Here is a 230,686-nt window from a genome sequence, read left to right on the forward strand (position 1 = left end):
TTCGTTTAATCCGTTTCTTGATTTAGGTGCCCTTGACTTCCGGCTGGGTCGAATTTGTATAGCTACATTGTCGGTAAATCTAAATTGCTTTAATGATTTTGATTGAAAAATAGTTTTTCTATTATATAAATGCTACTTTAGGGTAATCAAAATGGAAGACGATAAATATAGCCTAGGTTTAAGAGTTATCCATTGGTTGATGGCTGTTTTTATTATCGGTATGCTTTGTTCTGGACTTTATATGAAAAGCCTGCCACTTAGCAATGAAATTAAGTTCAACATATACGCTATTCATAAGGCTTGCGGTATCACTATTCTTGGATTAATCATAGTACGCATATTTTTTCGCGTCTTTACTTATGTTCCACCACTTCCAGCAAATTTTTCTCGGTTTGTAATCAATGCAAGTAAAACAGTACACTTTGGTTTATATTCTTTGATGGTGCTAATGCCACTATCTGGCTATGTCATGTCTTCTGCTTCTGGCAAACAGATCAAATATTTTTTTCATATCCCTTTGTTGATTAATCAAAACAAAGACCTAGCTAACACGGCTAACGAGCTACATTCGATGCTTGCATATTTTATGGTACTCTTTATAATCTTACATATACTTGGCGCCTTAAAACACACATTTATAGATAAACAAAACATTTTTAAACGTATGATATAGGTTATATGTTAAGTAGCCTCTGGAAAAAAGGAACAGATTTTCTTGGCAGTGAGTTTGCTATAATGGGTGGTGCTATGAGCTGGGTTTCAGAGAGAAACTTGGTCTCAGCAATCTCAAACGCTGGTGGTTTTGGTGTGATTGCATGTGGTGCAATGTTTCCAGACTTGCTAAAAAAAGAAATCATAGAGACGCAGCAATTAACTAACAAGCCATTTGGTGTAAATCTAATTACTATGCACCCAAAGTTGAGTGAGTTGATAGATGTGTGTATTGAAACGAAAGTGAGCCATATAGTGCTTGCCGGTGGACTGCCAACAAAGCCTAATATAGAAAAAATCAAGGGTGCAGGCATTAAAGTTATGTGCTTTGCACCAGCATTAAGCCTTGCGAAAAGGTTAGTAAAAATGGGAGTAGATGCATTAATAATAGAAGGAATGGAAGCAGGTGGGCATATAGGTCCAGTTAGCACTTCTGTTCTTGCACAAGAGATATTGCCTCATTTTAAAAATGAACAAATACCAGTGTTTGTTGCAGGTGGAATAGGAAGAGGTGAAATGATAGTTAATTACCTGGAAATGGGAGCAAGTGGCTGTCAAATAGGTACATTATTTGTCTGCACTAATGAGTCAATTGCCCACAAAAATTTTAAGGAAGTGTTTATTAAATCGGCCGCACGTAATGCAATACCTTCTGTACAGATAAGTGCTGATTTTCCTGTAATTCCAGTAAGAGCTATAGCCAACAAAGCAAGCGATGACTTTATGAAGCGTCAAAAAGAAGTTATTGATGAATACCAAAAGGGACAGATCTCAAAAGAAGATGGGCAGCTTGAAATAGAAAAATTCTGGGCTGGAGCTTTAAGAAGAGCAGTAATTGATGGAGATGTTGAAACGGGATCTTTAATGGCTGGCCAAAGTGTTGGCATGGTTGATAAGGAAAAGCCTGTAAAAGAAGTAGTGAATATGTTAGTTCAACAGGCAAACAATTATATTGAGAGCAAATCTGTAGAAGTAGAAAGCCCAGAAAGCAAATAGTTAAGCGACCTCACAATAAGCAAATTATCCATATATGGCATAATTGCCCAGTTTTAATGTAAAATTAACGCTAAAAAGGTATCTATACATTTTATTATGTATGGAGGAATGTTATGCACAGTCCCTTTAAAAAACCTAAGAGTAAGGAAGGAGATATTAACCAACAATTGAGCAACACTATATACAAAAAGGTAACAGCAGAAAATTATCAAGAAAATCAAGATGAGACTTCCAAAGAATGCAAAAGGTTGTTCAAGCAGGGAGCTAGTCCTAAAACATTGGCTGAATTGGAAAAAATACTGAGAGAACGACAAAATGAGCAGGCTATTGCAAAACACTTAGAGTCATCCAAGCAAGGAACTAGTCCTGAAGCATTAGCTGAGTTAGAAAAATCAGTGGGAAAAAAAAGAGAACATTATAATAATTATATCCAACACTTTCTTCCAGCGTTGAAAGCAGAAATAACAGAGTCAAAAAAACTAGACTCAAAAAAAAAGGCAGCAATAGTAAAAACAATTTTGGATATTACTAACAGGAGCAGCAGTGTAAGCTCAATACCAAATGCTGTTGAAGAAAATATTGAAGATCAAATGCAGCTAAAACATATTGAAGAGCAAAACAACACACAAGAAACACCCTTGAATGTAGCTGAGAAAAAAAGTGGTGATAATAAAATACTTAGTAATTCAGAGGTTGCAGAGGAAGTGTTTGAAAAATATAGCAAGGTTGTGAAAGAAATAGAGGAGAAGCAAACTTCTAAACTCAGTAGTGGCAATGACTCAGATAGTGGAATAGACTCACCTGGACTGAGTGAAAAAAACTCGATATCACCAATAAATAGTAGAAAAAACAGTTTAACATCAATAGCAAGCACTTCATCTGAGGAAAGTTTAAACTCAACATTGAGCTCTGTTGAAGGAGATAATGGCTTACAACCAGAGGGTGGAGAAAAAACTGAGTTATTAGAATCAAATTTGGAATCCCCAAAAGAAAACGAGACTCAAGTGCAGCCAGAGCAGACTGTAAAAAAAGAGCCAAAAATGCAAGAAAATGAAAACTCAGATGGTCAAGCAAATCCAGATCAAGTTAAGAAAGATATCCTACTTAAAAACCAACCCAATAACAGAAATCTTCACGTTGCACTTGTAGCAGGTTGTGCTCTCTCCACAATAGGGTGCATTGTTGCAGGAGCAATGACATCAGGATTGATAGGAGCAGGACTACTTGCTATGGTTGCAGTGCTTGCTATAGCAGCAGTAGCTGAATTGCATTCAAACTTCCTATCAAGTAAATTAACATCCATTAATGTGAGTCCTCTTGTTGATGATAAAGAGCTTACAGCATGTTCACGTCTGTAAAAATTAAATATGTGTTACTTGTAGTGGATAAGTGAATTCAGTTCTTGCCTATTGATATAAAAGTTGTTATATTTAAGAAATGTTTAAAAGGTATTTAGTTGATGCGCATTCAATTGAATAAAGTTTTGGTTTTTATAGCCTTATTAAGTTTCATTTTTGCATCATATTCTAGCGAAGCAAGTTCGGCGAGTGATGAATTAAAGGGTATACAAGAAACGGTAAAAAATTTTATTTCTTCATTTTCAGTTAAAGATACTGTAGAAAATATGAGTCCTTCAACAATCATAGGGTTGTGTATAGCTGCAGTGATACTTGCAGTAGTGTTCAGAGGTCTAATCTTTTTTATGATAATGTTTGGTGTACTGGTCCTGATGTTCGGTAGTACAGAAAAGGCAACAGACTACTTAAAAGAAAAATTTAACTTTGCAAAAGATATAAAATTACAATCCGATAGCGAAAAAAAAGATAAAAATTAAGATAGTATTTTTATCTTTTTTAATTATCTTTATTGAATACGCATATGCAGTTAAAAGTACCAACAGTTAACTCTAAGCTTAAAAAAAAGAACAACTTAGCATTACTAGAAAGCATTGATTTAGATTTTGTTCCTTATGCTTGTCATTACGATGAAGAAACCATACTAACAAAACAGGGAGAATTGTTAAAAATAATCAAGTTAGAAGATTATTCTTCTGTTGATAACTACAGCGACCTCAGAACTGAAATTAGAAAAAGCATATCAAAAAATATTAATAGCCTGTGTTTTACCGTTTGGATTCATACCGTTAGAAAGCGCAATAAACTGAGCTTGAAATGGAATAAAACTGAAGACTTCTCTGACAACCTACATTCAACGTGGTTTAATAAACTAACTGATAGTAAATTACAGTATATAAATGAACTATACATTGTAATATTGTTTAGCGATTTTGGCAAGCATACTAATAATTCGTTTTTTTTCAATAGAATAAAGAATAAGCATAAGTTGTCTTTACAAGAAAGCCATCAGGAGTTGCAAAAGATAACTGACGTAATTCAAAATGATTTAGGACCTTTTGGAGCTAAAAAACTGAGTCTAAGGTTTAGTGAAGGTAAAATATATTCTGAAATGATAGAATTTCTCCACTATATTGTTACATTAACGCACAAAGATTATCCAATACATGAAAGGGACCTGTCGCAATATATTAGAAATTTTAAAATAGCTTTTGGTTTCAATACGTTTCAAACAATATTTGAAAATCAACAGAAATTTGGCTCTATTTTCAGCATAAAAGAATACCGGGAAATCTCTTTAGGTAATATAGATAGATGCTTGCAGCTTGAATCTGAATTTATCATTACAGAAATAATGATATTTACTAGTAATAACAAAGCAATAAAAGAATTTAAAAAACAAATCAACATGCTGCAAATTAGTGAGGATAATACCTTACTTAAAAGCTCAGGAATTGAAGAAATAATAGAGCTTGAAAAGACCTCTAGTATAGACTTCTGCCAACAGAAAATTATTTTTACAATATTTGCAGATGATAGGAATAAGTTAGCTGAAAGTATTAGTGATTTATCTTCTATAATGTCATTAGTTGGCTTCATGATGTTTAGAACTGATTTACATATGGAAAGTCATTTTTGGGCACAACTTCCAGGCAATTTTGCTTTTATTACGCAACCGAAAAATATCTTAACAAAATACGCTTGCAGCTTTGCTATGCTGCACGATTTTACGTCAGGTACATTAAAAGGAAGAAGGTGGAAAGAAGCGGTAATGATTTTTTTTTCAAAAAAAGGAAATCCTTACTTCTTTAATTTTCATGGAAAAAGAAATAATGGCCATACTACGATACTCGGAGCTCCAAATTCAGGCAGAACTTCACTCATTAATTTTCTATTATCAGAATCAAGAAAGTTTAACCCAAGAATTGTCATATTGGATAACACTGGAAAATCAATAATTTTTACTAAAGCAGTGAGTGGTAAATATTACATAATCGATCCAAAATATAAGGACAAAAGCCTAAAATTTAATCCACTAAACATTGAAGATAGTGCTTCCAATCGCAATATGTTGGTTGAACTGATCAGAAGAATGGTAGCCGATACGAGCTTGGTGGACGTAGAAGAAAAGATAAGAAAAATTGTGGATTCTATATTTGCTATACCCAAGGAATCACGTTCTATTTCACAAATTTCTGAGGTGCTCTTGCTCCTTGGGGGTAAGATAAGTAGATGGTGTGACGATGGTGACTTTGCTTACTTATTTCAAGATGGTGATGAATCAGATATTGACTGGGAAACAAAAATTATATCTCTCAACACCGCAAACCTTACAAAACAAAAGGAATGTATGTCCGTGATACTTTACTATTTTTTATATTCTTTTGAGGCAAAATGTGATGGCTCGCCTGCAATACTTGTTTTGGATGAAGCATGGGAGATAAGTAATATTTTTCCTACAGAGAAAGAGTTTGATAACTGGATGCAAAGAATGACGGAACTAAATGTTGTAGTAATCCTAAGTACTGAGAATTTAAATCTCGCATTTGCTAGCAAATTTACTCAATATTTAGATAAACATGTTGATACAAGAATCTTGATGCCGAACGTCAATGCAAATAGATTATACATGAAGGCATTTTCTCTATCGAAAGAGGAGCTGAATATAATTCTGCAGACGCCAACACAGGAAGGTTTATTTTTGATAAAACAGTACAAAGGATTAGTAACCTTAAATCTGGATTTGAAGGATATGCAAGAAATACATGTACTTTCAGCTAACAAAGAGACTATAAAGTATATGTATGAGGCAATAAAAGAAAAAGGAGAAGAAGTTAATGAGTGGTTACCGGTATTTTATGAGAAGTGTAAGGCTTAATTTCTTATTGATATTTTTTTTGATACTTGGTCTTTCGTATCAAGGATATGCTGATTGTCCAACATTTGTAGAAAGTAATACTTGGTGGGAAGCAATAGTTGGTGGAGATTGGGTAAAGGAAATTAAGGTGCAAGCAATAAAAGATCAAGGAGTTGATGGTTACTTTAATCCCAAAATTAGAGTATGTGCTTATGATGGACAAAGTTATTGTTATGACTTACAAAGTGGGGAATCCTGCCGCCAGATATATGGAACGCAAGGTACAGGAGCTGGAGTTTCTGCTGCAGCTTTTATCGACTGGGAAGGAGATAAAACAAAAGCTGGAGGAGAAATTGCTCGGGGTCTTAAATGGGAATGGGCAGACGGTGTTACTGATGAGGAAAAAAGAAGATTCGCTAACTCTCCTAAAATATGTGCTTGCAGTCAAAAAGGGGCTTGTATGTCAGGAATTTCTTCATGGGGTTCTAGAGTATTTTCGGGTGAGAATATTTTCCGTCCTGGGGAGATGGAAAAAGTCTGTGATACCTGCTACCAAACGGCAGTAAAATGTGCTCCTGTTCCACTTGCACCTGGCCCCCCTCCATTTTGTGAACAACTTGCAATGTCGCTTCCACAAGTTAGAATTGTTCCTATAACAGATAAAGACAATGATTACTTTAATCCTAAGGTTAAGGTAATCATTGGTGATCTGAAAGGAAGAGACGGAGAGATTGGAGAAAAATTAGATTTCCCTAAAGGGTATGGAGAAAATAAAGCTGAGTGGCGCTCTATTTTAGACAAAGATGGCATCACGTACTACTTCAAAACTTATAGAGAAAAAGATAAGCTCTGCGCTGAATACCTTGGAACTCAAAGTATAGATGAAAACAATCCACAGTTCATCCGCTGTTTTCCTGCACCACCTGCTCCAGAACCTGAGATAGTGGAGATAGTAAATGCAAATACATTGAAAGTAGAAATGAAGATGAGTGAGAGCACTTGTGCTAAAGCACATGGAACCTATAGTAATGGTTCCTGTACTTTTAATGTTAATACTGACCTCAACCATCCTATAAACATTGGCCCCCTATCTTTAAAAGTAGTAAAACCAGCAATAGTAGCAAAAACAACTGATAGTAATATTGATAATATTATAGAAGGTATATTAGAAAGTAATCCGCAACAATTTAAAGTTCTGAAAGAATATGGCTATGTTCCTGATGTGCAAATTAAATGTTCTAAAGGCGGAAGTTTTTATAGTTTTAATGATTTTGAGAAAAAGTTAAAAGACAAATCTATTCAATGTGAATTTAATAACTCTGGGCAGCCGGAAATAGAAGTAAAGTATAAAGGAAATTCTAACAGTAAAATGCTTTGTCTTTCTGGATGGCAGCCAGAACCAGAGGAGTTTGTTCTTAAAAGAGAAAATAAAATAATACCACTAAAATTAATGGGAACAAGATATACTAAATACAATGCTGTTTACTCCAAGGAATCAAATCAGTTCTATTATCTTCCAAGCAAGGAAATAGTTTACCCTTTGAAAGAAACTCAAGAGAGGTTGGATAAAATAATATTTAATAAGCAAGAGTATGTTTTCTTCCCTGATGAAAATGAGCAGAAGAAGGAAGAATGCAGTTATTGTGTGAAGAAAGATAGCAAAATAGACGAAAAATTAAAATCTGGTGAAGGACTGAAAGTAGTATACAAATTGACGGATGTAGAGCATAAAGAAGGATGTGAGCAAGGTGATGATGGTTGCATCTGCTTTGATGGAAAGTGTAGCCGTTCAAAACAATATTTGAATAAAAATGAAGATGATAAGCCATTCTACTTAAGGTATGAGGAAGTGGATTGTAAAGATAAGGATGGTAAAGTATTAAGAGATGAAAAAAATGAAGTACGAAAGTGTACACAATTAAAAGATCAACTGATTAAAGCAAACAGAACAGAGGTTTTTTACGCTGATAAATTGTGTAGGTTCGATTTAGAAGGTCTCAAAAAGAAATTAAAAGAAAAATTAAAAGAGATAATCAAGGAACATCTGAAAAATAAGAAACCAGATCTTGAAAAAAATAATGAAAAATCCTATGATCATAAAAATAAAGATGTTTATACAGATGACTTATCAATAAAATTTGATCGTATTAAAATAGAAGCGTGGGGAAGTGGTGAAGCAGGTCATATACAAGGTAGTGGCTGTGACAATCAAAAATGCCATTCTACTGAAAGCAGAGTAGGGATGCCAGGAGATTATATTAAAGCTAAACTGAAAATCGATCCTAATTATCCTATAATTAAGGTGCAAGTCACAGAGGGAGGGGGTAACCAGGAAAGTAACTTCTCAGATAAGGACGGGGGACCTGTTTTCATAGAAATGTGCAATTCGCAGAAGCAACATTGCCAGCAACTGATTACTGTTGCAGGTGGAGGTGAGTATAGAACATACGGTGGTAAGGGTTATGAGGAAACAGTAATTCATAAGCAAGATTTAAAGCTAGAGGAGAAAATTGTAAAGGCAGATAAACTGAAGTCTACACAAGACAATCAAATAGCATATATAGAAAATGGTGAAATCAAGTATGAAACAGTAGAGTGTGGAAGTGGTTTGAGAAGCAGTAGATCTGGTGCAGGTGGCTGCATTAATAAAAGCAAAGGAATTTATGGTAAAGGCTCTCCAGGGTATGTGAAGATTAGACCTATTATAAAGGAATTTGACGAAGAAGAAATAAATGCTGCTATTAAAAAAGTAATAGAGGATCTATACGATCTTGAAACTATGACTGATTTTTGGGTAGGGGATCTTAACGTGAATATAAGTGGGATAATTAAAGAGGAAGTCAAAAAAGAATTATCAAGGTAAAAAGATATAGCTCTGGAAATGATGCTCTTGTTTTAATAATTAATTAAAGTAAAGCATGTAGTAAATGGTGTAATTGCTGTATCTTAACAAAAAGGTATAACGAATGTAGGAGGGTGCTTTATGTCTCTAAAGAATAAAATTTCTGAGTTAATAGAACAACAATTTAGCATTAAATACCATGACAATTATTTGGCTTACACTATACATAATTGGGCTGCAAGCGAAATATCTGATTCTATTACTTTTTGCATAATTGGTTGTGGAAATTGCAAGATTGGATATCAAGATGTTGCAAAGTCATTCAACATAACAAAAGAAGAAATTGACCAAGGTAATATTGCAAGCATAGAAAGTAAAATAAAAAGTGAAGCTGAAAAATCAGGTAGCGAGTTTTCTGAGTTGATTTCTAGAGTGGATCAATCGCTAAGAGAACAAAGTGAAAAGTCTATTGTACAAATTTTAGATTCATCCGCTGAGGAGATGTTAAGGAGTTTCTGTGATAGCCCTGTACAGTCTCCAGAGCATGAAGAAGTCAGTGCATCCTCTGCTTCACATGAAGAGCATGCTACAGAAGGCCTAGAAACTAGTGTTAATTCAGATCTTTTGTCAACCTAATCAACCCCATATATATGTTTTTTTTGTACCCATGCTTTGCGTTTTGGGGTGGAAAGAAAGCACCATTCTTCGTTGCATTTTTCTATCTTCATCACAACAAACTTGTCTATTTTCATAGTAATCTTGCTGTCTACACTCTGTTTTTGATATCCATAAGTATCTTCTTTTACAATCGCGTAGCGCTTATCACTAAGAAGATTGCCTTTTATCCATCCGCAGTCTTCATCTATATCGCAGACCTTTTTCCAACTCTCAAACTCTTCTATCACTTTCAGGGGCAGATTTTTGCAAGTGTATATCCATTTTACAGGATAGTGAAACCCTGGCCCCGTTCTCATGTTGATCTTATTTGATTTGGTTGAAACAAAGTTGTTAGCAAACAAGCTATGGCTAAATAATAAAAACAATAGGATAATAGTACTGAACCAAGATCCCAGTGTCACGCACTGGGATAACGTGAGGGATAGTGTAACAGACTTATTCATCATAATTCACGATTAGGTTGACATAAGATAAAGAGTAAATTAAAAATTGAATAGATCTTTAAATGCAAAATCAATGCCTATAGAAATATTAATGCCTGCTCTTTCACCAACAATGAGCAAAGCTGGAGGAAAAATTGTAAAGTGGCATAAAAAAGAACAAGACAAAGTTGAAGTAGGCGACGTAATTGCTGAGATAGAGACTGATAAAGCCATAATGGAGTTTGAATCTATAGATGAAGGAGTTTTAGCAAAAATTTTAGTAACAGAAGGAACAAGTGGCGTGCCTGTAAATCAACCAATAGCTTTAATGCTGGAAGAAGGAGAAGATGAAAGTGCACTTAACAACTATACTTCAACTTCCATCAATAGTGCAGTTAAAAAGGAAGTGACAAAAAGTGCTGTTGATAATCAAAAATCAGAACACCAAGATTTAAACGGAAAGCCAATAAGTCATTCTTCGGTGTCATTCCAGCGCGTGACGCTGGAATCCAACCCCTCAATGTCATCCCAGTGCTTGACACTGGGATCTAGAAAAGAAGAATGGATCCCAGTGTCAGCTACTCAGATGACAGAGGGTTATGCAGAAGGTAGAACAAAAATAAGCCCATTAGCTAAGAAAATAGCTCAAAATGAAGGGGTTAATGTGCAGCAATTAAAAGGTACAGGACCATATGGTCGCATAATTAAGGCTGATGTGTTGGAGTTTTTAGGCAGTGGTATACATACTGAAAGTCCTGAGAAAGATACCATAGTTGAAGTAAGCAACATGCGCCAAGTGATAGCACAGCGCCTGACTGAATCAAAACAGAATGTTCCACATTTTTATTTAACTGTAGACTGCCAGGTTGATAAGTTAATATCGTTAAAAAACGAGATTAACTCAGCAGATGAAAACAATAAAGTAACAATTAATGATCTAATCATAAAAGCTGCAGCTTTCAGCATGAAAAAATTTCCTGATATAAATTCTTCGTGGATAGATAATAAAATACTGAGATATTCAAATATAGATATTTCAATCGCTGTGGCACTTGAAGATGGGCTAATTACTCCTATAGTAAAAAATGCTGATAAAAAGGGTATTTTATCTATATCAAAAGAAGTGAAAGATTTAGTAAGCAGAGCAAGATCTGGAAAATTGAAACCTGAAGAGTTTCAAGGAGGAGGGTTTACTATCTCCAACTTAGGGATGTTTGGTATAAAAGCCTTCAGTGCTATAATCAATCCGCCGCAATCTTGCATTATGGCAGTTGGTGCATCTAAAAAACAACCAATTGTTATGAATGAGAAAATAGAAATAGCAGAAATAATGACAGTAACGCTCTCTGTTGACCATAGAGCAGTTGATGGGGCACTCGGAGCAAAGTTTTTAAATGCCTTTAAGCATTATATAGAGAATCCTCTGGTGATGCTTATTGAAACTGCGGTAATCTATTAGCATTGTTATTACAAAATTAATACCTCTAAGTTTATACTTTTATTAGTTAATAGGTTTAGAGGTAAAAAAATGAATACTACAGTAGAAAAAAATAATCCAAAAATTTTTCCTCAAAATGAAGGAAAGATTAACTCAAAAGGCATGGTTGCCCCACCTGTTCCTCCGAAATCTTCCCAAGCTAAATTTGCTGGAATAAAAGCAATTTTTGAGCGAAATGTACCTCATTCTCAAGCAAATGATAGTAATAAAACAGTGAGTAGCAATCTTGGAAGAACATTTGGCCCAACAATGCAAAAACTCATGGAAGACAACATTCATAGCACTCCTAACAAACAACGCCGCAATTCAGGGGATAGTGGTATCAGTGATATTAGTAGCAGCACTTCTGATGATGAGGATAGAACAATAAAAGATAAAATGATGAAAAATGTTAAGCAGGATAACCATCAAAAAAGCTTTGATTTACATAAAGTACAAGCAACTGATGAATTAGAAACCGTAAAATTTCTCAAAACGCTAAGCAAGAAAGAAAGAGAAAAACTTGGTTTTTCTCCTAAACAGCAAAATAACCAAAAGGTTGAGACTAGCAAAAAAACTTATAATCCACTTGATTGGAATCCAATCTATCAAGGTAAAAAGCTCTTTAGCTTAGGCAATATGTCGAGTAATTCGTCTTCATGTAGTGAAAAAAGCAATATTTCAGATGTAAGCGATAAGTCTAATAATTCAAACATTGTTAGATGTAATATTACTAGGAGTAACAGTAAGGAAGACCTTCGTAAACCTGATGCTTCACATAATGACAAATCTGCAGGTAAAAAATTATCTAATGTCAATGTAAGCGAATTAATCAGAAAGTTTGAACAAGGTAATGACATAGTAAAAGGGCGTTAATCAAATGTTACCCTATCTTTGTATATGTAAAGGTAGGGTATCTTTTCAAAATAGTATATCCTTTATAGCTTTGTTAATTTTTGACTCCCTCTCTGCAAAAGCAGTTTCTAGAGAGGTTTTAAGTTTTTCCCATTCTTCTTGACCATTTAGAACTAAAGATTTATATTCATTTTCAATTTTTTCCAATGCTCTTTGATATGAAAAACCTAATTCCTCATATATATCAATATTTATCGATTGCAGTATTACCAAAAATGAAAACAAATTCGGATCAGGTAATTCTTCTCTTGTGTGATTCAGAAGACACAGCTTTATTTTTTTTACGCAGTATTCTATTGTTTTTAACGATAGTGACAGGCTTTCTGCATAAAATATAAAACTATCTACAATCAAATTTTTTGACTTTTTCGGTAATTTAATATTTTCAAATAGTTCTTTTGTAAATTTTTCTATCGGTTGTTTTGGCAAATGTAAAGAGAGATCAGTAAAAGATTTTAGGTCAAAATTTGGTCCAAGTATTGTGCTGATTGCTCTTTGTACATTACTCTTATCTTTACTTACAGAAATAATGAAAACCAGCCCCTCCACATCAAGCATATACTTTATAGATTCCAAAAAATCGACAACGAATTTAGGACGGCACACATCAAGATTATCCACCATTATATAAATGTTTTTGTCTTTTCTGATTTTATGAACCACATCCGCTAACTGTGTTTTAAAATCTCTAGTACTCTCTTTTCTTCTTTGGAGAAGACTTAATTCACTCAAGACAAAACCTATGTCTTTTTTATCAGCCTCTTTTGCAGCATCAAGAAATACTGAAAGCATAGCAAGTGGAGATTTACTGATCAGCTTTCCTAGTGTGTTTAGAGAAAATAGCTCTTGGTTTATGTTCTTGAACTGTTGTATAACACTTCTTTTTACTTTATACGATACAAATAAATCTTCAAATAGGAAATTTAAAAAAGAAGGCAGTGGTTGGTCCAATGCATTGATATCCCATGCACTATAATAAGCTGCAATTTCATTTTGCTGTTTTAACTCTTTTACCCATTCTTTCAAAAAAAACGTCTTGCCCCATCCATCATATCCTTCCAAAGATATTATTGTAAAAGACTGATCAATTGTTTTAATTATATTGTTAAATTTACCTGAAAATTGCTTATAGTTTAGACGGTCATTTTCCCAAGCCACCACTTTAAGTGGTGGCGCTATTTCTTTCTTTTTGAATGTTATTAGCGATATAAGTTTTTTTAAGCACATGTCTTATTTTATATTTAACTCATATTCTTGTCTTGAAGTAAGTGCTATCCTCAGCGTTCCTTCATCAAGATAGTCAATTTCTCCGCCCATTGGTATGCCGCAAGCAAGACGTGATATTTTCACATCCAAATTTTTTAGCAATTCAATTATATATTGTGCAGTAACTTGACCCTCTAATGTCGGATTAATTGCGATAATTATCTCTTCAATTTTAGACTCTGTCACTCTTTTCAGAATAGTGTCAAGGTTGAGTTCTTTTGGACCTATGCCATTTATTGCAGACAATCTGCCACCCAAAACATGGTATAAACCTGAATATATATTTCCTTTTTCAAACGCCCATAGATCACCTAATTCTTCTACTACACACAGTAACTTAGTGTCACGTTTTGGGTTAGTACAAATAGAACAAGGTGACTTAGTATCTAGATTTCCGCAAACTTCACACTCTATTATAAGATCTGCTAGCTCTTTAATCAAAGATGCAAGTGGTAGCATAACTTTTTCTTTGTTTTGGAGTAAATGTATAACTAACCTGCGTGATGATGATGGCCCTAAACTTGGCAATTTAGAGAAAGCATGAACTAGATTTTTTATGTTAACGTTCATTCAATAAATTCAGAATAGGCAGTCAAATGGTAACATCAAACCCTTTGTAAAGAAAGTGGTAAGTTTCTCTTGATCCCACTTTGATCAGCTATAGAAAAAATTTTTTACTTTAACGAAAAAAATTACTTCCGCACACTTAAAGCCTGATTATAATAGACTTCTTGCATAACCCAAACTAAGTAGAAAAAAGGTATCATCCGAGTAGCTCTCCTTTGTCATCCTAGTGCCTCCTTTTTTGTCATCCCAGTGCCCAGACACTGGGATCCAGGAATTTTATTAAGTTTGTAAGCATAAAAGTATAGCTAACGTGAGCTCTACGTCATACTGCCGCGAACCGTCATACCGCGATTCATTCGCGGTATCTCTTAGCCGCTAACAAGTAGCGGGATGACGGTTGTCAGGCTAGCTGTCATCCCAGTGCCCAGACACTGGGATCCAGAAATTTTAATTGTAAGTAAGCATACTGGGTTGATAAGTATAAAAGTAGCTAGAAAATAAACATTTTTGATGAGATTATATGGAAAACTGGATGCCAGTGTCAAGCACTGGCATGACACCCTTCACGGACTTTTAAATTACTTTAGCTATAAATATTAAGAAATTTACCAAATGAAAAAAAAGGCAAAAGAAGCCCTGGGGTTATTATCCGCTTTAAAATATTGGCGTTTTTTATGTTTTAAACGCTTGACAAGCGAGATTCAGCCGCTTTTAATTGCAACTAACTTACGCTGCAAATGTTTAAGAAATTTACTAAGCAGAAAAAAAGACAAAGAATCCCCGAGTTAGCTAGTCTTTTACTATCTCTGTCGAGTATTGGCATTTTTTGATGTCTTGTAACGCTTTATAAGCGCGTTCAGCTTATTTAGATAAAAACCTAGATGTAGATGAAGTTTTGTAAAGACATACAGTATCTATATACTGCAAAAAATTGAACATAAGACGCCGATACATTAAGTAATCCTTACCTTTTAATCTGCAGATTGGCGAAAGCAAATACAATAGCTTCACTATCATGATAAGGGCGCTGGTGGAGTTTGTCAAGCAAGTTTTTTCGTTTCTATGTTGTCAGCTACTTGGATGACGCCAATCTGAGTTAACTACACCAACTCACATTCAGCAAAAAAGAAAGCTATCTCCTTACGAGCATTTTCTAGACTATCCGAGCCGTGGACTCTATTTTCACTAATATCATCAGCAAAATCACCCCTGATTGTGCCTTTATCTGCCTGCTTTGGATTGGTAGCTCCCATGATTTGTCTGTATTTACTTACTGCATTTTCACCAACTAAAACTTGAACTACCACAGAACCAGAGGTCATAAACTCTACTAATTCCCCAAAAAAAGGCCTATCTTTATGAATTTCATAAAACAGCTCTGCTTGTTTTTTTGTTAGTAACATCATTTTTTGTGCTGTGATTTTCAGCCCAGATTGTTCGATGTAGGAATTTATATTGCCTGTAATATTATTTTTTACTGCATCAGGTTTTAAGATTGAAAGTGTCTTCTCAATTGCCATATTATTTCCTTATATAAGATTGTATATTTATGGATTCATTTTATTGCAAATTTTGATTTGATAAAAGTAGTTTTTTATTTATAGTTAAGAATAAACCATCAAGGAGGTATTGTATGGGTGAATGTTGTAAAAATAACACTACTAAACAAGCTGAGCCTACCACTAAAAAACAAGCTAAATCTACTACTAAAAAATTAGTAAGTAACTTTAAGTCATCACTTTTTTGTGGAACAAAAGGATTTTTAACTTTTAATTTGGCCTTTTTAAGTTATTTGGAATATAGTTCACATCATAATACAGAATTAAAAAAAGGTGCTGCCTTTGCAATGAAAAGGAATACTATTCCATTGCTTGAAATGATAATCATAGCACCGCTTGTTTGTTTTGCACTGCCGGCTATAGTAGGTGGTTTAAGTCTTTTACAATGTGCACTTGCTTGTGCTGTCTTAATGATTGCCACATGTTTTATTGTCAGAACTTTTAATCTACGTGAAAAATTATTAGAAAAACAAACAGGTTGCCCAAAAGAAACAGTGAATAAGGAATTTGAGAAAGATACTATAATCTACCCTATTTTCGATAAAAGTAGAAAACACATCGAGTATAATTCGCCTAACTCAGAGCAACCACCGGATGAAACGAGTAGCACCTCTCTTTTCGTTAAAGTTTTACTTTTCCCTCTAAAGGTTCTTTTGAAGGTCCTGCAAAGTTATATAATGCTATCTTTAGCTGCTGTTGAACTTCTTGAAACGGTACCAAGTCTTTTTGTCGATACATTTTTCGATTGGAACTTCACATCCACCAAGAGTAACCTGAAGAGATCAGGCCACTTATTGTATGCCAGTGTAAGAAATTTAGTGCCTATAACTAAATTTGATGAGTGTGTAGCTAATTTTATAGGCACCCCAGAAGTAACTTGTTGTAGTAGTGCGTAGGTGAAAAAGGCAGTTATCTTATTTAATCTTGGCGGGCCTGATTCACTAAATGCGGTCCGTCCTTTTTTATTCAACCTTTTTTATGACAGGAGAATAATCAATCTACCGAATCCCTTTCGGTTTCTTTTAGCAAAGTTTATATCTGCGAAACGAGAAAATACTGCACGAAAAATATACGAGGAAATTGGAGGTAAATCGCCAATTCTAGAGAATACAAAAATGCAAGCTAATGCTTCAGAACTAAAATTAAACGAAAATAGAAACCATGTACACAAGGTATTCATCTGCATGCGCTATTGGCGTCCATTTGCTGACGAAGTTATTGAAAGTGTAAAACAGTTTGATCCTGACGAAGTAATTCTGCTGCCACTGTATCCACAATATTCAACTACCACAACTCTGTCATCCATCGAGAATTGGCAAAAAAATGCTAAACGGTATGGCCTAAAATGCAATACAAAAATGATTCACCGTTATTATGATAACCAAGATTTTATTGAAGCTCACACTAATCTGATAGCTAAGTACTATAAATTGGCTAGAAAAATCGGTAAACCAAGAGTCCTATTTTCAGCCCATAGCTTACCTCTTAGTATCATTAAAAAGGGCGACCCTTACGCTTCACAGGTAGAAAGAAGCGTAGAGTTAATAGTAGAAAAGTTAGCTATCAATAACTTAGATTGGTCAATATGTTATCAGAGTAAGATTGGTCCTGTAAAATGGCTAGAGCCAAGCACTGAGAGTGAGCTATTACGCGCAAAAGCTGATGGTGTACCTGTAGTTCTATCACCTATATCTTTTGTTTCTGAGCATTCAGAAACTCTAGTTGAACTTGATATAGAATATAAAGCAATTATCAAGGATGGATATTACTTTCGTGTGCCAACTCTCAGTACCGATCCCTTGTTTATAAAATGCTTAGCCGATTTGTGCATAAATCTCCCTTAAAGTCCTGATTCATAGGGCTTTTCTTTTAGGATTTTATGTGATAGAATAACAGGAAGTTATTAACTATTTCATGCCAAACAAGCTAAAAAAGAAATCTAACATACTCGCACAAAGGGTGCATGATATTTATGATCATGATTTCAGGAAGGTAATCTGCATCACAACAGGTTTAACAGCCCTATTGTGTAAGATTTCACTGCAATTTTGCTGCGAGTTCATTGACAATAACAGATCCAATATCTTTCTTATACGGAATGTTGCTCGACTAGTAAAGTTTCCGACATCTATTCTATACATTGCCCATTCTGCATTTACTCTACAGGATCTAATTAAGGATTACAGAAACCCTGAGAGTAAAAAAGAGCTGGCAAAAATTGTGGGTAAATCGGCTAATCTTGCAAGCAGCACCATAGAAGCGCTAATGATGTTGAAAATCATCCATTTTTGCACTGGAAGCAATACAGACATAATAAGTTATATTAACTTAACCTCAACGATCCTATTTTTGTTCATTTCAGAACCTATAAGCTATTATTATACATGCAAGGAATATCTGGATAATAAGGATCCTGAAAAGTCTGCTGAGTGTAAGAAGGACCTTATTATTAGCACATTAACTTTGTCGTTAGGTTTATTAAACTTCATATTAAGAAGGATAGAGACTCCAACTATACCAATAAACTTAGGTAATGGTATAATCTATAATTTCAACTTAAGCGTAACAGTCAGCATAATATATAGTGCAGTATTTCTTGCAGTTCAGCTTGACAAATTGTTTCAACAACCTGTCAATGATGATCCTTCCACTGAACTTGATGATGTTCATAATATAAACGGTCATTCTAATGACAGCACTGTAGAGGTATAAGAATTAGGGATGAAAAGATTTTATTTCTACTGCCAACGCTAGTACTGCTAATTTGCTAACAATACTCCAAAGTGATAGAATTTTACCTTCTACAACCTGGCTAACATCATGAAACTCACAGTCAGTGGCATTCAAGCTAGAATATACATCTTTTCTGCTATTACATCGGTATAAGTAACATGTTGGAGTATCTCCTATATAGTATATTAGCGGTTCTGCAGAACTGCTTTTAAACATGTCAATGGTTGGTACACCTTCTTGTATAATAACGCTATTGATTGCTATTCCTTCTTTTATCTTTTTCATTTTATGACGCTTTTTTTTATTGAGGTTTAATATTTCCTCTCCACTTGTTGCTGTTATAATGCCCATCCCATATGTGCCATTGCTTGCTTTGATAAAAACGTAAGGTTGTGTTTTTATTTCATATTCCTCATATTTTTTTTGCACTAGAGATAATATTTGGTCAACTTTAGTTGCTACTGCTCCTAGTGACAAATCATCATCAAAATCAACTCCATCACAGCTCTCTGTAAGCACAGAAATAAGCCATGGGTCCATTTTAAATTCGCTACAAAACTCGAACGCTAATTCTTGATAGATTTCAAAATACTTAAATTTCTGCCTGCTATGCCAACCGTATAGTGGGCTTGGTACTATATCTTGCTTTACGTCTTTTAGCGTGTCTGGAATGTGGCTCGTCATATCACGGTTCAGTATAATAACATCAGGCACAAATCCTGAAGTTGTCTTTAGCAGAGAGTTTTCTTTCACAACAGTTTCATACTGTTCTATTAAATTGTATACTTCATTATGTAAAAGGCCAATTCTAGTTTCAAAACCTGCGAGTTGCAGTACTTTCTCTATAACAAATACGTTTTCTATATACATTTTATTGCGTGTATAATTTTCCGGTATTATAAGAACCTTTTTGTATTGATGTCTTTTAAAGTAGCTTTTTATCAATCTTGCTGCCATTGTTCTTGATTCTTCACTTAAGTTATTGAACCCCGCAGGAAATAAATTAGCGTCTACTGGAACGATTTTATAGCCAGAGTTTCTAAGATCTATAGAGCTATAAAATGGCGATGTAAGGCCATTAAATTTTGCTTCGAACCAATTATTTATACTTTTTTCCAAATCTGGGTGAATTATGTTTTGCATCTGCACTTTAAATGTTATAAGGAAGGTATTATATTATAAGCTATAGTTGAACATATTTAGTAAATTTGACTAAAGATTAAAGTATAATGAGATTCTTATTTAAAGTGATAGAAAAATGATTCAACACGATAACAATAAAATGTATGGCACTACTATATTATCAATTAGAAAAGATAAAAGTGTAGTAGTAATAGGTGACGGACAAGTTTCACTGGGCCACACTGTTATAAAATCTGGAGCAAAAAAAGTTAGGCGTCTTTCTGGTGATTCCGTAATTGCTGGATTTGCCGGGGCAACAGCCGACGCATTTACTCTTTTTGAAAGATTAGAATCTAAACTTGACAAGCACCCAGGGCAATTAATGAGAGCATGTGTTGAACTTGCAAAAGACTGGAGAATGGATAAATATCTGAGGAAATTAGAAGCTATGATGATCGTTGCAGATAAATCTATTTCATTAGTAATTACGGGAACAGGTGATGTTCTTGAACCTGAAGATGGAGTCGCAGCTATTGGCTCTGGGGGAAATTTTGCTCTATCTGCAGCAAGAGCTTTAATTGACATTAAAGGAATATCAATAGAGGAAATTGCGAAAAAGGCTATGAAGATAGCTGGCGATATATGTGTTTATACAAATCATAATGTAGTTATTGAAAAGATAGAGGAGTGATATGTCTTCCAAGCAAAAAACTTTATGCACCAATTTTTCCAATCAGCCCATAACCCTTTCAGAAGGGCGGTCTTGTAGTAGTGACACCTACGATGAAAAAGATAACCTCTATAAAGATACTAAGAGTGGTTTTGATTCAAATGACAGCGATGTTCAAGTTAATGACAGCACTCAAGTTTTGTTAGATGACCTGCCACCACAGAAGATAGTTAAAGAATTGGACAGATTCATAATCGGACAGGATGATGCAAAGCGTGCTGTTGCTATTGCGCTCAGAAATCGTTGGCGTCGCAATCAGGTTCCATTTCCATTGCGTGATGAAATCATACCTAAGAATATATTGATGATCGGTCATACAGGGGTTGGTAAAACTGAAATAGCTCGTCGCTTAGCAAAACTTGCCGGTGCACCGTTCATAAAAATTGAGGCAACGAAGTTTACTGAAATAGGGTACGTTGGACGTGACGTTGATTCGATAATACGCGATTTAGTTGATGCAGCAATAGTTTTAGTTAAAGAGAAAGCCCGTAAAGCCTTAGCTAAAAAGGCTTTAATTTTAGCTGAGAAAACAATAGTAAACTCTATGGTAGGCGAAAATGCAACCGAAGAGAGTAAAAAAATTTTTAGAGAAAGGTTGAGGAATAAAGAGTTTGAGGACGGAGAAGTTTCTATTAACGTCAGAGAGAGCAAGAGTATGTTACCTACTTTCGATATACCAGGCATGCCAGGTGGGCAAGTTGGTGTGATGAATGTAACAGAAATAATGGGCAAGATGTTTAACGGGAGCAAAAAAACAAAAACTATTACGGTGAAGGTAAAAGAAGCGCGTGAAATATTAATTAATGAAGAAAGTGAAAGGCTAATGGATGAAGATAAGATAATCAAAGAAGCCATTGATCTTGTTAGTAATGACGGTATAGTATTTTTGGATGAAATAGACAAAATTGCAGCGCGTACAGAAGTAAAAGGTGAAGTAAACAGAGAAGGAGTGCAACGCGATCTGTTACCATTACTTGAAGGAACAACTGTTACAACTAAGTATGGCCATGTAAAAACAGACTATATATTATTTATTGCATCTGGTGCTTTTCATCAGTCTAAACCATCTGACCTCTTACCGGAATTGCAGGGCAGATTACCGATCAGGGTAGAACTTAAGGCACTTACTCAAGAGGATTTAATAAGAATATTAAAGGAACCAGAATCTAGTTTGTTAAAGCAGTACATAGCTTTAATGAAAACAGAAAATGTGACACTTGAGTTCACTGATGATGGTATAAAAACCATAGCTGAAATAGCGTTTACAGTTAATAGGCAAGTGGAAAATATAGGCGCAAGAAGGCTTCACACTGTCATGGAGAAGCTTTTAGATGAAATAAGTTTCATTGCTTCTGAGAAAAATAGCGAAAAATTCATTATAGACAGCAAGTATGTAAAAGATAAACTTGAGTCAATTTCGGAGCAGCTTGATTTATCTAAGTTTATACTTTAGGAAAAACGAAAAGCCTACTTTAAGTAGTATAGAGAGTGTTCAGAAGATTAGCCAGTAGACCTAAAATTTCAGCTATATTCTTTAGGCTGTTTTTCAACAGTAGAATGGTGTGCTGCGACCTCTTGCTTAACATCTAAGCTTAAGTCAATTATTGAGATATTTTCTTCATCATAATCTATGTCTTTTATTAACATATCGTCAGTAATAGTCAAAAGGTCAGGCGGAGAAAGAATAGTTCTTTTATTACCAGCTCTCATTCCCACAACTCCAAGCTCTATAGCAAGTGGTATTTTTTTATCGCCAACCCTAAATTGCACTGTTTGATCTTTGACTATATATTCCCCATTATGCTCCTTTACGCTATATTTAACCGATATCTCATCACCGCACCTTACTTGTTTTCCAGTCTTGTTAATTAAGTCATTAAAAACCATCAGATTATTTACTGAGTCGGGATATTTATCCTTTACTTCGATCAGTTTGACGTAATAAGAATTAAAATTCATTTTGTTCTCATTGGCAATAGTAACTACACGCTCTCCGCCTTCTTTCATACCTATTACCCCTAAACTCACTTCTTTTAGGTCATCTTGACCTATTTTCAAAGTAACATCAGAAACTTTGCTAGGGAGTGTTGCTGAGTTATTATTAGAAATTTTATATATTTGCAATAGGACTTCCAGGCCACAAAAAGCCTTGCTGCCACTGCCTTCAGTAATTTCATAAAAATTTATTGAATCTTCTTCCTTTTGCTGCGTTATTTCTTCTAAATATTCTGTCAGCCCATGCTTTTCAATATAGCGGTCAAGTGCTGATTCAAGTATTGGCTTCACTAGGTAATGTGCTATCGTCTGTATCAAACCACCATGCGTGGCATTTATCTCATAAAGCTTGTCCTTTTTTTCCGGTTTACCTTTGTTTATATAGACAATAGTAAACACAAAAGCAGAAGTTAAAGTGAGAATCATTACTACGGAAATAAGCATTTGTAATATAATTTTTCTAACCATCTTTCTTTACTTGATTCAATAAATCATATAAATAATTAGTATCCCCTGAAAGCGCACTCAAATTATCCAAGCCTTGTTTAAAGAGGCCGTCTATATAGTCCTCTACTTCACTTTTACCAAGCACAGACATAAGATTATTTGTTTTATCTTGTTCGTAGTCTTCAATATCATCCTTAGCTTGAAAGATAAGCCCTAGATTTATTCCATAGTTATATAACGCTTTACGTTGCTTGTCTGTAGCACCCCCTATTATAGCACCTATTTCACATGAAGCTGCAAATAGTTTTGCGGTTTTCATCAAATGAATTTCTTTTATTTTATCAGCTTGGCCCGACGTCATTCCAGCGTCATACATACAGCCGTACGAATGTTGTAGTTTTAAGGTAGAAAGGGTGTCATGCAAGTAGCTGACACTGGAATCCATTTCATGTTCAGCTCCACTATCGCATGGCTTTTTGCACGAAATGCTTGTAGGCAAAGCCTTCTGGATTCCAGTGTCCGCTACTTGAATGACAGAGGGTTGGGGGCTAAAATCTATATGCTCACTGTTAATATCTAAAGCCTGTCCTCCCACCATTCCCCTAATTCCTATTGCCTGAGAAAGAACTTTTATGATCTCACAGCGTTTCTCATTTAACGAAGATAATACCTCAAAAGCCAGAGTAAGTAGTGCATCTCCGGCAAGCACTGCTGTTGCTTCATCAAATTTTTTATGGCAGCTTAGCTGGCTTCTGCGAGTATCACTGTTGTCCATGCACGGTAAATCATCGTGAATTAGAGAGTAAGCATGAACAAATTCAATTGCTGCAGCAACTGATATTACTTTTTTAGCTTCCGCGTTAAACACTCGCGATGAAGCTACGACTAAAAAGGAGCGTATATGTTTTGCAGGAGCAAGGAGTATATAACGCATAGCTGATATAAGCTTATTCTCGCTATTTTCGGGTAAGAGTTTATTTACTTCTACAATAAGCAAATTTTTTGTTGTTTCGTCTAGCATTTTTGAATTGTTAATTGTTTAGCACGTAACGCTAGCCAGCTAGGGCAGTAGAAAACTTTACTGTAGTTTACCAGTTATAAAAGATATTGCAAACATAAAAATTTTTTATAACATCAAAGAATAGGTTATTTTTTTGGTAAGAAATGTGAATAGCGAACTAGCAAAGAGCACTAGAGAAGACATAGAAGAAAAAGTGAAAAAGATTATACTAGAGCATATTAGTAAGGATGTAGAGAAATTCAACAGCTCTTCAAAGCTTTCGGAGCATGGTACAGACAGCTTAGATGCAGTTGAAATCATCATGGCAGCAGAAGAAGAGTTTGGAATAGAAATTCCAGATGAAGACGCACAAAAAATGGAAACTATGGAGCAAATAGTTGAGTACATTAATAATAAAAAAGGCTAATAGTTAGTGTTAAATGAGCAGAAGAGTAGTAGTCACTGGTGTTGGTTTAATCACTCCACTAGCGGCAGATGTTGACAACACTTGGTCAAGGCTAATAAAAAGTGAGTCTGGCATAAAAGCAATCAATACGGATAGATTTGACTCTTCTGATCTTGCTTGCAAAATTGCAGGGCAGGTGCCGTTGCAATCAGACAACATTGAGCACCATTTCAATCCACTAGATTATATTTCTGAGAAAGACTCAAAAAGGACAGATCGTTTTATCCATTACGGTATTGCAGCAGCTATTCAGGCAGTAGATGATTCATTAATTTTGGAAAGCCAAAATATCAATCGGGAACGTGTTGGTGTGACTATTGGCTCTGGTATAGGTGGTCTTCCGTCAATTCAGGAAAATGTTATTACCATGCAGGAAAAAGGGCCCAGACGTGTCAGTCCATTTTTTGTCCCTGCAAGTCTAATAAATTTGATATCTGGCCATATTTCTATTAAATACGAATTTACAGGTCCAAACGATTCAGCAGTAACCGCATGTGCAACAGGTGCGCATGCAATCATAAACTCAGCAAGAACTATAAAACTTGGTGAAGCGGATGTTATGATTGCAGGTGGAGCAGAAAGTGCACTGTGTAGAGTTGGAATTGCAGGTTTTGCATCTATGAAGGCGTTATCAACTAAATTTAACGATAAACCGGAAGAAGCTTCAAGGCCATGGGATGAAGAACGCGATGGTTTTGTTATGGGTGAAGGAGCAGGTATATTGGTGCTGGAGGAATACGAACATGCGAAAAAAAGGGGGGCAAAAATACATGCTGAACTGGTTGGGTACGGACTCACAGGAGATGCGCACCACATTACAGCACCACATCCAGAAGGAAGAGGCGCATTTAAGGCAATGCAGCTTGCTTTAAAGAGCGCACAAATTAATCCCAATCAAGTAGGGTATATCAATGCACATGGAACTTCAACGCCACTTGGAGATAAAATTGAAGTAATAGCAATGAAACAGTTATTCGGTGACTACGTTTATAAAATACCTGTTTCTTCAACTAAATCTTCTATAGGACATTTACTTGGTGCTGCAGGGAGCGTTGAAGCAATATTCAGTATTCTTGCGTTAAATAATGGAATTATTCCGCCAACCTTAAATTTACACAAGCCTTCAGAAGGATGTGATTTAAATTTTGTACCGTTTAAAGCTCAGGAGCATAAAATTCAATATGCACTTTCTAATTCGTTTGGTTTTGGTGGCACTAATGCATCGCTCATATTTGGACAAGTTTAGTTGATGTCACCCCAGTGTCTTCCTCTTGTCATTCCAGTACCCTCCTCTTGTCATGCAAGCAGCTCTCCTACTGTCATCCCAGCACGTGACACTGGGATGACAAACGGTTGTGAAAGGGAATACATATAAAAATTAAACTATCAATAGCAATTCAAAAAGAAAAAATATTCTATTCATCCCTGAAGAAGTATTTTATTGACAATTTATGAATAAAGATCAATAATGCAGAAAAGGAATTGATGGGCGTATGCATGAATTTAACCACTATTAATTGTACATTATTTGTTGTAATTACATATTTTTTGACGTGCATTATAGCTTGGTGCTTACCTTTCAAAGACATAACATTATTAACAACATTTGTTCCGGCTTCAGTTGCAATTTTGCTAACCATTTATAATAAACAGAAGGTAAGGGATCTTTTTAAACTTAGTTCGCCAAAAAACTGTCTATTAGGGTTTATACTTATTCTGGTAAGTATGCTAATTTCCAATGGTCTTTTGTCAATTTATTGCGGTTTTTCATTTTTCCGAGAGTCTTTTACGTTAGACCGTGTAAAGGATTTGAGTGCAGTTTTGAGTCCATTAGTGATGTTATTTGTTTTATTATCAACCTTTGTGATGTGGATCATTATGTCTCTTGGTGAAGAGATCGGTTGGCGTGGCTATCTTTTGAAAAATCTTAAAAGCAAAATATCAAATTTTTATATCAGAGCAATTATTGTCGGTATTATTTGGTCAGTATGGCACATACCAACTTATGTGGTTGCTGGCTCAGCTTTGTGGAAGGATGGCTTTACATTCCCGACTATTTGTGCTTATACCCTTTATATTTGTGCAATGTCTATAATGTTTACCTGGTTGTTTGAAAAAGACAACTCGATTTGGCCAGTAACTATTGCTCATGCAACAAATAATCTTGTGTATAGTGTTTTGAGCATTCTAATGCCGTCTCCTCCTCTGTCAACTTTCGATGCAGTAATTCGCCTTACATTAGGAGCAGCTGGTTATTTCATTGTTGCAATTGGTGTTATTTGGTTTGATAAAGCTCGAGAGCGTCATTTGAGTAATTCATAGTATAAAATTTCGGGGGCAATTCGCATCAGGTGTCATGCAGGTAGCATGACACTGGGATGATGAGGAAGAAAAAGCAAATTTTGCCTTTTACGGTCAATCTATTATACTTAGTAAGACTTCAATAAACTAATGAATTATACTTTATATCTAATTAAATGCACAAGATATTAATAAGAAATAACTACAAACCTTTGGTCGGAAAAATCAAGATTAATGGCTCAAAAAATGCTGTTTTACCAATAATGGCAGCAAGTCTATTAAGTAGCTCCCCGGTAATTTTGCATAATGTACCTGATTTAATTGATGTGCATCTAATGTCTAAGTTGCTTGAAAGTCTTGGAGCAGAAGTGAACTTTATGCACAATAAAAATTATAAAGCGAACCATACTTTGAAAATTGACTGCAGCAATATCAACAATCACGTGATGCCATATAAAACCGCAAGTAAGCTAAGAACTTCTTTTCTAATATTGGGTCCAATGCTTAGCAGATTTGGCAAAGCGAGAACAGCATTTCCTGGTGGATGCAACATTGGAAAGCGTCCCGTTGATATGCATATTAAAGCATTAGAAGAAATGGGAGCTAAAATTGAAATTGACGGCTATAATATAATTGGAACAGTGAAAGGAAAGCTACAAGGAAAAGAAATCACATTTGAGAAAATAAGTGTTGGCGCAACAGAAAATGTAATAATGGCAGCAACATTTGCAGAAGGAGTGACAACAATAAACAATGCTGCAACTGAGCCGGAAGTTCTTGATTTAATAGATTTTCTGAAGAAAATGGGTGCTGATATTGAAATTGATAATACAAAGGTCATAATAACAGGAGTTGAAGCACTAAATGGATGTGTTCATAAAATAATACCAGATCGCATAGAAGCAGGCACCTATGCACTAGCTGCTATAATAACCGGTGGTAAGTTGGAGTTGGAAGGAATAAATCTATCTGATATAAGGTGTATTACAAATGAGTTGGAGACTATAGGAGCTATGGTTGAACTGTATGATGGAGGCATTGTTATTTCCAGAAAAAATGGCTCTATTAAGTCTGCTAACGTTGCGACAGATCCATATCCCAATTTTCCCAGTGATATGCAACCACAACTGATGTCTGCAATGTGCATCGCTGATGGGATATCAGTAATTGAAGAGAACATTTTTGAAAACAGATTTACACATGCAGATGAATTGAGAAAGTTAGGTGCTAATATCAGCATCGAGAAAAGCAAAGCTACTATAAGTGGAATAAAAAGCTTATCTGGAGCTAATCTATATGCTACTGACTTAAGATCAACAGCAGCTTTGGTGCTTGCTTCTTTGGTAGCCGGTGGAGAAACTATAATAAACAATTCACATCATTTATGGAGAGGATATGAAGCAATGCATGAAAAACTCAATTCATGTGGAGCTGATATCTCCATTTCGTCTTGAGGATATTTTATGAATGAAGCAACCAAACGAACTATAGTAAAAGAAATAGATGCAATCTTATATGAAGAACATAAGGTATTAGACCATGGATTTATTCGAGTAGTGGATTATATGGGCTCTGATAGCGCTATAGTTCAAGCTGCTCGTGTTTCTTATGGCAAGGGAACAAAACAGATAAGTCAGGATGAAGCACTTATAAAGTATTTAATGAGACATCATCATACAACTCCATTTGAAATGTGTGAAATTAAGTTTCACGTGAAACTTCCAATTTTTGTTGCAAGGCAATGGATAAGGCATAGAACTGCAAATGTGAATGAATATTCAGCAAGGTATTCAATACTTGATAATGAATTTTATACACCTAAACCAGAACAAGTTGCAAAACAATCTGACAATAATAAACAAGGTAGCGGGGAAGCTTTTGATCCAGATACCTCAAAGGAAATAATAGATTCTCTAATAAATGACTCTAATTTAGTATATTCTCATTATGAAAAATTTATTGAGCAGGGGCTTGCAAGAGAAATTGCCAGAACTAACCTAATGCTTAATTACTACACGCAATTTTATTGGAAAATAGATCTGCATAATCTCCTTCATTTTTTGAAGCTTAGAGCTGATAAGCATGCCCAATATGAAATCAGAGTTTATGCAGAAGTTATGCTGGATATAATAAAAAAATGGGTTCCACTGGCCTACAATGCCTTTGTTGAATATTGCCTAGAATCAGCCTGTATTTCAAGAACTGGTCTAGAAATAATTCGCAAATTAATTAAAGGGGAAAACGTTACTAGAGAAGAAAGTAATATTGGTAAAAGAGAATGGGGCGAGCTGATGTCTATACTTGATAAACAATCTTAAAGATAAAGGCATACGTGTCAATCTCCTCTGTCAGTTAACTCTCGTTCACCAGATTGAATCTTGCTTTTTACATCACATTAACTCATCACTTTTATAGAACATCTCATTAAAATCATTTAGAGTTCCAAAATCCTGACCCTTGATAAACAGGTGATCATTAGCAACATGTGCTTCATCAAGAGTAAACAGCTCGTAATGATGATTGTGAGCGGGCCTAACAATTTCATTATATAAAACCATTACTTGTTCGTAGTTATATCCATCGCCAGCATGATATTTACCACGTACGGTATCATAAAAATTCTTTACATCATCATATGTCACTTGCAGCTCCACCTTATACTTTCCCACTTCAAGAGGACTTCCTGTCTTTATTTTTAAGGGATGTTGTGAATTTGCAACACTGTTAGAAGTTTCTGCTTCAATATCAGAATTTTTATCCATATTTTCTATCACACTTGCCATAACAGTTTCTTGTTCATCTTCTGTTGGTTTTGTTTGTTTTTCAGTCTTATTACTGCTACTGTCAGTTTCCACAGTTACTTTTTTTACTTCTATATCTTTTTGAGCTTTCTCATTACTTTGCTTGTGTATTTCATCTCCATGCAATTTTTCCTGCAGAGCTTTTTTCGTATCAGCATAATCATCACGATTGCTTTGCAAAGCTGGTTTATAACTGCTGCTATCATCCGCTTGCATTTGATCTATATAGTTAGATTCTTCTTCCTGTATAGTATTTTTTGCGTTATCCTCACCAACCGTTCCTTTCTCCCCAGACTTGGCTTCACTCTCTACCACAACTTCTTCGTCTACTTGCTCATCATCAATTGTAAATTCAGTACCTATCTGATTGCTATCTTCCTCCAATTCATTAGATAATTTTTCAGATAGCTGGTCACCACTCAAATATGGTTCCTTTGAATATTTAGCATAATTATGGGGATCGGTTCTGTTTTCTGAATAAAACCCACTTTCAAAGTCTGAGTAGGAGCTTTGATTGAGCACAAAAAATAAGTTTTCATAATTAACCAGCATATCACTATCAGGGCTAACAAAATTTAAATATTCATCGCCTTCCCATTCTGGGTGGTGTCTATACTCTGCTATGTAGTATTTACTAGAGTCGAGAGGTATCTTGTCACCTTCTTCCCCATCAAGTTGTAAAACTACTGCTGAATGCCCATTACCTAAATCATTACCTTTTACCACTTTGAATATTTTAATCTCATCCTTTTCTACAAGTTCTTTTAACTCCTCGTTCTTTTCATTTAACTCTTCCTCCCTTTGTCTTTCTGCTTCTCTCTCTCTTGCCAATCTTTCTGCTTCTTCATCAGCTTTCTTCTGCAGTTGTGAGAATACATTTTGTAATATATCTTGTGTGGTTAAGCTATTTGTGTTGCTTAAAAAATTATCTAACACATTTGATGCAATTGGTGACAATTCACCGTGATCATCAAATACTTTTTCCTTTGCTTTATCATAGTGATTTGGGTTATAGATTGCATACAGAGGATAAAAACCATAATCTGCAATTGACGCTCCGTCAGGTGATAGTTCCATTGAGAATCCATAGTAATTAAGTGGAAGATTGGAGGTTAAATATTTACCGTTATCATCCCTAACGTGTAGCTCACTTCTACCATTGTGCTCACTATATTTGTTGTAGTAGATATAAAAATTCTCATGGTTAAGATTGAAGTGATCATCTAGATTATCGAATTGAATTGTACTGCCAAGCTTCTCGCGCAAAAGATTTTTGCTTTCATCTGTAAGCTTTATATGTGCAGAAAAGTAGTATCGATCTATAGGTTCGCCTTTTTCTATTTCAAAGTTCAAAGTAATCTTGTCGTTGACCATTGGTAGCCTCCACAAATTCTATAAATCATTTTATTTATCAATCATACGGTCTGTACTATGAAAAATGTGTTAAACGTTAAGATTTTCTCTGTACCGATTCATCTATATTGCCAAGCTTAATAAAGTTACAAGCTCTTTAAAACAATGTTAAACTCAATCACTATGGCAAAAACAGTTGACGTATTACTACCACTTCCAATTGATCAGTTATTTTCATATGCAATTGAGGAAAATACTGAGATTTTACTTGGAGATTACGTAGTGGTGCCATTTGGCAAAAAACGCTTAATCGGAATAGTTTGGAAATACAGTGATAAAAGTAACCGAGAATTAAAATTTATTGAGCAAAAAATCGATTTACCAAATATTAGACCAAAATTGATTGCATTTGCAGAGTGGGTTGCACAATACAATTTAATACCTATTGGTATGCTTGCCAAAGTGATAATGGGAGGAGTGTTAAAAGTAAATCACATAGATAAATTGGTTTGTGTTGAACAAAAGCAGGAAACAAGTGAAATAAGTTGCCAATTAAGCCCTGAACAGCAGATAGCTAGTGATAAAATAATCAGCAATTTGAACGAGTATTCAGTGACTTTGCTTGACGGTGAGACAGGATCTGGAAAAACGGAAGTTTATCTCTCTGTGATTGCACAATTGATTAAGAATGACACTGCCGTTCCAAATGCTGCTCAGACTTTACCATCCCAGTGCCCAGAGACACAACTGTACGAACATTGTGATTTGGGTCTACCAAGAGGGTGTCATCCGAGTAGCCTGACACTGGGATCCAGTTTTTCATATAACCTCATTACAAATGTTTATTTTAACTTAAAACCAATACCTAATTTACAATCAAAATTCCTGGATTCCAGTGTCAAGCACTGGAATGACACCTTTATACTCAAGGCAAAACCCACTGTAACATTTAGCATACCGTCTTTGCCACGTACTAGTATGACACCAGAATATGTTGAAATGACATCAGGAGAAGGTAATACACAAATTTTAATCCTCCTACCTGAAATTGTTTTAACTTCACAATTGGTAAATCGTGTTCGCGGTCAGATATCAAAAAACTTAGTTGAATGGCACTCAGGGCTCACTCCAAAAACTCGCCGGAATAATTGGCTCAATATAGCAAATGGAAATGCGCAGATAATTATTGGTGCACGGTCAGCGCTTTTTTTGCCTTATAAAAACCTAAAATTGATTATCGTTGATGAAGAGCACGACTCATCTTTTAAACAAGAACAGGGAATTATATATAATGCTCGAGATATGGCGATAATCTTAGCCAAATTTGAAAATATTCCGATTATTTTATCATCAGCTACTCCACTGCTTGAAACGATTCATCATGTTAAAAACGGGAATTACAATCATGTAAAGCTAACTAAGCGATTTGGTGGTGCAGAATTGCCACTCATTAAAGTAGTAGATATGAGGAACAACAAGCAATGGATCTCCTCTGAGCTTTTTGAAAGCATCAAACAAACCATAGAGAAAAAACAGCAGGTTATGCTTTTTCTAAACCGCAGAGGGTATGCACAACTGGCAATTTGTAAAAAGTGTGGATATAAAATTTCCTGCTTAAATTGTGCTGTTTGGCTTACATATCACAAGAAAAAAAATGCTCTTTTGTGCCACCACTGCTCTTATCAATTGAAACTTCCAGAAAAATGCTCTAATTGCCAAAGTGAACAGCCATTGTCCCTCTACGGCATAGGAATTGAAAGGTTACTTGAAGAAATGGTGAAATTAATACCAAACGCAAAAACTGCGATGATAAGCAGCGATCAGAAGTCGGTTAGTAACATCATTGATTTAGTGTTAAAGGAAGAGGTGAACATTATAATCGGCACACAGATAATTGCTAAGGGGCACAATTTTCCCAAATTAACTTTGGTTGGAGTAATAAATGCAGATTTGAGCCTCGAAAATTCTGATTTAAGAGCAGCGGAAAAGACGTATCAATTATTGCACCAAGTTGCAGGCAGATCAGGAAGGTTTAATGAAAAAGGAATGGTAATAGTGCAAACTAATAATCCTGAAAGTTCAATAATAAAAGCATTGCTGCATCAAAAAAGAGACTCATTTTATGAAATCGAACTTAAGTCAAGACGCGAAGCCAAAATGCCACCATTTAGCAGATTAATAGCGCTTATAATTTGTGGTAAGAATCAGATTGCAACACAAAAAGCAGCGAATGAAATAGTAAAATCTCTTCTTTGTTATCCAAGTAGCTTAACTACTTGTATCCAGGAAAAAAATGTAGGTGTAGACAGAAAGGAATTTGAAATTCTTGGCCCATCACCAGCAGCAATAAATTTTTTAAATAATAAGTATCGGCATAGGGTATTATTAAAAATACACAATAAACACAGTTTATCTATACAAAAAAAGCTGAAATATTGGATTAAAAATTGTAACTTGAATTCGAGTATTGCAGTGATAATAGATGTTGATCCTGTGAGTTTTTTTTAACGAGTTCCGTTAAGCCTTCTTGCCAATTACCACAACATTCTCACTGGGAAAAAAATAATCAGGTACAGCCATATTTTTCGGTGCAGGACCCCCAATCACTCGGCCTGATGTATCATAATATGAACCGTGGCAAGGACAGAACCAACCATTACCATCTCTTGTAGCGTGGTCAACCGGTACACACCCAAGATGTGTACATATTCCAAGCATAATTAACCATTCGTCTTTTCCTTCGTATACTCTCTGCTCATCTAATTGAGGATCCCTCAAGCTCTTCACATTCACAGCTCTTGCAGCCTCAATTTCTTGCTTTGTGCGTCTACGAATGAATACTGGTTTACCTTGCCACTTTACTTTTACTCCGTGTCCTTCCTGAATTCCAGACAAATTCACCTCCACTGTGGAAGTTGCTAGAACTTCAGCAGAAGGATTCATAGATTTAACCAGTGGCCAAAGTCCGCTTGCAGCTCCTATACCTGCCATAGCGCATGTAGTTAATGTTATAAAATCTCTCCTACTCTTATTTTTAGTAAGATCTTTAACAGGAGGTGTTTTTTTATCCTCTTTGTCTGCCAGTGGTTTTTTATTTTTAGTTAATTTTTTGTCCATTGATCTTTACTTAGCCATAAGTATATATTTTAATTTAAATACTGCGTATTAATCAACAAAAACTTGCGCTTTTTGTTTAACCTATACTACGGTTAAGAAGCGATAGAGTTTTCAACTTCAAAAATACTATCTTCAGTGGAATCAGGATCTTCAATTTTCGCTACTGACACCACTTTTTCTCTACTTTCTGTTTTAAACAGAGTGACTCCTTGAGTGCTGCGTCCTGCAATTCTAATCTCATTGACCGAAATGCGAATTAACTTTCCTTTATCTGTAATAAGCATTATATTATCACCCTGCTCAACTGGAAAACTAGCAACAACATTACCGTTTCTGCTAGTAGTAAGAATATTGGTGATACCAACACCACCCCTGTTAGTTACTCTATACTCATACGCAGAAGTTCTTTTACCAAAGCCATTTTCAGTAATAGTTAATATAAACTCCTCATTCACTGCAAGTTTTAAGAATAATTCGTTATCTATTCCTAAATCATTCAAAGTCTTTTCCAATTTAGAATCAATGGAGTTATTAATTGCAGTTCCCAGTCTTTTTGCAAGTGGAACTTTTAAGTAAAGTTCTTTTGTTTCTGTTGCTACACCTATCCCATTTAATATGGTCATGGATATCACGCTGTCATTCTTTGCAAGTTTGATACCTCTTACGCCATCTGAATTGCGACTTTTAAATTGACGCACATCACTTACAACAAATCTGATACTTTTGCCGAATCTTGTTGAAAGAAAAACATGATCAATTGCATTGCATACTTTAACCGATATTAATTTGTCTCCTTCATCGAGCTTTATTGCTATTTTTCCATTGCTTGGAATATAGTGAAAGTCCGCTAAAGAGTTACGCCTTATGTTTCCATGAGCAGTAGCAAAAACTATGTTTTGATTTTCGTCATTTTCACTTGGTAATGGCATGATATTAGTTATAGTTTCACCATCGCTAAGCGGAAATATGTTAACAAGTGCTCTTCCACGTGCAGTTGGTTCTGCAAGAGGCAACTTATAAACTTTTAATCTATAAACTCGACCAATATTAGAAAAGAATAAGAGGCTAGTGTGGGTATTCCCAACAAATAATTTTGTGATTACATCCTCTTCTTTTAATCCTTGTCCTAGCTTTCCTTTTCCACCACGACGCTGAGTTCTGTAGTGAGAAAGCTTCACACGCTTGATATAACCATTCATAGTTACGGTTATCACCATATCCTCTTGTGGAATTAGATCTTCAGCTTCAATGTCCGTATCTGATTCCTCTATTGAAGTTTTTCGCGGCACAGCAAATCTGTTCTTTATTTCTTGTAGATTGTTTTTTATTTCCTTCATCAACTTCTCTTCTGAGCCAAGAAAAGCGATATATTCTTTTATCAGGTTGATCATTGAACTTAGCTCAGCTTCTAATTTGTCTTTTTCAAGGCCTGTTAAACGCTGCAGTTTCATATCAAGGATAGCTTTAATTTGTAGCTCAGTTAATCTATACACTCCATCTTTCAAAAAGCTTGCGCTATCTGAAATCAACTCGATGATAGTGTTGATTTCATTCGAAGTTTTCCATTCTTTATTTAAAAGTTCTCTACTTGCTTCCGCAGGATCTTTTGCACCGCGGATGATTTTTATCACTTCATCTATGCTGAGGACCGCAATGTAGAGCCCTATATATATATGAGCTTTTTCTCTCGTTTTTCTTAGACGAAATTCTGTTCTCCTGATTAACACTTCTTTTCTAAAGTCAACAAAAGCAGCTATGATTTCTTTTAACGACATCAAAGCAGGTCTGTTGTTATTGAGTACTAAAGTGTTAACACTAAAACTACTTCTTAGTGGAGTTAGTCCCAATATTTGATTAAGTATAAAACTTGCTTCAGCATTTCTTCTGAGGTCAATTACTACTCTAATACCAGACTTATCGGACTCATCCCTAATTTCTGTTATGCCATCAATTCTTTTTTCTTTTACAAGCTCACCTATCTTCTCAATTAATTTTACTTTATTTACCTGGTAAGGTATTTCATCAATCACTATTGCTTGCCTATCTTGTGGCAGGTCTTCTATGTGAGTCTTGCCTTGCACAACAATTGATCCACGACCCGTTGCAAATGCTGATCTTATTCCAGACCTTCCAAGAATCGTTCCCCCAGTTGGGAAATCCGGCCCTGGCATCACTTCAAGTAACTCATCCAAAGTAACTTCAGGATTATCTACATATAATATACAAGCATCTATTATTTCTCCAAGATTATGAGAAGGAATATTGGTTGCCATACCAACTGCAACACCACTTGCACCGTTTACCAATAGATTCGGAAACTCTGCAGGCAGCACAACTGGTTCTGTTTCATTTCCATCGTAGTTTGGCCTAAAATTAACTGTATCTTCATCAATATCATTTAGTAAAAAGTGTGACACTTTTTGAAGTCTTGCTTCTGTGTATCGCATTGAAGCTGGTGGATCTCCATCTATCGAACCAAAGTTACCTTGCCCATCAATAAGTGGTAAAAGAAGAGAAAAATCTTGAGCCATCCTGACCAAGGAATCGTAAATAGCTGCATCACCATGTGGGTGATATTTCCCCATTACATCCCCAACTATACGAGCTGCTTTTTTATATGGCTTACCGGCATCGAATCCAGCTCTTGACATTGCATATAATATGCGCCTGTGAACAGGTTTAAATCCATCCCGCACGTCAGGTATAGCCCGGCTTATGATAACGCTCATTGCGTAGGAGAGATAAGAATCTTCCAGCTCTTTTACTATTGAGATTGGTACTATATTATCCTGCATTTTCTATATTTTGATTGAAGTAATTAATAATACTAACATTCAGTTAAGCAAATGGGCAATGACAGACTTGAACTGCCGACCTCCTCGGTGTAAACGAGATGCTCTACCAGCTGAGCTAATTGCCCCTTTAGATCTAATTCTATAGCTCAATATTATTATTGTAAACAAAAATAGCAATAAATTGTATCCGTTCAGGCAATGGCGTCAACTTAAGAGCCTCCATTAGCAAACTCTCCTAAAGACATGATGGCGTTTGGGCTTATCTACCTTATCGCGGCTATACAATCGTCCTGGTCGGATTTTAACTTTAGCGCGTATACTTAAAAAGGGCTTGAAAGTTTTTTGGCGCAATAAGTACCTGATAGAGTTTCTGCCTCATTACACCAAATAAAACTGAAAAATTTAAACGATACTCAGCAATTTGATCTGGATTCCAAGGCCCTTGTGCATCACACATATGAAGCGACAATATATTACACATGACTAAGTTTGCCCAAAATTCTTGTAATACAGCCTCTAAATTTACGCCAGAAAAATTCTCTAATTCTGCACCTATTTTGAGTCGTTTATAGCACTCCTCTATATGCCACCTTAACACATAAGCTTTGCTGATATCTTCCAAAGTAAATTTTACTCGGTCAAAAAGTGAAGTAATCAATACCTCTGTTTCTCCGTTGGCTAATGTCAGCACTATAACTCTTACTTTCTGTCCTTTCATTTTATTTTTTAGCTTTTCATTTTCTAATATAAAATCGAAATCTAATTCGCCAGCGTTCCCATAGCTTGCTATAATTTCTTTTTTGCAAGCGAAAAATAAAATCTACTTCCAAATCATAATGCTGCTGAATGAATTTTACTGAAGGATAACCACGATCATAGATAAATAATTTGATTTAATGAACGCATTTGAGTGATAACTTCGGGTAATTGCTCTTCCGCCAACGTTTGTTCACCTATATTCCAAGCCGCAAGACGAGCACTACAAATCAGCGAAGTACACAAATCAACAAACAAAGAAACTCTTGCCAATGGTGGCATTGTGCCTGTTGTTCCATTTGGTTTAAAGCGGCCAAACTCGGATACAATTTCCTCAGAGCTGGGTAATCTCATACCAGAACCATCTGCTGCAATAAGTCTATAGCCTCTCCAACTCAGGTTCATCCTGATAGGCTGTTTGGATGCTTAAATTCTTGAAAGCCTGTATGGCAAATCTTATACCTTGCTTTAGAAAAAGCTTGCTTTGAGGGTACATGTCAATGGCTCCATAAGTTCACATTCTATTCCCAAACTTTTTTTAACTAACTTTAAAATCATAGAAAATACTGTCGAAAAAGGAAGTTTTCTTGTTCGTGTAAAACTCAACACAATGGATTCTCTGAAAAGCTTTCGAGTATATTATATTTTTAATTTGTAGAATAAAATTTTTTCCTTTTTGCATGTTTCACCTAAAAAGGACACATTTTAAACTTCTTTGTTGAAATAAAATAGAAACAAAAGTGCTGTTTCCTGCGGCTTCTGGATAATTTAATGGTAAAAGTTTTAGAGAGAAATTTTATACACTATCGCTGATATTTTTCCTTAAGTTGACGCCATTGTCCGTTCAGCAGAGTGGCAAAATAGGTAGACAAGGTGATCTAAAAAGATAATCATAGAGTAAATGTGAGGTAAGTCCTTACAATAAATGGTGTCATCCAAGTAGCCGACACTGGGATCCAGAAAAAAGAATGGTGTCATTCCAGTGCTTGACACTGGAATCCAGCTTTTTCATAATCATTAAAACGTTGTATTTTTACATAAAACAGCTATTTTTATGCTCGCCAACTTAATAAAATTCCTGGATCCCAGTGTCAAGCACTTGGATGACACCCTCCTGATGGGCCAAAATCACAATGTTCGTACAGTTATGCATTTGTTGTGCAAATTACCTTTGCAAATAAATGTTCGTACAGCTGTGTGTCACACACTTTGCTTCAATATTTGCACATTAGCCACTCCCTTGAACAGATACGATAAATTAGCTTTAGGTAAGCTATAAGCTTTTATGAAATCTTTGGGTGCGTGCTGTGAAGTTTTATAAATTTTAGTCTTGCTGTCACTTTGTATAAAGGTATTTTTTCACTCACATCTTTCGAAGTTGTAGCCATGTTTAACAACTTTAAGTAGAATATTGTAGCATTTTGAAAATCTGAAAGTTTATCTAGAATAACAGCTAAATTATAAGTATAAAAAATATTGTTTTCATCGAGGGAAATAGCAGTTATCATATACTCTTTACCTTTTACATAATCCTCCTTTTTCATATAGATCAGACCTAAATTTGCTAATAAAGGAGCATAATTTTTATGTATATCATACAATTTTAACATTTCACTCAACGCCAGATCAGGATCATATTGTGAGATTATCGTCAGAAAATTTTTTAATATGTAAGGGTTACTAGGGTGTTCTTTTAACAGTCTTGTGTAAATCTCTACAGCTTTTTTGTATTCTTTATTAGCGTAATAAATATTTCCCAATCCAATTAAAGCATTTTTATGATAAGGAAACTTTGCAATGATCTGATTAAGGAGAGAAATAGCTGTTTCATTATCTCCTGATTCAAAGGAATCTTTTGCTTTTTTTAAAGTAGAGTATATGTCAAAACTCTTGCCAGAATTCTGCGCAATTTTGATGTTAAATTTATCACTTTTTCTCTCAATAACATCAAGATCTTTATATTTTTTATCAGCTTTTATATGCTTGACAACACTATCAAAGGCCTTCTGTATCTCCAAATTTTCACTAGCATAGGTAACAGAAGACCTCCATAAAATCACAACGCAAATTAACATGCAGATAAACATAGGTCCTAGTGTTGTGGCATTGGCTGCAGCGTGTAACCAGTAAACCTTATTTCTTTGAGCTATATGCAACACATTACAAATTCATAAATGCTAAATTACCTATCTCATACAATAATAAAGATATTATTAATTAGCGGGACGAACATGCTGTGTAGCCTTTCAGAATGCATTTATCTTTTGTCTTCCATATTTCGCTTTATTTCCACAAAAATGCTTCAATTTATCTTAACATTTTGTCAACTACCTTTGTAGATTTAAAAGGGCATTTTTACATATTCCATATGGCTGCCAGTTGCACCCCTCACATGCGTACTCGAATTTCTCTAAAGACATTTTCTCCCTAATCTTTTCTACCGCTTCACTCCAGGTCAAAGTCTCGCCAATTTTAATTCCTAAAATTTCCATATGCCTTCTATCTAGCTCTAAAACTTTAGCTTGTGTGGTGCATTTACCTTGTTTAGTCTGATTTGGACAAGCACTACAGATATTATCAAGGTTACCAACTACTTCGATTTGAGTACTAATTACTTTGCTTGCTATCCTTTTATAATTTTCTACAAAACCCTGAGAATACCCATATCCCCGAAACGCGAGGGTGCACATAAAATGATGAGGGCGAAATTTTATCATTTTTTCAAATATTGCAAAGCTGCTACAAGTAGAAAAATTTTTATCAAACCAGGAAGGATAAATGGTAAAACACCCACCATTATTGCTTGTTCCAGACCCAAGTAAACAGCAAGCCAACTAACACCACAAATAAAGATTACAACTGTACCAGCCAGACAACTTAAAGAATTACATACAAATGATTTATACTTAGAGTTCAGTAATTCATTTACTTTGCTCATTACCATAACAGCAGCTAAACAGCCAATTAAATATCCACCTGTTGGTCCAAGGAGAGCGTGATAACCACCAGAAAAATTTGCAAGAACAGGCAATCCTGCTGCACCAAGTGATAGATATGTAAGCACAGAATAGAATGCTGTTCTGCGGTTAAATTTAAGCCCAATAAGCATTACTCCTAAAGTTTGCAATGTGATAGGCACAGGCTGCAATGGTATACTTATTTGAGCCATCAAGAATAAAAGTAAAACGCAAGACAATACTTCAGCCAGTGTTGATCTGCTGCTAGATTGTGTTATAAACATACCTTCCCAATAAAAATAACTTATTAAATGTAATATATGTGTATGAGAGGTTTTGCAATTTAAATTTTGCTTATATTGTGCTACAATGAATTATTTATGCACTATTAAATTAAAAATGATGAGTAAACAAGATCTATTATCGTTGATGAAAGCAAGACACAGCGGACGTTCATACGATCCTACAAGAGCAATATCTCAGGAAGACATGGATATTTTAATGGAAGCTGTAAGGCTGACTCCCTCATGTTTTGGTGATGAACCCTGGAGATACGTAATATGCAACAAACAGAACAATCAAAGCGCATGGGAAAAGCTGCTAAATTGCCTTGATGAATCTAATCAAAAATGGGCAAAAGATGCACAAGTGTTAATCATATCTTTAAGCGCTAAGAATTTCCGCAAATCTGATAAAGGTGAAAATTTTTGGGCTAATCACGATACTGGTGCAGCGAATTATGGACTTATGTTACAAGCTGCAGTTATGAACTTAATGGCCCATCAAATGGGTGGATTTGATAGAGATAAAATAGTGAAAGAGTTCAATATACCCAATGACTTTAACGTAATGTCAGTGATAGCGGTTGGTTACGAAGAAGAGGGTGCTGAAACAAGTAAGAAGAAAAGAAGACCAATAGAAGAAATATTTTTTTATGATGAGTGGCCAAAATTCTGAAAATTTTATCAAAATGCACGGCACTGGTAACAATTTCGTTATCATAGACTCACGTTCAACAAACAATTTAGACTGGAACCATAGACAAATTGCTGATCAAAGCAGTTGTGATCAAGTGATAATTATAACAATGTCTAATGCTGCAGACTGTTTTATGCATATCTATAATGCTGATGGCAGTCGAGCTGAAATGTGCGGAAACGCAGCACGCTGTGTTGGATATTTGATAATGTCAGAAAAAGGTGCTGAATACTCCATTATTGAGCTAACAAGCAAACGCATTTTAGAGTGTTTTAAAGTGGGTGATAAATCCATAAAGGTTAACATAGGTAAACCTTTGCTAAAATGGCATGAAATTCCCTTATCTACTGAGTGTGACACTCTTCACTTACCTATAGAGCTTGAAATGCTAAAAGATCCTGTTGCAGTAAATATTGGCAATCCTCACATAGTTTTTTTTGTTGATAACATAAGTGAAATACCATTGCGAAATTTAGGACCAAAGCTAGAAAATCACGCATTATTTCCTCGGAAAATTAATGTTAGTATTGCACAAGTTGAAAAGTCTGGAGAAATAGCTTTAAGAGTTTGGGAAAGAGGTACAGGCATTACTGCATCATGCGGTAGTGCAGCCTGTGCAGCACTTGTTGCATCCACACTACGTGGATATCTGGTTGCCCAACAGACTTCAGTAAATTTACCAGGAGGCAAGTTATTAATCGAATGGGCAAATAACGTATTCATGACCGGTGATATAGGGTTTTTGTGACCCTAATTCTAGTGATGCATTACTTCCAATACCTTCTTACCAATTACTGCAGGGGTTTCAGCAATTGCAATTCCAGCGCTCCGCATAACTTCTAGTTTTGCACCAGCACTTCCACCGCTGGAAGAGATGATTGCTCCAGCGTGTCCCATACGTCTTCCTGGAGGTGCCGTTTGGCCTGCTACAAAACCAACGATTGGCTTTTTAGTTTTTTCTGTTTTCACAAAATGTGATACATCTTCTTCTTCGTTTCCACCTATTTCACCAATAACTACAATACCATGAGTATCGTTATCTTTTAAAAAGAGCTCCATACAGTCGACAAATGTTATACCATGAACTGGATCCCCCCCAATTCCGATACACGTGGATTGACCAAGACCAACAGCGGTTGTTTGTGCTACTGCCTCGTAAGTTAAAGTTCCGGAGCGAGACATAATTCCTATGTGTCCACGCTTATGGATATGGCCAGGCATAATTCCTATTTTGCATTCTTCAGGGGTAATAATTCCCGGGCAGTTGGGACCAATCAATCGACTTTTTGAGCCGATAAGCGCACGCTTAACTTTCACCATATCAAGTATAGGAATGCCCTCTGTAATACAAATTATCAATTCTATTTTTGCATCTATTGCTTCAAGTATTGCAGCAGCAGCAAATTTAGCAGGTACATATATAACTGTAGCATTTGCACCGGTTTTTTCTTTGGCTTCTGCTACAGTATTAAAAACCGGTAAATTAAGGTGAGTGCTCCCACCCTTTCCAGGAGTTACACCTCCCACCATTTTCGTTCCGTAATCAATTGCTTGCTCTGAATGAAATGTGCCTTGTGCACCAGTAAAACCCTGGCATATTAATCTTGTATCTTTGTTTACTAAAACGGACATGCTTTATTTTACCTCTTTTACTATCTTTTGCGCAGCTTCATCTAGCTCATCTGCAGCAATAATATTTAATCCTGACTCTTCTAAAATTTTTTTTCCTTCTTCAAAATTAGTACCTGATAATCTAACCACTAGAGGAACTTTAATGCTCATTTCTTTTGCAGCCGCAACAATTCCACTTGCGATAATATCGCAACGCATTATACCACCAAATATGTTAACCAGAATTCCTTTTACGTTGCTATCAGACAATATGATTTTAAATGCTTCAGTTACAGTTTCTTTACTCGCTCCACCACCAACATCCAAAAAGTTAGCAGGCTCTGCTCCGTAGTATTTTATTATATCCATTGTTGCCATAGCAAGACCTGCACCATTTACCATGCAACCAATACTGCCATCCATTTTGATGTAACTGAGCCCATACTTTGAAGCCTCTATCTCTTCTTTCACTTCCTCATCATAATCACGAAGTTCCATAATTTCTGGGTGACGATATAAAGCATTATCATCGAAATTAATTTTTGCATCGAGCGCAATAAAATCTCCAGAATTTGTTTCAACCAGTGGATTAATTTCAATTTGGCTCGCATCAGTTGCAATAAACGCATCATATATTTTTTTTGCAATGTTCGATATCTTTTCTATTTGTTCTGGACTCAAATGAAAACTGCTGCTTAACTTGCTGCTATCAAAACTTGTAGCAGGATCAATATCAAATTTCACAATTTTTGCAGGAGAATTTTTTGCCACTTCTTCGATGTCCATTCCACCTTCTGAGGAAAATATGAATATTGGCCTACTGAGCTTCGGGTCGATTACCAGGCTTAAATAATACTCTTTCTTAATGCTTGAGCCTTCTTCAACGTACACTTTTCTTACTTGCTGCCCGCTTGGCCCTGTTTGATGAGTAACTAAAGTCATACCAATCATGTCCTTTACAAACTGTTGAGCTTCTTCAACTGACTTTGCTAGCTTTACGCCACCGGCTTTACCCCTACCACCTGCATGAATTTGAGCTTTAACTACAAACACGTCAGATTTTAATTGACTTACTTGAGTCTTTACTTCTTCTGCAGATGTAGCAACAAAACCTTTTGGCACTGGGACATTAAATTTATGCAAAACTTCTTTCGCTTGATATTCGTGAATATTCATAAAATAACCAATGATAAACTATTAACTTGAGTACAAACTACCAACCATAACGTTGCCTTCTGCACTCTTGTTGGTACCTCTTTTTTTTAGCTTCAGCTTTCTTTTTAGCTCTTTTTTCTGATTTTTTTTCATGATATTGTTTTTTCATTTTCAACCCTCTTCCTTCCTTTTGAATTGTTTTTTTCAATACTGGAAGAGCTCTGTCTACATCACCATAATGGACTGATACTTCTATCAAACTCTATACCTCCTTCGGTAATCATTTCAAAATCTATTTATAAATTAGAAAATTAACATTGTCAATTATTTTATAAACTTGAGCGTTAAAATGTAATATGCCATAATTTACATGGTAAATAATGTCATTCCAGTGTCAGCTACTTGCTTACTGATGGAGATTGCTCTTATGTTACAGCGTTCTTACAATTATACTAACATCGGGGCGGAGAGATTTGAACTCCCGACCCTTTGGTCCCAAACCAAATGCGCTACCAGGCTGCGCTACGCCCCGACTTCTTTACTCAGAGTATCAATAACTCAGGCAAAATGCAAGATTCATTTGTTTACTTTAGAAAAAATATAATATGAGATTTAATATTATCTTAGAATATGTTTTTTATTAGCTCCTCTTTAACAACAGACTGCTTCGTAGAAAGTCTACAGGGTTTTTGTGCGCGCAACACTGAACCAGATTTCTTTATGACCCAAACCTTAGTCATATTTAAAAATCTAGCTACACCAATTGGTGAAAGTGAGTGCAGCAACTACAGCAGTATCGACCCTTAAAATTCTTTTTCCTAGACTCAATTTTTGACAAAACTTATCGGCAAGATCAAGTTCATAAGATGAAAAACCACCTTCAGGGCCAACAATAATAGCAACATTTTTTTTGCCTTTCAGCACTTTGTCAGCTTTACCTGTTTCATCACACAAAACAAAATTTTTACTCTGGGAATCAGGTAACTCACAAAAGTTAATAGGAGGCAAAATCTCTGGTATACTTATCCTACCTGATTGTTCCGCTGCTTCGATTGCTTGTAATTTTGCTCTACTTAGGTTAATATTTTTTACCACTGTACGTTCCGTTGAAATAAATTGAATGCAGATTACTCCCATTTCAGTTGCCTGTCTTACTATGTTGTTCAAAGCAGCACTTTTTACCATGGCACAATACAGGTATAAATTTTCCTCATATTGCTGTTGTTTAGTGCATTCTTTGGGTGTAACTTCTGTCAATTTACGCGATATATTAACTACTTCTCCTAACCATTCTCCATCTTTTCCATTAAAAAGAGAGAGATTATCATACTTCTTAAGCCGCATTACATTGCAAATATAGTGACTTTGTTGTGGATTAAGTGCTAAACTCACGCCTTGTGATAAAGCTTCTTCAACATAGAGCCTAATTTTTCCCATTCAAAACTTTAATTATATTCTACTTGAGTGACTCTTACGGGATTTGAACCCGTGTTACCACCGTGAAAGGGTGGTGTCCTAACCACTAGACGAAAGAGTCAACTTGAATCTAACTAGGTTATATCGATTACATATATAAAGTCAATTCAATTATTTTGAATCACATAGTTAGAGGGATATATCAGTAATCTTATATCGACAGCCTCCTATTACTCCATGCTCAATACTCACTGAACCTATCTCAGATTTAGGAGCTAATTCTAATTGTTGTTCAACTTTTGTATCGGAATCATAGCCAGAATCGTAGCCAGAATCTCTACGCTCATATTTCTGCCTTATTTCTTCTACACTAAAGCCAGCCTTGGTCTTAATTTTTTGATCATTAGTCTGTTGCTGACTTATCGACTTATTAGCACTTAGCTCATTTAGCTTCACTTGCCAATCATTCACTTTATCTTGCACTAACCCATGGCAAGTTCCAGAATTAGCTTTTATGTCTTTTGCTTTTCTTTCTGCTCTTTTCTTGGACAAATCTACCCTAGCATAAATAGGTTCTGACGACTGTTCTGGCTCTTTCTGTTTTAGGCTAGTAGGCTTTTTTTGTTCTGAAAGATCATCTATAGTGCAATAAATAGGTTCTTCTGATATACTCAAATAACCACTATCTTCCAATGATAAATTTTCAGTGGATTTTTTATGTGAATCATATATTTCAGCATAAATAGATTCTTCTGATACACTCAAATAACCATTCTCCCCTAATGAGTTACTAACCTTAGCATCATACACCTCAGCGTAAATTGGCTCTTTTGAAGGCAAAGCATCATAATTAGTGCTCTTTGGCTTATACTCAAAAGTTCTAGAAGGTTTTTGAGGTGGTATTACATTGTTGTTCACCTCAGCGTACATAGTTATTGGCTCATATTCAGAGGTTCTAGGAGGTTTTTGTTGTATAGCTTCAACATTCAAATCATCTGTAGAATAATACTCTGCGCCTTTTCCTAGTAAAAAGGAAACTGTGGGGTGAAGAATTATCTCTGCTGGTAAGTTTTTCTCACTATCCAATTTTAGATTTTTTGATTCTGCTAAACTCTCAATAACACGAATTATAACATTCTTTCCATTCTCATCTATTGAGTGGATATCAGCTCCACGATTAATCAGCAATTCCATTATTTTGTGATCTGTAGCATGTCCTAAAGCCTGATTTAAAGCTTGATTATTATTTATATCAAATGATCCTGTATTCTTGAGAGACATAGTCTTTGAAAAGAATTTTCTAAAACTATTTAATGCATCATAGAGAATTAGAGTCAGTTTAACATCTTTTATGTCATTGTTTTTGACAGATTTAATTAAAAAATTATCTATTATGCCCATGATTATACCCCCTATATAAAAGCTCACTACCATGGTACAATTTTAAACTATGATGATTTATTTTCTACTAATAGCAGCTCTCTATAACCACTTAACAAGTGGTGGCATTGACATCATAATTGCATCTGGATTGCCGTCAGTCATTAAACCAAACCTTGTGCCACGATCGTATAACAGATTGAATTCTACATATCTGCCACGTTTTATTAATTGATTTTCTCGTTGTTCTTTTGTCCAAGATTTTTGCATATGTTTACGTATGACGTGCGAATAAATTTCCAAAAAGGCTTCACCTACTGCTTTTGTGAACTCAAAAACGTTTTCCCAGTTGCCAGAACTCAGATTATCATAGAAAATGCCACCAATACCACGTGGCTCTTTTCTGTGTTGTAAGAAAAAATAATTGTCACATTGCTCTTTAAATTTTGGATAATATCCGGTGTCAAATCTATCACATGTCATTTTGATTGATTCATGGATATACTTGCAATCTTCTTCATTTTTATATATTGGCGTAAAATCCATTCCTCCACCAAACCATTGTTTTGAAGTATATATCAGCCTTGTGTTCATATGTGCTGCAGGGATAAGGGGCGATTGCATATGAGACACTAAAGATATACCGCTTGCCCAGAACTCTCCGTTACTTTCACTTGCACCAGGAATTTCATTAATGGCTGAATCTGCAAATTTTCCGTGTACTTTTGAAACGTTTACTCCAACTTTTTCAAAAACATTACCAAAAATAATTGTAGATTCACCACCTCCACCACCTGGGCGATCCCACTTTCTCTTTTCGATTTTTGGCTCTGCGGATGATTGTTTTTCAATTAATAAGAAAGATTCTATAATCTTATCTCTTAGTGCACAGAACCATTTAAATGCTTGTGTTTTTTGTTTTTCCATAATATCCTCTTGCTAGCTTATTAACATTGTTATATCTGATATTTAAGGAACTTAATTAGATTTGGATGATAATTATCTATCAAAGACGTTAATAAATCTATAATAATTAAATCAATATAATAGAACATTTTCGTATGTACAACAATGCCAAGTAACAATAATGAATAAAAGATACATAGATAACAAAAAAGAGAACAGGGTTGACTTCATACTAAGAAATTATGGAATGTCAATTGTTGTGATGGCAGTTATTATGCTCTTACCTCCAGTAGCAATATCGATACTCTACTTTTTTGATATATATAGTCAGCATATTAATATAGAGATTAATTTATTAGTTAGCATTCTAACAACTCTCTTTATGATGTATAATGTAAAACGCTACAGATACCTACTTAATACTATAGAATTTCAAAATGCAATATTTGCAAATGCACTAAATCATAATACAGAATTTTGCCTTATTTTACATAAAGATGAAGGTATTATTTATGCTGACGCAAGGTTCTACGAAAGGTTTAAAGATCATATAGATGATGACATTACGTTAGGCAAGATTCTTGAAATAGGAGATGTTTCAGAAGCAGACAAAAAAGTACTCTATCATGCACTAAAAAATAACTCTTCTGTACAGGTATGCATTTCCTTAAACAAGAAGAATAGAGTATCTAACTTTCTTTTGCTCTTTGAGCCGATACCAGATAATCCCCAAATTGCTATAAATAGTAATAAGATTTTAAATTTATCATTAGTGCCAATAGCAAGGCCAGATGGGTATTTTGTATTAAAAGCAACACAGATAAACAAGGAGCAGATATATGAAGAGTTAATAGAAAAACACAGCATAGGAACTTACATTGCAAATGCCAAAGGGGTGATTTTATCTGTAAATAAAAGATTTTTAGACATATTTGAACTAAAAAAACTGGAAAAAGGTAGCTCAATCAGTGATTTTATATCTCAATCTAAATATAACAATACAACAACCGATAATGAAATTTTGTTTTTTACTATAAGTGGTATTCCATTCAAGGCTTATATGAGCACTGCTATATTTTGTGATAAATACAACCATAGCTATATATATGGCTTTATAACACCAACCGAATCAAATATTGTTGATTATCAATTACACCCTTGTTTTGCAAATTCATCAATTGCTATTGCACAATGTGACATAAACGGCAACTTTGTAAAGAAAAATACGGCACTAATAAAGCTTGCAGGGTCAGATAATAATTCAATCTTTACGTTGATATTGGATAGTTATCATGTGAAAATACGTGAATATTTTTCGAGTAATAGAATAAATAATGCGTCTTTTGATGTACAGCTCAACGGCGGTAATAACATAAAAATATATTTCAATAAGTTTCTTCATAATAAAATGATCTTCATACTTTGTTATTTTATTGACAATACTGAACACAAAAACCTAGAGATAAAGCTTGAGCATTATCAAAAGATGCAAGCTATAGGGCAGTTAGCAGGTGGTATTGCGCATGATTTCAACAATATATTGACTGGGATAATAGGATTTTGCGATTTGCTTTTACTCCAACACTCAGCTGGTGACCCATCTTTTGGAGATATAATACAGATACAGCAAAATGCAAAGCGTGGATCAAATTTAGTAAGACAATTGCTTGCTTTCTCAAGAAGACAGACCTTGCAGCCAAAAATTATTGATGTAAATAATACTATAGCTAATCTTTATGAAATGATAAAAAGATTAATAGGTGAAAATATAAAATTTAATATTTATTATGGTAGAGACTTGGGTGCTGTTAGGGCTGATCAAGGGCAATTAGAGCAAGTTATACTTAACTTAGCAGTCAATGCTAGTGCTGCTATGGAAAAGGGCGGAGAATTAACTATACAAACCTTTAATCAAAAGATTGACTCATTAAATTCTACACCTCAGGATATGTTTTCTCCAGACAAGGAAGCGATTGAACATGGAAATTATGTTGTGATTGAAGTAATTGATACTGGATGTGGAATGACGAGTGATACAACTGAAAAGATCTTTGATCCATTTTTTTCTACCAAAGATATTACCTCTGGTACAGGTCTTGGCCTCTCTACTGTATATGGCATTATTAAACAAACTGAAGGATACATCTATGTTGCTAGCAAAGTAAATCATGGAACTAAATTTAGCATATTTTTGCCCATGGTTTACATATCAGATGAAAATGATAGAGAGGAAGATAGTGAAGAAACAGAAAAACCGGTAGTAAGTGAAATTAAAGGTAATGGTATAATTTTATTAATCGAAGATGAAGATTCAGTAAGGGAATTCATCTCTAAAGCACTCAAAAGAAAAGGATTTGATGTAATAGAAGCAAGCATAGGCGGCGAGGCGCTAGAAATAATCAGTAAAAAAAGTCAACACATAGATCTTATAATCACTGATGTAATCATGCCAGAGGTGAGCGGCCCAGAAATAGTTAAAGAAGCATTGATCTATAGGCCAAATATCAACGTTATTTTTATTTCTGGGTATGCAGAAGATGCTTTTTTAAAGAGTGATGACATCAATATAGAAGATTTTCACTTTTTGCCAAAACCATTCACTCTGAATGAATTAGGAAACAAGGTTCAAAGTGTGTTACACAAAGCAAAAAAGACAGTCTAATTTTAGTGTGGTTAACAACAAAAAAATTTTCTAATGCAAAAGTTTCTTGCATATATACAATAGAATTATTTTATACATAAGATAAAAGGCGTGAGCAAGATTATTGCAATAGTAAATCAAAAGGGTGGAGTTGGCAAAACCACAACTAGTATAAATTTATCGACAGCCTTTGCTGCTGTGGGAAAAAGCACTTTATTGGTAGATCTTGATCCTCAAGGAAATGCTAGCACCGGACTCGGGATTTCTTATCGTAGTAGGGAAGAAAAAAACATATACAAAATACTACTAAGCAGCGAAAATAAATTGATAGAATCGGCAATTTTCAATATAAAGGAAATTCCGAATTTATCGCTAATTTCGTCAGTAGTTGATTTGTCAGCTGCAGAAATTGAATTATCGCAACTTGAGCGAGGAAAATTCGTACTAAAAAGCGCATTGGAGAAGATACGCGATAATTATGAGTATATAATCATCGATTGCCCTCCATCACTTGGGCTTCTGACCATAAATGCTTTGACTGCTGCTAATTCTATTATTGTTCCTCTTCAGTGTGAATTTTTTGCTCTGGAAGGATTAAGCCATTTAGTTAAAACTGTGGAGCTAATAAAAAGGAATAACCTAAACCCTTTTTTGGCAATAGAAGGGATAGTGTTAACAATGTATGACAGGCGCAACAAACTCAGTGAACAGATTAAAAACGATATTTGCCAGTATTTAAATGATAAAGTATACAAAACTATCATCCCATTGTATGAGACTGTTATTCCACGTAACGTACGGTTATCAGAAGCGCCTTCTCATGGAAAACCCGCTATTGTGTATGATCTTAAGTGTCCTGGTGCACAAGCATATATAAGTTTGGCAAGGGAAATTTTAAAAAAGCACGCGAGCAGTTGTAAGGAGAAGAAACTAGTAAGCGAGGGCGTAGTATGAAGGATGATAGACGCCTCGGCAGAGGTCTTGCCGGCCTCATAGGCGATAATTATGATAATAAAGAAGATCGACAAGAGCATTTGCCTATTTCATTACTGCACCCAAGCAAATTTCAACCGAGGAAACATTTTGACGAGGAGTCATTAAGAGAACTTGCAAATTCGATAAAGAAAAGTGGCATTATACAGCCTATCGTGGTACGCAAAGATTCAAATGATGATGGTTATGAAATAATAGCTGGAGAACGTCGTTGGCGAGCAAGCAAGATTGCAAATCTTGATAGTGCACCGGTTATCATAAAAGATCTGAGCGACAAGGAATGCTTGGAAGTATCCATTATTGAAAACATACAAAGGCAAGATATTAATCCAATAGAGGAAGGTGAAGCTTACAGAAAACTGATAGATGAGTTTTTCTATACACATGAGGAATTAGCTTCAGCTATAGGCAAAAGCCGCAGCCACATAACCAATATGATTCGGATGTTGTTGCTCCCTGATAGGGTGAAAACAATGATCAATGAGAAAAAATTGTCTATGGGTCATGCAAGAGCGTTGATTAATGTTGAAAATGCGGAAAGTATTGCAGAAAAAATAGTTTCTCAGGGCTTAAGCGTTAGACAAACTGAAAAACTGATAAAGGACCTACATCAAAACAACAATCAAAAAGAGCAGAGATATACTAGAAATCAAGATATGACAGTAATAGAAGGCGCTATATCTTCTCAACTTGGTTTAAAGATCAAAATTAATGACAACAATTCTAAGGGTAAAGTTATGATACGGTATGATAATCCAAATGAATTGGATTTGATATTGAAAATTTTGAATAGGAAACTTGAGGCATAGCTAGTAGTTGGCTAGCAAAGCAACAAACCAATATCAACTGTTGGTGTCATGAAAGTAGCTGACACTGGAATCCAGGAATTTTATTAAGTTGGTAAGCATAAAAGTATAACTTCTACGTCATACCGCCGCGGTATCCGCTAACAAGCAGCGGGATGACGATTGTCAGGGTAGCTGTCATCCCAGTGCCCTGACTACTTGGATCCAGGAAAAAGAATGGTGTCATCCAAGTAGCTGACACTGGGATCCAGAAGACTTAATTTCAACCAAGTGGCTGCATAATAAAGGCTGGATTCCAGTGTCACGCACTGGGATGACACCCTAGTAGAAATCGTTTTTGTAATTGCAACATTCGTGCAATCTTTAGCCATAAATATTAAGAAATTTACCAAATGAAAAAAAAGGCAAAAGAAGCCCTGGGGTTATTATCCGCTTTAAAATATTGGCGTTTTTTATGTTTTAAACGCTTGACAAGCAAGATTAAGCTGCTTTTAATTGCAACTAACTTACGCTGCAAATGTTTAAGAAGTTTACTAAGCAGAAAAAAAGACAAAGAACCCCCGAGTTAGCTAGTCTTTTACTATCTCTGTCGAGTATTGGCATTTTTTGATGTCTTGTAACGCTTTATAAGCGCGTTCAGCTTATTTAGATAAAAATCTAGATGTAGATGAAGTTTTGTAAAGACATACAGTATCTATATACTGCAAAAAATTGAACATAAGACGCCGATACATTAAGTAATCCTTACCTTTTAATCTGCAGATTGGCGAAAGCAAATACAATAGCTTCACTATCATGATAAGGGCGCTGGCGAAGGGTGTCAAGTAAGTTTTTTCGTTTCATCCGATGCGCTGCCAAAAGCTATGCAAAAAGTCCAATGAGTTAACTCCCATATATCCTGAGTAATTCTTGTGCATTAGCTTTGATTAGGATAGGGCATTTTCTATCATTTAATAGGGAACGCAATATTTCAGTTGCACCCTTAACGTCGTTATTGTGTATCTTTACTACAGCAATAGCTTCTTGGCTTGAATAAGGATACACTGTGCTTGATTCTAAATTATCAATTTTGTCTTTATTTATTTTTTCACCGTTGGAGTGAAGTAAGCTCATTACTTCTAAATATTGTGCTAACTCACGCAAAACATTAGGAGCATCTTTATCATCTGCCAAATCATTATAAATAGATGCTGTGTCTGTTGGCATTGAATCTGAGATATGATTGAATGCGCGTTCAAAATTTGCTAAATACTCCCAATTTGAATCTATTTCTTCTAGCAGCGGCTTATTATCTTTTTTTAAGAATAATACTTCGTAAAACTTGTCACCTGCAGTTATAGATTGTTTTGTGTTATCAATGTTGCGCAATAAGTATAATGTGATGCCAACTAACATTGGCGCGAGTGCAAGCAGAAAGATGTATTTTTTCATGGTAATATTCCAAATAGTTATATATTTATACATTAATGCTTTTGATTTGCAAAAACATATTGACATAGTGATTATATCACATAATAATATTCTTAAAGTTGTTTGAATAGTTGGAGATTAAAATATTTCTAAAGTAGAAATAAAGACAGCAGTATTAAGCTAAATTATTTTTTGTCGGATTTATCCGATGTACCCTCAACCTTTTATAGGTTGAAGTCTAAATTTGAGAGTTTGATCCTGGCTCAGAATGAACGCTGGCGGCAGGCCTAACACATGCAAGTCGAACGGAGTTATATTGTAGCTTGCTATGGTATAACTTAGTGGCAGACGGGTGAGTAATGTATAGGAATCTACCTAGTAGTACGGAATAATTGTTGGAAACGGCAACTAATACCGTATACGCCCTACGGGGGAAAAATTTATTGCTATTAGATGAGCCTATATTAGATTAGCTAGTTGGTGGAGTAATAGCCTACCAAGGCAATGATCTATAGCTGATCTGAGAGGATGATCAGCCACACTGGAACTGAGATACGGTCCAGACTCCTACGGGAGGCAGCAGTGGGGAATATTGGACAATGGGCGAAAGCCTGATCCAGCCATGCCGCATGAGTGAAGAAGGCCTTTGGGTTGTAAAGCTCTTTTAGTGAGGAAGATAATGACGGTACTCACAGAAGAAGTCCTGGCTAACTCCGTGCCAGCAGCCGCGGTAATACGGAGAGGGCTAGCGTTATTCGGAATTATTGGGCGTAAAGGGCGCGTAGGCGGATTAGTAAGTTAAAAGTGAAATCCCAAGGCTCAACCTTGGAATTGCTTTTAAAACTGCTAATCTAGAGATTGAAAGAGGATAGAGGAATTCCTAGTGTAGAGGTGAAATTCGTAAATATTAGGAGGAACACCAGTGGCGAAGGCGTCTATCTGGTTCAAATCTGACGCTGAGGCGCGAAGGCGTGGGGAGCAAACAGGATTAGATACCCTGGTAGTCCACGCTGTAAACGATGAATGTTAAATATGGGAAGTTTTACTTTCTGTATTACAGCTAACGCGTTAAACATTCCGCCTGGGGACTACGGTCGCAAGATTAAAACTCAAAGGAATTGACGGGGACCCGCACAAGCGGTGGAGCATGTGGTTTAATTCGATGCAACGCGAAAAACCTTACCACTCCTTGACATGGAAATTATACCTATTCGAAGGGATAGGGTCGGTTCGGCCGGGTTTCACACAGGTGTTGCATGGCTGTCGTCAGCTCGTGTCGTGAGATGTTGGGTTAAGTCCCGCAACGAGCGCAACCCTCATCCTTAGTTACCATCAGGTAATGCTGGGGACTTTAAGGAAACTGCCAGTGATAAACTGGAGGAAGGTGGGGATGATGTCAAGTCATCATGGCCCTTATGGAGTGGGCTACACACGTGCTACAATGGTGGCTACAATGGGCTGCAAAGTCGCGAGGCTAAGCTAATCCCTTAAAAGCCATCTCAGTTCGGATTGTACTCTGCAACTCGAGTGCATGAAGTTGGAATCGCTAGTAATCGTGGATCAGCACGCCACGGTGAATACGTTCTCGGGTCTTGTACACACTGCCCGTCACGCCATGGGAATTGGTTTCACTCGAAGCTAACGACCTAACCGCAAGGAGGGAGTTATTTAAAGTGGGATCGGTGACTGGGGTGAAGTCGTAACAAGGTAGCAGTAGGGGAATCTGCAGCTGGATTACCTCCTTAGGCTTTGCACATAATTTACCATTTTTAATGATGGTGTTGTTATGTGCTATACTGCTGTCTTTACTTCTACTTTATTTTAATTTCCCGATAACGGAATTTTATGAGTGATAGACCTCTTTCTCCACATTTACAAATATATAAAGTACAAGTTACTAGTTTTTTCTCTATTATGCATAGATTGACTGGTATCTTGCTATTCCTTTTATTAATGATACTTTCTTGGTATTTCATATTACATGTTTACTTTCCTGAGTTACTTATAGTAAGGTACTTAAATGCATTATTATTCACTCCTGTTGCTAAATTAGCTTATGTCTTATGTTTTATAAGTTTTGTATATCATTTTCTTAATGGTATTCGTCATTTATTGTGGGATGTTGGGCTTAATTTAGAAATTACTGGCGTTTCAAGGAGTGCTATACTGCTGACAGTAACGCTACTTCTTTCTACTATGGCTTTTTTATTTATGTTTATATGAGTCAGTCTGGAAATTCAGTACATCATTGGTGGGTTCAGCGTGTTTCTGCGGTAATTTTACTGTTCCTGTTTCCTTGGTTTATCTATTCATTTTCTTGCACATTTTATACTGATAGCTCTTTGTCTTTTAGTGAAAAATTTATTAATCACCCTCTAGAGCTTTTATTTTTTGTTGTATTGTTGTTTTGCATTTTTTGGCACGCAGTTCTTGGAATGCAGGTAGTATGCGAAGATTATATACACAGCGTACCTTTGAGGATTTTTACAATTACATGCATAAAGTACTTATCAAGCATTACTTATATAACCCTCGCTTTTACAATCTTTATCTTCTACAGGCATATTTTCTTGTAAAATCACCGGTGCTGTGTTAATATATTATTAGTGTACTAGTTTTATTATTGAACTATAGCATTATAGCGATTTTGGTTTGACAATATGTTTGAAGCATTAAAAAAGGGAGCAATAGATCTTACACTTAAAGCAAAAGGTCTGCTTACTTCACCTGAATCTCAAGTTTACGTCGAAGACCTTAGAAAGGTAATGATGTATGATGGAAGGAAATGCCAGTATCCAAAAAATTATGATCAAATTGTACAGTCTGCTAAAATCATAGAAAACAGGGATATGCATGGAAATGCTATACTAGATAAAGATAAAAATCCAACCTATAAACTTTTGTATGGTCAAAAAGATGAGAATGGAGAACAACCAAGTTTCAGATTATCTTTAGTTACCAAAGATAAAGATAATGATAGATCTTATTTTACTATCAATTATATAGACAATCAGGGTAAGCAAATTCCGATAAATGAGTTGCATAAGTCATATTTTGAGCCATTAGGCTTTTCGAGAATGGATTTGAAAAAACACGTGCCAATTTTTGAAGCTGAAAAAACTAAGGATCCTCAATATCCATTTGAATTAACTAATTCTTCTGTGCTAACTAAAGAGGTAAAAAATAAAGAAGGTAAAGTTCAGGAAGTTGTTGATGAAAAAGGAAGAAATGGAGAATTATTATACACTAGTGATTACAAGAAGCTAAGCACCCATTTTTCAGAAATTAGAGATCAGAATGGTAATCTAGAGCTAGATAAAAGTCTTATATCTGTTCCTATCGTTTTTGCTACAAGTTTAGCTAAAGTTTGTACTAAATTGTTGACTTCTCTTCCTATAAAGTTAGGGGAGCATTTAATAAGCGAACAAAACCCAATTGCAAAGTCTTTTGGTTATCTTTTATTTACTCCTGCAATGGCAGTAAAAAATTTAGTGGATATGGGAGCTACCATACTTAAGGCTCCAATTTTATTGTTTGTAGCAAATGAGAAAAAATATGGTGATGCTTACTACACCATGTGGAAACACCAACTGAAAGGATGTTTGGAAGAAGCAAAAAGTGACTTTAATGTTATTAAAGGTGAAGAAAGGCTAAAGCCGGATCATGGGAATCGTGATTCACTAGTGGGCACATGGGATGAGCTTAACGCTAGAAGGCCAAAGAAACAAGGGGATGATAAAGAAGTTAGCAAGAGTAATGAAATACTAAAGAGTCCTGAGGAAGAACAAAATAAGGGTAATGAAATATTAAGTGATAAAAGAAAAGGTCATGTTGAGGAATTACAAAATAGAAGAAATTCACAGCAAGGGCAAGGCGCTACACATGATCACTCTCATTAGCAATTACTTTAAATCAACATTTACTTTCTTTATTAACTATTCCACAACAAAAACTTGCATGTATTTTGCCCTCAGTATAAGATATTAATTATTTAATTAATATCTTAACTAAATGCGCCCTGTAATATTGTGTGGTGGTAGTGGTAGCAGACTTTGGCCTTTATCTAAGCCAAAGCAATTTCAGAAAATATTTAGTCAGAACACTATGTTTCACAACACTTTGTTGAGGCTAAAAAGCGATTATATGCCGCCCATAATTGCTACAAATATACAGTACGAGTCATTAGTGATGGAGGAATTGCATGCACTGCAAGAATATAAAGTGATTTTCGAACCAGTGAAAATTGGAACAGCAGCGGCAATATTAATTGCTGCACTTCTCTGCAATGAAAACGAGACAATGTTAATTCTGCCTTCAGACCATTTTATAGGTGATTTGAATAGTTTTTATGCTTCTACTCAAAAAGCGTCTAAGTTAGCCTCTGAAACTAACTCTATAGTCACTTTTGGGGTTAAGCCTCATGAATTCAATTCTGAATACGGCTATATAAATGCAGTATATGATCAGAAAGAAAAATGTCATATAGTGAAAGATTTTACAGAAAAGCCCGAGCGTAAGTTAAGTAACGATCATTATTGGAACTCTGGAATATTTGTGTTTAAAGCAAAACGCTACATAGATGAGATTAAAAAATCTGCCCCGAATCTTTACAATTTATGTTTTAAATATTTCACACCGCAAGAGAGATTTCTGTATTTAAAACAACGAGATTTTGCAGGAATTGAAGGCATATCCATTGATTACTTGGTGATGGAGAAAGCAAAAAACGTTGCAATGATAGAAGCTAATTTCGATTGGTTGGATGTTGGAACTTGGAATTCAGTTTTAGAATTGAGTGAGAAGTTTAGTAAAGAACCGGCATCATTTCAGCATGTGATTAGAGAAAAAGAACCAGTTTCAACGACAGAAAGTAATAAAAATTTATTGAGTGGAGCTTGTAAGCAACCAAACAAAAGTCTAATTTCATTTATTCATAAAGTTAAGAAAGTAAAGGTGATAAGGAAAGAAGTTAAACCATGGGGATTTTGTAGTATAATTTTAATGAGCGAAAATTTTCTTATAAAATATCTTTTTATCAATCCATTAAGCTGCACTTCTAAGCAATTCCATCACTATAGAGATGAATACCATATAGTGCTATCAGGAGTTGGGTATGTTAGTTTAGAAGACAAAGAATATGCTATAGCAAAAGACCATATGATAGAAATCCCAAGGGAAGTTTCCCATAGGATTGAAAATAGAAGCACAAGCTTTCCACTTGAAATAGTTGAATTTCAGATAGGAGAGCATTTATCTGATAATGATATAGTGAGGTTGGATGATGTATATGGAAGATTTTGAAATTCTAATGTTAAGGTCATAACTGTACGAACATTGTGATTTGAGGGCAAATCTCTACCAGGGAAGGGTGTCATCCCAGTGCTTCGACACTGGGATCCAGCTTTCATGCAACCTCATCAAAAACGTTTATTCAGCATAAGATCAGCTGCTTTCTACGCTCACCAAATCAGTTTACTTATTTGCAAGCAAAAATTTCCTGGATTGTATATTAAGTCAAAGTCGCAAGACTATAATGAGCTAGCTGTCAATTGGATTGATTGATAGAAATCGTAGGCATCTCAGTACACTCCTAGCTTTAAAAAATGGAGTACGAACGGTAGGGGGATCTAAAAGATCGAATCACAATCCTGTTACATTATTATTTGATTATATTTATAGGTACAAAAATGGCTAGAACAGTTTTCATTGGTATTGATGTTTCAAAAGAAACACTTGATATCTCAATCAACAATAAACATCAGCGTATAGAAAATGTAGAGACAGCTATATCTGAGTTTATAAAGTCAAAAATGGCTAACGTATTTGTTAAGTTATGTGTAAACAGGTGGTTATGAAAAACTTGTCATAAAGTTGTATAACATAGCTGTTCACAGAGCTCACCCAAATCGGGTATATGCATTTGCAAAAGCCTGCAACCACTTTGCAAAAACAGATAAATTAGATGCAAAATTACTAGAAAAATATGCTGAATTTATCACAAAAAATGACGAGGTAGTAGAATACATAGTTTCACAAAAGCAAGAAGAACTAAAAGAGCTAAGAGCAGTTGAGCGCAATCTAAACGATGAAGTTCACGCAAATAAGTGTCGTTTGCATAAGGTTACAGGAAAAGCCAGGGAATATATAGAAAAACAGATAGAATTTGCAAAAAAACAATTAGAGCAAATTAGGCAAGACATAGAAGATATAATAAACTCTGATCCTGATTTGAAGGAAAAAAGCAAACTGCTAACTAGCTATAAAGGTGTTGGACGGAAAACCGCAAGTATCCTACTCATAGAGGTACCTGAACTTGGCAGGTTAGATAATAAGGAAATAGCTTGTCTAGTTGGAGTTGCACCAAAAACTAGTGAAAGCGGAAGGAAAGTGAGCAAAGCCCAGATCATAGGTGGCAGATTTTATGCTCGAAAAGCATTATACATGTCTGCTGTGGTTGCAATGCGTCATAATAAAAAAATGAAAGTATTTTACCAGCGTTTAGTTGACTCTGGCAAAGCCGCTAAAGTCGCTTTAGTTGCTGTAATGAGAAAAATCATCATTTGTTTAAATGCTATGATAAAAAACAATAATTTTTATCTTGATGTTTAAGACGGTAGATGCCAGTGTCAAGCACTGGCATGACACCATTTACTGTATGAATTACCTTAACAAAAACAAATGTTCGTATAGCTGTGTGTTAAGGTATTGAATATATTCTATAAGCCTGCTAAATTTAAGGAAGCAAAAATCTCTAGTTTTCAAATAAAGAAAAGTCTACAATTATATGAAGTTTCAAAAATATAATGTTTAACCTCAAAATATTTTGTAATGTCCATTGCCTTTGAAATTACTATGGCTGCTTGCTATTTGCGAGCGAAAAATGCCAGATTTTGCTCTATAATGACTTTGTTCTCTATTATCGGCATTGCCCTTGGAGTTGCAACACTAATAGTGGTGATGTCTGTGATGAACGGATTCAGAGCAAAGTTGCTTGACTCAATACTTGGCATTGATGGCCATATTAACGTTTATTTTGATAGGAACATAAATTCAGATTACTACGCAGTTTCAAAATCTATTGAGAGAATTCCTGGTATATTAAAAGCTACTCCTATGACCAATGATCAAGTTATTATTGTAGCAAATGGTAAAATTGCAGGTAGCGTAGTGCGAGGTGTGTCAACTAAAGATTTGCTTGATAGTACTGCCGTTACAAATAATGTAATTATAGGTGATGTAAAAAATTTTGATGAAGGGGTAATAATAGGAGCACGATTGGCAGAAGCTTTGAACATTGACTATGGCGACGAAATTACGTTTATATCATCTGAAGAATTTGATGCATTACTTGGTGAAATGCCGCGAATGAAAAAATATAAAGTTATAGCAATATTTGATATGGGTATGTTTGAGTATGATAATACCTTGATATATATGCCTCTAAAATCAGCACAAGCCTTTTTTAATTATGAAAATAGCATAAAAAATATAGAAGTACTTGTAGACGACGTTACTAGAGCTGATAAGCTGGCAGATGCTATAGAAAAAGAAATAGGAATGGAAGCTGAAAGTTGGCAATCACAGCAAAGCCATTATTTTAGTGCTTTAAAAACTGAAAGAAATGTGATGTTTTTAATTCTCACTTTGATTATAGTTGTAGCAGCGTTTAATATTATCTCAAATTTAATGATGATAGTGCAAGAAAAGAAATCCGCGATTGCAATTATGCGTACATTTGGTGCAACAAGTGGAAGCATTATGCGTATATTTTGCGCTTGTGGTCTATTAATCGGTTTTACGGGAACTTGTCTTGGCTGTATTATAGGTGTCGTTTTTTCTCTCAATATCGAAAGCATTAGAGTGTTTTTAGAAAACATTACTAACGTCAAGCTGTTTGATCCTATGATATACTTTTTTTCAAGTTTGCCAGTGATATTAGTACCCCAAGACGTAGTAAATATTTCTGCACTTGCGTTACTCTTATCATTTTTAGCGACAATTGCTCCTGCGTTGCAGGCAGCTGCACAAGATCCTGCGGAGATACTACGTTATGAATGATACTCAGCAAAAGTACATAGGTTGGTTCTTAATTGTATTGTTATTTACCGGTTACATCACAATAAATAACATAATCTTTTTAAAAATAAATCAGCAAGAGAGTGAAAACAATGTGAAAGCTTTAACGGAAAACATGGATGAATTTAGAATGTTGCTTGAAGTTAATCAATCTAGAATAGAAAAAAAGATATTTGACCTCAAGAGAAGTCAGCATACTCAATGTGAGCAAGGTGATAATAACTCAAGATGTAAGAACCTTGCAAAATTGCTATTACTTGTGGTTAAAATGAAGAATTCGTTATTGCGAGAAGCAAAATTTGATAACCATATAAATTCAATAAAGCCTTTGATATCAGAGCTTGACGATCCAGAGATAGAAAATGCAGTAGATGAATTAGAAAATTTGAAAGAGATAAATACCTTACACGAATTGAAGTTATCTTTTGAAAAAACTATTGATACTATCGATTACAACAAAAGTACATTGTCTAAAAAAATCATTTCAAACTGGATAAAGGTAGACGACCGAAATGATCCATTAAGAGTAAAATTCGCAGAAATTGAGGAGTCAATAAATGATAATGATTGGCAAAATATAACTGTTACAGTAAGCAATTTAACGCATTCAGAATTCAAGCCATGGCTGAATAAATTGAATGGTTTTATTGTAGCTTCTAAGAATATTTCAACAATATATCATCACTTATTACAATATATCTCATGATTTATTTTATAATTTTCGCTTTTTCGTTTTTATTTGGTATATGGGTCAAGGTAAGTGGTGAAGTAATAAAATTGGAATTAGGCAATTACACTATAAGTATTGATCTATATTTCATTATTTTTACTTGTGTAGTTTTATTATTTTTATTAATTACACTTGTACGCTTTTTTTCCTCCATTTCATCAACATTTGCCAACATAAGAAATAGAAGAAGGGATAGGGAAGAATTGCTTCTCTTTGAAGCTTTCTTTAGCATAGACTTAGACAATATAGAGAATGCCCAAAAGCTAGTTAAAAGTCTGAGTGAGGAGAGCGATAGGTTGTCTTTAATAAAGCTCTTTAACTCAGGTAAGACGGGAAATTACAGCTTTTTCAGTAACGGTTTAACAAATATTGCAAATAAAAATCGTAACTTAGCTCTACTTCTAGCCAATAAGCTGATTGTCCACCTCAAACAAGAAAAAGTAGTCTTTCAAAAATTTATAGAATATTGCTCTAGTTCAATTAACGATAAAATGCTATCTATTCCCTTTCAAATAGAGCATTGCATATTGAAAGAAGATTGGATTAATGCAATTTTGAGGTTGAAGGAAGCAGTTAAGTCCAATATTTTTCTCCCCTTTGATCATAAAGAAATGTTTGCAGTGTTTTATTGCGCTTTAGCAAAGCAATATGAAAGTAAAGGAAATTTTAAGGAGGCTATAAAGTCTTTATTTAGAGCACAACGTTATAGTGCAATTTTTCAGCCCATCAATTATTTAAAGGCAGAATTATATATTAAACTTGGAAAAATCAGAAAAGCTTCTGCAGTGCTAGAGGCAGAGTATACAGTAAATCCTACTCCTCAGTCAGCTAAAATGTACATCAATTTAAATAGTAAAGGTGCTGAAAGACTATACAACTTACGCCCTGATTATTATTTTAGTTACTGTTTACTTGCTTTGTCCTCAATGAGTTCAGGTAAATATGATCTTGCAAGTCAATATTTAGACACTGCTATGAAAAAAGCTAATTACATGTCAATCTACTTTATTGTAATACAACTCAAGGTTACATTGCAAGAACACGACAAGGTAATTTATTGGCTAAACAAGATGGGCTCAGAAGCTTTGCCTGATCCAGGCTGGAAATGTAAAAATTGTAACAGGGAACTAGAACAATGGGATCATAAGTGTTCAAGTTGTAATAGTTTTAATTGTGTTTATTATATATTATAAAATTCCACAAAGTGTAGAAATTACCATTAGGCTACTTTCACATTGATATTGCTGAAGTTAGAGCACTTTCTTAATATAATCCTTATCTCCAAACAATAAACCTGCAAGTTTCTTAGCTAGACTTGGTTTTAATGTCAAAAAAACTTGCTTTTAGACACTAACAGTTATATATTTTAATAAATCAGGGTTGTATACAAAATGAAGAGCTTAAAGGAATTATCCTTAAGAATTAAGAATATTAGGTCTGTACAGAAAACCACGAAAATAATGCAAATGGTTTCTGCAGCAAAGTTGTTACAAAGCCAAAAGAAGTTATTAAATTCAAAATTATATGTATCTAAGCTGCATAACATTATTTTTTCATTAATGCCATCAGTTGATCAAGAATTACTGGCAAAAATTCTAAATGTCAGTAACGACGGTTCTTACCTAGTATTCATTATTGCGTCTGATCGTGGCTTGTGCGGCAACTTTAACTCTTCTATTGTCAAATTTAGTCAAGAGCGTGTAAATAAGTCAATCGCAAATGGCAAAAAAGTAGATATTGTATTTCTTGGTAAAAAAGCTTTTGATGTAGGTAAAAATAGATTTGACTCTAAAAGTATCTTAAAAATTGAAAATAGTAAGGGAATCACGTTAAAGCACGTAGAAGCTTTGGTTGATGGTATAGATTTAAGTAAATACGATAAAGTTAAAGTTTTTTATAGTAAATTCTATAATACCTTCACGCAAAAACCAATGTTGGAAACAATAAAACCATGGAGTAAAGACTCATCCTTGATTGATAGCTCTCTGGCTGGTCCAACAACAGATTACGGCTATGAGTATGAACCACAAAATATTGAATTTATTTTAAAATCTTTGGTTCAAGATTACGTTGTAATTGCTCTTTACTCTGCTTTACTTGAAAGTGCAACGAGTGAGAATAGTGCTAGAATGGTTGCTATGGAATCAGCAAACAGAAACACTAAAGAGATACTGAACAAATTAGCATTGCTTTATAATCGTTCTCGTCAAGCAGCGATTACGACTGATTTAATTGAAGTTATAGGTGGTGCAGAATCTTTATAGAAATCTAAGGAATAGAAAATGAATATATTAAATATTGCAGCAGATATTACTAAACTAATAAAAAAGCAAAATCAAGATGCGGAAGTTACAATATATGAAACTAATAAGACTTCAGTTTCTCAGCGTCTATCAAAAATTGAGCAAATATCACAATCTAAAAATTGCACTGTAGGAATCAGAGCTATAGCAGGTAAAAACAAAGCTGCGTATATTTCTACAAACGATTTGAATAATCTGAGTGATACAGTAAGCCAAGTGGTAGAAATGGCAAAGAATGCGCCAGAAGATCCTTGCATTAATTTTGCTGTAAATGGTAGTAATTATATCTCTTCTGCAGATTTAAGTATCTCAGATAATAATGTTGTAACCGTTGATAACCTAAAAGAAATTGCTGAAGCTGCAGAAAATTCAGCCCTTGCACATAAGAGTATCACTAATTCTGAAGGAGCCTCTTCTTCATACGCTTTAGTGAATACAGTATTATCGACTGTTTCTGGTTTTATTGGCTCGTTTAGTAAATCAACCTTTGCTAATCAGGTCTCTGTTGTTGCTGGAAGAGAAAGTGAAATGAAGGTTGGTTACGATTATGATATAGCATGTAATTTTAGTGATTTAAAGTTGCCAGAGTTAATGGGAAAAGAAGCAGCAAAAAGAGCAGTTGATCAATTGAATTCACGTACAATGAAAACTGGTAAATTTCCAGTTATTTTTGAAAAAAGAGCAGCAAAAGGGCTAGTAAAAAGTTTTGCTTCTGCTATAAATGGGAGCAGTATTATAAGCAACAGTTCTTTCTTGAGGGGTAGTTTAAACGCTCAGATTTTCAACGATAGAATTAATATTATCGATGATCCATTGTTGCCAAGAGGCATAGCATCGAGACCATTTGATGGAGAAGGGATAACTAGCAAGAAAAATATATTTGTAAAAAACGGAATATTACAAAATTGGATTTTAGACTTATACTCGGCTAGAAAATTAGACTCAGAAACAACCGGAAGTGCAACTCGTGCAAGTAATGCTGCAGTTATTCCTGCAGCTAGTAACCTCTACATTGAGAATGGTGATGTATCGTTTGAAGAATTAATTCAGGAAGTGAAAGAGGGAATATATGTAACTGATTTATTTGGTTTTGGTGTCAATTTAATCAATGGCGATTACAGCCAAGGCGCTTCCGGATTTTTTATAGAAAATGGAAAAATAACGTATCCAATACATGAGATTACCATTGCTAGCAATTTGAAGGATATGTTTAGCAATTTAGTCGTTGCAGATGATCTAACTTTTTGTGGGCAATTTAATTCACCAACGATTAAAGTTAGCGAAATGACGGTTGCAGGTTCGCTTAACGATTAAAAAATTTATTTGCATCAAGTACAACAATTGTGTATTATTGTCATGTAATGTTAAGAATAGACTATGGAGTATAAAGGTTTAGTTTCAATAGCTAAGCTTAAAGCATTCTCAATCGTAATTTCAAAGTTTTTCATCACATTAGTAATGTTAGTTAATAATTTAGGAGTTGTTTAAATGGAATTTGGTAATGTAAAATGGTTTAATGCCGAAAAAGGCTATGGTTTCATCAAGCCAGAAGGTAAAGGGGGTGACGTTTTTGTACATATTAGCACATTGGAACGTTCGGGAATAAGACCTGAGGCACTTAAAGGAGAGAATAAAGAGAAGGGAATAAAAGGAGAAAGGGTGAGTTATGAGGTTAAAGAGGAGCGCGGTAGAAACGGAGAAGATAAAAAATCTGCAATAAATTTAAGATTGGAAGATTAATCTATTATGAAGTCTTTTAACAGGATTAACGTATTGTGAATAATTTTCATGAGATGGGTCTCCCAGCTTCGCTTAGACAAGCTCTAGATAAAAATAATCTTTTCGTCCCAACTCCGATTCAAATACAAGCGATTCCCTTAGCGCTACAAGGTAAAGATATTCTCGGATCTGCTCAAACGGGGACTGGAAAAACTTTAGCATTTGCTATTCCGTTGGTTGCTAAGTTGCTGAATGAGCCTAACACTGGTTCAGCTTTAGTCATCGTGCCAACCAGAGAGCTTGCGCATCAGGTAACAAATGAGATAAGAAAACTCTTATCTCAAAATTCTGCACTAAGGGTCGCTTTGTTGATTGGTGGTGAGCCTATTTTTAGGCAGCTAAATCAGCTTCAGAAAAAACCACAAATTGTAATAGGTACTCCTGGTCGTATTATAGACCATATTGAGCGTAAAACTTTGATTACTCGCAATGTTAGCGTTCTTGTGCTTGATGAAACGGATCGTATGTTTGATATGGGCTTTGGAGTTCAGATTGAAGAAATTATGAAGCATTTGCCTAAAATAAGGCAAACTCTTATGTTTTCTGCAACTCTTCCTGGAGATATAGTAAAACTTGCTGAGAAGTACCTTAATCGACCAGAACGTATTTCTGTTGATTGTGAGGCTACAACTTCTGTAAAAATTAAGCAAGAAATTGTTTATGCATCAGAATCAGAAAAATATGAAAAGCTTGTTACACAACTATGTCAGCGCGAAGGATCAATCATTATCTTTGTCAAAACAAAGCGAGGAGCGGATCAGCTAGCTAACAGATTGCACAAAGATGACTATAGCGCTTTAGCAATTCATGGTGATTTAAGGCAGCACAAGCGCGAAAGGGTCATTAATTCTTTTCGTCGTGGCCGTAATCAAATCATGGTTGCAACAGATGTTGCTTCTCGCGGCCTTGATATTCCCCACATTCAACATGTTATCAATTATGATGCACCACAATCGCAAGCTGACTATATTCATCGTATAGGTAGAACTGCACGCGCTGGAGCTGAAGGGTATGCGCTATCTTTTGTTACACCTCAAGATAAGAGAAGACTGCCTGCACTGGCAGACAAAGAAGGAGAGCTAAATTTTGATTGTAGTGTGCAATTTAAAAAACGTAACAGCAAAAAGGTCTTTAAAAGGCCAAGTACGTTAAAGACTAAATACGGTAGAAAAAAGATCAATGCATTTAAGAAGAAAAGCAGAGTACTAGAAAAAGCGTATTAAATAGGATTTACCTACAATTTGATAAGCGTAAAACTCGTCATTCCGCTACTCATTAGCGGAATCTATGCTGAGATATTGCGGTGCTATGACGTAGATCCAGAGTGGGATTCAAATTGGCTACAGCGAACTGCTGGATTTCAATTTTTTTAATAATTGTGTGCTATTCATTATATATGAGTTCCCACTTTTAAAGAGAATAGGAGATGATTTCCAAAAACTTAGAGGCAAGTTTGAATAGAGCACTATTCATTGCTTCTAATTTTAATCTTAAATATGCGAAAGTAGAACATTTATTGCTGGCGTTAACTAAAGACGTGGATGTAAATTACGTTTTATCAAGATGTAATATCAGAGCCGATGAAATCATCAGTATGGATAACATTCTATCAAGATGCAATATTAAGGCTAATGATTATAATAATAATATAAAAGGGTTTTTACAAAGCAGTTCTGAATTGATTATCAGTGGAGTTAAACCTAGCTCAATGTTTCAATGCATAATACACAGAGCAATAATACGGGCTCATAGCTTGGGGAAAAAAGAAATAAATGGAGCAAGTGTTCTAGTAGAAATTTTGTCTGGGCAAGATTTATACGTTGAAGATCTATTGCAGAAACAAAGTGCGAAAGATTCCAATTTGATTTACCACATATCTAACATGAAATACTCTAACGATATAGATGAATACACCACTAATCATAAAGTAAAACTTGATAAAAATAATGATGCTCCTACTACAGTAAATAAAGGTGAGCTACTAAAAGATGAGGAAATTCTACAAAGTTATTGTAAAAATTTAAATGACTATGCAAGAAGCAAAAAAATAGATTATGTTATTGGTCGTGATTATGAATTAAATCGCACTATAGAAATATTATTGAGGCGTAGAAAAAACAACCCTTTATATGTTGGAGATCCAGGTGTTGGCAAAACCACAATAGTTGAGGGTTTGGTACTCAAAATCATTGAAAACAGTGTTCCAAGTGCGCTCAGGTCCAGTATAATTTATGCTTTGGATTTAGGGTCACTCCTTGCAGGGACACGCTATAGAGGTGATTTTGAAGAGAGAATAAAATCTATAATAAAAGCGATTGAGGCAAAACCAGGTGCTATCCTTTTTATTGACGAAATACACACTATCATTGGAGCAGGTTCTACAAGTGGTAGCTTTCTTGATGCAGGTAACCTACTCAAACCTGCGCTTGCAAGAGGTACACTGCGTTGTATAGGTGCAACTACATATAGAGAATACAGCAATAGTTTTGAAAAAGATAAAGCATTAGCGAGGAGGTTTCAAAAAATTAATGTTAAGGAATCTTCTGTTAACGAAACGATAAAGATACTAGATGGTATAAAGCACTACTATGAAGGGTATCATGGAGTATATTATACAAAGAATGCCATTAGGTCTGCGGCTGAACTTTCGCATAAGTATATTACTGGGCGAATATTACCTGATAAAGCGGTTGATGTTATTGATGAGGCAGGGGCATATTGTAAATTGCTAAGAAACAGGGGTAAAATTGTAAATAGTAGAGATATTAAGAATACCATTACTAGAATTACAAATGTGCCTTGCGGATCTGAATCTGATGATTTGCAGAAAGTAAAGTCTTTAAAAGCTAATCTAGAGAAGGTGATTTTTGGCCAAGAGCAGGCAATAGAATCTCTTGTTAATTCTATTAAAATTGCTAAATCTGGGTTGAGAAATTACAATAAGCCTTTAGCAAATTATCTTTTTGCAGGGCCAACCGGTGTTGGTAAAACCGAGCTAGCAAAACAATTAGCAGAAAGCATGGGCATGAATCTTATACGCTTTGATATGTCCGAATATATTGAGTCTCATACGATATCAAGGATGATTGGTTCTCCTCCTGGATATGTAGGTTATGATCAGGGTGGATTACTCACAGAGTCTGTATCTAATAATCAATATAGTGTTGTGCTGCTTGATGAAATTGAAAAGGCTCATAGCGATATCTATAATATATTGCTACAAATTATGGATTATGGTTGCGTTACAGACACTTACGGACGTAAAGTTAACTTTTCCAATATAATCTTAATTATGACAACTAATGCAGGAGCAGCTGAACGCAGCAAAAGTTTTGTTGGCTTTGGGCATAAAAAATTTAACACTGGTGATAGTGAAAAAGCGATAGAACAGGTTTTTAGCCCTGAATTTCGTAATCGTCTTGATGCGATTATTTCTTTTTCTGACTTAAATGCGGATATAATTCTGCATATTGTAGATAAATTTATTCAGGAACTGAAAAAGCAGCTGACGCAAAAAGGCATAAACTGCTTGGTAGAAGATGAAGTGAAATCTTATCTTGCACAAACAGGTTATAGTAAGGAAATGGGAGCACGTCCGATAGAGAGACTTATTGAAAAAGAGATAAAAAGTTACTTAGCGGAAGAAATACTGAATCGTAAATTAATAAAAGGAAAGAAATTAAGAATCTATATGAATAAAGTAGAAAATAAAATTGCTTTTGATATAGTTTAAAATCCTTGTATTGAACTTCATCTTTGTTACAATCTATAACTTAAATTCAATTTGAATTATAGTGATAAGTGATAAAGTAAAACAAGTCCTAAGCTACTACGAAAGTGAAAACCCTGGGGTAAAAGCAAATCTTACTCGTATTCTCATGCATGGAAAGCTTGGCGGCACTGGCAAGTTAGTGATTCTGCCAGTAGATCAAGGATTTGAGCATGGTCCAATTAAAAGTTTTGAAGTTAACCCTGATGCTTATGACCCACATTATCATTTTCAGCTTGCGGTTGATTCGGGAGTAAGTGCATATGCTGCTCCACTTGGTATGATTGAAGCTGGTGCTGCAACTTATGCTGGAATGCTCCCACTTATTTTGAAACTTAATAGTTCCAACTCTTTACATTCAAAGGATCTAACCTCTGATCAGGCAATAACCTCTTCTGTGAAAGATGCGCTGCGTTTGGGCTGCTTAGCTGTCGGATTTACTATATATCCTGGTTCTGCTAAGTGTTTCGATATGATGGAGGAAGCCCGTGGAATCATAGCTGAAGCCAAATCTTACGGGCTTGCAGTAGTGCTATGGTCTTATCCACGCGGTGAAGGGATTTCCAAAGAAGGTGAAACAGCAGTTGATGTTATTGCCTATGCTGCACACATAGCAGCTTTGCTTGGCGCTAATATAATAAAAGTAAAACTTCCAACTAAATATTTCGAAAGGGAGAAAATAGAAACAGAAAATATTGAATCATTATCTAAAAGAATTGAATATGTTAAAAGGTCTTGTTTTGCAGGGAAAAGAATAGTAGTTTTTTCTGGTGGTGAATCGAAGGAAGTAGATAACATATACAATGAAGCGAAAGAAATTAAGCAGGGTGGCGGTAATGGTTCAATCATTGGACGTAACACTTTTCAACGCAAAAGGGAGGAGGCTTTATCTATGCTAAAAGATATAATGGATATCTACACATAAAAAACGGCTGGGTGGCAGAATGGCTTATGCGGAGGACTGCAAATCCTTTTATACCGGTTCAATTCCGGTCCCGGCCTCTTTCATTCTCTATATCTTGTAAAAGTTAACAGTAGCTTTAAGTGTGTAACCTATAGAGAAAGCTTGTCCATAGTAAAATCAATTTCTTTTCAAGTTATGGTTATACTCTTATAGCGTTTCATGGTAAAAAATAAACTAAAAATAAGCAAAGTGTTTTACAAACGTAATTTACTATTTTTACTACCGCCCGAAGTTGCTCACTCTTTGGCAATTATGGCATTAAAGAAAATGCCTTATAAGAATCCTATAGAGCTACCAGAATCTTTGAGTGTGAATTTTTTTGGTAATAAGCTCAGAAGCCCCATAGGTCTGGCTGCAGGTTTTGACAAGAATGCAGAAGTTATAAGGCCTATGCTCTCATTTGGTTTTGGGTTTATTGAAACTGGTACTGTAACTCGTAATCCACAATATGGAAACAAAAAGCCAAGAATTTTTCGGTTAATTAAAGATCAAGGGGTAATTAACAGATTGGGATTTAACAATAAAGGAATAGACTATTTTCTTAAACAAATAGGTGAAACCAAGCTTGATGACTGCATTTTTGGCATCAACATAGGAAAAAACAGTACATCAAAGGACCAAATCAGCGATTATGTTGACTTAATAAAGATAGTATATGGAAAGAGCAATTATATAGTGCTGAACATCTCATCCCCAAACACGCCTAATTTACGCAATCTGCACAATAAGCAAGAATTATCGGAATTGTTGAAATCCGTAACTCTAACCCGAAAATCAATTGATAATTCTAAATCCATACCAATAATATTAAAAATCTCACCAGATGTAGATCAGCAAACGAAAGAAAATATCGCTGAGCTTGCGTTGGAATATAAGATTGACGGATTAACAGTAAGCAACACTACGGTAAGTAGAGATAATCTGCATTCTCACCATAATGAGAGTGGTGGGTTGAGTGGCAAACCGCTGTTTAAACTTTCAACCGAGTTATTGGGCGATATGTACAAATTTACTAAGGGCAAAATATTATTGATAGGGTGCGGAGGAATCTCAAGTGGTGCTGATGCATATAAAAAAATAAAGGCAGGAGCTTCTTTGGTGCAGTTGTACACTGCTCTCATATACCACGGACCTCAAGTTGTAAACAAAATTAATCTAGAACTTGCAGAACTAATAAGGAGAGATGGATTTAGTAACATTAGTGAGGTGGTGGGTTGTATACATTAATTTTGGAAGTTGGTGGTATTATTTTAATAAAATAAAACTAATTCTCTGGTATAAAGGTGGTAGAAAGTGCTTTTCTTTTAAATAATTGGTATGAAGAGTTTGAATGATGCAATATCTAAGATCATTGATTATAAATTTACAAATTATGCAATATTAGAAGAGGCACTAACTCACCCAAGCGTAAATAAAAGGAATAGCAAAAACCAGATTGTAAGCTACGAAAGACTAGAGTTTTTGGGCGATAGTGTTTTGAATATGGTTGTATCTGCCACACTGTTTAAACTATTTCCTGAAGAAAAAGAAGGAGCATTGGCAAAAAGAAAGACGGATTTAGTTTGTGGCAACACCATTGCTAATGTTGCTAAAGAAATAAAATTAGGCAGCTTTATCATCATGAATAATAGTGAACGCTGCAATGGAGGGAGATGTAACTTAAAAAATTTAGAAAACTCGCTTGAAGCACTAATAGGTGCAATTTATATTGATGGCGGGCTTGAAAATGTTGAAAAATTTATTATCCAATATTGGGAAAAGCTAGCTAAAGGCATGCTTGACCCCCCTCAAGATCCTAAAACCTCACTGCAAGAGTGGACTCAGAAAAACAAATTGCCTTTACCAGAGTATGAGCTTGTAAAACAAACTGGACCAGCGCACAATCCTGAATTTACTATATCAGTTTGCATAGAAGATTATGGTAAAGTTTCTGCATGCGCTTCTAGTAAAAAGATTGCTGAACAAAAAGCTGCTGAGTTGATGCTAGAAAAAATTGGAAAAGACGCTTCAGTTTAGGCAAAATAGGCATTAATGTAAATTTTAAGGAAGCTAATAGCGTTTAGGGTAAATGGTCAATTTAAGGAGAAGCATAGTATTATTCATAAAAAAGTTGATCTACCAAAAATCAAGCCTTATGTAGTGGAATATCAATGGCTGTTGTCGGAGATGCGGAAAAAAAGAAGTAGCAAGTTACCAAAAGGTGTTATGCCAGATACATTTGGTCCAAGAGTTGTTTTGTGAAGTTGACAGAGTCAAGGAGAATGAAAGTTTTAAAAAATAGCATATTTTTTAATTATAAAAATTTGATATTAACTGTTGTTGGTTGATTGAGTAAAAACCAGTGAATGGTCACGTTAAAACATATTTTTAAATTTCTGCCAAAATCCTGGTTTATTATCATTAACCTTTGTAAATGTTATATTTAAACTGTATTTCGGATCATTTGGCACGTCGTATTTTATGCTAAATGTTGAAACTTTATCGTTATTGTAAATATGTACATCATCATATGATAGCTTTGTTGTGTAACACTTTACATACTTTTGCTTATCATGCACTAAATCACCTGACTCCCTTTCTAGTTCCACAAATTTCGTTTTTTTCTGACATTCCTTCATTTTTATTAAATCCTTATCTAGTGATATTGAAACTGGCAACGTATTTCCAGCATATTCTTTAGCTAAAAGTTCACTTTGAGGATACATTTTTATTTCCCTGCCAAAATGTGAGTCTATGAAATTATTACTCCAAAATTTATCGCCAGAATGCACGTACTCATCAGTAGCATACGGCACCCCACCATAATTGCATTGAACTTTGTAATCTCCAACACCGTTGTTTTGAAAAAAATCATGAATAGCAGTGTAGCTACCGGCAGCATCATTTATATAATCCATTACTTTATTCCTTAAATTTTTAGTTCATTATATCATAATCATTATGCCAATCAATCAAAAAAGCTCTCCCTTGCTGTTTTTAAAACTGATTTTGAGCAAGCGCTCTCGATTAGTTGGGAGCGTATTTGTAAGATTGTGACATTCGTGCCTCCCAGTTTTTCACATACTGCTGAATCAATTCAGGATAATCTGTAATAATTAATAAATTTTCAGCATTTCCTTTTTTAGCTGTCTTACTAAGGTTAAATGACCCTGTGATGACTTTTTGATTGTCAGCAATCATTATCTTATTATGAGCAATCTTTGGCTTATCATCGATCCAAATTGGTACTCCACCTGAAAATAATTCATTTATAACACTATATTTTGAGTAGAGTTGCGATTTATCTAAGATGACTTTAACATCAACACCGCGTTCTTTAGCATTAATCAAAGATTTTGCAACTGTTCCAAGAGTAAATGTATATTCTTGAACTAAGATAGATTTTTTAGACTGATCTATTACGTTGATTATCGGTACAGCACAATCTTCTCCAGGTGAAAAGCAAACCGTAGCTTTTGGGCAGGGCGAAAATATAAAACCCGCATAGTAATACAGAGAAAAACACATTAACAAGAGTAAAAAGTGAAAAAGCCTCACAACAACCCACCCCCGGATATACGGCGATAGGCTACATTATAATTTAATCACCTGTCAATAGACTTCTTGCATAGTTTTTGGCAACAACCGTTAGAAACGAAAAAACTTACTTGACAAACTCCGCCAGCCCCCTTATCATGAAACTGAAGGTATTCAGTTATCTTCATCTGTGCAGATTAAACAGCAAGAAAACAACGTAGTTGGCGTCTTATTTTTAATTTTTTGCACTATGTGTACCTTATGTCTTCACAATATTTCTAGGTTTTTACCTACACAAGCTGAAACGCGCTTATAAGTCGTTTAAGACAGTATAGTACGCCAATTTGCAGGATTAGGGAGTGACAACTAGCTAACACGGGGTTTCTTTTGCCTTTTTTTCTGCTTAGTAAATTTCTTAAACATTTAAACTAAGGTGAGTTGCATTTAAAAGCAGCTAAATTGCAGTGTTTAAGACTTAAAAAACGCCAATGTTCTAAAATAGATATTAGCTGGGGCTTCTTTTGCCTTTTTTTCGTTTGGTAAATTTCTTAATGTTTATAGCTAACATGAAGCTAAGTACGAACTTTGTTAAATACAACAAATGGTGTCATCCCAGTGCTCCTTTTTTTGTCATCCGAGTAGCTGACACTGGGATCTATTTTGCATGTAACTCCAATTGTGTTTTGGCATAAAACGCGACGCGTATTAGACTTATTTGCAAGCAAAGCTTGCTAGATCCAAGTAGTCAGGGCACTGGGATAACATCATAGGGACACTGGGATGACACCCTGACAATCGTCATCCCGCTACTTGTTAGCGGATGAGATACCGCGGCGGTATGACGGTTCGTGGCGGTATAATGAAGCTTGAAAGCGGATCACCTTTCACGACCCGTGTTTACTTCATTCACTTTAGGAGTATTAACAGGCGTTATTGCCGGGTTCTCAAGCTTTGTTGCCTGCTTCAAACCCTCGCTTACACTTTTGTCCTTTAAAATTTCATCAAGCTGCTTACTCTTTTGTTGCTCTTCGTTATTTGACGTATCTCTTTGAGCATCTTCTTTCATGCCACGAGCATTCTCTACATCCTTTTCACCTTCACCTAAAAATTTTTCTAATATTTTCTTAACAAAGCGCTTCAGAAGACTCAAAAACCCTTCTTCTTTTTGATTTTCTTGTGGTTGAGGCGTGTTATCTTTTTTGTCCGGCTCAGTGTTGAGCTTCTCTTTTACAGAACTCTTGCTTACTGAGGGATTAACGGTTTGTGAATCGTGCTCTGATGCTGTTTGCACAGAAGCTTCAGTAGTCTTTTTTTGTGTATTATGTTCAAGGTCTTTAACTGCTGTTGTAGTTTTTCTCGGAGTGTCTTGGAGTTTTTTGTCACTTTTTGGCTCTGCAACTTTTTCACTTGTGAAGATGCCCTTCCCTTTATATTGTTTGTCAAGCTCAGCAATTCTTTCAAAATCTTGACGTACTTTTTCATCTGCACGTCCTTTTTGACTTTCAAATTTCTGACTCAATTCTGCAACGTTTTTCATTTTGTTCTCAAGCTCCTTACTTTTCACAGCTTTTAGAGCCTCTGTTCCTTTTGCGATATAATTAACCTTCTTTTCTAATGAGGTACCTTCTGGAAAAGCACCTGGAGAACGTTCAAAAACATCTTTAAACTTTTTTTCAACACTTTCTTTAGATGTCTGGGCCATACCTGTTACCTATTAAAACATATCATATAATCAGTATATTAGCTAATTATATAAAAAACAGTTAACATAACTTGTGGTAAAAAGTGTTTATCAAGGGCGTCCTATTTATATCTTTTTCATTAAAATGCTATTTACTTATTAAGTTAAAATGTATAATTATATAAGAGATGAAAGATAGCTCATTAGCAGTAGTATTCGATTGGGATAATACCTTAGTTGACACTCAAGATAATATTTTTAATGCTATTAAGCATACCATAAACTCAATGGGGTATAGTAATAAAGCTGCTGATAGAAATTCCCATGAGTCGAGAAAGAGCTATATGGTCAATTTATTTGGCGATCAGTGGAAAAAAGCGAATCAGATATATCAACAATATTTAGATGATGCACTATTGCAAAACATTGCTTTGAATCAAGGAGTAGAGAAAATGTTGCAGACACTGAAAAGCCACAATATTTATCTAGCAATAGTAAGTAATAAGAAAAATACTAATTTACGTAAAGAAGTTGCCTATTTTAAACTAGATTCCTACTTTGAAAGAGTGGTTGGGTCATGCGATACTGCAGAAGATAAACCATCTGCAACCCCACTGCTATTTGCACTAGAAGAGAGTACGTTGCCTATAAATAGAGAAAATGTGTTTTTCGTTGGTGATAGCATCACAGATGTTCTGTGTGCACAAAATGCCAATTGTTTACCTATTATATACGGTCAATCAATAAGCGGTTATGAAGATTTGTTATGTTTTCAACATTTTGATAAACTTACAGATTTTATAATAAAGTATTTAGAAGATAGGTAATGACCACTGTTACAGAGATTGCCAGTATAATAAGACGCTTTTGCGCATATTTGATAGATAGAGCAATTTTATTAATTCCAAACTTATTAATCAGACTATTGTTAAAGAATTTTCCGTTAATTTCATCTATGTGTATAGATTGCAGTTACTTCACATATTTTATATCTTCAAAAGCTCAAGCAACTCCTGGTCAGCAATTAATGAACATACATACCATAAGCTTGGACGGTTCTAAAATAGATTTGAGTTTAGCATTTGATAGAAGCATTTCTCAGTTTTTTCTTTCTCTATTATATAACATAATAGTTATCCTCATCGAGCTTTTCCAAGAACAGGACGTGTTAATAAACGCTTTCGATATATTAATAGTGCTACTCACTATATTAACGGTGCTGCTCACTCTTTGCTGGTATCTAGTTGCTTGCTTCTCTAAGAAAAAACAGACATACCACGACATGCTATTTAATACGGTTGTTATCAAAGGAAATATTAAATGAGTTGCTATAACTATCGTTATCATATAAATTATGCTGATGAATTGAACTAAGGGAAGATTATGAATGAAGAGATAGTAAAACATTTGAACAAATTATTGACCAATGAGCTAACTTCTGTACGCCAGTATCTTTTGCATTTTGCGATTCTCAAAAACAATGGAATTAATAGATTTGCAGAAAAGGTAAAAAATGAGCTTAACGAAGAACTTGAACATGCAAACAAGTTGGCAGAAAGAATTTTGTTATTCAAAGGAGTTCCAAATTTTCAGGATACAAACGAAATATCAAAGCATGATGGAAAGTTTACAAAAGACACAATACGGAAAATCTTAGAAGCTAATTTGAAATTAGAGGGAAAAGGTATTAAGGATATCAAAGAAACGATTTCTATCGCTGAGAAAGAAAAAGATTTTGTTAGTGTAATGTTATTAGAAGAGATGTTAAAAAATGAAGAAGAGCACTTCCATTGGATTGAAAAACAGATTGACCTTATTGAACTAATGGGTGTTGAAAACTATTTAAGAACACAAATATAGAGTGTTAAAAAAAATAGTATTTATTTTAATTGTACCTTGCTTGCTCCTTTTTTTATTAGGATTATGGCAAGTATTCAGATTGAACTGGAAGAATAATATTATCAAAAATATGAGTCTTCCTGTTGTTCATCTGTTGCCCAATAACGACCTTGAAAAATTTAACTATAGGCATGTCAAGATTGATGGGATTCTAAGTGACATAGAACTATATGTTTTTGCAGGGCAACACGGCTATCACGTGCTGTCTCCTATGTTGCTCACCACTGGACGTTACATGTTGGTGAATAAAGGAATAGTCGGAGAAAAAAAGGAGAAAAAAGTAAAAATTGAAAAAGTAGTTGCAGATGGAATTTTATATTGCGATAGCAATAAAAGTAAAAATTGGTTTATCAAGAACGATACTGCTTCGAATACATGGTTTACCCTGAGTACAGAAGAAATTTCCAATGAGTTAGGTATTAAGCTAGAGAAGTGTGTATTGTGGCCGAACAATTTTGGCAGCAAAGTAGCTATACAGCCAATGAAGCATTTGGAATATGCAATCACTTGGTTTGCACTTTCCTTAATTTGGTTGATTATGTGCGTAATTTACTATAGGCAAAACCTCAATAAAGCTTGAAGCTTTCTGTACATAAAATTAGAGAAGTAGTTATTCATCTTTATCACTACCAAGGTCTTTTAACATACTGTAATTGCCTTTTCTGAATCTACTTTTTAAAGACGTAACTCCACTTTCGCTAATACCACTAAGGCTCAGTGCAGCTCCACCTAGCTGCAATCCTATCTCAGATGTTTCAGGAATAATTTTACTAGCTCCTAGATCTCTATAAACCTCCACATTACTCAGATCTGGTAAGCGTATTACAATATTTACATGCGGAAAATTTGCTGCAACTAAAGAAACAACTTTTTTTATAGTAACTTCATTCTTTATTGAAATAACGAGAGCTTGAGCTCTTTCTATTCCTACCGATTTTAAAATTTCACATCTTGTAACATCTCCAAGATATATAGGAAAACTATCACTTTTTCCTTCTTTGACTATTTTCGATTGAATATCTACAACAACGTAACTTAAATGCTCTGCCGTAAGCATTTTTGTTACCATATATCCCACTCTACCAAATCCAGCAACTATCACATGGTTATAAAGATCTTGTGTATCTGTTTCAACAGCTTCATCATCTAATATTGTTTTCTCAGTGCTAAATGAGTTTGCTATCCAATCTCCAAGCCCCGATAAAAGAGGAGTGAAAGCCATGGTTACTGTAGTTACCATCATAAGTACTTGAGCGATTTCACTTGGTAGCACATTTAGCTCATCTGCTAAGCGAAACAAAATAAACGCAAATTCACCGCCTTGTGAAAGCAGTAACCCAGCTTGTATAGCAGGTGCACTCTTAAACCCAAAAAATCTACACAATATATATATAATAGATGTTTTTAAAACGATAAGGATAATCGATAATAAAGTAATTAGTGGTAACTTATTGAGTAAAAGTTCGGTATTGATGGACATACCAACAGTCATGAAAAATAAGCCAAGAAACAAATCTTTAAATGGCAATACTGCGTGTTCTACTGAGTGTCTATATTCTGTTTCTGCAACTAACAATCCAGCAACAAATGCACCTAATGCTAACGATAAATGGAATTGCTCAGTAATAAATGCTGCTCCTAATACTATTAAAAGCGTTGTTGATATAAAGATCTCATTACTTTCCATTTTAGCAATAACCGAAAATAAAGGTCTAAGCAATAATCTACCAGTTATAAATATCAGCACTAATGCAATAGCTGCTTGCACCAATGAACCTGCCAATGAGCTTATCAGGCTGTGCTCAGAATTGCCAGTAAGTAAAGGTACCAATACTATTAATGGTACCACTGCAAAATCTTGCATTAATAGCACTGCTATCGACAACCTACCAACCTGACTTGCTTGAGAACCTTTTTCTTGCAGAACCTGCAACACTATTGCTGTTGAGGATAGCGCAAGCCCACCACCAATAACTGTTGCTATATTCGTATTCACTCCGAAAGCAAGAGCGATGCACCATATTGCTACCATGGTAACTATAACTTGAAGAGAACCGAACCCAAATACATGAATACGCATAGCGATCAGGCGTTCAAATGTCAATTCAAGGCCTATAATGAATAATAGAAAAACTACACCAAATTCTGCAAGATTATCCATTGCTTCAGCTGAGTGTATCAGATTAAATCCGTGAGAACCAATAACTGCACCTGCAACGAAGTAACCAAGCACTGGACTAATATTCATTTTCCAAAATGCTATGACTATAAACACAGCAGCAGAAAGCAAAATTATAATATCAAACAAATGCTGAGAGCCACTGTGCATGATATTTAACCTGTAGAATTAGACCATTTAATTGAGCAGCCAATACTTGATTTTTGGTCAATTGGAGAATTACCAGTTTCTGCAATAAATTTCATAGCTTGAAATAAGTCACTACTTCCTACTTCATAGCTTTGAACCTTTTCTTTTTTTGTGTCGTTAAAACGTCCACGATAGCAAAGGTTTAAATTGGAATTAAAGCCGAAAAAGTCAGGAGTGCAAACAGCCCCGTATTCTTTAGCTATTTTCTGTGTACTATCAATTAAATATGGAAATATAAACTTATTTTCCTTGGCAAAATTAATCATATTTTCAAAGGAATCTTCTGGATATTCATTTACATCATTTGGCATTATTGCAATGGTGTTTACCTGATAATCTTTTTTCAATTGATCAACATCGCTTACCAGATTGCTAATAATTGACTGAACGTAAGGACAGTGATTGCATATAAACATTATAATAAGACCATTTTTTCCACAACAGTCACTTAATGCATAATATTTATTGTCTACTCCCAAAAGATTAAAATCTTTTGCAGTAAAACTAAAATCGACTTTAGGAGTATTCAGAGCAACCATAGACTATTATTATACCACATGTAATTTACGGTCTTATTATTTAAATGTCAAACGGTTTCTATGTATACTGTTTGCATATTCTTTTTTAGTATTATAATTATAAAACTTATGTTCATAACTTTCGAAGGAATAGACGGCTCTGGTAAAACAACACAATCTAAGCTACTTGCAAATCATTTTAAGCAAATTCGCGGCGAAAATAATGTGGTATTGACTCGAGAACCAGGTGGCACTAACTTTGCAGAGAAGGTAAGAGGAGTATTGTTAACGAATAATATTGATTCTATTTCTGAACTCTTGCTACTTATCTCGATGAGGCGCGAACATATGAAAAAATTAATATTACCAGCTCTTGCAGAAGGAAAAATAGTGATTTGTGATCGGTTTATTGATTCAACTATTGCATATCAAGGATATGGGTTTGGAGTTGACTTAGGGCTAATAAGGGACTTACATAAGCTAGTGGAAATTAAATATCCAGATATTACATTCATTCTAGATATTGATGTTAAAGTTGGGTTAAATAGAGCAAAAGACAAGAATAAATATGAAGAAATGGATGTTAATTTTTACAATAAGGTCAGAAAAGGATTTCAGGAAATAGCCATAAAAGAGCCCGTTAGGTGCAGTGTTATTACTGGAATTGAAACAAAAAATGATAATCACGTACACAATGAAATTATTGATAAAATCACCTAGCTTGTGATAGAAAATTATCAATTTCAGGTAACATTATTTCATATGAATAACTTTTTGTTTGAGTAGCTAAAAAATCCTGTATTTTGTCTGGATCTTCTTCACTTATCATCTTATATGCCCTTGCGAGGTTCATTAATTCACTTCTATTTTTTTTATTGCTTACTTCAGTAATAGTAAAAAATTGATCAAAATGGTCTAAGAGGTCTTTATTTTTTATTGAAGACACAATATCGTCAATTTCTTTCACATATAATGCAAGTTTGTGTGCTTTACTACGATCTTCAAAACAAAGATTAACAAGCACGTTACGAAACCTATCTTTCGTAGTACTTCTCACTTCTGCTAATAAGGACTTAATATTTTCTTGGCAATGCACTCTCTTTACCGATTCAGCCGGTTCAACCATACCAAGAACATTCTTTACCAAAGATTTTTCTTCACAACTAAATATGAACATGTAATAACCCATCGATAAAGTGAAGAGCAAGAACATAGCCGGAAGTAAAAACGGAGCTAATACATTTTGTGACGCAGGGAAAATAAACCAGGTAACAGTTGCTATTGACACAGTTACAAATAATCCTGATAAACATAATTGTGCTTTTCTTCTATAATTCTGATCAATAACTGTACTTACACCAATAGAAGCTATATCAATCATTACTCACACCTCATTAAACATTAATACTAACTGAATGATAGCATTATTGTGATGAAAATGCAATATTATGAATATTTTAATACAATTTATATTGACAGTTACAATTCTGAATGTTTTATTGCAGCGTTAGCTGATTAGCATTTTTAAGATGAGGTCAACTCTCATAGAGAGAGGATTTTTTTACTTTCTCATTCTTCTCATTTTCTTCTCTAACAATTTTTTTTCCGTTTAGTATATCCTTTATTTCATCTCCTGTTAAAGTTTCAAACTCCAGTAGATTTTCAGCAATAAGCTCTAAGCCTTTCTTATGCTTGGTCAAAATGTCTTTTGCTTTTTCATAGCAAGAAGATATGATTTTTTTCACTTCTTCATCTATGAGCTTTAGCGTATCTTCAGATGTCATATGAGGATGTTGTGGATCTTGCTGCTCACGATTGTGATACACTAGCCCTATCTCATCATTCATTCCACATTTTTTTACCATAGCACGTGCTATGTTAGATGCTTGTCGTATATCAGAAGACGCGCCACTTGTAACTTTATCGTAGCCAAAAATTAACTCTTCTGCTGCCCTGCCACCCATGGCAACAGTTATATCTGCTATCAGCTTTTCTCTTGTGTGGGACACTCTATCTGTTTCCGGTAGTCTCATAACTAAACCTAAGGCCATACCTCTTGGAATGATTGTTGCCTTGTGTATAGGATCAGAAGCAGGCATATTAACCGCAATTATCGCATGACCAGCTTCATGGTATGCAGTCAGTCTCTTTTCCTCTTCTGTCATAATTAGGGATCGTCTTTCTGCGCCCATCATTACTTTATCACGTGCATATTCAAAATCATCCATGGTAACAATTTTCTTGTTTCTTCTTGCAGCGATAAGTGCAGATTCATTCACCAAATTTGCTAGATCAGCCCCTGAAAAACCTGGTGTTCCTCTTGCAACTGTTTTCACGTTTACATCTGGTGCTATTGATATTTTCTTTATATGAGTATTTAATATCTTTTCACGCCCATTTATATCGGGTAAAGAAATAGTAATCTGTCGGTCAAAACGACCAGGTCTAAGCAGTGCTGGATCTAAGACATCCGGACGGTTAGTCGCAGCAATTATTATTACACCTTCATTAGACTCAAAGCCATCCATCTCAACTAATAACTGATTTAATGTTTGTTCTCTTTCATCATTGCCGCCACCAAGACCAATGCCACGATGTCTACCCACCGCATCTATCTCATCTATAAAAATTATACAAGGAGCATTTTTCTTGCCTTGATCAAACATATCACGAACACGGCTCGCACCAACACCAACAAACATTTCAACAAAATCAGATCCAGAAATGCTAAAGAATGGCACATTAGCTTCTCCTGCAATTGCACGAGCAAGTAAAGTTTTACCAGTTCCAGGAGAGCCAATTAAAAGGCACCCTTTTGGTATTTTTCCACCTAATATTTGAAATTTTTGCCTTTGTTTAAGGAAATCAACGATCTCTACTAGCTCTTCTTTTGCTTCATCAATTCCAGCAACATCATCAAATGTTACTTTTTTTCCACTAGTCATGAGTCTAGCCCTTGACTTGCCAAAGCTTATAGTTCTGTTGCCTCCCGCTTGTGTTTGTTTAAGAAAGAATAGCAAAAAGCCAATAAAGATAAATGTTGGGACCCATGAGATAAGTAATCCACCAATTACGTTCATGGCAGAATCTCCAGTTGAAAAGGAGAATCTCACTTTTCTATCATGTAAATTTTTTATTAGGTCGCTATATATGACACCGCTTGAATTGAAACTTGAACCGTCCCTGAACTTGCCTTCAATGCTCTGGTTTTTTATGACAATATTTTCTACATCATTGTCTTCTAGTCTAGTTAAAAATTCCGAAAAAGGTATAATTGTTTTACTTTTACCTACATTTCCGCTGAATTGAATATAAGCAACTGAAATAAGAACAATAATTACTAACCAGATCAATAAGCCTTCTAAAAATTTTTTCATTTCTATTTCTAACTAAATACTAATCAAGCTTACCAAATTTTGTTTTATCGTGCTATTAATAATGCATTGAACCTTATCGTCATTGGTATTTTTTCCGTTATAATTTACATCAGGATAAGCAAGCACCTTGCTATCTTTTTGTACTGTAGGCAAAGAGTAGAAAACTTCAGGGCAGCAGTTGTAATCCTTCAGAAATTCAGGAACTTTTTGTGTTTTTTTTAATGGAGCGATGATAACTGAACACCCTTGATTTCCGAGTATTGTGCAGCTAAATCTGTTATCCCATTGGGTAGGTTCATTTAAAGGTAGGTTTACGGTAATTTCTTGTATCCTTGACGATTCTCTAATTATTAAGATATTTTCTCCATACTTTCTTATTTTACACCCAGAAAGTGTACAGTTAACATTACTATCCTTTTGCAATATTCTATTAAATATTGCAATGAGGCTGCTGTACCTTGGTTTATAATGTTTACTGGCAATTGCCATTATAGAGTAAAGAAGAAGCCTCAAGGCTATTTCCTCTGGCAATTGATAAAATTCACTTAGTTTAATTTCAATATAACCAAGATCATGCACATTAACGCAGTCATTAAACGCAAGGCGTGTGTAGTGCATCAACGCTTTTGCAGCTCTTTTCATATGAAGGGCTGTGAGGCATATTCGCTCTGTTAAAATCTCTTGATTATCACTTGCTTTAAGTAAGTTACGGTATAAAGTTCGTCTGTATTTTAAGTCATGATTGCTTCTATCTTCGATCCATTTTAACCGATGAAGCTTAGCGTACTTTTCTATTTCACTACGACTAAAATTTAACAATGGCCTAAATATATAAATACCATTTAGGAAAGACTTGTAGTCCATTGATGATAATCCATCTACGCCACTACCTCGCTCTAATCTTAACAAGAACGTTTCTGCTTGATCATCTTTGTGATGAGCAACAAGTAAATATTTAACATTATTATTTTTACACCACTCTGCTAGTAACTTATACCGTGCTTTTCGTGCCTGTAACTGAATATTGCCTTTAATATTTTGCTTCTCCCAATTTAATATGAACGATTCCTTTGCTCCAAGTTCCTTTGCATAACTTACAACAAAATCAGCTTCTTTTTGAGACTCTGGACGTAATCCATGATTTACTGTTAATGCTATAGGAAGTGAAAGCTTGTTTTTTTTTGCCCAGTTAGTCATTAAGTGCAGTAAGACTATACTATCTACACCACCTGATACTGCAACTGCAACTTGATTGTTATAGAAAGCAAAACTATTAACCACATTTTGAAATAATAACTCTAATTCCATTATGTCTCTTGATGGCCAGACAGGTCAGATCTCTTACGTCATACCGCGACTTATTTGTGGTATATATAGATCCCGCTAACAAGCAACGAAATATGACAAGTTTGTCCTTTTTTGTCTACCCCAGTGCCCTTTCTTTATGTCATCCCAGTGTTTGACACTGGGATCCAGGTTTTAATGCAAGAAACTATTTCTTTATTCCAGAAAATGAAAATTCCACTCTACGATTTTTAGCATGCTCTTTTTCATATTTAGAATTTCTAGAATCATCTTTTACATTAACCAAAGGCTCAGTTTCACCTTTAGAAGCAGTTTTTATTCTGTTTTCTATGTAGGGTGTACAACTAACCATAAATTTTTTAGCTGCATCAGCCCTTCTAGCGCCTAGCGCAAGATTATATTCATGAGAACCACGGTTGTCAGTGTGACCAGTTAAAGTAACCTTCGCGTCAGGGTTATCTTGTAACACCTCCATTACGTCAAGTAATGCATCTGCACTTACTTCAGCAATACTAGATTCATCATAACCAAAGAAAACTCTTTTATCACCTATCTGCTTAACAACAGAATTTATTTTATTTGTTGTATTTGCTCCTTTTTTTGGGCAAGAACTTACACCAGTAAGTAATAAACAAAAACAGCACATTATAACCAGTCTACTCCACATTACTAAACCTCCATAAATTTTAAATAGTGCGTAACTTTAATTTCAGTAGCTAATATCTCTCCATATTGTAATATAGTCAAGAGAAATAAAATACTAAATACTTTTTCTACAACCTTACAATTAATTTTCCTATAATATGCTGGACTCTGAATAGAAAAATCCAATAAAAGAATAAAAAGTACAATTTTTTATTGTACTTTAAGCAAATATACTTTTAACTTTATTATTAATCTATTACGGTATTAAACAGATGTTTTCTAAAATAATGAACAAATATGCAATCTTATAAGTTTTTAGAGGAAGTATTATATAGGGTAAAGAATATCGAAAATACGCTAAAAGTACTAAACCAAAGCCAATTGAATATAGAGGACAAAGTTGAACAAATGAGTCTTCTAGAAGAAATCAGACATGAAATTATCTCTCATGACGCAATAAAGGAATCATTAGCAGATGCTCTTGGTAACAAAAAAAGTGCAAATACTCAGCAGCTAAAGTTAATAGAGAGAATACATAAAAGCAACAGTGCTGTTCCTATTGATTTAGTAAAGTCTTTATCCAAAGCTAAGGTTGAATGCCAAAATTTATGGAAGCTATCTCATTCTGAAACCAGTAACTTAGAAAAACTAAAAGAACGTTTTACTGATTTAATCACACTCATTCGCGAAGTAGCTTCTATAAAATCGCAGCAATTAAAATGCTCAAAATACGACTCACTGCTTGCTGACTATGACTCTGATATCACAGAAAAGAATATAAGGGAAGTATTCCCCAAGGTAGGCAAATTTTTTAGCGAAAATGTAGATAAAATAATTGAAAAGCAGAAAAAGGATAAGGATAAGGTTACTAATATACAAAAAGTTGCTACTCAGAAACAGATTGAACTTGGCTCATTATGTTTACAGCAAATGGGTATTGCACTAAATGAGATTCGTACTTCTTATTACTACCCTATAGATTATGATGAATCTGATTTTTGTTATGGTTTATTTTCACTTTTACGGCATAGTGGTTATGCAATTTATCAAAAATGTTTAGCGCAAAATTCTATAAGTAGTCCAATTACGAGACATGTTATGTATGAAACTCAAGGGTTATTCATGGAAAGGATGATTGGAACATCCAGAGAATTTATTGAGTTTATTCAACCACACATAAAAGAGAAATTTGCTATAAAAGGCAAAACTAACGAGAAAGTTAGCAGTGTTGAAAATTTGTACTTGATTTTCAATGAAATAAACCTTTCTTCTTTTTTAAAAAATGCAGATGAATTTAGTCTGTTAGCTCATATTATGTTGAGAACTAGGTTAGAACAAGATATAATAAATGGTACATTGGAAGTCAAAGACCTGCATGATGCGTGGCTGGAAGGTATGAAGCACTATAAAATTCCAGTAAAAGCTGAAAATGAGCTAAACACTTATTTTCAAGATGAATATTGGGCAAGCGGTGTTATGGGCTACTTTCCTATAAAAATTATTGCTTTAATTGCTGCTGTGCAGATTTTCTCTTGCGTTAAAAAGAATCATTACGAATCATTAAGTGCTATAATAAAAGGAGATTTTAGTTTACTTATCAGTTGGTTATCTCAAAATATATACAGTGCAAAGTGTGGCCTGGAACTGCTAAAAAAAGTAACAGGTAAGGGTTTAGACGTTGAGTGTGTTACTTACTACTTATCTGAAAAGTATAATTTGTCTTAATAAATGGTTTTCTTGAGTTATGTATGAATTTTGTTCGAAAATTAACCGGAAAGTTTTATAGCCTTTTTACTTTCAAAGGTTTGTTTGCTAGCGATATTGCTATAGACCTTGGTACTGCAAACACTTTAGTTTATCAGAAAAATCAGGGAATAGTGCTTGATGAGCCTTCAGTTGTAGCAAGAATAAAAGAAAAAGGAAGTTACGTTCCTTATGCTTTTGGTAAAAAAGCTAAAATGATGCTTGGGAAAACGCCTGGAGAAATAGAGGCGATAAGGCCCTTAAAGGATGGAGTTATTGCTGATTTTAAAAGTGCGGAAGAAATGCTAAAATATTTCATACGCAGTGCAAACACAAAATTCACTGTTAATAAACCTAATATTATCATATGCGTTCCATCTGGATCCACGCCAGTTGAAAGGCGTGCTATACAAGATGCAGCAGAAAGTGCTGGTGCAAATGAAGTATTTTTAATTGAAGAACCAATGGCTGCAGCAATCGGAGCTGGGCTCCCGGTTACTGAACCTGAGGGTTCTATGATTGTTGATATAGGAGGCGGTACAACTGAAGTTGCAATTATTTCTTTAGGCGGAATTGTTTATTCACGTTCTGCCAGAGTAGGTGGCGATATTATGGATGAAGCAATAAAATCATATATTCGTGAAAATCATAAGTTATTAATCGGTGAAACAACCGCTGAGAAAATTAAGAAAAGCATAGGTTCAGCCAGTCTGCCAGGTGAAAATAACAAAGAGGGAATGATAATTAAAGGCAGGGATTTAGTGAGTGGCATGCCAAAAGAAATGCTTTTATCAGAATACCAAGTTGCAGAGAGTTTAATAGAGCCTGTACATCAGATAATTTCTGCTATTAGGACTGCACTGGAGAGCACTCCACCTGAACTTTCTTCTGATATAGTCGATAAAGGAATAATTTTATCCGGTGGCGGCGGATTATTGCGTAACTTGGGCAAAGTTATCAGTGAAACAACAAAACTACCAGTTCGTGTTGCAGATGACCCACTTTGTTGTGTTGCTCTGGGTAGCGGAAAAGTGCTTGAAAACATGGATTATTTTGGCCATGTTTTATTTAAGCAGGATTAAATTATTTTTAAAGGTAGTTCATCGAATTTTATAGCAAATTTTACCTCAAGCATAAAGATGTCATCCAAGTAGCCAACACTGGGATCCAGAAAAATTGACTATAAACAAGTATGCTGTTTCGATGAAATTGTGTAATAGAAACTAGATTCCAGTGTCAGCTACTTGCATGACACCAAGTTTGTGTTTATAAATTAAGGCGATTATGCTAAAAGAATTTGAAATAGAACCTCTGCTAAAAGATAAAGCTCCGCACCAGACCAAGGCTGTTGTTGCAATGTCCGGGGGAGTTGATAGCTCCGTTGCTGCAGCACTGCTACATAACCTTGGGTACAAAGTGGTAGGTGTGACTCTTCAACTCTATGGCACCGACGGTAATGCTAACGCAAGAAAGGGCGCATGCTGCGCTGGACAGGATATTTATGACGCTAAGCGTGTAGCTGAAAGTGTTGGCTTTCCTCACTATATTTTAAACTATGAGGAAATATTCAAAAAGGAAGTAATAGAGGATTTTGCGAGTACCTATATGCGTGGGGAAACTCCCATACCATGCGTGAGATGTAACCAAACGGTAAAATTTCGTGATCTATTGCAAGTTACAAAAAATCTTGGTGCGGATGTGCTCGTAACAGGACATTACGTGAGAAGGTTAGAAAAAAATGGTGAGGTAAAGTTGTGCAGAAGCATTGATAAAAGTAAAGATCAAAGTTATTTTTTGTTTGCTACAACTCAAGAGCAATTGAAGCTTTTGCGATTTCCACTAGGTGGGTTCTATAAAAGTGATATAAGAAAATTAGCAAAGTATTTCAGCTTACAAATTTCTGAAAAGCCGGACAGTCAAGATATATGCTTTGTTTCCGAAAGCTATAGTAAAACAATAGCTAAATTAGCTCCACAATCTGTACAGAAAGGTAAAATAGTGGATGTTAATGGAAAAGTGCTAGGCGAGCACAGTGGCATAGTAAATTTTACAGTGGGGCAAAGAAAGGGCTTGGGTATCGCACACAATGAACCTCTTTATGTGATAAAAATTAATACAGAAAATAATGAGGTTATAGTAGGTCCGATCAACGTATTAATGCAAAAAAAAATATTGATCAAGGAGTTAAATTGGTTAGAACAACCAAAGGAAGGTATGGAAGTAACTGTGAAGCTGAGATCATCACATGCGGGAAGTTTAGCAACAATACATTCAACTGACGAAAAAAATAAAGCCTGTGTCATTTTAAACGACGATTACTTTGGCATCAGTCCAGGTCAAGCCTGTGTAGCGTATAAAGATGAGCAAGTTATCGGCGGTGGATGGATATGCTCTTAACTAAAAGCTTTAATGCAGAGTGTAAACATACAATAGACTTCTTGCATAACCATATAACATTGGGAATAGAAACAAAAAAACTTGCTTGACAAACTCCGCCAGCCCCCTTATCATGAAACTGAAGCTATTTATTTATCTTCTCTGTACAGATTAAATGACAAAAAAACTCACGTATCTGGCGTCTCATGTTTAATTTTTTGCACTATGTGCACTCTATGTCTTTATCAAATTTCTGGGTTTTTACCTACACAAGCTGAAATACGCTTATAAAGCATTTAAAACATTAAAAAACGCCAACTTAAAAAATGGATAGTGAATAACTAGCTACCCTAGGGTTTCTTTTGCCTTTTTTTCTGTTTAGTAAATTTCTTAACGTTTATAATTTAGATTAGTTGCGGCTTAAAAGCAGCTAAATCGCGGTTATTAAGTGTTTAGAATAAAAAAACGCCATACTTGAAAGTATAATGTAAGTAATTAGCCAACCACGGGGCTTCTTTTGCCTTTTTTTTCGTTTGGTAAATTTCTTAATGTTTGTAGCTAAACGACAACCGTCATCCCGCTAGCGGGATCTCTTGTTAGTGGCTGAGAGATACCGCGAATGAATCGCGGTATGACGGTTCGCGGCAGCATAAAGATAAGTCTCGTCATCCCACTGCTTGTTAGCGGGATCTGGAGATACCGCGGCGGTATGACGGTTCGCGGCGGCATAAAGATAAGTCTCGTCATCCCACTGCTTGTTAGCGGGATCTGGAGATACCGCGGCGGTATGACAGTTCGTGGCAGCATGAAGATAAGCTCGTCATCCCGCTAGCGGGATCTCTTGTTAGCGCCGCGGCGGTATGACGGTTCGTGGCAGCATAAAGATAAGTCTCGTCATCCCGCTACGTGTTAGCGGGATCTATGTTGAGAGATACCGCGAATGAATCGCGGTATGACGGTGTAGATAGTATCCCGCTGCGTGTTAGCGGGATCTCTTGTTAGTGCCGCGGCGGTATAGCTATACCTTTTTCTACTTAGTTTGGGTTATGCAAGAAGTCTAATAACATTTATTGCTATTTTGCCATGTATCCCTTATACTATAAAGTAGAACATTATAGGTTTCAGCAATGATAAAAGAAATTGAAGAACTAATAAAAATTGTTGGTAAGGGTAATTTATTAGAGACGTTATTTATTTTTTTAGGTAGCTTTCAACATGCTGACTTAGGTCGTTTTATGGATCACAGAAATCATTTTGGTTTGTCTGAATTCATACAGAAGCAAGATGAACAATTAGATTACTATTTTAACTTAAAATTTAGTCTACAAGGGTTGTTTTTAATTTATGCTCTAGCTTATCGAATTCTAAGTGAAAACAATAACCTGAATACTAAAGATGTCATAGATAAAATATATGAAGTTATTAAAGGATCTGAGTTAAATGAATATATAAATGAAGTAGTAGATGGAAGAAAATTAGATTTACTTAACATTTTAGCAAATCCAAAGAGAGAACCAATATTTAAAACAGAAAAAGATTTTGAAAGTAAAGTACTCATTGGTGTTAGAAAGTTGCTAGATGAAGAAACTACATTAAATAAATACGATAGAGAATTTGCATTAAATAAGTGCGTTATCAGCAGCTATTATTCTATTCATCAAGACATAAAAGTAGACAAGGATGTAGTGTTGTTATTTTCTATACTTGTCGACTATCATAAGCTTTCTGAACATCACAAAGAGTCGATAAAAAAAGAAAATTTACCAATAATAGGTAACGTGGTCTTTCTCACATATATAACGAATTTAGCTGGATTACTGCAAAGTATTAATCTGAAAGATCAAAATAGAGCCACTAAATATACGCTGAATCGCGAAAAGATAGGTAGCCTAAACAGAACATTTAATATGTTGGCAGATCAAAATAATCAAAATTTTCCAACCTTTAAAAGCATTGGACCAACCTTGAAGCAATTGCTAAAAAACCAGAATAGTGATGAATTTGAACAATTAGTAACAAACCCTAAAAATATATACTACTCAGTGCCACAAAAAGAGAATAAATGTAGGTCAAATTTCATTGTCAGCAAGAAAAAAGAAAAGAACCATAAAAATACAGCCTGTAAACTTATTTTGGGTATGTTTGTATTATCTGTTGGGTTATCTGTTGCTGATTATTTCCTTATGGAGCAAAAATTGCTCAACTCAATAAAAAATGTTTTGCCACAAGACAACCTTACTAACCTGATAGTTGGTGCGGTGCTTACTATCGTAATAGTATATGCCTTATTTCAATTATTGGAACCACCACAGGAATCACCACTTTCAACAGTCAATAAGATGACGAATGAAAATTTAGGACCGCTCCATGCAAAACAAGCTTAGAACTACATAAATGTGGCAACTTAAAAGCACATATTGTATAATGCTTATTCTTAAGTTAAGAGGTGATTTATGGATTTAAGTAAAATAACAGCGGGACCAAATGCGGTGAATGTGGTAATTGAAATAAGTGCAAATGCTGAGCCTGTAAAGTATGAATTTAATAAAGAGCTTGGGTTGTTACAAGTTGACAGATTTTTGTCTACCTCAATGACTTATCCTTGCAATTATGGGTTTATACCAAATACCTGTGCAGGTGATGGTGATCCTGTGGATGTTTTGGTGCTAACTCAATTTCCCTTAGCATCTAGTGTTTTAATATCGGTGCGTCCAATAGGCGCATTACTCACTAAAGATGAAAAAGGAGAAGATGAGAAAATATTAGCAGTGCCTGTTTCCAGTGTTGATAGCTATTATGACAATATAAAGGACTATTCTGACTTATCTAAAAGCCTACTAGATAAAATTACTCATTTCTTTTCTCATTATAAAGATCTGGAAAAGGGAAAAACGGTAGCAGTTGGAGAATGGGTTGGTGTGGAAGAAGCAAAGAAAATCATTGAAAAAAGCAGAAATTAGTTTTTATTGATTTATAGCTAAAGTGGCTTAGGTTTGCCCACAATTTGAAAAACAACAAATTCGTCATTCCGCTACTTGTTAGCGGAATCTATACCGCGCACAACTGTACGAACATTGCAATATGGCACATAGTAAACGATGTCATTCCAGTGCGTGGCACTGGGATCCAGACTTTCCGTAAAAACGTTATATTTTAACATAACACTTATATGCTCACCAACTTAGTGCTAATCAAAATCCTGGATCCCAGTGTCTGGGCACTGGGATGACAAGAAAGGGAGCACTGGAATTTTTGTTTCAGCATTAGCCATGCATCTGAACAGATACAAATATTGCAATTAAAAGCATTAGACAGGCGGTAGAGGTCTTGGTATTATATAACCTTTAGGTTCTAAATTTGGAAGGGTGGCCGAGCGGCTGAAGGCGGCGGTTTGCTAAACCGTTATACGACCCAAAAGTCGTATCGAGGGTTCGAATCCCTCTCCTTCCGTATACTGTTTTGAGCACGGTCTAAATTCGCTATATTAGCATGTTTTTAGCCTATTTACCAGCGTACCTGATTTTGTTGCAATGGTTTTTATTTCCATTGTCACTGAGATCACTATTAAAAAGTTGGCTAGCATTGACTCAGTATTTATTATAGAATTGGTTATTAACTAAACAACTTTACTTGTATGTATAAAATACTAATCTTACTGTTGATAGTGTTGCCACTTAGGTTGCTTGCAACCGAGATTGAAATTGTTGCAGATGTAAATGGTGAACCAATTTCAAATTTAGATATCGAAAAACGCATCAACTTTATAAATTCATTGTTTGGCACTCAAAGTGTTAATCAAAAAGAAGCAAAGCCTCAAGTGCTTAGGGAGCTAATAGACGAAATTATCATTATCAATGAAGCACAGAGGCTGAATATAAAATTGAGCAACGAGGAGTTAGATAATGCTATTATGTTATTTTTAACCCAAAGTTTTAAACTTAAGGCTAATGAAGTTGATCAATACATAGAGAAGCATAATATAGATCTTGGTATTTTAAGAAAACAAATAAAATGTCAGTTACTGTGGAGCAAAATTATTGAAGTAAGAATTGTGCCATTTATTAATATAAGCGATAAAGAAGTAGATGATGTAAAAAGGCAAACAGAAAAGCCGGATTATCTTATCACGTTCCAAGAGTTTATAATTCCTGATCAAAAAGACAAGGACGTTTATGGTATAGCTGAAGATTTAGTAAAAAAATTACGCAACAGTAATAACCCAGAATCTCCAATAAAGATGCGTAAAGCAACAGTTAATTTAAGTCAGCTAAAAGGAAAACTCAAGAGCGTTTTAGAAGGATTAGAAACCAGCGACATAGCAGGTCCATTCAGTTTCAGTGAAGGTTACTCCGTTATAAAAGTAATAGATAAAGTACAACTTAATCATGCACTGCTGGAAAGCACTTTAAAATTAAAACAGATTGTGGTTGAAGGTTCAGAAAGTTTATTGAATAATTTTAAAGAGCAAAAGGTCAGTTGTTTAAATTTTGATAAATTGGCAGATAATTTTAAGCTGCCAAACGCAAAAGAATTTGAAATAAAAATGCGAGATTTAAATCCTGATTTACAGATTTTATTTAGTAAAACAAGTGTGAATGAAATAGTAGAATTGAGAGAAAATGGCACTGCAAAGTTGATGATGTTGTGTGATATCAAGAGTAATGTAGCGGGTATAGAAGCAATCAAACAGAAAATGTACCAACAAAAGATTATGATACAAAGCAACTTGTTATTAGATGATATGCGTAAAAATGCAGCTATCAGTTATCGGTATAGTTGAAGTCAGAGAGTGTCCTTGTCTTTGTGTATAGAACTATATAAATTACTTTGTTCTATAAAATTTCAAAAAATTTGAACAAATGCAGTTAAAATAGCACATGAAGAATATAATGCTAATTGGTGGTGGAGTTGGAAATGCAGTGTTATTTTCGATAGGGAAGGCATGTCTTGAAAATAATAACAAGGTTTTGTACTTTGCTGGCTATAAGAAGTTAAGTGATGTATTTAAACGAGCACTGATAGAGCGTGCATCAAATGCAGTAGTTTGGGCATGTGAAGAAGGATTGATAGAAACAAGCAGAGATCAAGATAAATCCTTTCATGGTAATATAGTTGATGCAATAGTCTCTTATCAACAAGGAAGATTAGGTATTAATTTGAACGTTATAGATAAAATTATCACTATTGGTTCTGACAAAATGATGAAAGCTGTGAATGAAGCTAGAAAAACAATTTTAAAGCCATATCTGAAATCAGGCCACATAGCGATATCATCAGTTAATTCTCCTATGCAGTGTATGATGAAAGAAATCTGCGCTCAGTGTGTGCAGCAACATATAAATGCGAAAACAGGAGAAAGGAGTTTTGTTTATAGTTGCAGTAATCAAGACCAGGATATGGGGTGTGTTGACTTTGACTTTTTAAGTGAGCGCTTGAAGCAAAATAGTTTACAAGAAAAACTTACTGCAAAATGGATAGATCATGTTCAAAGATATTAAACAGCACAAAAAGGAAATAAGAGAGCAATATAGAGCTATAAGAAAAGATATTGATGAAAGTTATTCCAGTTATGCGGCAAATTCCCTTATTAATCTCTTTAATCAGAACTTAAGCTACGTTAAAGGCAAAACAATAGCAGCTTACATTCCAATGGATGAGGAAATAGATGTTGTGCCTTTGATGCATAGTTTACTCGATTTAGATTATAAAGTAGCAATTCCTAATAAAAATAAGTTACTAAAATTTGAGGAATGGAACGAAACAAATGAAGATGTAATTCCCGACACAATCATTACTCCTGTTATTGCTTTTGATGATCATTTTAATAGATTGGGTTTTGGCGGTGGTTGGTATGATACAATGATAGAAAAACTGCGGCCACTTGGAAAAATATTTATAGGTGTAGCCTATGAGAAACAATATTGTAAAGATTTACCTGTAGAAAAACATGATCAAAAATTGGATATTATAATCACTGAGATGTGTGTTAGATGTGGAAGTGGATTGCTCAAAAAAGTGGATAAAAAGGAGTAGCGTAACCCCACTTTCTGATAGTAATTTTTGCGTAAAAAAATGCATCAACTTGGTCCTGTGATTCCTCCTTCACTCACTCGTGCAGCACTTGAAATACCTAAGTGAGAAGATGGCTTCATTGCTGCAACTTTCTCATCAACAATTTTTTCTACCTCCTCTATTTTACCCTCACCAATGGCCATAATTTTAGATTGAAATTTCTCCATAAGTTCCTCAAGTGCTTCCTTATCACTTTCATAAGTACTAGTACCTTTTTCTCTAAGCTTTTTCATGTCATCTTCTGAAAAATTTTGAATAGTTCCATTCTTTACTAACTCTTGTATAGCAGATCGCTGCCCTTCATTTTGAAGCATGCCTATGACCTTTGCTTTACTCTGGGCGTTTTTTATTTTTTCACCTTCTTCGGACATATTATAGCCTATAATCTCTTGAGCCAAACTGTTGTATAATTTACTAAAGTTATCTTTTTTTGGCCCAACCTCAGGCAATTTATCCCCTAAATTTTTAGATAAACTTTTCACTGCTTTTCCTGCATCAATCGCACCTTCTTTTATTTTTTCCCCTGCCTTTACTATACCTATTCCTGCATAACGTGCTCCAATACCTACAAGTGCTATTAATGTAGCAAGCACAATAAGTGGAGAAAATGCTGCTCCTAATACCATTACGGCAGAAGCTATTCCAATTTTTTTATTTGCAGATGCTGATTTAAAATAATTGACTAGATTGTCCAGTGGACCTTTATTATTATTTATAACATTACTTATTGCTTGCTGATTAACAGATTTTAACGCCTCTTCTATTATTTTTGAGTCAACATTTTCAGAAGTTAAACCTTCAAGCGCTTCTTCAATGAATTTTATAAATAATTCTTTGTTGACCTCCTTTTGCAAGCCTTGGTCATTAATCGCTAAACCTAAATCTTTGAGGTTCATCCCTTTAACTTGTTCTGATAGGGTTGTAAATAACTCTTTTTTCCCCTCTTGTGAGGATTGTGCAATACTTTCTATTATATCTGAAATAGCTTTTCTTAGTTCTGGATAGTCAGTGTCAAAAAACATACTATTGCTAGATTCCATATTCAGCTTCGTTGATTATAAATATGCCTAATTATACATACTAATCATTAATTATATTATAATTGATATAACATACCCCTTTCCAAATATAGAATTTGTATTAAAATATCTAGATTATATGAAATCAAGGTACTTTATGGGTGAAAAAAAATTAAAAGCTGCTGTGGTCTTATCAGGGTGTGGTCACCTTGACGGTGCAGAGGTAAGAGAAGCGGTTTTAAGTTTGCTTGTGCTTGATCAGCAGGAAGTGGATGTTAAATGCTTTGCACCTGATATCAATATCACACAAGTTATGAATCATAGAACAAAAGAAGCAACAAAAGAAAAAAGGAATGTACTTGTGGAAGCAGCAAGAATCGCAAGAGGCGAAATATATGACTTAAAAGAAGCCAAAGCTGAAAATTTTGACATGCTAGTTGTACCTGGTGGATACGGGGTTGCGAAAAATTTATCTGACTTAGCTGAAAGTAAAGACATGGTGACAGTAATGCCTGAATTTGAAAGATTAGTTTCAGAATTTTTTGTTACAAAAAAGCCAATAGGAGCGATATGCATATCTCCAGCCATCATTGTTTCAATTTTAAGTAGCAAGATAGGTAAAGAAGAAAGTAAGGTTAAGGTAACTATAGGAGATGACAAAGAACAGTTGATAGAAAAGCTTGGCGGCGAACACATAAAGTGCGATACAGAGTTATCAATAGAAGACGAAGAACATAATGTATTTTCCTGTTCTGCTTATATGCGTAGCGACGAAAGTACATACTCTGTATATCAAGGGATAAAGCATATGATTGACAGCATGGTAAAAAAGATTAACAAAAAAACTAAACAGCCATTCCTATAAGGTGTACTAAATAAGACTTCTCTATTAATCACACAATTAACTGTTGAATTTTACATTTCTAGCTGTATTATGGCTACGTAGCTAAAGTAACTTAGGTTTATCGACGCTTTACTACTTGTTAGCGGTGTGGTGTAGTGGCCATATATGTTTAGTTCTTTTTTTTAAGGTATTTTGTATGTCAGATCTTTTCTATATTGAAACTACGTGTTGTGTGGACGGTCAGTGTGATGTCTATACAGGGGAAGTGAGTTTTAATGATGTCATGTTAGGCAAGTTCAGTCTAAATTCGTGCAGCGGGAAAGAAGCTATGATAAATCTAGACATTATTACATTCGATATTAATATCGCTATTGATGGTCAAAATGGAAAGACAATAAAAAAAGACCTTAAAGGTCTTGAATTTGTAACTAAAGATGATGGTTCTTGGTATATTAATAAGGATTTTGGTGATGATAAATTTGAAGTTGTAGTAAAGCAATCATAATTTTACATCTCAGGTGTAACATTTAGTATAGGCGCTATTCTATTTATAATGTTCTTTACTATAGGCGCAGCAATTATTCCCCCGGTATGGTGCATCCCTTGAGGCTCATCAATAGCAATTAGCACTATGTACCTTGGGTCAAGCATAGTTAGCACTCCTATAAATGATGCTATGTTTGCATCTTTGCTATATTTACCATCTACAACTTTTTCCGCCGATCCAGTTTTTCCTCCTATTGAATATGCCTTTATTTTTGCTTTTCTGCCAGTGCCATCTGTTACTGCTGCACGTAATAATTTTCTCATTTCCCTGGAAGTTCTTCTTGAGATAATTTGCTCTCCTATACTTCTTTTATTCAACATCAAGGTTGCGTTATGAAATATCCCATTGTTGATTAATGCTGCTGCAGTTTGTGCAAGATGTATAGGAGTTACAGCTATGCCATAACCATAAGATGCTGTTATTAAAGTGTTTTCACTCCATTTATCCGGGATTATCGGTGTGGATTTTTCTGGTATTTCTATTTTCAAAGGAGAAAATAGCTTCATAGCTTTAAAGTATTCTACCTGTTTTTCAATACCTAGTTTGACTGCAATTTTTGCTGCACCAATGTTGGATGATTTTACAAATATATCTTGCACAGTAATTTTTGGAATTTTAGATTTATGAAAATCCTGAATTTTATACTTTCCAATGGTGATTGGTGTTGATACGTCATATAAATCGCTAGTTTTTGTAGCGTTCGCATCAAGCGCTGCGGCTATTGTAAAGTATTTTAATACCGACCCCATCTCATATACCCCAAGACTGGCGCGATTAAACTTTTGTACGTCTTCTGCCTTATTCTGTAAGTTGGGATTAAAATCAGGTAGGCTGACCATCGAGATAACTTCACTATTTCTCACATTTAAAACAATTCCTACTCCGCCAAGTGCCTGATATCTGCTTACAGCTTTAGTTAGCTCTTCATGCACTATGCTTTGCACTCGTGTATCTAAGGATAGTATTATGGGCTTTTCTTGCTCATTATTTTTACTTATATATGCCTCAACTCCTGCAATACCGTTGCCATCTATGTCAGTGTAACCAAGCACGTGTGAAAATAAATTACTGTGAGGATATATACGCTTTATGTCGTCATAAAAATTTACTCCTGGTACACCAGCGTTTTTGATCGCTAGTAATTCTTTTGGAGTCAAGTGCCGCTTTATCCAAGCAAATTTCTTTTCTGAAGTAAGTACTCTATATAAGTTCTTGTATTCGAGGTCATGCAAAGTAGAACACAGTTGTGCTGCTATACTTTCCGGATTCTTTACTTTGGTTGCATCTATATATAGTGATGTTGTGGGCACATTTGTTGCTATTACCACTCCATTTCTATCTAAAATATCAGGTTGTTTATGTACTATATTATCTTTTCTAAAATTTTCTGAAGTAGTAAGTTGATCAAATGTTAAAGAGAATATGCGAAAAATAATTATTATATAAAATATAAATAATGGTACTATAAAACACAGTGAGCGGAGCTTATTTTTAAGTAATGCTTGCATATTTACTTGATTTGACAAAAATGGAAATCATCTTAGCTGAACCACGAGGTTTTTGTGCCGGGGTAAAAAGAGCTGTGGACATATTAGCTATTACTTTAGAAAAATACAAAAACGAGCGCCAAGTTTATGTGCTACACGAAATTGTTCACAATAAATATATAGTAGAGGACTTTAAGAAACAAGGAGTGGTTTTTGTAAGCAGTATCGAGGAAATTGAAGATAATGAAGGAATACTGATCTTCAGCGCGCACGGAGTATCAAAAAATATAGAAGATGAGGCAAAAAGAAAGGGTATTCAAGTGATTGATGCAACATGTCCTTTAGTCAGCAAAGTGCATAAAGAAGCAAAAAGGTATGAAAACAGTGGTAAAGAATTAATTCTCATTGGGCATGAAAACCATCCAGAAGTTAAGGGAATTAGAGGAAGAGTAAACAATCCTATCACTTTAGTGCAAACTTTGCAGGATGTATATGATTTAAAGGTTAAAGATCCAGATAATTTGTCTTATGTTACACAAACTACGTTAAGCATCGACGATACTCGCGACATTATTGCTGCCCTGAAATTAAGGTTTCCAGGCATAACAGGTCCATATTTAAAGGACATATGCTATGCAACACAAAACAGACAAAATGCTGTTAAAAAGCTGGCTGAAATTGTAGACATGGTGTTAGTTATAGGAAGTAAAAATAGCTCAAATTCAAACCGCTTATTAGATCTGTGCACTGCCAGAGGAAAAAAAGCCTACTTGATTGATAATTACAGCTGTGTGAATAAAAGCTGGTTTCAGGGTGTAGAAAAGATAGGAATCACTGCAGGTGCTTCCGCTCCTGACATATTGGTTGATGAATTAATGGACTACCTAAAAGTAAACCTGAGTGTAAAAATTTCAGTTATGCCAGGTGGTATTATTGAAAGTGTTCAGTTTAAAATACCGAATCTGGTTTAAAACACAACTTATCTACTAAGCTTCTCTTGAAATCACACAAACCAGCATCTATAGCTAAGACGTCATGCCGCGATTCATTAGACTTCTTGCATAACCATATAACAAACTTTTATTGGGAATAGAAACGAAAAAACTTGCTTGACAAACTCCGCCAGCCCTCTTATCATGAAACTGAAGCTATTGTATTTGCTTTCGCCAATCTACAGATTAAAAGGTAAGGATTACTTAATGTATCGGCGTCTTATGTTCAACTTTTTGCAGTATATAGATACTGTATGTCTTTACAAAACTTCATCTACATCTAGATTTTTATCTAAATAAGCTGAACGCGCTTATAAAGCGTTACAAGACATCAAAAAATGCCAATACTCGACAGAGATAGTAAAAGACTAGCTAACTCGGGGATTCTTTGTCTTTTTTTCTGCTTAGTAAATTTCTTAAACATTTGCAGCGTAAGTTAGTTGCAATTAAAAGCAGCTGAATTTCGCTTGTCAAGCGTTTAAAACATAAAAAACGCCAATATTTTAAAGCGGATAATAACCCCAGGGCTTCTTTTGCCTTTTTTTTTGTTTGGTAAATTTCTTAATGTTTGTGGCTGAACGACAACCGTCATCCCGCTACTTGTTAGCGGGATCTCTTGTTAGCGGCTGAGATACCGCGAATGAATCGCGGTATGACGGTTCGCGGCGGCATGACGATAAGGTTTATACCTTGTCATCCCAGTGCCCAAACACTGGGATCCAGTTTTCTTTACAAATTCACCAAAAGTGTTTCATTCTATAACATAAAACCCATACTCACCAAATCCAATGCATTACTTGCAATTAAGTTTCCTGGATCCCAGTGTCTGGGCACTGGGATAACAAAGGAGGACGTTATTCCAGTGCCAAGCACTGACCATTTCTGGTCTCTTAAATTGCAACTAATCTAAGTATTAAAAAATTTACCAAGCGAAAAAAAAGGCAAAAAAAGCCCGATGGTTGGCTAGTTACTTACATTATACTTTCAAGTATGGCGTTTTTTTATTCTAAACGCTTAATAACCGTGACTCAGCCGCTTTTAAGCCGCAACTAATCTAAATTATAAACGTTAAGAAATTTACTAAACAGAAAAAAAGGCAAAGAAACCCTAGGGTAGCTAATTATTCACTATCCATTTTTTAAGTTGGCGTTTTTTGATGTTTTAAATAGCGTATTTCAGCTTGTGTAGCTAGAAATTTGATAAAGACATGAGGTGCACATAGCGCAAAAAATTAAGCATGATTTACGCCAAATACATTAAGTTTTTTTGTCATTAATCCACTGCAGAGATTGCGAAGATAAATAAATAGCTTCAGTTTCATGATAAGGGGGCTGGCGAAGGGTGTCAAGGAAGTTTTTCGTTTCATCCAATGCGCTGCCAAAAGTTTGTTATGCAAGAGATCCCATAAATTGGGTGTCATAATAACTACACCCACATTAATTTTGGTGTACGTGACCTTGAAAGATCGTGATTCAATACTTAAATTATTAGGGTAGTAGGCAAATAATGGAGCTCAAAATGCATAATGTACAAGAAACTGAAAATTTAAAATTTGACGCTGAGGTAGGGAAAGTACTGAATATAGTGATTCATTCACTTTACACCAATAAAGACATTTTTCTGCGTGAATTAATATCAAATGCATCAGATGCATGTGATAAGTTGCGCTATGAATCTCAACTAAACCCTAATTTGCTAGATTTGAGTGACGAATTAAAAATCACTATCAGCTCCAATAAAGATAAGAACGAGCTATATATCACTGATAATGGCATTGGAATGAATAGACAGGATTTAATAGACAATCTTGGTACAATTGCAAGCTCTGGTACGCAAAAGTTCTTGGATGCGATTAAGAATAGCAAGGATTCAAGCCAAACTGTGGAGCTGATTGGGAAGTTTGGTGTTGGTTTTTACTCAAGCTTTATGGTTGCATCAGAAGTAATAGTAGAATCGAGAAAAGCTGGAGAAGAGGAGTCTTGGATCTGGCAATCCAAAGGAGATGGGGAATATTCAATCAGCAAGTCAGATAATCAAGTCCCTCGCGGAACCAAAATTACGCTCATTATGCATCCTGAAGAAAACGAGTTTTTAGATAAATTTCGTGTTGAAAATATTGTCACTACTTACTCTGATCACATAAATTTTCCTGTTGAATTTATAGACGAAGAAGGAAAAAGTGAAAAGTTAAACAGTAAGGCTGCAATTTGGACTAAGCCAAAAAATGACGTTACTCAAGAGGAGCACAACGATTTTTTCCGCAGTGTTGCTCACGTTGGCGGGGAGCCCTGGATGATATTGCATAATAAAAATGAAGGTGCAATAGAATATACAAATTTGCTTTATGTTCCTTCTATAAAACCTTTTGATTTATTCCATCCAGATAGACGTTGCTCTGTGAAGTTATATGTAAATAAAGTATTTATCACTGAAGATAACGTACAGATTATACCACAATACTTGCGTTTTCTGAAAGGCGTGGTTGATTCACCGGACTTGCCTCTTAATATCAGCAGAGAAACGCTGCAGAATAATCGTGTTGTTGAGCAGATCAGAAAATCTCTCACTAAGCGTGTGATATCAGAGCTCGGTAAAAAAGCAAAAGAGAATTTAGAGGAATATACAAAATTCTGGACCAATTTTGGTGCAGTTTTAAAGGAAGGTCTTTGTGAAGCTATGCCAACTGATGAGAGAGAAGCACTACTCTCAATTTGCAGATTTCATAGTACTGGTGATGAGAAATTAGTCAGCATTGATGACTATATAAGCAGAATGAAGCCTGAGCAGGAACATATCTATTATCTCACCGGAAATAGCCTCGATTCAGTGAAAAACAGTCCGCAACTTGAGGGGTTCGTCAGTAAAGGGCTGGAGGTTCTTCTGTTCGTTGATCCAGTGGATGATTTCTGGACTAGTGTAATTCATGAATATAAAGATCAAAAGTTTAAGTCTGTGACTCGCGCTGATGTTGATTTGGAAAAATTCTCTTCAGAAGAAGATAAGAAAAATGAAGAAAACAAATCGAATGAAGAAAAAACTGAGGAAACTATATTGCAATATTTTACCACAGTGCTTGGAGATTCAGTAAAAAGCGTAAAAATTTCCAAAAAATTGACTGATAGTCCCGTATGCCTAGCGGTTGATGAAGGTGCTATGGATCTTCGCATGGAGCGTTTTTTGCGTGAACAAAAGCAGCTAAATTACCGCACGCCAAAGGTGCTTGAAATTAACACTAAGCATCCTGTAATAAAGAGTATAATGAAATCTTATGCTGAAAGTGGTGAAAACCCAACATTGGAGGACATGGTTCACTTATTGTTTTACCAAGCTTGCATCGTGGAAGGCGAAGAGATGGATGACGCGAGCAGCTTTGCTAAGAGACTGAATAATTTGCTTGGCAAGATTTCTGTTTAATGCTATACTTAGCTTAGCTGCTAGTTAGGAGGTAAAACATGTTTGGTTCCAATTTTAGAGACTTTGTATCACAAGATACAACTTCACAGGGCCAATCAAATTCTGAAAGATTAATCAAAAGTTGGCATGGTTTTGAAAAACCAGATTCTGAAGATTCAGGTATTGAAGAAGAGTTTGAAGTTTTAGATAGCGAAAGTCAAGAGATACCAGCTACTCCATGTAGCACACCCCCTGAAGATCTAAGTTTAGAGAATGCAATACTTGCAAACTTTCCTGATGGTTGTGATAGGTCGTTTACTGTAGAGTTAAAAGATGAAGATTCATATGGTATCATTCCTAAAAACTTAACTTTTGCTGAGATTATAAATATCTTAAATCAAGCTATACAAGAAGATAATTGTGAAGAATTAGACAAGGTTGTACAAAATATTGAAGATTATGAAGGCAGGTCTATTACGCTGGATAATGAAAATCTCAAAGATTTCTGTTCAAATCAACTTAATTTGGAGTTACAAAACGGAAGCAACCATCAACATATATATTCAAATGTACTATCACAATATAAATTTGATCAAGAGGGTTTCAAGTATGATTATTTAGTAAAAGAATTGGTACTATTGGCAATTGCAGCTAATGACAAGCTAGTAGAGCAATATCAGGATTTTCTTTTTGCTGAAGGAAATTTAAGTCTTTTACCTGTACTTGTTGGTGGTCAAGAATACGTTAAAGCTTTTATAGGAAGATTCCATGATACTGATGGGATTTATGATAAATTAAAAGATCAATCCATACAACTTGGCCAATCCAATAAGATTGGCTTTTTCTCAGTTATAGCATTAAGAAAAGAGCAAGAATTATTAAATGCAGTTTTTGTCGAATACGTTTTAAGAGATTTTGGACAGGTGTTAAAAACAAGTAAACCTGATCCTTTGTATGGTGTGCTTGAAACAGCGTCTCTGATCAAAAATGAAGAATTCATCACGATAGTGCTAGATGCATTTGAAAGATATATTAATGAGCTAACTAAAAAAGCCTCAACAGAAGAGTTATTAAAAAAGAGCTTTGCTACCTTGTTAGAAACTGCGATAAGCCAGGAACACACATCTGTCATTGAATACCTGTGCAAACGATACACTAATAGTGCAGATCGTGCCATTTACGATGTATATGAACAAGCATTTGCAGATGATAAAGTTATTACAATACTAAGGCAACAAATCCTGAAAAACATAGGAGCTCGTGGCAGAAAAGAAATTTATGATTTAATTCTGAAAACTGCATTGGATGCTGGTAATATTGCATTTATCGAGCACTTGTGTGAAAAATGTGCTAAATGCAGCAATGATGTTATTAATTATCTTGATCATAAATCTAAAAACAACGAGTTTGATGAAATATATGAATCAATTCTGATTGCATTGTCTAATACTGAAAGTCAAGACATTATAGTCAGTGTTCTAGCTCATGTTCAAATTTATCAAAGCATACTCAATAATAAACAGCAAGTAGTCAGGCAAACCATACAAAATATACTGAGAAATGCAATAAAAGAAGCTAGTTATGGAGTTGTTGTACCCTTATGTCAGCATGTTGACCTAAAATTCGCAGCTCTTCAGGCAATATGCAAGGAAGAATTTGAGAAAGCTTTACCAGTAATTGCAGAACAGCTTGAAAAAATAAGTATGGAACTTTCTCCAAGTATGACTCGTAATGAGTATCAAAAAAATAGAGATACTTTGAGTCATCTATATCTAATTAGAAATTTGTTAGAAAGTAGTAAATTAATCAATACTTCCAGTAAAGCAAATATACAGACACAAGCGAATACACAAGTTAATAAAAGAAGCAGCAGTGATAATGCAGTATCACCTGTTATAAAAGGCGATACGGCTGTAGTAAATGAAGAGAATAACAATCAACCAAGCAGTCAAAGAAACCCAAAATCCAAAAGTGCTGGCAGTCAACAGACAGAAAAAAATGTTCTTGCAGGGGAGGAAGAAAATGCTATCTTAAATAACACAGGGGTTTCAACGCAGGAGCCTTTAATTAATAATTTTGAGGAGGGTGAAATCAAAAAAGGCAGCGGAAAAAAAGGTGTTAAGCAACTTGCCAGTCCTGTTAAGAAAAAGATTGATGGACTTATAAGCAAAACCAGTACTAACTCAAGAGAAGAACTCGAAAATATTCTAAAAAGTAACTCTCCTACTCTTGTACTACAATATGTAAAAAATAAAGAAGGTCCCTTTAAGGGTAAAGTAGAAGAAATTAAAAAAGAAATTAAAAACCATAATACAAAACAAGGTAATGTTAATATTTCACTGAACAACGATTTGCCAAATTCAGGAGACCAATCTACAAGTTCTAATAATACCGGAAGCAATAGTACACTTACCACAACTCCAGAAATTACGGGTTGTGAAAAGAAGTTGGGGGTAAGTGAAGTTTCTTCGAATGCTGACAATGTGTCTACAATTGGAGGTGTTATTAACAGTAAGGAAAAGCCTGCAGCAGTAGAAAAAACTAGTGCTATAAACAATCAATCAACCTCTATTACTGCAACACAAAATACGCAAAAGAGTAAGTGGCCTACCATAGCTACATGGACGTTAGCAGTAGCTGGAGTTGTTTCAGGAGTAGCTATTGCAGTTTATTTGGAAATGCTAGCTGCAGGAATAGCAGTTGGAGCTTGTTGTCTGGTTGCCGCTGCAATTATATACTACTGTACACCTAAAAGCCAAGTTGAAAACAACGAGGTTGAAAAATCTTTCAACACGGGGAAAGTACCTACTGCCGTACATGTATAATAAATATAGTAGTTTACCATTTAATAATTTATTATAATTATGTTAATTAACGGTAAATAAGGACTTGGTAAACTACGAAGAAATATTCTTGAATAAAATAAAAGATATAAAAGATGAGGGGCGCTACCGTGAATTTACGCACTTTGCGTCATTACCAGGTAGGCTCCCCCACATTATGGACTATGAAAGAAATAGGGAAGTAATAGTCTGGTGCAGTAATAACTATTTGGGAATGTCACAAAATGAGAGTGTAATTGCCGCTATCCAAAATTCATCTGTTGGTGCTGGAGGAACAAGAAATATATCTGGTACAACAAAAGAGGTTGTTGAACTTGAAAAATCCTTAGCTTGTTTGCATAAAAAAGAGGCTGCTTTAACTTTTGCTTGTGGCTACCTCGCTAACCAGACAACACTTAGCACTTTATCGTCTGTTATTCCGGGCGTAGTAATTTTTTCAGACGAGAAGAACCATTCTTCGATGATAGAAGGCATAAAATCAGGAAAAAGGCCAAAACATATATTTAAACACAATGATGTTAATCATCTAGAGCAGCTACTTAAGTCTATAGACAAAAAGACACCAAAAATCATAGTACTTGAATCCGTATATTCAATGGATGGTGATGTAGCTCCGCTTAAAGAAATATGCGACCTGGCAGATCAACATAATGCAATTACCTATTTGGATGAGGTGCACGCAGTTGGTATGTATGGTTCACATGGTGGCGGAATTGCAGAAAGAGAAGGTCTGATGGATAGAATAACCGTTATTCAAGGTACACTATCAAAGGCTTTTGGAGTGATGGGTGGGTATATAGCGTCTTCAAAGAGCTTGGTAGATGTAATAAGAAGTTCCGCTCCAGGATTTATTTTTACCACTGCTATGTCGCCTGTTTTAGCAGCGGCAGCAAAGGCAAGCGTTGAGCACCTAAAATCGAGCAACATTGAAAGGGAAAAGCAAAAGCAAGTCGTTGAAAAAGTAAAAAACTCACTGAGAAATGCAGGAATTAACTTCATTCCAACAGAAACTCATATAATTCCAATAATAATTGGCAACTCAGAGTTATCCAAAAAAGCATCAAAATTATTATTTGATGAGTATGGAATATATGTTCAACATATAAATTACCCGACAGTTCCAAGAGGAACTGAGCGTTTCCGTATTACCCCTACACCTTATCATACCGATGAAATGATAGAGCATTTAACAGAATCTCTTGTAAAAGTTTTCGAAAAGTTGTCTATCTCTGTAGCCTGTTTATGCTATAGCTAGTACAGCCCTACGTCATACCGCGATTTATTCGCGGTATCTCAGCATGGATTCCGCTAACAAGTAGCGGAATGACGAGTTTTACGCTTATCAAATTGTAGGTAAACATAAATTACTTTAGCTATAGTTTTATATCTCCAGCAATGATTAGCCCGTTGTCTTCCGTTAGCCTTCCACCGCTTTCTTGCAGAAAAAGTCTACCGAGCAAGGCTTTATATTTGTTAACTCCAGAGTAAATTATTCCACTGTGCCTTCCTGCCGCAAGGTATGCAAAGCCTAAAATTGTTGAACCTATGGAGCGTACATTACTATTGCCAGGCAGCAATTTATTTAACAAATTACCACTTACATCTATTAGACCCCCTTCACGGCTTTTCACTCGCATTTTTACATGACGAGATCTAAAATCCTCAAGAAAAGCACCTTTCTTTTCTTCTGCCCAAAAAGTTTCTCTAAGAGCCGGAGCATCAATTACAGCTGCCACAACTTTATTTTTATGAATGAGACAGACTGATACTGCAAAATAAACCATGCAACTAGAAAAGTTCTCCCTGCCCTCTATAGGCATAATAAACCAGGTATAAGTGTTATCTTTTACTTCTTGATCAGTATCATCTTCAAAAATAAAACCATAGTCTCGTTTGTAGTCGTGCAAGCAATCGTATATGGTTTGCTTGGATTTTGAATAAGTTTTATTAATAAAGTCTGCTGATTTAACATTAGAAATTTGCAATTCATTAAAATCGCGCATAAGCTGCTTGGAAGCATTACGCACAGAATCAAGCATCACATTAATTCGTGGTGATGAGAGGGACATTCTTCCTTTTACTCTTTCACTCTTTCATAATAGCTGTCACCTGGAGTATATACTACAATTTTATCCTCTTCTTTTATAAATTGAGGCACGTTAACGCGCATTCCGTTTTCCAAAATTGCAGGCTTATAAGAAGCAGTAGCAGTTTGTCCTTTAATAACAGACTCTGTTTCTTTCACAGCAAGTGTAACATAATCAGGCACATGCGCAGAAATTATTTTGTCTTGATAAGCTACAACTTTAATTTTCATGTTATCCTGTAAATAAATTTTTTTTTCTCCCAATAAGTCCAAATTTATAGTGATTTGCTCGTAATTACTTGGATGCATAAGATTTACAATGTTTCCTTCAGTGAAAAGGTAAACATATTCCTCTTCATCTAAAATTGCCCTTCTGATTGTTGCATCAGAACGAAATCTTTCATAGTGTTTTGCTCCGGTTTTGATGTTTTTCATTTCGGCTTGTATGTATGCACCACCTTTACCAGGTTGAGTATGCATAATACCTACAACCAAAAATAATCCGCCGTTATGTTCCAACACCTGACCTGGTCTGATATCGTTAGCTCTTTCTGCCATAATTACATTTTCAATTTGATCTTATAATTATAAATAGCTTTATATAAATATCAAAGTCTTTATTAGTCAATAAATTCTGGTATATTTAATACTATATACCTCCCCTTTATATTTATATGTGGAAATATCTCTTTAGTGAAAGACAGCATAATACGTTTTTTTGTGCTGATAACTAAAATTTCTAATATATCCCCTGAGCCGAAATTATACACAGATTTTACATAGCCATATAATTCATTACTTTTCAGCCTTACTTCCATATCTACAAGGTCACTTTGGTAAAATTCATCCTCATCATTTAGCTCTGGTAACTTGCTTCTTTCTATATATAGCTTCTTATTCCTTAAAAGCTCTGCTTCATTACGGGAATTTACTCCGCTTATTGTAGCTATTACTAAATTATCACCTATGACGGATACTGAGTCTATTTTATAATTCTCATCACCACTTATTAGCTTACCATATAAGGAGATATTTTCAGGCTTTTCAGTAAAGGTTTTTACTTTAACAGCTCCTTTAATTCCGTGAGGAGAGGTAATAATTCCTAAGCATACCAGATTGTCGTTCATATTAATGCAAGTATCTAATCAGAAGATTTCTCAGATAAATATTGAGTCAAAATCTCGATGCCTTCATCAATCTCTTTTTCAGTGATAATGAGTGGAGGTAAAATTCTCACAACGTTATCTGATGTTACCCCAACAGTAAGCAAGCCGCGATGACTTAACTCTTCTGCAAACTTTTGATTGTCTGCTTTCACTTTTATTCCAAGCATTAACCCTTTCCCTCTTACTTCCTCTATTATTGGAAATTTACTTGCTAAGTCTTCTAGTTTATTTTTTAAGTATTTACCTCTAATTTCAACATTTTTCAAAAAGCCGGGGCTGAGCAATTCTTCGAGCACAGCATTCCCTACTGAGGTTGCAAGCGGATTGCCACCAAAAGTGGAACCGTGCATACCAACTGCCATATATTTAGCAGCCTTTTCAGTTGCAAGACAAGCCCCCAGCGGAAACCCCCCGCCTATTCCCTTTGCAAGAGCACATATATCAGGTTCCACTCCTATATGTTCGTATGCGAATAATTTTCCTGTCCTACCAGCCCCGCATTGTACGCAATCAAAAAATAACAATATGTCATTTTCATCACACAGCCTTCTTAGTTCTTTCATAAAGACTTCATTCATTACTTTGATACCACCTTGCCCTTGTATTGGTTCTATTAATATAACGCCTATACCACTTGAAATTGCTTTCTTTACGCTCTCAATATTGGGCTCGATGTTATCACACCAATCAATGTAGGGATTTAGTAATTCAGAAAATTTCTGTTTATCGTTTGTAGCACAAGTTAAAAAGGTTCTTCCATGAAATGCACCATGAAATGTTAAAATTCTGTGACGATTTTTATTGCCTTTTCCATTTTGATAGATCCTAGCAATCTTAAGTCCACATTCTACTGCCTCTGATCCAGAATTTGAGAAAAATACAGTGTCAGCGAAACTATTGTTTATTAATTTTTCTGCAAAATTATTGGCAGCAGGTATATTATAGGTATTTGATATATGCCATAATTTTTCTCCTTGCAATTTAAGAGCACTAATTAATCGCGAATTAGTGTGACCTAAGCTACTAACGGCTATTCCGGAGTGAAAATCTACGTAGCGCTCACCATCAACATCATATAGGTAGATACCTTTGCCATGAGAAAAATTTATATTAACAGGAGAATAAACTGGCAAAATAGGAGAAATTGTCATAAAATATTATATGCTAAATTTTATTATTAATAACATAAAAACCGTTGTTTCACAATAAGAAGGATATGTATAAGCTAGGTAAATTGATGTTTTCTGCGTTGAAGAAAAACAAATACACAAAAGTTATTGTATTACTCTCATCGATCTTTATGATTTTATTCAGTGTGATATATTGTAATCATTTACTAAGGAGTAATTTCCTTTCTTCTTACCGTGATTCAAGTGTAAACTTAAAAAGCGTACTGGAAAATGGCATAATAAAAAAATACCATTATTTACTAATAGAAAAGCATCACATTAAATACAAAAATTTTGACTACATAAACCAACTAGTAAAACTACGTGCTGAATTATTACAATCAGTGAGCAAAGTAAAGGATTTCAGCTTAATACTGTATGATCAAAACGGCAGAATAATATTCAGTAATTTTAACACTCAAGATTATGATTATGAACAGTTACTTACAAACGATGAAATTGATAAACTATTAAGTAACCAAGAAATATTTTATACTACAGGAAATACATTAACTTCTATTTTCCCTATATTCCATGAAAATAGCGTTAAACCGTCGTTTTTTTTGAAGATTCTTCGAAACTACAATAATTCTTATGTTATAGCATATGGCCTGTTTTTAACATTTTTGGGCCTATTATTAATAATCTTAATATTAATAATGTTCTATTTGCACTTTTCTAATACCCAAATGCTAGCCAAGCAACATAAAACTAACATTGAATTACAGCAGATAAAAGAGACATTAGAGCAAGAAAATGCAAACAAGCTAAAGTTTTTTGCAAGCGTTACACATGAATTACGCACACCTCTTAATGCTATTATTGGATTTGCGGAGTTGATCAAAAATAAAACTTTAGGTTCAATGGATAATTCTCAATACAAGGAGTATGCAGACGATATATATAATGCAGGAACACACTTACTTACCTTAATTAATGATGTGCTCGATTTTTCTAAAGCTGAATCAAGTAGTTTAACAGTAGAAAAAGTGAAGTTTAACCTGAACAAAATAATGGATTCATGCGTAAATATGCTATTACCTAAATTAAAAGAAGCCGGGATTAATTTAAAAAAAGAGATGACTAATAAACAATTATTAGTCATTGCAGATCCCAAGAGAATGAAACAAGTTATAATAAATTTATTATCAAACTCAATCAAGTTTACTCCCAAAGATGGTTTAATAAGAATGGTGATAAAAGAAAATATAGAAAAAAACTTATTAACTATTGAGTTTCATGACAATGGAATAGGAATAATGCAGCAGGACATATATAAAGTTATGTCTGTTTTTGGCCAAGCAGATTCGGGGTATAGAAACGAAGGTACGGGCATCGGATTGCCGCTAAGCAAGAAATTAGTAGAGTTAATGGGTGGAACTTTTGACATTAAAAGTGAAGCAAAACTTGGTACTACGATAACATTGAACTTCTTTTATGAAGAACAAACATGTGAAGATTCGATTGATTTTTAATAGGATCTATTTGATATGGCCTTACATCAGACGAAAACCACACTTTATCAAAAGCGGCAAGCCGAGAAGGTAGGCAGAAATTCATCAATAAGCCCCCATCAAGAATCTTATCTGTTAGCTATATATAAAATTTGATACTCTGACTACAATATACTACTATAGATGGAAGTGTTATTAATGGAGCAAGGTATGGAATTAGCAGTAGGAAATAATGCACCCGATTTTAGCTTGCCAGCAGATTCTGGTGAAAATTTATCACTGAGTGAATTTTTTGATAAAAAAAATGTAGTTCTTTATTTTTATCCTAAAGACGATACTCCGGGTTGTACAATGGAGGCAAAAGGCTTTAGAGATAAAATAGATGATTTTTCTTTCCTTGACACAGTGATAATTGGTGTATCAAAAGATAGTGTTAAGTGTCACACTAACTTCAAAGCAAAATATTCTCTGCCGTTTTCTTTAGTTTCTGATGAGAATGCTGAAATGTTGGGAAAATATGGTGTTTGGGTAGAGAAAAGTATGTTTGGCAAAAAGTATATGGGAATAGAACGCACTACTTTTTTAATAGATAAAAAAGGTAAAATAGTGAAGATCTGGAAAAATGTAAAAGTTAGTGGACATGTTGATGAGGTTCTGGAAGAAGTAAAGAGAATATAAACTAAAGAATAGGTTAATGGCTACCCATTGCTACATAAAAAAGCTGAAATTACATAATTTTCGTAGCCACTCAAACTTTGAACTGGATTCAGATGATAGCTCAGTTGTAATAACTGGCAAAAACGGTATTGGTAAAACTAATATACTTGAAGCAATCTCGTTGCTTGCTAAAAGCAATGGAATGAAAAAAGCAAAAGCCAGTGAGATACAAAATAGATTCAGTAATGAAGATTGGGTAGTGCACTATGATTTTTTTAATGGAATGGATTTTAATTCAATTGGTATCGCAAAGAGTTTTGATAAGAAACTAATACAAATTGATGGAAAAACGCAATCGAGTTATTCATCTTTGTATAAGATATCCAATGTAATATGGCTGATTCCACAAATGGACTATGTTCTTCTCAATTCTCCAAGTGACAGATTAAAATTTTTAGACCGTATAGTCTCACTGTTTGAGGAAAATTACACTTGCTGCTACATGAAACACAGAAAAGCTAAACGTGAGCGAAGTAAACTGTTGAGAGAGAACACCTTGGACGAAAATTGGCTCTCTAGTCTTGAAAACATAATGGCCGTTAATGCAGTTAGTATTTTACGTATGCGATCGTCTGTTTTAAAGACACTACAAGACACAATTGATAACCATTCCAGTGAGTTTTTTCCGAAGGCAAGTTTGAAATTCAGCAGCCAGCTAACTTTGGACGATACTGCAGAATATTTTCAGAATCGTCTAAAGGAAAACAGAGAAAAAGATTCATTGACTGGTAGAGTAACCTTTGGTGTGCATAACGATAATTTTCGGGTTTTTTGTCAAAAAAGAAACGTACCAATAAATCTGTGCTCCACTGGAGAACAAAAGTTATTACTGCTTTCTATTATTTTATCCAGTGTAAAAGCAAGGTGTATTCATTACAATAAGGCACCACTTCTTCTACTTGATGATATAATGTCTCATCTGGATAAACATTACAGAAAGGCGTTAATGGAGGAAGTGTTAAGTATTCAATGTCAAACTTGGATAACTGATGTAAATCAAGATAATTTCAATAGCTATCTTTATTCTTTCAAGTTTTTTGAATTATCAAATGAATTAAATGCAAAACTTCCTTGACAAACCTCGCCAGCCCCCTTATCATGATACTGAAGGTATTCAGTTATCTTCATCTGTGCAGATTAAACAGCAAGAAAACAACGTAGTTGGCGTCTTATTTTTAATTTTTTACACTATGTGCACCTTATGTCTTCACAACATTTCTGGGTTTTTACCTATATAAGCTGAAACGCGCTTATAAGTCGTTTAAGACAGTATAGTACGCCGATTTTGCAGGATTAGAGAGTGACAACTAGCTAACACGGGGTTTCTTTTGCCTTTTTTTCTGCTTAGTAAATTTCTTAAACATTCAAACTAAGGTGAGTTGCATTCAAAAGCAGCTAAATTGCAGTGTTTAAGACTTAAAAAACGCCAATACTGAAAATAGACAATGACCAGGGCTTCTTTTGCCTTTTTTTTCGTTTGGTAAATTTCTTAAATATTTATGGCTAAACGACAACCGTCATCCCGCTACTTGTTAGCGGCTGAGATACCGCGAATGAATCGCGGTATGACGGTTCGCGGTGACATGACGATAAGCCTTGTCATTCTAGCGCGTGGCGCTGGAATCCAGACTTTAACTTATATGATTACAGAAAGAGAATTTATTAGGTAGTTATAGACACTGAAAGTGGTAAAACTTACCACTTTCAAGTAAGGAAAACTACGTTTACGCCTTCTATAATTTCTATGGATTATTCACTACTGCACCGTCTTCACAAATCACACCTCCTGGTGTTATTTTTGAAACGACTACAGGAGCGCCAAAAAACACAGCAGTAAATGCACCGAGTGCAAAAAGCGCTGGCCATGGCATTCTGCCAAATATCGCAAGCAAAGCTGCACCTATTATCACTATTGTGATCATCGGCCCACCTATGCCGTGAGTATAGCCTATTATCTTGCATATCACTGATGATGTTATATCACTTTCATCAACAAAAACGGTGTTGGTGGTGCCACCACTAGTATTAGCATTTGCATCAAACGCAAAGGAGAGAATTAACGCCACAAGTAGAAGAAAATTTTTCATTACGCCTCCTATAATTTCTGTTTCATGTTTGATTATCTATCGCTTTGATTAAATTTAAGTAAATGGTGAGGGTTCTAGTAAATTTGTCATCCTATCAGTTTATAAAAATTCCCGGATCTCAGTGTTATTCACTTGGACAACATTTATACAATTGTGGAATAATGGTGCTCCTTTAAGGAGCACCATTTAGCTAATGTTTTTCTGAAATTTTAGTGCCTAGTTGCATGTATTTGTTGTTGCATTCCATACTTTACCATCAGGGCAAGCAGTTGCACCATTTTTACAAATCACACCGCCTGGTACTATTTTTGAAACAACTACAGGCGCACCAAAAAACACAGCAGTAAATGCACCGAGTGCAAAAAGCGCTGGCCACGGCATTCTGCCAAATATTGCAAGCAATGCTGCACCAATTATTACTATTGTGATCATCGGTCCACCTATGCCGTGAGTATAGCCTACTATTTTGCATATTGTATTTGACGTTGCGTCATCAGTAACACTGCTAGCAAAAGCATTATCAAATGCAAAGAAGAGAATTAACGCCACTAGTAGAAGAAAATTTTTCATTATGCCTCCAATAATTTCTATGGCTTATTCACTACTACACCGTTTTTACAAATCACACCTTCTGGTGTTATTTTTGAAACGACTACAGGAGCGCCAAAAAACACAGCAGTAAATGCACCGAGTGCAAAAAGCGCTGGCCACGGCATTCTGCCGAATATTGCAAGCAACGCTGCACCAATTATCACTATTGTGATCATTGGTCCACCTATGCCGTGAGTATAGCCTATTATCTTGCATATCACTGATGATGTTGTATCATCTGTATCAACAAAAGTAGTACTTGTAGGAGGAGCACCTGCATCAAACGCAAAGGAGAGAATTAGAGCTACAACTAGAAGAAAATTTTTCATTACGCCTCCTATAATTTATGTTTCATGTTTGATTATCTATCGCTTTGATTAAATTTAAGTAAATGGTGAGGATTTTTTTGCTTAAAAGTATCCTTTATTTCATTTAGAATACTTTTCTTGGTTCGTTTATATTACATGCTACAGAAATTTTACGGTATTGTTTATTGTCTTTATCGTGCTTTGATTGACACAATTTATAATGATGGAGTGGAGCATGCAGGGTATTTATCATTTTTAATTCTGTTATCAATATTTCCTTTTCTCATCGTTTTAATGGCTGTGGCATCAACATTCGCAAATTTCTTAGACCAGTATAACATTGGCTGGGTATTTATCATTGATAACATGCCACAGGATATTTTGGCATCTTTGATGCCGCGTATCAGAGAGATAATATCAGGCCCGCCGCAAAGCTTACTAACTTTAGCAATTGTAGGTGCTGTTTGGACCGCTTCATCGACAATTGAAGGGCTTAGAACAATACTCAATAAGGCCTATAAAGTTCCGGTTTCGCCGCCTTATATATTAAGAAGAGTACTAAGTATATTACAATTTTTAGTAATCACGCTTATTATAACTCTAACTATAGTGTTTTCTACACTAGTACCAATGCTAATTGATTTTTCCTATCAGGGACTAAGTTACACTAAATACCTACTCATTGAATTTGTACTTTTCACAGTAGTCTCTTGGCTATATTTTATGTTGCCAAACATAAAACAAAATTTATCAGACGTATTTCCTGGATCTTGTGTAGCTGTTATTCTTTGGACGATTTCTGCTTCAGCTTTTAAGCAATACTTAAAAGCTTCCTTTGACCAACTGGATTTGATATATGGAAGTTTAGGTGGTGTGGTAGTGTCATTACTATTTTTTTATATGCTAAGTTTGATTTTTATATATGGAGCAAAATTCAATTTTCAGCTAAAATATTTCAATGAATCTCGCTAAGGAGAAAGAAATGGGTAAGTTAGAAGGTAAAGTAGCTTTAATCACCGGAGCTTCAGGTGGAGTAGGCTCTGCTGTTGCAAAAAGGTTTATAAGAGAAGGTGCATGTGTGATTCTGATTTCAAGATCTCTTGATAATCTCAAGCCACTATATAATGAAATTGAAGAGCTTGAAGAATTTAAAGAAGGCTCTGTGAAACTAATTCAGCTTGATCTTTTAGACTTTGAGAATGTAAAGATACTGACAAACATGATAGAAAGCCTGAAATTATCAGAATCTGGAGCACTTGATATATTAGTTGCGTGTGCTGGAATTTTAGGCAAACTGAACCCCATTCATGACTGTGAGATTGAAGAGCTACAGAACGTAATGAATACAAATTTTACTGCCAATTGGTACTTACTAAAAAACTTAGATCCAATGCTAAAAAAGTCTAATGCTGGAAGAGCGATATTCATGACCTCAGAAGTGACACTTTCTCCTTCCTCTTATCCATATTGGATGCCGTATGCTGCAAGTAAAGTTGCACTAGAAATAATGGTGCAGATATATGCATCTGAGACAAAACATACAAAATTATGTGTAAATGCTGTATACACGGAAGGACCTGTGGGTAGTGAGCAGGCATTTCCTGGATCTGAATTGGTGTCACCTGATAAACTAACAGATAAATTTGTGGAATTAGCTTCTGAAGACTGCAGCATATCAGGAAAAATCTTACCGCTCAGCAAATCTCCCGAATAAATTACCATAGTATCTGCAAAGATACCGTTAAGCCCACAACTATATGAACATTGTGATTTGAGAGTAATCTCCACTAGGAAGGATGTCATCCCAGTGCCTCTATGGTGTCATTCCAGTCTGGAATCTAGTCTTTATTATGCAGCCACTTATTTAAAGTTAAGTTTTCTGGATCCCAGACGGCTTTGTTGCATCGCTAGCTATGATGGATTAAAGATAAAAAAGATAGGGAATATCAGTAGCTTATTATTCTGGTATTTATAACAAGAACGGTCAATGAATACCTAAATTTGAGTAAAAGAAATTTCACTACCATTTACCAATCCGGCTAAAATTCAAGAATTTCAATGCTTTAGCTATTTTCAATAGAATTAAATTTATTAATATAAATAACAAATTACTATTCTTAAATTTGATCAGATTGATTGCAAAAAAACAAGATTTTCAATAGGTTGCTTATAATCCTAACTATAGTTAGCCTTTCATAAGTAGCGATGCAACAAAGCCATCCCAGACTGGGATGACACCTCTGGGCACTGCCGTCATAAAGGAACCAGTGTCAGCTACTTGAATGACATCATTTGCTGTGCAATTTACCTTCAAGAATGAATGTTTGTACAGCTGTGTGTCAAGCACTGGAATCTGCCACGCAAATTGCAATGTTCGTACAGTTATGCGTCAAGCCTAAAAGTAGTTGCTATATAAGTCCAATAAAAATTCACATTTATAGGAAAGATTGGTAACATTACTTGAATAAAGACCGTTATTGTAATTATGCCAAAACGTACAGATATAGAATCTATATTAGTAATAGGAGCAGGCCCAATAGTTATAGGTCAGGCATGCGAGTTTGATTATTCCGGAACGCAAAGCTGTAAAGTATTAAAAAGTGAAGGTTATAAAGTCATTTTAGTTAACTCCAACCCCGCAACTATAATGACAGATCCTGAGTTTTCTGATGCAACTTATATTGAGCCGGTGCTGCCTGAAATCATAGAGAAAATTATAATTAAGGAGAGGCCAGACGCAATATTGCCAACAATGGGCGGGCAAACAGCGCTCAATTGTGCAATAAAACTTGCAGATGATGGAGTGTTAGACAAATACAACGTAGAATTAATAGGGGTAAATAGAGAAGCAATAAAAAAAGCAGAGGATAGAGAGTTATTCCGTCAGTCCATGGATAAAATAGGGCTAAAATACCCCAAAAGTATCATTATAAAAAATCAAGAACAAATAAGAAAGGCTTTGGATTACATTGGATTACCAGCAATCATCCGCTCGTCATTCACCCTTGGTGGTGCAGGTAGCGGCATAGCATATAATAAAGAGGAGTTTTTCAATATCGCAGAAAGTGCTCTCAAAATTTCGCCAATAAATGAAGTTCAGATAGATGAATCAATTATCGGCTGGAAAGAATATGAAATGGAAGTTATCCGCGATTGTAAAGATAACTGCATAATAGTCTGTTCGATAGAAAATGTTGATCCGATGGGAGTGCACACTGGGGATAGCATAACTGTTGCTCCTGCTTTGACTCTGCGTGACGTAGAATACCAACAGATGAGAAATGCATCTATAGCAGTGCTGAGAGAAATTGATGTTAGTGCCGGTGGTGCAAATGTTCAATTTGCAGTGAATCCTAAAGAAGATGGAAGCCTCGTTGTGATTGAGATGAATCCAAGGGTTTCTCGCTCTTCTGCACTTGCTTCGAAAGCAACAGGCTATCCTATTGCAAAAGTTGTAACTAAACTTGCTATTGGCTATTCGCTCGACGAAATACGTAACGACTGTGCTCCAATAATACCAGCAGCATTCGAACCAGTGATTGATTATATCGTCACTAAAATTCCTCGATTTGAGTTTGAGAAATTTAAGGGGACGAATTGTGAATTATCAACCTCCATGAAATCAGTGGGAGAAGTGATGTCTATAGGCCGCACTTTTAATGAGTCACTACAGAAAGCTTTCCGTTCACTTGAAACTGATTTTACAGGACTTGATGAAGTATTTCCTGAGAACATTGATATTGATCACATAAAATCTCAATTAGCAAAATTGCTACCAAACAGATTACTGATTGCTGCTGACGCAATGCGCCACGGAATTAGCATAGAAGAAATAAATTCGATTACAGGATATGACTTATGGTTTCTGCAAAATATACAGCAAATCATCTTGGCTGAACAAAAAATCAAGGAAAACGGCCTTCCTGAGACTGCATATGAAATGTTAGAGATGAAAAAAATGGGATTTTCAGATGCAAGATTGGCAAAGTTAAGTAATAGACCTACCTCTGTCATCCCAGTACCCTCTAATGTCATCCCAGTGCGTGACACTGGGATCCAGCCAGCGTTATACGCTGGAGATCGAGTAAAACAAATCGAAGAAATAAGAAAAAAATTTGGCATTAAACAAGTTTATAAACGCGTAGACACCTGTGCAGCTGAATTTGAATCGAGCACTGCTTATATGTATGGCTGCTATGAGGGTGATGTTGAAAATAAAACGGAATGTGAGGCGAATATTTCTGACCGAGAAAAGGTTGTCATTTTAGGAAGTGGTCCAAATCGCATTGGTCAAGGTATTGAGTTTGATTATGCATGCGTACATGCAGCTTCTGCCGCCAAAGAAATGGGGTATGAAACAATAATGATCAACTGTAATCCCGAAACTGTCTCAACTGACTACGATACCGCTGATCGTTTATATTTTGCACCACTCATTGCAGAGGATGTGCTTGAAATACTAAGTAAAGAGCAAGAAAATGGCACACTGGTTGGTGTAATAGTTCAAATAGGCGGTCAAACACCTTTAAAGTTAGCCAAAGTGCTTAACGAGAGAGGTTTCAAAATTCTGGGAACTTCGTTTGATTCTATTGACCTTGCAGAAGATCGCATGAGGTTTAAAAACCTTGCTTTGCAACTTAATTTAAAACAACCTGAAAATTCTATCTGCCATTCAGTAGAAGAAGCGTTAACCAACGCAGAAAAGGTGGGGTTTCCACTAGTAGTCAGGCCATCATATGTCCTCGGCGGTCAGTCTATGTCGATTAGACACGATACTCAGAGCTTTAAAGAGTACGTCTTAGATCAAACTAAAATCTTTGAGCATGGTTCGCTGCTTCTTGATAAATTTTTAGTCAATGCAGTTGAGGTTGACGTTGATGCTGTATGTGATGGGGAAAAAGTTTTCATTGCAGCGGTCATGGAGCATATTGAAGAAGCTGGTATCCACTCTGGTGATTCAACATGCTCAATACCGACAAATACATTGAGTGACGAAGTAATAAAAGAGATCGAGCTCCAAACTGAGAGAATAGCATTAGCATTAAAAGTGAAAGGTCTGATAAACATTCAGTTTGCTGTTCAAGAGAATAGACCTCTTGCAGAACCTGTTTGTGATGAGAAATCTTTAGGAAAAGTGCAGATGAGCACCACAGAATACTCGAATGTATTTGAGGAGCGCAGACAAGCTTTGACGACAAAATTGCCTTCAGAAATCGAGTTATGCAAGAGGTCTAGTGATGTATACATACTTGAAGTGAATTTAAGGGCTAGTCGAACCGTTCCTTTTATTTCCAAGGTAATCAATATTCCTATTGCAAAGCTTGCCACTCAGGTTATTTTGGGTAAAAAATTGAATCAGGAAAACAAGCCTTTCAATCATTTTGCAGTTAAAGCTGCTGTTTTTCCATTTACCCGCTTTGCAGGAGTTGATACTTTACTTGGTCCTGAAATGAAATCAACAGGAGAAGTGATGGGAATTGACTCATCATTTGAAGCTGCACTTGCAAAAACGCACATGGCTGCAGGATACAAGTTACCAACAGAAGGAACAGCTCTGGTTTCAGTAAAAGATGATGATAAAAAGTATATATTGCCAGTTGCACGAATGTTGAAAGAACTGAGTTTTGAAATATATGCCACCAAAGGCACAGCTTCGTATCTGAACAATAACGGCATTGCTGCACAAGCTGTAAATAAAGTAAGAGAAGGCAGACCCCACATAGTTGATATGCTCAAAGATGGAAAAATAAATCTAGTGATTAATACTTCAAAAGGTGTAAAGTCAGTCTCAGACAGCAAAGATATCAGGAGAACTGCTATTTTGCAAAATATAGCTTACAGCACCACAGCTTCCGGAAGTAAAGCGTTAGTGCTTGCAATTCAATATGTAAAGAATAGCAAACTGGAAGTGAAATCATTACAGCAGATACAAAACGTTTAAATATCAAAACTAGAATAATTCACTCTCAAAATGCTAAAGAGAACATAATAAAAAGATGGAAATTTTGAAGGAAATAGTATACCTAAAGAATCAACTAGCGTAATTGAACAGCCAAATGCTGCAACGAATGCTCCACAATCTCACCTAGAGGACACTTCCCTTATATGTTAAGAACAAGTCTTTATAAATATCAAAGTAGTGAGATTAAAGACACACAGAGAAGAGGAATCGTCACGCCCCTTGATTATAAGAATCGTTGTTCAGCAAGGTTCTCTTCTCTGGTTTATTATACTGAAAGTTCCGAACAACTGATTGAGCTTTTAGGCTCGTATATAAGGCTGGAAAATGCAGTATATGTTATTATTACGGAGGAATTATGAATTCATCAAACATTATTGCTGGCATTGATGTTAGCAAAAGTAAATTAGATCTCCACATTCACCCACTTGAGCATTATAAAATATTTGAAAACAATGTACAATCCATTGATGAAATGCTGGACTTTTTACGTTTGCATAATGTAACCAAAATTGGTCTTGAGGCAACTGGTGGATACGAAAAATTATGTGCCTATACTTTACTAAGCAATGGTTTTGAGGTGTACGTCATTCAACCAAGGTGGGAGAGACTATGCTAAAAGCCTTGGTATTACTACAAAAACTGATAAAATAGACTGCAGTATCATCTCACGTTATATTAATAATACAGATATGCGTGTTACTCCTTTAACAGTTAGTAATGGTAATATTGATTGCTTGAAACAAAAATTATCTCGTAGAAACCAACTTGTAGAAATAGCAAAAATACAAAAAACCCAAATCCAACAGGTAACTGATACATCTATAATCAAACAAATAGAGGAACTTCTTGCAATTTTACGTAATCAAATTAAAACTTTAGAAGATGAAATGATTACATTTATCGATCAAAACCAAGAGCTTAAAAGAAAATATATATCAATAACTATATAGTAGCGGGATGACGGTTTTTCAAATTGTCGGTAAATCTAAGTCAGTTTAGTTATAGGCAGCAATTTTCTGTATTTATTTTAAATTGAAGAAAGCTCAAATGAAAGATCGTGTTTTGCTAAAAATCACAGAATGCAGTCTGGTTACTATTTAAAAGGATATGTTCAAAAAAACTGTATCAAATCAACTCATACACTTCATTACCAACTTCATGATGAAGTTCCGCAGTTGGATGGAAATAATCAAAAAAGAAATAATCCTTTAGTGTTTCTTTGCTACACCCAGGGTTATAGTGAACGTCAAGTTCCCCTTTAAATATCAACTTTAAGAGTATTTTTATATTTTCTTTAAATCTCCCAACTTGGTCTGCAATGTTCGATGTGCATGCATCTTGACAATTTAAACCTTTGCTCTTGTATTCGCTAAACATACTTCTCATTTTAGAGTTAAGATCAAATGCTTTTATTTCAAGATTTGTACTTTTCTTCATATAATCTAAGCCTTTAGCCAGTTTTGCATTGAAACTCTCCGTGAGCTTTGTAGCTAGTTCCCTTGCTTCTTCATCTCTATTAAAAGCTGGTATTGAGCCAACTTCAGGTGCATTTGCAACAACTACATGCTTAACACCATGTTCATTTAGAACCTTAAGTGCATTACATATTTCACTCACTGCTTGTTCCAACACTTCTTCCGCTTTAGTATCGTCATAAGCAGTGGCAACCATAACATCATTTCCGCCGATTATGATGCAAAATAAATCTTCTTTACCTATATCTGGATGATGTTTAATTACCGCATCTAGCTGGTTAGCTAAACGAAATTTATTGAAGAAATAAGAAAAAATAGGGTCAAAAATTTCAGATGCTGTTGCATATGAAACTGCGTAATTCTGACCTTGCTGTTCGTGGCATCTCCCAAAAAATGAATAACTCCACCCAGGTTTAAATTCATCTAAATCTAAATATTTTGCTATATATTCAACAGCAGTAGGGCCATTGCTAAAAGATCTTCCTTGATAAAAAGGATCATCAAATTTTACGCTTTTTGCAAAGGATAAATTATTTAAAATTCCAATGATTGCGCCATTATCGGATAAGCTATCACCCAGAACATAAAAATTTCTATACTTTGAATTAGAATTGTCATTTTTGTTTGTCATAATATTTACCGTAGATTAGCATGTTGTTTCATTAGATTCATAGAAAAAGAAAAATAGCGGTGAAATTATACAACTTTGGCCTAACTTGCTCTCCACTTTTTCCGGGCAAAATCAGCTTCTTCTTAACTTGACACGTATACTTAAAAGAACCCTCTAAGTTTTCTAGCACGGCTTGGATGTTTCAACTTGCGCAGTGCTTTTGCCTCTATTTGCCTAATTCTCTCACGTGTTACATTAAAAATTTTTCCTACTTCTTCTAAGGTATGTTCCTTCCCATCTTTACCAAGGCCAAAACGCATTCTTAAAATTCTTTCTTCCTTTGGTGTTAAAGTTGCAAGAACATTGGTTGTAATGCCACGCAAGTCAGCAAGTATTGCAGCATCCTCTGGCCTGGAGACTCGCTTGTCTTCTATACAATCACCAAAGGTACTACTATCATCTTTTCCTGTTGGAGCTTCAAGACTTACTGGATCCCTTGCTATTTTCATAACTTTGCGTATTCTTTCCAGTGGCATTGTCAGTTCTACACTCAATTCCTCTAACGTCGGCTCTCTTCCCATCTCATGAGTCATCTTTCTTAATGCTCTGTTGATTTTACTGATAATTTCCACCATATGAACTGGTATTCTAACTACTTTAGACTGCTCAGGTATTGCTCTAGTGATTGATTGTCTTACCCACCAAGTGCCATAAGTTGAAAATTTATATCCACGTTTGTAATCAAACTTATCCACGGCCTTCATAAGACCAATATTGCCTTCTTGTATCAAATCAAGCAGATCAAGGCCTCTTTTTGAATACTTCTTAGCAATGGAAACTACTAGCCTTAAGTTAGCCTTAATCATTTCTTGCTTTGCTTCAGAGACTTCTCGTTCGTGTTTTTGTATTCTCTTGATTAGCTCCTTAAATTCTTGTACGTTATCTTCCTGTATATGCTGCTTAATACCGTTCAAGGTACTAGCTATATGTTCAGAGTTATCGTCTATAAACCTTAAAAATTTGTTTTTTAATTCACCTGTAAAAGAGGACTGATTTTCATTGATCTTTAAAAGACTTATCTTTTTCAATTCGTGCTTTAAAAGCACGTCATCATAAACTTTATAGAAACTTTCTCTATCGATATCGTATTTTCTAGCCTCAGCAATAAGATTAGCCTCTTCAAGCGTAATGGATCTATTTATCTTATAAAGTTCTTGTGTAATTCTGGCAACAGCAGCATCACTTAACTTAATTTGTAATGCTATAGACCATATTTGATTATACAAATTTTCTAGCTCATTAGAGAAATTTTTAGAATTTTTTCTTAATATCAACGCTTCATTTGTTAAAGTAATTATCTCATCCAATGCAACTATGACCTTTGGCAATAAGTCACTTTCCATTTCAAGAATAGAAACATTTAAATTGACTGAACTTATATCTTCATTATTACCGTCTTTCTCATCATCACTTTTTTTACTATCTTTCTCATCATCACTACAGTACTCAGCATCTTCAGAAACATCCTCAGAATCCTCAACATCTTCAGCACTTTCTTCACTCTCTTCACTTTCTTCTTTGGGTACCACATTAAAATCAGAGTTATAAATTGCATCCAGATCTATAATTTCTCTCAGTAAGAGAGCTCCATTACTTAAATCATCACGCCATACTTTTATCACCTTTAATGTTACTGATGTTTCAATTATTGCGCGTAACATGTTATGCTTTTCAGATTCAATTTTTTTTGCTATCTCGATTTCATCTGCCCTTGATAAAAGCTTTACGGAGCTCATGTCTTGTAAATAAATCCTCACTGGATCATCATTTTGTACTAAAGTTGCAGTAACATTTGGCGATGTGTCATCATCATCAAGTTTACTATCATCACTGTTGGAAGGAATATCTTCTTCATCTTCGCTACTTTCAAGCACATTAATTCCGGAATCCTGCAATAAAGATATAGCATCATCTATAAAGTCAGACGAAAAATTTTCATCTGATAATTTATCATTTATATCATCAAAGGTGATAAAACCACCCTTTTTTATACTCTTAGTTACCAGATCTTTGATAATTTTTTTCTTATCTTCTGCATCATTAATAGTTGACATCATTACCTTTATAGTTTATAATTTTATTTCTTATTAACAAACAAACTTACAACGAGCAAGTCTATAATTTTACTTTTAACTTGTGGCTATTTGTTACTTCATATAGTTTAAGATACTGTTAATTTATGTACACTTGTCTTAATCAATTGTTCCATACTTTTCTTCCATTTTTACTGCTATGGATAATCCAACTGAAAATGTTGCAATTCCAACCACTATAGCAGTAAGCATTAAAACATGGGGTATAGGATTGCTATATGAATAAAAATTTGAAACCAATATAGGAGGCAAGGAACTTTTTATATATCCTAGAGATATGTAAAATAACAAAACAGATGCTTGGAAGACGCTTACCCCTATCATTTTCTTGATTAAATTTTTATCGTTTATAATAATATATAAACCTAGCACCATTAATACAATAATAATCGTATAATTATATAAAGTCATTGTTTTTTCCTACGAGCAAAATTTATATATATAATTAACATAGAGGAGCAGACAGTAAATGCTACACCTAATTCCACCAAAAAAATACCTAATTTTTGACCGGTTCTATTATTGGTTAACAAGATATCATAAGATAAAAAATTTTGGCCAAGTAAAGTTGTTGCAACGCCCGTTCCTCCATAAATTAAAATACCTAACACGTTAGTCAATCTAATCACAGAATAAGGTATTGCTTTTAGAGTTGTAGATACACCAAATAGCATTGAATATAATATTATCCCGGAGGCAATAATTATTCCTGCTTGAAAACCTCCACCCGGAGTGTAATCACCGTGAAATTGTATGTATAAACCAAATAAAATGATAAAAGGTATCATCAAAAATGTTACTGCATTTAATATCGGATCTTTAATCATTTTCTTTTTCTTCTTTTAATATCAACGTTATACAAAGCGCAGCAGTAAAAACTACTATAGTTTCTCCAAACGTGTCATAACCACGAAAGCTTGCCAAAATAGCTGTCACTATATTAGGAATACCGGTAGCTTTTTCGGTATTTTCCACATAATAAGGAGCAACATGCAAGTGGATCGGAGCATTGTGGCTGCCAAAATCTGGCAATTGAATCATAAAATATGACAAACATACAGCCAGAAATAACATAAAAAAAAGCGTTATAGGGTTATGAGATAGATTTACTTTATGATTCTTTATCAAGGAGAGTGCTGCAAACGTAAAAACTGTACTGAGCCCCGCACCAACAGAAGCTTCAGTAATTGCAACATCAGGTGCATTCATAATTAAGTATATAAGCGCAATCAGTGAACTAAATACACACATTAGAACAGCACTTACGACTAAATGTCGCGAGAAAACTATAAAAACCGTAACTGTTAGTAACAACAAAAGTAACACTACATTTAATATTTCTAACACCTTAGCCTTCTTTAACAGTTTTTTTCTTAACTTTATAATGAGTGCGCGCTAAAATATAGCTATTAGTTGAGTTAGCTACCCATATTATAAAAATTAATAATACTATTTTAACAGTATTGATTGAAAATCCATTCTGCAAAGCAAAACCAATTAACAATAACGTTGCACCGCTAGAATCTGTAATACCTGCTGCATGTAACCTAGTATAGAAATCAGGAAATCTGATCACCCCTATATTTGAAATAATTATCAAACAAATACCTAAAAATATGAAAATGGATCCTATCATAAATTATCAAAACAACATTAATCTCATTAGTGCTATAGTTGATATAAAGCTAACGCTAGCATACAACAATGCTATATCAATTAAAAAAAAATTATTCAGAATGATTGATATTGCTGTTATAAGTACAACTACTTGCGTTGAGAAATTATTGAACGCTAAAACCTTATTGTACACATCATTTGACTTAGACACTATGCAACACAACATTACACTCATACAGAACAACAGTGTATAGATAGCAATGCAAATCATTTAAAGACTATGTAACTTCAGTAGATTTCTAAACGGATACTTCTTCATCGCCATCTTGATCATTTATTTCATCATCTATTTCACCATCCACTTCATAATCTTGGCTTTCTTGACTTGCATCAAGATCTGTGTTATCAGAAAAATTTAATAAATTCGCTAGCTTACTTGTATTACTGCTGTAAACATTATTCATATTTCCTTTCATGTATTCCTTGCATCTACCTACCAAAAGGCTAAACAGCTCATGAGTATCCACCTGTTTTCCTGCTATTTCATGTAAGGAAACTATGGTATTTTTATGACCTTTAAACTTAGCTGCTTGAATTGGATTACTTGCCCCTGTATTTAAATCATGTGTTCTTTGACTTGCCAACAGAACCAATTTGAAACGGTTACTTACCCGTTCTATACACTTTTCTACAATAGACTCAGCCATAAGATACTACCTTAATAAGTTTTATACTATATCACAAAAAACAAGTTGTCAACTTTGTATCTATTGCGATTCAACTTCATGTTTTACTTTTTCTGCCTCAGATTTTATTTCTTGGCTTTCTGTCATCGTGATTGTTATCTCATGATCAAGTTTTTTTAGAAATCCTAACAATCGCTCTAAAGAAAAACCATCTATTTTACCATTTTTAATTTGCGATACCTTTGGCTGATCAATACCAAGTTTCTCAGCTGCAAAAGCCTGAGTCCAAGCATTTTTTTCTATAATTTTATTTATTATATAAAGCAACTTTGTTTTTATTCCTGCACTGTCTAAGTTATTTAACGATATTATTTCCATAATTCTTACACTCACATATCAATTAACTTTATTAAACATTATAACATAATATTTAATATACCAAGATATTAATGTCATGTAACTTGTCAATAATTATATGATATCAATATTTAAAACTTTAAGTTGATTATATATTAATATTTTTATCAAATTTCTAGTAATTTTAAATTACCATTTTACCATCAGTCTATCTGAAAAAACCATTTATAGAAAGAACAAGCTAAGATTACAAAGCTTGAAATACAAAAATAATTATTTTATAAATTTATCTTACATAAGAAGTTTATATCTCTATATCTTAATATAAATATTTATTTAAATTTTTAAAATTTCTATTTTAACGAGAATTCTATATATTATATTTATAATATAATTTAAATATTTGTTGCTTTTTAGCTGGAACATTATTTAGTTAGTAAGTAAAATTGTGTTGAATATGACAAAAATAAAAAAAGATGTTGCTGTTATTATGGGAAGTGAGTCAGATTACACCACTATGGTCCATACTGTTGAGATGTTAAAAGCATTAGAAGTTTCACATGATATATTCATAATATCTGCACATAGAACACCAGAAAGGCTCTTCAATTTTGCTAAATCTGCACAAGAAGAAGGTTTTAAGGTTATTATAGCTGGTGCAGGAGGTGCAGCTCATTTACCTGGTATGGTTGCGTCACTAACTTGTTTACCAGTTATCGGCGTTCCTGTGCATAGTAAACAATTAAATGGGCTGGACAGTCTACTCTCTATAGTTCAAATGCCAAAGGGTGTTCCAGTTGCAACCATGTCTATAGGAGAAAATGGAGCATATAATGCTGCCATTACTGCCATATCTATATTGTCAATTTCCAACAGTGAAATTGCAGGTAGGTTAAAAAAGTGGAGAGAGAAACAGACCAAAGAAGTAAAAGAAAAACCAGTTTCATAATAAATCTATGGCAATAACTCTTTTAGACACAAAAACCATAAACCGTATAGCAGCGGGGGAGGTGATAGAAAGGCCAGCAAGTGTAGTAAAGGAATTAGTGGAAAATGCAATAGATGCTGGAAGTTTAGAAATAGAGATCAAAATAGAAAGTGGTGGGCGTAACCTTATTATTGTGACAGATGATGGTAACGGAGTAGAAAAAAACGATTTAGAACTTGCGTTTATGCGCCATGCTACTTCAAAATTGAGCGATAGTGAATTAATAGAAATCAAGCATCTTGGCTTTAGAGGAGAAGCTCTGCCTTCAATAGCAGCAGTAAGTAGGATAAAATTATCGTCTAAGGCAAGAGAAGCAAATGAAGCATGGTCTATAAGTTATGAGGGTGGAGAGAAAATAGGGGAGCTAACTCCTTACCCTTTATCACAAGGGACACATATTGAAGTACGAGATTTGTTTTTCGCTACTCCAAATAGACTAAAATTTCTAAAAACCGAAAGAGCAGAAACTCAAAGCATTGTTGATATTGTAAACAACCTAGCAATGATTAACTATCATATAGGGTTTACTCTCACTTCAGGTAATAAAAAGCTCTTAAAATGCGCTAAGCAGACTTCGTTATTTCATAGATTGTGTGAAGTAGAAGAAGAATTTCAGGGCAATTCTTTGGAGATCAATGAAGAAGAAGACGACATTAAACTTACGGGACACATCTGTAAGCCGACCGTCAATCGTGGTAAGTCCACTCAGATCTATACGTTTGTTAATGGAAGGCCAATTAAAGATAATTTACTTATTGGCGCAGTTAGGTATGCATATCATGATTTTATTCCAAGCGATAGGTATCCTTTTGCAGCGTTACATTTAGAGATACCTTATGATCAAGTAGATGTAAATGTGCATCCAAATAAGTCAGAAGTAAGGTTTCAGAATAAGAAGCTCATATATGAGATAATGACAAGAGGATTAATTAAAGCATTGTCAAGAAGGATAGGCACTTTTCCAGCGCATGACCAGAAAATGGATTCAACATTGCCGGATCCTTTTGATAAACCTAATGTTCAAAAAGAATTTTATGAAAAAAGACCAAGTCCTTTTAAAAATCAACTAATAAAAGAATTTGCTTCTCCAAATGAAAAAGCAAAAGGCTTATCAGAACAGTCAAAATCGTTTGATTATACCGGCATACAGAAATTTCCATCACAAGCGGAGACTATGGTTCTGGAAAAAAAGGTGTTAGAGCAAGTTGATTTGATAGAGAGCCACCCGCTCGGGTTTGCACGCTGTCAGGTCTATAATACTTATATTATTGCAGAGGTAAGGGACAAATTGATTATAGTCGATCAGCATGCAGCCCATGAAAGACTAGTATATGAATGCTTAAAACAAAAATCAAGTGTAAAAAGACAAAAACTACTTCTTCCTGAAACGGTTGAAATCAAAAATCAAGCCGGAATGGAGATGATTGAAGTTTATAAAGATAAGTTATTTGAAATGGGTTTTGATATTGAAATCAAATCAGAGAATAAAGTGATAGTAAAAGAAATCCCTGCAATCTTGGGCACAATAGATGTGAAAGAGATGCTAATTAATATAGTCGATAGATTAACGGAAATAGAAGATACATTGCCAGTAGAAGATAAAGTGAACAAAATATTGGCCACTATCGCTTGTCATGGATCAATTAGAGCGGGTAGAAAAATGAGGTTAGATGAAATGAATGAGCTGCTGAGACAAATGGAAAAAACCCCATATTCCGGGCAATGCAACCACGGAAGACCAACTTATATAGAAATGAAACTCAGTGATATTGAAAAACTTTTTGAGCGCAGGTAATGAGGTTGCCATAAATATGTAAGTGCTCCTTTCTCGTCATCCAAGTAGCTCATAGAAACGAAAAAACTTCCTTGACAAACTCCGTCAGCCCCTTTATCATGAAACTGAAGCTATTTATTTATCTTCGCAATCTGTGCAGGTTAATGACAAAAAACTTAGGGTATTTGGCGTCTCATGTTTAATTTTTCGCACTACGTGCATCGCATGTCTTTAAAAATTTCTGGGTTTTTACCTATATAAGCCGAAACGCGCTTACAAAGCGTTTAAGACAGCAAAAAACGTCAAATTGACAAGGGAGAATTTGAATACTAGCTACCCTAGGGTTTCTTTGCCTTTTTTCCTGCTTGGTAAATTTCTTAAACACTTGCGGTGTAGGTTAGTTGCAAGTTAAAAGCAGCTAAATCGCTCTTAATCAAGCGTTTTAGAATAAAAAAAACGCCGATATTTTAGTACATGGTAAATAGCCAACCACCACGGGGCTTCTTTTGCCTTTTTTTTCGCTTAGTAAATTTCTTAATGTTTATAGCTAAACGACAACCGTCATCCCGCTACGTGTTAGCGGGATCTATGTTAAGGTATGACAGTTAAGTAGGGGATCTATGTTAAGAGATACCGCGAATGAATCGCGGTATGACGGTTCGCGGCGGCATAGTAATTCGTCATCCCGCTACGTGTTAGCGGGATCTCTTGTTAGCGCCGCGGCGGTATGACGTCTCGCTTGCAACCTATAGCTTTGTCATTCCAGTGCTCCTTTTTTTGTCATCCCAGTGCCTTGACTATTTGGATCCAGAAAACTTAGCTTCGAGTCAAGTAGGCTGCAAATAAAAACTGGATTCCAGCGTCACGCGCTGGAATGACACCCTGACAATCGTCATCCCGCTACGTGTTAGCGGGATCTATGTTAAGAGATACCGCGGCGGTATGACGTATAGAAACTAAAAAAGTTCTTTTTTAAAAAACTTAAGTTATACTTATAAGTATTTGATACTTTTTATAGTGATTATGTCGAGTTTAAGCTGCCTTTATGGTGATAATGCAGAATTTGTGGAAGAAATGTATAGCCGTTATTTGCAGGGTGATAAATCAATCGGGGAGGATTGGTATAGAATTTTTTCAAGCAATTTAGAAGTTAATAAAGCGGAGACCTGCGGTGCACAACATGTAACTAAGGTGGATGATTCAGTTTCTAGTTTAGCAAATTTTTTCAGATCTTACGGTCATTTTTTTGCGGATCTTAATCCGTTATTACCCAATGTGAATAAGGAAGTAGATTATCAGAAATATTCGAATCTATATCCGGCAAGTGACGCTGGAATCTATAGAGATATTTACTGCAAGAACATCGGTTTTGAATTTATGCATATCTCCTCTTATGAGGAGAGGATGTGGCTGCAGGAAAAGATCGAAAATCAAACCTATACGCTGAGTTCACAAGATAAAAAGGAAATACTGAGGCACTTGATCGAATCTGAGATGTTCGAGCAATTTCTCCATATGAAATTTCCTGGATATAAACGCTTTTCTGTTGAAGGTGGAGAATCAGCTATCGTTGCAATTGAAAAAATCATTAGTGATTCTACGGTTTTTGGTATTGAAGAAATAGTCCTTGGCATGGCTCACCGCGGACGACTCAATGTTCTAACCAAAGTGATGGGGAAAGAATATGCGGCAATGCTGTCTGAATTTCAAGGCAATCTTGCATACCCAAGTGGTCTTGAGGTGTCCGGTGATGTTAAATATCACCTTGGTTACTCTTCTGATCGAGCACTTTCAGGTGGCAAAAAAATACATTTAAGTTTATGCCCTAATCCATCTCACCTTGAAGCGGTAAATCCGGTTTTGGCTGGAAGAATAAGAGCAAAACAGAATATAAGATCTGTGCTTGGCATATCAATTCATGGTGATGCGGCTTTCATCGGTCAAGGAGTGGTTGCTGAAACTTTAACCTTAAGCAATATTGAAGGCTATAAAGTGGATGGCATTGTGCACATTGTCATTAATAACCAAGTTGGTTTTACTGCTAACCCATGTTGCGCACGATCCTCTTTTTATTGCACTGATATAGCAAAATCAATAGAAGCTCCAGTGTTTCACGTCAATGGAGATAACCCGGAAGCTGTGAGTTTTGCTACAAGTCTGGCGATGGAATATAGGCAGAAATTTAAAAAGGACGTAGTAATTGACATAATGTGCTACCGCAAATATGGCCATAATGAAGGTGATGAACCGAATTTCACTCAGCCACTTATGTATAAGGCGATATCAAAGCATAAAACTCCTGGAACATTGTATGAAGAAAAATTGACTGCAGAGAAAGTATTAGATGGCGATGAAGTAAATAAATTGCGCAGTGAATTCAGGGCAAAATTAGATAAAAGTCTTGCTGAATCAGCGGCTTACACTCCAAAAAAAGCTGACTGGTTCGGTGGAGTGTGGTCAAAATTAAGAAGAGCAAAGCTGAACGATTTGAGCGAATACTACACGGATTCTGGTGTTCCGCCAGATGAGCTGAAAAAATTAGGTGTGCGTATAAATAGCAATATCCCAAGTAACTTTAACATTAACAATAAGGTTAGAAAAATACTCGATGGCAGAATAGACAGCATAAATTTTGGTAGTAATATAGACTGGGCAACTGCCGAAAGTCTTGCGTTTGCATCACTGCTCACAGAAAGAATAGGAGTGCGTTTATCAGGACAAGACTCTGGTCGTGGGACTTTCTCGCACCGTCATTCAAGGCTTGTTGATCAGGTAACAGAAGAAGCATTTATTCCGCTAAACAATATAAATGAAAAGCAAGCTCACTTTGAGGTCATAGATAGCGCACTATCTGAGTATGCTGTAATGGGCTTTGAATATGGATATAGTCTTGATTCTCCGTATTCACTGGTGCTCTGGGAAGGACAATTTGGTGATTTTGCAAACGGTGCGCAAATTATGATCGACCAGTTTATCGCATCTGCAGAAACAAAGTGGTTGCGATCAAGCGGTCTAGTTTTATTGCTGCCTCATGGTTATGAAGGACAGGGACCTGAGCATAGCTCCGCACGTATAGAGAGATTTTTGCAACTCTGCGCAGAGGATAATATGCAGGTAGTTAATTGTTCCACTCCGGCGAATTACTTCCATGTCTTACGCAGACAAATGCATAGAGACTTTCGTAAGCCTCTGGTAGTGTTTACACCTAAATCGCTACTGCGCCACAAAAGAGCAGTATCTAACCTATCTGACTTTGAAGGAAAATTCCTCACAGTAATTCCAGAATGTAGAACAGGTTTAGTTTCGAATGATAAAATACGTAAAGTTGTAATATGCAGTGGTAAAGTTTATTACGACATATGTGAAGCACAAAAAATAAACGATATAGCAGTAATACGTTTGGAGCAATTCTATCCTTTTCCTGCAGATAAACTAAGTAATGAACTTGAAAAGTACAAAAACGCTGAAATTATATGGTGTCAAGAAGAACCAAAAAATATGGGAGGATGGTTTTTTGTCAACCCATTGATAGAAGAAGTGTTATCTAATCTCGATATCCAAGCAAAAAGACCTAAGTGTATCGCAAGACCTGCTGCTGCATCTCCTGCATGTGGTTATGTTAGTGTTCACACTCAGCAGCAGGAGGAGATTTTAAAGCAGGTTATGCAGGGGATCTAGCACAATTGTGCAAATATTGAAGCGAAAGCTGGCAAGCGAACATTGTTCATCAGATCTTGACGCTGGGCACTGCAGCCAGGCGCAATAGAAAACGCATTACACCAATAAAGCCCTTTTGGTACTCAAGCAAATATAAAAGATTTTTATTCTATTAAAAAAAATTTAATTTTTATTAAAATTTTCATTTATTTTTATTTAAAAAGTAAACATTATTAATATTTACTTTAATTAATATAGGATATATATGAATACAAAAATATTTGAGATGTTAATAAGGAGAACTGGTCTACGCAGAGATAGCAAAGCTGAGATCATACAGTTAAATAGAAATGAAAAAGCTTTCATAGATGAGGATAAAGAATCTATCGAATTAGCTGAGGCCATTTTTGAAGAGAATAATATGTTTCATTTCCGCAAACCAGGTCCTGCTATGGATTACATTTTGCACAAATTAATAAATGATAGGAAGCTTTTCGAGGAAATGAAAGATAGAGGTACAAGTATAATACGTCTTTTTTCTTTGTTATCAATGTATCATGGTCTTCCCAAGTGCTGTGTTGTGAGAAGAAGAGGGCGTATTACTGAGTGTGGAATATTTGCTTATGCTGACAACTGTTTAGAACTAGTACCTTTAGAGGACTTTATACTTATTGAGCCTTCCTCGTACCTCGAGTACATTGTGTTTGACAATGAGAATATCAGAAATAGGTTAGCTGAAGACTTAACTGAAGATAAAACAAAATTAGATATCTTTTTGAATGGAATTTTAGCAACAAAGAATTCGGATTTAGTATTATCTTGTATTAACAAGATAGAGGTTCTTAATGAGGGAGATAGATATTTTGTTAATCTCTTACAGAAAAACGGCATGCTAGACTACATCTTAAACAAAGATGATACAACACTTGCAAAATCAACTCTAAAGGAGTTGTTGAAGCTTTCTATTTTGCAGGAAGAAAAAAGCACTGAGTTAGAATCTCCCCAAGCTTCAAGTGTAAATGTTAGCAAAGCTCAGCAACATTGTAGTATATAGCTGGTGATAAAGTTTAAAATAATTGCATATACTAAGGCTCATTTAAATATAGAGCCTCAGAACCTGTCTTGAAAGGAGTTAAGCAGCTAATTTAGTAAGCATAGAAGTAATCATATTAAATAAGATATTGTTTTTTGAAGTAAGAGGAGAATGCTCGTAATCCTTGCTCATGCGTCTAAAATTGGAAAGCCAAGCAAAGGTTCGTTCTACAATCCAACGTTTAGGAATAACCTGAAATCCTGTATCAACCAATTTCTTGGTAATCATTAGCAAACATCCAGTTTCCAACAAACATCGATTTTGTAATTTACCTTTGTATCCTTGATCAGCAAAAAACTTACGTAATGTTGGAGCTTTGCATTTAGCTTGAATAAAAAGATTGGTAGCACCATCACGATCCTGAATGCTTGCGCTGTGTACCTCTGCAGTAATTACAAGACCTAGTGTATCTACAATAATATGGCGTTTTCTACCCTTTATTTTTTTACCGGCATCATATCCTCTTGATCCCCTTTTTGAGTCGTTTTCACTGATTGACTGTCAATTATACCTACTGAAGGTGTTTCATTTTTACCAACCATTTTTCTTACCTCTTTTACTAGCATGTCATGTATTTTTTTCAATTTTCCATTATTACGCCACCTGATAAAATAGTCATACACCGTTTTCCATGGGGGAAAATCCTTTGGTAGCATTCTCCACTGGCAACCACCCCTCATTATATACCTTATTGCATTAATAATTGTTCTGATGTTATGTTTTCTTGGTCGTCCTATCGCTCCTTGTGCAACATAGGGCTCTAAAATTTCCCATTCCTTGTCACTTATATCACTTGGATACAATTTACCCTCCTATTTTTTGCTTACCTCATCATACTCTTTTCTTTATTCCCTTTCAAGACAGGTTCTCAGTGGTGCTTAATTTTTTCAATTGATGGTGACTAGTAGCCCTACTATGATGTGGATCTATGCTCGCTTATAACTAAAATTTCACTTCCACCAAGGGGATATTATTCCAGCTATTGCTTCCATAGTCATCAATAGAAGCGTTTAAGCAATCTGTATCAAAGCGCACGGGCACATCAAATTCAAAGCTCGCAGTGATTATCACATCTTTTACTGGTGGCTTCATAAATGTTATTTCTCCAGTTGAATAATTTACTGAATATTCACTCTCTTCTTTACCATTTAAATAAATCTTTACTGTCCCATGTACTGGCTTTTTGATCATACGTATATGCTTATCTTCCCCACTTACATAAGTTTTGATTAGCTGAAAAGTCGTTTTTTTGTTATCTCCTATACCAATCTCTTGATTAATGGCTATAAAATCCGACCAATCCTTAAAACGAAACCCTATTGCTTTACCTTTTCGTGCATGAAAAAATGTTATTAGTTCTAGTAGTTGCTCGTTTGATCTGACCCCGTAAGCTATGTTGTATCTAGTGCGTGCATGAGACCAATTGATGTTGCGCTGTTCACAACCATTGTGAGTTGTTACAACGTCAGTAGAAAATTCCGGTCCTCCAGTGGAACCATAAGATATATTTTCTGGAAATCTAATTTCTGTGAATGACATATACCCTCCTGTGAAAGTAAAATAGTTTGGTTGAAGAAAATGTTGTAATTTGAAAGCGTTTCACATAGTAAATGACGCTATGGAAAGTGGATGAGACTACTGAGTTAAACTGCTGTCACACCCACAGTTACTATACTCAGGTTCATTTGAGTTGTCAAGCAAAAAAATAAAATTTTATGGCAAATTGAAACTAGCCTTGCTTGTGACTTAATTCATCTACTTTTTTGCGTAATACATTCAAATCAGTTGCTCCTACAAACAGGCTATCTCCAATTATTAAAAAAGGTGTACCACCTACTCCCAAATCTCTTACTAGAAGCCTACTGTTGTTTATCATTTGCTCAATTTTGTCCGCGTTATCTTTTATGGAATCATTAAAATCGTCCTCATCAATCCCTATGTTTTTCACTATATCCAATATGCTTTCGTCTGAAAATTCTCCTTTGTGACTTAAAGCAGCATGGTGAAAATCGAAATATTTTTCTTTATCGAGAAAATAGACAGCTAAAGCACTTTTTGCTGCCTTTAAAGAAGCGTTACCAAGTATTGGAGCATCCCTAAAGATATACTTAATTTTGCCGTCGTTAATTAACTGCTTTATATCATTCTTTATAGCTTTGCAATGTCCACAAGAATAGTCAAGGAAGCCTACAGCTATAACACTACTATTTTCATTTCCGGAGTAAGGATAAGTAAGGTCAAATATTTGATCCTTGTATTGTGAAATTTTACTTTTGGTTACATTATCTCGAGCAGCGTAACTACTTTTAATCGACTCCTCTTTGAGAGTTTTTACGATCTTATCAAAATTTCTGCTTATATAATTATCTAATTTCTCACCTATATAATCATCGTTTAGCATTTGGCTGCGATTTGAAAGCCAATTGTTTATTATCGGCAAGCTTGCTATTGCTATTATTAAAATTAATAAAAACGATATTCTAGACATACAATTTATTTAAAAACCTACAACATAAAACTTTTAGTACACATTTATCTGTATATTAAAAGAAGCATCTAATGTTAATATATAAAAACATTTATATCAAGTGTATTTTATAGTCAGTTTTGCCTCGAATACAAACTTTACGTACAATGATTAGGTATATTGTCACAAAGTTCATCAGAAGACTTGATAATGTAGGTGACCAAACTACCCCCAGAATAGCCAATTATGAGATGCTCTATCTTTTACCGCCACGCTGTAAATACGGCGGTAAAACAAAGTTGATAATTTTATTCCGCTGTGTATAATTTTCCGTGGAATAAACATATGAGTGAACCAATAATTGGCAGAGAAAAAGAAATAGCTATTCTACAAGACAAACTTCTTTCTCAATCAGCCGAATTTATTGCTGTTTATGGTCGGCGTCGTGTAAATGTTGTATTATCTGCATTTTATCAGCATAATATAGAAGTAATGTAATGCAGATATTATGCCGATGCCAAATTATACGATTACTTCTAAAATTGCTAATTGCCTTATGAAGATTGAAGCAGCAAAAGAAAAAGTGTTACATTTGCCACTCACTGTATCGATGCTCTCGTCCCTTCGTGAAACTGCACGGCTTTATACCACACACTATTCTACTATGATTGAAGGAAATCGACTTGAACCTAAACAGATTGAAGAGGTTTTAAGTGGTAAAAGCCACTTTCCAAAATATAGGAGAGATGAAAATGAGGTTAAAGGATATTATGCAGCTTTAACTCAAGTTGAACAATGGGCAGCAAGGAGAATACCCATTACTGAGAAAGCTGTTCAAACACTACATGCTCTAGTAATAGCAAGTGGAAAATCTAAAATAAAATCAACACCTTATCGTGATGGTCAAAATGTTATCCGCGATAGTCTTACACGTGCAATAATTTATATGCCACCTGAAGCAAAGGATGTACCAAAGCTCATGAGCAGTATGATTGATTGGATTCGTAACAGTGAGCAAGTGCCTTGCCCAATTATTGCAGGTATTGCGCATTATCAATTTGTAACAATTCACCCTTACTATGACGGTAATGGTCGTACTGCAAGATTGTTGACTACATTAATTTTACACCTTGGTGGGTATGACCTAAAAGGACTTTATTCATTGGAAGAATATTATGCTAAGAATCTAGGAGCGTATTATGAAGCAATCAGTATAGGTCCATCGCACAACTATTACATGGGACGAGCTGAAGCAGATATTACTAAGTGGGTGGAGTATTTCGTAGAAGGTATGGCAAATTCATTTGAGAACGTTTTACAACGTATAAATAAAGAAGAATACCACGCTGATCAGACTGATCTTATACGTAAGCTTGATCCTAAACAACGCAAAGCTCTTGAGCTCTTCCAGGAGTTTTCCGCTATTACAGCTAGTCAGGTTGGCGAACTATTTAATTTTAAGCCTCGTACCAGTGCGCAACTTTGTAAAAAGTGGGTGGAAATGGGGTTTATCAAGATTGTAGATTTTTCCAATAGAGGAAGGAAATACAAACTTAGTAAGCAATATGAAGATTTGATCTCAAATTAACTGAAAGCTCGCTAGACAGTGCATAGATCAAATTTCAATAAAGTGCTTGAAAACTAGATATAAACTTAAAATTTTAAAAACTGGAATATGTACAACAACTTACGCGACTTCATCAAAGCCTTAGAAGAAAAAAAAGATCTGATTAGGATTAAGGAGGAAGTTTCAACAGTTCTTGAAATGACAGAAATTCACCGTAGGGTTTTGTCAAACAAAGGGCCAGCGATCATTTTTGAAAATGTTGTCACAGAAAATGGTAAAAATTCGATTCCTGTTTTGGTGAATTTATTTGGTACTATTAAGAGGATTGCATTGGGGTTGAACATAAACCCTGATGAACTAAGAGATCTTGGTAAACTTTTAGCATTTTTGCAATCACCTGAGCCGCCAAAAAACTTTAAGGATGCTATAAAAATGTTTCCTTTGTTGAAAGTTGTGTTATCGATGCGAAGTAAAATAGTGAGCAAGGCTCCATGTCAAGAGGTAGTGCTAACCGGAGATGAAGTGGACCTAAGTCTACTGCCCATTCAAACATGCTGGCCAAATGAACCTGCACCACTTATCACCTGGCCAATTGTGGTAACGAAAGGACCCACGAAAGAAAAGCAAGATAATTTTAATCTTGGAATATATCGTATGCAGGTTATAGATAAAAAAACAACACTAATGCGTTGGCTTGCACACAGGGGTGGCGCAACTCACCATAAGCGTTGGAAGGAAGAAGGCAGAAATATGAAATTTCCTGCTGCTGCTGTGATCGGTAGTGATCCTGCAACGATTATTGCTGCGGTAACTTCAGTGCCAGAAACATTGTCAGAATACCAATTTGCTGGACTGCTGCGAAAGAAGCCGCTTGAACTTGTAAATTGTAAGACTATTCCACTTCAAGTGCCAGCTCACGCGGAAATCGTTCTGGAAGGCTATGTGAGTTTGGATAGATATCAAGATGAGGGACCATATGGAGACCACACTGGCTACTATAATTCTGTTGAGCAATTTCCAGAATTTAATATTACTGCAATTACTATGCGTAAAAACCCGATATATCTTAGCACTTTCACTGGCAAGCCACCTGATGAACCATCGATTCTTGGTGAAGCACTCAATGAAATTTTTGTGCCCATTCTTATCAATCAATTTCCAGAGATAGTGGACTTTTATCTGCCACCGGAAGGTTGCTCATATAGAATAGCGATAGTGTCGATAAAAAAATCCTATCCAGGGCAGGCAAAAAGAATTGTTATGGGCATACTTTCTTTTCTAAAGCAGTTTTTATACACGAAGTTTATTATCGTTGTTGATAATGATATAAATGTACGTGATTGGAAGGAAGTAATGTGGGCAATGTCAACGAGGATGGACCCTGTGCGTGATACAATCATGATAGAAAGTGTACCTATTGATTATTTAGACTTTGCTTCCCCTGAAAGTGGACTTGGAGGTAAAATGGGATTTGATGCGACAAATAAAATCCCGCCTGAAACCAAACGAGAGTGGGGAAAGAAAATTGAGATGAGTGAGGAAATAGTAAGGAAAGTCGCGGAGAAGTGGGAGGAATATATGGACTAGACTTCTTGCATAAAAGCAGAAAAAAGTTTGGCGTTTTTTATAATGCCGTAATTAGCATTAACTGATAATTGTGCGTCACAGTGCCCTTTTTTTGTCATCCTATAGCTATACCGCCGCGGTATCTCTTAGCCGCTAACAAGTAGTGGGATGACGAGCTTATCGTCATCCTGCCGCGAACCGTCATACCGCGATTCATTCGCGGTATCTCAGCCGCTAACAAGCAGCGGGATACTTAGGGATGACGGTTGTTGTTTAGCTGTAAATATTAAGAAATTTACCAAATGAAAAAAAAGGCAAAAGAAGCCCTGGGGTTATTATCCGCTTTAAAATATTGGCGTTTTTTATGTTTTAAACGCTTGACAAGCGAGATTCAGCCGCTTTTAATTGCAACTAACTTACGCTGCAAATGTTTAAGAAATTTACTAAGCAGAAAAAAAGACAAAGAATCCCCGAGTTAGCTAGTCTTTTACTATCTCTGTCGAGTATTGGCATTTTTTGATGTCTTGTAACGCTTTATAAGCGCGTTCAGCTTATTTAGATAAAAATCTAGATGTAGATGAAGTTTTGTAAAGACATACAGTATCTATATACTGCAAAAAATTGAACATAAGACGCCGATACATTAAGTAATCCTTACCTTTTAATCTGCAGATTGGCGAAAGCAAATACAATAGCTTCAGTTTCATGATAAGAGGGCTGGCGAAGGGTGTCAAGCAATTTTCGTTTCTGCGAGTACCTGAGTTTATTGACTTCATTAGAGCCAAAACTCTTGAGACCTAGGTGATAATTCTATCTAAAAGGATGCCAAAAAAGAGAAGCAACCCTACGTAGGAATTATTTTTAAATATGGACATGCATTGACTGGGATCGTCAGGATTGAAATTTTTGTATTGGCGGTGAAATATGAACCCTACAGCAAGTAGAGCAATATAAAAAATGTTATTTAATGATGATAAGATACCAGCATATAGCCACGTCATAAGAGATATTAAATAAAATCTTTTCAACCAAGATTTTGTTGTATCACCAAAATATAATGCGGTAGATTTCATCCCGAGTTTTTCATCATCTTTTTTATCTTGATGGGCGTATATGGTGTCATAGCTAAGTGTCCAGAAGACGCATCCTATATAAAACAGCAAGGATTCTATACTGATCTGGTTTGTTATTGCTGCTGAGCCCATGAGCGATCCCATATTGAAGGTAAACCCTAAGAACAATTGTGGCCACCAAACATACCGCTTTAATAAAGGGTAAGTAGCTATCATACACATTGAGATTATTCCAAGTATGAGTGTAGTTTTATTAGTTAATAATAAGATTACCAGGGCAATAGACAGTAACAGTGAAAGTAAAGCTAAAGCCTGCTTTATGTTTAATGCACCACTTGCAAGTGGCCTATATTTTGTTCGTTCAACGTGCGCATCTATTTTTCTATCGAAGATATCATTGATTATGCACCCTGCGGGTCTCATTAAAAATGCACCTATAGTAAACAAAACAAGGAGAAAAAGAACCTGATACGATAGAGAAGTTGAGGCTAAAAGAATACCGCTCAAACTGGGAAATAGCACAAGCCACAAACCCGTTAAACTGTGCAACCTCATTAATGAAAAGTAACGATTGAAATGCATTAATTAAGTGTGATTATGTAATATTTTGCTTACATTAACAAAATTATCGAACGCTAAGTCAGGCTTGAAAACTAGTTCAGGTATAAATCGCAAATCAACATAACACAATATAGATTTACGTATTGACCATGCAGACTGGTTCATTTCATTAACAACAGTGTTAATATCACAATTATTCTCAGAAGGATCTCCAGTGCGTCTTTTTTCTGGATCTAAGTAGTCAGCTACTTGAATATTCAATGAAGATAACACAATATATACATCTGCTTTTTTCAAATCTTTACTTAATTTTACGTCAGATACCGCTACATTTTTATTGAACACCTTACCTTCCATTAGAACTCTTGATATTGCTCTATGCAATACCGATGCTATCTTTAGGTTTCTAATTTCCTTTTTCATATCCAGCTACTATAACACCCTTTCTTCTTGCACTAATTGATAAGCTTCCAAAATATCTCCAACTTTAATATCGACATTACCCTCTAGTGATACTCCGCATTCAAAGTTTACACCTACTTCTTTAACATCATCTTTAAATCTACGTAGTGCTTTTAACTTTCCTTCATGCACCAATTTGCCACCACGCATTACCTTAATTAAAGAATCTTTTCTTATGACTCCATCACTTACGTAACATCCAATGATATTACCAGCTTTAGATACATTAAATATTTGCCTTACAGATGCAGAACCAACACGAACCTCTCGTGTAACAGGCTTTAACATTTTAGTTAAATACATTCTCATGTCGTCAATGAGCTCGTATATTATGTTATAAGTATGTATTTCTATACCTTTTTGTTTTGCCAAGTCCCTTATTTTTGAGTCCACTTTTACATTAAAAGCTAAAATTACTGCACTTGATGCTTCTGCAAGCAGCACATCTGAATCTGTTATCCCTCCTACTGCTTTGTGTAGGATATTTAATTTCACTTGGTCTTTACCGAGTTTATCAATTGAACTTGATATTGCTTCAATAGAACCAGTTACATCGCACTTTAAAACTACAGATAGTTCTTCTGTTTCGCTGTTATTACGACTGAATATATCTAAATTATTGTCGCCCAAATCTTCTTTCTTTTTCTTGATCAACTCTAGCCTGTATTCAACAATTTCACGCGCCTGCTTTTCAGAATTTACAACAACAAATTTATCTCCAGCATTTGGTACACCATTTAGACCAGTAATTTCAATTGGAGCGGAGGGTAGTGCTGCTTTTTCTCTTTGACCAAGGTGATTAACCATACTACGTACTTTACTGTATGTTGTACCAACTACCAATATATCACCAACCTTTAACGTTCCTTCCTCAACTATCAATGTAGCTGATATTCCTTTCGCTTTATCTATTTTGGATTCTATTACCCATCCAAGTGCTCGACAATCTTCTATTGCTTCTAGCTTCATTAATTCAGCGATTAACAAAATCGTCTCTTCTAGTTTATCTAAATTAGTTTTCTTTTTTGCTGATACTGGCACAATCATAACATCACCACCAAGCCCTTCAGGGATGAGATCATATTGAGGCAAACTATTAATTATTTTTTCTACATCACCAGGCTCAGATTTATCAATTTTATTAATAGCAACTATAATAGAAACATTTGCTGCTTTTGCATGATTTATTGCTTCAACTGTTTGTTTCATGATTCCATCGTCAGCTGCAACTACTATTACAACTATATTAGTAATATTGGCACCACGTGCACGCATCGCAGTGAACGCTTCATGTCCTGGTGTATCAATAAAGGTAATTTTTTGCTTATCTTTTGTCGTTATTTGATAAGCACCTATGTGTTGAGTTATGCCACCTGACTCTCTTTCTGCAACATTAGATTCACGAAATGCATCGAGCAATGAGGTTTTACCATGATCGACGTGTCCCATAAAAGTGACGATTGGTGGTTTAGGTTTTTTAGGCAGGCTTTCTCTGCCTTCTATAAAAAATAAATCTTTTTCTCTGTTGGTATCGCTCACTCGTTTAGCCGTATGATTAAATTTTTCCACTATTTCACATGCTATATCTGGATCCACCAGATCATCTACTCTATAACTCTCACCGACTTCTTCTTTGAACATTTTTAGCACACTCTTGCTATCTTCTGCCATACGAATAGATAACTCCCTGATAGTTATTTTGTCTGGTACAATAACTTCTCTTGATATATTTTTACCCTTAGTAAACTTTGACTTTCTACCTCTTATACCAAACCTTTGCTTAAATACAGGGGGTTGTTCAGTTTTTTCATCTATTGCCTGTGCAATTACCAGTTTAGAATGCTTAGAATATATATCTTTGTTGACTTTAAAAGACTTTTTATCGTTGTCCTCATGGTCAATACTATCTTCTTTTGGTTCAACTAAGTGGGTATTACTTAAAACTTGCTTATTTATTTCCTTAGATAAAGCGTCCGCTTCATTTTTCTCGTCAATCTCTTTATTGCTGTCTTCTTTTGCTGTTTTCTCTTTTTCTTCTCTCTGATTTCTTTCTTTCAGCAAAGCAGCATTCTGCACAGCATTAATGCGAAAAATTTGTTCTTTCTCTGTTAAAGAACATAATTTACTCTCGTCAAATAAATTATGTTCTTCTGCATCATGAGATTTTTTTCTTCTTTTTTTTACTACTGTAGCTCCAGTACTTGGGCTAGCTGAAGAGTTTAAATTGAGGTCTAATTTAAGCTTGCTTAAACCTTGGAGCGTTAATTTTTTATCACTGATATCTTCATTATTCATATTATTTTATTATATTAATCCAAGCTTTTTACGTGCTTCTATGATTATTGAATCTACTGTATCTTTTAGATCTTCTTTGCTATCGGATGAGGAAGAGAGTATGCTGCAAAACTCATAACTTGATAAATCTGCTATGTCCTCTAAAGTCTTAATATCATGCTTACTAAGAGCAATTTTATTGTCTATTGATAAAGTTAAATTGATTACATCATCCTCCATACCTAAACTTTTTAGCTCTTCTATTTTTCTATCATTTTCTGCTTTCAGGTACTTATTTGCTCTATTGTGAAGTTCGTTTGCAATATCTTCATTAAAGCCCTCTATTGAAGCAAGCTCTTTAATTGAAGCGCTAGATATGTCTTCTACACTTGAAAAACCTTCTGTTACCAATAGCTGACCCATAATCTCTTCTAAGTTTAAAGCTTCAGCAAATAAAGCTGAACATTGACTAAGTTCTTTACTTCGCCTTTCTGATTCTTGCTGAGTGCTTAATATCTCAATTTTCCATCCAACAAGCTCTGAAGCTAATCTTACATTCTGGCCCTTTTTTCCTATCGCTAAACTCAATTGATCTTCAGCAACTATTAACTCTATGCAATTTTCATTTTCATCAATAATAACCTTCGATACTTCTGCAGGAGTAATGGCTTTAATAACGAATTGACCCAAATCTGAGGAGTAATTTATAACGTCAATTTTTTCACCATTTAATTCGTGTATAATAGTTTTTATTCTATCTCCCTTAACTCCAACACAAGCACCTACTGGATCAATGTTCTTGTCGGGAGAGAAAACGGCAACCTTAGACCTTGAACCAGCATCTCTAGCTATACCTTTAATTGTCACTAATCCGTCAGCAATTTCTGGTATTTCTTGATTTAATAATGCCTCCAAAAAGCCTTCATGAGTCCTAGAAAGAATAATTTGACGTCCATCATCAGAGCGCTTAACAGTCTGTATGTAAGCTTTAACCTTATCACCTTCACGAAATGATTCACCACCAGTTAAATTTCGCAATGGAAGATATGCCCTAGTGCCATTTATGTCTATAATAAGATCTGAATATTCTACTTGTTTAACAATACCATACCTTATTTCTCCCACTTTATCTTTAAACTCCTCATATTGCTTTTTTGACTCTTCATCTTTAATTACTTGAGCAATCTTTTGCTGGGCAATTCTTGCTGAAGCAAGATCAGTGTTAAGAGAGAGCAATTCACTAACAGTATCTCCAACTTTTGCATCTCCTTTTATTAATTTAGCTTGTGTAAGCGTAATTGATTCACACTCAGTATTCTCTTTTTCATTTGATTCATCATCAATAACTTTTAGTTTTCTATATGAAGTAACTTTGCCTGTGTTTCTATCTATATCAACTACAATTTTACTTTTGCTACCATATTTTTGATGAGCCACTGCTTCTATAGCACTTTCTAGTGCCTTTATTACAACATCAAAATCTAAACCTTTTTGAAGTGAAAGCTCTCCTGCTGTTTTTATTACATCAAGGCTTCCAACTATGTTATTCTTGTTACTTTTCTGCTTAACACTGCTTTTACGATTAGCAATCATAATAAATAAATCCAATGTAATTAGTTATAATTATAGCTCCAACGGGCAAAGAACACTATCTTAAATGTTAAATGATTGCTAATTTAAGTCAAGTTTTTTCATGTTTTTGTATAACAAGCAACGCAGGAGTAAAGAATAAAGTTAAAACCGTTGCAGCCAATATTCCACTTGCTATGGTTGTTGAAATGTCAACCCACCACTGGCTTGATGGAGCATCATATGTGATTTGTAGCGTAAAAAAATTGATATTTAACCTGGTAATCATCGGTATTAAACCAAGAACTGTGGTTGCAACGGTAAGCAATATTGGCCTAACGCGAGAAATTGCAGCGTTTATTACACATCGCTTGATGTCATTTTTGTGTACCTTAATTTGATGATGAAAGGCATCAAGCAATAGTATGTTATTATTCACTATAATTCCTGCCAAAGCAATTATCCCCACTCCACACATAACAACTACGAAAACTTGTTGGATAAGAAAGAAAACAAAAAACACACATGTTGTGGATAAAAACACTGCTGTCATTACGATAAATGTATGGTATACATTATTAAACTGTGTCACTAATACCAATATCATTAGTGTAATCGCTAATATAAAAGCCTTTAACAAAAATGCTCCTGATTTTTGTTGATCTTCTTTGTCGCCTTTAAAATCAATTTTTACTCCCTTGTCCCAATCCTGGGCAATAGAATTCTGAATGAACTTTACTCTTTCATCAACAAGATAGCCAGTATCAACGTCAGCAGAGATTGTCACTGTGCGTAATCCATCAATCCTGTTTAGTTTGTTTACCTTTTTTTCGGGAGCATATTTTACTATGTTGCTCATAGGATACGGGCCATTAACTGTATTGATAAAAAGATTGTCTATAGTCTTCATATTGCGGTCTTTTCTGGGGAAACGGAGTACAATATCGATTTCTTCATCCGTGTTATTTGGTCTATATTTTCCAATCAATACTCCATTTGTAACCATCTTTATAAAATCGCCAATGGTTGCAACACTTACTTCAGAGCTTGTAGCCTTACTCTTATCAACACTCATATTCCACTCTATTTCAGGTGCTGATCTGCTATCTTGAATATTTATAAACCCGGATGAAGGTTGGTTCATAATTTCTAGAATTTTCTCTGCTGCTAAATTCAAACTGGATACACTTCCGCTGAGGTTAATTTGTATTGGCTTGTCAGCCGACGGTCCTGGCTTTTCCTCTTGAACATTAATTATTATTCCTTTCATGTCTTGCACACTGCTCCTTATATCATTTAGTATGTGCTTAGCTTTGCGCCTGAAGCGCCAATCCATAAGTTCTAGTTGTATTCTGGCGATAACGTTGTCTGAAAATGCTCCTGATCTAGCATAAGAAACATGAATTTCTTTTTCAATGCTCAAAATGCGTTCTTCCACTTCTTTGAGTATCAGATCTCGTTCTTTGGCTGATAAGCTTTCTTTTGCTTTAACACTGATTAAAATATTATCTGAATCCACTTTCGGAAAAAACTTTACTCCAGGACCAAAAGTAAAGTACAGCACACTAAATGAAAACAAAACGAATACAGTAGCACATACGAATTTTTTAGGATGATCCAAAACCTTCTCTAGCATGCGTACGTAAGCTCTTATTATAGGCCCAGCATTTTTTATTTCACCACTTTCTATAGCACTCATTTTTTTTATTTCTTTTTTTGAAGTTATCGAAGGCTTACCAAATATTGCACCAAGTGTTGGTATAAAAACCAAAGCCATAATGAGCGATCCAGTCAAAGTTAGGATTATTGTAATTGGTATGTACTGCATGAATTTACCAACAGTATCAGGCCAGAATAATAGAGGAAAAAACACTGCTAATTTAGTTAACGTTGATGATAGAACCGGATAAAACATATCACGAACTGAAGTGTAAAAAGCTTCTACTTTGTCCATTCCGCAGATCATCTTTCTATCGGCATATTCGCTGATCACAATTGCATCATCAACCAGCATGCCAACAGCCATAATTAAACTGAAGAGCACAACGATATTTAAGGTTATACCCATAAAGTAAAGAGCTATTATCCCAATGAGAAAGGAACCGGGTATTGAGAGTGCCACAAGAATAGCAATCCTTGTTCCCATAGAAAGCATCATTATGATCAATATTAACAACACAGCAAATATTATGCCGTTTTCCAAGTCATCAAGCACATCGCGGACGTTTTTTGACTGGTCGTTTAAGTACACCACTTTTAAATTTTCAGGTAATTGATCTTTTGCCTTATCCATTAAGTATTTTACTTGATTTACTGTGTCTATTATGTTTTTTCCGTTACGTTTTGAAATTCCTAGCACGACACTAGGTAATCCATTAATGCGAGCAAATCCTTGGTGATCCTCAAACCTAGGGTATACTTTTGCTATATCTTTGATTCTCAAAACTGCATCGCCTTGAGATCTAATAGGAATATTCATAATATCTTCTATATCTTTTAATAACCCTGATATTTTAATCGAATATTTACCGGCCAGTGACCCAGCTCCCACTAGTCTATTATTGCTTGATATAGCTTGGAATATTTCGTTTGATTGAATGTTATATTTTGTTAGAACTGTGGGCTCAACTATCACTTCCACTGTTTCTTTACGCATACCTGCCACTTCAACTTTGAGAACATTTGGCAGAGATTCTATTTCTTTCTTTAGCTTGCGTGCTATTTCAGTTAAGGCTCTTTCTGGCAAATTACCAATTAAGCCGACATTGAGTATCGGAAATAAGCTCAAGTTTATTTCATTGATTATCGGAGATTCCGCTTCAACAGGTAACTTCGATTTTATGTTTGAAAGCTTTGAACGGACATTATCGAGCACTTCTTTATTATCATACTCTGTTCCAAATTCGAGTATCATGTGAGCACCATCATTAGTTGCAAAAGCTCTCAATTCTCTTACACCTTCGATGGATCTTAGTTCATTTTCTATAGGAAGCACTAATAGCTTTTCACTATCTTGAGCAGAAATCCCAGGAAGTCCAACAAACACGCTGATTATAGGAATCTGTATACCAGGATTGCTTTCCCTTGGCATTTTTACATAAACGTATGAACCGAAGATAAAAATTACTATAAGTAATAATACCACCGCCCTGTTTCGCTCTATGAGTAAGCTCTGCATGTTGAATGTTAGCTGAATATGTGCGTTTGTACAATATTATAGTCGAGATACATTGCATATTAATTAATCCTTGTGTAGCTTTAAAACTTTACGCAAATAATTAAAATTTTTGCAAAATTGCAAGTATAAGAAAATTTCTGTATAATAATTCTAGAGCAGTATTTGAGAGGTTATTATGGTGGCAATTCTAAATATAACAAAAGGCAAAAATAAAGTTATTGTGTCTGGATTAGCTGGAGCTTTATCAGCTTTAATATTTTTAACAGCAATCCACATTGCCGCAAAGATAGCCATTATCGTTTCTGCTGCTGCAGTTACTTACTTATTACTTTCGCTGATTCATAAAATAAGAACTAAAAAAGAACAGCCTGCTGAAATTACTGGTGTTTCAGGAGATGAAGGTGAAGAAAAAGGTACCGTAAAAGAACCAAAAAGAACTGAAACTGAGCTAGAAGAAGAAATAAAAAATAAAAGAGCAGAAGAAGAAATGAAAAATGGACTACCTAAACATATGGATTTCAAAGGTAATTCACTTTCTAAAAGCGCTGATACTAAAGATAGTCATTCCGTTTCTAGTGCTACAAATATTGTTATGGAACCTTTACCTAAACACATGGATGCGCTTGGTAATCCACTTCCTGAAAGACCAAGTGCAAATATTAGTATAGAATCTAAACCTGAGAGAAAACTATCTCCTGCAGAGTGGCTATTACAGTGCGGGAATGTAAATAATGATGTGAGGGAAGTGCTAAAACAGCCAATTATCCAACAGCCATTTAACGGGTTAGGGTTTTAGATGTAGTTGCTATATCAAACTCTCCATCTTATATTGAGGATCAGATGCAATGCCATACACTCTATTTGGCGGAGCAATTTTGTTCTCTATACCAAAAACTATACCTTCAATTATTGCTGTGAGTACTTTTTCAAGGTTGCAATCTGCTCCAGGAACACGGTGCTCTAGGCGGCATCTTTTGGAATCGTTGCCAAAATAGGGAATTCTTATTGCAGCAGTTCTGTTATTTATTCCCCAACTAATCGTAGTTGGAGTGTGAATATCCGGATACTGAAATCTTAAATATGAATCATCATTTGGAGCAAAAAACAACATATGTTTTTTCATCATTGCACATAATCCACCAATACTATGAATCAGATAGTCACTGTACTTTTGCTCATTGATATAAAATAAGTTACCGTTATTTGAATTCACGAGATTAACATGCACATTTAATGCACTGCCTGCTCTATCCAAATAAGGCTTTGCTTTAAAAGAAACATTCCCACCTAGTTTTTGTGCTGTTTCAGTAAGTGATTGTTTTGCTAACTCAAAATGCTTAATTAAATTGTAGGAGTTCGTATAACAACCACTTTTTATCTCATACTGATGTGTAGAATTCTCCTTCTCGCAAGAAAATTCAAGAGATGCTATTTTATTTTTGATGCTATTCAGAAATAAGTATTCTTTTTCTATTCCTTCAATGTAAAACTCTAGTTCAATACCGAATACAGCATAACAACTCAAATTACTTAATATAATCATAAATTTGCTTCAGTAAATCTATATTAGGTTAGCTATATTTATATGAATACTTTACTTATTTGCCAGTAAATTTAACATCTTATTTATACATAATGTATTACTGTTTTTAATAGCATGCTTCTAATCCTCGATACAAGCGACATTTACAAATTTTTCATTTTTTTGAAATAAAAATGATCAATTTTAATGTTTTTATACCCTTTACAACCCATCAAAAAATCACCATAATTTTTAGTATGTATTAAGTAGTATTAGCTTTTCATTTTGCAGTAAGCTATTGATTATCTTATATTTTTCTAATTATTGCTTTTTTCTTGGTGTGGTATATGAACTTAACTAGCCCTAAGGTTTCTACTATGTTTTTTGATCAGATTATTACAGTAACGGATCACAATGTTACTTGGGAAAAAATCCAAAATTGTCTTTATAATCTTTATGGAGAAGCAACATATAATAGCTGGCTGAGTTCACTAAAATTTGTCAGTAGCAGAAATGGGGAAGTTCTTTTATCCGTGTCAACAAGGTTTATAAAAGAGTGGATTACAGTTCATTACATGAAAAAAATATTATCATTATGGCAAAGCGAAGATAAAAGTATACGTTCTATTGATATTCAAGTAATTGAGGAGAGGAATTCAAATTTTAATGTTATACTAAAAAACAGAGAGGAAAGTAATCATAATCTTGGTTCGCCGCTGGATCCAAGGTTCACCTTTGATAATTTTGTAGTGGGAAAGCCAAATGAATTAGCATTTACGGCGGCAAAGCGTGTGGCAGAATCTATAGATCCAATATTAGGCAGCAATCCTTTGTTTCTATATGGTGGAGTGGGACTTGGTAAAACACATCTAATGCATGCTATAGCTTGGCACATAGTCAATTCCCCATCAGCAAAAAGAAAAGTGGTGTATTTATCAGCAGAGAAATTCATGTACCAATATATTACAGCGCTGCGAAGCAAAGATATTATGTTATTTAAAGAGCAATTTAGATCAGTAGATGTATTGATGGTAGATGATGTGCAATTTATCAGTGGTAAAGATAGTACACAAGAAGAATTTTTTCACACTTTCAATGCATTGATAGACCAAAATAAACAATTGGTTATATCAGCTGATAGGTCTCCTAGTGATCTTGATGGAGTGGAAGAAAGAATAAAATCACGACTCGGTTGGGGGTTGGTGGCAGATATTAATGAAACAACTTTTGAATTAAGGCTTGGTATATTGCAGGCAAAAGTGGAGCAGATGAATATGTATGTTCCGAAAGATGTCCTAGAGTTTTTAGCAAGGAACATAAAATCTAATATAAGAGAATTAGAAGGAGCATTAAATAAGGTTACCCATACCTCATTAATTGGAAGAAGTATGACGGTAGAATCAGCTAGTGAAACCCTAATCGATCTTCTTAGGTCAAATCATAGGTCAGTCACAATAGAAGAAATACAAAAGAAAGTAGCTGAATTTTTCAATATAAAGGTTGCAGATATGCAATCCAATAGAAGGCTTCGCAGTCTTGCAAGGCCAAGACAAATAGCTATGTATTTTGCCAAAAAATTTACGCAAAAAAGCCTACCAGATATTGGGAGAAACTTTGGTGGCAGAGACCATGCTACTGTTATACATGCAGTAAAACAAGTAGAAAATTTTATAAAGACCGACTCAAAATTTGCTGATGAAATCAATCGATTAAAAAAAATGTTTAAGTAGCGTTTTTAAAATAGCTAATAACAAATCCTAAAATGAATCGACTATAGTTTTAATCCGTTTAAGTTTAAAATCTTCTGTTAGCTTCGCAGAATACATTTCCTTATTGTGTTGATTATAGAAGGTAAATTCGTGATCATCTAAATTTAGTATTGCAAAGCCAAAGCCAAAAAAGTTTCTAACCTCGTGTGCTAAGTAGTTTTTACCATTTGAATAGTCAAATTCTACATTTTGATAAACAGATTCTTGATCTTGAGCGTGTAATGATGCACCACCGTTTCCAACTATAATTTGGTCTGGAACATTATCCATTAATAAAATCTGGGCTATATGAATGTGGCCAGAAATTATGGTAGTAACATTGCTTGGAAATTTATCTCCAAAAGCTTCGATTTGTGTAAGATTACCATGGCTTTTTAATGTCAAAAATTCTTTTTTTGGAGATCTCCAAAGCGGTTTATGAGTTAAAAACCACATGGGCTTGTCAGAACTATTTTGTATCAATTTATCAAATTGCCTCTCAAAAGCATCAATTGTGCTTTGGGTTGTAAAAATATCCTCACCGGATGAAGAGTCGAAGATAAAAAATTTCATCGGTCCAGCATCTAAGGACCAACTAGAAACGAAGTTTCCACATTTTTCAGACGAAAAGGGGTATGAATCTAGATACCTGAACCATCCTTCATAAGCTCTATCACAACTCTCATGGTTTCCACGAACAAAAAGGAAAGGGGATTGTGATAAAATATCCTTTGCAGGCTCAAACCAATCAGCGTACCAAACTTCTTTATTATATCCATAAATATCGCCACACTTTTTTGTATTTCTACATTTTGTTTGTCTATAATGATAATCACCAACATGGATAATTAAATCTGGTTTATGAAGGGCGATTGAATCTAAATTTTTTTTTAAAGGCCAGCTATCTACCGAATTACATTCCTGCTGAAATAACATATTTATTCTACAGCCCGTGTCACCAATGAAAGCAATTTTATTAACCTTTTTTGGTAATATAGGAACCCGTAGATCCTCAATACTAATGTTTTTGGCACTTGTTTGTACTGTCAGTTCACAAACTGTTTCGTTATGATCACCATTGTTAATTGAGCTGCGATTCAGCATTTCTGTTTCCTCGCCATCAACATAAACAATGGGACACATGTCATTGTCCGTAATTGCGCGTATGCTTAGTTTATTTTCTGGGATAACTTGAGACCATGTGTATAATATTTGTGCATGGACGAAATGAAAGCTAGTTATAAGAGAGAGAGCTAAAAAAATAAAGATATTAGCTATATTCATTTGTATAAAAACCTAAGTTAAAAATTAGTAGTAAGGTTATCTTAAATGATTAAAATTTATAATCACAAAATTCATAATCAAATTATACAAACAATTTCTAAATTATTCTAGTATCAGATTGACACTCTAGATGAAAAATTCTAAAATGATTAAGTAATTTAAAATAATTATATAAAAACTAGAATATAGTGCGGCCGTGGTGGAATTGGTAGACACGCAGCGTTGAGGTCGCTGTGGCTCATAAGGCCTTGGAAGTTCAAGTCTTCTCGGCCGCACCAGTTTTTATCGCTGTTTAATATGGGTAAAAATGTTTATAGGAAATCAGAGTAGCAATAAGGTAGAAAGAGCTATCAGCGAAATCAGGCGCGGTCGGCCAATTGTAATATATGATGAAAGTAATTACCTATTGTTTGCTGCTGCTGAGGCTTTAGAAAGAGATTTATTTAATCAATACAAGCTTACATCAAGTAATGTATATGTTACTTTAACTTCAAGTAAGGTAAAATACATATCTCAGAATAAAGAACATAACAGCAAACGTCTGTTGGTGAATAATTTTGATGAACTGCTCTATTTAATAAACTGTTCAAAGGAAGATTGCATAAAAGAGTTGCAATGCTCAAAGACAATAGATGAATGTGCTATTGCCTTGCTTAAGTTCTCAGAATTATTGCCATACGCGTTAGTGGCTGATATGACTTTTGAGAATAACCATGAAATGCGAAATTGGTGCGAGAAAAATGACGTTATTGCACTGGACACGTCATTCATAAATAATTTTCAAGAAAATCAGGATGTATATGAAGTGTGCAAAACATCATTATTTTTAAAACAGACTCAAGAAGTAAATATCATATCTTATAGAACCGAAAGTGGTGGAAGAGAACATCATGCAATTATCATTGGCAATCCAGATAAAGATGACGAACCATTAGTGAGAATTCATTCTTCGTGCTATACGGGTGACTTGTTAGATAGCTTGTCATGCGATTGCAGAAGTCAGTTACATCAAGCAATTCAAATGATAGCTGACTCTGGAAGTGGTATTATATTGTATTTGATGCAAGATGGAAGAGGCATTGGTTTAACTAATAAGTTAAGAGCGTACAGTATGCAAAGAGGACATAATCTTGATACTGTTGATGCAAATAGAATATTGGGTTTTGAAGATGATGAAAGGAGTTTTGCTGTTGCAGCTAAAATGCTTAAGAAATTGAACATTAACAAAATCCAATTACTTACAAACAATGATAGGAAATTGTCAGAATTGGAAAGTAGTGGTATAGGAGTTACAAAGTGTCTACCACTTATTGTGGAACGTAATAAATATAACGATTCATATATGGAGACAAAGTTTGGTAAATTAGGCCATAGATTAAGAGTTTTTTAGCTTTTTTGCTGTAACTACTTTGTTAATTTGCTATGTTTATTAACATAAGTTAAGATTTTTAGGAATACTAAAATGCTAAGATTTTTTAAGCGAGAAAAAAATACTGAATCCTTAGATAAGGATATAAATTGGAATTCAAACCGCTACAGCACAGTTATTGCTCAAAGGAATATTCTACTTTTATTTGCATTAATATTATTAGCAACGATCTCTATCAGCATATTAGTCATATTTAAAATTAGCACAAGTAGCACTATTGAGCCATTTGTTATAGAAATTGACAAGAAATCAGGAATAGTGCAATTGGTTGATCCTGTCACAGTAAAACAGTATTCTGCAGATGAAGCGCTAAACGATTATTTTATTTCAGAGTATATAAAAGCAAGGGAGGTTTTTGATCCATATCATTATAATTATAACTATTATACAAAGGTGAGGTTGTTTTCCTCACCTAATGTGTATAATGAATTTAGAAATTATGTAGGATCGCAGAATATGGATGATCTTTTTAATTTATATTCAGATACCAAAAGTGAATTTAAAATTCGCTCAATTCAAAAGTTGGGTAACGATGCTCTTCAGGTGAGATTTTTTGTGGAATTTACACGGAAAGATGGAAGTTCTACGAGAAAAAATAAGATAGTTATTATGTCATATAGATATGCATCGCTTGAAATGGATGATCAGCAAAGATATATTAACCCATTAGGATTTCAAGTTATTTCATATAGAGTAGATGATGAATATGTATAGGATATTATTAGTTTTAGCTTTACTTGTAAGTGGCAATTTAAACGCATCCATTAATTATAATGAGCCTATTTCTATAGATAGTAGAATAAAGACTTTTGTGTATAGCCCTAATGAAGTATTTACGGTGGTTTTTAGTCAGGGTTACTATTCTTATATTGAATTTGCGGAAGGAGAAAAAGTTAAAAATATCGCTGTTGGTGATGCATCAAGTTGGAAAATTAATCCTTATGACAATAAATTGCTTATCATGCCATTTGAAGTTAGTAGTCGCACTAACATGATTATTACGACAACTAAAAAAAGAAATTACATTTTTGATTTAATCTCAAGGCCAAACTACGATAAATACCCGGATACTGATGCTAAGAAAGTAGATCACGATTATTCTGCTGAAAAGGATATATCTTACGTAGTACGTTTTTATTATCCTCAAGAAGAAGGTGAATTTGATGTTGATTTAGATGAGGTTTCTTTACCTACTCAAATGCAATATACTACAGACAAGCTAGAAAAAATAATACAAGAAAATGATACGAAGTACAATTATACATATATTGATGAAGGTGGTAATGCGGATATAGTTCCGATCGAGTTATTTGATGATGGTTATTTAACCTATTTAAAATTTAGAAATAATAATAAAATACCTCAGGTTTTTGTAGAAGGGGAGGATAAACCTTGTAAAAGGCTGTTATTTGATGATTATGTTATAATAAAAGGAGTACATAAAAAGCTATTTATGCGTTATGAAGATGGTGAAGTTGAAATTATAAATAGGTCACTTTAGCTGTGGTACATGCAATATGAATAAAGAAAGGCGTAACAATTCAGAAGATGAATCAGAAATAGAGAATAAGGTAGTAACAGTTGGCTCTAATCAAGGTCATAGGGCATTGATGGTCATTATTTTAGTGCTTCTGGCTGGTGGAGTGTATTATCTCTATTTTAGTCCTTCTCCTAAAGAGGGTTCAGAAGTTATTAAAAAAGAGGAAACAAAGCAAAACGTTCAAGAATTGAAAGGAAAGTTGGAACAAGTTCCAGATAATGTAATGGTTCCTGAAAGAATAATAACTGATCCCTTACCACCCTTACCTCCTCTTCCTACACCACTAATCATACCAGAAATAAAACAAATTAGAAAAGAAGAAGTGATGAAAAAAGAAGAAGAGAAACCAAAAGAAACTCCTGTGTCAAATATACCTATTTTGCCAAAGCAAAATTTTCCTTCTAGTAATGTTATGGGCAATTTACCTACCTCGTTTCCTACAATAGGGGGTGGCGGTTATCCTAGAGACAGACGTAGTGCACAGATGTTGACAATTTCAGGTGGTAGTGGAGAGAACAAGGCTGCTGATGCTATTTTATCCGACACTTCAGCACAATCGAGCAAAGCTACCAGAGTAGGAAAGCTTGGTTTAATGATTACTCAAGGTAAAATTATTGATGCTGTTCTTGAAACTGCAATAAACTCTGATCTGCAAGGAATGCTGCGTGCTATGGTGAGTAGAGATGTTTATGCAGAAACTGGTGATACAGTTTTAATACCTAAAGGCTCAAGATTGATAGGCAGTTATTCATTTGACTCGAATGTTGCTAAATCTCGTGTAAATATAAACTGGAATAGAGTGATTCTGCCACATGGAATAGATATTGCAATCTCATCACTTAGTACTGACGAGCTTGGTAGAGCAGGAATAGCAGGAATAATTGATAACAAAATAGTAAGTGCGTTATTCTCTTCAGTGACACTTGCTGGTGTTTCGATTGGTTCTGCTGTTATAGGGCAAAAGGCTTCTAATCTTGTTGATACGCTAACTGTCAGAGATGCAGTAAAGTCTATCACTGCAACCGAAATAGATTTTTCTTCTCTCCAACTCATTATTGACCCAGAAAAGAAGATATCTAGTGACAAATGGAAATTAGGCCTTGGGGCTATCGGAAGAATTCGGAGTGCCAAAAGCAGACAAGATTTACTAAAAATAATGAAAGAGGAAATAGCAAAAGCACTAGGAATTGAAGAAGACGAGGTAAATATAAGTCTGGAAATTGTAAATCAACTGTTAGAACAAATTCAAAGAAAAAGCAAGTCTGTTTATGATGAAGCAATCGGGAAATCAATCGAGGATTTTTCTAAAGATATGCGGGATGTAGTGGGCAGATATACAGATAAAAAACCAACTATTTATGTTGATCAAGGCACTGCATTGAAAGTATTTGTTAACCAAGATATAGTATTTCCTCCACAGGCAATATTAAATCAATGAAATGAACTATGCTGCACTTGATACATATTTGGAGCCATTACAAGGCATATTTCAAGAAGAAGGCGTAAATGAAATATCAATAAATAAGCCAAAGGAAGTATGGATTGAAAATCGCGGTGAAATAAGGTGTGAAAAATTAGAAGTATTCGATCTTAACCATTTGAAATCTCTTGGCAGACTGATTGCTCAAGCTACAGAACAAAAACTTAGCGAAGAAGCGCCGTTACTTTCGGCAACATTACCAAATGGTTATCGTATACAGATAGTATTTCCGCCAGCATGTGAGCCTGATAAAGTAGTCATGTCGATTCGTAAGCCTTCTAGCATGCAATTAGCACTCGATGATTACGAAAAAATGGGGGCTTTTTCTGAAACTGTTACAGAAGCAACTGATAATCCAGTTGACCGTCATTTGGATTTACTGTTAAGGCAAAAAAAAATAAAAGAGTTTTTAGAATACGCTGTAATAAGTAAGAAAAATATTATAATTAGTGGTGGAACTTCCACTGGTAAGACTACTTTTACTAATGCTACTTTGCGTGCTATTCCAGATGAGGAAAGAATTATTACTGTTGAGGATGCAAGGGAAATCGTTTTGAACGATCATCCCAATAAAGTCCATCTAATTGCCTCTAAAGGAGGGCAGGGCAGAGCAAAAGTAACCACTCAAGATTTGATAGAAGCGTGCTTACGTTTAAGGCCAGACAGAATAATAGTTGGTGAGCTCCGTGGAGCGGAAGCTTTTAGTTTTCTTAGGGCGATAAATACTGGTCACCCTGGATCAATATCAACCCTTCATGCGGATAGTCCAACAATGGCCCTTGAGCAAATAAAACTGATGGTTATGCAAGCAAACCTTGGCATTCCTCCAGACCAAATTATACCATACATTAGAAATGTGATTGATATTGTTATTCAGCTAAAAAGAACCGGTGGGGGCAAAAGAAGCATTTCTGAGATATTATTTACTAGATCTGCGAGCGAAAATGCTTAAATTTATACATAAGTTAAGGAAGAGTAGTTTATGAGTAATGGAAATCACCTACGTAATATTCTCATAGGAGGTGTAGTAGCTTTTAGCGTACTTGAGTTTTGCTTCTATCTATCTGGTATATTGTTTGTTCTGTTTGCTGATGGTCCGGATGCTGTGGATTTTAAGGCAATTAATCCTAGTTTGACGCCTTTCCCTCAAGCTCTTTGGCCAACGATTTTTGATCATATACAATATTGTTGGCATCATCCAGAGTTATATAGCCTTGAGCTCAAAATCACATTAATTATATCTTCTGCACTGCCTATCATTGTTTTAATGATTATCTTATGGAATTTAAGAGAAAGGATAATTGAGTGGCGACCATTTAAAAAGAAGGAATCACTTCATGGAGATTCGCAGTGGGCATCAGAGAAAGACATACGAAAAGCAGGATTAAGAAGCAAAAAGGGATTATTGCTTGGTAAAGATAAAAGAGGATACTTCATTTCTGATGGGTTTCAGCATGCATTGTTATTTGCACCTACAGGTTCTGGTAAGGGTGTTGGCTTTGTAATTCCTAATTTATTATTTTGGACTGACTCGGTAATTGTACACGACATAAAATTAGAAAACTATGAAATAACAAGTGGTTGGCGAGAACGACAAGGACAAAAAGTATACGTATGGAATCCAGCGCAGCCAGATGGAATAAGTCACTGTTACAATCCATTACAATGGATTAGTGAAAAACCTGGGCAGATGGTTGACGATGTGCAGAAAATAGCTAACCTAATCATGCCTGAACAAGACTTTTGGCAGAATGAAGCAAGAAGCTTATTTGTTGGAGTGGTATTATACTTACTTGCTGCACCAGAGAAAGTTAAATCTTTTGGTGAAGTTGTGCGTACGATGCGTAGTGATGACGTGGTTTATAATCTTGCTGTTGCTCTTGATACAATGGGTAAAATACTACACCCTGTAGCATATATGAATATTGCAGCTTTTTTACAAAAAGCTGATAAAGAAAGGTCAGGTGTTGTATCAACCATGAACTCATCACTTGAATTGTGGGCAAACCCATTGATTGATACTGCAACTGCGTCAAGTGATTTTAATATTCTAGATTTTAAAAAGAAGAAAATTACAGTTTATGTTGGTTTAACTCCTGACAACTTGACTAGGCTCAGGCCTTTAATGCAGGTTTTTTACCAACAGGCAACTGAGTTTTTATGTAGAAAATTGCCATCGGATGACGAGCCTTATGGCGTATTGTTTTTAATGGATGAGTTTCCTACACTTGGAAAAATGGAGCAATTTCAAACAGGTATTGCATATTTTCGTGGTTATCGAGTTAGGTTATTCTTAATTGTTCAAGATACTGAGCAGCTCAAAGGAATATACGAAGAAGCAGGGATGAACTCCTTTTTGTCAAACTCGACTTACAGAATAACTTTTGCAGCCAATAATATTGAAACAGCTAATTTAATATCGCAACTTATAGGAAACAAAACTGTACAACAAGAATCGTTGAATAAGCCTAAATTTTTAGATTTAAATCCTGCTTCAAGGTCATTACATATCTCTGAAATACAGAGAGCATTGCTATTGCCTCAAGAAGTTATTATGTTGCCACGTGACGATCAGATAATTTTAATAGAGTCAACTTACCCAATTAAATCAAAGAAAATTTTGTACTACAGTGATACCACCTTCACAAGAAGGCTGCTCAAACAAACTCGTGTGCCTACACAAGAACCATATGACCCAAACAAAGTTCTTTCTGCCGCTGCGAGCAAAGATAAGGTTAATAACGAGGGGAATAATGTTCTTGAGGGACCTAATTCAGTTGATTATCCTGCTGAAACTAAAACCGAAGATGCAGTATATGATGAATCAGATGAATTTGCAGACGAAGATATTGATGATGAAGATATCGACGATAAGTTTGAAGATGATGACGAGGAAGATGAGGATAGGAGCGATGATGGGTTTGATGACGAAGAAGAGGAGGATGAATTTGAAGATGAGGATAAATTAAAAAATGACGAGAAGTAAGGTTAACTTTGCCTATTTTTAGCTCAGAAAAGTGCAAGTTATGCAAATAATTAGGTTTTTCATATTAAGCCATTTTTAATTAATTAGTATTAGATTAGCTATTTTAACTAGGGGAGTAATAATGATTAGTAAAAAAACATTAGCGGTTACAGCATTTGCTTTATTGTTGTCACAACAATCTTTTGCAAGTGAAACAGAAGGGTTTTACTTTGGTAGTGGGTATTACGGTCAATATTTAAATAACACAAGCGTACTAAAAACAAGCACTACAGGTATCAAAAATTTGTCTATAAATGACAGGGGTGCTCAGAACACAGAAGGTCAGTCACTAAGTGAGTATAAAGGAGATTATAATCCACCTTTTGCTGCAAATGTGGCATTTGGTTACACAGGAGAATTGGGTAACAACAGCTATAGGGCTGAATTGGAAGGGATGTATTCTTCTGTAAAAGTGGATAATATTGGTTTAACAAGTAGCCAAATAACTGTTTCATACCTAAAGGAGACTGGTGAGGATCCTAATAAAGAAACTTATCTCTATAGTGCTGCAGTTAGTCATGACCAAATTGAGAACATATCTGTAATGGCAAATGTTTATCATCATTGGAAAAGTGACCGTTTCTCTTTTTCTCCTTACGTTGGTATTGGGATCGGTGCAACAAGAATGACGATGTTTGAAAAACCGTCAATAAGACCCGCAGGTCAATTAAAAGCTGGCTTTGACTATCGCATAAACGAAGATGTAAATATGCATATCGGATATAGAGGTTTTGGTGCTATTGGTAGCGATATTAAGCTTACAGCAAAAAGGTTAGGACAAGTGGTAGACGACCCTAATAATGATAAAAAAAAGAAGCTTAATCCTAGCTCAGGTAGCAAAGTAACTGAGGAAATAAATATAGGTAATCAACTATTTCACACACACGGTATAGAGGCTGGTCTTACTTTCCATTTTGCCAGCAAAGCTTAAACATGTTGCCCTTTAAAAAATGCATAAAACCGTTCCTGTCGTCCTATGGCTTGACCATAGGATCTAGTTAAATATAGATCCAAGTAGTCACGCTACTTGGATGACTAGGTAGAGGGTACTGGGATGATATAGGATAATATGGGATGAAGGCAAAAAAACATTAGCTATGTTCTTTTCACAACAATGCATCTCTTCATTCCCGCTAAGTCATATACATATTCCTGAAAAGCTAATTCGTATGAGGGGATTATTTTGTCAATATTGCTTTGATCTTCACCTATCTCCAATATCGCAAACCCATTTTTTTTAAGGCACTTTCTCAATATTGGAAAAATGCTCAAGTAACAGCTCAAACCATCAATACCACCATCAAGGGCAATTCTTGGTTCCTTTTGCACTTCAGCTTGCAAGTCTTTCAATTTGCTTCTTTTAATATATGGAGGATTACTGATTATAAGATCGAATGAACCTCTGCACTCTGTCCACGAACTTGGAAATATTTTGGCTCTGCTGAGAAGATCATGTTTTTTTGTGTTCTGATAGGCAACTTTATATGCTTCCAAGCTTTTTTCAAAACCGACGCCAACAGCATATTCATACTCACTAAGTACGGATATCAATAAACAACCTGTGCCTGTACCAAAATCTGCAATTTTTAGTTTCTGTTTTTTGTTTGGGTAATATTTTAACACTGCTAGGATTATTGTTTCACTATCTGGCCTTGGATCTAGAACATGCTGGTTAACTATAAAATTTTTACTCCAGAATTCACGATTACCTATTATTTGCGATATTGGATATCTTTCCGCTCTTTTTTTTGTTAATTTCCAAAATAAAAGTTCTTTCTCCATCGGCACTTGATCAGCATGGTTCACAATTATAAATGATCTTTCCACTCCAAGTACGTGCTGCATGATGATTTCACAATCTAAATGTGGTGATTCAACTTTATGTGACGATAATAACTCCGATCCTTCTTGAATTAAAGTGCTGATTGTTTTCATTATTCTAAAAATATGTTTCTTTCAGCCAAAAATAGCAAGATGAGCTTCCAGTTTAGGGTAGCTGCACTAAATCCCAGTGTCAAGCACGCAGCTGTACGAACATTGCAATTTGCAGATCCAAGTAGCTTGACTACTTGGATCCAGCTAAGTTGGTGAGCATAAAAGTATAGCTAATGCGAGCTTTACGTCATACCGTCACGGTATCTCTAGATTCCGCTAACACGTAGCGGGACGACGAGGTCAGGGTGTCATCCCAGTGCCCAGACACTGAGATCCAGAAAAGTTTGCTTGTAAGCAAGCAAACTAGCACAGAAAGTGGTTACAACATTTTCGATGAGATTATATGGAAAACTGGATTCCAGTGTCAAGCACTGGAATGACACCTTCCTGCCCAGTTCATGTTGCCATAAATATTAAGAAATTTACCAAGCAAAAAAAAGGCAAAAGAAGCCCTAGTCATTGTCTATTTTCAGTATTGGCGTTTTTTAAGTCTTAAACACTGCAATTTAGCTGCTTTTAAATGCAACTCACCTTAGTTTAAATGTTTAAGAAATTTACTAAGCAAAAAAAAGGCAAAAGATATCCCGTATTAGCTAGTTGTCACTCTCTAATCCTGCAAATTGGCGTACTATACTGTCTTAAACGCTTTATAAGCGCGTTTCAGCTTATATAGGTAAAAACCCAGAAATGTTGTGAAGAAGTAAAGTGTGCATAGTGCAAAAAATTAAAAATAAGACGCCAATTACGTAATACTGTTGTCATTTAATCTGCACAGATTGAAGATAAATGAATACCTTCAGTACCATGATAATGGGGCTGGCGAAGGGTGTCAAGTAAGTTTTTTCGTTTCTACTGAATGACAGTTGTGGCTTGGGAGGTAGTGCAAGAAGTCTACTGATGGCTTTCAAGGCAGTTGAGCTTAATTATTAGAGTAGTAATGTTTATTTTTATATTGACTATTGAGGTTTATTATTTTATAACTAAAAACTTAGTTATTTTAATGAGCTTGAGTTTATAACATATGCCTACGATAAATCAATTAATACGTAAGGGTAGATTAGGATTGACCCATAAGAAAAAGGTACCAGCTTTGGGAGAAAGCAACCCTCAAAGGAGAGGTGTTTGCACTAAGGTGTATACTACAACTCCTAGAAAGCCTAACTCAGCACTCCGTAAAGTAGCCAGAGTAAAAATTAGTGGGTATGGTGAAGTGACGGCTTATATACCTGGTGAAGGTCATAATTTACAAGAACACTCTGTTGTTTTGATACGTGGTGGGCGGGTTAAAGATTTGCCAGGTGTGCGTTATCACATAATAAGAGGTGCCCTTGATCTGCGTGGTGTGCAAAATCGAAAGAAAGCTCGTTCAAAATATGGTGTAAAGAAATCTGGTTAAAGTTTATGGCTCGTCGGAATAAAGCAAAAAAAAGAGAAATAAGTCCTGATTCGCGTTACGGCAGTGTTTTGCTGATGCGTTTCATTAATACAATCATGAAATGTGGTAAAAAATCTACTGCAGAAAAGATTATCTATGACGCTTTGTCTTTAGCTGAAAAGAAAATAGGCGAAGGTGGGTTATCAATTTTTGAGACAGCAGTAGGAAATGTTACTCCTTCTATAGAAGTGCGTTCTCGACGCATTGGTGGTGCAACTTATCAAGTACCTGTTGAAGTTCGACAAGATAGAGCGGTTTCTTTAGCGTTAAGGTGGATTGCTAAAGCAACTTCTGCTGCTCGAAAAAAGAGTGGAAAAACCACTGTTGATTGTTTGCAATCTGAAATACTGGATGCTTATAATAAACGCGGTGGTGCGTTTAAGATGTGCGAAGAAAAATATAAAATGGCTGAAGCTAATAAGGCATTTTCTCATCTTCGTTTTTAATGTTAGCTAATTAATTGTGATATGGAAATTGGAATATCTAAATACAGAAATATAGGGATAATGGCTCACATAGATGCTGGTAAGACTACCACAACAGAGCGTATTTTATTTTATACTGGTAAGCAAAATAGAATTGGTGAAGTGCACGATGGTGCAGCTTCTATGGATTGGATGGAGCAGGAAAAAGAGCGTGGTATTACAATCACATCTGCTGCAACAACATGTTTTTGGAATGATCATAGGGTCAATATAATAGACACTCCTGGTCACGTTGATTTCACTATTGAAGTTGAGAGATCTTTAAGGGTTTTGGATGGTGCAGTTGCTGTATTTGATGGAGTTGCTGGAGTTGAACCTCAATCTGAGACAGTGTGGCGTCAAGCTGATAAATATAGCGTTCCTCGTATCTGCTTTGTTAATAAGATGGATAGAATAGGGGCAAATTTTTATCGATGTGTTGATATGATAAAGACGAAGCTTGGTGCAGCACCTTTAGTTATTCATTTACCAATAGGGAGTGAGAAAGATTTCAAAGGTATAATTGACCTTATTTCTATGAAAGCCATTATATGGCAAGAAGAAACGTTGGGCGCTAAATTTTCTTATGAAGATATTCCTTCTGATTTGCTTGATAAGGCTCAAGAATATCGAAATCTTTTATTAGATGCTGCAGCTGAGATGGATGATGAAGCGATGAATACTTACTTTGAGTCTAATGATCTGCCAGTGGATTTACTGAAAAAATGCGTGAGAAATGGGACCATTAAAGGAAAATTTGTTCCTGTGTTATGTGGATCAGCTTTTAAAAATAAAGGCGTACAACCACTTTTAGATGGTGTGGTTGACTTTTTACCTTCTCCTATTGATGTTGATGTAATTGTTGGAATTGATCCTAAAGATTCAGAAAAGAAAATTGAGGTCAAACCTTCAGAAAAAGAGAAATTTGTTGCTCTTGCATTTAAAGTGATGACGGATAAATTTGTAGGCAGCTTGACGTTTATCCGTATTTATTCTGGTAAATTAAAGTCTAAATCTACCGTTTCAAATGCGTTAAAAAACGAAACTGAAGGGATTGGCAGAATGTTACTTATGCATGCAAATAACCGAGAAGATATAACTGAGGCTAGGGCTGGAGATATAGTTGCTTTAGTTGGGCTAAAGAAAACAACCACCGGAGATACTTTATGTTCTGTTGATTTTCCTATATTATTGGAGCGTATGGAATTTCCTGAGCCTGTTATTGAAATTGCTGTAGAACCTAAAACCACTTCAGATCAGGAAAAATTAGGTATTGCTCTAAATAGGTTGGTTGCAGAAGATCCTTCTTTGAGAATGTCAGTAAATGCGGAAAGTGGCCAGACTATATTGAAAGGCATGGGTGAGCTCCATCTTGAGATTATTGTTGATAGAATGAAGCGCGAATTTAACGTTGAGGCTAACGTCGGTGCTCCTCAGGTTGCATATCGTGAAACTATCACTAAATCTGTTGAAATTGATTACACTCATAAAAAACAATCTGGTGGAGCTGGTCAGTTTGCTAAGGTTAAAATAAAATTTGAACCTCTTGAGCCTGGTTCTGGGTTTCAATTTGAAAGTAAAATTGTAGGTGGTGCTATTCCAAAAGAGTATATTCCTGGGGTAGAAAATGGCTTGGAGTTGATAAAAGAAGGTGGTATAATTTCGGGATTTCCGTTGATTGATTTTAAGGCTACCCTTCTTGATGGTGCTTTTCATGAGGTTGATTCTAGTCCTTTAGCTTTTGAACTTGCTGCTAAAGGTGCTTTTAAAGAGATGGCAAATAAAGCTGGTCCAAAAATGCTGGAGCCTATAATGAAAGTTGAAATCATTACTCCTGAAGAATATATGGGTGATGTTATGGGTGATATAAATAGTAGAAGAGGAAATGTTGCTGATATGCTCGATTTAGGTAATAATAGTAAAATAATTACTGCTTCGGTACCTCTTGCAAATATGTTTGGTTATATCAACGTTTTGCGTTCTATGTCTCAGGGAAGGGCGCAGTATAGTATGCATTTTTCTTGTTATGAGCAAGTGCCACAATATGTGGTTGATGAGTTAAAGTTAGAGTATAATTAAGGGTAATAATTATGACAGCAGTAGTGGAAGCATTTGGAAAGCCGCATGTAAATGTGGGAACAATAGGACATGTGGATCATGGGAAGACGACGTTAACAGCGGCGATAACGAAGCATTATGGAAATTTTGTAGCGTACGATCAGATAGATAAAGCGCCAGAAGAAAGGAAGAGGGGGATAACGATAGCAACAGCGCATGTTGAGTATCAGACGGAAAAAAGGCATTATGCACACGTTGATTGTCCTGGACACGCTGACTATGTAAAGAACATGATAGTAGGTGCAGCACAGATGGATGCGGCGATATTGGTAGTGTCGGGGGTTGATGGGCCAATGCCACAAACGAGAGAGCATATATTGCTGGCGAAGCAGGTAGGTGTTGGATATATCGTGGTGTATATAAATAAAGCTGATGTTGCTGATGCTGATATGATAGATTTAGTAGAAATGGAAGTGAGGGAATTACTGAGTAAATACGGATTTCCAGGGGATGAAGTGCCTGTGGTGGTTGGTTCAGCGCTCAAGGCGCTGGAGGATGACAGCAGCGAATATGGAAAGAAATCAATAGATAAATTGATGGAAAAGTTAGATGAATATGTAGCGGTTCCACCAAGGCCTGTGGATTTACCATTTTTATTGCCAATCGAAGATGTATTTTCGATATCGGGGCGAGGAACAGTGGTAACAGGAAGAATAGAGAAGGGAGAGATAAAGACGGGAGAAGAGATAGAGATAATAGGTCTGAAAGCGACGCAAAAGACGATATGCACAGGTGTTGAGATGTTTAAGAAGTTGCTGGATAAGGGAAGTGCAGGACTCAATGTAGGAATATTGTTAAGAGGAACAAAAAGAGAAGAAGTGGAGAGGGGGCAAGTATTAGCGAAACCGGGGACGATAACACCGCATAGAAAGTTTAAGGCGGAGGTTTATATATTAAAGAAAGAGGAAGGAGGAAGGCATACACCATTTTTTGCGAATTACCAGCCACAGTTTTATTTAAGGACAACGGATGTAACTGGGAGCATAAAATTGCTAGATGGGAAGGAGATGGTAATGCCAGGAGATAATGTGAGTGTAGAAGTAGAATTGCAAGTACCGATAGCAATGGATAAGGGATTGCGTTTTGCGATAAGAGAAGGCGGTAGAACTGTTGGTTCTGGTGTTGTTTCTGAAATTTTGGAGTGAGAGTTTGAGTTATAGGAGTGTAGCTCAATTGGTAGAGCGCTGGTCTCCAAAACCAGAGGTTGTAGGTTCAATTCCTATCGCTCCTGCATTAATGTTGTGGTGGAAATGTTAAAAAGTTTGTGTGGTTTTTTCTGTGATATAAAGCAAGAAATACGAAGAATTGCTTGGGTAAAGAAACAGGAGGTGTTGTCATCTCTATTTGTTGTAATGATTGTTATATTATGCTTTTCGATTTTCTTCTGTTTTGTGGATTTTATGTCTCTTTACGTAATTAAGGCTTTATTTGGAATTATTTATGGAATGTGAATATAAATGGTATATCATTAAAGTTGATTATGGATATGAGCAAAACATACGCGAATTGGTAAGTAATGCTGTTTATTTTAAGGAAGTGTTTATTCCTTATCAAACGGTATGTAATTCAAAGTCTGATATAAAAGAATTATGTGAAGTGTATGTATATATGCATCTGTGTGATGAAAGCAAAAATATTTTGAATCAAACGCCTGGATTCTGCAGTGGCGAATCTGGTGATTTTGAGATGATTTCAGATGATGAGATAAGTTTAAAGTGTAAAGAATTTAATAGATATAAATGGTATATCTTGAGAGTTGCTTCCAATTGTGAAGAGAAAGTGCGCCAACATATATTGGAAAATTCTATGAGATTGGGTGTTAATGATTACTTTAAGGAAGTTTTTATTCCATATGAAGAGCTAAGTGAAGTAGAGTTGAAATCTAAGAAAATTGCTACACGAAGGAAATGCTTTCCTGGTTATGTCTTTTTATACGTGAATTTATGCGATGAAGTATTGAATTTTATCAATAATATACCAAAATCTCTTAAGGTTTATGGATTTTTGAAAAACGGTAATATTCCAAAGGTGATTTTGGATGATGAGATTCACTCAATGTGTAATGCACTTTATAATGCTCAAGAGACAAAGAAGTTAGGTTATGGTTATGAAAAAGGTGAAAAAGTGAAAATTAATGATGGTCTTTTTCAAAATTTTACTGGTAAGGTAAATATGGTAAACGATGAGAAAAAAATTATTAATGTGGAAGTATCGATTTTAGGTAAGCCGACAATAATAGAGCTTGATCTGGCTCAAGTAGAGAAAATAGAGGATTAATTATGAGTGTTATAGTTGCTAAGATTAACTTACTTATGGAAGCTGGGAAAGCAGTTCCAGGACCGAAAATTGCTTCAGTACTTGGTCCACGTGGTATACCTGTTCCTAAGTTTTGTGAAGCTTTTAATAAAGTTACTAGTGCTGCTAACGCTAATTATAAAGTAGGCGATTTAGTAACAGTGCGAATTTCCATAAAGGATGATCGCTCTCATGATTTTACTGTCAGCGGTCCGCCTGTGGCTTATTTACTTAAGCAGGAGGCTAAATTAAGTAAAAGTTCTGGTAATCCTGGTAAAGAATTAGTGGCTAAATTACCTATGTCTGCTATAATTAAAGTAGCAAAGTGCAAGATGGTTGATATGAAAGTGGATAATGAAGATTCAGCAGTGAAAATGGTTGTAGGCACTGCAAAATCTATGGGTATAGAAGTTGTGGAAGGTTAGGTAAATGAATACATATAATGATAATCCTAAGCAGTGTTTGAAGAAGATTGTTGAGTCTGCTTCAGCAAAATTTAATGAATCAGTTGATATTGCGGTCAATTTAGGCGTAGATTCACGTAAATCTGAAGAGCAGGTGCGTGGTACAGTAGTTTTGCCTAAAGGTATCGGGAAGAATATTAAAGTAGCTGTTTTCGCTCAAGATAAACATTTATTAGAAGCTGAAAAAGCTGGTGCTGATATTGCAGGAGGAGAGGATTTAGTTGAAGAAATAAAAAAAGGTAGAAAGTTAGATGTTGATTGGTGCATTACTACTCCTGATTTTATGGCAAAAATCACTCCTATTGCAAAAGTATTGGGTGCTAAAGGGCTGATGCCTAACCCTAAATTTGGTACTGTGACTTCTAACATTGCAGAAGCTATTAAAACCATTAAGTCTGGTCAGGTAAAATTTAGAACAGATAAAAATGGTGTTATTCATGGTAAATTAGGAAATATTAAATTTGATATTGATGACTTGCTAGAAAATTTAAAAGCCTTTCTTAAAGTAATTAAAGATAATAAACCTATTTCTGCGAAAGGAATTTACTTTAAGGGTGTTTTTTTAAATTCAACTATGGGTAAAGCTTATAAGATAGGCAAAGTGGAAGATATAATTTAAGGGAGTGATACCGTGAAGCGTAAAGATAAGGATGAATTTATACAGAGCACAATAAACGTATTTGTAAATAATGATTTCTTGATATTAGTAAATTTTAAATCTATAAATGCTAATGATTCATTAACTCTGAGGAATAGTCTGAAGTCTATAGCAGGTGGGGTATTAGTAGTTAAAAACACTCTAGCGCGCTTGGCTTTGGAAAGGACTGGTAAATTCTCTTATTTATCAGGCAAATTTTCCGGTCCTGTTGCTATTATATACTCTAGTGGCATAGTAGAAGCTGCAAAATTAATAGTTGATTTTACTAATGCTAACAAAGAAAAAATGTCTGTGATTTGCGCAGCTCATTTAAATGAATTGTTAACAGTGGAAGATGTTAATAAACTGGCTAAGTTGCCTTCTCTGGATGAATTGCGTGTTAAAATTATGCGTTTAATATCTTATGATATTCCTGCTCGGTTAGCGTTGTCTATTAATTCATCTTCTATGAGGCTTATGAGAGTTTTGGATTATTATAGTTCTAAAAAATAAATTTGTTGTTAAGTAAGGTGGTAATTATGAGTAATGTAACAAGTGATTTGGTTGATAAAATATTATCTTTAAACCTATTAGAGGCTTCTGAACTTGTAAAAGTTTTAGAAGAGAAAATAGGGTTGCCTGCTGGTTCTTTTCTTGGTGGAGCTGTTGGTGCTGGGGCGCCTATTGGTGATAATGCTGCTGCTCCTGCTGCTCAAGAAAAAGCTGAGTATAAAGTTGTGATTAAAGAAATTGATGCGAGTAAAAAAATAGGAGTTATTAAAGCTGTGAGAGAGGTTAATTCTACATTGGGTTTAAAAGAAGCAAAAGAGTTGGTTGAATCTTTACCTAAAGATTTGACTGCTAATGTTCCTAAAGACGAAGCAGAAAAAATCAAGCAAAAACTTATTGAAGCAGGAGCAACTAAAGTGGAGCTTGAATAATATTTAATGTATTAATTTTATATTGATATAGCTCTTTTAATTAGTTTGGGGTATTTTAATGGTTGATTCTTCTTATATGTACGCTTCTGGTGCTTTTGTTCCTAGAGTTTCTTATTCTAGGTCGATTGATTTAAAAGATTCTTTATTGGATTTGGTTAAGGTTCAAAAAGAATCATATGATTCTTTTACTCCTAAGAATAAGGGTAATGAAAGACTTGAAGTTATCTTTCATACAATCTTTCCAATAAATGATCCTTTGCGTAGGGCTACTATTGAGTTTATAAGTTGTAGGGTAGATGATCCTAAGTATGATGAATCTGAGTCTATAAAGCGTGGTGTAACTTTTTCTGCTCAGGTTATTGCTTCTATACGTCTTGTTGTTATGCAGGATGGTATTTCTCTTGATGAATATAAATCGATTAAAGAGAGTGGAGATCATTCTAAACTTGCAACCGTTGTAAAATCTATAGAAGAGCAGAAAGTCCACTTTTGTGGGTTGCCTATGATGACTGATAAGGGCACTTTCATCATTAATGGTGTGGAAAAAGTTATCGTCTCACAAATGCATAGGTCTCCTGGTGTATTTTTTGATAGCGATAAGGGAAAAACTTACAATTCTGGTAAATTGATCTATTCTGCTAGAATTATTCCTTATAGGGGTTCTTGGCTTGATATTGAATTTGATGTTAAAGACCATTTGTATTTTCGTGTTGATAGAAAAAGAAAATTGCCAATTTCAGTTTTATTAAAGGCGTTGGGTCTATCAAATAATGATATACTCGATAGATTTTATGAGAAAATAAAGTATGTAAAACATAAAGATGGTTGGAAAGTGCCTTTTGTTCCTGATAAATTTAAAGGAGTGAGGCTGCCTTTCGACTTAATGGATATTGAAGGTAATGTGCTGCTTAAAGCTAACGTTCGTATTACCTCAAGACTAGCTAAAAAGCTATATGATAATGAATTGAAAGAGTATCTGGTTCCTTTTAATTCTATATGTGGTTTATTCCTCGCAGAAGATTTAATGGATAGTGCTAGCTCTACGAAAATTTTATCTGCTGGTGAATCTATAAAGCTGGAAGACATAAAGAAGCTTGAGTTATTATCTGTAGATGAAATATCAGTGTTGAACATAGATAATTTGTTTGTTGGACCTTATATATTAAATACGCTTTTCTTAGATGAAAACATGTCTTATCAGGATGCACTATATGAAATATATAGAGTTTTGCGTCCTGGTGAAGTTCCTGTTTTAGAGATAGTAGAAGAGTTTTTCCGTAATCTTTTCTTCAGTCCGGAATATTATGATTTGTCTAACATTGGTAGGTTGAAGCTTAACTCTTACCTTGGATTAAATTATGATGAGGATTTAACTGTTTTAACGCATGAAGATATTATTGAAATTGTGAAAAAAATAGTATTGTTACGTGACGGTCAAGGATCTGTAGATGATATTGATCATTTAGGAAACAGAAGAGTAAGATCAGTTGGAGAGTTTATAGAAAATCAATTTAGAACTGGGTTGTTGAAATTGGAACGCGCAATAGTTGATTCTATGTCCACTTCTAGTTTAGATAAAGTTTCTCCATCTGATTTTATTAATCCAAAAGTGTTAACTAATGTCTTAAGAGATTTCTTCAATTCTTCTCAATTATCTCAATTTATGGATCAGACTAATCCGTTATCTGAAATAACACATAAAAGAAGGTTATCCGCGTTAGGTCCTGGCGGTTTAACAAGAGAACGGGCAGGATTTGAGGTGCGTGATGTTCATCCAACTCATTATGGAAGAATTTGCCCTATTGAGACTCCTGAAGGGCAAAATATAGGGTTAATCAACAGCTTAGCTATATACGCGCGTATTAATAAATATGGTTTCATTGAAAGCCCTTATAGAAAAGTAGTCAATAGGGTTGTTACTGATCAAATTGAGTATCTTTCTGCTATAGACGAAGGCTCACATCATATAGCTGACACTAGCGTAAAGCTTGATGAAAATAATTGCTTTGTTGATGACATGCTATACTGTAGATATGCTGGTAGCTTCGTCATGGTAAGTAGCGACCAAGTTAGTTACATTGACGTATCTCCTAAGCAGGTAATATCAGTTGCAGCTTCCTTGATTCCATTTTTAGAAAATGATGATGCTAATAGAGCATTAATGGGCTCAAATATGCAACGTCAGGCCGTACCTTTATTGAAGCCTACCGCTCCTCTGGTTGCTACTGGTATGGAGTCTTTTGTAGCTTCTGGCTCTGGTGCTGTAGTTTTAGCAAAACGCGATGGCATAGTTGATAGTTCTGATAGTAACTCTATAGTTATACGTGCTTTTGATAAAGAAAGGGTTAACTACTTGGACGTAGATATTTATCATCTAAGGAAATTTCAGCGTTCTAACCATAATACTTGTATTAATCAAAGACCGCTAGTGTGCGTAGGTGATTATGTTAAAAAGGGTGATGTAATAGCTGATGGTCCTGCAATTAACAGTGGTGAGTTGGCGCTTGGTAAAAATTTGCTAGTCGCTTTTATGTCTTGGCAAGGTTATAATTTTGAAGACTCTATTATTATTTCTAGTGAAGTTGTTAAAAAAGATCTCTTTACTTCTATTCATATAGAAGAATTTGACTGTGTTGTACATGATACCCCTTTAGGATCAGAAAAAATAACTCGTGCTATACCTGGTGTTAATGAAGAAAATCTATATCACTTGGATGATAGTGGTATAGTGAAAATTGGTACAAGAGTTGGTCCAGGCTATATTCTGGTAGGTAAAGTTACACCTAAACCTTCTCTTTCATTGCCTCCTGAAACGAAGTTATTAATGACAATTTTTGGTGAAAAGTCATTCGATTGTGCGGATTCCTCTTTATATACATCTCCAGATGTTGAAGGGACAGTAATTGATGTACAAGTCTTTACACGCAGGGGGGTTGAAGAAAATGAAAGGGCATTACTCATCAAACAAAAAGAGATAAATGACTTTGAGGAAGAGCGAGATTATATAATCAATGTTACTAGTGAATATTTCTATGATGAACTGAAGAAACTTCTTATTAATTCTGGTTCTCAAGATCGAGAAAAATTTGACTCTATTGAACGTGAGCAATGGTGGGGTATAGGATTAAAAAACCAATCCATTTCTGAGCAAGTTAAGAGCTTAAAAAAAGATTTTGATGAAAAAGTATCACATGCAATAGCACAGTTTAAGCGAAAAGTAGAAAAATTACATGAAGGTTATGACCTGCCTCAAGGTGTGTCGATGTCAGTAAAAGTTTTCATTGCTGTGAAACATAGTCTGCAACCAGGGGATAAAATGGCTGGTAGACATGGAAATAAAGGTGTGATTTCTCGAGTTGTGCCAGTGGAAGATATGCCTTATTTGGAAGATGGTACTCCTGTTGATATTATTCTTAACCCTCTTGGTGTTCCTTCACGAATGAATGTAGGGCAAATACTGGAAACGCATGTAGGTTGGGCTTGTAGAAAATTAGGGGAAAAGGTAAGTAATATTCTCGATGAGATCAATAAGATCAAAAGTGCTTTTTGCAAGGGAATTAGGTCCCTTAACGATGATAATTTTACACAATTTGCAGTAGCATACCTTGATAATAAAAAAATTGAAAATATTGATGATGATGAAATAACGGCTTCTGTTTTAAATACACCTAATAAGAATGCACTAAATGACGAGTTGAATGAGTTAGTAGAGAACTATTTGAACTCTTGTAAAAGTTCATACAGCAATTTACGTAACTTCCTGATTGAGGTTTATAGCTATGGCAGTAACGTATCTATCTGTAATGATATTCGTAATATTAGTGATAATAATCTCATTGAATTTGCACGCAAATTACGTGATGGCGTTCCTGTTGCTGCACCTGTATTTGAGGGTCCAAAAGATGAACAAATAGCAAAATTATTTGAACTTGCTGGTTTAGATAACTCTGGACAAGCTGTATTATATGACGGTTGCAGTGGTGAAAAATTCGACCGCAAGGTTACAGTTGGTTACATGTACATGCTTAAGTTGCACCACTTGGTTGATGGTAAAATTCATGCGCGTTCAGTAGGGCCTTATAGTTTGGTTACTCAACAACCTCTTGGAGGAAAATCTCATTTTGGTGGTCAGCGTTTTGGTGAAATGGAATGTTGGGCATTACAAGCCTATGGTGCTGCTTATACTTTGCAGGAAATGTTAACTGTGAAGTCTGATGATATTAATGGTAGAGTTAAGATTTATGAATCGATAATAAAAGGTGACAGTAATTTTGAATGTGGAATTCCTGAATCCTTTAATGTGATGATAAAAGAACTACGTTCTTTATGTTTAAATGTAGATTTAAAGCAAAATGATGTAGTGATTGAAGATATATCTCACACTAACATTGCACAACCTTTTAATGAGGTTAGCATATCGATTGCTAGCCCTGAAAGTATTAAGCGTATATCTTGTGGTGAGATAGAAGATGTTTCAACTGCAAATTATCGTACGTTCAAAGTTGAGAAAGGTGGATTATTTTGCCCTAAGGTTTTTGGCCCTGTCAATGACGATGAATGTTTATGTGGAAAATACAAAAAAAGAAGACACAGAGGTCGCATATGCGAAAAATGCGGAGTAGAAGTTACATCTTCTAAAGTAAGAAGAGAAAGGATGGGTCATATAGAGCTTGCATCTCCTGTTGCTCATATATGGTTTTTGAAATCGCTTCCTTCAAGAATTGGAGCATTATTGGATATGTCTCTCAGAGATATTGAGAATATTTTATATAGCGATAATTATATCGTAATAGATCCTCTTGTTTCGCCTTTTGAAAAAGGTGAGATTATTAGTGAAAAAGCTTATAATGAAGCTAAAGATAGCTATGGGATCGATAGTTTTGTAGCTATGCAAGGTGTTGAAGCTATAAGAGAGTTGCTAACGCGCCTTGATTTACATGAAATTAGGAAGGATTTAAGACTAGAATTAGAATCTGTTGCTTCTGAGATAAGAAGAAAGAAAATTATAAAGAGATTGCGTATTGTTGAAAACTTCATTAAATCTGGAAATAGGCCTGAGTGGATGATACTTACAACTATACCTATTTTACCACCTGATTTGCGTCCTTTGGTATCGCTTGAGAGTGGTCGTCCTGCAGTTTCTGATCTGAATCATCATTATAGGACTATTATTAATAGAAATAACAGGTTGAGGAAATTGTTGAGCTTAAATCCTCCTGAGATTATGATTCGTAATGAAAAAAGGATGTTACAAGAAGCAGTTGATTCTCTTTTTGATAATAGTCGTCGTAATACTTTGGTAAATAAAGCTGGTGCTGTTGGATATAAAAAGTCCATTAGTGATATGTTAAAAGGAAAACAGGGTCGTTTTCGCCAGAACCTCTTAGGAAAAAGGGTAGACTACTCTGGACGTTCTGTAATAGTTGTTGGTCCAACTTTGAAACTAAATCAGTGTGGATTACCAAAAAGAATGGCTCTTGAACTATTCAAACCTTTTGTTTACTCAAAGCTTAAGATGTATGGTATGGCTCCAACTATTAAGTTTGCTAGTAAGTTGATAAGAGCAGAAAAACCAGAAGTTTGGGATATGCTTGAAGAGGTAATAAAAGAGCATCCTGTTTTGTTGAATAGAGCGCCTACGCTACATAGACTTGGTATTCAGGCTTTTGAGCCAATCCTTATTGAAGGCAAAGCAATACAGCTTCATCCGCTTGTCTGTACGGCGTTTAATGCTGATTTTGATGGTGATCAAATGGCAGTGCATGTGCCAATTTCATTGGAAGCTCAGCTTGAAGCTAGGGTGTTGATGATGTCCACTAATAACGTTTTAAGTCCTTCTAATGGCAGACCGATTATAGTTCCTAGTAAAGATATAGTACTTGGTATATATTATCTGACTTTACAAGAACCTAAGGAAGATAATTTACCATCTTTTGGTGCTTTTTGTGAAGTTGAGCATTCCTTGAGTGATGGTACTTTACATATTCATTCTAGTATAAAGTATAGGATGGAGTATATTAATAGCAGCGGTGAAACTCACTATAAAACTGTTTGTACAACTCCTGGCCGTTTAATATTATGGCAAATTTTTCCTAAGCATGAGAATCTAGGCTTCGATCTAATAAATCAGATATTAACAGTCAAGGAAATAACTGGTATAGTTGATTTGGTATATCGTAACTGTGGTCAAAGTGCTACAGTGGCATTTTCTGATAAATTAATGGTACTTGGCTTTGAGTATGCCACATTTTCTGGTGTCTCTTTTGGTCGTTGTGATATGGTTATACCTGAAACTAAAGCTACACATGTTGATCACGCGAGGGGTGAAATTAAGAAATTCTCTATGCAATATCAAGATGGGCTAATAACTAGAAGTGAGAGGTATAACAAGGTTATAGATGAATGGTCTAAGTGTACGGATATGATAGCTAATGATATGTTAAAAGCAATATCTATATATGATGGAAATAGTAAGTACAACTCAGTGTATATGATGGTTAACTCTGGTGCAAGGGGTTCTACTTCACAGATGAAACAGCTAGCAGGAATGCGAGGGCTCATGACCAAACCTTCTGGTGAGATTATAGAAACACCTATAATTTCTAATTTCCGTGAAGGATTGAACGTATTTGAATACTTTAATTCTACTCACGGTGCGCGTAAAGGTTTAGCTGACACTGCACTTAAAACTGCAAACTCTGGATACTTAACTCGTCGTTTAGTTGATGTATCTCAAAATTGCATAGTTACAAAGCATGACTGTAAAACAAAAAATGGTCTTGTTGTGAGAGCTACAGTTGAAGGAAGTACTATAGTTGCATCTCTAGAGAGTGTTGTGCTGGGTAGAACAGCTGCAAATGATATATATAACCCAGTGACAAAAGAATTATTAGTAAAAGCAGGGGAATTAATTGATGAGGATAAAGTAAAGCAAATCAGCATTGCAGGTCTTGATGTTGTAAAAATTAGATCGCCTTTAACTTGTGAAATAAGTCCTGGTGTATGTTCTTTATGTTATGGAAGAGACCTTGCAACTGGTAAAATTGTTTCAATAGGTGAAGCAGTTGGTGTTATAGCTGCTCAATCTGTTGGAGAGCCAGGTACTCAGTTAACGATGCGTACTTTTCATATAGGTGGAGTAATGACTAGAGGCGTTGAATCCTCGAATATTATAGCTTCTATTAATGCTAAAATAAAGTTAAACAATAGTAATATAATTATAGATAGAAACGGAAATAAAATTGTGATAAGCCGTTCCTGTGAAGTCGTGTTGATTGATAGCCTTGGTAGTGAGAAGTTGAAGCACAGTGTACCTTACGGCGCTAAGCTTTATGTAGATGAGAGTGGGTCAGTAAAAATTGGCGATAAAGTTGCGGAATGGGATCCTTATACATTGCCTATTATCACGGAGAAGACTGGTACAGTGTCTTATCAGGACTTAAAAGATGGAATTTCGATCACTGAAGTGATGGATGAATCTACAGGAATATCAAGCAAAGTAGTAAAAGACTGGAAATTGCATTCTGGTGGAGCTAATTTACGTCCTCGTATTGTGCTGCTTGACGATAATGGTAAAGTAATGACACTCGCAAGTGGCGTTGAAGCATGTTATTTTATACCAATCGGTGCAGTGCTCAATGTACAAGATGGCCAGAAGGTTCATGCAGGTGATGTTATTACAAGAACACCAAGAGAGTCAGTTAAAACTCGTGATATTACTGGTGGTTTACCGAGGGTTATAGAGTTATTTGAAGCACGTCGTCCTAAAGAGCATGCTATTGTTAGTGAGATAGATGGCTATGTAGCGTTTTCTGAAAAAGACCGTAGAGGAAAACGCAGTATATTAATTAAACCTGTAGATGAACAAATTTCTCCAGTTGAATATTTGGTATCAAGAAGTAAGCATGTAATAGTCAATGAAGGTGATTTTGTACGTAAAGGTGATCTATTGATGGATGGTGACCCTGATCTCCATGATATTTTACGTGTGCTTGGGTTAGAAGCTTTAGCGCACTATATGATTTCTGAAATACAGCAAGTTTATAGATTGCAGGGTGTTCGTATAGACAATAAGCATTTAGAGGTGATCTTAAAACAAATGCTACAAAAAGTGGAAATTACTGATCCTGGTGATACTATGTACTTGGTTGGCGAAAGCATTGACAAGCTGGAAGTTGATAGGGAAAATGATGCTATGAGTAACTCTGGCAAACGGCCTACTCATTATCTTCCTATTCTGCAGGGGATTACTAGGGCAAGTCTTGAAACTAGCTCCTTTATTTCTGCTGCCTCTTTCCAAGAGACAACAAAAGTACTTACAGAAGCAGCATTCTGCGGGAAGAGTGATCCTTTAAGTGGATTAAAAGAAAATGTTATAGTAGGAAGATTAATTCCTGCTGGTACAGGTTTGATTATGAATAAGATCAGAGCACTTTCACTTTGTGATAATGTGGATAAATATGAAAAATATTTTGATATTGAAACTTATGACGAGGAATGGTTGATGGATAATGGTTGTCATTTACACTCTGGTGAGGAAGAGAGCGTAGTGGCATACGATCAGTCGAATTGAGTACAGCTAGTGTGTCTCTTGACCAAAAAAGCCAATAATATTTTCTTTCACTTCTGTGCTATCTGTCATGTTATTTACTCTCACACGAAATTCAGATGAGCCTTGAAGCCCGCTACTGTACCAACCTATGTGTTTGCGGGCCATCTTTATTCCTGTGTCATTTCCATAGTACTCAAGAATATTGTCGTAATGCTCGAGTATGATGCTTAATCTCTCTGAAGCTGTTGGCTCAGAAGTTTCACTTCCACTGAGAAAGTTCATTGCTTGATTAATCAGCCAAGGTTTACCGTAGGCACCACGACCTATCATCACTCCGTCTGCTCCAGATTCTTTGAGAGCATTCTGAATATCATTTAAATTTTTAATATCGCCATTTACTATAACTGGAATTTTCACTTGCTCTTTAACATTTCTAACGAATTTCCAATCTGCTTGACCATTATAAAGCTGCGCTCTTGTTCTTCCATGCACAGTGATCATTTTTGCTCCTAAGTCTTCGGCAATTTTCGCAAGTCTCGGGGCATTGCGATTTTCATCGTTCCATCCAGTGCGCATTTTCACCGTAACTGGCATATTCACTGCTTTGACCACAGCTTCAATTATCTCAGCGGCTTTTTTCTCATCACGCATTAGCGCTGATCCTGCATAACCGTTTACAACTTTTTTAACAGGGCAACCAAAGTTTATGTCTATAATTTTTGCTCCCATGTCCTCGTTTAATTTTGCAGCCTCCGCCATAACATCTGGCTCACACCCAGCAAGCTGCACAGCAGTTAATGCATCGACTTTTGCTTTTTGCAAACTCTGGCGAGTTTGCATAATCATAGCTCTGCTTGCGATCATCTCTGAAACTAACAAACTTGCACCAAGTTTCTTCACAATACTTCTAAACGGATAATCAGTCACTCCAGACATTGGAGCTAAAATAACTGGAGAATCAATTGTCAAATTTCCTATTTGGAGGGGCATAAGGTCAATGGTAATTTTTCATTGATTACATAATGCAACACAAACTTGCATTCTCCCTTGAAATAGAAGACTGAGATGTTTTCGTCCTTGGCGGACGCTTACGATTTCTTAGATCTTCCTTACATTTCTCATCTTCCATAAGCGCTCTTGTAAATTCTTCTCTTTTCTCATTCAAATCAAATTTATATTCTGATAACTTTTTGTCAATTTCGTCAAATGATTTGTCTTCGTTAAGCATTTGTGTAATTTTATGAGCATTTTCTAACGCAAATATTCCACAGTTATACCCGTCACTTTGCTGCTTAGTTGGGGAAATTCTTATGTCTAATACCCATTCCTCTTTTTGCAGTTCTCTTTTAACAATATTTAGCACATTATCTGGCAATTGATTACCAAATGAGTCACAGTAATAAGCTCTAAATTTTTTATCACCTGCATCAGGTTTAATAACCAAAGTTACCCAATGATTGTTGTTAATATGAAGAACCGAAGTAAATATCAATTTAGAATTTTGTTTTAATTCACCTCTATAATTCTGAAGAAATTCTTTTGTGAGTTCGTCCCAACCATTAGAATAGCTAGGAGCAAGAAAATAGACATTATTATTACTATGTTCACTTTGTGAGTACCCATACACAACTCTTGCAATATGTGTAATGTCATCATCACATAACCAGTAAGCATAATTTCCTCTGTTTGTCTGATGCACAAGAGTGTCCAAATTTTCATGAAACTCTTTACCACCCAAACCACTATCTTTTGAAGCAATAGAACTTCTGCGACTACTGTTCTCTGAAACAGTTGACCCATCTTCATTATCTGGTCCAGGAAAAATACCACTATCCTCATCTGGAGTTTTTTGCTCACCTTGACTTGCTCTTTTTCCATTAATATAACCCTTCGCTAAGTAAAATAAAGGTTCAACAACCATTTTGTATGCTACTGTAAGAATTGTTCCCATTAAAACCCAAACTACGGGGTTAGAGATGAGCATAGCAAGTGGAAAGGTCAATAGAGGGGATCCTATTACCGCCCCTAAACAGCCAGCAGCGAATGTGGCTGCTAGGCATACACAAGTAGCGTAGATAACGAATTCCTCACCAGCAAAGTAAGTGCTCTCTTTCTGATTATTTTTTGTAATGCCCAACATACTACACCCTATGAACACTAAGTTAATTAAATTTTAACAAATTCTAACAAAAAAATCAACCATAATAATTTTAGTAGTATGAGAATATATTGAATATTAAGAGCTTTTGGAGTACAGTAACAATGTTAGTAATAGCACAATATATGCACGATATAGAATATATACGCAAAAACCCTGAAGGATTTGAAAAGGCAATGAAAAGCAGGGGAATTAGAGAATCTACTGCGGAAGAGATATTAGAAATCGATCACGAGAAAAGATCATTAACCACTAAACTGCAGGATTTGAATAGGCAGCGCAATGAAATCACAGAGGAAATAAAAAAGCTTAAAATGAGCAAGAGCCCCTGTGAAGAGCAAATAGAGTTGTCAAAAAGCATCACAAATGAGATAGAGGCAATCAGCTTAAAAGAACAAGCAGAAAAGGATAAGTTAGTGAATGTTTTATCTAACTTGCCGAATATTCCTGCGCAAGATGTGCCAATAGGCGCAGATGAGAACTCTAATTTAGAGGTGAGAAGATATGGAGGAAAAAGACAGTTTGATTTTGTACCAGAATCTCATTATGAACTCGGAGAAAAATTAGGTTTAATGGACTTCGAACAAGCGGCGAGAATTTCCGGATCAAGATTTACGATATTAAAAGGACAGTTAGCTAAGCTTGGACGAGCGCTAATAAATTGTATGCTTGAAATGCATGTTAATGAATTTGGCTATACTGAGGTGTACCACCCGGCTTTGGTGAAAAACGAAGCTATGTATAATGTTGGTCAGCTACCGAAATTTTCTGACGATTCGTATTTAACTACCGACGAATTGAGGTTGATTCCCACAAGTGAAGTGTTTTTAACAAATTTAGTTGCTGACAAAATAATGGAAGAAAAAGAACTGCCTATTCGCTTTACTGCATATTCGGAGTGCTTTCGTAAAGAAGCAGGTAGTGCAGGTCGCGATACCAGGGGCATGATAAGGCAACACCAATTTGGTAAAGTGGAGTTGGTAAGCATCACAACTGAAGACCAATCAAATGATGAGCTTGAGCGTATGACGAGTGTTGCTGAAGAGATATTAAAAAAATTAGAATTGCCATACAGAGTAATGCTGCTTTGCAGTGGCGATATGGGTTTTGCTGCACAAAGGACTTATGACATAGAGGTATGGTTACCTGGGCAAAATAAATATAGAGAAATATCAAGCTGCTCAAATTGTGGTGCATTTCAAGCAAGAAGGATGAACGCTAAATACTCTTCAGAAACTGATAAAAAGATGAAAAAATATATTCACACTTTAAACGGCTCAGCTTTAGCTATAGGAAGAACGATTATTGCCATAATGGAGAATTATCAAAATTCTGACGGGTCGATTGCAATACCAAACGTGTTGCAAAAATACATGAGTAATGATACTGTTATAAGCAAATAATAATTTTGACATATAGAAAAGCGAGGAAATAAAGATGAAGGTTCTGGTTATAGGTTCTGGTGGGCGTGAGCACGCTCTACTTTGGGCTCTAAAAAAATCTCCTATCTTGACTGAGTTATATGTAACTCCTGGTCGCCAAGCTATGAAAGATCTTGGGGCTCTTGTGGATGTAAATATTCAAAATTCAGTGGATGTTACACAATTTTGCAAGAGAGAAAATATAGAGTTGGTTGTTATTGGTCCAGAACAACCAATAATTGATGGGCTTGCTGATGATTTAGTTGCAGAGGGAATAAATGTTTTTGCTCCAAGTCAAGCAACTGCAAAACTTGAGGGATCGAAGTCTTTCACCAAGGGACTATGTAAACGATATGGTATACCAACTGCCAAGTACGAGTGTTTTGTTGATGAAGGGTTAGCTAAAGATTTTGTACGTAGCAATAAAATAAAGTTTCCACTTGTAGTGAAAGCAAATGGAATTGCAGCAGGAAAAGGGGTGGTTATATGTAATACAGAAAGCGAAGCTTTTTCAGCAATAAATTCAATGCTAGTGGAGAAAAAATTTGGTGAATCAGGTGAAGAAATAATCATAGAAGAGTTTTTAGTTGGAGAAGAAGTAAGTTTTTTTGCTCTTATTGATGGGTTGAAAGTAGTAACTCTTGGGTGTGCAAAAGATTATAAGAGAGTTGATGAAAGTAATGAAAGCCAAAATACTGGAGGTATGGGGTCGTACTCATCACCTTCAATTATAAGTAAGGACATGGAGCAAAAAATTATCCAAAAAATAATATACCCTACAGCTCAAGCATTGGTTAACATGGGTACGTCTTATAAAGGAGTACTCTTTGCTGGTTTAATGATTTGCAAAGATAGCCCAAAACTTCTCGAGTATAACGTTAGATTCGGTGATCCAGAAACGCAATCTATATTACCTAGATTTGATTCAAATTGCGATTTGTTAAAATTGATGTTGTCAGTTGCAGAAGGAAAGTTAAATGTCAAAATGGTGGAACTTAACAACAAATCTACAGTTTGTGTAGTTGTTGCAAGTAAAGGCTATCCGGGTGATTATCAAAAGGGAGAAGTAATTAAAGGATTAGATAAGATTGAAAGCATTCCTGGTGTGTTGGTGTTTCATGCTGGTACTAAATTCGATGAAAGTGGTAACTTAGTTTCCGATGGCGGAAGAGTGCTAAATATAGTAGCAGAAGGGAGCACTATAGAGGAAGCCAAAAGTAAGGTGTACTCAGCATTAAATTTTTTAGAATGGCCAGGGGGCTTCTTCAGATACGATATCGGTAGTTAATGTTAGCTGTCGGTTAGCAGGTGGTTCACAGAAACGAAAAACTTCCTTGACAAACTCCGCCAGCCCCCTTATCATGAAACTGAAGCTATTGTATTTGCTTTCGCCAATCTGCAGATTAAAAGGTAAGGATTACTTAATGTATCGGCGTCTTATGTTCAATTTTTTGCAGTATATAGATACTGTATGTCTTTACAAAACTTCATCTACATCTAGATTTTTATCTAAATAAGCTGAACGCGCTTATAAAGCGTTACAAGACATCAAAAAATGCCAATACTCGACAGAGATAGTAAAAGACTAGCTAACTCGGGGATTCTTTGTCTTTTTTTCTGCTTAGTAAATTTCTTAAACATTTGCAGCATAGGTTAGTTGCAATTAAAAGCAGCTAAATCTTGCTTGTCAAGCGTTTAAAACATAAAAAACGCCAATATTTTAAAGCAGATAATAACCCCAGGGCTTCTTTTGCCTTTTTTTTCATTTGGTAAATTTCTTAAATATTTATGGCTAAACGACAATCGTCATCCCGCAGCGGGATCTAGAGATACCGCGGCGGTATGACGTAGGGAAACCTTTCTTGGGTTAGCTATAAAACTAATCAGCATCTTGTTTAGCACATATAAATTAAGTTTCACAAATATAGTGCTAAACCTTGAAAATATGTTATAGCTACTTCTTCCAATTTAGTGGTGGGTTTTGACAGTACACATGTTATTTTACTAGCTACCAACTCAAGTGTCACAGAAGTTGCAATCATTTTAAATGTCACAGAAGTTGCAATCACTGCATTTATATTCTGTACTTTAACATTTACTCTACTTTCTATTAGAGGCTTTACCCCCCTTACATCATTACGTACAGCAGTATGATTTATTTCATTTTCAATTCCACTACTATGCTGCAACAAGATATCCCCATTAACTTTTATTTCAACATTTTTGTCACTACTACCATTGTTAAAATTTAATCCCTCATCTCTTCTACTTTGTCTTTTTTCTTTTAATTTTAATTCAGTTTCTCTTTTATCAAGGGTAGGAAATGGGATGTGAGTTTTTTCCTGACCATCTTGATTTATAGCTCTTGTTGTATTAAAAGCTTCGTTGCTTTTACATGATATTGTATAAGTAAGTGGTGTGTAGATTTTTTCTTCACTATCTGGATATTTTATAGTTATTGTTGCATTAAGAATGTCTTTCAGAATATCATTTTCTCTAGCTATGTCTAAAATTTTTTGAATAACTTTGCGATCATGTAATGCGGCAAGTAACTTATCAGTTACTTTTTGATTATTTTTATGTTTTATGGTTATTGTTGTGTTAAGAATGTCTTTCAGAATACCGTTTTCTTTAGCTACTCTTAACATTTTCTCAACAGCTATACTATCTTTACGTAGTATAGCATAAGCAAGTGGTGTGCAAGTTTCTTCCTGACCATCTGGATATTTTATAGTTGTTGTTGCGTCAAGAATGTCTTTCAGAATACCGTTTTCTTTAGCTACTCTTAACATTTTCTCAACAGCCATACTATCTTTACGTAGTATAGCATAAGCAAGTGGTGTAACAGTTACTCTCCGACCATCTGGACATTTTATAGTTATTGTTGCGTTAAGAATATCTTTCAGAATACTGTTCTCCTTAGAGATTTTTAAAATTTCTTCAATAGCTATACTATTTTCACGCAGTATAGCATAAGCAAGTAGTGTGTAAGTTACTTCCCGGCTATCTGAATGTTTTATAGTTGTTGTTGCGTCAAGAATGTCTTTCAGAATATCGTTTTCTTTAGCTACTCTTAACATTTTCTCAACAGCCATACTATCTTTACGTAGTATAGCATAAGTAAGCGGTGCGCAAGTTTCTTCATGACCATCTGGACATTTTATAGTTGTTGTTGCATCAAGAATATCTTTCAGAATACCGTTTTCTTTAGAGATTTTTAAAATTTCTTCAATAGTTTTGCTATTTTTACATGATATAGCGTAAGTAAGCGGTGTGTAAATTTCTTTCTGACCATCTAGATATTTTATAGTTGTTGTTGCGTCAAGAATGTCTTTCAGAATATCGTTTTCTTTAGAGACTTTTAAAATTTCTTCAATAGTTTTGCTATTTTTACATGATATGGCGTAAGTAAGCGGTGTGTAAATTTCTTCTTGACCATCTAGATATTTTATAGTTGTTGTTGCGTCAAGAATATCTTTCAGAATACTGTTCTCTTCAGCTGCTACTAGAATTTCTTTAATAATTTTGCTATCCTTCCGGAACATAGCAAAAGCAAGTGGTGTGTAAGTCACTTCCCGGCTATCTAAATGTTTTATAGTTGTTGTTGCGTCAAGAATATCTCTCAGAATACCTTTTTCTTTAGCTACTCTTAACACTTTTTCAACAGCTATACTATCTTTACGTAGTATAGCATAAGCAAGTGGTGTATAAGCCACTTCCCGGTCTAGATATTTCATAATTGTTGTTGTGTTAAGAATATCTTTCAGAAGAGTACTGTTCCCTTTAGCTGCTACTAGAATTTCTTTAATAGCTTTGCTATCCTTCCAGAACATAGCATAAGTAAGTGGTGTGTAAGTCATTTTCTGGCTATCTGGATATTTTATAGTTGCTGTTGTGTTAAGAATATCTTTCTCCTTAGAACCTGTCTTGAAAGGGAATAAAGAAAAGAGTATGATGAGGTAAGCAAAAAATAGGAGGGTAAATTGTATCCAAGTGATATAAGTGACAAGGAATGGGAAATTTTAGAGCCCTATGTTGCACAAGGAGCGATAGGACGACCAAGAAAACATAACATCAGAACAATTATTAATGCAATAAGGTATATAATGAGGGGTGGTTGCCAGTGGAGAATGCTACCAAAGGATTTTCCCCCATGGAAAACGGTGTATGACTATTTTATCAGGTGGCGTAATAATGGAAAATTGAAAAAAATACATGACATGCTAGTAAAAGAGGTAAGAAAAATGGTTGGTAAAAATGAAACACCTTCAGTAGGTATAATTGACAGTCAATCAGTGAAAACGACTCAAAAAGGGGATCAAGAGGATATGATGCCGGTAAAAAAATAAAGGGTAGAAAACGCCATATTATTGTAGATACACTAGGTCTTGTAATTACTGCAGAGGTACACAGCGCAAGCATTCAGGATCGTGATGGTGCTACCAATCTTTTTATTCAAGCTAAATGCAAAGCTCCAACATTACGTAAGTTTTTTGCTGATCAAGGATACAAAGGTAAATTACAAAATCGATGTTTGTTGGAAACTGGATGTTTGCTAACGATTACCAAGAAATTGGTTGATACAGGATTTCAGGTTATTCCTAAACGTTGGATTGTAGAACGAACCTTTGCTTGGCTTTCCAATTTTAGACGCATGAGCAAGGATTACGAGCATTCTCCTCTTACTTCAAAAAACAATATCTTATTTAATATGATTACTTCTATGCTTACTAAATTAGCTGCTTAACTCCTTTCAAGACAGGTTCTTAGAGACTTTTAAAATTTCTTCAATAGCTATACTATCTCCACATAGTATAGCACAAGCAAGTGGTGTAACAGTTGCTCTCCGACCATCTAGATATTTTATAGTTGTTGTTGCGTCAAGAATATCTTTCAGAATACCGTTCTCCTTAGAGACTTTTAAAATTTCTTTAATAGCTTTGCTATTTTTACATAATATGGCATAAGTAAGCGGTGTGTAAATTAATGAATCATCACTAATGATTTTTGCATTAAGAACACTCTTTAAAAGGTTGCTCAATTTGGCTTGTTGCAAAATATCCTTTACAGCTTGACTATTCTCGCAAAATATAGCATGAGTAAGTAGTGTAAAAGTTGATTCTTTACCCCGATGTTTGCTTACTTCCGTAGTAAGAATTCTTTGTTTTTCCTTTTCAGATATTTTTTCTAGTTCTTCAGCAATGCTACTTTCTTTGCCTTCTATTTTTGATGCTAATTTTAAAATACTTTTTTCATCTTTCTCTTTCAATTTCGAATCGTTTACCTGATGAGTCATTTTTTTTCTCAAGGTCTTTCTTATTAAACTAAGCATAACATTTTCTCTCTTCGTGGTTATAATATTTGCTTTTATGAATCAGTTGTGTTGATAATGTATTAATTGCATAGTTCAGACATTGTTTTATAAAGCAAAATTTTAGTAGACCACCTTACAAGAACGTTTCTTGCTAATTCTGAATCCGAAAAAAGGACGCAGTAAAGTTATTTGTAAGGGAAGAATGAAACTTGTAGCTATAGCTAAACTGACTTACGATAATTTGAAAAACCGTCATCCCGCTGCTTGTTAGCGGGATCTAGAGATACCGCGGCGGTATGACGGTTCGCAGTGGTATGACGGTTCGCGGCGGGATGACGATAAGCTCGTCATCCCGCTACATTAATATTGTATTAATAAAAACTTAATAATAATCCTTAATAATATATGAACTAACATGTTCGCAATTTCGTATGACAGAGGAAACAAAAGATGGATATGCTTCCTTATACGTTGCAATTCAGGAAGGTAATATTGAAGCTGCAGAACTACTAATAAAATGTGGCACAAACGTCAATGATCATTATGAACGCAATCGTACGCCACTGCATATTGCCATCGGACGCAAACAATTAGAAATAGCAAAATTGCTGATAAAAAATGGAGCAAACGTTAATGCAAAAACTCAAAATCATGGTAAAGATGATCTAACACCAATGCACTTTGCAGTTTTTGCAAATACGCCAGAATTTATAGAATTACTAGCTAGCCATGGTGCATTGATTAATGAAAGAGAAAGTACCGAAGGGTATACTCCTCTTCACTTTGCTGCTTTATATGGGAACAAAAATATAATACAAGCCTTAATTGATAAGGGACAAGATATTGAAGATGTGGACAATAATGGGCGAACAGCTCTGTTTTTAGCTGCTAGGCAATGCACTGAAGCAGAAGATGATAGCAGAATAGAAATTATCAAGTATTTGATAGACAAGCTCAAAGCAGATGTAACAAAGAAAGACAATAATAACAATGCAGTACTCTTTCCTGCCGCTAATAATTGCCCTGGAAAAGTGGTAGAATTCATCATTGAGCAATATATAAAAATCTTTGAGTTAGAGAATTTTATCAACCACAAAAATAATGATGGAATGGATGCTTTGGATATTGCGCTGAATAGTGGAAACGAGAAAGCTATTGAAGTATTAAGATCATATGGAGCAGATATCAAGAATAAGGTAGATGGTAGCATTCAAAAAATTACTGCAGAAAAACCAAGTAGTACCCTAGACAGAGCAGAAAGTGCAGAGGTAGCGCCTCCAATTAAGCAAAGAGTATAAATTTTTATAAAGCGATTATAAATTTCAGTAAGTTGCAGAGGCTCTACAATGGGAAGTGTAGTATGTTAGCAGATACAAATGACTAGATAAATTATATTTCATTAAAGTCATTTATCTTGAAACATAAGCAGGATTTTGTATAGTTGTTTCAATTTGGGTCTGTATATTGAAACAACGCGTGAAAATGACAGGTCATTGTACAAGAGGTACCTAATTCACCGACAAGAATGCTAGATAAAGACACTTACATTTCAATTATTTCACAATTTCTGTATAATCTTAAAAACTCAATTAGTGCGTTATGAAGATAATAATAGGTAATGCTAGTAAGGAATTAGGGGAATCAGTAGTTAACCGGCTAGATGTTCAACCATCCTCTGCTTGGATATCAAAGTTTACCGATGGCGAGGTAAATGTAGAAGTAGCAAATGATCTATATAATCAAGAAGTATATATAATACAATCTCTTTCTCCCCCTGTGAATGATAACCTTATGGAGCTTCTGCTCATAATTGATGCAGTAAATAGATTAGGAGCCAAAAGGATAGTAGTAATTATTCCTTATTATGGATATAGCAGGCAAGATAGAATTATCAAGAACAATAATGTGCAGTCTGCTTTAAGTGCCAAATTAGTTGCAAATCTTATTCAAACTGCAGGTGCAAGTAGTGTTGCAGTTATTGATTTGCACTCAAGTCAAATTGAAGGATTCTTTGATGTACCGATAACTAATTTGAACTGCCTTGAAGCATTTGTTGACTCTATACACACGGAAAATTTGGCAATTGTTGCACCTGATGTTGGAGCAATTGGTAGAGCACGTGCTTTTGCAAAGACTTTAGAGGAAAAGTACAAGATAGGGTTAAGTGATAAGATTATTGTAGTAGATAAATATAGAGAGAAAGCAGGTACATCTCAAGTAATGAACATAATAGGAGAAGTTGCAAACAAAAATTGTGTCATTGTTGATGATATAGTTGACTCTGGTGGAACATTGTGTAATGCAGCTCTTGCTTTAAAAAGTTACGGAGCAAAGTCCGTAACTTCATGCATCACACACGGTGTGCTTTCAGGAAGTGCAGTTGAGAAAATCTCTTCCTCTTCTTTAGATAAATTAGTGATTACGGATACCATACTTCACAAACTTGAAAAAACTGGTAAAATAGAAGTTGTTTCGGTTGTAAATATTTTAACTCACTTTATCCAAGGAGGTAAAGATGCCAGCTAAGTCAACAGAAGACGTTATTACTTCACTAATAGAATTTGCAAATAAGAGAAAAATAACAATTACCAAAGAAGAAATGCTTAAAATTGCACAGCTTGTAAGGATTAAGTTATCAAATGACGAGATTGATCACTACTCCAAAGAACTGACAATGCTGGATTGGATACATGATACTTTATTGCAAGTTAATACTGAAGGTGTTTCTCCTATGCGTTATGGCAGCATAGACAAGGACATTCATGTACGCGATGATGTTATAAATTCTCAAAATATTAAAGAAGAGATATTGTCCAATACAAAACCTGAGCATGGGTATTTCGTAGTGCCAAAGGTTATAAGCAATTAAAGTAAAATAAGGCTCATATCAAATCTATAATAGATCTACTTTCAAAAATAAGACCAATCCGGTAAAGAAGCATTTGTGGGAGTGGAAACCATTTTTTGATTTTTCTTTACTAAGTCTACTAAATATAGTTTAGAGTTGCTTGGTGATTCTGTTCTTGTAAAAATGATTTCTCTACCATTTGGTAACCATGCCGGGGATTCAATTTTATGCCCCTCTGAAAGCAGACGTTCTTCTTTGCCATCTGGCTTCATAACTCCTATGTAAAATTTTCCTGACTGAATCTTTGTAAAAGCTATCAGATCTCCTTTTGGCGACCAAACAGGCGTAGCATATCTTCCACTTCCAAAACTAATTCTTTTAGGTTTTTTACTTTTGTTAGTAAAATCGATAACGTACAGTTGCTGACTCCCACTTATATCAGAACTAAAAGCCATATACTTTTGATCTGGAGAAAAAGAGGGAGAAGTGCTTATAGCTGAACCTTTAGTAATTTTTTTTGTTCGTTTACTACTTAAATCCAAAGATAATATATTCGTTTCACCACCCAATGAGTGGGAAATTAAAAGAGATTTACCATCGGGAGAAAATCTTGGTGCAGAAACAACTCCTTCAAATGCGCTGATTATTGATTCAGTGTTATCTTTTAAATTTTTTAATATTATATAACTTTTACCATTTGCGTACGAGATATAAACAATACCCTTTCCATTTGGTGAGAATCTCGGTGTTGACACAAATCTATCGCCATTTGTTAAGTATTTTATATTACTTCCATCTTGATTCATCACAGCAATTTTACGCACAGATTTGTAGTTGCTATCTTTTTCTTCAGCGATATACGTGATTTTTGTGTTGAAGTGCCCTTTCTCACCAATTAATCTATCATGTATCACATCCGAAACGAGGTGACCAATTTTTCTCCAGTCTTTTGCTGGAAAAACAACTGACTGAGTAAGTAATTCTCTTTTTGTAAAAGTGTCAAATAAACGAAATGATAGCTCTAATGCACTACCAGATATTTCGCTTAAACTTACTGTGACTACAGTATCGCTTTTCCAAGATTTAGATTCAGCTTCCGCGCCACGTTTTACATTAAATAAGCCACAATTAGATAAATTTGTTCCTATTACCTTTGCAATATTTTCGCTTAATTCGCTTTCCAACGCTGTTTTACATGTACATTTAGATACAACAAGACCAATGTTACCAACACTGCTTTTTTTTATATCAACATATAAAGCAGCTTTTGTAAAATAAGGAATAAATAACGAAATAAATAACACCAGATGAACGAATAGCTTCATTCATTTCATACCTGTTCTATCTGAACCTCAATTATAGGTCTTTTTAGTAAATATTCCTTTAAGATACTCAATATTGAACTTTCAATCTTATTTTTAATTTTTTTTGTTGGCTGCAAACTAAACAACGACTCAACTTTCTTGACAATTTTCTGTATGGTAGCTGCATCTTCTAGCACTTCAAAAACACCAGGTACAAATACTTTTGGTTTAGCAAGCAATTTATTTTTCTTGTTTACAACTGCTGTTACCACAATAACTCCGGCATCTCTCATTCTTTTACGCATTTTTATAACACTGCTCTCCGGATGACGTAGCAACATACCATCAATACCAAAGTAGTCAACATCAATTGAATCAACCTTTTCTCCGTTCTCCAAATTAACAATATCACCTGGTGCAATCATTATTGCTTTTGCCACACCGCACTCTTTAGCAAATTTTACATGTGCATGCGTGTGAATATATTCGCCGTGAACTGGAATAGACATCTTCGGTTTTATTAAAGAATACATTTCCTTTAGCTCTTCTCTTGTTGGATGCCCAGAAGCATGAACATGCTCTGTTTTTTCAGTAATAACTTCTACCCCCATCTCAATAAAGGCATTGAGCATGTTGTGCGCACGAGTTTCATTTCCAGGAATGATTTTTGACGAAAAGATCATGGTATCACCTTGCTGCATTTTAAATGCTTGATGACTCTTAGCAGCAAGTCTTGCGGTAGCTGCCAGTGGCTCACCTTGACAACCTGTGCAAAGTAGCACCAGTTCTTCCCTTGGAAAATTTACTGCTTCCTTTGCTTCAAGAAACTGAGGAGAATCAGTTAAATAACCACTATCTTGCGCAACTTTCACTATTCTCCATAAAGATCTACCAAGTAAAACTACTTTTCTATTTAGTGCTTTTGCAGCTTGGCTTATCGTTTCAATTCGTGCCACATTTGAAGCGAATAGCGAAACAGCAACTAATTTTTTAGACCGCTTTATTATGTTATAAATATTATTATAAATTTCACCTTCTGACTCAGGGTGATGCTTGCTTAATATATTGGTTGAATCGCAAATTGCTGCAAGCAGGTCACCTTTATCGCCAATTTCTTTTAGACGCTCCATATTAGAAGTTAATCCAACAACAGGTTTTGGATCAAATTTCCAGTCTCCGGTATGGAGTGCACTACCCATTTCAGTGCTAATTAATATTGAATTTGCCTCAGGAATTGAATGAGTTACATTTATAAACTCGACGGTAAAAGGACCCAAATTTATGCTGCCATTTATGTCTACCTCTTTCACAGGCACTATACCTTCCAATCGAAATTCTTTTAGTTTCTCTTTAAGAAAATTAACCGTAAACTTTGTTGTATATATGGAGCACTGCAACTCTTCCCACAAGTGGGGCACTGCACCGCAGTGGTCCTCATGTGCATGTGTAATTATTATTCCAAGTAAATCTTTTTTTCTTTGAGCAATAAAATCTATATCAGCAATGAGCAGCTCAACACCTGGCATAGTTTCATCTGCAAAACCAACACCAAGGTCGATCATAATCCACTTACCTTGGTAATGATATAGGCTAACATTCATCCCGATTCTTCCTACTCCCCCAAGCGGAAGAAATAAAAACTCATTTTTGTTTATATTCATTAAATTTAAATTATTAAAACCTGAGAATAGCAAAACTTCGACCTTAAATAAAGAAATTTATTGCTTTTACATAGTTTTAAGGAACTAAGAAGTTTCTGTTGGCTAATAATAACACTATTGTTAAGTTTTCCATTAATAAGGTCAAAGAATTGCAGGATTAAATGAAAACCCGTAAACAGTTACCCCTTTATGTCATTTAGCAGATTTCTTATTTTTTTTTTACTTTACTAAAAAACCCTTCAGATTGCTGTTGTACACTTGCATTTTCCTCTTCTTCAAGCGCTTTTAATAGTTCAATTTGCTTTTTAGTTAAATTTTTTGGATTTAAAGTCTCAACTATTACCTGTACGTATAAATCACCACGAGCATGTGAGTTCATATATGGCATACCCTTTTCCCTACAACGTAGTTTGGTACCAGTTTGAGTGCCTTCAGGGACCTTTACTTTTATTTTAGCTCCATCAATTGATTGAATATCGATTTCACCACCAAGCACTGCTAGTGTCATTCTTATAGGCACTTTACAGTGTAAATCTGCTTTATTTCTAGCAAAGATTTTATGGAAAATTATTTTCACGTATACGTATAAATCTCCACTTTTTCCACCTTTTGTTCCAGCTTCTCCTTTACCACTTATCCTTACCTTAGCTCCTTCTTCTATGCCTTTTGGAATTGAAACGGATATATTTACTTCATCTCTTCTACGTCCACTTCCACCACATTTCTTACATTTGTTTTGTATTATTTCTCCTTCCCCATAGCATGTAGTACATGTTCTTTCGATGGTAAAAAAGCCTTGTTGAGTTCTAATCCTACCGCTTCCCTGGCATGTGTGGCACTGAACTGGTTTAATTGCTCCTTCGCCACCTGTGCCTTGGCATGTATCACATTTTACATTTGTCACATAATGTATAGGCGCTTGTATTCCTTTAAATGCATCTTCTAAGGTAATTTCAAGATCATAACGTAGGTCTGCTCCAGATACTCCTGTTGTACTTCTTTTTGCTCTCGATCTACTTGCACCACCACCGAATCCTCCACCAAAGAAGTCATTGAATATGTCGCTAAAATCTCCTGCAGAGCTAAAGCCTTGAAATCCACCAGAAGCACCTTCGTGGCCATAACGGTCATAGCCTGCTCTTTTCTCAGAGTCAGACAGAACTTCATATGCAGCTGTTACTTCTTTAAATTTTTCCTCTGCTTCTTGATTGCCAGGATTTCTATCAGGATGATATTTTAACGCTAATTTTTTATACGCTTTTTTTATCTCATCAATACTGGCATTTCTGCCTACTTCCAGCAGATCATAGTAGTCTTTTTTGCTCATATATAATAGTTTAGTGCTTAACCTTTAAAGATAGGTATTACATATATTAATTTCAAGTGTGACTTCTGCTTCCTATAAAATGTGGTGCACCCTGAGCGACTTGAACGCCCGACCTTTTGATCCGTAGTCAAATGCTCTAATCCAACTGAGCTAAGGGTGCTTTCATAAAGTTAACTTTAGCAGATTTTGTGGCTTGATTCAATTAATTTGGCTAAAAATAAAACTATTGATTTCTATCATACGTGAACCCCTCACAATTCTCAAACTGCCGTTTCGCATTAGAATTATCAAATTCACTACAAGGAGGAGCAGTTGGAGTAGTATTAGGATCTTGAGAAAAGTAAGGAGGTGGTGCATCATAACGAGAAGAATCTCCATAACCATGCCCTTGTCTAAGACAGCTATCTACCGCTCCTTTAGCTTTCTCGATATTTTCTGATTCTTCCTCATGCTTCATATGAAAAGCTAAACCACCAGCAAAACATACGAGAGAATTAACGCCAAGGATAGCTAAACCCCACACTGGTAAGACTGGGTAAACAGCACAAGCTACCAAAGCTGCCAAAGAAACAACGCCAACCGCAAATTCTATATTTCTGAACGTTTTAAATTTACTATCCAGGTAATCTATTTTTTCTTCTTTTCTAGCCACTTTTCTGCTGCTGTTATACCAAAAACACATACCAGCATGGAAAGCAACACACACAACTGCAGCTACTATACCCAAAGCTAATAGCTTTCTACTGTCTTCTGATTCTTTTTTATTCTCTTTTCTCCCTTGATGAGTGGTATTACCATTGTTAATATTCGTTATATTATTAACCGTAGTGTGACCACGTCCACCGAATAAAGAATCCATCCAGCATTGTAATAGCAAATAATCGCAAAAGTCTAAACCTCTATTGTGTACATGTATATGTGTAATCTGAGAGCCTGTAGGTTGTGCGTTATTCCCTGCGTTATATTGATCATTTCTGCTTCCTGTATCGTGCCTATTGCTTGAATTTGGATGTGTAAATTCTTCATACACATTTTTAAAATTCTCCTTGCTCCAAGTTAAATTCGGTGTATTATTACAATACTGTAGAAACCCTTCAATATTATTATTATTACCTAATTTCTTTATATAGGCTAACGCATACCTTTTTAAAACACTATCACTTGCTACCATAAATACCCTCTTAAGTTAAGATTAAATTAATAAATATTTATTATAACAAGATAACATCTACTTGTCAACTTGAGCCTGATTCAAGTATCCGTTCAGAGTGTGGCAGAAGAACTTATTCAAATAAAGTAGGTGGTAAAATATAAACATTTTATAAAGTGAAAAATGGACTTTTCAGACCACTGCCGAGCTAAAAAAGCCCTGAAAAACGTGATACTTAGGCCACTTCTTGCTTAAGCTGTACAATTTCAGCTTGAGAAAGGCCAGTGGATTCAGCTATTAAATTAACAGATACACCAGCTTTAAGTAAATTTTTTGCAACTTCGATTTTTCCTTTCTCTATACCTTCCTCAAGTTTGTATTCAAGAATGGCTTCTTCTTTCCGCAGATCCATTATTCTTTCTTCATATGCTACTAAATCTTTTTCATTCCAGCTAAACCTGTCTAATTCATCGTAGGCTAACTTTATTATTGGTGCTTTTTCTGCTATCAACTATGTTTTTTAAAAATTTTTTTATTTGTGTAATTTTGCAAATTATATGGGCAATAAAAACCCGTTTGTCATAGAAATAGAATTTTATATCAAACAGCTACCACAGCAATTTCTGCTTAAGCTAATGAATATGTGCTTTAAGTCTGTGTGGACGCACATATTCATTAGCCAATTTCAGTTACCGTTGTGAAGATTTTTAAGTATGCAAATTAATTGCTTCTTTAAGTCTTGTATTAGCAATTACTATAATTTTACGCATTAGGGCTGTTATAGCCACCATCTTCTTCTTACCACTTTCAACAAGCTTAGAATAAAAGGCGCCAAGTATAGATTTTGACCTTGTAGCAGCCATAGCGGCTGTAAAGAGCTTTGAACGAATGTTACTTCTACCACCTGTAATCCTTCGGTAACCAACAGCTTTACCACTTTCTTTTGGATGCGGTGCAACTCCGGCAAGACTTGCTACTTCTTTTCTATTTAAGTAACCAAGCTCTGGCATTAAACACAAAAAATCTTGTGATAACTTTTTACCTATTCCAGGAACTGTTTTAAGAATTTTTTGGCGTTGTTGTAATTCGCGGCTTTCATCAATAATCTTTTGTATAGTATCATTGAGTTCGTTTATTTGACTATCGAAAAACTCAATGGTCTTTTGACAGCTTTCTTTTATATGATCATTTTCCGGTGCTTCAAGTCTGCATTTTTCTTGAGTTCTCATTTGCGTAATATCATCACGACGTTGACAAAGTGCAGCCAAAGTTGATTGTTCTGTAGAGGTAGGTACAAATAGAGAGATAGTTCTATGGCGTTCAAATCCATATTGAGCAAGAGCTCTTGCATCTGATCTATCAGACTTTGCTAAAGTTCCGTGAGATAAAATAAAGCTTTTTACTTTACGAGTATTAGCTCGATGCACGGCAATATTTTTGTCGGTAAGAAAATGTGATAAGCCAAGCTCATATTTCCCTGTATTTTCTAAAGTCACTAAAGCATTAGGTAGAATATCTGAAAACTCTTGAAATAATTGTTGCCAACCAGAAGCATTATTATCAAATTCGACAGCATTCTTCTGTTTGTGAATTGCAACGACATTTTTAAATTTTCCGATGTCAATGCCAATAAAATTTTGATAAGATGTAACCATAATAAACCTCGATAGTTTTAGTTAATTTAAGTGTATTAAATAAGACTTGACCTGACACTTTAAAAAAGTAAGTTAAAAATAATAAAAATAAAGGAGTGTTAGATATGAGTACAATACAGACAAAAATATTAAAACCAAAGCTAGGATTATTAGAACTAGCAAAACAACTAGGAAATGTGTCTCAAGCATGCAAAGTGATGGGATACTCAAGAGATACATTTTATCGCTTTAAGGAGTTATATGAAAATGGAGGAGAGGAAGCATTACATGAAATAAGTAAGAAAAAACCGCTATTAGCAAACAGAGTTTCCGACGATATAGAAAGAGCAGTGATTAGTATAGCAACAGAATTTCCAGCATATGGGCAAGAAAGAGCTGCAAATGAACTGAGAAAAAGAGGTATAATAATTTCTCAGGGAGGAGTAAGGTCTGTATGGCTAAGAAATGACCTTGAAACTCTCAAAAAGAGACTTAAAGCACTAGAGACAAAAGTAGCTCAAGACGGAATCATTTTAACTGAAGAACAACTTGCAGCTTTAGAAAAAGTGAAAGAACAAAGGGAAGCTCATGGTGAAATTGAGACGCAACATCCAGGTTATTTGGGTTCTCAAGATACCTATTATGTGGGCAATATCAAAGGTATAGGGCGCATTTATCAGCAAACTTTTGTTGATACTTATTCCAGAGTTGCAATGGTTAAACTTTACACGGACAGAACAGCTATTACAGCTGCAGATCTTCTCAACGATAGAGTTATTCCATTTTTTGATGAGCAGAAAATTCCATTATTACGCATTTTAACTGATAGGGGTACGGAGTATTGTGGCAAGCCCGAAAATCACGCTTATCAGCTTTATTTGGGCATAGAAAACATCGATCATTCTAGAACTAAAGCCAACTCTCCACAGACTAATGGCATATGTGAAAGGTTTCATAGAACCATGCAAGATGAGTGTTACAATATCATCTTTAGAAAGAAAATCTACAGTTCTTTGGAAGATCTACAGATTGATGTTGATCATTGGTTGCGTTCTTATAATGAGACAAGACCTCACTCGGGTAAATATTGCTATGGCAAAACGCCTATGCAAACTTTTCTTGATAGCAAATATATTGCTTTTCAGAAAAATATTAGTAGCATTACACAAGAGCCTGATATTAGTTTTGACTACCTCAATTCTTCTGTCAGTTAATTCTTGTCTGTCAGATCAAATCTTGTCTTTTACAATTTAAGATTGTAAACGGGTGCATATATATGTCCCAAGCAACTATTCAAACGTATCGAGAGATAGGGCTAGCGTACCTTGATACCAACGGTTGTAATACCAATTTCCTTTCGGTCGCGCACGCCCGCTATTCCTAGTGAGCAGGGTTATCTTTCTCTCTTATCTCTTTTATATCACGTTTTTAACTTACAATTGCCTTAGGTCTTCATCTGTAGTTTCATCTGCATACTGTTGTCTAAGTGAAGAAGGTCGCCCCTCCTCACTCGACTTCAAAACCGTACGTGAGACTTTGCGCCTCATACGGCTTCTCTCTAATTTGGTGCTTGTCATGCACACCTCCTGTGTAATTCATCGTGACAATGCCCATGTAACAAAGATAAATTTTTGATCATATTGTTTCGTCTATTCCGGTCTTTATGATGTATTTCTATTATATCATCACTTTCAAACCATAGTCTACAATTACCGCATTTACTTTGTTGTAACTTCAATAGTTTTATTACTCTCGATGGCTTATCTGGTATTTCTCTAAGACGATTACCCCAATATACCCAATCACCATCATATGGAGATCTGGTTTTTTGCACTTTGATATGTCGTTTAATAACATGATCGCTGTGTATAATAAGATGTATCTTGTTACTTGTCATAAAACGCCAGTTATCGTTATTATACTTTTTAAAGTATTTTCTTTTTATCCAGCATTTCCCTTTGTTTGGGTGCCTAAAGACTGCCCACTTCCAGAGCTTTCTATGTATAGTATTATCCAATGAGCTAAAGATTTTACATGAAACTACCGAAGAGTAATATTGACTCCATCCTCTGTTTATTGGATTGAGATTCCTTATTATTACTTCCTGTGGCGCCCCACGCATTTCTCTAAGTTTATGTTTAATAGCAAATGTATGCTGCTTTATAGAATTACGACTTGGTTTTATTAATAATGTGTAACCTTTTTTACTTTCTTTTGTTGGATATTGTCTTATTGAAAATCCAAGAAAATCAAATCCTGGTTTTGTTTCGTCAATGGTTCTTAATGTATGAGAAATTCTTGTTTTAGAGGGCTTTAATTTTAGTCCAATGGTTTCTAACCATTCTTCAACTAAAATTTTTGCTTTAAGAATAATCTCTTCGTTTTCATGTATGATGACAAAATCATCACAGTAGAAAATTACACTAATAGACTTTTGCGCGTTTTTATGCGATATCCTACCATATTTTCTTTTCATGCATTGAAAGAGTTCGTTTGTTAATGCTTTTTTGACATGTTGCTCTAATCCGTGTAATGCAACACAAGCTAGCAACGGTGCCTCCTTGAATTGTACCACGTTTTGTGGATTGAAACTTTCCATCTTCCATAACGCCTGCCCTTAACCATCTTCTTATGATTTTCTTTAACGTTGGTGTGGTTTTCAAGCAGTTTATTATGGTTAATATTGTCAAAACATCCAGAAATATCAGCATCTAATACATATGCTGTTTTCTGTTTTAGCACATCAAATATGGCTTCAATTGCATCATGACATGATCTACCAGGTCTAAAACCATAAGTGTTTGGCTCAAGTTTTGCCTCCCATTCTGGTTCTAAAGCCATTTTTACAAGTGTTTGTGATATAGTAGGTATACCAAGCGGGCGATGCTCCGATGGCTTACCAGGTTTTGGGATTCAGACGCGTCTTGATGGCTTTGCTTTTTCTTTTATATCTAAAGAATATGATAGTTGTAATCTTTCTTTTTGATTAAGATTAGCCTTTCCATCAATACCTGCAGTCTTCTTCCCCCTATTGTCCTGTGTTACTTTCCTAACAGCGAGTGTTTTTGCACTTGTTGATTTGAGCAATAATTTTTGAAGATTATGCATCTTTTTGATATCATTACATTTAGAGGCTTGGTAAATTCGTTTTTGTAGCTTAAATGAAGATTTCTTCAGCTTTCGCCAAGGAATTCCATTCCATTCATACCTAGCTTTTTGCTGGTCCATAACATATTCACTACTATTCACCACTTTACCTTCCAAATTAAAGTGTTTACGTCTGCATATCCCAGATATTACTTTGGGCATTAGCTTCTTAAACAATCCTTCCACATAGCAGCTTGTGGTTGGCTACCTACTTATATTTAATGAATATAAGAGCTTTTATGTGGTTACTCCGTTCCATAGCTTCGTTTCACGTTAAACTTAGATTCCTACTATTTGCCGGAAGCTGGGAACATCAATAACTAAAGTCTTCAATCTTTAGTTCCCCTTTTGCTTCGTACCATTTTGGTCTATGCGTAGTTCAACCTCTTTTCGCATACTATGCTTTGACGACAATTCAAACATAGGTTCCTCTCGTAATCATATCTAACTCTGTTTGCAGGGATTCACCATGAGGTTTAGTGTTACCTGCTTTTATCTCATGCTTGCATCCCAAAGGTTGCCATCCTTTGAAATGTGAGACATACATTATCCCCGATGTCTAGGGAAGATGGAATTTAACCATCACAAAACCACGGCTTTCCGGGTCGCACTGAAGAAAAATAACCAACGATCCACTATGCTTTCTAGCTGTTCTTCCTTATTCTTAGGAAATTTAGGTAGTTCAATAAATACAAATTGAAAATCTTTTAAGTCATGCTCATTGGTTTTCTCATCTCTTATAGTGTGGCTGGATATATAATCAAGCTTATCAGGAAATAAATTACAATTAGAGATAGCAATAAAGAAAACCTTCTTTAAATCAATGTACTTACCAGATTTATCAGCTTGCCTTGAGTAAGCCTTAGCAGCATATAGTTGAGCTCGTTTCTCAAAACCTTTATCACGAGCAAACTGGTCAGGTAAGGAAGCAGTATTACTACTACTCCCTCCCTTAGAAACCTTACTATTACCCACAAATATGAGGTTCATGAGCAAGTCTCCATCCTTCTGCTAGATCAAAGAGACGTCTCCACCCTTTCCAAAGAGTAATTGGTCCTGGTTTTGGGTCGCTTTTTCTTGCTAAATGACCTCCAAGTTCACGAAACGGCTTCTTTTATAGTAGGGGCTATATTTGGACATGGTTTCCTGTGTATTTTAACATATAAAACTTTCCATTCTTCCTCAGCTAATAAGGCAGTACATAGTAATGTTGGGTTAGTTCTTGCAATTGATGTAATAAAGAAAATTCTCCAAGCAATAATGCTCATGACTGTTAAATACCTCATTAATCTTTCTGCTGTTCCAAGTCTACATTCCTCAACTTTGAGACCAGATTTTAAAATCTTATGCAATATCTCTATTTTCCATCTCAAACAATACCAACTAACTTTTTCAACAGCTTCTTCAAAAGTACTGACCGGAAAAAAGCATCCACTCTAGAGGACTTGCTTCGGGAGGAGAGTTTTTTTCAACAACATGAATTGCGTGAAGTTGTAGACTCTGTCGGTTTATATTTTATGTGACCTTCTTTACATTTTATATGGCCTTCATGTGATAAATTTTCCGAATCTAATTTCTAAAAACGCTGTCCTTTTTTGCTTGTTATCTCTAGCAGGGATTTCAACTTCTACTTTTCCAGCGCAAGGGAGGCCTTGGATAAATGACCATAATTTTTGCTTGTTCCTGGTATGCATGAATTTTTTATTTACATTTCTGTTGTGGCGAGCTCTTACTAAAATTGCTGAGTTAAGATTATGTGCAAGTTCAAAAAAATCATGCATATCTGCTTCTCTGTCACATACAGTTATAGCTTCGGTTTGGGCCAGATCTATAATATTATTTGTTTTCTTTAAACTTTCTAGCCATTTCATACTTTCTTTATCCTCAATATGAACGTTGTTACGATGGCTCTTTAGTCTTTTTTCTTCTTCAGAAATGAGTTGCCTCGAGTAAATCTTTTGATCCAGTATTCCCAGCTTCCGTACTAACAGCAAGGGCTGTATGCATTACTGCTCCTTTTCCAGCAATAGTTCCCAATCCGCTTATGGCTTGAGTATGAAATATAAGTTGTATCTTGAATCACAAGAATTCTTTTATGAGCTTTTGTTCTTTCAACTGTTTTATCAATGTGTGAAGCTAGAATATCGACTTCTTTTACGTTCTCATTTTGAAAAAAACGTTATGCTGCTTTTGCTTCTGACCAACTTCCGCATGCCTCATTAATTGAGCTTTCAGGTAAACTTATCAAACTATCAGCAATCTTTACTAATCGGTCAGTTAATCTTTTATCTCCAAGTACAGCATCTCCAAATTCATTTTTAGCCCATTCATTACTCTCGTTTGCCATTTTTATACCCTCAATATTTGCAAACTTTAATATTGTAATACTTTATTTATAAGTACATTTATATTTGTGGGTAATAGTAAGATTTGATATGCTGCCAACACTTATGTTCAAATTAAAAATGTCATTTATGATACTAGCCACTTCACGCTTTGAGTTTTTGTAAAATCCGCTGAGTGCTGCAATTATAGACTTAACCCTTGGACCAAATGTATCTGGCGTAACACCTTCTGGTAACTTGCTACTTTTTCTTTTTCTGCATCTCCAACAACGACCATGTTCCAATTACTACATAAGGCCTAATTTCCGGAAGATCAACTTTTTGGTGAACATAAGGTTTTTCGCATATTACAAGCTCTCCTCCGCATTCGCAAATATTAGGCAACTCTATTTTTACTACTTTATCCGCTTCCATTGTGGCATGAAAATTTCCTTTATGCCCAACCTGATCGCCAACATTCCTTTCGCTTTTTGGCTTGTCCTTTTTTGTTTTGTACAATTCTTTAGAGCTCGGTAGAGATGAATTTTTCGAGTTTAAACCAAGCCTTTCCTTTAATTCAGCGTTCTCTATCTTTAAAGCTTTATTTTCTGCTTTTAAGTTTTCTATCTCTGCTTTCAGTTTTTCTATTTTTTGCTGTAAATTTTTGCAAAGTTCTAAAAGGTTTACCACATTACCTCACTTTTGCTCTATGATTATCTTTATTATCTTGCTTTGTCTACCTTATTCTACCACTCCGCTGAACGGATACAATTTACTAAACAGAAAAAAAGGCAAAAGAAACCCTAGGGTAGCTAGTTATTCACTATCCATTTTTTAAGTTGGCGTTTTTTAATGTTTTAAATAGCGCGTTTCAGCTTGTGTAGGTAAAAACCTAGAAATATTGTGAAGACATAAGGTGCACATAGTGCAAAAAATTAAAAATAAGACGCCAACTACGTTGTTTTCTTGCTGTTTAATCTGCACAGATGAAGATAACTGAATACCTTCAGTTTCATGATAAGGGGGCTGGCGAAGGGTGTCAAGCAAGTTTTTTCGTTTCTATTTCCAATAAAAGTTTGTTATATGGTTATGCAAGAAGTCTATTATAAATGAAATGAATGTGAAAAATATCTTGTTAGCACTTTTAGTACAAATGATATTCAGTTTGCCGCTATTTGCAGCTGATCCTGTTTTGCTCAACTGCATTAAAACTCCGGAAATATATGACCTTGATGCAAGGCCAAAAAATTTTAGCTCTTCAAACAATTTAAGAAGGAAACCTGGTTCTCCAAATAGTGCAATAGGGGAATTAATACACATAGTGGGTAGAATTACTGATATAAACTGCTTACCAATACAAAATGCTGTAGTTTCTATATGGCACGCGAATTCACGCGGCGTGAACCATTACGATAAGAATATAGAGGATGATCTGAATTTTGCTGGATCAGGAAGGTTTGTAGTGAATAATCTTGGCTATTATAATTTTATTACGATAGCACCTGGTAAAATTGGTGATAGAGCTCCACATATCAACTTTCTAGTTCAACATCCGGATTTTCCAGAATTCACAACGCAAATGTTTTTTGCTGACCATAATTGCGATAATTGCGCTGATCCTGTTCTTGAAGATTTTGTTAGTAATGGGCTTGCAAGCCTTCTCATAACACCATTTACTTACAGTGATCAGGTCATAAAAACCTATACGTTTAACATTACCTTGGGCGGATATAATAAGTTCTCTAATAAAAGATAAAAAACCTTGCATGTAAGGGAGTCCATAGTAAACTTAAGTGTTATTGTACTTAGGATGTATATGAAAAATATCTTACTGATGTTTTTGCTATGTTTTATGTACAGTTTACAATTATTTGCAACGGAGATACCAGCAATGAAAATAACAATTTCTAAAATTTCGCCCGATTTTAAAACAATAGTAATGGGTTTATTTGAAGACAACGAAACCGTAAATGATGGCGGAGTTTTGCAAGGAAAACAGGTCATAGATAATATAAAGCAATTTAGCGATTTCAATGGAAGTTTTGGTGAATTTTTCTCTACTGCTTTGCCAGAAGAAAAAAATGTTATAGTTGTTGGACTGGGTAAGAAGGATGAATGGAATGAAAATAAAGAATTAAATATTGGTGGTAAAATATATTGTGAGCTAAGCAGATTAAAAATTAAAAAAGCAGCGGTTTTAATCGAAGGTAGTGCAGCAAATGTTGCATATGGTGCGTTTCTGCGTAGTTTTAAGTTTGATAAGTATAAAACTAAAAAGGATGAGAAAATTACAGAGGTAGAGGAGATTACCGTATTAGTAAAAGATGAACAATTAAGTAATGCTGAAAGATCATTTGAGCACTTAAGGCAAGAAGGTGAGAGTATATTCCTTGCGCGCTCTTTTATAACAGAGCCTCCTAACATTCTATATCCAGAATCCTATGCTGATCATATAAAAAAAGAACTTACTAAGCTTGGCCTTGAAATCGAGGTGCTTGATAAAAAGCAGATGGAAGAGAAAAAAATGGGAGCCTTGCTTGGAGTTGCACAAGGAAGTAGTAAAGAACCAAAATTAGTAGTGATAAAATGGAATGGAGCTTCTAAAGAACAAAAGCCTATAGCTTTTGTTGGTAAAGGTATAACGTTTGACACTGGTGGAGTATCACTCAAACCTTCACGTGGTATGGAGTCAATGAAATATGACATGGCAGGCTCTGCTACTGTGGTTGGGGTGATGCATGCTTTAGCAGGACGAAAAGCAAAAGTAAATGCGATCGGTGTGGTCGCACTTGCAGAAAATGCAGTGGGTGGTAATGCTCAAAGACCAAGTGATGTAGTAACTTCAATGTCTGGACAAACAATAGAAGTGTTGAACACCGATGCAGAAGGAAGGCTCATACTTGCAGATGCTTTATGGTATACGCAAGATAGATTCTCACCAAAATTTATGATTGATCTTGCAACTTTAACTGGTGCTATAGTGGTTGCACTTGGAAATAACGAATATGCTGGTCTTTTTTCAAATAATGATGAATTAGCAAACCGTCTGATTGATGCAGGAAATGAAGTAAATGAGAAGTTATGGCGTTTTCCTATGAATGAAACTTATGACAAAATTATTGATTCACCGATTGCTGATGTTCAAAACATCGCTCCTGCAGGCTCTGGTGGAGATAGCATAATGGCTGCACAGTTTTTACAGCGTTTTGTGAATGAAACTTGCTGGGCACATTTAGATATCGCAGGCACTGCTTGGCACGAGAAAGGTACTGACATTTGTCCAAGAGGAGCAGTAGGTTTTGGTGTAAGGTTACTTAATAAGTTGGTTGAGAAGTACTACGAAGCCAATGATTAAAGGTCTTTATACTGGATTTATGGCTTAGCTACATGAACGTTTATTTTCGAGGCGCAGCAAATGAAAGTAGCTGATACATATTTCTTTTTTTCTGGATTCCAGTGTCAGCTACTTTCATGACACCCTGACAACCGTCATCCCGCTACTTGTTAGCGGCTGAGATACCGCGAATGAATCGCGGTATGACGGTTCGTGGCGGCGTGACGATAAGCTCGTCATCCCGCTGCTTGTTAGCGGGATCTAGAGATACCGCGGCGGTATGACGTAGGACTGCTGTCATCCCAGTGCTCCTTTTTTTGTCATCCAAGTAGCCTCCTATGGTGTCATCCCAGTGCCCAGACACTGGGATCCAGTTGAGCTATTTCAACAAAAATACTGCATTTTGAGATGAACGTTTATTTTCACCAGATTATTTACAAGTATAACAATTAAAGTCTGGATTCCAGTGTCAAGCACTGGAATGACACCGTCTTGGATGGAAACCAGTGTTGGCTACTCGGATGACATCATAGGGGCGCTGGGATGACACCCTGACAATCGTCATCCCGCTGCTTGTTAGCGGCTAAGAGATACCGCGGCGGCATGACGTAGGGAAACCGTTTTTTGGGTTAGCTATAACAGTAGTCAGGAAACAATAGCTTAAAAAGAGACTTAGTGTTAAATTTCTAATAGATTACTTATAAAAATAAATCTTATGGAAAGCAGAGCTAAGGCTTGGTTCATTTGGCTGATTAGTAACTTGGTTGTTATATTCAGCAACATGCAGATAATTTATACCTTTATAAGTGTAAATCTCGAAAAGGAACTTGGACTTACAATCGCGCAAGTTGCACTGGCTAATTCAGCATATACTTGGACTTTCGCCATCTTACAATTTTTTAGTGGAGCAACGTTTAATGTTTTTTCCAGTAAAAAAATTTATTTTTTCTCGTTATCAACTATGATCTTGGGGTTTTTTGTCCTTATTAATAGTGACAATTTCTCCCATTTGATTTTGTCTCAAGTGTTGATTGCAACTGGAGCATCATTTGGTTTTATTGGTGCTGCTCACACAAGTAGCATATGTTTTTCCGCTGCCCAATTTGGACTAATGTTTTCACTAGTGCAGACAATTTCAAGCCTTTCTGCTTTGGTAATTCAAATACTGTTCTCTAACTTGCTTGCCGAAGATGCATATTGGAAAAATCTGATTGTATGCATAATACTATTTGGTGTGTTGATATTTGTACTTACGCTTTTTTGTCCAAACACACTTCCAGAAAGCAGCTCAGAAAAGCGCACAATAAAAAGCTCTATGAAGACAGTAATGTGCTCTATATTAACAGTGCTAAAATTAAGAGATATCTGGATAACTTCAGTGGTGGGTGCTATTACTTTTGGAACATTTTTAGCACTTAATACCTTGTGGGCTCCAAGGTTACTGGGCAACTCAGAACTCAATGCAATGGAGTCAGGTATAGCAACTGCAATACTATGGCTTGGTCTTGCAGTTGGTGCTCCAATTGCAGATCGAATCTCAAACTTATTTAAAAATAGGAAACATGTAATTTCTGCTTTTGCTTTATTGCAAGGCGTCTCAATTATTATTTTACTATACAGCCATTTAACAGTCCACGTTGTGTACTTTTGTATGTTAATGTTCGGGTTTTTTGCGGGAGGACATATGCTTAATTTTACTGTCGGCAGCGAGATTGTGAAACGAAAATACATCAGCACATCATCATCCATTATCAATGGATTTATGTTTATTGGCAGTGGAGTTATAGTGTCAATGTTAGCACTTTTTACAGATCATAAAATGGCACTTTTTGCAATATTTGCGATATTGATAGTTGCCGGTATTTTAAATTATGCAACAAAAGAGACATACTCTAAAAAATAAAGTAGCTGAATCTCGAGTCGATTGCTATATTATATTTACGTATTGTAATATTTATCAATAATGGATCACGTTACAACAAAAGACACAACAGTAACTAAGGCAACGATAGCTGGAGATATAAACCAAGAAATAGGATTATCAAAGGAAGACTCTGTTTCGATAATAGATGATATATTGGACGAAATAAAGACAAGCTTGGTAAAGGATGGAATAGTAAAAATATCGTCATTTGGAACATTCTTGGTTAAGAAAAAGAAGGAAAGACCAGGAAATATACCAAATACATCGGAGAAAGTGATGATTCAGGCAAGAAATTCAGTTTCTTTTAGGCCTTCAAAAATTATAAAAAAATCAATCAATAATTAATGAACAAGGAAAAATTATTTTATACGATTGGGGAAGTAGCTGAAGAGCTACATTTGGAACAGCATGTTTTGAGATTTTGGGAAGGTCAATTTCATCAAATTAAGCCTACAAAGCGTAAAGGAAGAAGGCTATATGATCGCAAGTGTATAGAGGCCATAAAGAAAGTAAAATACATGCTATATGATAAAGGATATACAATAAAAGGAGTGCAAAAAGAATTTGGTAATGATATAAAAGTCACAAAGAATTTGTTGCAAGAACTCACCGATTTGAGGGACTATTTAACTAGTAAAATAAATAACGAGGAAAGTAACAAGCAGGCGTGAAACACTACGTCTCGCTAAAATTTTGGAGTTTTGTGAGAGTTTAAAATGTGGCATATAGCCTCATTTCTTATGTTATTAGCAATATTAATAGGCTGTGGCCTGCAAAAACCTGCACCTGTGCTGCTTAAAGGCGAAGAATTTTACGGAAAAAGAGATCTGGAATATACAAGAGAGTACCATTTAATTAGGGAGCCTTCAGTGCAAAAAGAAAGTAGAAAAGCCATCATAAATAGGATATACAAAGATAACAATAATACACAAAATGTGGGGGTAAATTGTAAATTTGTAATGCCAGTTAAAGGTTCAGCTACCTCTTCTGATGAAATGTGTAAGGATGGCATAAAAATTGCTGCTCAAAATGGAACGAACGTAGTTTCCTCTGCACCAGGCAAAGTGATATATGTAGGCAAAGGGCTGAGATGGTATGGGAATTTAATTATAGTGGAACACAAAGATAATTACATGACTGTGTACTCCTATTTAAAAAACATACATGTTGAAATTGGCGATAAAGTAAAGCAAGGTCAAGTAATTGGATCTGCAGGTAAATCAAGCACACAAGATAAAGATCCACAGATGTGTTTCACAATACGACATAATGGCCAAGCGGTTGATCCTTTGATGCATATGAACTGTAATTGAATTTGGATTTATATGAAATATGATTTTAAAAGTGTTGAAAAATTTTATCAAGATAAATGGGATTTTTCTGTAAGCAAGAGTGGTAAACAAGAAAAGTGTTACGTGTTGGAAATGTTTCCATATCCATCTGGTAAAATTCATATGGGACACTTACGTAACTATGCAATAGGGGATGTGATAGCGCGTTACAAGAGAGCTAATGGATTTGAGGTTTTGCATCCAATTGGCTGGGATGCGTTTGGATTACCAGCTGAGAATGCAGCAAGGGATAACAATATTAGCCCCGAAACATGGACAAAAGAGAATATAGATAATATGCGTACACAGTTGAAATCTATAGGTCTTTCTTATAATTGGGAGCGTGAACTCTCCACATGTGAGCCTGATTATTACAAACACGAACAAAAATTTTTCCTGGATTTTTTAAAGCATGGGCTTGCCTATCGAAAAGAATCATGGGTTAACTGGGATCCAGTGGACCAAACAGTGCTTGCAAATGAACAGGTGGTTGATGGAAAAGGATGGCGATCAGGTGCAGTTGTTGAAAAACGTAAGTTGTCCCAATGGTTTTTAAAGATTACTGATTTCGCTGAAGATTTACTCAAGTGCCTGCAAAGTTTGAAAAATTGGCCAGAAAAAGTCAAAACAATGCAGGAGCGTTGGATAGGAAAATCTGAAGGAGCAACTATAGAGTTTGAAGTAGTTGGCCTGAATAAGAAATTAAAAGTTTTTACAACTTATCCTCATACTTTGTTTGGGGCTTCTTTTTGTGCAGTGGCAGCAGAGCATCCTATTGTGCAGGATTTAAAGAATGGTTCTTCTGTTGTCATCCCAGTGCTTGACACTGGGATCCAGGAAATAAAATCAAAAAGAGAGAACGATGAAAAAATAGGAGTTTACACCGGATTAAACGTCAAACATCCATTTCTTGATAAGGAATTGCCGCTTTACATAGCGAATTTTGTGTTGATGGAATATGGGGAAGGCGCGATTTTTGGTTGCCCTGCACATGATCAGCGTGACTTTGAATTTGCACAGAAATATAATTTGCCGATAATTCCCGTTATTTCTTCAGCCCACTTAGGTGTCATTCCAGCGCGTGACCAGAATTCTTACAATGGATCCCAGTGTCAAGCTACTCAGATGACAAAGGAGGCGTATACTGGAGACGGGACAATGTTTAACTCCGAATTCTTAAACGGATTAATGGTTAGTGAAGCAAAGGAAGCCATAGTTAAAAAATTTGAAGAAAAAAAAATAGGCAAAAAAACAATAAACTATCGTTTGCACGATTGGGGAGTTTCAAGGCAGCGTTATTGGGGATGCCCTATACCTATCATATATTGCAAAGATTGCGGAACTGTTCCAGTGCCAGAAAAAGACCTTCCTGTAGTTCTACCAATAGATGTAGAATTTACAAGTGGTGGCAATCCGCTGGATAAGCACCCAACTTGGAAATTTGTTGATTGTCCAAAGTGCGGAAAGCAAGCAGAGCGTGAAACTGATACATTCGACACCTTTTTTGAATCTTCCTGGTATTTTGCTGCATTCTGTAGTGAAGATAAATCAATAGACAAAGATGCATGTAATCGTTTTATGCCTGTTGATTATTATATAGGTGGGATAGAACATGCAATTCTGCATTTGCTTTATTCAAGATTTTTCTGCCGTGCTTTAACCAAATGTGGCTATTTTGATATTAAAGAGCCTTTCTCTACTTTAATCACTCAAGGAATGGTCTGCCATGCAACTTATAAAGACGAAAATGGTAAGTGGCTATTTCCCGCAGAAGCAAAAGAATTAATAGCGCGAGGTGCAAAAGTTCAAGTGGGCAAAGTTGAAAAAATGAGCAAATCGAAAAAGAATACAGTTGACCCAAACTTTATCATAGAAAAGTATGGTGCTGATACTGCTCGCTTGTTTGTGTTGTCCGACACTCCTCCGGAGAAAGATATGGAATGGTCCGATGATGGCGTGGAAGGTTGTTCTCGTTATGTAAATAAATTGTGGCGTATGGTCATGCAGCTAAGACCTGTAAATATACACTATGATAATGAAAATGTTACGGGTGGACTTCTAGAGTACAGAAAAAAAATTCATAAACTCTTACACGGACTTACAGATGACTTGGAAAACTGCAGATTAAACTGTGTAGTGGCAAAATTTCGTGAGATGACGAATTTAATAGCTGAAATAGACGTAAAAACTGGAAAATCTCTTATTGATGAAGGTATATGTATATTAATCAGAGTAATCGAACCATTCATACCACATCTAGCTGAAAGCCTATGGCAAGAAATAGGAGGTCAACCTTGGCCAAAAGCTGATGAATCATTATTAGTTGACGATACGGTAACTATAGCAGTGCAAATCAATGGAAAATTACGTACAACAATCAAGGTGGCAATTAACTTACCTCAAGAAGAATTGAAGAAAATAGCGATAGACTCTGTGTCCAGTAAGATCGATCAAAGCAAAGTTCGCACTGTATATGCTGTACCAAATAAGATAGTAAATATAGTTATATAAAAGACCTGAGTAGTACGTTTTATATAATCTGATTTTATGGCTATACTTTTTTTGACATGTAGTTATATCTTTTTTAATATAAAGGATATATACTTATGCATTATATATTTTTTTGTATGAGGAGTTATATGAAAATAAAGAGATTGTGCGTTTTGGCTGTGTTGCTTACTTCATCTCTAGCAGGTGCAGCTAGTAATAGTGCAAGTAAGTCAGAAGATAAGTACTATGCAGGTTTAAACTTTGGTGCTGGTTGGGGTGGTGGCTTTAAAATGAAACCTGGTGTTGTTCTTGGTTACCATTATGACCAAAACTCTAAATTTGAACTTGAGGTTCTCAGTAATATTAAGTCATTAAAGAGCATAGGAGCTAGCTTATTGGCAAACTACCGCTTCTATCCTGACCTTGATATTGATCCCGTTAAACTATATGTCAGCGGAGGTTTAGGAGGATATCTCCAAATAACACCTTTTGGCTTTGGTGTTAGTGATACAGTTGATGGTGATGGCAATAGTTCACAAGAAGAAAAAGAAAAGGAAGAAGAAACACAAGGTGCTCCAGAATCAGGTGGTGAAGCTGCTGGTTCATCTGTAGTAGATAAAATACTGAGTTCTATTTCCTATAAACTAAAGTTAGGTGTTGATTATGAAATTACTCCGCAGATAATTGGTGCAGTTGGTATGACCATGGGTGGGCAACTAAGTGGTATAAAAGCAAAACAAATACCAGATGCAACTCTAGAGATAGGGGTACGTTATAATTTTTAATGCTGCTACTTAGTTCATAAAGGTAGAGACGATGTTGAGGATGAAATAAACAGCATTAAAAAAAATCCGAAAACGTATTTTCGAATATGGTTTTGAACGCTAGCTATAGATTAGAAAAATAACAAGAAAAAGGGTAAACATACTGTAATTGCTGTTGAATGATGGAGTCCATTATTTTAGCACGAAGTAACGAATTCAGTAGAATAAGTTCTTCAAAAATAATTTAAACTTTTATTAGTAGGAGCAGTCTCATGGAATATTATAGCGATCTCACTAAAAGAAACTTTTATAAGTATCGTTGATGAGAAAGGAAAAATTGTTAAGGAAGAAGTTGTTGCAAGAGAAAGTAAGGCAATAGCTGAATTTTTTCTTGGTCAAGGCAAAAATGACCTTACCCAGAAAAAGTGGAGAGAAAGTGTGGAATGTTTTTTACAAAAAGAATGATGCATCAAATTGTTCTGGAATGCAATAGTTAATAGTGACGTTGTTTGTTATAAAAAATTTCTATGTATTCAAATATTGCAGTTCTAGTTTGTTGAGCAGAGTGTTGTGAAGTATCAATAAGTATTTCTCTTTTCAATGAGCTAAAGAAGCTTTCTGCAACAGAATTGTCGTAACAACAGCCTTTATTACTCATCTATATTCTTTACAGCTAAGAGATATTGATACCCTTGCGCAGTATATTGTGAACCTTGGTCACTGTGCAGCAGTAGATTTTTAACAGGTTTACGCCTATTAATGGCCATTAATAAAGAGTTCATAACCAATTGTTTATTTATTGCACTACTCATTAACTACCATACGTGAGAATTATTGCTGCCAAATATAGCCATCCCTCCTTGGTTTTGATGTAAGTAATCCCATACTTTATTTGGTTGATCAACAATAAAGTTTTGATCTAGTATATTGGGAGCTACAGCTCTATTATCTGTTTGTTGTTTTTTAATTTTAAACTTTCTTCTCAGTATAGCCCTGATGTCATTTTTCTGCATAATACTTTGCACCGTTTTCAAATTGCAACTTTTACCCAAAGCCTTCAATTCAGCATGAATTTTAGGAGCTCCATATCTACATTTAGAAACTTGATATATTTTTTGAATAGCTTCGAGTAGCTCTTTATTTGCTGATTCTCTACTGCTTATTTTTCTTGTGGTCCACTTATAGTAGCCACTAGCAGAAAATCCTACATAATTCCTGTACTTTATAGCAGTTACTATATAAAAAAATATTTTACTCTTTTTGACTGGCCAGGGCTTTTTTTTAAATGTCTCTTTCCCTTGTTACTCTTGCTTTGTAAATCAAACCTCTCTTTGTCATAAGGTGCTACATCTGGAAATGCATTTGCCGCCGACTTTTTTTCGTTGTGTTTCTTTATCCATTTTCCTAATAAACCACCCTTTATTCCTAAATCTCTTGCTATTTTTGTAATTGTTTGACCTGCCTTTCTTTGTTCATTTGCCAGTTTAACAGCTTCCAATTTGAATTCTGCCGTATATTCTCTTACCATTTCTAATCCTCCAAAATTTTATTTTACCCAAAAAAACTCTTTTCTTTCTCTCCACTTTTTCTGGGTAAGGTCAAACAATGACTATGCAAAAAACCTAATAACATGTATAATCTATAAATAATTTCTGAGGTAGATTGTGAAACTAGGTGTTAATATCGATCACGTTGCAACCCTCCGCAACGCACGCGGAACTTCTTATCCAGATCCATTGAAAGCAGCAGAAATAGCCATTGACGCTGGAGCAGACTTTATTACTGTACACTTACGAGAAGATAGAAGGCATATTAGAGATGAAGACGTATTTAACCTAAAAAAAAGCATTAGCACTGAGCTAAATCTTGAAATTGCAGCCACGGAAGAAATGCTTGAAATAGCAAAAAAGGTAAAACCCTATTCGATTAGTATAGTACCAGAAAAAAGAGAAGAATTAACAACCGAAGGTGGCCTGGATATCGTGAATATGCACAGTAAACTTTCTAGTATAATAGAGGAAATGCATAGCTCTAGCATAAAAGTCTCACTGTTTATCGATCCAAATATTGATCAACTAAAATATCTTGAAAAGCTAGGGACAAAACCTGACATAATAGAAATTCACACAGGGGATTACTGTGATAATCCATCAGAAAAAAAGTTACAGTTAATTACTAATGCTGCAGAGTACGTCAATAAATTAGGAATAGAATGCCACGCAGGACATGGCATAACTTATAAACACGCTAAGAAGATGACAAGAATACCTCACATCTCAGCTCTTAACATAGGCCACTATTTAATTAGCGAAGCTGTATTTTACGGCTTACACAGCGTAGTAAAAACAATGAAAATGACAATGTCTAACTAACTGCTGCTTTTTCCTTCTCATTTAAAATACTTAAAAGAGTTTGGCTTGCTTTAAATTTTACCCTTGTCTTTTTAGGAACAGTCATGATCTGACCACTTTGGGGGTTACGACATTGTTTTTCCTGACTGATAGCAGTAGAAAATGTTCCTATTCCATGCAAACGTATTTCACCTTTCCCATGCAGCTCATTCTTTATTATTTTAATAAACGCATCATGAATCTTGCTCAAATCAGATTTTGTTATATCTATATTCTGACTAGAACAATCTTCCTTTAATTGTTTTATTATATCTTCTTTACTCATAAATTACCTTAATATTGAAAAAATCACATAAATAGCATATTATGTTGACACCGATAGTCAACTAAATTCATCACAAAAATAGAGGATATCATACATTTTTGCAAATATTTGTATAATACTTACAAAAAAACACCCCTATAAAATAACTATCTCTTAGAAAATTGACACTTTTTCCGAGCTTTATGTTGACCATATTTCTTACGTTCAACAACACGTGAATCTCTAGTTAAGAACTCACCATTACGTAGTATAGAATGCAAATCTTGGCTTACACTACTTAAAGCTCTGCTTATTCCATGAGCTAGAGCACCTGCTTGACCAGATAGCCCTCCACCTTTTACAGTTGCAAATACATCGTATTTATCCAATGTGGAAGTTGCAACAAATGGCATTTTTACTATTTGGCACACTGACTCTCTTTTAAAATAAGAAATTAGATCGCCTTTTTTGTTAACACTAAATTTTCCACTCCCCGGCTTTATCCATACTCTTGCTACAGATTCTTTTCTTCGGCCTGTAGCATATAAACGACCAAGCGAATCAACTGCTGATTTAATTGTCTTTTCTGACCAATCATTGTTATTTATTGTAGAACTCTTCATTTTTACTCCATTACTTTTTATTTTTACGATTCAAAGAGGCAAAATCTATCTTTTCAGGTTGCTGTCCTTGATGCTTATGCTCTGAACCAGAATAAACATACAAATTTTCAAAGCGTCTACGTGCCATAGGCCCATCATCAAGCATCCTTCTCACTGCCATTTCTATTACACGCTCAGGAAATTTGCCATTTAAAATATTATCTGGAGTAGTTTTCTTCAAACCACCAGAATAACCTGTATGCTTATAGTAAATTTTATCTTTAAGCTTCTTTCCGGTGAAATGCACCTTTTCTGCGTTGATAATAATTACATTATCGCCACAATCCATATGAGGTGTATACTCAGGTTTATGCTTTCCACGTAATAGTGTCGCTACAAATGCTGCAAGCCTCCCTACCACTAATCCTTCTGCATCTATGACAAACCACTTTTTATTGATTTGTTTCTCCTTTAAGAAAAAAGTCTTCATTATTTGATCCAACAATAGTAAGCTATGATATACTTAATTTCTCAATAGTGTCAACAATATTAGTTATTGATTATTAAAGTAATTTATGTTAGTAATTGAGCTGCGCAACCAATATGCATAGGAATTAGAATGTTTCGATTGATTATCACACTTGCGATCATTTTTAATACTATAAGTTGCTATGCAACCGATGTGGGAGAAGTGATAAGCAAAGCCATCAAAAATAGCTCAAAAATAAAGTCTCAATTTTACCAATATAAAAGCGCAGAAAAACACTATAAATCTTCTGGGTTAGCTGGATTTTTACCTGACATTAATTTGCAATACAATTTCGATAGTAACTTTAATCTTGATACATCTGAAAAAAAACTTACATTGCGCCAGAAATTAATCGATGGCGGTGGTACCTTTGCCACATTCAGTCGATCAAGCCATCTTCTCAAAGCAGAAAAGATGCGATTTCAGCAATTAAAACAAGAGCTTGCACTTAATGCTGTGAAAGCATATGTTAATGTTTTACAAAAGACAGAAATATTAAAGCTCAGAGAACATAAAGAACGCGTTTCTTTGGAACATTTGTCAGCTATGAAAAAACGCTTTTCCCTTGGAGAGGTAACCAATGCTGAAGTTTTGTTAGCAAAAGCAAAATTTTCGTCTTCTATATCCGAAAGAGTTGATGCTGAAGGTAAATTAAAGTTGGTAAATATTGCTTATTATCATTTGATTGGCGAAGATGCTGATGACCTTTCTGAAGCTAATGATAAACTACCTTCTGTTCCAGAGCTAAATGAATGTTTACAGTTAGCAAAAACCAATAATTTATCTCTAAAAGCAGCAGTTTATCAAAAAAGAGCAGCCGGAATGGAAGTGATTGCTGAAAGCTCTAAGTGGCTTCCTTCTTTAAATCTAAGTGCAAGCAAAAATTTTGGGGAGGATGGTATGAAGGTAGACAAACTATTAGAAAATGTTCATGTAGTTTTTACTCTTGATGTTCCAATCTTTAAGAGAGGAGTTAATGCTTTTGGTGTCAGTAAAGCTAAAATGGATGCAAAAAAATCTACCTACGATTATTATGAAACGGTAAAAAATATAGAACAAGCAGTTGTAAATGCTTGGAATAATGTGCTGACAGCAAAGGCCATTATTAAGGCAAGTCAAGAAGCGGAAAAAGCAGCAGCTCTAGCATTGGAAGGAGTTGAGCAAGAAGTAAACTTAAATTTAAAGAGTACATCTGACCTTTTGGACACTGAAGATGCATTATTTAAAGCACGTTCAGACTTAGTTGAAGCAAAAAGCAATTATGTGATTAGTGTTTACAACTTGCTTTTTATGATAAATAGTATAAACCTCTAAATTTAATGGTATTAGCACTATGCATGATGAACAAGGTAATCAATCTGTAAAAGATATCCTAGAAGATATAAAAAAAGCTATATCGGGTAAAAACGCGAGTAACGATAAAGCAGAAATAAAGGATGAAAATGATGATGTGCTATACCTTGAGGAAGAGTATCCAGAAGAAATAGAAGAAGATGGCAAAAAAGAAAATAATGAAAAAGAGGACATTGATAATGATGACCAAAGTGAGGAAATGGCTTGCAACAATAACCAATTTAATGGCCATAGCTACAATTCAGAAGAAAAAAAAGATATTTATTTGTACGATAATATCCAAATGAGTAATAACAAAGCGAGTAATAGCGGCTTACAAGCGCAAAATAACGATCATCTAATTTTAAAAGAGAATATGGAAGAGATCAAAGCGTTGCTTGGAAAAATGCAAAACGAATTACAGCATAAACAACAAAAAAAAGCGAACCTTACTGTTGAAGAATTAGTTACATCTCTTTTAAAACCTCAGCTCTCAGAATGGCTGAATAAATATCTACATGCACTGGTAAAAGAAGTAGTTGAAAAAGAGCTTAAAGATATAATCAATAATAAGTAGGGTATTAGTAATAAAAACTAGAGTAAAGACGGCTAGAGGCAGAAAACTATCTTCAACAAGGTGGCTACATCGTCATTTGAATGATCAGTATGTGCAAAAAACTAGCAAGGATGGTTATAGGTCACGCTCAGCATATAAGCTGGTAGAAATAGATAACAAATTTAAATTATTCCAAGAAGGGCAAAAAATTATTGATCTTGGTGCTTCTCCTGGTGGATGGTCACAAGTTGCATCTCAGAAAGGTGCAAATGTGGTTGCTCTTGACATAAAACCAATGAACGCAATTAATGGAGTAGAGTTTATACAATGTGATATTATCAATGAGTTTGAAATTTTAAGAGAAAAATTCAAGGATCAAAAATTTGATGTAATTTTATCTGACATGGCGCCCGAATCTTGTGGTTTAAAATCGTTGGATCATATCAGAATTATGCTTTTATGCGAAGCAGCGCTCAATTTTGCAAAGCATTTCTTGAGTCATGGTGGCACGTTTGTAGTAAAAATTTTCCAAGGAGAATCTGACAAAGATTTTTGTAACGAGCTAAAAAAAATGTTTAAAACAGTAAAATACTTTAAACCAAAGTCAAGTAGATCTGAATCTACAGAAATGTATTTGGTAAGTTTAGGCTTTATTGGCAGCAAACCTTCTATATAATATTAATCTAGGTAGTCCGCAGAAACAAAAAACTTGCTTGACAAACCTCGCCAGCCCCCTTATCATAAAACTGAAGCTATTGTATTTGCTTTCGCCAATCTGCAGATTAAAAGGTAAGGATTACTTAATGTATCGGCGTCTTATGTTCAATTTTTTGCAGTATATAGATACTGTATGTCTTTACAAAACTTCATCTACATCTAGATTTTTATCTAAATAAGCTGAACGCGCTTATAAAGCGTTACAAGACATCAAAAAATGCCAATACTCGACAGAGATAGTAAAAGACTAGCTAACTCGGGGATTCTTTGTCTTTTTTTCTGCTTAGTAAATTTCTTAAACATTTGCAGCGTAGGTTAGTTGCAATTAAAAGCAGCTAAATCTTGCTTGTCAAGCGTTTAAAACATAAAAAACGCCAATATTTTAAAGCAGATAATAACCCCAGGGCTTCTTTTGCCTTTTTTTTTATTTGGTAAATTTCTTAAATATTTATAGCTAAACGACAATCGTCATCCCAGCGGGATCTGGAGATACCGCGGCGGTATGACGGTTCGCGACGGCATGACGATAAGGTTTATATCTTGTCATCCCAGTGCTTGACACTGGGATCCAGGAATTTTATTAAGTTGGTGAGCATAAAAATAGCTGTTTTACGTTAAAATACAATGTTTTAATGATTATGGAAAAGCTGGATTCCAGTGTCAAGCACTGGAATGACACCATAGGGGCACTGCCATCATAAAGGAACCAGTGTCGGCTACTCGGATGACATCATAGGGGCGCTGGGATGACACCCTGACAATCGTCATCCCGCTACTTGTTAGCGGGATCTGGAGATACCGTGACGGTATGATGAGGGAGAACAGTTAGCGGATGAGATACCGCGAATGAATCGCGGTATAACGGTTCGCGGTGGCATGATGTAGGACTGCTGTGACACCATTATAGAATGAACCAGTGTCAGCTACTTGCATAGAAAATGTTTATGACTAATTTTTAGATCAAACATGGAATTTCGACAAACTTAACTTTTTTGTGAGATGGTTCAGCAATAATAAATAAATTAGGTGTAAAAGTTATGGCAATAGAAAAGGAAAAGTTTTTTGAAATAATATGCAATGTGAGTGAGAGTAAAGATTTGAATGAGGATAATTTGCTCCAAAAAATAAAAGATGAGTTATGTAAAAAAGATTATGCAGAATACGACAAGTTTAAACGTAATTTTAGTAAGGAGCATCAATTCAGTATAAAAATTTCAGACAAAATAGAAGATTGGACATTATTACATCTTGCTGCGGCATGTAACAATTTATTGACAGTAGAACTTCTACTAAAAAAGAAAGCAAGTGTTAAAACTCGAGTCAAAGATGGATCTAATGATGGACCAACTGCTTTGGACATTGCTACTTCGAATAGTGATCAAGAGATAGTGCATTTACTAGATGCTAAAGCAAATTCTAAATTAGAAAAAAATAAAGACAAAACTCCAAGAGATATCATAATAAAAACGAATAAAACTCCAGAAGGTTTAGTTGTGAACGGGAATAATGCAGCTGCTGCACCAGCAAATGTTATAAGTCCTTGTTTGAAACAACATGATGCTACACGTGATGATAAACAGACTTCTGTTACGGGTGAAAGTAGTGACAGTACAGTAGATAAGCAATACTTACGTGTTAGTGTTAAGAATATGGTACAAAATTTTGAGTCGCCGCAAAAAATAAATGCCACATGTAGTAATGAACAGACCTCTATCTCTTTAAATGAAAGTAGTAGTAGTGACGACAGTGGAATATGTACTGAATCAGAAGATGGAGGAGATATTGATGCAAAAAATGAAGAATCAAAAAGTCATGTAACTGAATATCAGAGTAAATTGGAAGCATTGGAGAAACAAAACCAAAAAGAGAATCAATCACTAAAACAAAAAATACAAGATCTAGAAAGTAAAAACGCAACGCTTAAGGGTGAATTAGAAAAAACTAAAAAAAACGAAGTACCATTAGAAAAAGCGCAAAAGGAACTAACAGAATTGAGAAATTGTGTCACTGAACATGAGACTAAATTGGAAGCACTGGAGAAACTCAATGAAGAGAATGAATCACTAGAACAAAAAATACAAGATCTAGAAAGTAAAAATACAACACTTAATAGCGAATTAGAAGAAAACGAAAATAAGCATTCTAAAACAAAAGTGTTGTTAGAAAAAGCGCAAAAGGAACTAGCAGAATCAAAAAGTTGCATAGTTGGACATGAGACTAAGTTGAAAGAATTCGATAAAGAGAATGAATCACTAACACAAAAAATAAGATGTATTAAATAAGACTTGACCTGACACTTTAAAAAAGTAAGTTAAAAATAATAAAAATAAAGGAGTGTTAGATATGAGTACAATACAGACAAAAATATTAAAACCAAAGCTAGGATTATTAGAACTAGCAAAACAACTAGGAAATGTGTCTCAAGCATGCAAAGTGATGGGATACTCAAGAGATACATTTTATCGCTTTAAGGAGTTATATGAAAATGGAGGAGAGGAAGCATTACATGAAATAAGTAAGAAAAAACCGCTATTAGCAAACAGAGTTTCCGACGATATAGAAAGAGCAGTGATTAGTATAGCAACAGAATTTCCAGCATATGGGCAAGAAAGAGCTGCAAATGAACTGAGAAAAAGAGGTATAATAATTTCTCAGGGAGGAGTAAGGTCTGTATGGCTAAGAAATGACCTTGAAACTCTCAAAAAGAGACTTAAAGCACTAGAGACAAAAGTAGCTCAAGACGGAATCATTTTAACTGAAGAACAACTTGCAGCTTTAGAAAAAGTGAAAGAACAAAGGGAAGCTCATGGTGAAATTGAGACGCAACATCCAGGTTATTTGGGTTCTCAAGATACCTATTATGTGGGCAATATCAAAGGTATAGGGCGCATTTATCAGCAAACTTTTGTTGATACTTATTCCAGAGTTGCAATGGTTAAACTTTACACGGACAGAACAGCTATTACAGCTGCAGATCTTCTCAACGATAGAGTTATTCCATTTTTTGATGAGCAGAAAATTCCATTATTACGCATTTTAACTGATAGGGGTACGGAGTATTGTGGCAAGCCCGAAAATCACGCTTATCAGCTTTATTTGGGCATAGAAAACATCGATCATTCTAGAACTAAAGCCAACTCTCCACAGACTAATGGCATATGTGAAAGGTTTCATAGAACCATGCAAGATGAGTGTTACAATATCATCTTTAGAAAGAAAATCTACAGTTCTTTGGAAGATCTACAGATTGATGTTGATCATTGGTTGCGTTCTTATAATGAGACAAGACCTCACTCGGGTAAATATTGCTATGGCAAAACGCCTATGCAAACTTTTCTTGATAGCAAATATATTGCTTTTCAGAAAAATATTAGTAGCATTACACAAGAGCCTGATATTAGTTTTGACTACCTCAATTCTTCTGTCAGTTAATTCTTGTCTGTCAGATCAAATCTTGTCTTTTACATGGTGAACTGGGCAAAACTAAAACAAATGAAGTGTCACTAGAAAAAGTAGGAAAAAGACAATTTTCCCCAAAAGTTGCCTATGCGAGCCTTGCAGCTATGTTAGCAGTAGGTGCTGCTCTTAGTATTGCTTCCGGATTGTCTGCTCTATTAATAGTTGCAGCTTCTGTGGTATCTGCACTGATAGCTGGTGGCATTACATACACAATATCAAAACCCATCGCTGAACCAAAACCTACCACTGAATTGAAAGAAGTGAATATTCAAGATTCAGCACAACGGTGTTTGTAAAATTTAATTTGTACACTTGCTATAGATTCCAGCGCGTGACGCTGGAATGTAGTAAAAAGTATTTGTAAGTTACACAGTAGTGTGAATTTTTTACTTCGGTAGTTTTTCATTGTCATTATAATCATAATAATAGTTGAGTTTAATTGATATGAAAACTTTTACGAAAAATTTTAAAAATAACGAAAAAAAGCTAGAGGAGTTTAATAAGGAAATTGAAGATATAACAACTATAGCTCAAGATAAATTTGCACATGAACTTGAAAATATCGCATATGACAGTGTGCAAAAATTTCGCAGTCTGCTTGCTAAAGAGTTAAACTCCACCTTCAATAATATTCATTCTCAAAATGTCAATCTACTAAAATCCAGCCTAGTTGAATATGCTATAAGTTCAAATTTTATCAACAAAAAAGGAGAAACAGCTTTAATACGTTCTCTTCTTAATATATTCATACGATAAAGCACTCAGAGTTGTTGCTGCGCCAATTTAACTTAATGTTGCATGCAAGCTGCATAGCTAAAGTAAGTAAGATTTGCCCCACGCTGTCACGAGGTAAACCTTACTTATTCTAGCTATATCAAAAAGGAGGGTTATTATGTCAATAAGATCTACTTCACCAAGAATATCTGTGCAACGTAAATCTAAGCCTGAATCTTTTCCAGTTACTTTAGAAGAGGTTAAATCTTTTTTACGCATTGAGAACGACCAGGATGATAAGTTGATTTCAGATCTAATTTTTATGGCAACTGATTACGCTGAATGGCATATGGAAAAGTCACTGGTGAAACAAACATGGCAAGTTTCATATGAAGATTATGTACCTCGTAGGATCTATTTAAGCTATGGCCCTGTGAGTAAGATAGTATTGGCTACTGCAATGATGTCTAAAAATCAAGAGAAGAGTACACTTAAGTATTATTTTAGTGATGTAGGGGGCTACGTTGAGTTTTTCAATTGTTTGAATGCAATAAGAGTTGATGTTGTATACGAAGCTGGTTATGACAATGTTCCTGAGCAGATAAAACTAGGTATTATGCGGCATGTTTCTGCTCTTTACAAAAATCGTGAATCGGAGGTAAGTAGCCATTTATCTGAAGTGAAGAAGGTATATTCTCCATTTCGCGAACCAAAGGTTGTTTTGTAGCTCTTTCTGGTCATTCAAACTGGGCTACTACGTCATACCGTTACGGATAGATCCCGCTAACAAGCAGCGGGATGACGAGGTATAAACCTTATCGTCATACCGCCGCGGTATCTCAGCCGCTAACACGTAGCGGAATGACAGCAGTCCTACGTCATACCGTCACGGATAGATCCCGCTAACAAGCAGCGGGATGACGAGGTATAAACCTTATCGTCATACCGCGATTCATTCGCGGTATCTCTTAACATAGATCCCGCTAACAAGCAGCGGGATGACGAGTTTCTATATATCTTTCGAGGGTTAATTATGAAAAAAATTCAAGCTATAAACGAGTTGTACAGTAGCATTTATGAAGCACTAAAAGCAAACTCTGATTTAAGGAAATATGTTACTAACATTTATGACTACTTACCTAAACAGGTCACCATTCCTTACCTGAGATTGCGTGTAGTGAATTATAATAACCTGCATATGCTGTCCAATTTTGCTACAAAGGCAAGATTTTCATGCGACATATATACTTATCATATAGACAGTATGTTTGCCATTATAAGGCATATTAACTTGATACTTAAGAGCATTGAAGGTTTTAATAATGAGGCCATTTTAGAAAGTAATTGTGCTATGGATCAGCACGATGAAATTTTACATTCAACAATTAATTTTGATATTTTAATAAAAGGAGGTGATAATGAGCAAATTACAGCTAAAAATTAAAGATCATGACAATAATTTTATTGTGTTAAATAATATAAGAAACCTAAGGTTTACTTTGCGTAATAACAGAGAAGAGGTGAAAGATATTTCTTCTTTTGGCTGGAGGAAAGTGCTCGATTGTGCTGGAAGCAGACACATTACGATAAAAATTAATGGAATTTTAGACTCTGTATTAGCTGATGAATTATTACGTAATTCTGCTATGCTAAACTCTAATAATGATTATGAAATTAGTTTTAATGCTAAGGAAAAGATAAGGCTTAGGTGTTCAGTTGAATTGTATGAGAGGTATTATGATCCTGTTACTTTTGACAGCTTTACTGTAGTTTTAACTAGTGCTGAAGTTGTAAACGCTTTTCATTAATGTTAATTTAATTTTTTCATATACAATAGTAACTGGTGAGAATTTTAACTAAATTAAAAAAAATCATGAACGACAAAGACCTTTTCGAGGAAGACGGTGATGATATTGAAGAAAATAACGATGATAAAAGAGAGAAAAGTTTAGAAAATGAAAATCAGCAAAATCAAGAAGAACAACACAAAGAGGAAGATAAGCAATACATAATACAGTATATTCAAGACTATTTGAAAGTTTTTGAGGATATTCTAAATCAGATCGACGAAGGAATTGATAATTCGGATAGTTACGAAAGGACTATGCAAATAAAGCGAAGCATAGACAGGCTCATAGAGACTTTATATAGTCAGGCTGCGTCCGAAGATATTGATGCAGAATTTGAAACTACCAAACACACTCGCGATAAATCAGAATCTATGAAAAGAGTTAGAGAGAAGAGAAGAAAGCAAGTGATAGAAGAAGTATTAAGTAGCATGTTTGCCCAGCAACAAAAGGAGCTAATGAACGCTAAACACTTAAGTCATGGACATGAAACAGCAAAAGATGGGGATGTCCACGAAGCAAAGGAAAAAGTGAAGTCTTCAATCAGGGGAGTGTTGTTTTCGGTGATTGCTCATAGGATGGATCCAAGAAGGAGGGCAGGGGAAACTGCTGACGGTAACGAAAAGCAAGCTCATATATATGGCAGGGAAGCAGTTGGTGGAGCTTTAGGTGCATTGTTAAAAACGTTTTTAACAGCAGTTATTGCCGTTGTGCGTGAAATTGCTAAGCCACTTCAGAAACCGGAAACATCTTTTGCAAAACAAGTTGAAGAAAGCAGAAACGCAGATTCACAAAAGGGTCGATCTGTGTAGATTTCTCCTTGTAATAATCTTTCGATTCTACTGTCTG

At 35.2% G+C, this 230,686-nt stretch carries 214 protein-coding genes, 8 tRNA genes, 1 rRNA gene and 5 pseudogenes; 136 read left to right on the top strand and 92 right to left on the bottom strand.

Translation table 11 applies throughout. The features are described 5' to 3' along the window. Positions 1–151: 151 nt before the first annotated feature. From ACICPZ_RS02400 to ACICPZ_RS02430, 7 genes are all read left to right on the top strand, one after another. Positions 152–673 (top strand): cytochrome b, encoded by a 522-nt coding sequence (locus ACICPZ_RS02400; RefSeq protein ID WP_264329819.1) that lies wholly within the window; start codon positions 152–154, stop codon positions 671–673. A gap of 5 nt (positions 674–678) precedes the next feature. Next, complete coding sequence (locus ACICPZ_RS02405) at positions 679–1,707, top strand: NAD(P)H-dependent flavin oxidoreductase (RefSeq protein ID WP_264374031.1); 1,029 nt, start codon at positions 679–681, stop codon at positions 1,705–1,707. Positions 1,708–1,820: 113 nt separating this feature from the next. Beyond that, positions 1,821–3,065, top strand: coding sequence for a hypothetical protein (locus ACICPZ_RS02410; protein WP_264374032.1), 1,245 nt, complete (start codon positions 1,821–1,823; stop codon positions 3,063–3,065). Between the two features lie 101 nt (positions 3,066–3,166). Next, positions 3,167–3,541 (top strand): hypothetical protein, encoded by a 375-nt coding sequence (locus ACICPZ_RS02415; RefSeq protein WP_022626145.1) that lies wholly within the window; start codon positions 3,167–3,169, stop codon positions 3,539–3,541. 44 nt (positions 3,542–3,585) lie between these two features. Next, complete coding sequence (locus ACICPZ_RS02420; RefSeq protein WP_010082026.1) at positions 3,586–5,940, top strand: hypothetical protein; 2,355 nt, start codon at positions 3,586–3,588, stop codon at positions 5,938–5,940. After that, the gene (locus tag ACICPZ_RS02425; protein WP_182282585.1) at positions 5,921–8,782 is read left to right on the top strand and encodes a hypothetical protein; all 2,862 of its coding nucleotides are present in this window, start codon (positions 5,921–5,923) and stop codon (positions 8,780–8,782) included. The genes ACICPZ_RS02420 and ACICPZ_RS02425 overlap by 20 nt, the downstream gene beginning before the upstream one ends. A gap of 120 nt (positions 8,783–8,902) precedes the next feature. Further along, a complete protein-coding gene (locus tag ACICPZ_RS02430) occupies positions 8,903–9,397 on the top strand; it encodes a hypothetical protein (protein WP_264329824.1) in 495 nt (164 codons plus the stop codon). Here the strand turns inward: ACICPZ_RS02430 and ACICPZ_RS02435 are convergent. Further along, complete coding sequence (locus ACICPZ_RS02435) at positions 9,394–9,885, bottom strand: SH3 domain-containing protein (RefSeq protein ID WP_007551030.1); 492 nt, start codon at positions 9,883–9,885, stop codon at positions 9,394–9,396. The genes ACICPZ_RS02430 and ACICPZ_RS02435 overlap by 4 nt on opposite strands. 70 nt (positions 9,886–9,955) lie before the next feature. Between ACICPZ_RS02435 and ACICPZ_RS02440 the strand changes: the two genes are divergently transcribed. Both ACICPZ_RS02440 and ACICPZ_RS02445 read left to right on the top strand, forming a co-directional pair. Continuing rightward, positions 9,956–11,320 (top strand): pyruvate dehydrogenase complex dihydrolipoamide acetyltransferase, encoded by a 1,365-nt coding sequence (locus tag ACICPZ_RS02440; RefSeq protein WP_010963079.1) that lies wholly within the window; start codon positions 9,956–9,958, stop codon positions 11,318–11,320. Between the two features lie 69 nt (positions 11,321–11,389). Next, entirely contained in the window at positions 11,390–12,214 is an 825-nt protein-coding gene (locus tag ACICPZ_RS02445) for a hypothetical protein (RefSeq protein ID WP_264374034.1), read from the top strand. A gap of 45 nt (positions 12,215–12,259) precedes the next feature. Here ACICPZ_RS02445 and ACICPZ_RS02450 read toward each other — a convergent pair whose 3' ends face one another. Beyond that, positions 12,260–13,480 (bottom strand): P-loop NTPase fold protein, encoded by a 1,221-nt coding sequence (locus ACICPZ_RS02450; protein ID WP_209472384.1) that lies wholly within the window; start codon positions 13,478–13,480, stop codon positions 12,260–12,262. Between the two features lie 3 nt (positions 13,481–13,483). After that, the gene (gene recR, locus ACICPZ_RS02455) at positions 13,484–14,089 is read right to left on the bottom strand and encodes a recombination mediator RecR (RefSeq protein WP_010963080.1); all 606 of its coding nucleotides are present in this window, start codon (positions 14,087–14,089) and stop codon (positions 13,484–13,486) included. 387 nt (positions 14,090–14,476) lie between these two features. Between recR and ACICPZ_RS02460 the strand changes: the two genes are divergently transcribed. Next, complete coding sequence (locus tag ACICPZ_RS02460) at positions 14,477–14,587, top strand: WPE palindromic element domain-containing protein (RefSeq protein ID WP_080717651.1); 111 nt, start codon at positions 14,477–14,479, stop codon at positions 14,585–14,587. Positions 14,588–15,186: 599 nt separating this feature from the next. Here the strand turns inward: ACICPZ_RS02460 and ndk are convergent. Then, the gene (gene ndk / locus ACICPZ_RS02465; RefSeq protein ID WP_182309846.1) at positions 15,187–15,606 is read right to left on the bottom strand and encodes a nucleoside-diphosphate kinase; all 420 of its coding nucleotides are present in this window, start codon (positions 15,604–15,606) and stop codon (positions 15,187–15,189) included. Positions 15,607–15,719: 113 nt separating this feature from the next. Here ndk and ACICPZ_RS02470 point away from each other — a divergent pair, with 113 nt between their 5' ends. The 3 genes from ACICPZ_RS02470 to ACICPZ_RS02480 all read left to right on the top strand — a co-directional run bounded on the left by ACICPZ_RS02470 (position 15,720) and on the right by ACICPZ_RS02480 (position 18,357). Continuing rightward, on the top strand, positions 15,720–16,541 hold the full coding sequence (locus ACICPZ_RS02470) for a hypothetical protein (protein ID WP_264374062.1): 822 nt from the start codon (positions 15,720–15,722) through the stop codon (positions 16,539–16,541). Further along, positions 16,542–17,489 carry a ferrochelatase gene (gene hemH, locus ACICPZ_RS02475; protein ID WP_010082099.1) on the top strand — a complete coding sequence of 316 codons (948 nt, stop codon included), beginning with the start codon at positions 16,542–16,544 and terminating at the stop codon, positions 17,487–17,489. A gap of 70 nt (positions 17,490–17,559) precedes the next feature. Then, a complete protein-coding gene (locus ACICPZ_RS02480; RefSeq protein ID WP_006280195.1) occupies positions 17,560–18,357 on the top strand; it encodes a hypothetical protein in 798 nt (265 codons plus the stop codon). 3 nt (positions 18,358–18,360) lie between these two features. On the opposite strand, the gene gshA is transcribed toward ACICPZ_RS02480, so the two are convergent. Further along, a complete protein-coding gene (gshA, locus tag ACICPZ_RS02485; protein WP_264374097.1) occupies positions 18,361–19,521 on the bottom strand; it encodes a glutamate--cysteine ligase in 1,161 nt (386 codons plus the stop codon). A gap of 115 nt (positions 19,522–19,636) precedes the next feature. Here gshA and hslV point away from each other — a divergent pair, with 115 nt between their 5' ends. After that, on the top strand, positions 19,637–20,191 hold the full coding sequence (hslV, locus tag ACICPZ_RS02490) for an ATP-dependent protease subunit HslV (RefSeq protein WP_006280198.1): 555 nt from the start codon (positions 19,637–19,639) through the stop codon (positions 20,189–20,191). Position 20,192: 1 nt separating this feature from the next. Then, positions 20,193–21,683, top strand: coding sequence for an ATP-dependent protease ATPase subunit HslU (hslU, locus tag ACICPZ_RS02495; protein ID WP_264329409.1), 1,491 nt, complete (start codon positions 20,193–20,195; stop codon positions 21,681–21,683). A gap of 68 nt (positions 21,684–21,751) precedes the next feature. Here hslU and ACICPZ_RS02500 read toward each other — a convergent pair whose 3' ends face one another. After that, on the bottom strand, positions 21,752–22,693 hold the full coding sequence (locus tag ACICPZ_RS02500; RefSeq protein ID WP_010963087.1) for an FKBP-type peptidyl-prolyl cis-trans isomerase: 942 nt from the start codon (positions 22,691–22,693) through the stop codon (positions 21,752–21,754). After that, positions 22,686–23,693, bottom strand: coding sequence for a polyprenyl synthetase family protein (locus tag ACICPZ_RS06525; RefSeq protein WP_010082029.1), 1,008 nt, complete (start codon positions 23,691–23,693; stop codon positions 22,686–22,688). The genes ACICPZ_RS02500 and ACICPZ_RS06525 overlap by 8 nt, the downstream gene beginning before the upstream one ends. Positions 23,694–23,838: 145 nt before the next feature. On the opposite strand from ACICPZ_RS06525, the gene acpP reads away from it, so the two are divergent. The 3 genes from acpP to ACICPZ_RS02530 are packed head-to-tail and all read left to right on the top strand — an operon-like array spanning position 23,839 to position 25,513. Next, complete coding sequence (gene acpP / locus ACICPZ_RS02520) at positions 23,839–24,099, top strand: acyl carrier protein (protein ID WP_006279836.1); 261 nt, start codon at positions 23,839–23,841, stop codon at positions 24,097–24,099. A gap of 13 nt (positions 24,100–24,112) precedes the next feature. Next, positions 24,113–25,384 carry a beta-ketoacyl-ACP synthase II gene (gene fabF, locus ACICPZ_RS02525; RefSeq protein WP_010082030.1) on the top strand — a complete coding sequence of 424 codons (1,272 nt, stop codon included), beginning with the start codon at positions 24,113–24,115 and terminating at the stop codon, positions 25,382–25,384. A gap of 3 nt (positions 25,385–25,387) precedes the next feature. Continuing rightward, complete coding sequence (locus tag ACICPZ_RS02530; RefSeq protein WP_255322260.1) at positions 25,388–25,513, top strand: hypothetical protein; 126 nt, start codon at positions 25,388–25,390, stop codon at positions 25,511–25,513. 40 nt (positions 25,514–25,553) lie between these two features. Here the strand turns inward: ACICPZ_RS02530 and ACICPZ_RS02535 are convergent, their stop codons facing one another. Next, the gene (locus ACICPZ_RS02535; protein ID WP_010082031.1) at positions 25,554–25,778 is read right to left on the bottom strand and encodes a hypothetical protein; all 225 of its coding nucleotides are present in this window, start codon (positions 25,776–25,778) and stop codon (positions 25,554–25,556) included. A gap of 196 nt (positions 25,779–25,974) precedes the next feature. Here ACICPZ_RS02535 and ACICPZ_RS02540 point away from each other — a divergent pair, with 196 nt between their 5' ends. From ACICPZ_RS02540 to thyX, 3 genes are all read left to right on the top strand, one after another. Continuing rightward, complete coding sequence (locus ACICPZ_RS02540) at positions 25,975–26,460, top strand: CPBP family intramembrane glutamic endopeptidase (RefSeq protein ID WP_227738600.1); 486 nt, start codon at positions 25,975–25,977, stop codon at positions 26,458–26,460. 155 nt (positions 26,461–26,615) lie between these two features. Continuing rightward, positions 26,616–27,893: a UDP-N-acetylglucosamine 1-carboxyvinyltransferase gene (murA, locus tag ACICPZ_RS02545; RefSeq protein ID WP_264373620.1), complete on the top strand. Its 1,278-nt coding sequence runs from the start codon at positions 26,616–26,618 to the stop codon at positions 27,891–27,893. Positions 27,894–27,902: 9 nt separating this feature from the next. After that, complete coding sequence (gene thyX / locus ACICPZ_RS02550; protein WP_010082033.1) at positions 27,903–28,757, top strand: FAD-dependent thymidylate synthase; 855 nt, start codon at positions 27,903–27,905, stop codon at positions 28,755–28,757. A gap of 72 nt (positions 28,758–28,829) precedes the next feature. On the opposite strand, the gene ACICPZ_RS02555 is transcribed toward thyX, so the two are convergent. Beyond that, on the bottom strand, positions 28,830–30,614 hold the full coding sequence (locus ACICPZ_RS02555; RefSeq protein WP_010963093.1) for a hypothetical protein: 1,785 nt from the start codon (positions 30,612–30,614) through the stop codon (positions 28,830–28,832). A 144-nt stretch (positions 30,615–30,758) separates the two neighbouring features. On the opposite strand from ACICPZ_RS02555, the gene priA reads away from it, so the two are divergent. Further along, entirely contained in the window at positions 30,759–33,101 is a 2,343-nt protein-coding gene (gene priA / locus ACICPZ_RS02560; protein WP_264373622.1) for a primosomal protein N', read from the top strand. Between the two features lie 9 nt (positions 33,102–33,110). On the opposite strand, the gene petA is transcribed toward priA, so the two are convergent. The 8 genes and pseudogenes from petA to ACICPZ_RS02600 all read right to left on the bottom strand — a co-directional run bounded on the left by petA (position 33,111) and on the right by ACICPZ_RS02600 (position 40,502). Continuing rightward, entirely contained in the window at positions 33,111–33,710 is a 600-nt protein-coding gene (petA, locus tag ACICPZ_RS02565) for a ubiquinol-cytochrome c reductase iron-sulfur subunit (RefSeq protein ID WP_010963095.1), read from the bottom strand. A gap of 92 nt (positions 33,711–33,802) precedes the next feature. Continuing rightward, positions 33,803–36,505 (bottom strand): DNA topoisomerase (ATP-hydrolyzing) subunit A, encoded by a 2,703-nt coding sequence (gyrA, locus tag ACICPZ_RS02570; protein ID WP_264373623.1) that lies wholly within the window; start codon positions 36,503–36,505, stop codon positions 33,803–33,805. Positions 36,506–36,557: 52 nt separating this feature from the next. Continuing rightward, positions 36,558–36,630: transfer RNA gene (locus tag ACICPZ_RS02575), tRNA-Val, on the bottom strand. Between the two features lie 97 nt (positions 36,631–36,727). Beyond that, positions 36,728–37,943: pseudogene (locus ACICPZ_RS02580) on the bottom strand (IS4 family transposase). Between the two features lie 140 nt (positions 37,944–38,083). Next, on the bottom strand, positions 38,084–38,254 hold the full coding sequence (locus ACICPZ_RS02585) for a hypothetical protein (RefSeq protein ID WP_395462138.1): 171 nt from the start codon (positions 38,252–38,254) through the stop codon (positions 38,084–38,086). A 290-nt stretch (positions 38,255–38,544) separates the two neighbouring features. Beyond that, a complete protein-coding gene (locus tag ACICPZ_RS02590; protein ID WP_007548480.1) occupies positions 38,545–39,420 on the bottom strand; it encodes a tetratricopeptide repeat protein in 876 nt (291 codons plus the stop codon). 168 nt (positions 39,421–39,588) lie between these two features. Continuing rightward, the gene (locus tag ACICPZ_RS02595) at positions 39,589–39,978 is read right to left on the bottom strand and encodes a DUF1284 domain-containing protein (protein ID WP_209472357.1); all 390 of its coding nucleotides are present in this window, start codon (positions 39,976–39,978) and stop codon (positions 39,589–39,591) included. Then, on the bottom strand, positions 39,975–40,502 hold the full coding sequence (locus ACICPZ_RS02600; RefSeq protein WP_264374102.1) for a biotin transporter BioY: 528 nt from the start codon (positions 40,500–40,502) through the stop codon (positions 39,975–39,977). Before ACICPZ_RS02600 ends, ACICPZ_RS02595 begins: the two co-directional genes overlap by 4 nt. An 85-nt stretch (positions 40,503–40,587) precedes the next feature. Here ACICPZ_RS02600 and ACICPZ_RS02605 point away from each other — a divergent pair, with 85 nt between their 5' ends. After that, a complete protein-coding gene (locus ACICPZ_RS02605; RefSeq protein ID WP_095742826.1) occupies positions 40,588–41,175 on the top strand; it encodes a nitroreductase family protein in 588 nt (195 codons plus the stop codon). Beyond that, positions 41,156–41,944, top strand: coding sequence for a diaminopimelate epimerase (gene dapF / locus ACICPZ_RS02610; RefSeq protein WP_395462163.1), 789 nt, complete (start codon positions 41,156–41,158; stop codon positions 41,942–41,944). Before ACICPZ_RS02605 ends, dapF begins: the two co-directional genes overlap by 20 nt. Before the next feature lie 8 nt (positions 41,945–41,952). Here the strand turns inward: dapF and sucD are convergent, their stop codons facing one another. The 8 genes from sucD to hemF form a co-directional block, all read right to left on the bottom strand. Next, positions 41,953–42,828 (bottom strand): succinate--CoA ligase subunit alpha, encoded by an 876-nt coding sequence (gene sucD / locus ACICPZ_RS02615; RefSeq protein ID WP_010963102.1) that lies wholly within the window; start codon positions 42,826–42,828, stop codon positions 41,953–41,955. Between the two features lie 3 nt (positions 42,829–42,831). Beyond that, positions 42,832–43,983: an ADP-forming succinate--CoA ligase subunit beta gene (gene sucC / locus ACICPZ_RS02620; RefSeq protein WP_006279820.1), complete on the bottom strand. Its 1,152-nt coding sequence runs from the start codon at positions 43,981–43,983 to the stop codon at positions 42,832–42,834. 37 nt (positions 43,984–44,020) lie between these two features. Beyond that, the gene (rpsU, locus tag ACICPZ_RS02625) at positions 44,021–44,221 is read right to left on the bottom strand and encodes a 30S ribosomal protein S21 (protein ID WP_006279819.1); all 201 of its coding nucleotides are present in this window, start codon (positions 44,219–44,221) and stop codon (positions 44,021–44,023) included. Positions 44,222–44,420: 199 nt separating this feature from the next. Next, positions 44,421–44,494, bottom strand: a tRNA-Pro gene (locus tag ACICPZ_RS02630). 218 nt (positions 44,495–44,712) lie between these two features. Next, positions 44,713–45,399, bottom strand: coding sequence for a 16S rRNA (uracil(1498)-N(3))-methyltransferase (locus tag ACICPZ_RS02635; RefSeq protein ID WP_006279818.1), 687 nt, complete (start codon positions 45,397–45,399; stop codon positions 44,713–44,715). A 28-nt stretch (positions 45,400–45,427) separates the two neighbouring features. Further along, positions 45,428–45,499: transfer RNA gene (locus ACICPZ_RS02640), tRNA-Glu, on the bottom strand. Between the two features lie 68 nt (positions 45,500–45,567). Continuing rightward, positions 45,568–46,812, bottom strand: a complete 1,245-nt coding sequence (locus ACICPZ_RS02645) for a hypothetical protein (protein WP_395462139.1) — start codon at positions 46,810–46,812, stop codon at positions 45,568–45,570. A gap of 48 nt (positions 46,813–46,860) precedes the next feature. After that, a complete protein-coding gene (hemF, locus tag ACICPZ_RS02650) occupies positions 46,861–47,685 on the bottom strand; it encodes an oxygen-dependent coproporphyrinogen oxidase (RefSeq protein WP_065106807.1) in 825 nt (274 codons plus the stop codon). A gap of 160 nt (positions 47,686–47,845) precedes the next feature. Between hemF and ACICPZ_RS02655 the strand changes: the two genes are divergently transcribed. The 3 genes from ACICPZ_RS02655 to ACICPZ_RS02665 all read left to right on the top strand — a co-directional run bounded on the left by ACICPZ_RS02655 (position 47,846) and on the right by ACICPZ_RS02665 (position 52,107). Beyond that, entirely contained in the window at positions 47,846–50,326 is a 2,481-nt protein-coding gene (locus ACICPZ_RS02655) for an ATP-binding protein (RefSeq protein ID WP_264373627.1), read from the top strand. Between the two features lie 90 nt (positions 50,327–50,416). Next, on the top strand, positions 50,417–51,259 hold the full coding sequence (locus ACICPZ_RS02660) for a ParA family protein (RefSeq protein ID WP_006280226.1): 843 nt from the start codon (positions 50,417–50,419) through the stop codon (positions 51,257–51,259). Next, on the top strand, positions 51,256–52,107 hold the full coding sequence (locus ACICPZ_RS02665; protein ID WP_006279814.1) for a ParB/RepB/Spo0J family partition protein: 852 nt from the start codon (positions 51,256–51,258) through the stop codon (positions 52,105–52,107). The genes ACICPZ_RS02660 and ACICPZ_RS02665 overlap by 4 nt, the downstream gene beginning before the upstream one ends. 191 nt (positions 52,108–52,298) lie before the next feature. Here the strand turns inward: ACICPZ_RS02665 and ACICPZ_RS06530 are convergent, their stop codons facing one another. Next, positions 52,299–52,475: a hypothetical protein gene (locus ACICPZ_RS06530; protein ID WP_410176927.1), complete on the bottom strand. Its 177-nt coding sequence runs from the start codon at positions 52,473–52,475 to the stop codon at positions 52,299–52,301. Between the two features lie 511 nt (positions 52,476–52,986). Further along, positions 52,987–53,601, bottom strand: coding sequence for a hypothetical protein (locus ACICPZ_RS02675; RefSeq protein WP_155969120.1), 615 nt, complete (start codon positions 53,599–53,601; stop codon positions 52,987–52,989). Positions 53,602–53,754: 153 nt separating this feature from the next. Here ACICPZ_RS02675 and ACICPZ_RS02680 point away from each other — a divergent pair. From ACICPZ_RS02680 to rnc, 19 genes are all read left to right on the top strand, one after another. Beyond that, positions 53,755–55,259 (top strand): 16S ribosomal RNA (locus tag ACICPZ_RS02680). Between the two features lie 100 nt (positions 55,260–55,359). Continuing rightward, positions 55,360–55,737, top strand: coding sequence for a succinate dehydrogenase, cytochrome b556 subunit (gene sdhC / locus ACICPZ_RS02685; RefSeq protein WP_010963112.1), 378 nt, complete (start codon positions 55,360–55,362; stop codon positions 55,735–55,737). Next, positions 55,734–56,090, top strand: coding sequence for a succinate dehydrogenase, hydrophobic membrane anchor protein (gene sdhD / locus ACICPZ_RS02690; RefSeq protein ID WP_010963113.1), 357 nt, complete (start codon positions 55,734–55,736; stop codon positions 56,088–56,090). Before sdhC ends, sdhD begins: the two co-directional genes overlap by 4 nt. A gap of 84 nt (positions 56,091–56,174) precedes the next feature. Then, positions 56,175–57,413 carry a hypothetical protein gene (locus ACICPZ_RS02695; protein WP_010082038.1) on the top strand — a complete coding sequence of 413 codons (1,239 nt, stop codon included), beginning with the start codon at positions 56,175–56,177 and terminating at the stop codon, positions 57,411–57,413. A 112-nt stretch (positions 57,414–57,525) separates the two neighbouring features. Continuing rightward, a complete protein-coding gene (locus tag ACICPZ_RS02700; RefSeq protein ID WP_264373628.1) occupies positions 57,526–58,815 on the top strand; it encodes a sugar phosphate nucleotidyltransferase in 1,290 nt (429 codons plus the stop codon). 386 nt (positions 58,816–59,201) lie between these two features. Further along, positions 59,202–59,369 (top strand): hypothetical protein, encoded by a 168-nt coding sequence (locus ACICPZ_RS02705; protein WP_156518135.1) that lies wholly within the window; start codon positions 59,202–59,204, stop codon positions 59,367–59,369. Positions 59,370–59,385: 16 nt separating this feature from the next. Next, a complete protein-coding gene (locus ACICPZ_RS02710) occupies positions 59,386–60,123 on the top strand; it encodes an IS110 family transposase (protein ID WP_065095108.1) in 738 nt (245 codons plus the stop codon). Between the two features lie 219 nt (positions 60,124–60,342). Beyond that, positions 60,343–61,572 carry a lipoprotein-releasing ABC transporter permease subunit gene (locus tag ACICPZ_RS02715; protein WP_264373629.1) on the top strand — a complete coding sequence of 410 codons (1,230 nt, stop codon included), beginning with the start codon at positions 60,343–60,345 and terminating at the stop codon, positions 61,570–61,572. Next, complete coding sequence (locus ACICPZ_RS02720; protein WP_038250643.1) at positions 61,565–62,296, top strand: hypothetical protein; 732 nt, start codon at positions 61,565–61,567, stop codon at positions 62,294–62,296. Before ACICPZ_RS02715 ends, ACICPZ_RS02720 begins: the two co-directional genes overlap by 8 nt. After that, positions 62,293–63,513, top strand: coding sequence for a hypothetical protein (locus tag ACICPZ_RS02725; protein WP_007548692.1), 1,221 nt, complete (start codon positions 62,293–62,295; stop codon positions 63,511–63,513). The genes ACICPZ_RS02720 and ACICPZ_RS02725 overlap by 4 nt, the downstream gene beginning before the upstream one ends. A 198-nt stretch (positions 63,514–63,711) precedes the next feature. After that, complete coding sequence (atpG, locus tag ACICPZ_RS02730; RefSeq protein WP_264373630.1) at positions 63,712–64,584, top strand: ATP synthase F1 subunit gamma; 873 nt, start codon at positions 63,712–63,714, stop codon at positions 64,582–64,584. 18 nt (positions 64,585–64,602) lie between these two features. Further along, positions 64,603–65,937, top strand: a complete 1,335-nt coding sequence (locus tag ACICPZ_RS02735; RefSeq protein ID WP_010081974.1) for a TldD/PmbA family protein — start codon at positions 64,603–64,605, stop codon at positions 65,935–65,937. A 174-nt stretch (positions 65,938–66,111) separates the two neighbouring features. Beyond that, complete coding sequence (locus tag ACICPZ_RS02740; RefSeq protein WP_006279919.1) at positions 66,112–66,363, top strand: cold-shock protein; 252 nt, start codon at positions 66,112–66,114, stop codon at positions 66,361–66,363. 35 nt (positions 66,364–66,398) lie between these two features. Continuing rightward, positions 66,399–67,625 carry a DEAD/DEAH box helicase gene (locus ACICPZ_RS02745; protein WP_010963123.1) on the top strand — a complete coding sequence of 409 codons (1,227 nt, stop codon included), beginning with the start codon at positions 66,399–66,401 and terminating at the stop codon, positions 67,623–67,625. Between the two features lie 203 nt (positions 67,626–67,828). Beyond that, positions 67,829–70,135: an AAA family ATPase gene (locus tag ACICPZ_RS02750; RefSeq protein ID WP_070357007.1), complete on the top strand. Its 2,307-nt coding sequence runs from the start codon at positions 67,829–67,831 to the stop codon at positions 70,133–70,135. Between the two features lie 64 nt (positions 70,136–70,199). Next, a complete protein-coding gene (locus tag ACICPZ_RS02755; protein WP_264374036.1) occupies positions 70,200–71,096 on the top strand; it encodes a class I fructose-bisphosphate aldolase in 897 nt (298 codons plus the stop codon). A 5-nt stretch (positions 71,097–71,101) separates the two neighbouring features. Continuing rightward, positions 71,102–71,173 (top strand) — tRNA-Cys (locus ACICPZ_RS02760). A 121-nt stretch (positions 71,174–71,294) separates the two neighbouring features. Beyond that, positions 71,295–72,362 carry a quinone-dependent dihydroorotate dehydrogenase gene (locus ACICPZ_RS02765; protein WP_007548704.1) on the top strand — a complete coding sequence of 356 codons (1,068 nt, stop codon included), beginning with the start codon at positions 71,295–71,297 and terminating at the stop codon, positions 72,360–72,362. A gap of 90 nt (positions 72,363–72,452) precedes the next feature. Continuing rightward, positions 72,453–73,151 carry a ribonuclease III gene (gene rnc / locus ACICPZ_RS02770; protein WP_006279914.1) on the top strand — a complete coding sequence of 233 codons (699 nt, stop codon included), beginning with the start codon at positions 72,453–72,455 and terminating at the stop codon, positions 73,149–73,151. Between the two features lie 338 nt (positions 73,152–73,489). On the opposite strand, the gene ACICPZ_RS02780 is transcribed toward rnc, so the two are convergent. From ACICPZ_RS02780 to ACICPZ_RS02795, 4 genes are all read right to left on the bottom strand, one after another. Next, on the bottom strand, positions 73,490–74,032 hold the full coding sequence (locus tag ACICPZ_RS02780) for a hypothetical protein (protein ID WP_006279913.1): 543 nt from the start codon (positions 74,030–74,032) through the stop codon (positions 73,490–73,492). A gap of 109 nt (positions 74,033–74,141) precedes the next feature. Next, positions 74,142–74,642, bottom strand: a complete 501-nt coding sequence (locus ACICPZ_RS02785) for a phospholipase D family protein (RefSeq protein ID WP_010082055.1) — start codon at positions 74,640–74,642, stop codon at positions 74,142–74,144. Between the two features lie 581 nt (positions 74,643–75,223). Further along, positions 75,224–75,376: a hypothetical protein gene (locus ACICPZ_RS02790; RefSeq protein ID WP_010963126.1), complete on the bottom strand. Its 153-nt coding sequence runs from the start codon at positions 75,374–75,376 to the stop codon at positions 75,224–75,226. A gap of 152 nt (positions 75,377–75,528) precedes the next feature. After that, complete coding sequence (locus ACICPZ_RS02795) at positions 75,529–76,353, bottom strand: hypothetical protein (protein ID WP_264373633.1); 825 nt, start codon at positions 76,351–76,353, stop codon at positions 75,529–75,531. A 167-nt stretch (positions 76,354–76,520) separates the two neighbouring features. Here ACICPZ_RS02795 and ACICPZ_RS02800 point away from each other — a divergent pair, with 167 nt between their 5' ends. Genes ACICPZ_RS02800 through ACICPZ_RS02815 form a run of 4 tightly spaced genes read left to right on the top strand, consistent with a single transcriptional unit; the run spans position 76,521 to position 78,811 of the window. Next, positions 76,521–77,159 (top strand): HAD family hydrolase, encoded by a 639-nt coding sequence (locus ACICPZ_RS02800; RefSeq protein WP_010081930.1) that lies wholly within the window; start codon positions 76,521–76,523, stop codon positions 77,157–77,159. After that, entirely contained in the window at positions 77,159–77,656 is a 498-nt protein-coding gene (locus ACICPZ_RS02805) for an RDD family protein (protein WP_010081931.1), read from the top strand. The genes ACICPZ_RS02800 and ACICPZ_RS02805 overlap by 1 nt, the downstream gene beginning before the upstream one ends. 59 nt (positions 77,657–77,715) lie before the next feature. Beyond that, complete coding sequence (bfr, locus tag ACICPZ_RS02810) at positions 77,716–78,192, top strand: bacterioferritin (protein WP_010081932.1); 477 nt, start codon at positions 77,716–77,718, stop codon at positions 78,190–78,192. Between the two features lies 1 nt (position 78,193). Beyond that, complete coding sequence (locus tag ACICPZ_RS02815; RefSeq protein ID WP_070357010.1) at positions 78,194–78,811, top strand: SURF1 family protein; 618 nt, start codon at positions 78,194–78,196, stop codon at positions 78,809–78,811. Positions 78,812–78,841: 30 nt separating this feature from the next. On the opposite strand, the gene ACICPZ_RS02820 is transcribed toward ACICPZ_RS02815, so the two are convergent. Together ACICPZ_RS02820 and ACICPZ_RS02825 are read right to left on the bottom strand one after the other, a co-directional pair. Then, positions 78,842–80,560, bottom strand: coding sequence for a monovalent cation:proton antiporter-2 (CPA2) family protein (locus ACICPZ_RS02820; RefSeq protein ID WP_010963130.1), 1,719 nt, complete (start codon positions 80,558–80,560; stop codon positions 78,842–78,844). 5 nt (positions 80,561–80,565) lie between these two features. After that, on the bottom strand, positions 80,566–81,138 hold the full coding sequence (locus ACICPZ_RS02825; RefSeq protein WP_010081997.1) for a thioredoxin family protein: 573 nt from the start codon (positions 81,136–81,138) through the stop codon (positions 80,566–80,568). A gap of 108 nt (positions 81,139–81,246) precedes the next feature. Between ACICPZ_RS02825 and tmk the strand changes: the two genes are divergently transcribed. Continuing rightward, positions 81,247–81,837 carry a dTMP kinase gene (tmk, locus tag ACICPZ_RS02830; RefSeq protein ID WP_010081998.1) on the top strand — a complete coding sequence of 197 codons (591 nt, stop codon included), beginning with the start codon at positions 81,247–81,249 and terminating at the stop codon, positions 81,835–81,837. Here the strand turns inward: tmk and ACICPZ_RS02835 are convergent. From ACICPZ_RS02835 to ACICPZ_RS02850, 4 genes are all read right to left on the bottom strand, one after another. After that, positions 81,830–82,498, bottom strand: a complete 669-nt coding sequence (locus tag ACICPZ_RS02835) for a hypothetical protein (protein ID WP_010081999.1) — start codon at positions 82,496–82,498, stop codon at positions 81,830–81,832. The genes tmk and ACICPZ_RS02835 overlap by 8 nt on opposite strands. Before the next feature lie 154 nt (positions 82,499–82,652). After that, on the bottom strand, positions 82,653–84,494 hold the full coding sequence (ftsH, locus tag ACICPZ_RS02840; protein ID WP_264374109.1) for an ATP-dependent zinc metalloprotease FtsH: 1,842 nt from the start codon (positions 84,492–84,494) through the stop codon (positions 82,653–82,655). Positions 84,495–84,506: 12 nt separating this feature from the next. Further along, positions 84,507–85,802, bottom strand: a complete 1,296-nt coding sequence (gene tilS / locus ACICPZ_RS02845) for a tRNA lysidine(34) synthetase TilS (protein ID WP_208571594.1) — start codon at positions 85,800–85,802, stop codon at positions 84,507–84,509. 184 nt (positions 85,803–85,986) lie between these two features. Further along, positions 85,987–86,466 carry an OmpA family protein gene (locus tag ACICPZ_RS02850; protein WP_010081889.1) on the bottom strand — a complete coding sequence of 160 codons (480 nt, stop codon included), beginning with the start codon at positions 86,464–86,466 and terminating at the stop codon, positions 85,987–85,989. A gap of 275 nt (positions 86,467–86,741) precedes the next feature. Between ACICPZ_RS02850 and ACICPZ_RS02855 the strand changes: the two genes are divergently transcribed. From ACICPZ_RS02855 to ACICPZ_RS02900, 10 genes are all read left to right on the top strand, one after another. Then, positions 86,742–88,169, top strand: a complete 1,428-nt coding sequence (locus ACICPZ_RS02855) for a carboxypeptidase (RefSeq protein WP_264339690.1) — start codon at positions 86,742–86,744, stop codon at positions 88,167–88,169. Positions 88,170–88,192: 23 nt separating this feature from the next. After that, on the top strand, positions 88,193–89,269 hold the full coding sequence (locus ACICPZ_RS02860; protein ID WP_209473299.1) for a rod shape-determining protein: 1,077 nt from the start codon (positions 88,193–88,195) through the stop codon (positions 89,267–89,269). A 202-nt stretch (positions 89,270–89,471) separates the two neighbouring features. Next, on the top strand, positions 89,472–90,584 hold the full coding sequence (mnmA, locus tag ACICPZ_RS02865) for a tRNA 2-thiouridine(34) synthase MnmA (protein WP_209473297.1): 1,113 nt from the start codon (positions 89,472–89,474) through the stop codon (positions 90,582–90,584). Positions 90,585–91,690: 1,106 nt separating this feature from the next. Further along, positions 91,691–92,947, top strand: coding sequence for a hypothetical protein (locus ACICPZ_RS02870; RefSeq protein WP_264373635.1), 1,257 nt, complete (start codon positions 91,691–91,693; stop codon positions 92,945–92,947). A 69-nt stretch (positions 92,948–93,016) separates the two neighbouring features. After that, a complete protein-coding gene (gene ppa / locus ACICPZ_RS02875) occupies positions 93,017–93,523 on the top strand; it encodes an inorganic diphosphatase (RefSeq protein WP_151807542.1) in 507 nt (168 codons plus the stop codon). A 44-nt stretch (positions 93,524–93,567) separates the two neighbouring features. Next, complete coding sequence (locus ACICPZ_RS02880) at positions 93,568–93,720, top strand: hypothetical protein (RefSeq protein WP_264373636.1); 153 nt, start codon at positions 93,568–93,570, stop codon at positions 93,718–93,720. Positions 93,721–93,922: 202 nt separating this feature from the next. Further along, positions 93,923–94,013 (top strand) — tRNA-Ser (locus ACICPZ_RS02885). Between the two features lie 184 nt (positions 94,014–94,197). Further along, the gene (locus ACICPZ_RS02890) at positions 94,198–95,343 is read left to right on the top strand and encodes a SurA N-terminal domain-containing protein (protein WP_264373637.1); all 1,146 of its coding nucleotides are present in this window, start codon (positions 94,198–94,200) and stop codon (positions 95,341–95,343) included. A gap of 97 nt (positions 95,344–95,440) precedes the next feature. Continuing rightward, positions 95,441–96,061, top strand: a complete 621-nt coding sequence (locus ACICPZ_RS02895; RefSeq protein WP_006279429.1) for a hypothetical protein — start codon at positions 95,441–95,443, stop codon at positions 96,059–96,061. Next, complete coding sequence (locus ACICPZ_RS02900) at positions 96,045–96,596, top strand: 5-formyltetrahydrofolate cyclo-ligase (protein WP_155968432.1); 552 nt, start codon at positions 96,045–96,047, stop codon at positions 96,594–96,596. The genes ACICPZ_RS02895 and ACICPZ_RS02900 overlap by 17 nt, the downstream gene beginning before the upstream one ends. A 44-nt stretch (positions 96,597–96,640) precedes the next feature. Here the strand turns inward: ACICPZ_RS02900 and ACICPZ_RS02905 are convergent, their stop codons facing one another. Beyond that, the gene (locus tag ACICPZ_RS02905; protein WP_264329599.1) at positions 96,641–97,675 is read right to left on the bottom strand and encodes a hypothetical protein; all 1,035 of its coding nucleotides are present in this window, start codon (positions 97,673–97,675) and stop codon (positions 96,641–96,643) included. A gap of 136 nt (positions 97,676–97,811) precedes the next feature. On the opposite strand from ACICPZ_RS02905, the gene elbB reads away from it, so the two are divergent. Together elbB and ACICPZ_RS02915 are read left to right on the top strand one after the other, a co-directional pair. After that, positions 97,812–98,519, top strand: coding sequence for an isoprenoid biosynthesis glyoxalase ElbB (gene elbB / locus ACICPZ_RS02910; RefSeq protein WP_209473289.1), 708 nt, complete (start codon positions 97,812–97,814; stop codon positions 98,517–98,519). Positions 98,520–98,694: 175 nt separating this feature from the next. After that, positions 98,695–99,003 carry a hypothetical protein gene (locus ACICPZ_RS02915; RefSeq protein ID WP_010081942.1) on the top strand — a complete coding sequence of 103 codons (309 nt, stop codon included), beginning with the start codon at positions 98,695–98,697 and terminating at the stop codon, positions 99,001–99,003. 2 nt (positions 99,004–99,005) lie between these two features. Here ACICPZ_RS02915 and ACICPZ_RS02920 read toward each other — a convergent pair whose 3' ends face one another. Continuing rightward, entirely contained in the window at positions 99,006–100,553 is a 1,548-nt protein-coding gene (locus ACICPZ_RS02920) for a peptidoglycan D,D-transpeptidase FtsI family protein (RefSeq protein WP_151807547.1), read from the bottom strand. 20 nt (positions 100,554–100,573) lie between these two features. Between ACICPZ_RS02920 and ispH the strand changes: the two genes are divergently transcribed. From ispH to hemA, 5 genes are all read left to right on the top strand, one after another. Beyond that, positions 100,574–101,503: a 4-hydroxy-3-methylbut-2-enyl diphosphate reductase gene (gene ispH, locus ACICPZ_RS02925; RefSeq protein ID WP_264374037.1), complete on the top strand. Its 930-nt coding sequence runs from the start codon at positions 100,574–100,576 to the stop codon at positions 101,501–101,503. 661 nt (positions 101,504–102,164) lie between these two features. Then, complete coding sequence (locus ACICPZ_RS06535; RefSeq protein ID WP_244663114.1) at positions 102,165–102,434, top strand: hypothetical protein; 270 nt, start codon at positions 102,165–102,167, stop codon at positions 102,432–102,434. A 608-nt stretch (positions 102,435–103,042) separates the two neighbouring features. Further along, positions 103,043–104,938: a molecular chaperone HtpG gene (gene htpG, locus ACICPZ_RS02935; RefSeq protein ID WP_182309722.1), complete on the top strand. Its 1,896-nt coding sequence runs from the start codon at positions 103,043–103,045 to the stop codon at positions 104,936–104,938. A gap of 38 nt (positions 104,939–104,976) precedes the next feature. Then, on the top strand, positions 104,977–107,742 hold the full coding sequence (locus tag ACICPZ_RS02940; RefSeq protein WP_264374110.1) for a hypothetical protein: 2,766 nt from the start codon (positions 104,977–104,979) through the stop codon (positions 107,740–107,742). 64 nt (positions 107,743–107,806) lie between these two features. Continuing rightward, on the top strand, positions 107,807–109,015 hold the full coding sequence (hemA, locus tag ACICPZ_RS02945) for a 5-aminolevulinate synthase (protein WP_264373642.1): 1,209 nt from the start codon (positions 107,807–107,809) through the stop codon (positions 109,013–109,015). Between the two features lie 118 nt (positions 109,016–109,133). Here the strand turns inward: hemA and ACICPZ_RS02950 are convergent, their stop codons facing one another. The 4 genes from ACICPZ_RS02950 to ACICPZ_RS02965 all read right to left on the bottom strand — a co-directional run bounded on the left by ACICPZ_RS02950 (position 109,134) and on the right by ACICPZ_RS02965 (position 112,163). After that, complete coding sequence (locus ACICPZ_RS02950) at positions 109,134–109,829, bottom strand: inositol monophosphatase family protein (protein WP_006279720.1); 696 nt, start codon at positions 109,827–109,829, stop codon at positions 109,134–109,136. 8 nt (positions 109,830–109,837) lie between these two features. Then, positions 109,838–110,404 carry an elongation factor P gene (efp, locus tag ACICPZ_RS02955; RefSeq protein ID WP_006279719.1) on the bottom strand — a complete coding sequence of 189 codons (567 nt, stop codon included), beginning with the start codon at positions 110,402–110,404 and terminating at the stop codon, positions 109,838–109,840. Positions 110,405–110,466: 62 nt separating this feature from the next. Then, positions 110,467–110,973, bottom strand: coding sequence for a ribosome maturation factor RimM (rimM, locus tag ACICPZ_RS02960; protein WP_006279718.1), 507 nt, complete (start codon positions 110,971–110,973; stop codon positions 110,467–110,469). 14 nt (positions 110,974–110,987) lie between these two features. Further along, complete coding sequence (locus ACICPZ_RS02965) at positions 110,988–112,163, bottom strand: aspartate aminotransferase family protein (protein ID WP_065094478.1); 1,176 nt, start codon at positions 112,161–112,163, stop codon at positions 110,988–110,990. Positions 112,164–112,228: 65 nt separating this feature from the next. On the opposite strand from ACICPZ_RS02965, the gene ACICPZ_RS02970 reads away from it, so the two are divergent. From ACICPZ_RS02970 to ACICPZ_RS02985, 4 genes are all read left to right on the top strand, one after another. After that, positions 112,229–113,656 (top strand): sensor histidine kinase, encoded by a 1,428-nt coding sequence (locus ACICPZ_RS02970; protein WP_209473279.1) that lies wholly within the window; start codon positions 112,229–112,231, stop codon positions 113,654–113,656. Positions 113,657–113,845: 189 nt separating this feature from the next. Continuing rightward, the gene (bcp, locus tag ACICPZ_RS02975; protein WP_010963157.1) at positions 113,846–114,313 is read left to right on the top strand and encodes a thioredoxin-dependent thiol peroxidase; all 468 of its coding nucleotides are present in this window, start codon (positions 113,846–113,848) and stop codon (positions 114,311–114,313) included. Between the two features lie 16 nt (positions 114,314–114,329). Next, on the top strand, positions 114,330–115,427 hold the full coding sequence (recF, locus tag ACICPZ_RS02980) for a DNA replication/repair protein RecF (protein WP_138264925.1): 1,098 nt from the start codon (positions 114,330–114,332) through the stop codon (positions 115,425–115,427). 424 nt (positions 115,428–115,851) lie between these two features. Next, on the top strand, positions 115,852–116,022 hold the full coding sequence (locus ACICPZ_RS02985; protein ID WP_156518141.1) for a hypothetical protein: 171 nt from the start codon (positions 115,852–115,854) through the stop codon (positions 116,020–116,022). Between the two features lie 72 nt (positions 116,023–116,094). Here the strand turns inward: ACICPZ_RS02985 and ACICPZ_RS02990 are convergent, their stop codons facing one another. From ACICPZ_RS02990 to ACICPZ_RS03000, 3 genes are all read right to left on the bottom strand, one after another. After that, positions 116,095–116,439 (bottom strand): TrbC/VirB2 family protein, encoded by a 345-nt coding sequence (locus ACICPZ_RS02990; RefSeq protein ID WP_038198436.1) that lies wholly within the window; start codon positions 116,437–116,439, stop codon positions 116,095–116,097. A 216-nt stretch (positions 116,440–116,655) separates the two neighbouring features. Beyond that, positions 116,656–117,009 (bottom strand): TrbC/VirB2 family protein, encoded by a 354-nt coding sequence (locus tag ACICPZ_RS02995; protein ID WP_010081965.1) that lies wholly within the window; start codon positions 117,007–117,009, stop codon positions 116,656–116,658. A 17-nt stretch (positions 117,010–117,026) separates the two neighbouring features. Continuing rightward, the gene (locus tag ACICPZ_RS03000) at positions 117,027–117,359 is read right to left on the bottom strand and encodes a TrbC/VirB2 family protein (protein ID WP_264374111.1); all 333 of its coding nucleotides are present in this window, start codon (positions 117,357–117,359) and stop codon (positions 117,027–117,029) included. 135 nt (positions 117,360–117,494) lie between these two features. Here ACICPZ_RS03000 and ACICPZ_RS03005 point away from each other — a divergent pair, with 135 nt between their 5' ends. After that, positions 117,495–118,310: a YihY/virulence factor BrkB family protein gene (locus ACICPZ_RS03005; protein ID WP_264373644.1), complete on the top strand. Its 816-nt coding sequence runs from the start codon at positions 117,495–117,497 to the stop codon at positions 118,308–118,310. After that, complete coding sequence (locus tag ACICPZ_RS03010; protein WP_022626173.1) at positions 118,297–119,052, top strand: SDR family oxidoreductase; 756 nt, start codon at positions 118,297–118,299, stop codon at positions 119,050–119,052. Before ACICPZ_RS03005 ends, ACICPZ_RS03010 begins: the two co-directional genes overlap by 14 nt. 471 nt (positions 119,053–119,523) lie before the next feature. Here ACICPZ_RS03010 and ACICPZ_RS03015 read toward each other — a convergent pair whose 3' ends face one another. Continuing rightward, positions 119,524–119,685, bottom strand: a complete 162-nt coding sequence (locus ACICPZ_RS03015) for a hypothetical protein (protein ID WP_238514577.1) — start codon at positions 119,683–119,685, stop codon at positions 119,524–119,526. A 138-nt stretch (positions 119,686–119,823) separates the two neighbouring features. Here ACICPZ_RS03015 and carB point away from each other — a divergent pair, with 138 nt between their 5' ends. The 4 genes from carB (at position 119,824) to ACICPZ_RS03035 (ending at position 124,250) form a co-directional block, all read left to right on the top strand. Next, positions 119,824–123,279, top strand: coding sequence for a carbamoyl-phosphate synthase large subunit (carB, locus tag ACICPZ_RS03020; RefSeq protein WP_264374112.1), 3,456 nt, complete (start codon positions 119,824–119,826; stop codon positions 123,277–123,279). Between the two features lie 164 nt (positions 123,280–123,443). After that, positions 123,444–123,659 (top strand): hypothetical protein, encoded by a 216-nt coding sequence (locus ACICPZ_RS03025; RefSeq protein ID WP_080717592.1) that lies wholly within the window; start codon positions 123,444–123,446, stop codon positions 123,657–123,659. After that, positions 123,656–123,916, top strand: coding sequence for an IS110 family transposase (locus ACICPZ_RS03030; protein ID WP_010082049.1), 261 nt, complete (start codon positions 123,656–123,658; stop codon positions 123,914–123,916). The genes ACICPZ_RS03025 and ACICPZ_RS03030 overlap by 4 nt, the downstream gene beginning before the upstream one ends. Continuing rightward, positions 123,867–124,250: a hypothetical protein gene (locus ACICPZ_RS03035; protein WP_227738615.1), complete on the top strand. Its 384-nt coding sequence runs from the start codon at positions 123,867–123,869 to the stop codon at positions 124,248–124,250. Before ACICPZ_RS03030 ends, ACICPZ_RS03035 begins: the two co-directional genes overlap by 50 nt. Positions 124,251–124,425: 175 nt before the next feature. On the opposite strand, the gene ACICPZ_RS03040 is transcribed toward ACICPZ_RS03035, so the two are convergent. The 9 genes from ACICPZ_RS03040 to ACICPZ_RS03080 form a co-directional block, all read right to left on the bottom strand. Further along, a complete protein-coding gene (locus tag ACICPZ_RS03040; protein WP_010082050.1) occupies positions 124,426–125,406 on the bottom strand; it encodes an SGNH/GDSL hydrolase family protein in 981 nt (326 codons plus the stop codon). A gap of 140 nt (positions 125,407–125,546) precedes the next feature. Beyond that, positions 125,547–127,499: an RNA polymerase sigma factor RpoD gene (gene rpoD, locus ACICPZ_RS03045; RefSeq protein ID WP_012673419.1), complete on the bottom strand. Its 1,953-nt coding sequence runs from the start codon at positions 127,497–127,499 to the stop codon at positions 125,547–125,549. A 138-nt stretch (positions 127,500–127,637) separates the two neighbouring features. Continuing rightward, positions 127,638–127,949 carry a cation:proton antiporter subunit C gene (locus tag ACICPZ_RS03050; RefSeq protein ID WP_006279706.1) on the bottom strand — a complete coding sequence of 104 codons (312 nt, stop codon included), beginning with the start codon at positions 127,947–127,949 and terminating at the stop codon, positions 127,638–127,640. Further along, entirely contained in the window at positions 127,946–128,365 is a 420-nt protein-coding gene (locus tag ACICPZ_RS03055; protein WP_006279705.1) for a Na(+)/H(+) antiporter subunit B, read from the bottom strand. The genes ACICPZ_RS03050 and ACICPZ_RS03055 overlap by 4 nt, the downstream gene beginning before the upstream one ends. Continuing rightward, on the bottom strand, positions 128,358–128,885 hold the full coding sequence (locus ACICPZ_RS03060) for a DUF4040 domain-containing protein (protein WP_015589497.1): 528 nt from the start codon (positions 128,883–128,885) through the stop codon (positions 128,358–128,360). Before ACICPZ_RS03060 ends, ACICPZ_RS03055 begins: the two co-directional genes overlap by 8 nt. A gap of 1 nt (position 128,886) precedes the next feature. Further along, complete coding sequence (mnhG, locus tag ACICPZ_RS03065) at positions 128,887–129,174, bottom strand: monovalent cation/H(+) antiporter subunit G (protein ID WP_006279703.1); 288 nt, start codon at positions 129,172–129,174, stop codon at positions 128,887–128,889. 6 nt (positions 129,175–129,180) lie between these two features. Further along, the gene (locus tag ACICPZ_RS03070; RefSeq protein ID WP_007548527.1) at positions 129,181–129,426 is read right to left on the bottom strand and encodes a monovalent cation/H+ antiporter complex subunit F; all 246 of its coding nucleotides are present in this window, start codon (positions 129,424–129,426) and stop codon (positions 129,181–129,183) included. A gap of 28 nt (positions 129,427–129,454) precedes the next feature. Then, positions 129,455–129,862 (bottom strand): DNA-directed RNA polymerase subunit omega, encoded by a 408-nt coding sequence (gene rpoZ / locus ACICPZ_RS03075; protein WP_007548528.1) that lies wholly within the window; start codon positions 129,860–129,862, stop codon positions 129,455–129,457. Positions 129,863–129,922: 60 nt separating this feature from the next. Further along, the gene (locus ACICPZ_RS03080; RefSeq protein WP_010081926.1) at positions 129,923–130,219 is read right to left on the bottom strand and encodes a helix-turn-helix domain-containing protein; all 297 of its coding nucleotides are present in this window, start codon (positions 130,217–130,219) and stop codon (positions 129,923–129,925) included. Positions 130,220–130,655: 436 nt separating this feature from the next. Here ACICPZ_RS03080 and purE point away from each other — a divergent pair, with 436 nt between their 5' ends. The 4 genes from purE (at position 130,656) to ACICPZ_RS03100 (ending at position 137,671) form a co-directional block, all read left to right on the top strand. After that, on the top strand, positions 130,656–131,147 hold the full coding sequence (gene purE, locus ACICPZ_RS03085) for a 5-(carboxyamino)imidazole ribonucleotide mutase (RefSeq protein WP_264373647.1): 492 nt from the start codon (positions 130,656–130,658) through the stop codon (positions 131,145–131,147). A 7-nt stretch (positions 131,148–131,154) separates the two neighbouring features. Next, positions 131,155–132,981 carry a DNA mismatch repair endonuclease MutL gene (gene mutL / locus ACICPZ_RS03090; protein ID WP_264374114.1) on the top strand — a complete coding sequence of 609 codons (1,827 nt, stop codon included), beginning with the start codon at positions 131,155–131,157 and terminating at the stop codon, positions 132,979–132,981. A 1,002-nt stretch (positions 132,982–133,983) separates the two neighbouring features. Then, positions 133,984–136,638, top strand: a complete 2,655-nt coding sequence (locus ACICPZ_RS03095; RefSeq protein WP_264373649.1) for a 2-oxoglutarate dehydrogenase E1 component — start codon at positions 133,984–133,986, stop codon at positions 136,636–136,638. Between the two features lie 244 nt (positions 136,639–136,882). Beyond that, positions 136,883–137,671 (top strand): hypothetical protein, encoded by a 789-nt coding sequence (locus ACICPZ_RS03100; protein WP_264373650.1) that lies wholly within the window; start codon positions 136,883–136,885, stop codon positions 137,669–137,671. A gap of 78 nt (positions 137,672–137,749) precedes the next feature. On the opposite strand, the gene ACICPZ_RS03105 is transcribed toward ACICPZ_RS03100, so the two are convergent. The 3 genes from ACICPZ_RS03105 to ACICPZ_RS03115 form a co-directional block, all read right to left on the bottom strand. Continuing rightward, a protein-coding gene (locus ACICPZ_RS03105) for an IS5 family transposase (RefSeq protein WP_395462124.1) occupies positions 137,750–138,513 on the bottom strand; the annotation gives its coding sequence in 2 pieces (ribosomal slippage) (positions 137,750–138,159 and positions 138,159–138,513; 765 coding nt in all). A gap of 139 nt (positions 138,514–138,652) precedes the next feature. Then, positions 138,653–139,249 carry a TIGR02217 family protein gene (locus tag ACICPZ_RS03110; protein ID WP_264373651.1) on the bottom strand — a complete coding sequence of 199 codons (597 nt, stop codon included), beginning with the start codon at positions 139,247–139,249 and terminating at the stop codon, positions 138,653–138,655. Positions 139,250–139,439: 190 nt separating this feature from the next. Beyond that, positions 139,440–140,198 carry a DsbA family protein gene (locus tag ACICPZ_RS03115; RefSeq protein WP_010963174.1) on the bottom strand — a complete coding sequence of 253 codons (759 nt, stop codon included), beginning with the start codon at positions 140,196–140,198 and terminating at the stop codon, positions 139,440–139,442. Between the two features lie 324 nt (positions 140,199–140,522). Between ACICPZ_RS03115 and ACICPZ_RS03120 the strand changes: the two genes are divergently transcribed. From ACICPZ_RS03120 to ACICPZ_RS03130, 3 genes are all read left to right on the top strand, one after another. Further along, positions 140,523–140,675, top strand: coding sequence for a hypothetical protein (locus ACICPZ_RS03120; RefSeq protein WP_007548541.1), 153 nt, complete (start codon positions 140,523–140,525; stop codon positions 140,673–140,675). Positions 140,676–140,691: 16 nt separating this feature from the next. Next, positions 140,692–141,765, top strand: coding sequence for a Fic family protein (locus tag ACICPZ_RS03125; RefSeq protein ID WP_264373652.1), 1,074 nt, complete (start codon positions 140,692–140,694; stop codon positions 141,763–141,765). Positions 141,766–141,852: 87 nt separating this feature from the next. After that, positions 141,853–143,331 (top strand): UbiD family decarboxylase, encoded by a 1,479-nt coding sequence (locus tag ACICPZ_RS03130; RefSeq protein WP_264373653.1) that lies wholly within the window; start codon positions 141,853–141,855, stop codon positions 143,329–143,331. Between the two features lie 776 nt (positions 143,332–144,107). On the opposite strand, the gene ubiA is transcribed toward ACICPZ_RS03130, so the two are convergent. From ubiA to ACICPZ_RS03155, 5 genes are all read right to left on the bottom strand, one after another. Beyond that, positions 144,108–144,965 carry a 4-hydroxybenzoate octaprenyltransferase gene (gene ubiA / locus ACICPZ_RS03135; protein WP_182319897.1) on the bottom strand — a complete coding sequence of 286 codons (858 nt, stop codon included), beginning with the start codon at positions 144,963–144,965 and terminating at the stop codon, positions 144,108–144,110. Positions 144,966–144,968: 3 nt separating this feature from the next. Next, complete coding sequence (locus tag ACICPZ_RS03140) at positions 144,969–145,367, bottom strand: ribosome-binding factor A (protein WP_006279769.1); 399 nt, start codon at positions 145,365–145,367, stop codon at positions 144,969–144,971. 9 nt (positions 145,368–145,376) lie between these two features. After that, positions 145,377–147,701 carry a translation initiation factor IF-2 gene (gene infB, locus ACICPZ_RS03145; RefSeq protein WP_264373654.1) on the bottom strand — a complete coding sequence of 775 codons (2,325 nt, stop codon included), beginning with the start codon at positions 147,699–147,701 and terminating at the stop codon, positions 145,377–145,379. 9 nt (positions 147,702–147,710) lie between these two features. Then, a complete protein-coding gene (gene nusA / locus ACICPZ_RS03150) occupies positions 147,711–149,273 on the bottom strand; it encodes a transcription termination factor NusA (RefSeq protein WP_070357032.1) in 1,563 nt (520 codons plus the stop codon). Between the two features lie 88 nt (positions 149,274–149,361). Continuing rightward, positions 149,362–152,427: an efflux RND transporter permease subunit gene (locus ACICPZ_RS03155; RefSeq protein WP_264373656.1), complete on the bottom strand. Its 3,066-nt coding sequence runs from the start codon at positions 152,425–152,427 to the stop codon at positions 149,362–149,364. A gap of 175 nt (positions 152,428–152,602) precedes the next feature. Between ACICPZ_RS03155 and ACICPZ_RS03160 the strand changes: the two genes are divergently transcribed. Then, positions 152,603–153,223, top strand: coding sequence for a hypothetical protein (locus tag ACICPZ_RS03160; RefSeq protein WP_264373657.1), 621 nt, complete (start codon positions 152,603–152,605; stop codon positions 153,221–153,223). A 9-nt stretch (positions 153,224–153,232) separates the two neighbouring features. On the opposite strand, the gene ACICPZ_RS03165 is transcribed toward ACICPZ_RS03160, so the two are convergent. Continuing rightward, positions 153,233–153,970, bottom strand: coding sequence for a glutamine synthetase (locus tag ACICPZ_RS03165; RefSeq protein ID WP_264373658.1), 738 nt, complete (start codon positions 153,968–153,970; stop codon positions 153,233–153,235). Between the two features lie 326 nt (positions 153,971–154,296). On the opposite strand from ACICPZ_RS03165, the gene dnaA reads away from it, so the two are divergent. Continuing rightward, the gene (gene dnaA, locus ACICPZ_RS03170) at positions 154,297–155,679 is read left to right on the top strand and encodes a chromosomal replication initiator protein DnaA (protein WP_010962298.1); all 1,383 of its coding nucleotides are present in this window, start codon (positions 154,297–154,299) and stop codon (positions 155,677–155,679) included. A 27-nt stretch (positions 155,680–155,706) separates the two neighbouring features. Here dnaA and ACICPZ_RS03175 read toward each other — a convergent pair whose 3' ends face one another. After that, positions 155,707–156,981, bottom strand: a complete 1,275-nt coding sequence (locus ACICPZ_RS03175) for a metallophosphoesterase (RefSeq protein WP_209473146.1) — start codon at positions 156,979–156,981, stop codon at positions 155,707–155,709. Between the two features lie 190 nt (positions 156,982–157,171). Here ACICPZ_RS03175 and ACICPZ_RS03180 point away from each other — a divergent pair. The 8 genes from ACICPZ_RS03180 (at position 157,172) to ACICPZ_RS03215 (ending at position 165,386) form a co-directional block, all read left to right on the top strand. Further along, positions 157,172–157,259, top strand: a tRNA-Leu gene (locus tag ACICPZ_RS03180). 29 nt (positions 157,260–157,288) lie between these two features. Further along, entirely contained in the window at positions 157,289–158,371 is a 1,083-nt protein-coding gene (locus tag ACICPZ_RS03185; protein WP_010082649.1) for a GTP cyclohydrolase II, read from the top strand. Between the two features lie 72 nt (positions 158,372–158,443). After that, positions 158,444–159,124 carry a virB8 family protein gene (locus tag ACICPZ_RS03190; RefSeq protein WP_151807683.1) on the top strand — a complete coding sequence of 227 codons (681 nt, stop codon included), beginning with the start codon at positions 158,444–158,446 and terminating at the stop codon, positions 159,122–159,124. Further along, entirely contained in the window at positions 159,111–159,911 is an 801-nt protein-coding gene (gene virB9 / locus ACICPZ_RS03195; RefSeq protein ID WP_174515708.1) for a P-type conjugative transfer protein VirB9, read from the top strand. The genes ACICPZ_RS03190 and virB9 overlap by 14 nt, the downstream gene beginning before the upstream one ends. Before the next feature lie 16 nt (positions 159,912–159,927). Next, positions 159,928–161,388 (top strand): TrbI/VirB10 family protein, encoded by a 1,461-nt coding sequence (locus tag ACICPZ_RS03200; RefSeq protein ID WP_264373659.1) that lies wholly within the window; start codon positions 159,928–159,930, stop codon positions 161,386–161,388. Position 161,389: 1 nt separating this feature from the next. Further along, complete coding sequence (virB11, locus tag ACICPZ_RS03205) at positions 161,390–162,382, top strand: P-type DNA transfer ATPase VirB11 (protein ID WP_010962302.1); 993 nt, start codon at positions 161,390–161,392, stop codon at positions 162,380–162,382. A gap of 30 nt (positions 162,383–162,412) precedes the next feature. Beyond that, positions 162,413–164,416 (top strand): type IV secretory system conjugative DNA transfer family protein, encoded by a 2,004-nt coding sequence (locus tag ACICPZ_RS03210; RefSeq protein WP_077188467.1) that lies wholly within the window; start codon positions 162,413–162,415, stop codon positions 164,414–164,416. Positions 164,417–164,537: 121 nt separating this feature from the next. Continuing rightward, a complete protein-coding gene (locus ACICPZ_RS03215) occupies positions 164,538–165,386 on the top strand; it encodes a P44/Msp2 family outer membrane protein (RefSeq protein WP_253303626.1) in 849 nt (282 codons plus the stop codon). Positions 165,387–165,550: 164 nt separating this feature from the next. On the opposite strand, the gene prmC is transcribed toward ACICPZ_RS03215, so the two are convergent. Further along, positions 165,551–166,390 (bottom strand): peptide chain release factor N(5)-glutamine methyltransferase, encoded by an 840-nt coding sequence (gene prmC, locus ACICPZ_RS03220; protein ID WP_010962305.1) that lies wholly within the window; start codon positions 166,388–166,390, stop codon positions 165,551–165,553. A 245-nt stretch (positions 166,391–166,635) separates the two neighbouring features. Here prmC and ACICPZ_RS03225 point away from each other — a divergent pair, with 245 nt between their 5' ends. The 14 genes from ACICPZ_RS03225 to ACICPZ_RS03290 all read left to right on the top strand — a co-directional run bounded on the left by ACICPZ_RS03225 (position 166,636) and on the right by ACICPZ_RS03290 (position 183,316). Next, the gene (locus tag ACICPZ_RS03225) at positions 166,636–166,770 is read left to right on the top strand and encodes a hypothetical protein (protein ID WP_264373660.1); all 135 of its coding nucleotides are present in this window, start codon (positions 166,636–166,638) and stop codon (positions 166,768–166,770) included. Beyond that, the gene (locus ACICPZ_RS03230) at positions 166,734–166,886 is read left to right on the top strand and encodes a hypothetical protein (protein WP_007549315.1); all 153 of its coding nucleotides are present in this window, start codon (positions 166,734–166,736) and stop codon (positions 166,884–166,886) included. Before ACICPZ_RS03225 ends, ACICPZ_RS03230 begins: the two co-directional genes overlap by 37 nt. A gap of 525 nt (positions 166,887–167,411) precedes the next feature. Next, the gene (rpsL, locus tag ACICPZ_RS03235) at positions 167,412–167,786 is read left to right on the top strand and encodes a 30S ribosomal protein S12 (RefSeq protein ID WP_006279787.1); all 375 of its coding nucleotides are present in this window, start codon (positions 167,412–167,414) and stop codon (positions 167,784–167,786) included. A gap of 5 nt (positions 167,787–167,791) precedes the next feature. Continuing rightward, positions 167,792–168,271 (top strand): 30S ribosomal protein S7, encoded by a 480-nt coding sequence (rpsG, locus tag ACICPZ_RS03240; protein WP_007549313.1) that lies wholly within the window; start codon positions 167,792–167,794, stop codon positions 168,269–168,271. A 21-nt stretch (positions 168,272–168,292) separates the two neighbouring features. Beyond that, complete coding sequence (gene fusA, locus ACICPZ_RS03245) at positions 168,293–170,368, top strand: elongation factor G (RefSeq protein WP_010962308.1); 2,076 nt, start codon at positions 168,293–168,295, stop codon at positions 170,366–170,368. Between the two features lie 11 nt (positions 170,369–170,379). Next, positions 170,380–171,552 carry an elongation factor Tu gene (tuf, locus tag ACICPZ_RS03250; RefSeq protein WP_010962309.1) on the top strand — a complete coding sequence of 391 codons (1,173 nt, stop codon included), beginning with the start codon at positions 170,380–170,382 and terminating at the stop codon, positions 171,550–171,552. A gap of 13 nt (positions 171,553–171,565) precedes the next feature. Beyond that, positions 171,566–171,638, top strand: a tRNA-Trp gene (locus tag ACICPZ_RS03255). Positions 171,639–171,657: 19 nt separating this feature from the next. Beyond that, complete coding sequence (gene secE, locus ACICPZ_RS03260) at positions 171,658–171,858, top strand: preprotein translocase subunit SecE (protein ID WP_022626186.1); 201 nt, start codon at positions 171,658–171,660, stop codon at positions 171,856–171,858. Then, a complete protein-coding gene (gene nusG / locus ACICPZ_RS03265) occupies positions 171,848–172,684 on the top strand; it encodes a transcription termination/antitermination protein NusG (RefSeq protein ID WP_070356705.1) in 837 nt (278 codons plus the stop codon). The genes secE and nusG overlap by 11 nt, the downstream gene beginning before the upstream one ends. A 2-nt stretch (positions 172,685–172,686) precedes the next feature. Next, entirely contained in the window at positions 172,687–173,127 is a 441-nt protein-coding gene (locus ACICPZ_RS03270) for a 50S ribosomal protein L11 (protein ID WP_006279541.1), read from the top strand. A gap of 4 nt (positions 173,128–173,131) precedes the next feature. Then, positions 173,132–173,785: a 50S ribosomal protein L1 gene (gene rplA, locus ACICPZ_RS03275; RefSeq protein WP_065094732.1), complete on the top strand. Its 654-nt coding sequence runs from the start codon at positions 173,132–173,134 to the stop codon at positions 173,783–173,785. A 12-nt stretch (positions 173,786–173,797) separates the two neighbouring features. Beyond that, positions 173,798–174,316: a 50S ribosomal protein L10 gene (gene rplJ / locus ACICPZ_RS03280; protein ID WP_006279539.1), complete on the top strand. Its 519-nt coding sequence runs from the start codon at positions 173,798–173,800 to the stop codon at positions 174,314–174,316. Positions 174,317–174,342: 26 nt separating this feature from the next. After that, positions 174,343–174,744 (top strand): 50S ribosomal protein L7/L12, encoded by a 402-nt coding sequence (gene rplL, locus ACICPZ_RS03285; RefSeq protein ID WP_007551887.1) that lies wholly within the window; start codon positions 174,343–174,345, stop codon positions 174,742–174,744. A 58-nt stretch (positions 174,745–174,802) separates the two neighbouring features. Beyond that, positions 174,803–183,316 carry a DNA-directed RNA polymerase subunit beta/beta' gene (locus ACICPZ_RS03290; protein WP_264373661.1) on the top strand — a complete coding sequence of 2,838 codons (8,514 nt, stop codon included), beginning with the start codon at positions 174,803–174,805 and terminating at the stop codon, positions 183,314–183,316. Between the two features lie 6 nt (positions 183,317–183,322). On the opposite strand, the gene dusB is transcribed toward ACICPZ_RS03290, so the two are convergent. Together dusB and ACICPZ_RS03300 are read right to left on the bottom strand one after the other, a co-directional pair. Then, positions 183,323–184,285, bottom strand: coding sequence for a tRNA dihydrouridine synthase DusB (dusB, locus tag ACICPZ_RS03295; RefSeq protein WP_010962313.1), 963 nt, complete (start codon positions 184,283–184,285; stop codon positions 183,323–183,325). Between the two features lie 25 nt (positions 184,286–184,310). After that, positions 184,311–185,435, bottom strand: a complete 1,125-nt coding sequence (locus ACICPZ_RS03300; protein WP_182282775.1) for a Ulp1 family isopeptidase — start codon at positions 185,433–185,435, stop codon at positions 184,311–184,313. 143 nt (positions 185,436–185,578) lie between these two features. Here ACICPZ_RS03300 and serS point away from each other — a divergent pair, with 143 nt between their 5' ends. Both serS and purD read left to right on the top strand, forming a co-directional pair. After that, a complete protein-coding gene (serS, locus tag ACICPZ_RS03305) occupies positions 185,579–186,856 on the top strand; it encodes a serine--tRNA ligase (protein WP_038198549.1) in 1,278 nt (425 codons plus the stop codon). A gap of 34 nt (positions 186,857–186,890) precedes the next feature. Further along, positions 186,891–188,162, top strand: a complete 1,272-nt coding sequence (gene purD, locus ACICPZ_RS03310; protein ID WP_138264878.1) for a phosphoribosylamine--glycine ligase — start codon at positions 186,891–186,893, stop codon at positions 188,160–188,162. 628 nt (positions 188,163–188,790) lie between these two features. Here the strand turns inward: purD and ACICPZ_RS03315 are convergent. Continuing rightward, positions 188,791–190,734 carry a hypothetical protein gene (locus ACICPZ_RS03315; protein WP_264951823.1) on the bottom strand — a complete coding sequence of 648 codons (1,944 nt, stop codon included), beginning with the start codon at positions 190,732–190,734 and terminating at the stop codon, positions 188,791–188,793. Positions 190,735–190,857: 123 nt separating this feature from the next. Between ACICPZ_RS03315 and ACICPZ_RS03320 the strand changes: the two genes are divergently transcribed. Next, positions 190,858–191,621, top strand: a protein-coding gene (locus ACICPZ_RS03320) for an IS5 family transposase (protein WP_156518237.1) whose coding sequence is annotated in 2 segments (ribosomal slippage) — positions 190,858–191,212 and positions 191,212–191,621 — 765 coding nt in all. Because the reading frame shifts where the segments join, the coding sequence is not laid out codon by codon here. A gap of 6 nt (positions 191,622–191,627) precedes the next feature. On the opposite strand, the gene ACICPZ_RS03325 is transcribed toward ACICPZ_RS03320, so the two are convergent. Next, on the bottom strand, positions 191,628–192,206 hold the full coding sequence (locus ACICPZ_RS03325; RefSeq protein ID WP_264706309.1) for a hypothetical protein: 579 nt from the start codon (positions 192,204–192,206) through the stop codon (positions 191,628–191,630). Between the two features lie 413 nt (positions 192,207–192,619). Here ACICPZ_RS03325 and ACICPZ_RS03330 point away from each other — a divergent pair, with 413 nt between their 5' ends. From ACICPZ_RS03330 to gatC, 3 genes are all read left to right on the top strand, one after another. Further along, a complete protein-coding gene (locus ACICPZ_RS03330) occupies positions 192,620–193,486 on the top strand; it encodes an ankyrin repeat domain-containing protein (protein WP_006280296.1) in 867 nt (288 codons plus the stop codon). A gap of 301 nt (positions 193,487–193,787) precedes the next feature. Continuing rightward, complete coding sequence (locus tag ACICPZ_RS03335; RefSeq protein ID WP_264329627.1) at positions 193,788–194,714, top strand: ribose-phosphate diphosphokinase; 927 nt, start codon at positions 193,788–193,790, stop codon at positions 194,712–194,714. Further along, a complete protein-coding gene (gene gatC, locus ACICPZ_RS03340) occupies positions 194,704–195,057 on the top strand; it encodes an Asp-tRNA(Asn)/Glu-tRNA(Gln) amidotransferase subunit GatC (protein WP_264373789.1) in 354 nt (117 codons plus the stop codon). Before ACICPZ_RS03335 ends, gatC begins: the two co-directional genes overlap by 11 nt. Before the next feature lie 41 nt (positions 195,058–195,098). On the opposite strand, the gene ACICPZ_RS03345 is transcribed toward gatC, so the two are convergent. From ACICPZ_RS03345 to ACICPZ_RS03375, 7 genes and pseudogenes are all read right to left on the bottom strand, one after another. Further along, on the bottom strand, positions 195,099–196,361 hold the full coding sequence (locus ACICPZ_RS03345) for a Tol-Pal system protein TolB (protein ID WP_015588777.1): 1,263 nt from the start codon (positions 196,359–196,361) through the stop codon (positions 195,099–195,101). Between the two features lie 5 nt (positions 196,362–196,366). Then, positions 196,367–198,001, bottom strand: a complete 1,635-nt coding sequence (locus ACICPZ_RS03350; RefSeq protein WP_012673044.1) for a ribonuclease J — start codon at positions 197,999–198,001, stop codon at positions 196,367–196,369. 208 nt (positions 198,002–198,209) lie between these two features. Beyond that, positions 198,210–199,328, bottom strand: a complete 1,119-nt coding sequence (dnaJ, locus tag ACICPZ_RS03355) for a molecular chaperone DnaJ (RefSeq protein WP_012673045.1) — start codon at positions 199,326–199,328, stop codon at positions 198,210–198,212. 82 nt (positions 199,329–199,410) lie between these two features. Then, positions 199,411–199,488: transfer RNA gene (locus ACICPZ_RS03360), tRNA-Arg, on the bottom strand. Positions 199,489–199,551: 63 nt separating this feature from the next. Next, positions 199,552–200,499 (bottom strand): hypothetical protein, encoded by a 948-nt coding sequence (locus ACICPZ_RS03365; protein WP_264373788.1) that lies wholly within the window; start codon positions 200,497–200,499, stop codon positions 199,552–199,554. A 214-nt stretch (positions 200,500–200,713) separates the two neighbouring features. Beyond that, positions 200,714–200,986 (bottom strand): annotated as a pseudogene (locus ACICPZ_RS03370) (hypothetical protein); the annotation flags it as partial. Between the two features lie 199 nt (positions 200,987–201,185). Next, the gene (locus ACICPZ_RS03375; protein WP_395462140.1) at positions 201,186–202,133 is read right to left on the bottom strand and encodes an IS110 family transposase; all 948 of its coding nucleotides are present in this window, start codon (positions 202,131–202,133) and stop codon (positions 201,186–201,188) included. 104 nt (positions 202,134–202,237) lie between these two features. On the opposite strand from ACICPZ_RS03375, the gene ACICPZ_RS03380 reads away from it, so the two are divergent. Beyond that, the gene (locus ACICPZ_RS03380) at positions 202,238–203,326 is read left to right on the top strand and encodes an IS481-like element ISWpi2 family transposase (protein ID WP_264373697.1); all 1,089 of its coding nucleotides are present in this window, start codon (positions 202,238–202,240) and stop codon (positions 203,324–203,326) included. A 219-nt stretch (positions 203,327–203,545) separates the two neighbouring features. Here ACICPZ_RS03380 and ACICPZ_RS03385 read toward each other — a convergent pair whose 3' ends face one another. The 7 genes and pseudogenes from ACICPZ_RS03385 to ACICPZ_RS03415 all read right to left on the bottom strand — a co-directional run. Continuing rightward, positions 203,546–203,689, bottom strand: coding sequence for a hypothetical protein (locus ACICPZ_RS03385; RefSeq protein ID WP_264329424.1), 144 nt, complete (start codon positions 203,687–203,689; stop codon positions 203,546–203,548). Next, positions 203,686–204,663: a group II intron maturase-specific domain-containing protein gene (locus ACICPZ_RS03390; protein ID WP_264711499.1), complete on the bottom strand. Its 978-nt coding sequence runs from the start codon at positions 204,661–204,663 to the stop codon at positions 203,686–203,688. The genes ACICPZ_RS03385 and ACICPZ_RS03390 overlap by 4 nt, the downstream gene beginning before the upstream one ends. Then, positions 204,657–205,025, bottom strand: a complete 369-nt coding sequence (locus tag ACICPZ_RS03395; protein WP_209473350.1) for a reverse transcriptase/maturase family protein — start codon at positions 205,023–205,025, stop codon at positions 204,657–204,659. Before ACICPZ_RS03395 ends, ACICPZ_RS03390 begins: the two co-directional genes overlap by 7 nt. Further along, positions 205,026–205,361 carry a reverse transcriptase N-terminal domain-containing protein gene (locus ACICPZ_RS03400; RefSeq protein WP_209473178.1) on the bottom strand — a complete coding sequence of 112 codons (336 nt, stop codon included), beginning with the start codon at positions 205,359–205,361 and terminating at the stop codon, positions 205,026–205,028. It abuts the gene before it with no gap. A gap of 480 nt (positions 205,362–205,841) precedes the next feature. Beyond that, positions 205,842–206,219: pseudogene (locus ACICPZ_RS03405) on the bottom strand (PD-(D/E)XK nuclease family transposase); the annotation flags it as partial. Between the two features lie 7 nt (positions 206,220–206,226). Further along, positions 206,227–207,606, bottom strand: a pseudogene (locus tag ACICPZ_RS03410) (IS4 family transposase). A 54-nt stretch (positions 207,607–207,660) separates the two neighbouring features. Beyond that, positions 207,661–208,273 (bottom strand): annotated as a pseudogene (locus tag ACICPZ_RS03415) (DUF6444 domain-containing protein); the annotation flags it as partial. 424 nt (positions 208,274–208,697) lie between these two features. Here ACICPZ_RS03415 and ACICPZ_RS03420 point away from each other — a divergent pair. The 8 genes from ACICPZ_RS03420 to ACICPZ_RS03455 all read left to right on the top strand — a co-directional run bounded on the left by ACICPZ_RS03420 (position 208,698) and on the right by ACICPZ_RS03455 (position 217,447). Further along, the gene (locus ACICPZ_RS03420; protein ID WP_010962336.1) at positions 208,698–209,339 is read left to right on the top strand and encodes a protocatechuate 3,4-dioxygenase; all 642 of its coding nucleotides are present in this window, start codon (positions 208,698–208,700) and stop codon (positions 209,337–209,339) included. Between the two features lie 96 nt (positions 209,340–209,435). Continuing rightward, complete coding sequence (locus ACICPZ_RS03425) at positions 209,436–210,938, top strand: leucyl aminopeptidase (protein WP_010962337.1); 1,503 nt, start codon at positions 209,436–209,438, stop codon at positions 210,936–210,938. Between the two features lie 694 nt (positions 210,939–211,632). Continuing rightward, complete coding sequence (locus tag ACICPZ_RS03430) at positions 211,633–212,820, top strand: MFS transporter (protein WP_141456806.1); 1,188 nt, start codon at positions 211,633–211,635, stop codon at positions 212,818–212,820. 60 nt (positions 212,821–212,880) lie between these two features. Then, positions 212,881–213,186 (top strand): integration host factor subunit alpha, encoded by a 306-nt coding sequence (locus ACICPZ_RS03435; RefSeq protein WP_006279881.1) that lies wholly within the window; start codon positions 212,881–212,883, stop codon positions 213,184–213,186. Continuing rightward, positions 213,186–213,512 (top strand): MerR family transcriptional regulator, encoded by a 327-nt coding sequence (locus ACICPZ_RS03440; protein ID WP_006279880.1) that lies wholly within the window; start codon positions 213,186–213,188, stop codon positions 213,510–213,512. The genes ACICPZ_RS03435 and ACICPZ_RS03440 overlap by 1 nt, the downstream gene beginning before the upstream one ends. Positions 213,513–213,557: 45 nt before the next feature. After that, positions 213,558–214,154: a murein hydrolase activator EnvC family protein gene (locus tag ACICPZ_RS03445; protein ID WP_006279879.1), complete on the top strand. Its 597-nt coding sequence runs from the start codon at positions 213,558–213,560 to the stop codon at positions 214,152–214,154. A gap of 12 nt (positions 214,155–214,166) precedes the next feature. Next, on the top strand, positions 214,167–216,683 hold the full coding sequence (leuS, locus tag ACICPZ_RS03450; protein ID WP_010962340.1) for a leucine--tRNA ligase: 2,517 nt from the start codon (positions 214,167–214,169) through the stop codon (positions 216,681–216,683). A 128-nt stretch (positions 216,684–216,811) separates the two neighbouring features. Further along, on the top strand, positions 216,812–217,447 hold the full coding sequence (locus ACICPZ_RS03455; RefSeq protein WP_010962341.1) for a membrane protein: 636 nt from the start codon (positions 216,812–216,814) through the stop codon (positions 217,445–217,447). 472 nt (positions 217,448–217,919) lie between these two features. Here ACICPZ_RS03455 and ACICPZ_RS03460 read toward each other — a convergent pair whose 3' ends face one another. The 4 genes from ACICPZ_RS03460 to ACICPZ_RS03475 are packed head-to-tail and all read right to left on the bottom strand — an operon-like array spanning position 217,920 to position 218,954. Continuing rightward, positions 217,920–218,084, bottom strand: a complete 165-nt coding sequence (locus tag ACICPZ_RS03460) for an IS3 family transposase (protein WP_010082072.1) — start codon at positions 218,082–218,084, stop codon at positions 217,920–217,922. Beyond that, positions 218,077–218,238, bottom strand: coding sequence for a DDE-type integrase/transposase/recombinase (locus ACICPZ_RS03465; protein WP_010082071.1), 162 nt, complete (start codon positions 218,236–218,238; stop codon positions 218,077–218,079). Before ACICPZ_RS03465 ends, ACICPZ_RS03460 begins: the two co-directional genes overlap by 8 nt. A 3-nt stretch (positions 218,239–218,241) precedes the next feature. Continuing rightward, positions 218,242–218,676, bottom strand: coding sequence for an IS3 family transposase (locus ACICPZ_RS03470; RefSeq protein ID WP_144078574.1), 435 nt, complete (start codon positions 218,674–218,676; stop codon positions 218,242–218,244). Next, the gene (locus tag ACICPZ_RS03475; RefSeq protein ID WP_010082069.1) at positions 218,661–218,954 is read right to left on the bottom strand and encodes a transposase; all 294 of its coding nucleotides are present in this window, start codon (positions 218,952–218,954) and stop codon (positions 218,661–218,663) included. The genes ACICPZ_RS03470 and ACICPZ_RS03475 overlap by 16 nt, the downstream gene beginning before the upstream one ends. Before the next feature lie 136 nt (positions 218,955–219,090). Here ACICPZ_RS03475 and ACICPZ_RS03480 point away from each other — a divergent pair, with 136 nt between their 5' ends. Beyond that, the gene (locus ACICPZ_RS03480) at positions 219,091–219,798 is read left to right on the top strand and encodes a pyridoxine 5'-phosphate synthase (protein WP_006279877.1); all 708 of its coding nucleotides are present in this window, start codon (positions 219,091–219,093) and stop codon (positions 219,796–219,798) included. Here the strand turns inward: ACICPZ_RS03480 and ACICPZ_RS03485 are convergent. The 3 genes from ACICPZ_RS03485 to rplM all read right to left on the bottom strand — a co-directional run bounded on the left by ACICPZ_RS03485 (position 219,791) and on the right by rplM (position 221,173). Then, a complete protein-coding gene (locus tag ACICPZ_RS03485; protein ID WP_010082594.1) occupies positions 219,791–220,102 on the bottom strand; it encodes an HU family DNA-binding protein in 312 nt (103 codons plus the stop codon). The genes ACICPZ_RS03480 and ACICPZ_RS03485 overlap by 8 nt on opposite strands. Positions 220,103–220,248: 146 nt before the next feature. After that, complete coding sequence (gene rpsI / locus ACICPZ_RS03490; RefSeq protein ID WP_006279875.1) at positions 220,249–220,704, bottom strand: 30S ribosomal protein S9; 456 nt, start codon at positions 220,702–220,704, stop codon at positions 220,249–220,251. A 10-nt stretch (positions 220,705–220,714) separates the two neighbouring features. Next, positions 220,715–221,173 carry a 50S ribosomal protein L13 gene (gene rplM, locus ACICPZ_RS03495; protein ID WP_264374242.1) on the bottom strand — a complete coding sequence of 153 codons (459 nt, stop codon included), beginning with the start codon at positions 221,171–221,173 and terminating at the stop codon, positions 220,715–220,717. A gap of 129 nt (positions 221,174–221,302) precedes the next feature. Here rplM and ACICPZ_RS03500 point away from each other — a divergent pair, with 129 nt between their 5' ends. From ACICPZ_RS03500 to ACICPZ_RS03550, 11 genes are all read left to right on the top strand, one after another. Then, complete coding sequence (locus tag ACICPZ_RS03500) at positions 221,303–222,526, top strand: TolC family protein (protein ID WP_010082597.1); 1,224 nt, start codon at positions 221,303–221,305, stop codon at positions 222,524–222,526. A gap of 19 nt (positions 222,527–222,545) precedes the next feature. Further along, the gene (locus ACICPZ_RS03505; RefSeq protein WP_010082598.1) at positions 222,546–223,121 is read left to right on the top strand and encodes a PopZ family protein; all 576 of its coding nucleotides are present in this window, start codon (positions 222,546–222,548) and stop codon (positions 223,119–223,121) included. Between the two features lie 76 nt (positions 223,122–223,197). Beyond that, complete coding sequence (locus ACICPZ_RS03510) at positions 223,198–223,776, top strand: RlmE family RNA methyltransferase (RefSeq protein WP_264373700.1); 579 nt, start codon at positions 223,198–223,200, stop codon at positions 223,774–223,776. A gap of 1,078 nt (positions 223,777–224,854) precedes the next feature. Beyond that, a complete protein-coding gene (locus ACICPZ_RS03515; protein ID WP_395462141.1) occupies positions 224,855–226,099 on the top strand; it encodes an ankyrin repeat domain-containing protein in 1,245 nt (414 codons plus the stop codon). A 61-nt stretch (positions 226,100–226,160) separates the two neighbouring features. Continuing rightward, a complete protein-coding gene (locus ACICPZ_RS03520; protein WP_264373697.1) occupies positions 226,161–227,249 on the top strand; it encodes an IS481-like element ISWpi2 family transposase in 1,089 nt (362 codons plus the stop codon). A 65-nt stretch (positions 227,250–227,314) separates the two neighbouring features. Then, entirely contained in the window at positions 227,315–227,572 is a 258-nt protein-coding gene (locus tag ACICPZ_RS03525) for a hypothetical protein (RefSeq protein WP_395462142.1), read from the top strand. Positions 227,573–227,720: 148 nt separating this feature from the next. After that, entirely contained in the window at positions 227,721–228,032 is a 312-nt protein-coding gene (locus ACICPZ_RS03530) for a hypothetical protein (protein WP_015588824.1), read from the top strand. A 136-nt stretch (positions 228,033–228,168) separates the two neighbouring features. Next, positions 228,169–228,717 carry a head-tail connector protein gene (locus ACICPZ_RS03535; protein WP_095742630.1) on the top strand — a complete coding sequence of 183 codons (549 nt, stop codon included), beginning with the start codon at positions 228,169–228,171 and terminating at the stop codon, positions 228,715–228,717. Between the two features lie 306 nt (positions 228,718–229,023). Further along, a complete protein-coding gene (locus ACICPZ_RS03540; RefSeq protein ID WP_155968841.1) occupies positions 229,024–229,434 on the top strand; it encodes a DUF3168 domain-containing protein in 411 nt (136 codons plus the stop codon). Next, complete coding sequence (locus ACICPZ_RS03545; RefSeq protein ID WP_209473189.1) at positions 229,409–229,798, top strand: phage tail tube protein; 390 nt, start codon at positions 229,409–229,411, stop codon at positions 229,796–229,798. The genes ACICPZ_RS03540 and ACICPZ_RS03545 overlap by 26 nt, the downstream gene beginning before the upstream one ends. 65 nt (positions 229,799–229,863) lie before the next feature. Then, on the top strand, positions 229,864–230,649 hold the full coding sequence (locus tag ACICPZ_RS03550; RefSeq protein ID WP_182364772.1) for a hypothetical protein: 786 nt from the start codon (positions 229,864–229,866) through the stop codon (positions 230,647–230,649). Positions 230,650–230,686 lie beyond the last annotated feature (37 nt).

The organism is Wolbachia endosymbiont (group A) of Melitta haemorrhoidalis, from assembly GCF_964273365.1.
Lineage (GTDB): Bacteria > Pseudomonadota > Alphaproteobacteria > Rickettsiales > Anaplasmataceae > Wolbachia > Wolbachia pipientis.

What these genes read in the sequence shown, in the direction of transcription:
- ACICPZ_RS03040 (WP_010082050.1), bottom strand. Translation starts at nt 125,406, where the DNA reads ATGACAAACAAAAATGACAATTCTAATTCAAAGTATAGAAATTTTTAT.
- htpG (WP_182309722.1), top strand. Translation starts at nt 103,043, where the DNA reads ATGCATAATGTACAAGAAACTGAAAATTTAAAATTTGACGCTGAGGTA.
- ACICPZ_RS03070 (WP_007548527.1), bottom strand. Translation starts at nt 129,426, where the DNA reads ATGATTTGCATTGCTATCTATACACTGTTGTTCTGTATGAGTGTAATG.
- ACICPZ_RS02500 (WP_010963087.1), bottom strand. Translation starts at nt 22,693, where the DNA reads ATGGTTAGAAAAATTATATTACAAATGCTTATTTCCGTAGTAATGATT.
- rpsL (WP_006279787.1), top strand. Translation starts at nt 167,412, where the DNA reads ATGCCTACGATAAATCAATTAATACGTAAGGGTAGATTAGGATTGACC.
- ACICPZ_RS03455 (WP_010962341.1), top strand. Translation starts at nt 216,812, where the DNA reads ATGAAAATAAAGAGATTGTGCGTTTTGGCTGTGTTGCTTACTTCATCT.
- ppa (WP_151807542.1), top strand. Translation starts at nt 93,017, where the DNA reads ATGGATTTAAGTAAAATAACAGCGGGACCAAATGCGGTGAATGTGGTA.
- ACICPZ_RS03485 (WP_010082594.1), bottom strand. Translation starts at nt 220,102, where the DNA reads ATGAGTAAAGAAGATATAATAAAACAATTAAAGGAAGATTGTTCTAGT.
- purE (WP_264373647.1), top strand. Translation starts at nt 130,656, where the DNA reads ATGACAAAAATAAAAAAAGATGTTGCTGTTATTATGGGAAGTGAGTCA.
- ACICPZ_RS03535 (WP_095742630.1), top strand. Translation starts at nt 228,169, where the DNA reads ATGTCAATAAGATCTACTTCACCAAGAATATCTGTGCAACGTAAATCT.
- ACICPZ_RS02450 (WP_209472384.1), bottom strand. Translation starts at nt 13,480, where the DNA reads ATGTGCTTAAAAAAACTTATATCGCTAATAACATTCAAAAAGAAAGAA.
- ACICPZ_RS03445 (WP_006279879.1), top strand. Translation starts at nt 213,558, where the DNA reads ATGTGGCATATAGCCTCATTTCTTATGTTATTAGCAATATTAATAGGC.
- ACICPZ_RS03175 (WP_209473146.1), bottom strand. Translation starts at nt 156,981, where the DNA reads ATGAATATAGCTAATATCTTTATTTTTTTAGCTCTCTCTCTTATAACT.
- ACICPZ_RS03330 (WP_006280296.1), top strand. Translation starts at nt 192,620, where the DNA reads ATGACAGAGGAAACAAAAGATGGATATGCTTCCTTATACGTTGCAATT.
- ACICPZ_RS03435 (WP_006279881.1), top strand. Translation starts at nt 212,881, where the DNA reads ATGGATCACGTTACAACAAAAGACACAACAGTAACTAAGGCAACGATA.
- ACICPZ_RS02405 (WP_264374031.1), top strand. Translation starts at nt 679, where the DNA reads ATGTTAAGTAGCCTCTGGAAAAAAGGAACAGATTTTCTTGGCAGTGAG.
- ACICPZ_RS02985 (WP_156518141.1), top strand. Translation starts at nt 115,852, where the DNA reads ATGGCTAAACGACAACCGTCATCCCGCTACTTGTTAGCGGCTGAGATA.
- ACICPZ_RS03160 (WP_264373657.1), top strand. Translation starts at nt 152,603, where the DNA reads ATGGTGGCAATTCTAAATATAACAAAAGGCAAAAATAAAGTTATTGTG.
- sucC (WP_006279820.1), bottom strand. Translation starts at nt 43,983, where the DNA reads ATGAATATTCACGAATATCAAGCGAAAGAAGTTTTGCATAAATTTAAT.
- ACICPZ_RS02765 (WP_007548704.1), top strand. Translation starts at nt 71,295, where the DNA reads ATGGTAAAAAATAAACTAAAAATAAGCAAAGTGTTTTACAAACGTAAT.
- efp (WP_006279719.1), bottom strand. Translation starts at nt 110,404, where the DNA reads ATGGCAGAAAGAGCTAACGATATCAGACCAGGTCAGGTGTTGGAACAT.
- ACICPZ_RS03140 (WP_006279769.1), bottom strand. Translation starts at nt 145,367, where the DNA reads ATGAAAAAGGAAATTAGAAACCTAAAGATAGCATCGGTATTGCATAGA.
- ACICPZ_RS02750 (WP_070357007.1), top strand. Translation starts at nt 67,829, where the DNA reads ATGATTTCCAAAAACTTAGAGGCAAGTTTGAATAGAGCACTATTCATT.
- ACICPZ_RS02410 (WP_264374032.1), top strand. Translation starts at nt 1,821, where the DNA reads ATGCACAGTCCCTTTAAAAAACCTAAGAGTAAGGAAGGAGATATTAAC.
- rplM (WP_264374242.1), bottom strand. Translation starts at nt 221,173, where the DNA reads ATGAAGACTTTTTTCTTAAAGGAGAAACAAATCAATAAAAAGTGGTTT.
- ACICPZ_RS03050 (WP_006279706.1), bottom strand. Translation starts at nt 127,949, where the DNA reads ATGACTTTATATAATTATACGATTATTATTGTATTAATGGTGCTAGGT.
- ACICPZ_RS02950 (WP_006279720.1), bottom strand. Translation starts at nt 109,829, where the DNA reads ATGTCCCTCTCATCACCACGAATTAATGTGATGCTTGATTCTGTGCGT.
- ACICPZ_RS03440 (WP_006279880.1), top strand. Translation starts at nt 213,186, where the DNA reads ATGAACAAGGAAAAATTATTTTATACGATTGGGGAAGTAGCTGAAGAG.
- gshA (WP_264374097.1), bottom strand. Translation starts at nt 19,521, where the DNA reads ATGCAAAACATAATTCACCCAGATTTGGAAAAAAGTATAAATAATTGG.
- ACICPZ_RS02855 (WP_264339690.1), top strand. Translation starts at nt 86,742, where the DNA reads ATGCAATCTTATAAGTTTTTAGAGGAAGTATTATATAGGGTAAAGAAT.
- ACICPZ_RS03125 (WP_264373652.1), top strand. Translation starts at nt 140,692, where the DNA reads ATGCCAAATTATACGATTACTTCTAAAATTGCTAATTGCCTTATGAAG.
- ACICPZ_RS03200 (WP_264373659.1), top strand. Translation starts at nt 159,928, where the DNA reads ATGAATAAAGAAAGGCGTAACAATTCAGAAGATGAATCAGAAATAGAG.
- ACICPZ_RS02425 (WP_182282585.1), top strand. Translation starts at nt 5,921, where the DNA reads ATGAGAAGTGTAAGGCTTAATTTCTTATTGATATTTTTTTTGATACTT.
- ACICPZ_RS02825 (WP_010081997.1), bottom strand. Translation starts at nt 81,138, where the DNA reads ATGGTTGCTCTGAATACTCCTAAAGTCGATTTTAGTTTTACTGCAAAA.
- virB9 (WP_174515708.1), top strand. Translation starts at nt 159,111, where the DNA reads ATGAATATGTATAGGATATTATTAGTTTTAGCTTTACTTGTAAGTGGC.
- ACICPZ_RS02965 (WP_065094478.1), bottom strand. Translation starts at nt 112,163, where the DNA reads ATGACAATTTCTCCTATTTTGCCAGTTTATTCTCCTGTTAATATAAAT.
- ACICPZ_RS02605 (WP_095742826.1), top strand. Translation starts at nt 40,588, where the DNA reads ATGAATTATTTATGCACTATTAAATTAAAAATGATGAGTAAACAAGAT.
- ACICPZ_RS06535 (WP_244663114.1), top strand. Translation starts at nt 102,165, where the DNA reads ATGAATCGCGGTATGACGGTTCGCGGCGGCATGACGATAAGGTTTATA.
- ACICPZ_RS02780 (WP_006279913.1), bottom strand. Translation starts at nt 74,032, where the DNA reads ATGGATTATATAAATGATGCTGCCGGTAGCTACACTGCTATTCATGAT.
- hslV (WP_006280198.1), top strand. Translation starts at nt 19,637, where the DNA reads ATGATTCAACACGATAACAATAAAATGTATGGCACTACTATATTATCA.
- ACICPZ_RS03120 (WP_007548541.1), top strand. Translation starts at nt 140,523, where the DNA reads ATGAGTGAACCAATAATTGGCAGAGAAAAAGAAATAGCTATTCTACAA.
- ACICPZ_RS03215 (WP_253303626.1), top strand. Translation starts at nt 164,538, where the DNA reads ATGATTAGTAAAAAAACATTAGCGGTTACAGCATTTGCTTTATTGTTG.
- ACICPZ_RS02820 (WP_010963130.1), bottom strand. Translation starts at nt 80,560, where the DNA reads ATGCACAGTGGCTCTCAGCATTTGTTTGATATTATAATTTTGCTTTCT.
- ubiA (WP_182319897.1), bottom strand. Translation starts at nt 144,965, where the DNA reads ATGCATTTCAATCGTTACTTTTCATTAATGAGGTTGCACAGTTTAACG.
- ACICPZ_RS02530 (WP_255322260.1), top strand. Translation starts at nt 25,388, where the DNA reads ATGTCACCCCAGTGTCTTCCTCTTGTCATTCCAGTACCCTCCTCTTGT.
- ACICPZ_RS02795 (WP_264373633.1), bottom strand. Translation starts at nt 76,353, where the DNA reads ATGGCCCAGACATCTAAAGAAAGTGTTGAAAAAAAGTTTAAAGATGTT.
- ACICPZ_RS03190 (WP_151807683.1), top strand. Translation starts at nt 158,444, where the DNA reads ATGCTAAGATTTTTTAAGCGAGAAAAAAATACTGAATCCTTAGATAAG.
- ACICPZ_RS02995 (WP_010081965.1), bottom strand. Translation starts at nt 117,009, where the DNA reads ATGAAAAATTTTCTTCTACTAGTGGCGTTAATTCTCTTCTTTGCATTT.
- ACICPZ_RS02895 (WP_006279429.1), top strand. Translation starts at nt 95,441, where the DNA reads ATGAAGAATATAATGCTAATTGGTGGTGGAGTTGGAAATGCAGTGTTA.
- ACICPZ_RS03080 (WP_010081926.1), bottom strand. Translation starts at nt 130,219, where the DNA reads ATGGAAATAATATCGTTAAATAACTTAGACAGTGCAGGAATAAAAACA.
- ACICPZ_RS03270 (WP_006279541.1), top strand. Translation starts at nt 172,687, where the DNA reads ATGAGTGTTATAGTTGCTAAGATTAACTTACTTATGGAAGCTGGGAAA.
- purD (WP_138264878.1), top strand. Translation starts at nt 186,891, where the DNA reads ATGAAGGTTCTGGTTATAGGTTCTGGTGGGCGTGAGCACGCTCTACTT.
- murA (WP_264373620.1), top strand. Translation starts at nt 26,616, where the DNA reads ATGCACAAGATATTAATAAGAAATAACTACAAACCTTTGGTCGGAAAA.
- fusA (WP_010962308.1), top strand. Translation starts at nt 168,293, where the DNA reads ATGGAAATTGGAATATCTAAATACAGAAATATAGGGATAATGGCTCAC.
- virB11 (WP_010962302.1), top strand. Translation starts at nt 161,390, where the DNA reads ATGAACTATGCTGCACTTGATACATATTTGGAGCCATTACAAGGCATA.
- ACICPZ_RS02440 (WP_010963079.1), top strand. Translation starts at nt 9,956, where the DNA reads ATGCCTATAGAAATATTAATGCCTGCTCTTTCACCAACAATGAGCAAA.
- sucD (WP_010963102.1), bottom strand. Translation starts at nt 42,828, where the DNA reads ATGTCCGTTTTAGTAAACAAAGATACAAGATTAATATGCCAGGGTTTT.
- ACICPZ_RS03380 (WP_264373697.1), top strand. Translation starts at nt 202,238, where the DNA reads ATGAGTACAATACAGACAAAAATATTAAAACCAAAGCTAGGATTATTA.
- ispH (WP_264374037.1), top strand. Translation starts at nt 100,574, where the DNA reads ATGGAAATCATCTTAGCTGAACCACGAGGTTTTTGTGCCGGGGTAAAA.
- ACICPZ_RS02695 (WP_010082038.1), top strand. Translation starts at nt 56,175, where the DNA reads ATGTTTGAAGCATTAAAAAAGGGAGCAATAGATCTTACACTTAAAGCA.
- prmC (WP_010962305.1), bottom strand. Translation starts at nt 166,390, where the DNA reads ATGAAAACAATCAGCACTTTAATTCAAGAAGGATCGGAGTTATTATCG.
- petA (WP_010963095.1), bottom strand. Translation starts at nt 33,710, where the DNA reads ATGGACAAAAAATTAACTAAAAATAAAAAACCACTGGCAGACAAAGAG.
- ACICPZ_RS02655 (WP_264373627.1), top strand. Translation starts at nt 47,846, where the DNA reads ATGAATAAAAGATACATAGATAACAAAAAAGAGAACAGGGTTGACTTC.
- ACICPZ_RS02435 (WP_007551030.1), bottom strand. Translation starts at nt 9,885, where the DNA reads ATGATGAATAAGTCTGTTACACTATCCCTCACGTTATCCCAGTGCGTG.
- secE (WP_022626186.1), top strand. Translation starts at nt 171,658, where the DNA reads ATGTTAAAAAGTTTGTGTGGTTTTTTCTGTGATATAAAGCAAGAAATA.
- recF (WP_138264925.1), top strand. Translation starts at nt 114,330, where the DNA reads ATGGCTACCCATTGCTACATAAAAAAGCTGAAATTACATAATTTTCGT.
- mutL (WP_264374114.1), top strand. Translation starts at nt 131,155, where the DNA reads ATGGCAATAACTCTTTTAGACACAAAAACCATAAACCGTATAGCAGCG.
- ACICPZ_RS03500 (WP_010082597.1), top strand. Translation starts at nt 221,303, where the DNA reads ATGTTTCGATTGATTATCACACTTGCGATCATTTTTAATACTATAAGT.
- ACICPZ_RS03210 (WP_077188467.1), top strand. Translation starts at nt 162,413, where the DNA reads ATGAGTAATGGAAATCACCTACGTAATATTCTCATAGGAGGTGTAGTA.
- ACICPZ_RS02835 (WP_010081999.1), bottom strand. Translation starts at nt 82,498, where the DNA reads ATGATTGATATAGCTTCTATTGGTGTAAGTACAGTTATTGATCAGAAT.
- rplA (WP_065094732.1), top strand. Translation starts at nt 173,132, where the DNA reads ATGAATACATATAATGATAATCCTAAGCAGTGTTTGAAGAAGATTGTT.
- infB (WP_264373654.1), bottom strand. Translation starts at nt 147,701, where the DNA reads ATGAATAATGAAGATATCAGTGATAAAAAATTAACGCTCCAAGGTTTA.
- hslU (WP_264329409.1), top strand. Translation starts at nt 20,193, where the DNA reads ATGTCTTCCAAGCAAAAAACTTTATGCACCAATTTTTCCAATCAGCCC.
- hemF (WP_065106807.1), bottom strand. Translation starts at nt 47,685, where the DNA reads ATGGAAAAACAAAAAACACAAGCATTTAAATGGTTCTGTGCACTAAGA.
- ndk (WP_182309846.1), bottom strand. Translation starts at nt 15,606, where the DNA reads ATGGCAATTGAGAAGACACTTTCAATCTTAAAACCTGATGCAGTAAAA.
- ACICPZ_RS03515 (WP_395462141.1), top strand. Translation starts at nt 224,855, where the DNA reads ATGGCAATAGAAAAGGAAAAGTTTTTTGAAATAATATGCAATGTGAGT.
- ACICPZ_RS02700 (WP_264373628.1), top strand. Translation starts at nt 57,526, where the DNA reads ATGCGCCCTGTAATATTGTGTGGTGGTAGTGGTAGCAGACTTTGGCCT.
- ACICPZ_RS03025 (WP_080717592.1), top strand. Translation starts at nt 123,444, where the DNA reads ATGTTAAGAACAAGTCTTTATAAATATCAAAGTAGTGAGATTAAAGAC.
- ACICPZ_RS03425 (WP_010962337.1), top strand. Translation starts at nt 209,436, where the DNA reads ATGTACAGTTTACAATTATTTGCAACGGAGATACCAGCAATGAAAATA.
- ACICPZ_RS03290 (WP_264373661.1), top strand. Translation starts at nt 174,803, where the DNA reads ATGGTTGATTCTTCTTATATGTACGCTTCTGGTGCTTTTGTTCCTAGA.
- ACICPZ_RS03520 (WP_264373697.1), top strand. Translation starts at nt 226,161, where the DNA reads ATGAGTACAATACAGACAAAAATATTAAAACCAAAGCTAGGATTATTA.
- ACICPZ_RS03430 (WP_141456806.1), top strand. Translation starts at nt 211,633, where the DNA reads ATGGAAAGCAGAGCTAAGGCTTGGTTCATTTGGCTGATTAGTAACTTG.
- bcp (WP_010963157.1), top strand. Translation starts at nt 113,846, where the DNA reads ATGGAATTAGCAGTAGGAAATAATGCACCCGATTTTAGCTTGCCAGCA.
- ACICPZ_RS02705 (WP_156518135.1), top strand. Translation starts at nt 59,202, where the DNA reads ATGGCTAGAACAGTTTTCATTGGTATTGATGTTTCAAAAGAAACACTT.
- ACICPZ_RS03465 (WP_010082071.1), bottom strand. Translation starts at nt 218,238, where the DNA reads ATGAGTAGTGCAATAAATAAACAATTGGTTATGAACTCTTTATTAATG.
- bfr (WP_010081932.1), top strand. Translation starts at nt 77,716, where the DNA reads ATGAATGAAGAGATAGTAAAACATTTGAACAAATTATTGACCAATGAG.
- ACICPZ_RS02600 (WP_264374102.1), bottom strand. Translation starts at nt 40,502, where the DNA reads ATGTTTATAACACAATCTAGCAGCAGATCAACACTGGCTGAAGTATTG.
- mnmA (WP_209473297.1), top strand. Translation starts at nt 89,472, where the DNA reads ATGCTAAAAGAATTTGAAATAGAACCTCTGCTAAAAGATAAAGCTCCG.
- elbB (WP_209473289.1), top strand. Translation starts at nt 97,812, where the DNA reads ATGGGTGAAAAAAAATTAAAAGCTGCTGTGGTCTTATCAGGGTGTGGT.
- ACICPZ_RS02645 (WP_395462139.1), bottom strand. Translation starts at nt 46,812, where the DNA reads ATGGTAGTGAGCTTTTATATAGGGGGTATAATCATGGGCATAATAGAT.
- tilS (WP_208571594.1), bottom strand. Translation starts at nt 85,802, where the DNA reads ATGGAATTAGAGTTATTATTTCAAAATGTGGTTAATAGTTTTGCTTTC.
- ACICPZ_RS02860 (WP_209473299.1), top strand. Translation starts at nt 88,193, where the DNA reads ATGAATTTTGTTCGAAAATTAACCGGAAAGTTTTATAGCCTTTTTACT.
- tmk (WP_010081998.1), top strand. Translation starts at nt 81,247, where the DNA reads ATGTTCATAACTTTCGAAGGAATAGACGGCTCTGGTAAAACAACACAA.
- ACICPZ_RS02905 (WP_264329599.1), bottom strand. Translation starts at nt 97,675, where the DNA reads ATGGAATCTAGCAATAGTATGTTTTTTGACACTGACTATCCAGAACTA.
- ACICPZ_RS02635 (WP_006279818.1), bottom strand. Translation starts at nt 45,399, where the DNA reads ATGGGAAAAATTAGGCTCTATGTTGAAGAAGCTTTATCACAAGGCGTG.
- ACICPZ_RS03315 (WP_264951823.1), bottom strand. Translation starts at nt 190,734, where the DNA reads ATGACTTACACACCACTTACTTATGCTATGTTCTGGAAGGATAGCAAA.
- ACICPZ_RS03530 (WP_015588824.1), top strand. Translation starts at nt 227,721, where the DNA reads ATGAAAACTTTTACGAAAAATTTTAAAAATAACGAAAAAAAGCTAGAG.
- ACICPZ_RS03055 (WP_006279705.1), bottom strand. Translation starts at nt 128,365, where the DNA reads ATGATTAAAGATCCGATATTAAATGCAGTAACATTTTTGATGATACCT.
- ACICPZ_RS02890 (WP_264373637.1), top strand. Translation starts at nt 94,198, where the DNA reads ATGTATAAAATACTAATCTTACTGTTGATAGTGTTGCCACTTAGGTTG.
- ACICPZ_RS03345 (WP_015588777.1), bottom strand. Translation starts at nt 196,361, where the DNA reads ATGAAGCTATTCGTTCATCTGGTGTTATTTATTTCGTTATTTATTCCT.
- ACICPZ_RS02805 (WP_010081931.1), top strand. Translation starts at nt 77,159, where the DNA reads ATGACCACTGTTACAGAGATTGCCAGTATAATAAGACGCTTTTGCGCA.
- ACICPZ_RS03165 (WP_264373658.1), bottom strand. Translation starts at nt 153,970, where the DNA reads ATGATTATATTAAGTAATTTGAGTTGTTATGCTGTATTCGGTATTGAA.
- ACICPZ_RS02915 (WP_010081942.1), top strand. Translation starts at nt 98,695, where the DNA reads ATGTCAGATCTTTTCTATATTGAAACTACGTGTTGTGTGGACGGTCAG.
- ACICPZ_RS02595 (WP_209472357.1), bottom strand. Translation starts at nt 39,978, where the DNA reads ATGATAAAATTTCGCCCTCATCATTTTATGTGCACCCTCGCGTTTCGG.
- nusG (WP_070356705.1), top strand. Translation starts at nt 171,848, where the DNA reads ATGGAATGTGAATATAAATGGTATATCATTAAAGTTGATTATGGATAT.
- ACICPZ_RS03000 (WP_264374111.1), bottom strand. Translation starts at nt 117,359, where the DNA reads ATGAAAAATTTTCTTCTAGTTGTAGCTCTAATTCTCTCCTTTGCGTTT.
- ACICPZ_RS02970 (WP_209473279.1), top strand. Translation starts at nt 112,229, where the DNA reads ATGTATAAGCTAGGTAAATTGATGTTTTCTGCGTTGAAGAAAAACAAA.
- ACICPZ_RS02470 (WP_264374062.1), top strand. Translation starts at nt 15,720, where the DNA reads ATGGGTGAATGTTGTAAAAATAACACTACTAAACAAGCTGAGCCTACC.
- ACICPZ_RS03550 (WP_182364772.1), top strand. Translation starts at nt 229,864, where the DNA reads ATGAACGACAAAGACCTTTTCGAGGAAGACGGTGATGATATTGAAGAA.
- nusA (WP_070357032.1), bottom strand. Translation starts at nt 149,273, where the DNA reads ATGATTGCTAATCGTAAAAGCAGTGTTAAGCAGAAAAGTAACAAGAAT.
- ACICPZ_RS03540 (WP_155968841.1), top strand. Translation starts at nt 229,024, where the DNA reads ATGAAAAAAATTCAAGCTATAAACGAGTTGTACAGTAGCATTTATGAA.
- ACICPZ_RS03375 (WP_395462140.1), bottom strand. Translation starts at nt 202,133, where the DNA reads ATGGTTACATCTTATCAAAATTTTATTGGCATTGACATCGGAAAATTT.
- ACICPZ_RS02720 (WP_038250643.1), top strand. Translation starts at nt 61,565, where the DNA reads ATGAATGATACTCAGCAAAAGTACATAGGTTGGTTCTTAATTGTATTG.
- ACICPZ_RS03005 (WP_264373644.1), top strand. Translation starts at nt 117,495, where the DNA reads ATGCTACAGAAATTTTACGGTATTGTTTATTGTCTTTATCGTGCTTTG.
- ACICPZ_RS03095 (WP_264373649.1), top strand. Translation starts at nt 133,984, where the DNA reads ATGTCGAGTTTAAGCTGCCTTTATGGTGATAATGCAGAATTTGTGGAA.
- ACICPZ_RS02735 (WP_010081974.1), top strand. Translation starts at nt 64,603, where the DNA reads ATGAATATATTAAATATTGCAGCAGATATTACTAAACTAATAAAAAAG.
- gatC (WP_264373789.1), top strand. Translation starts at nt 194,704, where the DNA reads ATGCCAGCTAAGTCAACAGAAGACGTTATTACTTCACTAATAGAATTT.
- atpG (WP_264373630.1), top strand. Translation starts at nt 63,712, where the DNA reads ATGAAGAGCTTAAAGGAATTATCCTTAAGAATTAAGAATATTAGGTCT.
- ACICPZ_RS02430 (WP_264329824.1), top strand. Translation starts at nt 8,903, where the DNA reads ATGTCTCTAAAGAATAAAATTTCTGAGTTAATAGAACAACAATTTAGC.
- fabF (WP_010082030.1), top strand. Translation starts at nt 24,113, where the DNA reads ATGAGCAGAAGAGTAGTAGTCACTGGTGTTGGTTTAATCACTCCACTA.
- gyrA (WP_264373623.1), bottom strand. Translation starts at nt 36,505, where the DNA reads ATGCAGGATAATATAGTACCAATCTCAATAGTAAAAGAGCTGGAAGAT.
- thyX (WP_010082033.1), top strand. Translation starts at nt 27,903, where the DNA reads ATGAATGAAGCAACCAAACGAACTATAGTAAAAGAAATAGATGCAATC.
- ACICPZ_RS03365 (WP_264373788.1), bottom strand. Translation starts at nt 200,499, where the DNA reads ATGGTAGCAAGTGATAGTGTTTTAAAAAGGTATGCGTTAGCCTATATA.
- rnc (WP_006279914.1), top strand. Translation starts at nt 72,453, where the DNA reads ATGAAGAGTTTGAATGATGCAATATCTAAGATCATTGATTATAAATTT.
- ACICPZ_RS03300 (WP_182282775.1), bottom strand. Translation starts at nt 185,435, where the DNA reads ATGTTGGGCATTACAAAAAATAATCAGAAAGAGAGCACTTACTTTGCT.
- dapF (WP_395462163.1), top strand. Translation starts at nt 41,156, where the DNA reads ATGAGTGGCCAAAATTCTGAAAATTTTATCAAAATGCACGGCACTGGT.
- rpoD (WP_012673419.1), bottom strand. Translation starts at nt 127,499, where the DNA reads ATGTCAACTATTAATGATGCAGAAGATAAGAAAAAAATTATCAAAGAT.
- ACICPZ_RS03475 (WP_010082069.1), bottom strand. Translation starts at nt 218,954, where the DNA reads ATGGTAAGAGAATATACGGCAGAATTCAAATTGGAAGCTGTTAAACTG.
- ACICPZ_RS02920 (WP_151807547.1), bottom strand. Translation starts at nt 100,553, where the DNA reads ATGCAAGCATTACTTAAAAATAAGCTCCGCTCACTGTGTTTTATAGTA.
- leuS (WP_010962340.1), top strand. Translation starts at nt 214,167, where the DNA reads ATGAAATATGATTTTAAAAGTGTTGAAAAATTTTATCAAGATAAATGG.
- ACICPZ_RS03185 (WP_010082649.1), top strand. Translation starts at nt 157,289, where the DNA reads ATGTTTATAGGAAATCAGAGTAGCAATAAGGTAGAAAGAGCTATCAGC.
- mnhG (WP_006279703.1), bottom strand. Translation starts at nt 129,174, where the DNA reads ATGATAGGATCCATTTTCATATTTTTAGGTATTTGTTTGATAATTATT.
- ACICPZ_RS03115 (WP_010963174.1), bottom strand. Translation starts at nt 140,198, where the DNA reads ATGTCTAGAATATCGTTTTTATTAATTTTAATAATAGCAATAGCAAGC.
- rpsI (WP_006279875.1), bottom strand. Translation starts at nt 220,704, where the DNA reads ATGAAGAGTTCTACAATAAATAACAATGATTGGTCAGAAAAGACAATT.
- sdhD (WP_010963113.1), top strand. Translation starts at nt 55,734, where the DNA reads ATGAGTCAGTCTGGAAATTCAGTACATCATTGGTGGGTTCAGCGTGTT.
- ACICPZ_RS02800 (WP_010081930.1), top strand. Translation starts at nt 76,521, where the DNA reads ATGAAAGATAGCTCATTAGCAGTAGTATTCGATTGGGATAATACCTTA.
- rpoZ (WP_007548528.1), bottom strand. Translation starts at nt 129,862, where the DNA reads ATGGCTGAGTCTATTGTAGAAAAGTGTATAGAACGGGTAAGTAACCGT.
- carB (WP_264374112.1), top strand. Translation starts at nt 119,824, where the DNA reads ATGCCAAAACGTACAGATATAGAATCTATATTAGTAATAGGAGCAGGC.
- ACICPZ_RS02480 (WP_006280195.1), top strand. Translation starts at nt 17,560, where the DNA reads ATGCCAAACAAGCTAAAAAAGAAATCTAACATACTCGCACAAAGGGTG.
- ACICPZ_RS02540 (WP_227738600.1), top strand. Translation starts at nt 25,975, where the DNA reads ATGTTATTTGTTTTATTATCAACCTTTGTGATGTGGATCATTATGTCT.
- sdhC (WP_010963112.1), top strand. Translation starts at nt 55,360, where the DNA reads ATGAGTGATAGACCTCTTTCTCCACATTTACAAATATATAAAGTACAA.
- ftsH (WP_264374109.1), bottom strand. Translation starts at nt 84,494, where the DNA reads ATGAAAAAATTTTTAGAAGGCTTATTGATCTGGTTAGTAATTATTGTT.
- ACICPZ_RS02460 (WP_080717651.1), top strand. Translation starts at nt 14,477, where the DNA reads ATGACGGTTGTCAGGCTAGCTGTCATCCCAGTGCCCAGACACTGGGAT.
- ACICPZ_RS02990 (WP_038198436.1), bottom strand. Translation starts at nt 116,439, where the DNA reads ATGAAAAATTTTCTTCTACTTGTGGCGTTAATTCTCTCCTTTGCGTTT.
- ACICPZ_RS06525 (WP_010082029.1), bottom strand. Translation starts at nt 23,693, where the DNA reads ATGCTAGACGAAACAACAAAAAATTTGCTTATTGTAGAAGTAAATAAA.
- ACICPZ_RS03325 (WP_264706309.1), bottom strand. Translation starts at nt 192,206, where the DNA reads ATGCTTAGTTTAATAAGAAAGACCTTGAGAAAAAAAATGACTCATCAG.
- ACICPZ_RS03110 (WP_264373651.1), bottom strand. Translation starts at nt 139,249, where the DNA reads ATGTCATTCACAGAAATTAGATTTCCAGAAAATATATCTTATGGTTCC.
- ACICPZ_RS03035 (WP_227738615.1), top strand. Translation starts at nt 123,867, where the DNA reads ATGGTTTTGAGGTGTACGTCATTCAACCAAGGTGGGAGAGACTATGCT.
- dnaJ (WP_012673045.1), bottom strand. Translation starts at nt 199,328, where the DNA reads ATGAGCAAAAAAGACTACTATGATCTGCTGGAAGTAGGCAGAAATGCC.
- priA (WP_264373622.1), top strand. Translation starts at nt 30,759, where the DNA reads ATGTTAAACTCAATCACTATGGCAAAAACAGTTGACGTATTACTACCA.
- ACICPZ_RS03130 (WP_264373653.1), top strand. Translation starts at nt 141,853, where the DNA reads ATGTACAACAACTTACGCGACTTCATCAAAGCCTTAGAAGAAAAAAAA.
- ACICPZ_RS02740 (WP_006279919.1), top strand. Translation starts at nt 66,112, where the DNA reads ATGGAATTTGGTAATGTAAAATGGTTTAATGCCGAAAAAGGCTATGGT.
- ACICPZ_RS02420 (WP_010082026.1), top strand. Translation starts at nt 3,586, where the DNA reads ATGCAGTTAAAAGTACCAACAGTTAACTCTAAGCTTAAAAAAAAGAAC.
- ACICPZ_RS03350 (WP_012673044.1), bottom strand. Translation starts at nt 198,001, where the DNA reads ATGAATATAAACAAAAATGAGTTTTTATTTCTTCCGCTTGGGGGAGTA.
- ACICPZ_RS02675 (WP_155969120.1), bottom strand. Translation starts at nt 53,601, where the DNA reads ATGTCAATATGTTTTTGCAAATCAAAAGCATTAATGTATAAATATATA.
- ACICPZ_RS03420 (WP_010962336.1), top strand. Translation starts at nt 208,698, where the DNA reads ATGAATGTGAAAAATATCTTGTTAGCACTTTTAGTACAAATGATATTC.
- recR (WP_010963080.1), bottom strand. Translation starts at nt 14,089, where the DNA reads ATGAACGTTAACATAAAAAATCTAGTTCATGCTTTCTCTAAATTGCCA.
- ACICPZ_RS02870 (WP_264373635.1), top strand. Translation starts at nt 91,691, where the DNA reads ATGATAAAAGAAATTGAAGAACTAATAAAAATTGTTGGTAAGGGTAAT.
- ACICPZ_RS03545 (WP_209473189.1), top strand. Translation starts at nt 229,409, where the DNA reads ATGAGCAAATTACAGCTAAAAATTAAAGATCATGACAATAATTTTATT.
- ACICPZ_RS03030 (WP_010082049.1), top strand. Translation starts at nt 123,656, where the DNA reads ATGAATTCATCAAACATTATTGCTGGCATTGATGTTAGCAAAAGTAAA.
- ACICPZ_RS03505 (WP_010082598.1), top strand. Translation starts at nt 222,546, where the DNA reads ATGCATGATGAACAAGGTAATCAATCTGTAAAAGATATCCTAGAAGAT.
- ACICPZ_RS03100 (WP_264373650.1), top strand. Translation starts at nt 136,883, where the DNA reads ATGAATACAAAAATATTTGAGATGTTAATAAGGAGAACTGGTCTACGC.
- tuf (WP_010962309.1), top strand. Translation starts at nt 170,380, where the DNA reads ATGACAGCAGTAGTGGAAGCATTTGGAAAGCCGCATGTAAATGTGGGA.
- ACICPZ_RS02900 (WP_155968432.1), top strand. Translation starts at nt 96,045, where the DNA reads ATGTTCAAAGATATTAAACAGCACAAAAAGGAAATAAGAGAGCAATAT.
- ACICPZ_RS06530 (WP_410176927.1), bottom strand. Translation starts at nt 52,475, where the DNA reads ATGGCTAAAGATTGCACGAATGTTGCAATTACAAAAACGATTTCTACT.
- ACICPZ_RS03010 (WP_022626173.1), top strand. Translation starts at nt 118,297, where the DNA reads ATGAATCTCGCTAAGGAGAAAGAAATGGGTAAGTTAGAAGGTAAAGTA.
- dusB (WP_010962313.1), bottom strand. Translation starts at nt 184,285, where the DNA reads ATGCCCCTCCAAATAGGAAATTTGACAATTGATTCTCCAGTTATTTTA.
- ACICPZ_RS03460 (WP_010082072.1), bottom strand. Translation starts at nt 218,084, where the DNA reads ATGAGTAATAAAGGCTGTTGTTACGACAATTCTGTTGCAGAAAGCTTC.
- serS (WP_038198549.1), top strand. Translation starts at nt 185,579, where the DNA reads ATGCACGATATAGAATATATACGCAAAAACCCTGAAGGATTTGAAAAG.
- ACICPZ_RS02555 (WP_010963093.1), bottom strand. Translation starts at nt 30,614, where the DNA reads ATGGTCAACGACAAGATTACTTTGAACTTTGAAATAGAAAAAGGCGAA.
- ACICPZ_RS02850 (WP_010081889.1), bottom strand. Translation starts at nt 86,466, where the DNA reads ATGTGGAGTAGACTGGTTATAATGTGCTGTTTTTGTTTATTACTTACT.
- ACICPZ_RS02725 (WP_007548692.1), top strand. Translation starts at nt 62,293, where the DNA reads ATGATTTATTTTATAATTTTCGCTTTTTCGTTTTTATTTGGTATATGG.
- ACICPZ_RS02715 (WP_264373629.1), top strand. Translation starts at nt 60,343, where the DNA reads ATGTCCATTGCCTTTGAAATTACTATGGCTGCTTGCTATTTGCGAGCG.
- ACICPZ_RS02785 (WP_010082055.1), bottom strand. Translation starts at nt 74,642, where the DNA reads ATGTGTTTTTCTCTGTATTACTATGCGGGTTTTATATTTTCGCCCTGC.
- dnaA (WP_010962298.1), top strand. Translation starts at nt 154,297, where the DNA reads ATGAACTTAACTAGCCCTAAGGTTTCTACTATGTTTTTTGATCAGATT.
- ACICPZ_RS02535 (WP_010082031.1), bottom strand. Translation starts at nt 25,778, where the DNA reads ATGGTTAGCAAAATTGCAACTGAAGCCGGAACAAATGTTGTTAATAAT.
- ACICPZ_RS03230 (WP_007549315.1), top strand. Translation starts at nt 166,734, where the DNA reads ATGGAAAACTGGATTCCAGTGTCAAGCACTGGAATGACACCTTCCTGC.
- ACICPZ_RS02415 (WP_022626145.1), top strand. Translation starts at nt 3,167, where the DNA reads ATGCGCATTCAATTGAATAAAGTTTTGGTTTTTATAGCCTTATTAAGT.
- ACICPZ_RS02940 (WP_264374110.1), top strand. Translation starts at nt 104,977, where the DNA reads ATGTTTGGTTCCAATTTTAGAGACTTTGTATCACAAGATACAACTTCA.
- ACICPZ_RS03155 (WP_264373656.1), bottom strand. Translation starts at nt 152,427, where the DNA reads ATGCAGAGCTTACTCATAGAGCGAAACAGGGCGGTGGTATTATTACTT.
- ACICPZ_RS02400 (WP_264329819.1), top strand. Translation starts at nt 152, where the DNA reads ATGGAAGACGATAAATATAGCCTAGGTTTAAGAGTTATCCATTGGTTG.
- rplL (WP_007551887.1), top strand. Translation starts at nt 174,343, where the DNA reads ATGAGTAATGTAACAAGTGATTTGGTTGATAAAATATTATCTTTAAAC.
- rpsG (WP_007549313.1), top strand. Translation starts at nt 167,792, where the DNA reads ATGGCTCGTCGGAATAAAGCAAAAAAAAGAGAAATAAGTCCTGATTCG.
- ACICPZ_RS03385 (WP_264329424.1), bottom strand. Translation starts at nt 203,689, where the DNA reads ATGACAAGCACCAAATTAGAGAGAAGCCGTATGAGGCGCAAAGTCTCA.
- rimM (WP_006279718.1), bottom strand. Translation starts at nt 110,973, where the DNA reads ATGAACGACAATCTGGTATGCTTAGGAATTATTACCTCTCCTCACGGA.
- ACICPZ_RS03335 (WP_264329627.1), top strand. Translation starts at nt 193,788, where the DNA reads ATGAAGATAATAATAGGTAATGCTAGTAAGGAATTAGGGGAATCAGTA.
- ACICPZ_RS02445 (WP_264374034.1), top strand. Translation starts at nt 11,390, where the DNA reads ATGAATACTACAGTAGAAAAAAATAATCCAAAAATTTTTCCTCAAAAT.
- ACICPZ_RS02665 (WP_006279814.1), top strand. Translation starts at nt 51,256, where the DNA reads ATGAAGGATGATAGACGCCTCGGCAGAGGTCTTGCCGGCCTCATAGGC.